The organism is Croceicoccus sp. BE223, from assembly GCF_031457155.1.
GTDB lineage: Bacteria > Pseudomonadota > Alphaproteobacteria > Sphingomonadales > Sphingomonadaceae > Croceicoccus.
The window spans coordinates 607,230-774,620 of sequence record NZ_JAVDWB010000001.1 but is presented as its reverse complement, the minus strand read 5'-3'; the positions used below and the strand labels follow the sequence as shown (position 1 = coordinate 774,620).

183 protein-coding genes (1 of these 183 cut by a window edge) are annotated in these 167,391 nt (G+C 66.6%); 77 read left to right on the top strand and 106 right to left on the bottom strand.

What is annotated here, in order from left to right:
* From J2X37_RS03990 to J2X37_RS03980, 3 genes are all read right to left on the bottom strand, one after another.
* Nucleotides 1-1,991 (bottom strand): hypothetical protein (locus J2X37_RS03990; RefSeq protein WP_310018003.1); only part of this gene is annotated, 1,991 nt, incomplete at its 3' end.
* A 417-nt stretch (nt 1,992-2,408) separates the two neighbouring features.
* Entirely contained in the window at nt 2,409-3,257 is an 849-nt protein-coding gene (locus tag J2X37_RS03985; protein ID WP_310018000.1) for a helix-turn-helix transcriptional regulator, read from the bottom strand.
* A 73-nt stretch (nt 3,258-3,330) separates the two neighbouring features.
* On the bottom strand, nt 3,331-4,455 hold the full coding sequence (locus tag J2X37_RS03980; protein WP_310017999.1) for an NADP-dependent oxidoreductase: 1,125 nt from the start codon (nt 4,453-4,455) through the stop codon (nt 3,331-3,333).
* Nucleotides 4,456-4,844: 389 nt separating this feature from the next.
* Here J2X37_RS03980 and J2X37_RS03975 point away from each other — a divergent pair, with 389 nt between their 5' ends.
* The 5 genes from J2X37_RS03975 to J2X37_RS03955 all read left to right on the top strand — a co-directional run bounded on the left by J2X37_RS03975 (nt 4,845) and on the right by J2X37_RS03955 (nt 9,531).
* Nucleotides 4,845-6,080, top strand: a complete 1,236-nt coding sequence (locus J2X37_RS03975; RefSeq protein ID WP_310017996.1) for an aromatic ring-hydroxylating dioxygenase subunit alpha — start codon at nt 4,845-4,847, stop codon at nt 6,078-6,080.
* A gap of 11 nt (nt 6,081-6,091) precedes the next feature.
* Nucleotides 6,092-6,649, top strand: coding sequence for a VOC family protein (locus tag J2X37_RS03970; protein WP_310017994.1), 558 nt, complete (start codon nt 6,092-6,094; stop codon nt 6,647-6,649).
* A gap of 97 nt (nt 6,650-6,746) precedes the next feature.
* Complete coding sequence (locus tag J2X37_RS03965; protein ID WP_310017992.1) at nt 6,747-7,796, top strand: type III polyketide synthase; 1,050 nt, start codon at nt 6,747-6,749, stop codon at nt 7,794-7,796.
* Nucleotides 7,793-8,482, top strand: a complete 690-nt coding sequence (locus tag J2X37_RS03960; protein WP_310017991.1) for a methyltransferase domain-containing protein — start codon at nt 7,793-7,795, stop codon at nt 8,480-8,482. The genes J2X37_RS03965 and J2X37_RS03960 overlap by 4 nt, the downstream gene beginning before the upstream one ends.
* The gene (locus J2X37_RS03955; RefSeq protein WP_310017989.1) at nt 8,461-9,531 is read left to right on the top strand and encodes an FAD-dependent monooxygenase; all 1,071 of its coding nucleotides are present in this window, start codon (nt 8,461-8,463) and stop codon (nt 9,529-9,531) included. Before J2X37_RS03960 ends, J2X37_RS03955 begins: the two co-directional genes overlap by 22 nt.
* Here J2X37_RS03955 and trxC read toward each other — a convergent pair.
* Nucleotides 9,528-9,971 (bottom strand): thioredoxin TrxC, encoded by a 444-nt coding sequence (trxC, locus tag J2X37_RS03950; RefSeq protein ID WP_310017987.1) that lies wholly within the window; start codon nt 9,969-9,971, stop codon nt 9,528-9,530. The two genes, J2X37_RS03955 and trxC, sit on opposite strands and share 4 nt — an antisense overlap.
* A 185-nt stretch (nt 9,972-10,156) precedes the next feature.
* On the opposite strand from trxC, the gene J2X37_RS03945 reads away from it, so the two are divergent.
* Nucleotides 10,157-11,809: an FAD-binding protein gene (locus J2X37_RS03945; RefSeq protein WP_310017985.1), complete on the top strand. Its 1,653-nt coding sequence runs from the start codon at nt 10,157-10,159 to the stop codon at nt 11,807-11,809.
* A gap of 56 nt (nt 11,810-11,865) precedes the next feature.
* On the opposite strand, the gene J2X37_RS03940 is transcribed toward J2X37_RS03945, so the two are convergent.
* From J2X37_RS03940 to J2X37_RS03875, 14 genes are all read right to left on the bottom strand, one after another.
* Nucleotides 11,866-13,524 carry a PQQ-dependent sugar dehydrogenase gene (locus tag J2X37_RS03940; RefSeq protein WP_310017983.1) on the bottom strand — a complete coding sequence of 553 codons (1,659 nt, stop codon included), beginning with the start codon at nt 13,522-13,524 and terminating at the stop codon, nt 11,866-11,868.
* A 317-nt stretch (nt 13,525-13,841) separates the two neighbouring features.
* Nucleotides 13,842-16,241: a TonB-dependent receptor gene (locus J2X37_RS03935; RefSeq protein WP_310017981.1), complete on the bottom strand. Its 2,400-nt coding sequence runs from the start codon at nt 16,239-16,241 to the stop codon at nt 13,842-13,844.
* A gap of 138 nt (nt 16,242-16,379) precedes the next feature.
* The gene (locus J2X37_RS03930; RefSeq protein WP_310017979.1) at nt 16,380-17,963 is read right to left on the bottom strand and encodes a sulfotransferase; all 1,584 of its coding nucleotides are present in this window, start codon (nt 17,961-17,963) and stop codon (nt 16,380-16,382) included.
* Nucleotides 17,964-18,027: 64 nt separating this feature from the next.
* Entirely contained in the window at nt 18,028-19,032 is a 1,005-nt protein-coding gene (locus J2X37_RS03925; protein ID WP_310017977.1) for an NmrA family NAD(P)-binding protein, read from the bottom strand.
* The gene (gene aroQ, locus J2X37_RS03920; RefSeq protein ID WP_310017974.1) at nt 18,992-19,432 is read right to left on the bottom strand and encodes a type II 3-dehydroquinate dehydratase; all 441 of its coding nucleotides are present in this window, start codon (nt 19,430-19,432) and stop codon (nt 18,992-18,994) included. Before aroQ ends, J2X37_RS03925 begins: the two co-directional genes overlap by 41 nt.
* A 90-nt stretch (nt 19,433-19,522) precedes the next feature.
* Nucleotides 19,523-20,581, bottom strand: coding sequence for a PrsW family glutamic-type intramembrane protease (locus J2X37_RS03915; RefSeq protein ID WP_310017971.1), 1,059 nt, complete (start codon nt 20,579-20,581; stop codon nt 19,523-19,525).
* 10 nt (nt 20,582-20,591) lie between these two features.
* A complete protein-coding gene (locus J2X37_RS03910; protein WP_310017968.1) occupies nt 20,592-23,690 on the bottom strand; it encodes a hypothetical protein in 3,099 nt (1,032 codons plus the stop codon).
* An 18-nt stretch (nt 23,691-23,708) separates the two neighbouring features.
* Nucleotides 23,709-24,935: a hypothetical protein gene (locus J2X37_RS03905; protein ID WP_310017966.1), complete on the bottom strand. Its 1,227-nt coding sequence runs from the start codon at nt 24,933-24,935 to the stop codon at nt 23,709-23,711.
* 236 nt (nt 24,936-25,171) lie between these two features.
* Nucleotides 25,172-28,381, bottom strand: a complete 3,210-nt coding sequence (locus J2X37_RS03900; RefSeq protein ID WP_310017964.1) for an autotransporter outer membrane beta-barrel domain-containing protein — start codon at nt 28,379-28,381, stop codon at nt 25,172-25,174.
* A gap of 70 nt (nt 28,382-28,451) precedes the next feature.
* The gene (locus J2X37_RS03895; protein ID WP_310017961.1) at nt 28,452-30,839 is read right to left on the bottom strand and encodes a TonB-dependent receptor domain-containing protein; all 2,388 of its coding nucleotides are present in this window, start codon (nt 30,837-30,839) and stop codon (nt 28,452-28,454) included.
* Entirely contained in the window at nt 30,839-31,777 is a 939-nt protein-coding gene (locus J2X37_RS03890) for a FecR domain-containing protein (RefSeq protein WP_310017958.1), read from the bottom strand. Before J2X37_RS03890 ends, J2X37_RS03895 begins: the two co-directional genes overlap by 1 nt.
* Nucleotides 31,778-31,830: 53 nt before the next feature.
* Nucleotides 31,831-32,385: an RNA polymerase sigma factor gene (locus J2X37_RS03885; RefSeq protein ID WP_310017956.1), complete on the bottom strand. Its 555-nt coding sequence runs from the start codon at nt 32,383-32,385 to the stop codon at nt 31,831-31,833.
* Nucleotides 32,386-32,478: 93 nt separating this feature from the next.
* Nucleotides 32,479-33,762 carry a DUF4010 domain-containing protein gene (locus J2X37_RS03880; protein WP_310017953.1) on the bottom strand — a complete coding sequence of 428 codons (1,284 nt, stop codon included), beginning with the start codon at nt 33,760-33,762 and terminating at the stop codon, nt 32,479-32,481.
* 152 nt (nt 33,763-33,914) lie between these two features.
* Nucleotides 33,915-34,637 carry a cupin domain-containing protein gene (locus J2X37_RS03875; protein ID WP_310017951.1) on the bottom strand — a complete coding sequence of 241 codons (723 nt, stop codon included), beginning with the start codon at nt 34,635-34,637 and terminating at the stop codon, nt 33,915-33,917.
* A gap of 325 nt (nt 34,638-34,962) precedes the next feature.
* On the opposite strand from J2X37_RS03875, the gene J2X37_RS03870 reads away from it, so the two are divergent.
* From J2X37_RS03870 to J2X37_RS03855, 4 genes are all read left to right on the top strand, one after another.
* The gene (locus J2X37_RS03870) at nt 34,963-35,715 is read left to right on the top strand and encodes a DUF4198 domain-containing protein (RefSeq protein ID WP_310017948.1); all 753 of its coding nucleotides are present in this window, start codon (nt 34,963-34,965) and stop codon (nt 35,713-35,715) included.
* A gap of 68 nt (nt 35,716-35,783) precedes the next feature.
* On the top strand, nt 35,784-36,170 hold the full coding sequence (locus J2X37_RS03865; RefSeq protein ID WP_310017946.1) for a hypothetical protein: 387 nt from the start codon (nt 35,784-35,786) through the stop codon (nt 36,168-36,170).
* A gap of 24 nt (nt 36,171-36,194) precedes the next feature.
* Nucleotides 36,195-36,935 carry a HupE/UreJ family protein gene (locus tag J2X37_RS03860; RefSeq protein ID WP_310017944.1) on the top strand — a complete coding sequence of 247 codons (741 nt, stop codon included), beginning with the start codon at nt 36,195-36,197 and terminating at the stop codon, nt 36,933-36,935.
* Between the two features lies 1 nt (nt 36,936).
* Nucleotides 36,937-37,539 carry a hypothetical protein gene (locus tag J2X37_RS03855; protein ID WP_310017942.1) on the top strand — a complete coding sequence of 201 codons (603 nt, stop codon included), beginning with the start codon at nt 36,937-36,939 and terminating at the stop codon, nt 37,537-37,539.
* 29 nt (nt 37,540-37,568) lie between these two features.
* On the opposite strand, the gene J2X37_RS03850 is transcribed toward J2X37_RS03855, so the two are convergent.
* Together J2X37_RS03850 and J2X37_RS03845 are read right to left on the bottom strand one after the other, a co-directional pair.
* The gene (locus tag J2X37_RS03850; RefSeq protein WP_310017940.1) at nt 37,569-38,558 is read right to left on the bottom strand and encodes a threonine/serine dehydratase; all 990 of its coding nucleotides are present in this window, start codon (nt 38,556-38,558) and stop codon (nt 37,569-37,571) included.
* Nucleotides 38,558-39,736: a M20 aminoacylase family protein gene (locus J2X37_RS03845; protein WP_310017937.1), complete on the bottom strand. Its 1,179-nt coding sequence runs from the start codon at nt 39,734-39,736 to the stop codon at nt 38,558-38,560. The genes J2X37_RS03850 and J2X37_RS03845 overlap by 1 nt, the downstream gene beginning before the upstream one ends.
* Nucleotides 39,737-40,076: 340 nt before the next feature.
* Here J2X37_RS03845 and J2X37_RS03840 point away from each other — a divergent pair, with 340 nt between their 5' ends.
* Nucleotides 40,077-40,745, top strand: a complete 669-nt coding sequence (locus J2X37_RS03840) for a haloacid dehalogenase type II (protein ID WP_310017935.1) — start codon at nt 40,077-40,079, stop codon at nt 40,743-40,745.
* Between the two features lie 144 nt (nt 40,746-40,889).
* Here J2X37_RS03840 and J2X37_RS03835 read toward each other — a convergent pair whose 3' ends face one another.
* From J2X37_RS03835 to J2X37_RS03820, 4 genes are all read right to left on the bottom strand, one after another.
* Nucleotides 40,890-42,209 (bottom strand): FAD-binding oxidoreductase, encoded by a 1,320-nt coding sequence (locus J2X37_RS03835; protein ID WP_310017933.1) that lies wholly within the window; start codon nt 42,207-42,209, stop codon nt 40,890-40,892.
* Nucleotides 42,210-42,335: 126 nt separating this feature from the next.
* Nucleotides 42,336-43,802, bottom strand: a complete 1,467-nt coding sequence (locus J2X37_RS03830; protein WP_310017931.1) for an aldehyde dehydrogenase family protein — start codon at nt 43,800-43,802, stop codon at nt 42,336-42,338.
* Nucleotides 43,803-43,822: 20 nt separating this feature from the next.
* Complete coding sequence (locus J2X37_RS03825) at nt 43,823-44,218, bottom strand: RidA family protein (protein WP_310017930.1); 396 nt, start codon at nt 44,216-44,218, stop codon at nt 43,823-43,825.
* 2 nt (nt 44,219-44,220) lie between these two features.
* The gene (locus tag J2X37_RS03820; RefSeq protein WP_310017928.1) at nt 44,221-45,396 is read right to left on the bottom strand and encodes a DSD1 family PLP-dependent enzyme; all 1,176 of its coding nucleotides are present in this window, start codon (nt 45,394-45,396) and stop codon (nt 44,221-44,223) included.
* A 545-nt stretch (nt 45,397-45,941) separates the two neighbouring features.
* On the opposite strand from J2X37_RS03820, the gene J2X37_RS03815 reads away from it, so the two are divergent.
* The 8 genes from J2X37_RS03815 to J2X37_RS03780 all read left to right on the top strand — a co-directional run bounded on the left by J2X37_RS03815 (nt 45,942) and on the right by J2X37_RS03780 (nt 55,732).
* Nucleotides 45,942-48,071 (top strand): TonB-dependent receptor, encoded by a 2,130-nt coding sequence (locus J2X37_RS03815; protein ID WP_310017926.1) that lies wholly within the window; start codon nt 45,942-45,944, stop codon nt 48,069-48,071.
* Between the two features lie 82 nt (nt 48,072-48,153).
* On the top strand, nt 48,154-49,182 hold the full coding sequence (locus tag J2X37_RS03810) for a PepSY-associated TM helix domain-containing protein (RefSeq protein WP_310017922.1): 1,029 nt from the start codon (nt 48,154-48,156) through the stop codon (nt 49,180-49,182).
* Nucleotides 49,179-50,114: a glyoxylate/hydroxypyruvate reductase A gene (locus tag J2X37_RS03805; protein ID WP_310017920.1), complete on the top strand. Its 936-nt coding sequence runs from the start codon at nt 49,179-49,181 to the stop codon at nt 50,112-50,114. The genes J2X37_RS03810 and J2X37_RS03805 overlap by 4 nt, the downstream gene beginning before the upstream one ends.
* A gap of 146 nt (nt 50,115-50,260) precedes the next feature.
* Nucleotides 50,261-51,115: a GNAT family N-acetyltransferase gene (locus J2X37_RS03800; protein ID WP_310017917.1), complete on the top strand. Its 855-nt coding sequence runs from the start codon at nt 50,261-50,263 to the stop codon at nt 51,113-51,115.
* 11 nt (nt 51,116-51,126) lie between these two features.
* Nucleotides 51,127-52,590: an NAD-dependent succinate-semialdehyde dehydrogenase gene (locus J2X37_RS03795; protein ID WP_310017915.1), complete on the top strand. Its 1,464-nt coding sequence runs from the start codon at nt 51,127-51,129 to the stop codon at nt 52,588-52,590.
* 29 nt (nt 52,591-52,619) lie between these two features.
* The gene (locus J2X37_RS03790) at nt 52,620-53,693 is read left to right on the top strand and encodes a tartrate dehydrogenase (RefSeq protein WP_310017913.1); all 1,074 of its coding nucleotides are present in this window, start codon (nt 52,620-52,622) and stop codon (nt 53,691-53,693) included.
* A 130-nt stretch (nt 53,694-53,823) separates the two neighbouring features.
* Nucleotides 53,824-55,233 carry an aminotransferase class III-fold pyridoxal phosphate-dependent enzyme gene (locus J2X37_RS03785; protein ID WP_310017911.1) on the top strand — a complete coding sequence of 470 codons (1,410 nt, stop codon included), beginning with the start codon at nt 53,824-53,826 and terminating at the stop codon, nt 55,231-55,233.
* 10 nt (nt 55,234-55,243) lie between these two features.
* A complete protein-coding gene (locus tag J2X37_RS03780) occupies nt 55,244-55,732 on the top strand; it encodes an Lrp/AsnC family transcriptional regulator (protein WP_310017909.1) in 489 nt (162 codons plus the stop codon).
* Between the two features lie 36 nt (nt 55,733-55,768).
* Here the strand turns inward: J2X37_RS03780 and J2X37_RS03775 are convergent, their stop codons facing one another.
* The 6 genes from J2X37_RS03775 to J2X37_RS03750 all read right to left on the bottom strand — a co-directional run bounded on the left by J2X37_RS03775 (nt 55,769) and on the right by J2X37_RS03750 (nt 60,732).
* Nucleotides 55,769-56,491 carry a copper resistance protein B gene (locus tag J2X37_RS03775; RefSeq protein WP_310017907.1) on the bottom strand — a complete coding sequence of 241 codons (723 nt, stop codon included), beginning with the start codon at nt 56,489-56,491 and terminating at the stop codon, nt 55,769-55,771.
* Nucleotides 56,492-56,559: 68 nt separating this feature from the next.
* A complete protein-coding gene (locus J2X37_RS03770; RefSeq protein ID WP_310017906.1) occupies nt 56,560-57,648 on the bottom strand; it encodes a copper resistance protein B in 1,089 nt (362 codons plus the stop codon).
* Nucleotides 57,648-59,402 (bottom strand): copper resistance system multicopper oxidase, encoded by a 1,755-nt coding sequence (locus J2X37_RS03765; protein ID WP_310017904.1) that lies wholly within the window; start codon nt 59,400-59,402, stop codon nt 57,648-57,650. The genes J2X37_RS03770 and J2X37_RS03765 overlap by 1 nt, the downstream gene beginning before the upstream one ends.
* Nucleotides 59,403-59,448: 46 nt before the next feature.
* A complete protein-coding gene (locus J2X37_RS03760; RefSeq protein WP_404979592.1) occupies nt 59,449-60,018 on the bottom strand; it encodes an RNA polymerase sigma factor in 570 nt (189 codons plus the stop codon).
* A 13-nt stretch (nt 60,019-60,031) separates the two neighbouring features.
* Nucleotides 60,032-60,475 (bottom strand): periplasmic heavy metal sensor, encoded by a 444-nt coding sequence (locus J2X37_RS03755; protein ID WP_310017900.1) that lies wholly within the window; start codon nt 60,473-60,475, stop codon nt 60,032-60,034.
* Complete coding sequence (locus J2X37_RS03750; protein WP_310017898.1) at nt 60,475-60,732, bottom strand: hypothetical protein; 258 nt, start codon at nt 60,730-60,732, stop codon at nt 60,475-60,477. Before J2X37_RS03750 ends, J2X37_RS03755 begins: the two co-directional genes overlap by 1 nt.
* 202 nt (nt 60,733-60,934) lie before the next feature.
* Between J2X37_RS03750 and copC the strand changes: the two genes are divergently transcribed.
* Both copC and J2X37_RS03740 read left to right on the top strand, forming a co-directional pair.
* Nucleotides 60,935-61,309: a copper homeostasis periplasmic binding protein CopC gene (gene copC / locus J2X37_RS03745; RefSeq protein WP_310017896.1), complete on the top strand. Its 375-nt coding sequence runs from the start codon at nt 60,935-60,937 to the stop codon at nt 61,307-61,309.
* A gap of 36 nt (nt 61,310-61,345) precedes the next feature.
* Nucleotides 61,346-62,203, top strand: a complete 858-nt coding sequence (locus tag J2X37_RS03740; RefSeq protein ID WP_310017893.1) for a CopD family protein — start codon at nt 61,346-61,348, stop codon at nt 62,201-62,203.
* Between the two features lie 23 nt (nt 62,204-62,226).
* Here the strand turns inward: J2X37_RS03740 and J2X37_RS03735 are convergent, their stop codons facing one another.
* Together J2X37_RS03735 and J2X37_RS03730 are read right to left on the bottom strand one after the other, a co-directional pair.
* Nucleotides 62,227-62,754 carry a VOC family protein gene (locus J2X37_RS03735; protein ID WP_310017889.1) on the bottom strand — a complete coding sequence of 176 codons (528 nt, stop codon included), beginning with the start codon at nt 62,752-62,754 and terminating at the stop codon, nt 62,227-62,229.
* Between the two features lie 109 nt (nt 62,755-62,863).
* A complete protein-coding gene (locus tag J2X37_RS03730; RefSeq protein ID WP_310017886.1) occupies nt 62,864-63,322 on the bottom strand; it encodes a nuclear transport factor 2 family protein in 459 nt (152 codons plus the stop codon).
* Between the two features lie 219 nt (nt 63,323-63,541).
* Between J2X37_RS03730 and J2X37_RS03725 the strand changes: the two genes are divergently transcribed.
* The gene (locus J2X37_RS03725; RefSeq protein WP_310017883.1) at nt 63,542-64,777 is read left to right on the top strand and encodes a cytochrome P450; all 1,236 of its coding nucleotides are present in this window, start codon (nt 63,542-63,544) and stop codon (nt 64,775-64,777) included.
* Nucleotides 64,778-64,829: 52 nt separating this feature from the next.
* Here J2X37_RS03725 and J2X37_RS03720 read toward each other — a convergent pair whose 3' ends face one another.
* The gene (locus tag J2X37_RS03720) at nt 64,830-66,701 is read right to left on the bottom strand and encodes an ABC-F family ATP-binding cassette domain-containing protein (RefSeq protein ID WP_310017880.1); all 1,872 of its coding nucleotides are present in this window, start codon (nt 66,699-66,701) and stop codon (nt 64,830-64,832) included.
* A gap of 134 nt (nt 66,702-66,835) precedes the next feature.
* On the opposite strand from J2X37_RS03720, the gene bchI reads away from it, so the two are divergent.
* From bchI to J2X37_RS03700, 4 genes are read left to right on the top strand one after another with little or no spacing between them, the layout of a single operon-like run.
* Nucleotides 66,836-67,837 carry a magnesium chelatase ATPase subunit I gene (gene bchI / locus J2X37_RS03715; RefSeq protein ID WP_310017878.1) on the top strand — a complete coding sequence of 334 codons (1,002 nt, stop codon included), beginning with the start codon at nt 66,836-66,838 and terminating at the stop codon, nt 67,835-67,837.
* Nucleotides 67,834-69,528 (top strand): magnesium chelatase subunit D, encoded by a 1,695-nt coding sequence (locus J2X37_RS03710; RefSeq protein WP_310017875.1) that lies wholly within the window; start codon nt 67,834-67,836, stop codon nt 69,526-69,528. Before bchI ends, J2X37_RS03710 begins: the two co-directional genes overlap by 4 nt.
* On the top strand, nt 69,525-70,421 hold the full coding sequence (gene bchO / locus J2X37_RS03705) for an alpha/beta fold hydrolase BchO (RefSeq protein ID WP_310017872.1): 897 nt from the start codon (nt 69,525-69,527) through the stop codon (nt 70,419-70,421). The genes J2X37_RS03710 and bchO overlap by 4 nt, the downstream gene beginning before the upstream one ends.
* Nucleotides 70,421-70,597 (top strand): hypothetical protein, encoded by a 177-nt coding sequence (locus J2X37_RS03700; RefSeq protein ID WP_310017870.1) that lies wholly within the window; start codon nt 70,421-70,423, stop codon nt 70,595-70,597. The genes bchO and J2X37_RS03700 overlap by 1 nt, the downstream gene beginning before the upstream one ends.
* On the opposite strand, the gene J2X37_RS03695 is transcribed toward J2X37_RS03700, so the two are convergent.
* Nucleotides 70,547-71,263 carry a hydroxyneurosporene dehydrogenase gene (locus J2X37_RS03695; protein ID WP_310017868.1) on the bottom strand — a complete coding sequence of 239 codons (717 nt, stop codon included), beginning with the start codon at nt 71,261-71,263 and terminating at the stop codon, nt 70,547-70,549. The two genes, J2X37_RS03700 and J2X37_RS03695, sit on opposite strands and share 51 nt — an antisense overlap.
* Nucleotides 71,264-71,382: 119 nt before the next feature.
* Nucleotides 71,383-72,939 (bottom strand): 1-hydroxycarotenoid 3,4-desaturase CrtD, encoded by a 1,557-nt coding sequence (gene crtD, locus J2X37_RS03690; RefSeq protein ID WP_310017866.1) that lies wholly within the window; start codon nt 72,937-72,939, stop codon nt 71,383-71,385.
* Between the two features lie 83 nt (nt 72,940-73,022).
* Between crtD and J2X37_RS03685 the strand changes: the two genes are divergently transcribed.
* The 10 genes from J2X37_RS03685 to pufC all read left to right on the top strand — a co-directional run bounded on the left by J2X37_RS03685 (nt 73,023) and on the right by pufC (nt 82,679).
* The gene (locus J2X37_RS03685; protein WP_310017864.1) at nt 73,023-74,123 is read left to right on the top strand and encodes a methyltransferase; all 1,101 of its coding nucleotides are present in this window, start codon (nt 73,023-73,025) and stop codon (nt 74,121-74,123) included.
* A 118-nt stretch (nt 74,124-74,241) separates the two neighbouring features.
* Complete coding sequence (bchC, locus tag J2X37_RS03680) at nt 74,242-75,177, top strand: chlorophyll synthesis pathway protein BchC (protein WP_310017862.1); 936 nt, start codon at nt 74,242-74,244, stop codon at nt 75,175-75,177.
* Entirely contained in the window at nt 75,174-76,160 is a 987-nt protein-coding gene (locus J2X37_RS03675) for a chlorophyllide a reductase iron protein subunit X (protein ID WP_310017860.1), read from the top strand. The genes bchC and J2X37_RS03675 overlap by 4 nt, the downstream gene beginning before the upstream one ends.
* A 3-nt stretch (nt 76,161-76,163) precedes the next feature.
* On the top strand, nt 76,164-77,696 hold the full coding sequence (gene bchY, locus J2X37_RS03670) for a chlorophyllide a reductase subunit Y (RefSeq protein WP_310017857.1): 1,533 nt from the start codon (nt 76,164-76,166) through the stop codon (nt 77,694-77,696).
* On the top strand, nt 77,693-79,147 hold the full coding sequence (gene bchZ, locus J2X37_RS03665) for a chlorophyllide a reductase subunit Z (protein WP_310017855.1): 1,455 nt from the start codon (nt 77,693-77,695) through the stop codon (nt 79,145-79,147). Before bchY ends, bchZ begins: the two co-directional genes overlap by 4 nt.
* Nucleotides 79,148-79,271: 124 nt before the next feature.
* Entirely contained in the window at nt 79,272-79,427 is a 156-nt protein-coding gene (gene pufB / locus J2X37_RS03660) for a light-harvesting antenna LH1, beta subunit (protein WP_310017853.1), read from the top strand.
* Between the two features lie 68 nt (nt 79,428-79,495).
* A complete protein-coding gene (gene pufA / locus J2X37_RS03655) occupies nt 79,496-79,681 on the top strand; it encodes a light-harvesting antenna LH1, alpha subunit (protein WP_310017849.1) in 186 nt (61 codons plus the stop codon).
* A gap of 103 nt (nt 79,682-79,784) precedes the next feature.
* Nucleotides 79,785-80,609: a photosynthetic reaction center subunit L gene (pufL, locus tag J2X37_RS03650; RefSeq protein WP_310017848.1), complete on the top strand. Its 825-nt coding sequence runs from the start codon at nt 79,785-79,787 to the stop codon at nt 80,607-80,609.
* 13 nt (nt 80,610-80,622) lie between these two features.
* Nucleotides 80,623-81,597: a photosynthetic reaction center subunit M gene (pufM, locus tag J2X37_RS03645; protein ID WP_310017846.1), complete on the top strand. Its 975-nt coding sequence runs from the start codon at nt 80,623-80,625 to the stop codon at nt 81,595-81,597.
* Nucleotides 81,594-82,679, top strand: a complete 1,086-nt coding sequence (gene pufC / locus J2X37_RS03640; RefSeq protein WP_310017844.1) for a photosynthetic reaction center cytochrome PufC — start codon at nt 81,594-81,596, stop codon at nt 82,677-82,679. The genes pufM and pufC overlap by 4 nt, the downstream gene beginning before the upstream one ends.
* Before the next feature lie 7 nt (nt 82,680-82,686).
* Here the strand turns inward: pufC and J2X37_RS03635 are convergent, their stop codons facing one another.
* From J2X37_RS03635 to J2X37_RS03605, 7 genes are read right to left on the bottom strand one after another with little or no spacing between them, the layout of a single operon-like run.
* Nucleotides 82,687-82,965 (bottom strand): hypothetical protein, encoded by a 279-nt coding sequence (locus J2X37_RS03635; RefSeq protein ID WP_310017842.1) that lies wholly within the window; start codon nt 82,963-82,965, stop codon nt 82,687-82,689.
* Nucleotides 82,966-82,975: 10 nt separating this feature from the next.
* Entirely contained in the window at nt 82,976-83,458 is a 483-nt protein-coding gene (locus tag J2X37_RS03630; RefSeq protein ID WP_310017841.1) for a TspO/MBR family protein, read from the bottom strand.
* Nucleotides 83,455-84,651, bottom strand: a complete 1,197-nt coding sequence (locus J2X37_RS03625) for a geranylgeranyl diphosphate reductase (protein ID WP_310017839.1) — start codon at nt 84,649-84,651, stop codon at nt 83,455-83,457. The genes J2X37_RS03630 and J2X37_RS03625 overlap by 4 nt, the downstream gene beginning before the upstream one ends.
* Nucleotides 84,648-85,964 (bottom strand): BCD family MFS transporter, encoded by a 1,317-nt coding sequence (locus J2X37_RS03620; protein WP_310017837.1) that lies wholly within the window; start codon nt 85,962-85,964, stop codon nt 84,648-84,650. Before J2X37_RS03620 ends, J2X37_RS03625 begins: the two co-directional genes overlap by 4 nt.
* Nucleotides 85,961-86,866: a chlorophyll synthase ChlG gene (gene chlG / locus J2X37_RS03615; RefSeq protein ID WP_310017835.1), complete on the bottom strand. Its 906-nt coding sequence runs from the start codon at nt 86,864-86,866 to the stop codon at nt 85,961-85,963. The genes J2X37_RS03620 and chlG overlap by 4 nt, the downstream gene beginning before the upstream one ends.
* 59 nt (nt 86,867-86,925) lie before the next feature.
* On the bottom strand, nt 86,926-88,347 hold the full coding sequence (ppsR, locus tag J2X37_RS03610) for a transcriptional regulator PpsR (RefSeq protein WP_310017834.1): 1,422 nt from the start codon (nt 88,345-88,347) through the stop codon (nt 86,926-86,928).
* 15 nt (nt 88,348-88,362) lie between these two features.
* Nucleotides 88,363-89,277, bottom strand: a complete 915-nt coding sequence (locus J2X37_RS03605; RefSeq protein ID WP_310017832.1) for a cobalamin B12-binding domain-containing protein — start codon at nt 89,275-89,277, stop codon at nt 88,363-88,365.
* A gap of 152 nt (nt 89,278-89,429) precedes the next feature.
* Here J2X37_RS03605 and bchF point away from each other — a divergent pair, with 152 nt between their 5' ends.
* Genes bchF through hemA form a run of 14 tightly spaced genes read left to right on the top strand, consistent with a single transcriptional unit; the run spans nt 89,430 to nt 104,687 of the window.
* Nucleotides 89,430-90,008, top strand: a complete 579-nt coding sequence (bchF, locus tag J2X37_RS03600; RefSeq protein ID WP_310017830.1) for a 2-vinyl bacteriochlorophyllide hydratase — start codon at nt 89,430-89,432, stop codon at nt 90,006-90,008.
* A complete protein-coding gene (locus J2X37_RS03595; protein WP_310017828.1) occupies nt 90,005-91,285 on the top strand; it encodes a ferredoxin:protochlorophyllide reductase (ATP-dependent) subunit N in 1,281 nt (426 codons plus the stop codon). Before bchF ends, J2X37_RS03595 begins: the two co-directional genes overlap by 4 nt.
* A gap of 3 nt (nt 91,286-91,288) precedes the next feature.
* Nucleotides 91,289-92,818, top strand: a complete 1,530-nt coding sequence (gene bchB / locus J2X37_RS03590) for a ferredoxin:protochlorophyllide reductase (ATP-dependent) subunit B (protein WP_310017825.1) — start codon at nt 91,289-91,291, stop codon at nt 92,816-92,818.
* A complete protein-coding gene (bchH, locus tag J2X37_RS03585) occupies nt 92,808-96,347 on the top strand; it encodes a magnesium chelatase subunit H (protein ID WP_310017823.1) in 3,540 nt (1,179 codons plus the stop codon). The genes bchB and bchH overlap by 11 nt, the downstream gene beginning before the upstream one ends.
* A 10-nt stretch (nt 96,348-96,357) precedes the next feature.
* Nucleotides 96,358-97,254 carry a ferredoxin:protochlorophyllide reductase (ATP-dependent) iron-sulfur ATP-binding protein gene (gene bchL, locus J2X37_RS03580; RefSeq protein WP_310017820.1) on the top strand — a complete coding sequence of 299 codons (897 nt, stop codon included), beginning with the start codon at nt 96,358-96,360 and terminating at the stop codon, nt 97,252-97,254.
* Nucleotides 97,254-97,955, top strand: a complete 702-nt coding sequence (gene bchM, locus J2X37_RS03575; protein ID WP_310017818.1) for a magnesium protoporphyrin IX methyltransferase — start codon at nt 97,254-97,256, stop codon at nt 97,953-97,955. Before bchL ends, bchM begins: the two co-directional genes overlap by 1 nt.
* On the top strand, nt 97,955-99,397 hold the full coding sequence (locus J2X37_RS03570) for a BCD family MFS transporter (RefSeq protein WP_310017815.1): 1,443 nt from the start codon (nt 97,955-97,957) through the stop codon (nt 99,395-99,397). Before bchM ends, J2X37_RS03570 begins: the two co-directional genes overlap by 1 nt.
* A gap of 22 nt (nt 99,398-99,419) precedes the next feature.
* The gene (puhA, locus tag J2X37_RS03565) at nt 99,420-100,181 is read left to right on the top strand and encodes a photosynthetic reaction center subunit H (RefSeq protein WP_310017813.1); all 762 of its coding nucleotides are present in this window, start codon (nt 99,420-99,422) and stop codon (nt 100,179-100,181) included.
* Nucleotides 100,172-100,801 (top strand): photosynthetic complex putative assembly protein PuhB, encoded by a 630-nt coding sequence (gene puhB, locus J2X37_RS03560; RefSeq protein WP_310017810.1) that lies wholly within the window; start codon nt 100,172-100,174, stop codon nt 100,799-100,801. Before puhA ends, puhB begins: the two co-directional genes overlap by 10 nt.
* Complete coding sequence (puhC, locus tag J2X37_RS03555; protein WP_310017808.1) at nt 100,798-101,283, top strand: photosynthetic complex assembly protein PuhC; 486 nt, start codon at nt 100,798-100,800, stop codon at nt 101,281-101,283. The genes puhB and puhC overlap by 4 nt, the downstream gene beginning before the upstream one ends.
* Nucleotides 101,280-101,567: a hypothetical protein gene (locus J2X37_RS03550; protein ID WP_310017806.1), complete on the top strand. Its 288-nt coding sequence runs from the start codon at nt 101,280-101,282 to the stop codon at nt 101,565-101,567. The genes puhC and J2X37_RS03550 overlap by 4 nt, the downstream gene beginning before the upstream one ends.
* Nucleotides 101,564-102,652, top strand: a complete 1,089-nt coding sequence (gene acsF, locus J2X37_RS03545; RefSeq protein ID WP_310017804.1) for a magnesium-protoporphyrin IX monomethyl ester (oxidative) cyclase — start codon at nt 101,564-101,566, stop codon at nt 102,650-102,652. Before J2X37_RS03550 ends, acsF begins: the two co-directional genes overlap by 4 nt.
* Nucleotides 102,646-103,434: a putative photosynthetic complex assembly protein PuhE gene (gene puhE, locus J2X37_RS03540; RefSeq protein ID WP_310017801.1), complete on the top strand. Its 789-nt coding sequence runs from the start codon at nt 102,646-102,648 to the stop codon at nt 103,432-103,434. Before acsF ends, puhE begins: the two co-directional genes overlap by 7 nt.
* Before the next feature lie 32 nt (nt 103,435-103,466).
* Nucleotides 103,467-104,687 carry a 5-aminolevulinate synthase gene (gene hemA, locus J2X37_RS03535; RefSeq protein ID WP_310017799.1) on the top strand — a complete coding sequence of 407 codons (1,221 nt, stop codon included), beginning with the start codon at nt 103,467-103,469 and terminating at the stop codon, nt 104,685-104,687.
* A 73-nt stretch (nt 104,688-104,760) separates the two neighbouring features.
* Here hemA and J2X37_RS03530 read toward each other — a convergent pair whose 3' ends face one another.
* The 3 genes from J2X37_RS03530 to J2X37_RS03520 form a co-directional block, all read right to left on the bottom strand.
* On the bottom strand, nt 104,761-105,267 hold the full coding sequence (locus J2X37_RS03530) for a cytochrome c family protein (RefSeq protein WP_310017797.1): 507 nt from the start codon (nt 105,265-105,267) through the stop codon (nt 104,761-104,763).
* A 202-nt stretch (nt 105,268-105,469) separates the two neighbouring features.
* On the bottom strand, nt 105,470-106,441 hold the full coding sequence (locus J2X37_RS03525; RefSeq protein ID WP_310017795.1) for an acyl-CoA dehydrogenase family protein: 972 nt from the start codon (nt 106,439-106,441) through the stop codon (nt 105,470-105,472).
* Entirely contained in the window at nt 106,438-107,589 is a 1,152-nt protein-coding gene (locus J2X37_RS03520) for an acyl-CoA dehydrogenase family protein (protein WP_310017792.1), read from the bottom strand. The genes J2X37_RS03525 and J2X37_RS03520 overlap by 4 nt, the downstream gene beginning before the upstream one ends.
* A 279-nt stretch (nt 107,590-107,868) precedes the next feature.
* On the opposite strand from J2X37_RS03520, the gene J2X37_RS03515 reads away from it, so the two are divergent.
* The 3 genes from J2X37_RS03515 to J2X37_RS03505 are packed head-to-tail and all read left to right on the top strand — an operon-like array spanning nt 107,869 to nt 110,041.
* Nucleotides 107,869-108,312, top strand: a complete 444-nt coding sequence (locus J2X37_RS03515; RefSeq protein ID WP_310017790.1) for a DUF983 domain-containing protein — start codon at nt 107,869-107,871, stop codon at nt 108,310-108,312.
* Nucleotides 108,305-108,625: a hypothetical protein gene (locus tag J2X37_RS03510; RefSeq protein WP_310017788.1), complete on the top strand. Its 321-nt coding sequence runs from the start codon at nt 108,305-108,307 to the stop codon at nt 108,623-108,625. The genes J2X37_RS03515 and J2X37_RS03510 overlap by 8 nt, the downstream gene beginning before the upstream one ends.
* A 33-nt stretch (nt 108,626-108,658) precedes the next feature.
* The gene (locus J2X37_RS03505) at nt 108,659-110,041 is read left to right on the top strand and encodes a PLP-dependent aminotransferase family protein (RefSeq protein ID WP_310017786.1); all 1,383 of its coding nucleotides are present in this window, start codon (nt 108,659-108,661) and stop codon (nt 110,039-110,041) included.
* 151 nt (nt 110,042-110,192) lie between these two features.
* On the opposite strand, the gene J2X37_RS03500 is transcribed toward J2X37_RS03505, so the two are convergent.
* Complete coding sequence (locus tag J2X37_RS03500) at nt 110,193-110,900, bottom strand: META domain-containing protein (RefSeq protein ID WP_310017784.1); 708 nt, start codon at nt 110,898-110,900, stop codon at nt 110,193-110,195.
* Between the two features lie 688 nt (nt 110,901-111,588).
* The gene (locus tag J2X37_RS03495; protein ID WP_310017782.1) at nt 111,589-111,819 is read right to left on the bottom strand and encodes a hypothetical protein; all 231 of its coding nucleotides are present in this window, start codon (nt 111,817-111,819) and stop codon (nt 111,589-111,591) included.
* A 302-nt stretch (nt 111,820-112,121) separates the two neighbouring features.
* Here J2X37_RS03495 and J2X37_RS03490 point away from each other — a divergent pair, with 302 nt between their 5' ends.
* Nucleotides 112,122-112,949: a KilA-N domain-containing protein gene (locus tag J2X37_RS03490; protein ID WP_310017781.1), complete on the top strand. Its 828-nt coding sequence runs from the start codon at nt 112,122-112,124 to the stop codon at nt 112,947-112,949.
* Nucleotides 112,950-113,092: 143 nt separating this feature from the next.
* Here the strand turns inward: J2X37_RS03490 and J2X37_RS03485 are convergent, their stop codons facing one another.
* The 4 genes from J2X37_RS03485 to J2X37_RS03470 form a co-directional block, all read right to left on the bottom strand.
* On the bottom strand, nt 113,093-113,362 hold the full coding sequence (locus tag J2X37_RS03485; protein WP_310017779.1) for a hypothetical protein: 270 nt from the start codon (nt 113,360-113,362) through the stop codon (nt 113,093-113,095).
* Complete coding sequence (locus J2X37_RS03480; RefSeq protein ID WP_310017777.1) at nt 113,359-113,721, bottom strand: hypothetical protein; 363 nt, start codon at nt 113,719-113,721, stop codon at nt 113,359-113,361. Before J2X37_RS03480 ends, J2X37_RS03485 begins: the two co-directional genes overlap by 4 nt.
* 127 nt (nt 113,722-113,848) lie before the next feature.
* Nucleotides 113,849-114,595, bottom strand: a complete 747-nt coding sequence (locus J2X37_RS03475) for a Rha family transcriptional regulator (RefSeq protein ID WP_310017776.1) — start codon at nt 114,593-114,595, stop codon at nt 113,849-113,851.
* Nucleotides 114,592-114,792, bottom strand: a complete 201-nt coding sequence (locus J2X37_RS03470) for a hypothetical protein (RefSeq protein WP_310017774.1) — start codon at nt 114,790-114,792, stop codon at nt 114,592-114,594. Before J2X37_RS03470 ends, J2X37_RS03475 begins: the two co-directional genes overlap by 4 nt.
* Nucleotides 114,793-114,993: 201 nt before the next feature.
* Between J2X37_RS03470 and J2X37_RS03465 the strand changes: the two genes are divergently transcribed.
* A complete protein-coding gene (locus J2X37_RS03465; RefSeq protein WP_310017772.1) occupies nt 114,994-115,113 on the top strand; it encodes a ribbon-helix-helix protein, CopG family in 120 nt (39 codons plus the stop codon).
* Between the two features lie 10 nt (nt 115,114-115,123).
* Here the strand turns inward: J2X37_RS03465 and J2X37_RS03460 are convergent, their stop codons facing one another.
* Genes J2X37_RS03460 through J2X37_RS03445 form a run of 4 tightly spaced genes read right to left on the bottom strand, consistent with a single transcriptional unit; the run spans nt 115,124 to nt 116,548 of the window.
* Complete coding sequence (locus tag J2X37_RS03460) at nt 115,124-115,384, bottom strand: hypothetical protein (RefSeq protein WP_310017770.1); 261 nt, start codon at nt 115,382-115,384, stop codon at nt 115,124-115,126.
* A complete protein-coding gene (locus J2X37_RS03455) occupies nt 115,381-116,043 on the bottom strand; it encodes an N-acetylmuramidase domain-containing protein (protein WP_310017768.1) in 663 nt (220 codons plus the stop codon). The genes J2X37_RS03460 and J2X37_RS03455 overlap by 4 nt, the downstream gene beginning before the upstream one ends.
* On the bottom strand, nt 116,040-116,405 hold the full coding sequence (locus J2X37_RS03450; protein WP_310017766.1) for a hypothetical protein: 366 nt from the start codon (nt 116,403-116,405) through the stop codon (nt 116,040-116,042). The genes J2X37_RS03455 and J2X37_RS03450 overlap by 4 nt, the downstream gene beginning before the upstream one ends.
* On the bottom strand, nt 116,402-116,548 hold the full coding sequence (locus J2X37_RS03445; protein WP_310017764.1) for a hypothetical protein: 147 nt from the start codon (nt 116,546-116,548) through the stop codon (nt 116,402-116,404). The genes J2X37_RS03450 and J2X37_RS03445 overlap by 4 nt, the downstream gene beginning before the upstream one ends.
* 95 nt (nt 116,549-116,643) lie before the next feature.
* On the opposite strand from J2X37_RS03445, the gene J2X37_RS03440 reads away from it, so the two are divergent.
* Nucleotides 116,644-117,642 (top strand): acyltransferase, encoded by a 999-nt coding sequence (locus tag J2X37_RS03440; RefSeq protein ID WP_310017761.1) that lies wholly within the window; start codon nt 116,644-116,646, stop codon nt 117,640-117,642.
* Here the strand turns inward: J2X37_RS03440 and J2X37_RS03435 are convergent.
* The 41 genes from J2X37_RS03435 to J2X37_RS03235 form a co-directional block, all read right to left on the bottom strand.
* Nucleotides 117,586-118,113: a hypothetical protein gene (locus tag J2X37_RS03435; protein WP_310017759.1), complete on the bottom strand. Its 528-nt coding sequence runs from the start codon at nt 118,111-118,113 to the stop codon at nt 117,586-117,588. The genes J2X37_RS03440 and J2X37_RS03435 overlap by 57 nt on opposite strands.
* 9 nt (nt 118,114-118,122) lie before the next feature.
* Nucleotides 118,123-119,289, bottom strand: coding sequence for an alkaline phosphatase D family protein (locus J2X37_RS03430; RefSeq protein ID WP_310017758.1), 1,167 nt, complete (start codon nt 119,287-119,289; stop codon nt 118,123-118,125).
* Nucleotides 119,286-119,906, bottom strand: coding sequence for a hypothetical protein (locus J2X37_RS03425; protein WP_310017756.1), 621 nt, complete (start codon nt 119,904-119,906; stop codon nt 119,286-119,288). Before J2X37_RS03425 ends, J2X37_RS03430 begins: the two co-directional genes overlap by 4 nt.
* Nucleotides 119,903-120,403, bottom strand: a complete 501-nt coding sequence (locus tag J2X37_RS03420) for a hypothetical protein (protein ID WP_310017752.1) — start codon at nt 120,401-120,403, stop codon at nt 119,903-119,905. Before J2X37_RS03420 ends, J2X37_RS03425 begins: the two co-directional genes overlap by 4 nt.
* Complete coding sequence (locus J2X37_RS03415) at nt 120,403-120,549, bottom strand: hypothetical protein (protein WP_310017750.1); 147 nt, start codon at nt 120,547-120,549, stop codon at nt 120,403-120,405. Before J2X37_RS03415 ends, J2X37_RS03420 begins: the two co-directional genes overlap by 1 nt.
* Complete coding sequence (locus J2X37_RS03410) at nt 120,546-121,445, bottom strand: hypothetical protein (protein ID WP_310017748.1); 900 nt, start codon at nt 121,443-121,445, stop codon at nt 120,546-120,548. Before J2X37_RS03410 ends, J2X37_RS03415 begins: the two co-directional genes overlap by 4 nt.
* Nucleotides 121,445-122,392, bottom strand: coding sequence for a hypothetical protein (locus J2X37_RS03405; protein ID WP_310017746.1), 948 nt, complete (start codon nt 122,390-122,392; stop codon nt 121,445-121,447). Before J2X37_RS03405 ends, J2X37_RS03410 begins: the two co-directional genes overlap by 1 nt.
* Nucleotides 122,392-123,288, bottom strand: a complete 897-nt coding sequence (locus tag J2X37_RS03400; RefSeq protein ID WP_310017743.1) for a hypothetical protein — start codon at nt 123,286-123,288, stop codon at nt 122,392-122,394. The genes J2X37_RS03405 and J2X37_RS03400 overlap by 1 nt, the downstream gene beginning before the upstream one ends.
* On the bottom strand, nt 123,285-127,223 hold the full coding sequence (locus tag J2X37_RS03395) for a hypothetical protein (RefSeq protein ID WP_310017741.1): 3,939 nt from the start codon (nt 127,221-127,223) through the stop codon (nt 123,285-123,287). The genes J2X37_RS03400 and J2X37_RS03395 overlap by 4 nt, the downstream gene beginning before the upstream one ends.
* Before the next feature lie 20 nt (nt 127,224-127,243).
* Nucleotides 127,244-127,492: a hypothetical protein gene (locus tag J2X37_RS03390; protein WP_310017739.1), complete on the bottom strand. Its 249-nt coding sequence runs from the start codon at nt 127,490-127,492 to the stop codon at nt 127,244-127,246.
* Between the two features lie 125 nt (nt 127,493-127,617).
* Complete coding sequence (locus J2X37_RS03385; RefSeq protein ID WP_310017737.1) at nt 127,618-128,040, bottom strand: hypothetical protein; 423 nt, start codon at nt 128,038-128,040, stop codon at nt 127,618-127,620.
* Between the two features lie 103 nt (nt 128,041-128,143).
* A complete protein-coding gene (locus J2X37_RS03380) occupies nt 128,144-128,593 on the bottom strand; it encodes a hypothetical protein (RefSeq protein ID WP_310017735.1) in 450 nt (149 codons plus the stop codon).
* A gap of 65 nt (nt 128,594-128,658) precedes the next feature.
* Nucleotides 128,659-128,823, bottom strand: a complete 165-nt coding sequence (locus tag J2X37_RS03375) for a hypothetical protein (RefSeq protein WP_310017732.1) — start codon at nt 128,821-128,823, stop codon at nt 128,659-128,661.
* Between the two features lie 17 nt (nt 128,824-128,840).
* Entirely contained in the window at nt 128,841-129,242 is a 402-nt protein-coding gene (locus J2X37_RS03370; protein WP_310017728.1) for a hypothetical protein, read from the bottom strand.
* A complete protein-coding gene (locus tag J2X37_RS03365) occupies nt 129,239-129,769 on the bottom strand; it encodes an HK97 gp10 family phage protein (RefSeq protein ID WP_310017725.1) in 531 nt (176 codons plus the stop codon). Before J2X37_RS03365 ends, J2X37_RS03370 begins: the two co-directional genes overlap by 4 nt.
* On the bottom strand, nt 129,769-130,149 hold the full coding sequence (locus J2X37_RS03360) for a head-tail adaptor protein (RefSeq protein ID WP_310017722.1): 381 nt from the start codon (nt 130,147-130,149) through the stop codon (nt 129,769-129,771). Before J2X37_RS03360 ends, J2X37_RS03365 begins: the two co-directional genes overlap by 1 nt.
* A complete protein-coding gene (locus J2X37_RS03355) occupies nt 130,146-130,730 on the bottom strand; it encodes a hypothetical protein (protein WP_310017720.1) in 585 nt (194 codons plus the stop codon). Before J2X37_RS03355 ends, J2X37_RS03360 begins: the two co-directional genes overlap by 4 nt.
* A gap of 24 nt (nt 130,731-130,754) precedes the next feature.
* A complete protein-coding gene (locus tag J2X37_RS03350) occupies nt 130,755-131,048 on the bottom strand; it encodes a hypothetical protein (protein WP_310017718.1) in 294 nt (97 codons plus the stop codon).
* A gap of 103 nt (nt 131,049-131,151) precedes the next feature.
* Complete coding sequence (locus J2X37_RS03345; RefSeq protein WP_310017716.1) at nt 131,152-132,420, bottom strand: phage major capsid protein; 1,269 nt, start codon at nt 132,418-132,420, stop codon at nt 131,152-131,154.
* 17 nt (nt 132,421-132,437) lie between these two features.
* Nucleotides 132,438-133,322: a head maturation protease, ClpP-related gene (locus J2X37_RS03340; protein WP_310017715.1), complete on the bottom strand. Its 885-nt coding sequence runs from the start codon at nt 133,320-133,322 to the stop codon at nt 132,438-132,440.
* Entirely contained in the window at nt 133,315-134,598 is a 1,284-nt protein-coding gene (locus J2X37_RS03335) for a phage portal protein (protein WP_310017713.1), read from the bottom strand. Before J2X37_RS03335 ends, J2X37_RS03340 begins: the two co-directional genes overlap by 8 nt.
* Complete coding sequence (locus tag J2X37_RS03330) at nt 134,598-136,331, bottom strand: terminase TerL endonuclease subunit (RefSeq protein WP_310017710.1); 1,734 nt, start codon at nt 136,329-136,331, stop codon at nt 134,598-134,600. The genes J2X37_RS03335 and J2X37_RS03330 overlap by 1 nt, the downstream gene beginning before the upstream one ends.
* A 7-nt stretch (nt 136,332-136,338) precedes the next feature.
* Entirely contained in the window at nt 136,339-136,821 is a 483-nt protein-coding gene (locus tag J2X37_RS03325; protein WP_310017709.1) for a hypothetical protein, read from the bottom strand.
* A gap of 42 nt (nt 136,822-136,863) precedes the next feature.
* Nucleotides 136,864-137,220, bottom strand: a complete 357-nt coding sequence (locus tag J2X37_RS03320) for an HNH endonuclease signature motif containing protein (RefSeq protein ID WP_310017707.1) — start codon at nt 137,218-137,220, stop codon at nt 136,864-136,866.
* A 253-nt stretch (nt 137,221-137,473) separates the two neighbouring features.
* Nucleotides 137,474-137,962 (bottom strand): hypothetical protein, encoded by a 489-nt coding sequence (locus J2X37_RS03315; RefSeq protein ID WP_310017705.1) that lies wholly within the window; start codon nt 137,960-137,962, stop codon nt 137,474-137,476.
* A gap of 340 nt (nt 137,963-138,302) precedes the next feature.
* Nucleotides 138,303-139,901: a phage/plasmid primase, P4 family gene (locus J2X37_RS03310; protein ID WP_310017703.1), complete on the bottom strand. Its 1,599-nt coding sequence runs from the start codon at nt 139,899-139,901 to the stop codon at nt 138,303-138,305.
* A 12-nt stretch (nt 139,902-139,913) separates the two neighbouring features.
* The gene (locus J2X37_RS03305) at nt 139,914-140,624 is read right to left on the bottom strand and encodes a DUF2312 domain-containing protein (protein ID WP_310017701.1); all 711 of its coding nucleotides are present in this window, start codon (nt 140,622-140,624) and stop codon (nt 139,914-139,916) included.
* Nucleotides 140,625-140,802: 178 nt separating this feature from the next.
* Complete coding sequence (locus J2X37_RS03300) at nt 140,803-141,291, bottom strand: DUF1643 domain-containing protein (protein ID WP_310017699.1); 489 nt, start codon at nt 141,289-141,291, stop codon at nt 140,803-140,805.
* On the bottom strand, nt 141,288-141,533 hold the full coding sequence (locus J2X37_RS03295) for a hypothetical protein (protein ID WP_310017695.1): 246 nt from the start codon (nt 141,531-141,533) through the stop codon (nt 141,288-141,290). The genes J2X37_RS03300 and J2X37_RS03295 overlap by 4 nt, the downstream gene beginning before the upstream one ends.
* Nucleotides 141,533-142,732 carry a CHC2 zinc finger domain-containing protein gene (locus J2X37_RS03290; RefSeq protein WP_310017693.1) on the bottom strand — a complete coding sequence of 400 codons (1,200 nt, stop codon included), beginning with the start codon at nt 142,730-142,732 and terminating at the stop codon, nt 141,533-141,535. The genes J2X37_RS03295 and J2X37_RS03290 overlap by 1 nt, the downstream gene beginning before the upstream one ends.
* A complete protein-coding gene (locus J2X37_RS03285; RefSeq protein WP_310017691.1) occupies nt 142,729-142,914 on the bottom strand; it encodes a hypothetical protein in 186 nt (61 codons plus the stop codon). The genes J2X37_RS03290 and J2X37_RS03285 overlap by 4 nt, the downstream gene beginning before the upstream one ends.
* Complete coding sequence (locus J2X37_RS03280; protein ID WP_310017689.1) at nt 142,911-143,303, bottom strand: hypothetical protein; 393 nt, start codon at nt 143,301-143,303, stop codon at nt 142,911-142,913. Before J2X37_RS03280 ends, J2X37_RS03285 begins: the two co-directional genes overlap by 4 nt.
* Nucleotides 143,304-143,325: 22 nt before the next feature.
* Nucleotides 143,326-144,069 carry a GP88 family protein gene (locus J2X37_RS03275; protein WP_310017687.1) on the bottom strand — a complete coding sequence of 248 codons (744 nt, stop codon included), beginning with the start codon at nt 144,067-144,069 and terminating at the stop codon, nt 143,326-143,328.
* Nucleotides 144,066-144,917 carry a DUF6551 family protein gene (locus J2X37_RS03270; RefSeq protein ID WP_310017685.1) on the bottom strand — a complete coding sequence of 284 codons (852 nt, stop codon included), beginning with the start codon at nt 144,915-144,917 and terminating at the stop codon, nt 144,066-144,068. Before J2X37_RS03270 ends, J2X37_RS03275 begins: the two co-directional genes overlap by 4 nt.
* Entirely contained in the window at nt 144,917-145,159 is a 243-nt protein-coding gene (locus J2X37_RS03265; protein ID WP_310017683.1) for a hypothetical protein, read from the bottom strand. Before J2X37_RS03265 ends, J2X37_RS03270 begins: the two co-directional genes overlap by 1 nt.
* 12 nt (nt 145,160-145,171) lie before the next feature.
* Nucleotides 145,172-146,269, bottom strand: a complete 1,098-nt coding sequence (gene dnaN, locus J2X37_RS03260; RefSeq protein WP_310017682.1) for a DNA polymerase III subunit beta — start codon at nt 146,267-146,269, stop codon at nt 145,172-145,174.
* Nucleotides 146,266-146,520, bottom strand: a complete 255-nt coding sequence (locus tag J2X37_RS03255) for a hypothetical protein (RefSeq protein ID WP_310017681.1) — start codon at nt 146,518-146,520, stop codon at nt 146,266-146,268. The genes dnaN and J2X37_RS03255 overlap by 4 nt, the downstream gene beginning before the upstream one ends.
* Nucleotides 146,513-147,106 carry a hypothetical protein gene (locus J2X37_RS03250; protein ID WP_310017679.1) on the bottom strand — a complete coding sequence of 198 codons (594 nt, stop codon included), beginning with the start codon at nt 147,104-147,106 and terminating at the stop codon, nt 146,513-146,515. The genes J2X37_RS03255 and J2X37_RS03250 overlap by 8 nt, the downstream gene beginning before the upstream one ends.
* A gap of 1 nt (nt 147,107) precedes the next feature.
* Complete coding sequence (locus J2X37_RS03245; protein WP_310017676.1) at nt 147,108-147,569, bottom strand: hypothetical protein; 462 nt, start codon at nt 147,567-147,569, stop codon at nt 147,108-147,110.
* Nucleotides 147,566-147,727, bottom strand: coding sequence for a hypothetical protein (locus J2X37_RS03240; RefSeq protein ID WP_310017674.1), 162 nt, complete (start codon nt 147,725-147,727; stop codon nt 147,566-147,568). Before J2X37_RS03240 ends, J2X37_RS03245 begins: the two co-directional genes overlap by 4 nt.
* Nucleotides 147,724-147,927: a helix-turn-helix domain-containing protein gene (locus J2X37_RS03235; RefSeq protein ID WP_310017672.1), complete on the bottom strand. Its 204-nt coding sequence runs from the start codon at nt 147,925-147,927 to the stop codon at nt 147,724-147,726. Before J2X37_RS03235 ends, J2X37_RS03240 begins: the two co-directional genes overlap by 4 nt.
* 97 nt (nt 147,928-148,024) lie before the next feature.
* Here J2X37_RS03235 and J2X37_RS03230 point away from each other — a divergent pair, with 97 nt between their 5' ends.
* From J2X37_RS03230 to J2X37_RS03175, 12 genes are all read left to right on the top strand, one after another.
* Nucleotides 148,025-148,681: a S24 family peptidase gene (locus tag J2X37_RS03230; RefSeq protein ID WP_310017669.1), complete on the top strand. Its 657-nt coding sequence runs from the start codon at nt 148,025-148,027 to the stop codon at nt 148,679-148,681.
* Nucleotides 148,660-148,992, top strand: coding sequence for a hypothetical protein (locus J2X37_RS03225; protein ID WP_310017667.1), 333 nt, complete (start codon nt 148,660-148,662; stop codon nt 148,990-148,992). The genes J2X37_RS03230 and J2X37_RS03225 overlap by 22 nt, the downstream gene beginning before the upstream one ends.
* A complete protein-coding gene (locus tag J2X37_RS03220) occupies nt 148,985-149,284 on the top strand; it encodes a hypothetical protein (protein WP_310017659.1) in 300 nt (99 codons plus the stop codon). The genes J2X37_RS03225 and J2X37_RS03220 overlap by 8 nt, the downstream gene beginning before the upstream one ends.
* A gap of 80 nt (nt 149,285-149,364) precedes the next feature.
* A complete protein-coding gene (locus J2X37_RS03215) occupies nt 149,365-149,664 on the top strand; it encodes an HIRAN domain-containing protein (RefSeq protein ID WP_310017657.1) in 300 nt (99 codons plus the stop codon).
* Nucleotides 149,665-149,752: 88 nt separating this feature from the next.
* Nucleotides 149,753-149,992 (top strand): hypothetical protein, encoded by a 240-nt coding sequence (locus tag J2X37_RS03210; RefSeq protein WP_310017654.1) that lies wholly within the window; start codon nt 149,753-149,755, stop codon nt 149,990-149,992.
* Nucleotides 149,993-150,082: 90 nt separating this feature from the next.
* Complete coding sequence (locus J2X37_RS03205) at nt 150,083-150,304, top strand: hypothetical protein (protein WP_310017652.1); 222 nt, start codon at nt 150,083-150,085, stop codon at nt 150,302-150,304.
* Nucleotides 150,301-150,495: a hypothetical protein gene (locus tag J2X37_RS03200; protein ID WP_310017650.1), complete on the top strand. Its 195-nt coding sequence runs from the start codon at nt 150,301-150,303 to the stop codon at nt 150,493-150,495. The genes J2X37_RS03205 and J2X37_RS03200 overlap by 4 nt, the downstream gene beginning before the upstream one ends.
* On the top strand, nt 150,495-150,710 hold the full coding sequence (locus J2X37_RS03195) for a hypothetical protein (protein WP_310017648.1): 216 nt from the start codon (nt 150,495-150,497) through the stop codon (nt 150,708-150,710). The genes J2X37_RS03200 and J2X37_RS03195 overlap by 1 nt, the downstream gene beginning before the upstream one ends.
* 235 nt (nt 150,711-150,945) lie before the next feature.
* On the top strand, nt 150,946-151,398 hold the full coding sequence (locus J2X37_RS03190) for a hypothetical protein (RefSeq protein ID WP_310017645.1): 453 nt from the start codon (nt 150,946-150,948) through the stop codon (nt 151,396-151,398).
* A 100-nt stretch (nt 151,399-151,498) separates the two neighbouring features.
* On the top strand, nt 151,499-153,139 hold the full coding sequence (locus J2X37_RS03185) for a DNA cytosine methyltransferase (RefSeq protein WP_310018067.1): 1,641 nt from the start codon (nt 151,499-151,501) through the stop codon (nt 153,137-153,139).
* Nucleotides 153,136-153,309: a hypothetical protein gene (locus J2X37_RS03180; RefSeq protein ID WP_310017642.1), complete on the top strand. Its 174-nt coding sequence runs from the start codon at nt 153,136-153,138 to the stop codon at nt 153,307-153,309. The genes J2X37_RS03185 and J2X37_RS03180 overlap by 4 nt, the downstream gene beginning before the upstream one ends.
* Nucleotides 153,260-154,885, top strand: coding sequence for a recombinase family protein (locus J2X37_RS03175; RefSeq protein ID WP_310017639.1), 1,626 nt, complete (start codon nt 153,260-153,262; stop codon nt 154,883-154,885). Before J2X37_RS03180 ends, J2X37_RS03175 begins: the two co-directional genes overlap by 50 nt.
* A gap of 1,054 nt (nt 154,886-155,939) precedes the next feature.
* On the opposite strand, the gene J2X37_RS03170 is transcribed toward J2X37_RS03175, so the two are convergent.
* Both J2X37_RS03170 and J2X37_RS03165 read right to left on the bottom strand, forming a co-directional pair.
* Entirely contained in the window at nt 155,940-156,998 is a 1,059-nt protein-coding gene (locus J2X37_RS03170; protein ID WP_310017636.1) for a phage portal protein, read from the bottom strand.
* Nucleotides 156,999-158,783, bottom strand: a complete 1,785-nt coding sequence (locus J2X37_RS03165) for a terminase large subunit domain-containing protein (protein ID WP_310018064.1) — start codon at nt 158,781-158,783, stop codon at nt 156,999-157,001.
* A gap of 283 nt (nt 158,784-159,066) precedes the next feature.
* Between J2X37_RS03165 and J2X37_RS03160 the strand changes: the two genes are divergently transcribed.
* From J2X37_RS03160 to J2X37_RS03120, 9 genes are all read left to right on the top strand, one after another.
* Nucleotides 159,067-159,966, top strand: a complete 900-nt coding sequence (locus J2X37_RS03160; protein ID WP_310017633.1) for a GPO family capsid scaffolding protein — start codon at nt 159,067-159,069, stop codon at nt 159,964-159,966.
* 51 nt (nt 159,967-160,017) lie between these two features.
* Nucleotides 160,018-161,121, top strand: coding sequence for a phage major capsid protein, P2 family (locus tag J2X37_RS03155; RefSeq protein ID WP_310017630.1), 1,104 nt, complete (start codon nt 160,018-160,020; stop codon nt 161,119-161,121).
* Between the two features lie 114 nt (nt 161,122-161,235).
* Nucleotides 161,236-161,973 (top strand): phage terminase small subunit, encoded by a 738-nt coding sequence (gpM, locus tag J2X37_RS03150; protein ID WP_310017627.1) that lies wholly within the window; start codon nt 161,236-161,238, stop codon nt 161,971-161,973.
* 97 nt (nt 161,974-162,070) lie between these two features.
* Nucleotides 162,071-162,529: a head completion/stabilization protein gene (locus J2X37_RS03145; protein WP_310017623.1), complete on the top strand. Its 459-nt coding sequence runs from the start codon at nt 162,071-162,073 to the stop codon at nt 162,527-162,529.
* Nucleotides 162,529-162,741, top strand: coding sequence for a tail protein X (locus J2X37_RS03140; protein WP_310017619.1), 213 nt, complete (start codon nt 162,529-162,531; stop codon nt 162,739-162,741). The genes J2X37_RS03145 and J2X37_RS03140 overlap by 1 nt, the downstream gene beginning before the upstream one ends.
* 5 nt (nt 162,742-162,746) lie before the next feature.
* Nucleotides 162,747-163,127: a hypothetical protein gene (locus tag J2X37_RS03135; RefSeq protein ID WP_310017616.1), complete on the top strand. Its 381-nt coding sequence runs from the start codon at nt 162,747-162,749 to the stop codon at nt 163,125-163,127.
* 10 nt (nt 163,128-163,137) lie between these two features.
* A complete protein-coding gene (locus J2X37_RS03130) occupies nt 163,138-163,395 on the top strand; it encodes a hypothetical protein (protein ID WP_310017613.1) in 258 nt (85 codons plus the stop codon).
* Nucleotides 163,395-163,874, top strand: coding sequence for a phage tail protein (locus J2X37_RS03125; protein WP_310017610.1), 480 nt, complete (start codon nt 163,395-163,397; stop codon nt 163,872-163,874). Before J2X37_RS03130 ends, J2X37_RS03125 begins: the two co-directional genes overlap by 1 nt.
* Entirely contained in the window at nt 163,871-164,332 is a 462-nt protein-coding gene (locus tag J2X37_RS03120; RefSeq protein ID WP_310017607.1) for a phage virion morphogenesis protein, read from the top strand. Before J2X37_RS03125 ends, J2X37_RS03120 begins: the two co-directional genes overlap by 4 nt.
* Here J2X37_RS03120 and J2X37_RS03115 read toward each other — a convergent pair.
* The 8 genes from J2X37_RS03115 to J2X37_RS03080 all read right to left on the bottom strand — a co-directional run.
* Complete coding sequence (locus J2X37_RS03115; protein WP_310017603.1) at nt 164,310-164,567, bottom strand: hypothetical protein; 258 nt, start codon at nt 164,565-164,567, stop codon at nt 164,310-164,312. The two genes, J2X37_RS03120 and J2X37_RS03115, sit on opposite strands and share 23 nt — an antisense overlap.
* Complete coding sequence (locus tag J2X37_RS03110; RefSeq protein WP_310017600.1) at nt 164,564-164,746, bottom strand: hypothetical protein; 183 nt, start codon at nt 164,744-164,746, stop codon at nt 164,564-164,566. The genes J2X37_RS03115 and J2X37_RS03110 overlap by 4 nt, the downstream gene beginning before the upstream one ends.
* 28 nt (nt 164,747-164,774) lie before the next feature.
* Nucleotides 164,775-165,170 carry a hypothetical protein gene (locus J2X37_RS03105; protein WP_310017597.1) on the bottom strand — a complete coding sequence of 132 codons (396 nt, stop codon included), beginning with the start codon at nt 165,168-165,170 and terminating at the stop codon, nt 164,775-164,777.
* The gene (locus J2X37_RS03100; protein ID WP_310017593.1) at nt 165,167-165,748 is read right to left on the bottom strand and encodes a glycoside hydrolase family protein; all 582 of its coding nucleotides are present in this window, start codon (nt 165,746-165,748) and stop codon (nt 165,167-165,169) included. Before J2X37_RS03100 ends, J2X37_RS03105 begins: the two co-directional genes overlap by 4 nt.
* Nucleotides 165,745-166,035 carry a hypothetical protein gene (locus tag J2X37_RS03095; protein WP_310017591.1) on the bottom strand — a complete coding sequence of 97 codons (291 nt, stop codon included), beginning with the start codon at nt 166,033-166,035 and terminating at the stop codon, nt 165,745-165,747. Before J2X37_RS03095 ends, J2X37_RS03100 begins: the two co-directional genes overlap by 4 nt.
* A gap of 85 nt (nt 166,036-166,120) precedes the next feature.
* Nucleotides 166,121-166,315 (bottom strand): hypothetical protein, encoded by a 195-nt coding sequence (locus J2X37_RS03090; protein ID WP_310017589.1) that lies wholly within the window; start codon nt 166,313-166,315, stop codon nt 166,121-166,123.
* Nucleotides 166,312-167,268, bottom strand: coding sequence for a hypothetical protein (locus J2X37_RS03085; RefSeq protein ID WP_310017587.1), 957 nt, complete (start codon nt 167,266-167,268; stop codon nt 166,312-166,314). The genes J2X37_RS03090 and J2X37_RS03085 overlap by 4 nt, the downstream gene beginning before the upstream one ends.
* 14 nt (nt 167,269-167,282) lie before the next feature.
* Nucleotides 167,283-167,391, bottom strand: the end of a protein-coding gene (locus J2X37_RS03080) for a hypothetical protein (RefSeq protein ID WP_310017584.1). It continues 464 nt past the right edge of the window; 109 of the gene's 573 nt are visible here — the last part of the coding sequence; its start codon lies off the right edge, out of view; its stop codon occupies nt 167,283-167,285.

The window sequence follows — 167,391 nt, the reverse complement described above, 5'->3', positions numbered from 1 at the left end:
CCGGCATCGGTCACGACGATGCCGTAGGCCGACGATTCACCCATGTCGGTCGTGGCCGAAACCTCGATCGAGCCGGTGTTGGTCAGCGTGACGTCAGCCACCGCCGCATTGATCGCGATGCCGGTCGCCGTCGCGCTGTTGTCCGCAGTGTACCCGATGGTGGTTGCGGTCGTGCCCGTGCCGGTGATGACCGGAGTCAGGTCGCCGCCCATCGCCGTCGCCGCAACCGTCAGCGAACCGTCGTTGACGATCTCGCCCGACAGCACGCCGGCGGTCTGGAAGCCTTCGACCGTGGCGCCGGAGCCGGCGTAGAGGTCCATGCCCAGCGCATAGGCGCTGCCGTTGCCGTCGGCGTCGGCCGTGACGGTGAAGTCACCCGTGTTCGACACGTCGAATACGCCGCCGCCGGTCGCGTCGAGCTCGTAGCCATAGGCATAAGCGTTTGCGTAGCCCGGCATCGTGACGGTTTCGGTGTTGGTCACCGTTTCCGCCGTCGTGCCCGAGCCCTGGACCGAGGTCGAGGTGACCGTAGTCAGGTAGCTCGCCACTGCCGATGCGCTGACGGCGAAGTTGCCGTCATTGGCGAAAGTGTACGAAGGCTCGCCACCGTTGGCTTCCTGGTAGACACCTTCGGCGTTCGCGTAGGCACCGACTTCGCTGCCGCCGAACAGGCCCGAGGCCGTTGCCGAAGCGTCAACAGTGAAGTCGCCGCCGTTGTAGAACGAGACGCTGGCAGCGCCTTCGCCCGACGAGGCATACTGCTCAACGCCCATCACGCCAGCATTGGCGTAGGCATAAGTGCCTTCCGCCATCGCGTCGGCAGCAAACGCCATCGTGCCGCTGTTCGAAAGCGAAACGGATGCCGACGAGCCCGACGCGCCCTGCTCGACACCGTTCACATAAGCGTAGCCCTGAGCATAAGTGTCAGCCAGAGCCGACGCGCTCGCGGACAGGTCGACCGAGCCGTTGTTGACCAGCGAAACCGCCGCAAGATCGCCCTCGGCATACTGCGCGATGCCAGCGCCACCTTCGCTGCCGATCGCGGCGTTGGCATAAGCCGAACCCGCATCGCCATCCTCGTTCGTGGCCGTCGCCATCGCGCTCGAGGCGACCGAAACGGCGCCGTCATTGGTCATCGTGACCGACGCGTCGCCATCTTCGCTGCCGGCCGACTGGAGAACACCGAAATAGGTGTAATCGTAAGCATATGCGGTGCCGGAAGTCGCCGTCGCCGTCGCCATGCCGTCGATCGAAATGGTACCGTCTTCACCATTGGCGATGTCCGCCACGGCGTCGCCGCTCAGCGCATCGACAACGTCCGTAGACGCCGAGGCGGTCTGCAAGACACCAAAGGTCTTCGAAGACGTAGCCGACCCGGTGGAACCGGCCGCCGAGGCCGACGAACTGACAGCGATGTCGCCGTCGTTGTTCATCGAAGCGCTAGCAGCACCGTCAGCCGAAACCTGCTGGATTACGCCGTAAGTGATACCAGCCGAGCCGTTCGCTGCTTCGCCAACAGTGCCGACAGCGTCGATATCGGCAGTGACCGCCATCGAGCCCGAGTTGTCGATCGCCAGCGTCGCGTCGCCGCTGGCGTCGCCGAACTGGCCGAAGCCGACCAGGATACCCGCGCTGTTCGCGCCCGGCGCGTCGGCCGTTGCGATCGCATAGACTTCGTAGTCGCCCTCGTTGACGAGGCTCAGATCGAGATCACCAGCGGTTGCGGTGCCCGACTGTTCGACCCAGCCGGTCGGCTGGCTGATCACCTGGGCACTGGCGTTGCCGCCGTCGGTGTCCTCAACGCCCGACGAACCCGAATCCAGAATGGTTTCCGTCTCGTCGTCGAGGTCGGTCAGAACCAGGGTCTGCTCGATTGTTGTATCGGTGCCGTTGATACCGGCGGTCGGACCAGCAACGACCTGGGCCAGGCCAGGTGCCGCGATACCGATGGCGAGAGTCGATGCACCAAGCACCAACATGCGCTTATTCATTGCCATTTGTTCCCCCAAATTGGCGAAGGTTTCAGATTTATGACCGGAAGTGAGCCCGCCGGGTCGGGCAAGTCAAGAAGTGCGTTTTGTGATTTCCACCCTCACGGGAGGGTGCAGATAGGAAGCTCCCTGTAACGGAACCGTTAAGTTCGAGGCTACGCAACACCGGACCGGCGGAATGGTTCCCGCCGATCGGGCCGCGTCGCTGCGGTCGCACATGACCTTGTGCGACAAGAAGGTTGATAGAAAGTGTTTTTTTCGGGCCTTCCACAGTCGTAAGCAGCTGCAGCAAACGATTGAAGTGCCCCCAAACCCACGTTTTTCGCATTTTGCGCCGTGTCGGCGTGTCTGTCGCCGACGCATGCCGCAGGACGACGCGATGCCGAAAGTTCCCGAGGTGATGCGCGTGCGCAACAGTCACTGTGGCAGCGTCACGTAACCAAGCTGCGCGGCGCGGAACAGGGTCTGGCAACGGTTGACCGCGCCCAGCTTGATCGAGGCGTTCTGGATGTGGAAGCGGACCGTCGCGCGCGACCGGCCAATGATCATCCCGATCTCGAGGTCGGTCTTGCCCAGCGCGGCCCAGCGCATGCACTCGACCTCGTATTGGGAAAGCGCGTCCGGCCGGACCTTACGGCGCGTCCCCATCGTGCGGGCATAAGTGCTGATGAACAGCCGCGCGTGGATGGCGATCATGTCGGCATGGGCGGCAAAGGCGGCGGACAGGTCGGTCCAGCCCTGGTCCTCGGGGAACAGGCACAGCATGCCGATCTGGCCGAACGGCATGTGGACCGGCACCGCGATGGCCGAAGTCGTCGTCGCCCGCTCGACGAAATCGGCCAGGTCGATCTCGTCCAGGTAGGGGTTGGCGACATGGGTGTGAAAGCCCTCGGCATTGCACCAGAACGGCTGGCTTTCGAACCGCGCGGCCATCGCGATCGGCGAGTTGAGCGCGATCCGCTGCCTGCGGAACCAGGCGTCGGGCCGGTCCTCCCAGCCGAAGATCTCGGTCGCGAGCAGCCGCCCGTCGGCATCGACCGGCGTGTTCTTGTCGGTCAGATCGTGGCTGCAGGCGATGCGAAGGCCCCAGCCCGAGACGAGATCGCGCAGCGCGATCGCGGCGCCGCGCACGTCCTCGGGCCGGGTGATGCGCACCGCGTCGAGCCCGTCCATGGCGAGCGGCGGGGTCTTGCGCCTTGCGCGGAAATCCCCGGCGACCAGATTCGTGTCGGCCCTCGCGGTGGCGAGCTTGCCCATCGATATCATGCTGCACCTCGCCTTGCAGGGCCGGCGTTTGCTGTTTTGATACAGGCCATTTTCGCTATCCTCTCCATACCGGTCAGGCGATGTGGACCAGCTTGCGGCCCCTCACTCCGCCGCTGAACCCCGCGAGCGCCGCGTCGGGCACCGCTTCGAACCCTTTCTCGACATCCAGCCACTCGCGGATGAGGCCCTCGCGAAGGAAGTGAGCAAGCCGCTGGCGGGCCTCGTCCCACAGGGCGACTTCGTCGAAGTAGAAGAAGCCCCGCATGGTCAGCGATCGCATCGCCATGTGGATGTGGTTGTAGATCGGTTCGGGCTGCGCGCCGTAATGCGCGGTGCCGCCGCAGATGAGCACTTGCCCGTAGTGGCGCATGTTGAGGAGCGCGGCATCGAGCAGCTTGCCGCCGACATTGTCGAAGAAGACGTCGACCTCGTCGGGACACGCTGCGGCGATCTGCCCGGCCAGGTCATCCGCCTTGTAGTCCACAACCGCGGCAAAACCGTTGGCCAGCACGGCCGCGCACTTTTCTGCCCCGCCGGCGATGCCGACCGCCCTTGCTTCGAACAACGGCGCAAGCTGGCCGGCAAGCGAGCCTATCGCTCCGCTCGCGCCCGAAATCAGCACCGTGTCGCCGGGACGCACCTTCAGGAAATGGGCAAGGCCCAGCCAGGCGCAGATTCCGCTCATGCCCAGGGCCACCAGCCCGCTCGAGGTCGCTATCCCGTCGGGAATGATTTGAAGCGGCACGCCGAGATGGTCGGTGCCGCTCGACAGCGAATAGTCGGCCCAGTCGAGAAAGCCGGTGACTCTCGTCCCCTCGGGCCAGTCGGGATTGCGGCTTTGCACGATGGTGCCGGCGATGCCGCCGCGCATCGGCGCGCCGGGCGGCAGCGGATCGAACTTGCCCGGCATGCCGCGAACCCATGCATGGTTCATCGCGTCGGGCGAAAAGTATTCTGCCCGGATCAGCACCTCGCCCGGTGCAGGCTCCGGCACGCGCCCCTCACCCCGCTCGAAATGGCCGCGCACGAGCGCCATGCCGCCACCGATGTCGTCGTTCGGGCGCCCGACCCGCCAGATGCGATTGATGCCCGTGGCTTGCGAACCATCATACATAGCGGAGACGATCTTGCTCGCGCTCCGCCCGTCTGCCGGGCCGCCAGGCGGCACGACCTCACTGTTGGGCAGGGTGTCCTTCATCGCTCTCCTCTCGCCCGCGATTGCAGCGCTCCGCCCGGTCGAGGCCCGAGGCCTCGCTGGCGGATGCGCGAAGTGTGTGCCCGCACTCGCCACCTTGTTGCGACGGCTGTTTGCGGCACTCGCCTTAAAACGGATACTACGCATTATCACGGTCGGGGAAAGGACTTTCGCGTGAAACCGTCCGTCGCCGCCAACGGCCGGTCGAACAAAAGCCCTTCGCGCCGCGCGACAATGGCTGACGCTCTAGCCATTTGGCCAGTGGCAGCAGTCTGCCGTATGGCGTTTCGTCATCCGTGGCGCGCCCTGCCCGACAAGACGGTTCGAAACCGCCACCAAACGGAACGCGCCGCGGGCCTTGTCCACCCGTCCGACCGGAGAGGAGCGCCAGGATGCCGGAAAACGTCTACGACGAAGTCGAAAAGGTCATCGCGTTCGAAGCGGCGCGACAGGAACCGCGCCCCGATTTTCCGCCGCTGCCGGAGATACCCGGCGGGCGATACACCAGTCCCGAATTCTTTGCGCTGGAGCATGACCGGGTGCTCGCTAAAAGCTGGGTCTGCGCCGGGCGGGACGAAGATCTGCGCAAGGTCGGCGACTATCGCCTGTGGGACAAGCTGGGCGTGCCGCTGCTGCTGGTGCGGGGACAGGACGACAGGATCCGCGCCTTCTACAACACCTGCCGCCACCGCGGCGCGCCGGTCGTGCGCCAGGACGCGGGCAACACGCGGCTGCTGCGCTGCCAGTACCATTCCTGGTCCTACGGCCTCGACGGCACGCTGAAGGGCGTGCCGGACGAGCGCGACTTTCCTTGTCTCGACAAGTCGTCCCGCGGTCTCATCGAGGCGGCCTGCGACGTCTGGGGCGGGTGGGTCTTCGTGAATCTCGACAAGGACGCGCAGCCGCTCCTCGACTATCTCGGCCCGCTGGTGGCCGAACTCGACTGTGTCGGCATGGCCGGGCTGCGCACCGTCCACGTGCAGGAGTACCAGGTCGCCTGCAACTGGAAGGTGGCGATGGACGGCTTCCTCGAAGTCTATCACATCAACACCATTCACCCGACCAACGCTGGCATCATGCTCGACCACAAGGCCGCCGCGATGGGTCTGTTCGAACATGGCCATTCGCGCATGGCGACGCGCAAGCGGATGAACCAGGGGCTCAATTTCGTCGAGTTCGAGGGCGCGCCCGACATCCCGACGATGCCGGACTTCTATCGCCTCAACAACGTCGCCTACATGGCCTTTCCGAACCTGATCACCCCGGTGGAGCCGACGGGCTTTCCGGTGCTGCTCTTCTGGCCCGACGGCGTCGGCAAGTGCACGATGCAGGCGATCTACGTCGCGCCGGATTGGGGGAACGGGCCGCTGCCCGAATTCTGGAACACCTTTCTGCCGATCTTCGATCAGGTGCTGGAAGAAGACATGATGAACATGGCGCCGATCCAGCGCAGCCTCGAATCCGGCGGCTTCACCGGGATGATGATCAACTACCAGGAACGTCGCATCTACTGGTTCCACGAGGAGGTGGACCGCCTGATCGGTGCCGCAGACATCCCCGACGGTCTCGCAGTGCCACAACTGCTCTCCCGCTTCGTCGAGGATCGCTACGACCAGGCCGCAGAATGAACAGCAGACCGATGCGCCGCGAGCTCTTCCAACAGGCCTATTTCGTCCGTTCGATCGACGAAGCCGCGCGGAACTGGGCCGATGCCTTCGGCGCGGGTCCGTTCTGCATGGTGCGGCACCACGACTGCGAGGAGTTCACCTACCGCGGCCAGGCGGTGGAGGCGGACGTGTCCTATGCCTTCGGCTATCTCGGCAACCAGATGATCCAGTTCATCGAACAGCACGACGACACGCCCTCCATCTACATGGACATGTTCGAACAGGGCGAGGAGGGATTCCACCACGTCGCCTATCTCGTGTCGGACTTCGCCGCGGAACGCCAGTGGTGGCTCGACCGGGGCTACGAGCTGGCGACCGAGCTCTACGCCGACGAGGTCAACGCCGCCTATTTCGACACTCGCTCGCTCAACGGCGTCTTCACCGAGATCCACGGCGACCCGCCCCACATCATGGGCCTGTTCGCGCACTGGAAGCGCCTGCACGATGCGCGCACCGACGCGACGCCCCCCACTTACGAGATCGAGGACCTGCACTTCTACCAGCGCGCACCGCTGATCCCGAAGGGTTGACCCTGCCCGACGCAGGCTCCTGCCGCGCGCCGAATTGCAACAAGTCGTTTGTAGGACTGGGTAAAACCGACCATACCGCTGGCGGTAAAGGAGTCGGATGACCCAGCCCCACATCAATGCGATCGCGACCGCCGTACCCCGTCACGAGGCGCACGCCGTTTTCCGCGAATGGGCCGAAGCCCGCATCGCCGATCCTCGCCAGCGCAAGCTTTTCGGGCGCATGGCCGACCGTTCGGGCATCGCCCATCGCTGGACCGTGCTGGCCCCGCCCGCGGACGGTTCGCAGACCGGGTTCAACGGTTTCTACGGACGCGGCATGCCGCCGACTTCGGCGCGAATGGATATCTATGCGCGGGAAGCGCCCGATCTGGTGATGCAGGCCGCCGCCGGTCTCGAGCGGCTGGACGAGGTGACCCATCTCGTCCTGGCCAGCTGCACCGGTTTCATCGCGCCAGGCATCGACCAGATCGTCGCCCGCCGGCTCGGTCTTTCGCCTTCGGTCGAGCGCACGCTGGTGGGCTTCATGGGCTGCTACGCCGCGGTCGCCGCGCTGCGCACCGCGCGGCACATCGTCCGTTCCGAACCGGCGGCGCGCGTGCTGGTCGTCACGGTGGAGCTTTGCACCCTGCACCTCCAGGCCGACGAGGAGGTCGACGAAATCCTCACCATGCTGCTGTTCGGCGACGGCGCGGCGGCGGCCATCGTGTCGGCCGAGCCGGTCGGCATCGCGCTCGGCACGCCCTTTTCGGCGACACTGCCCGACAGCGCGGCGCTGATCGGCTGGACCATCGGCGACACCGGCTTCGACATGACCCTGTCGGGCGCGGTTCCGGCCCACATCCGCGAGGCGATCGCCAGCGGCGTCATGCAGCGCGCTTTCGGCGAGCCTGACCGGATCGACGGCTGGGCGGTCCATGCCGGCGGGCGCACCGTCCTCGACGCGGTGGAGCAAGGCTTCGACCTTGCGCCCGACGCCCTCGCTGAAAGCCGCGCGGTGCTGCACGATTTCGGCAACATGAGCTCGGCCACGCTGATGTTCGTGCTGGCTCGCGTGCTGGCGGATCGCCGTCGCGTCGCAAACGGCGTGGCGCTTGCCTTCGGCCCCGGCCTCGCGATCGAGGGCTTTGCTTACCGAACGGCCCGATGACCCTCGCGCAGCGCAGCCTTGCCGAGGAGCAGATGGACGATCCCGCGCTGCCCGAAGAGCAGTATGCCGCGCTGCTGAACGACCTCGCCCGCGTCAACACGCTGACGATGGCGGCGCGGCCCACGCTCGCGTTCCTGGCGCGCATCGCCAGGCCGGGCGCGCGGCTGAAGGTGCTCGACGTCGGCTTCGGACAGGGCGACATGCTGCGCCGCGTGGCGCGCTGGGCGGCAAAGGGCGGGGTGGAGGTCGAGCTTGTCGGCATCGACCTCAACCCCCGATCTGCCCCCGTGGCGCGCGCCGCGACCCCGCCGGACATGCCCATCGCCTACCGCACCGGCGATTATGCCGAGCTTGCCGGGCAAGGCTGGGACGCGGTGATGTCCAGCCTCGTCGCGCATCACATGACCGATCGGCAGCTCGTCGCCTTCCTCCGCTTCATGGAGGCGGAGGCGCGCCTCGGCTGGCTGGTGAACGACCTGCACCGCCATGCCCTGCCCTATCATGGCTACCCGCTGCTGGCCCGCGCGATGGGCTGGCACCGCATCGTGCGCGAGGATGGCCGCCTGTCCATCGCCCGAGCCTATCGCCCCGCCGAATGGCCGCCGATCCTTTCCCGCGCCAGGATCGCCGGGGCCGAGGTGGCGCGGCATTTCCCGTTTCGCCTGTGCGTGACGCGCGTCCGCTGATCGTCGGCGCCGGGCCTGCGGGCTGCGCCGCTGCCATCACGCTGGCGGAGGCGGGCGCGCGGCCCCTGGTGCTAGAGCGGGAGAGGACCGCCGCCGATCCGCTTTGCGGCGGTTTTCTCAGCTGGACCGCCCTCCCCCGCCTCGCGCGGCTGGGCGTCGATGTCGCGGCGCTGGGGGCGCGGCCCGTCACTGCGCTGGCGCTCTATGCCGGATCAGCCCGCGCCGCGTCGCCGCTTCCCGCACCCGCCGCATCGCTGTCGCGCGGCGCGCTCGACACCGCGCTCCAGGCCCGTGCCGAGGCCTGCGGTGCGGAGATCCGGAAAGGCGTCCACGTCCGGGGCACAGACGGCGTTGCGCAGCAGGCGGAAGCGCACGGCGCAGGTCCGGTCATCCTCGCCACCGGCAAGCACGAGATGCGCGGCTTCCCCAGACAGCCGCGCGAGGGCGACCCGGTGCTGGGCCTGCGCTGGCGGCTGACCCTGACCCCCGCGATGCAGGAGGTGTTGTCGGGGCTGATCGAATTGCACTGCTTTGCGGGCGGCTATGCCGGCCTGACGCTGCAGGAGGATGGACGCGCCAACCTGTGCCTCGCCATGCGCGGCAGCCGGTTCGACGCCTGCGGCAAGCGCCCCGAAGCCGTCCTCCGCGCGCTCCACGGCGAATGCCCGGTGCTAGCCGAACGGCTCGACGCGGCCATCTGCGTCGAGGACGCGGCAGCCGTCGCCAACGTCCCGTACGGCTGGCGGGCGGAACGCGCGCTGGGGGTGTTTCGCGTCGGCGACCAGGCCGGGTGCATCGCCTCGCTGTCGGGCGAAGGGATTTCGCTCGCGCTCGGCACCGGCATCGCCGCGGGCGAAGCGGTCTTGCGCGGCGAAGGACCCGATGCGTTCCGCAGCGGCATGGCGGCGCGGCTGGCCACGCCCATCACCGCGGCGCAAGGCGTCAAGCGCATCGCCGAAAGCCCCGTCGCCTCGCGCATGGCGACCGCCGTCGCAGGCGCGGTCCCGGCGCTGTCGCGCGCCGCGGCGCAGGCCCTGCGTCTGCGCTAGCGACCGGCGGCCTGCCGCGCCCAGTTGAAGATCGCGCCGGCCGGCATCGCGCCCGCTTGTCGCGCGATCTCGCGGCCCTTGCGGAACAGGATCATCGTCGGGATCGAGCGGATCGCGTAGCGCGCGGCAATCGCCTGCTCGGCCTCGGTATCGAGCTTGCCGAGCCGGATCGCCGGTTCGAGCTGCGCCGCGGCGGCTTCGAACGCCGGGGCCATCTGGCGGCACGGGCCGCACCAGCTCGCCCAGAAATCGACCAGCAGCGGAATGTCGCCTCGCGCCGCATGGGCATCGAAATTCGCCGCGGTGAGCACCAGTGGGTGCCCGGTGAACAGCGGCTTGCCGCACTTGCCGCACTTGCCCTCGGTCGCGGGCCTGCTGGCGGGCAGGCGGTTGGCGGTGTTGCAGGCCGGGCAGATCGCGATTTCGGCTTGGTCGGTCATGGCGCAGGTTCCGTGCTTGTGTCGGGACCGAGATAGTGAGGCGTCCCTTCCGCTTCCAGCAGTTCGCAAGGACGATGATCCGGCTGTCACAAACCGCAGGTATCCGCGCGTTTCTCGCGCTTGCTAAGGCAGCCAACGAAACGCCGCCCCAACGCGGAGACGCGGCGACGGACGGGAGAGCAACGATGACGGAAGACCTTGTTTGGCACCGCGAAGCCGATGTCGTGGTGCTCGGTTCCGGCGGCGCGGCGATGACCGCGGCGATTGCCGCACACGACTTCGGCGCGAAGGATGTTGTCATCCTGGAAAAGACCGGCATGGTCGGCGGCACGACGGCGATGTCGGGCGGGATGCTCTGGGTGCCCAACAACCCGCACCAGCTCGCCGCCGGGATCGAGGACGACGACGAGGACATCGTCGCCTATCTCGACGCCCTGTCGCCCGGCGCGCTCGACCCCGACGTGTTGATGGCCTTCATGGAAGGCGGGCCGGAAATGCTCGGCTACCTGGCCGAAAAGACGCCGGTGAAGCTCCACGTCTTCAACGACTTTCCCGATTACCAGCCCTACCTTCCCGGCGCGAAGCCGCAGGGCGGGCGGTCGCTCGACAATGCGGCCTTTTCGTTCGCGCGGCTGGGTAAATGGTCGCAGCGGGTCAATCCCAGCAAGATGGCCTACCCGCTGCGCGGCAGCCTGATGGAGGCGGTGACCGGCGCGCTCGACGAAACGACGCTGGCCGAGCGCGAGGCCGGCGACTACCGCGGGCTGGGCCAGGCGCTGGCCGGTTCGCTGTTCCTCGCCGTGATCGAGCGCGACATCCCGGTCGAGTTCGAGAAGCGCGCCCGCCACCTGGTCAAGGACAATGGCCGCATCATCGGCGTCGTTGCCGACGATGCCGACGGCAACGATTATCGCGTGCGCGCCCGGCGCGGCGTGGTGATCGCGACCGGCGGGTTCGAATGGAACGAGAAGCTGGTCAAGACCTTCCTGCGCGGCCCGCTGACCGGCCCGGTCAGCGTGCCCGAAAACGAAGGCGACGGATTGCTGATGGCGATCGAGGCGGGTGCGCAGCTCGGCAACATGCAGCACGCCTACTGGATGCAGAGCGTGCTGGAGATGAAGCCGCAGCACCGCAATGCCAAGCCCAACTACCTGCTCGGCTCGGACGAGCGCGCCAGGCCCGGCGCGATCCTGGTGAACCGGACCGGCAAGCGTTTCGTCAACGAGGCGGCCAATTACAACGCGCTGGGCAAGGCGCTGCATGCCTTCGACGGGGGCAGACACGAATATGCCAACCTGCCCTATTGGCTGATCATCGACGATCGTTATCGCAACAAGTACCACACCTTCAACACGCCGGCGGGTGGCCCCGTGCCGTCCTTCATGATGCAGGCCGACACGCTGGAGGAACTGGCGAAGATGGCCGGCATCGACCCGGCGGGGCTGTTGGCCGAAGTGGCGCATTTCAACGCGATGGTGCGGGCCGGGCACGACGACGACTTCTGCCGAGGCGACAACAGCTACGACAATTTCTACATGTGGGGCGACATGGACTACGAGCCGCCCTACCGCACTCTCGGCGTCATCGACCAGGCGCCGTTCTACGCGGTGAAGATGGAAGCGGGCGCGCTCGGCACCGCGGGCGGCCCGCGCACCAATGCCGAAGCACAGGTTCTCGACTGGAATGACGAGCCGATCCCCGGCCTCTATGCCGCCGGAAATGCGATGGCGGCGGTGCTGGGCGAAGGCTACGGCGGCGCGGGCGGCACATTGGGGCCCGGGCTGACGTTCGGCTACCTCGCCGGCAAGCACCTCGGCACGCACATCCCGAACCGCTGAGACCGGCAGGTCGCTGCCTCGCCGTCCGGTTCGCTTGCCGGACGGCGGGCGCCGCGTCAGTCCTTGACCACCTGCCGGGTGTGCGGGTCGATCTTGGCGTCGCCCTGGCTCAGCGAGCGGAGGTAGGCGTCGAGCTGCAGCACCGTCTCGAAGTCGTTGATCGGCGGCACCGCCATCTTCGTGCCGGGATAATACGACATCGGGTTCGCGATGAAGGCCTGCAGGCTGAAGTCGTCCCAGATCACCTGCGTCTTCGGATTGCTCATCGCCGTCGAGTAGTTGTAGCCGGGCAGCGTGCCTGACTTGCGATAATAGACCGTGTTGAGGTCGGGTCCGATTTCGCCGCTGGTGAACGTGCCCGCGCTGTGACAGGCGGCGCAGTTTTCGCCGAACAGCTTCTTGGCGCGCACCTCGTCGTACTTGAAGTTGTTCATCACTTGCGAGAACTTCTCCTGATAGACGCCGCGATTGGCGAAATCGCCGAACATGCCGACATCGGTCGGCGCCGCGCTCGGCTTGGCGACCTTCGCCTTTTCGGACGCGGCCGGGGCGCCGGGGCGAAGCCGCAGCACGCGACCGCTCGAACTGTCGGTCAGCGCGTAGATGTAGCCGTCCGGCCCCTGCCCGACGGTGCGGATGCGCTCGTTCATGTCGGCCATGATCGCCTCTTCGAGCACGACCTTGCCGTCCTTGACCCGGATGCGGCGGATGAGGTGGCCCATCAGTTCGCCGGTGAACAGGTCGCCCTTCCATGCCGGGAAACGGTCTCCGGTATACTGGATCAGGCCCGACGGCGCGCGCGATGGCGACCAGTTGATGACCGGATCGACGAAATCGCCGCCGTCCTGCTGCTCGCTCATCGCCCGGCCCGAATAATCGAAGCCCCAGGTCGACAGCGGCCAGCCGTAGTTGCCGCCCGCCTTCATCAGGTTCAGTTCGTCGCCGCCCTTGGGCCCGATGTCGATCGCCCAGATCTCGCCGTCCGTCGTCCGCGCGATGCCGGCCGGATTGCGGAAGCCCATTGCCCAGATCTCGGGCAGCGCGCCCTCCACCTTGGCCATCGGTCCGCCCGCCACAGCGCTGCCGTCGCGGTTCAGGTGGATGATCTTGCCCGACTGGTTGTCGAGCCGCTGAACCATGCCGCGACTGCCCTGTCCGCCCGATCCCATGCCGACCAGCATCGTCCTGTCGGGCAGGAACAGGATGCGCATGATGTTGGGGCCGCCAGCAGGCGCGGGCACCGCGGTGGTGAAGATCACCTTCTGGTCGCTCAGCGCGCCGTTGGCGAGCCTGGCCTTCATGATGTGGCCGACGCGCGCGTTGTCGTCGCCGGTCATGTAGGTCAGGTAGATCGTGGAATTGCTGGCGAAGTCGGGATCGACCTCCACGTCCAGCAATCCGTCGAACATGCTGGTCGACAGCACTTCGGGCGTGCCCTTGATCGCATCGGGCAGAAGCTTGCCGTCCCGGATGACGCGCAGGCGGCCGGGCCGTTCGGTCACCAGCATGTCGCCGTTGGGCAGCCAGGTCATTTCCCAGGGTCGGTCGAGATTGGCGGCGACCTCCTCGACCCAGTAAGCCGTTTCCGCGGCCGGCGCGGCCACCTGCGCGACACCCCTGGAGGCGGTGACCAGCCCGCCCACGCCCATCGCCGCGGTGGCCCCCGCGAGGGCCAGCGTGAGAATCCTGACGCGCGAAATCCTGCCTTTTGTCATCCCGTCATCCCGTCTTTTCTGCGTGGTCCCGGCGAACGTTACTCACCCCATGCTTTACGCGGGATGATCGGCGGAAAAGGTCGGCATTCGGGCCGACCCCGCATCCCCCGTCGCTCGACAAGTGAGCCACGCTTCGGCCTGATGGCGGCCGCTGCCCGTTTGTCTGCGCGGCACTCTAGCGCAATGACGGCGGGGCCAAACTAGCAGAAAAAAGGGCTGAATCTCCAACAGGTGCCGCATGACCGCCGGTGCGGCCGGTGCGGCAAGGCCGAATGCCGACCGGCACGCGTCGGTCGCGCGCCGGTCGGCGTGGGACGTCAGTCGAAGCGGGTGCCGACCTTCACGCCGAACATGCGCGGGCGGATCGGGTAGTAGCGGGCGAAATCGCCGCAGATCGACGGCACGCAGACGGTGTTGATCGACAGGATGCCGCGCTTGTCGAAGGCGTTCTGGACAAAGGCCTCCCACATCCAGCGGCCCATGTCCGCGCCCAGCGAGAAGTCGAAGGTGGTGAAGCCCTTGGTCGAACCGAGCAGCCCCGCCTCGAAATCGGTGAGGTACGACCGCGTGCCCGACTGGTGGTTGACCGTCCCCTGCACGAAGGCCAGCGCCTCTCCGATATCGAAGCCCTGCCGTGCGGTCAGGTTGGCCTTGAATTTCGGCTGGATCGGCAGACGCGTTCCCGCAGGCGCGGCGACCACGTCGGGCGAGGTGCAGGCCGGGTTGCCGCTGGCGTCGATCGGGCAGAAATCGGTGGTCAGTTGCGCATCGGTGTAGGTCGCCGCGCCCGAAAGGTTGAACTGCTCGACCCGAAGGTTGAAGTCCGCCTCCACGCCCTTGATCCGCGCGTTGCCGGCGTTGTAGGTGCTGATGACGCCCAGCGAACCGGCCGAACTGAGGCCGTACTGAAGATCCTTCCACTTCTCGTAATAGCCGGTGACGTTGAGCGTCAGCCTGCGGTCGAGCCACATCGTCTTCACGCCGACCTCGTAGTTGTCGAGCGTGTCGGCCATGTAGGGATTGACCCCGATTCGCCGGTTGATGCCGCCGGGCCGGAAGCCGGTCGAATAGGTGGCGTAGATCATCGCATCGGGATCGATCTTGTAGGTCAGGTTGAGCTTGTGAGTCTCGCCATCTTCCTTGACCGTCTTGTCGAACAGGTCGCAGGGCAGGTCCGGATCGCTCGACGGCGGGCAGAGATCGGTGTTGGCGACCGTGCCCGCGGTGCCGGAAAAGCCGCTCAGCGAATTCTTCGTGCGGAAATAGCGGATGCCGCCGTTGATGCTGAGCGCCGGCGTGATGTCGAACGTCAGGTCGAGGAAGGCCGCTTTGTCCCGGTCGACGCGAAAGACGCGGGTGCAGAAGATGTCGTCGCCGCAACCCGGCACCGCGTAGCCGTAGGGCGATGCGGCAAGGCCGGGGATGATGTAGTCGGCATTGATCCGGTCGGTCTGGCGCGCGACGAACACGCCGGCGATCAGTTGCCAGCGATTGCCCGACGGCGAGGACAGGCGCAGTTCATGGGTCTGCTTGGTGTACTTGTCGAAGCCGCGATAGGTTTGCGTCGGGTCGATGTTCTCGTCGTTGGCGTCGAGGAAGCTGACATAGGACGGATAGGCCGCGTCGTAGGCGACGGTGTAGGCCGAATAGTCCTGCACCACGTCGGTCTCGCGCTCGAAATAGCCGCCCGCGTACGTCACGTCCCAGTCGCTGATCTTGCCGCGCACGGTCAGCATCGCCTGGTACCATTCGTCGCTGCCGTAATCGGGCGTGTAGTCCTGCAATTCCAGATCGCCGACGGTGGGGTCGAACAGGAACGTGCCGTTAGACTTCTGCTTCTGGTAGATGACCGCCGGCAGGACCGTCCAGTTCTCGTCCAGATCGATGCCCAGTGCGGCACGCCCGCCCCAGGTCTCGACGTCGTTGAAATTCTTCTCGACATAGGCCGCGTTGTCGACCGTCAGGGGGACGAGGTCGCCGTTGACGTCGAAGACCTGGTAGGTCCGCGACCCGGCGACATTGCTGATGTATCCGCCCACCCGTTCGTAGAAGGCCGAGGTGCGCAGCGCCACGGTTTCGGACAGCGGCAGGTTGACGAAGCCTTCCAGCGAGCCGCCGGTCGAATTCCGGCCCTTGCCGAAACTGGTGAGCGAGGCATCGACACCGCCCTCGACCCGGTCGGTCGTGGGCTTGTTGGTGATGAGACGCAGCGTGCCCGACAGCGAACTGGCGCCATAGAGCGTGCCTTGCGGGCCCGACAGCGCCTCGACACGTTCCATGTCGTAGATGTGCAGGTCGGGCGCGCCGCCGATGGTGGTCAGCGGCACTTCATCGACGTAGATCGCGCTGCTGGGTTGCGGGCCGGAATGGCTGCCGTTGGCGTTCGCGCCGCTGGACACGCCGCGGAAGTAGATCTGCGATTGGCCCGGGCCGAACGACTGGAAGCTGACGCTGGGCAGCATCTTGGCATAGTCGTCGAAGCTGGCGACCTGGTGCTGTTCCAGCTTGGCCCCGTTAAAGGCCTGGATGCTGATCGGCACGTCCTGCAGGCTTTCCGCCCGCTTCTGCGCGGTGACGATGATGACGTTGGAATCGGCGGCCTCATCCGACGACGGAGCCGACATCGTCGGGTCGTCCTGCGCCATGGCCGGGAAAGCGATGAATGCCGTGGATGCGAAAAGCGCCGCTGCCGCCTTGCGCGTAGGATTGTGCCGCATTGAACCCCTCATATCGCTGCACTGCAAGATGAACGAGGTTCCCGCCAAACGCCCGCGCCCGTCAAGCGCGCCGCAAACTTGTCCCGACGCTTGCCATCGGCCTAGTGACATTAATATCACCAGGCATCTCGAACGAGGTCAGCCGCGCCATTCGGTGAGCGCCGGGCCCAGCGCCTCGACCAGCGGGCCGAGGTGCGCCTCGAAGGGTTTCCACGCGCTTGTTCCGTCACGGTAAATCGGTTGGCGGACCTGTTCGGAGCTGGCCGTGCGGACAGCGCGCTCGGTTTCGTGGAAGGACAGGCACGCCGGTTCGAACGGCAGGCCGCAGAAATCGAGCAGGCGGCGCACCTCGCCCTCGGTATCCTCGACCATGTCCTCGTAGATGATGCGGTGGACGCGCCCGGGCTGCACCGCGTCGATATGCGCCATCAGCCGGACGTAGTCGCGATAATACCCGCCCATGTCGTCCAGCGCATAGCTGAACCCCTGTCCCCGCGCAAAATGCTGCTTGAAGTTGGAAAAGCAGCAGCCGAGCGGATGACGGCGCGCGTTGATGATCTTCGCTCCGGGCAGCGCCAGAAGGATCAGCGGCACATGCGCCCAGTTGTTGGGCAGCTTGTCGATGAAGAAAGGGCGCGGCGTACGGCGATGGACGCGGGTGCGCGAGAGGTAGCCCTCGCCAAGCGCGCGGAAGGCACCGGCGTCCATCGTCGCCAGCGCGCCGGGATAGGGGCCGAGGTCCTTGGCGAGCATCGGAATGTCGTGCAGCTCGCTCGTCCCCTCTACCGCGCAGTGGCTGGACAGGATCTGCTCGATCAGGGTCGAACCGGCGCGCGGCATGCCCACCACGAAGATCGGGTCGGGCGCCGGATAGCCCTGCCCCTTTCTTTGGGCGAAGAATTCCGGTGTCGCCAGCGCGATCGAGCGATCGACGAAGGCGCGGGTCTCGCCGGCGCTGTAGGGCAGGCTTTCGCGGCGCAGCGCGTTTCCGGCGGAATAATGGGCAAAGGCGGCGTCGGCCTCGCCGCGATCCTCGCGCGCCTTGCCCAGCGCGAAATCGAAGTGGAAGCGGTCTTCGGCGGAAATGTCGTCGCGCGCAAGCTGCGCTTCCATCGCCGCGAGATCGGCCTCCTCGAACCGGAAGGTCTTGAGATTGGCAAGGCTCCACCACGCTTCGCCCAGCGCGGGTCTGCGCCCGATCGCCTGGCGATAGGCCGCAATGGCGTCCTCGACCCGGCCGATGGTCTTGAGCAGGTGGCCGTAGCTCATCCACACCTTGGGCTGGTCTGGCCGTTCGGCCAGAACCCTGCGATAGATCTCCAGGGCCTCGTCGTAGTCGCCCACCCGGCCCAGCGCGGCGGCGCGCAAGTTGGAATAGCCGAGGTCGTCGGGATCCTCGAGCGAGACGCGGTTCAGTTCCTCGATCGCGTCGGCCGGGCGGTTGGTGCGATAGAGCACGAGCGCGAGGTTGGAGCGCGCGGCGGTAAAGTCGGGCGCGATGTCCAGCGCGCGGCGCAGCAGCGTTTCGGCATCGCGATAACGCCCGATGCGGCCCGCCAGTTCGGCCAGCATCCGGATGGCGAGCGGGTCGAAGGGATCGTCCTTCAGATGCTGGCGCAGCAGAGGCTCGGCACGGGGCAGATCGTTGCGGTTGAGCGCGCTGGCCGCCGCGAGCAGGCGCGGATGGTAGTGGCCGGGCAGTGCGGGACGCGGGGAAGCCATGGCCCTGTTCCTAGCGCCCCGCCCCGCCCCGGCACAATCGCGGCATCGGCCCGGTCCCCCGCCTTCAGCCGCGGATGGGTGACGGCAGCCGCTGCGCGCGGGCCCACTCGGCGATCGGCGTGAGCGTGACGGGCAGTTCCTGCAGCACCCCGCTCATGTCGACCTTGAAGGGTTGCTCCGGCGAAAAGTTGTACCATTCGTAGATGCGCTTCAGTTCGCCCATCATCCGCTCGGCGTCGAGCGTCGACTTGCCCTCGAACACCGCCCCCATGTTGCCGACGAAGGTGTCGATGCTCTGGTTCTCGACCGCGAGGTCCGCGTCCCAGGCCTGCGACAGGATCGCCGCCAGCTGCTCCAACCGGACCGTCTCCGCGCCGCCGACGGCGAAGTGCCGGCCCGACAGGTCCGGTCGCTTCGCGGCCGCGATCATCAACTGCGCAAGATCGGCGTGGCAGATCCAGCTGACCTCCAGTTCGGCCCGGTGCGGATAGGCGAGGACGCCACGCTCGGCGATGCTCGGCCATGCCCAGCCCTTGAGCAGGTTGTCGAGAAAAACGACCGGTTCGAGGCTGATCGCCGGGACTTCGCCCGAAAACAGGATCGAGCGCATGTCGTGCCGCGCGTCCTGCGCCGCGAAACCGCGCTTGTCGTCGGGCACCGGCAGGCTGGTGTTGAAGACGATCACGCCGACACCGGCCTTCGCGGCGGCATCGGCGATGGTGCGCGTGGCCGCGATCAGCGGTTCGGCCGCCTGGAACGAGGTGGACGGGAGATTGAGGAACACCACGTCCGCCCCGCCCAGCGCGGCCCTGATCGCCGCCTCGCTCGCCGCCTCGTCGGAAAGGTCGACGCCCACCGCCTCGACCGCCATGCCGTCGACCGGGGCCGCATCGCCGCCGCGGCTTATTGCGACCGGGTGATGGCCGGCACGGACCAGCGCCTCGACCTGTGCGCGGCCCTGGTCGCCGGTCGCGCCGAAAACGACGATGCGTTGGGTCAGGGCCAGTCCTCCCGGAAAATCGCGGCGATCAGCCCAGCAGATGCGCCGCCTGGCGCAGCGCCAGCGCATAGCCGTTCACCCCGCAGCCGACGATCACCGCGTCGGCGCGGCCCGACACGTAGCTGTGATGGCGGAAGGCCTCGCGCTTGTGGACGTTCGAGATATGCACCTCGATCACCGGGCCCTCGTAGGCCATCAGCGCGTCGAGAAGGGCGACCGAGGTGTGGGTCAGCGCCGCCGGGTTGATGACGATGGCGGCCGCGCCGTGGCGGGCGGCGTGGATCCAGTCGATCAGCTGGTGCTCGGCATTGGACTGGCGAAATTCGATCTCGTGGCCCAGCCCGTCTGCGGTCGTACGGCAAAGCTCCTCCACGTCGGCCAGCGTCGCATGGCCGTAGACCTCGGGCTCGCGCTGGCCCAGCAGGTTGAGGTTGGGTCCGTTGAGGACGAGGATCGGCTGGTTCGGCATCGGTCGGCACACTCCCGTTCGGAAGCCGGGATGTTCGGTTCGGCGGGGGTTGTCAACGGCCGAGGCGGCAGCGGGAAGGCAGCCGCGGAGCTAGTGCCGTTTCAGCTGCTCGCGAAGTTCGGCGATGTCCCACAGGTCGTTGCGGCTGAACGGCAGCAGGCGCTTCACTGCGCGCAGGGTCGGCGGGGCGAAGTCGCGCTCCATCGCGTGGAGCCGCTCGAACCGCGCCCGGTCCAGCTCGGCCTGCGGGTCGAGCCGCTGGCCGTTGGCCCGCTCCACCATCCGGCTTTCCGCGCTGAGCACCAGTTCGCCCAGCAGCCGCCAGTATTCGAGCACTTGCGAGCCGAGGCCCGGCAGGTCGGACCGCTCGGCCACGTAGACGCGAAGCTGGCGGCCGCATTCGGTGTCCGGCCACTCGCCCGCCTCCAGCGCCGGCTGGTCGGCGGCGTGTTCCTGGCGCTCGACATCGAGAAAATGCGAGGCCTCCTTCGCGCCGTAGCGGAACAGCGCGATGACCGCGATCGGCACGACGACCATGGTGGCGGCCATGGCGACCAGCGGCTTTTCCGGAAACTGGTTGAACGCGACATGCAGCGCCACGGCGCAGAGGTAGCCGGGCAGGAAGGCGGTGGGGTGGAATTTCCAGTCCCCGGCATGAACCAGCAGGCTGCGTTCGTTGAACTGGTGCGACAGCGCGGCCATGATCGCCGCGGTGCCGCTGTGCATCACCGCCGTCCCCGCGCCGCGCACCAGCCACACGCCGGGGCTGATCCCGGCATCCTGCGCGAGGTAGATCGCGTTCTCGACGATGGCGAACCCCGCCCCGATCGCAAGGCCGCAGAGCGCCGCATCGATCTTGTAGCCGATGCGGTTCATCACGAAGAGCCAGACGATGGGCGCGCCCTTCAGCGCCTCTTCGATCCACGGCGCGATGAAGCGCGAATAGCCCGACCGGCCCAGCGGCAGCGCGTCGAGCGCCTGGCCGCTGACCGGGTAGGCCAGCGCCGCCGCGATCCCGCCCAGCACGAGCAGCAGCACGATCGTCGACTTGCCGAGCAAGTGGAGCACGTCGAGCCACAGGAACGCGCCCAGCAGCAGCAGCACCGGGGTCAGGGCCAGGACGACGTTGAGCGCGACGAGGGAATCCATCAGCCGACCATCACAGGATTTTCAGCGACATCAACCACTCCGTCTTGCGAAACCCCCCGTTCTCGAAACCGCGCGCCGCGCCGAGCGACAAGGTCATCGGCAGTCGCAGCGCGACGGTCAGGTTGAGATCGACCTGTCCCCCGAGGGTATAGAATGTGCGGTTCGTGCCGTCGGCCTGCCGCGTCGCGAGCGCGCCGGCAAAGACCGCGGGCCGCGCGGAACTGAGGTAGAGGCTGGTCGTGCCCAGCTCGGCAAAGCGGACCGGCGGCAGGTTCCATTCCCCGATCGCCTTGGCGAACCGGCGGGCGTCGATCTCGTCGATCTCGTAGCCGGGAAAGGATTCGAGCTCGCGGTAACGCTTCACGTCCCGGTCATCGACATAGTTGTTGCGGAACGATCCGAAATAGAAGCGGCCCAGCGGATCGCGCGCCGGCCCGCCCACCGCTCCGGCATGGGTGTAGAGCCAGAGCGAGGAATTGCGCAGCGGCAGCGGGCGGCCGAAGGCAAGGCCGGTGTGGATGCGCGGGAACACCTCGTCATTGCCGTAGTCGGCGCCTGCGAACAGCTCGGCGCCGACGCCCTTCTCGTGATCGAGCGAGCCCAGCGACTTCGTCTCGTTGACGTAGCGCGCCCCGGCCTGGCTGGAGAGCAGGTTCTTCGGCCCCGATACGTTCTGCGCATTGGGCAGCGTTTCCAGCCCGACGAAGCCGGCGACCTCGGCGAACAGGTCGAGGGTGCGCGGCGGGTCGTAGACCTGGCTTTTGCGCCACCCGACGGTCAGCGCATCGCCCTTGCGACTCCGTTCCACCGGGCCGAACAGGTCGTAGAACGAGGCGAGGTTGTGCCAGTAGTGCACCCGCCAGTTCAGCGACCGGTACTCGATGCTGGCGTGGATCCGCTCGCTGTCGCGGATGTCGCCGAACGGGCTGACCGCGAGTTCGAGGTTCCACTGCTGGAATTGCAGCGGGTCTTCGTAGGTCTGGCGCCAGCCGAAGGCGGGATCGCCCTTGTAGCCGGTGACAAAAGGAAAGCGCGCCGCCAGCTTGCGCTCGTCGGCGGGGCGGTATTTCGCCCGCTCGGTCACGGCGGCGTCGAGGTCGACCCGCGCGGGCGAACCGGCGGCATAGCCCTTCAGCTCCGGCCAGCGGCGGATGACTTCCGTGCCGAGGAAGGCGACGGTGCCGAGATCGTCGACGTCCGCCGGTGTGACGATCGCCGGGGTAAACCCCTCGCCCGCGAAATCGAAGACGATCATCGATCCGTCCGCCATCGGCAGCGGGCGGAAAAACCCAGTGGAGGCGTTGGTTACGGCCGCGACCTTGCCGCCATCGAGATCGTAGCGGAACACGTTCGACACGCCGGTGTAGTAGGCCGTGCCGAAGAGCGATCGCCCGTCCGGCGAAAACACGAAGCTTTCCGGTATCGCCGGGGCCAGCCGGAACTCGGCCACGGTTTGCGGCGCCTCTCCACCCAAGAGCTGTTCCGTCCGCCAGACCCGCACCGACTGTTCGCCGTTCGACAGACCCATCGACGCCGCGATCAGCGTGCCGTCGGACGAGATGTCGAGATCGGCGGGAACCTCGTTGTAGTCGAAGGTGTGGACCTGGTTGAAACCTTCGTAGGGTGGCGGGATGCGGACGAGCGTCGACAGACCGTTCTGATGACGCAGGCCCCAGAGCGACTTGTCGGCCGCGTTGAAGGCCAGGTCCCCGATCCGCGCATCGGTCAGCAGCCTGCGCCGCCGTCCGCTGTCGACATCGATGACGACGAGGTCGCGGTAGGCGTAGTTGTCCTCGGTATAGAATGCGGTGCGCGACGCCGGGTCGAACGCCATCGAGGTGACGCTGTAGAGCATCGATCCCTTGATGTCGGCGAGCTTTTCGGTCCGCCCGGTCTCGATCGACAGCCGCCCGACATAGGGCAGCACGCCCGGATAGCGGAACGCGCCGATCAGGCTGTTCGTGCGCTCATCGTAAAAGACGCGCGATACCGAACCCAGGCCGCGTTCGGTGATGTGGCGCACCGGCGTGAACGGATACTGCGCGAGAGTGGCGAGGTTCCTTGCCTGGAATTTCCGCTCCCACCCGATCCACTCGTCCCAAGCGCGGTCCAGCCTCATGCCGAAGACACGCCTGAACTGCGCGGCGTAGAAGCCCGCGCTGTCCTCGTCGCGCCGCAGCCATTGCAGCACCTTGTCCGGGCCGTGCGTCAGGGCGAGCCAGCTGAAGAAGCGGGTGCCGTAGAGGTAGTCGTTGACCCCGACCTGGAAGTCGCTGGCGATCCCCTTCGATTCGAGGGCCAGCGGCGAGAAGATCCTCGCCCCGTCGCGCACCTTGGCCCGCCAGACCATCTCGTCGTAGGCACCCTGCCCCCGGCCCAGTCCGCCTGCCATCCACGTCTCGAGGAACACGGCGCTGCCCTCGAGGAACCAGCGCGGGCTGTTGACGCGCGGCGTGACGAGAAAATTGTACAGGATCGTCTCGGGATGCTCCTCCACCGGCATCGGCTTGCCCGCGAAGAACCGGCGCCAGCGTGCGTCACGCGAATTCCACACGTCCATCGTCGCCACGTGGGTCAGCTCGTGATTGCTGAGCGTGTAGAACCGCTCGCCCGGACTGAACGTCTCGTAGCTGATGCCCAGCGGCGCGACATCGAGCAGCACGGCGTTGTTGGGCGAGGCGCGTGCCGCCGCATTGCCGTAATCCGAGAAATCCTTGAGCAGCACCGTCGTCGGGTCCCACGGCTGCCAGTCGAACAGGTGCTTGTGATAGTCGAGCGCATTGGCAACGGCCCGGCCGACATAGGGCGTCAGGTAGGTCTGCGCCGGATCGAAATAGAGCAATGCGAAGTCGCCGGTGCGAAGCAGCGACAGGTCGATCAGCGGCAGGTTGTTGGCGGTTTCGGGCGGGTCGCCCTCCGCGACGGGTGGCGGCGGCTCCGGCGCGGGATCGACGAGGATAGGCTCGGCGGCAGCAGGCTCCACCGTCATGGGCGGGGCGGACGGGGGAACGTCCAGGACCTGCGCCATGGCTGCGCTGCTGCCGCCGGCCCAGAAAAGCGCGGTGGCGAGAGACAGGATCCGTCCGGCGGACGCTCGACCCGAATCCATTACCCCCCGTCGTCCGGCTTACTGTTGTCGCGCCACGGCGTTGGCGAAGGCCTGCGTCCTGACCGCGGAAGCGAAGTTCGCGTTCGACATCAGGGATGCGAAGGCTTGCGTCCTGGCCAGCTGCGAGATCGCCTCCGCGTTGCGGGCGAAGGCGAGCATCGCCTGCGGCTGGCTGGCGAGCTGGTTGAAGGCCTGCGGATTGGCCGCCATCAGCGTCGTCACCTGCGCATCGACCAGCCGCGCCTGCGCGCTGGCGGCGGCGGATGCGTTGAGCCGCGCGTGGAACGCGGCGGCGGAGCGGGCCATGCTGGCCAGCGCCTCGGCATCGGTGGCGGCGACGCGGAAGGCACCGGCATTGCGGGCCATCGTCGCCATCGCCTCGGCCCCCATCGCCATCTTCATCGCCTCCGCATCGCGGGCAAGCGCAGTAAAGGCGGCCCTGTGCGTGGCCATGCCGTCGAAGGCAGCCGCCCCGGCGGTGACCTGCTTCATCGCGGCGGTATCGGCGGCCAGCGCCTTGAACGCCGCTTCGGCCCCCTTCATCTGCGGCATGCTGGCGGCGGTGGCGGCAGACCGGAAGGCGGCCGGATCGCGCGCGAACTTGCCGAACGCGGCCGGATCGCGGGCCATCGTCAGCAACGCTTCGGGATAGCGGGAGATCGCGGCGTAGAACGCGGCATGCTTCGCCATCTCGGCAAAGGCCTGCGGCTGCGCGGCAAGGCGCGTGAACGCCTCCGCCCCGCCGACCATCGCGGCAAAGGCTTCCGGGTTCTTCGCAACGGCCGTGTTCAGCCGCGCCTCGCTCGCCAATGCCTCGGCCCGGCGCAGGTTGTCCCGGAACACGGCCGCGTCCTTGAGCACCGCGGCAAATTCCGCCGGGTGAGCGGCCATCATCGCCATCGCCTGCCGGTTCTGCGCCAACGCGGCAAAGCCCGGATCGCGCGCCAGTTGGCGGAAGGCGGGATTGGCGACCATCACCTCGAACGCGTCGGTCTGCATCAGCTGCGCCACCGACTGGTCGCCCAGCGTCACGTCGGCGCTGCCCACCTGGGCTTCGACGTGGCGTTCGGCGGGTGCGATGGTGCCTGCGGCAGAGCCGGTCATCGGCATCGGTCGCAGGGCGACGAAGGCAGCGGCGGCGGCAATGACCGCGACGCCCGCGATGATCGCCGCCTTGCGCGACGAAATCGACGATGCGACGGTCTGGCTATCGAATTGGGACGGGTCTGATTCAAGCGAGGCCATACGTCTTCCCCCTGACGCGACGGCGGGAATGTCTGCCTTAATTAATCTCTTGTCAATAATTCGCCCGGGCACATTCCGCTGTCCCTGCCCCGTTGCCCGCCAAGGGCCCGGCCGACTGCAAGCCTGCCAAAAAAAACGGCACGCCGACGACGGGATGTCGGCGTGCCGCAGTGGGCCGGTTGGCGCCCCGCCCTCATCGGGGACTGATCAAGGCAGGAACGCGCCGGCCCGCTTCGTCACCATTCGAAGCGCACGGAACCACGCAGGCTGGTGACGACATCGTCGAAGCGCTTTTCGGCGGAGATTTCGCCGCCGAAGGTCAGTCCGCCCGGCCCGCCCATCATTCGCAGGCGCCCGAACCAGCCGTGGTCGGCATCCTCGCCCGTCAGGGTGAAGTCGTCGCCGTTCTCGAACCGCGCGGTGGTTTCGCCCAGTTCGCCGCCGAGTATCTCGCGCCAGCCGCCCTCGGTCTCGATCCGGAACCAGCCGCCGTCGCGTCGGCTGCGGCCCATCAGGTCCATGCCGAGCACCATCGAACCGTTGATGCCGAACTGGTCGCTGGTGCGCGAATCGACGCTGAGGTCGAGCGCCTTGCCGCCGCCGGCCTCGGTGTAGCCGTCCTCCTTCAGGCGGATGTAATCGACTGTGACCTGCGGGCGGAAGAAGAACACCTTCGATCCGCCCTCCGCCGAGGCGCCCGCCGCAAAGCTGACGTAACGGCCGTCCCAGTCGCCGGCGACGGTGCGGCTGATCGCCGTGCCGTTCGACGTGCCGGTGAAGGTGCGCTTGCTTTCGATGTTCGACATGCCGAACGACCCGCGCGCAAAGCCCATGACCGGCCCCCACTTGCCGCGAAGGTGCGCGGCGACTTCCCACGACTTGCTTTCCACGTCGCTGATCACGTCGTTGGTGTGCTGGTTGTAGAGATTGGCGATGGTGACGCCGACATGGCCGAGCTTGCCCACCGCGAACTCGCCGCCGAACGAGAAGGCATGGCCCTGCAGGTCGTATGCGGCATTGTCGCCGATTTCCTTGTCGCCGTCCCACGTCGAGAGGTTCATCGTCGCGGTGAAGTTGCCGGTGCGCGCGATCGGGGTCAGCGGGTCCTGCATCTGGCGGATCAGGATGCGTTCGCCCTGGCTGATGCCTTCGAACACGCCGCCGGCATGGTCGGGCAGCATGCTGGCGAAGGTCTGGCGGAACAGGTCGCCGTCGGCGATCGACAGGAACGCCCCGGCGATCGCCGCATCGTTGCCCAGCGCGTCGATCACCGCGTCGTAGGCGGTGACGCCCGAACCGTTGAGGCCGAGCTGCGCCGCGGTGCGCCGGGTCACGTCGACGACGATGGTGTTGGTCGCCGCCGTCTCGTCGATCTCCGCCTTGAACAGGTAGGGGACCAGCGCGTCGTCTGCGTCCAGCTTGTCGAGCCCGGTGATCGACCCGGCGGTGAGCACGGTGTAGCTGCCCTCGACCCCGGTCACGCCCGAAAGCCTGAGCACCAGCTTGGATCCTTCGACGAAGCTGGCGTTGCCGCCCACCGTCAGCGCCGTGCCCGCGCCCGCCGTCTTGCTGAGCGTGGCGACCAGCTTGCCGGTCGCGCCCAGCGACAGCGAGCCGATCGTCGCCGGCCCGGCGATGTCGAGCGTGCCGCCGGCCACCGAAACCGCAAGGTTGCCCGCATTGGCCAGCCCGCCCCGGAACACGCTCGTGCCCGCCAGCGAGAGGGTGCCGATCGTGCCCGCGAAGTCGGCAAGGCCGGTGTAAGTGGAGCTTCCGGCCAGGCTCATGGTCGAGGTGCCGGTGCCGAAGGTGACCTTGCCGGTCTGCGCCGCATCGCCGCTCAATTGCAGGGTGCTGCTGCCCGCGCCGAAGTTGACGTCGCCCTTCAGCGTGCCGTCGGCGAGGTCGAGCAGGTCGTCGCCACTGCCAAAGCGGACGTCGCCGTTGATCGCGGGGGCCGCGACGCCGGATGCGACCGCGGTCTGGCGCACGGTGGTGGCCGCCGTGCCCGCCGACAGGTCGATCGCGACATTGCGACCGCTGCCCGCGGTCGCGCCGCTGGCGGTGATCTCGCCCGCGTTCTGCACCAGCGTCACGGTGCCGCTCAGGTCGCGGATGGCGACGGCGGTGCCGTTGGCGCCGGTCGTCGTCGCCTTGATCGTGCCGCTGTTCTGGATCGAGGGCAGGCTGGCGCCAGCATCGACCTGCACCGCGACGGCGCGGGTGTCGACCGCGTTGGAGCCGCTGGCGCTGATCGTGCCCGAATTGCGCAGCGTCGGCGTCGAGGCCCCCGCACCCAGCCGGATCGCGGTGGCGTCGGAACCGACCGAAAAGGCCGCGACCGTACCGGAAACGCCGATGCCGTTGGCGATGGTGACGCCGAAGCCCTGCCCGCCGACGACCACCGCGTTGCCGTCGATCCCGGCATAGACGCCGCGGCCTTCGACCACCCCTTCGATCTGCAGGCCGAACTGGCTGGCCGTTCCCGCCACCGGGCCGATGGCGATGTCGCGGGTCGACGATCCGATGGAAAGGCCCGCCGCCTCGCCATAGGAGACTACCTTGGCCGAACCTTCCTTCGCATCCTCGATGCCGTCGGCGTCCTCGTCGTTGTTGGTCGAACTGGTGTCCTTGGGCGGAACGGCGAGCACGATGCCGCCCGCGACGTTGCCCTCGATGGTGATCGCCGGGCCGCCCTGCAGCAGGTCGTCGGCGTCCAGCTTCGTCGTGCTGGAAGGCGCGGTCGTGCTGCGATAGCCGGTGGCGCTCACCGCGCCCTGGATCACCATTGCGCCGCTGACGTCGCCGCCGAACCGCGCACCGATTGCGCCCGCGCCCTTGGCCTCGACCGTGCCCGCCAGCCGGACCTTGCCGTCGATCGCCTGCGCATCGATGCCGACCGAGTTGTCGCCGATGACCGTGGTCTTGCCGTCATGGACGAAATCGCCGGTCAACGTTCCGCCGAGCGAGATACCCGCCGAATTGTTGCCTTCGACGGTGATCGTGCCGCTGTTGACGATCTTGCCGACATGCGCGCCGAGCGTGCGGATGCCGAAGCGGTTGCTGCCCAGCGCGAACGGCCCGTCGAGGTCGCCGTCGTTGTCGTCGTCCTTGGCGGTATAGGCCTCGTCCACGGTGATCGTGCCGGTGTTGACGATATCGCCGGTGGTCCCGGCTTCCGCCGCGATGCCGGTGGCGGCGGCGCTGCCGGTGATGGTGATCGCGCCCGCGTTCGCCACCTTGTGGTTGCTGTCCATCGTCACCGCGGTGCCCGACGTCAGCACAACCGATCCGGCCGAGGTGATGTTGATCGCGTCCGGCGTGCCGTTCTTGATCGTCGAGGTGCGCAGCGGCACCTCCTTCTTGGTGGTCACGTCCTCGGCATGGGCCGAAGTGGCGCCGATGGCGAGAGCGGCCATGGCGGTGGAGCAAAGCAGGTAACGCACGAAATCCCGTCCTTCCCAGATCGTTTCGATCGGTCAGACGGAGCGGACGGCGGCCAGCCTTGAAAAAAGTTCAGAAGCGCCGGTCGAGGCCGATGCGGATGGTGCGGGGGCGCAGTGGTGTCACCTGGTCGCGGCTCTCGCTGAACGGGGTGCCGAGCGAGAACCGGTTACCGCGAACGTCGGCAATGTTGTCGACCGTGAGGCTGAGGCCCATCGCATCGCTGCCGAGGCGCACTTCGATGCCGGTGTCGAGATAGTCGCCCTGCCGGTTGCCCAGTTCCGGCCCGATACCGAGCCGAGAAGGCCCGATATAGCCGAGCCAGGCATCGGCGTTGAGGCGCATGGCAGATCCCACGTCACCCGCATAGGACAGGGCAACGCGGCCCGCGAATTCGGCGATGTTGGGCACCTGCCGGGTGCGGGCGCGCAGGGCCATGACCGGCTCGTCGATCTTGCTGCGGTTCCACGTCGCCCCAGCCTCCAGCCGCAAGCCCTCGGCCAGGCGCGCGCTGCCCGAAAGGCTGGCCGACCAGATGCGCCCGTCGCCGATGTTGGCGGTGCTGGGCAGGCCGCTGCCGTCGATGAAATCGGCCTGGATGTTGCGCCAGTCGGTGTGGGAGAGCGAGACCGCCAGATGCAGCGGATCGCTCGCCGCCGAACCGTGCCGCGCGCCGATCTCGTAAGTCGCGGTGCGGTCGGAACGGAAGCGGCGGACGAATTCGCTTTCGATGGCGAGGCCGCCGGGCCGGAAGCCTTCCTGGTAGCGGACGTAGAGCACGGTCCGGTCCGACAGTTCGCTGTGCAGCGCCACCGAAGGCAGCACGTCGATGGCCGTGCGATGCTCGGTGACGTCGGAGCGGGCGGCGGCAATGTCCATCGCCACGTCCTCGCCCCCGCCGCCGAGCCGCGCCCAGGTCAGCCGCCCGCCCGCCGTCGCGACCACGCCGGGCAGGATGCGTAGGCTGGCTTCGCCGTAGAGCGTCGCCTCGTCCACGGTGTTGGTGACGCCGGGGCTCGGCCCGCCCATCGCGGCCAGCGCGTTGTCGCCGGCGATGTCGGCCTTGTCCGATGCCACGAAGCGGCGGCGCAGTTCCGCCTCGCTGCGCGTCAGGCTCGCGCCGACCAGCCAGCCGAAGCCGTCGGTTTCGGGCACCCAGGCGCGGGTTTCGTTGGCGATCATCCGCGAGCGGCTGGATTGCACGAAGAGCCGCTCCGGATCGTAGTCCATCGCCGCGTCGTAGCGTTCCTCCAGGTCCTGCCAGACGATACCGGTCGTGCTGCGCAGCCGCACCGCGCCGATCCTGCCGGTGACGACCAGTGCCGCCAATGCATAGTCGATGTCCGCGCCCTCGGTCATCGGCGCGGTGCTGGTCAGCGGCGGGTCGCCGCGGTCGGCGTATTGCGCGTCGCGCGCGTCGATCGACTGGCCGAGACCGGTCACTTCGACCGACCAGTCGCCCGAGATATCCGCCCGCGCGGCCAGCCTGCCGCCCAGGATGCGGGTGAGGTTGACGTCGTCACGGTTCAGCCGGGGCTTGTCGATGTAGCCGCCCTGCACGGCCGCGTCGAACGTGCCGCGGATGGCAATGGCATCGCCTGCCGGCAGGTTGACCGTGACGCTGGCATCGCCGCTGGGCGAGCCGTGGCTGGTCAGCGCGCCGCCGATCTGCCCCGCGACCGTCGCGTCCGACAGGCTGGGCCGGTTGGGCACGAGCCTGATGATCCCGCCCAGCGCGCCCGCGCCGTAGAGCGTGCCCTGCGGCCCTTCCAGCACTTCCACCCGCTCCATGTCGGACAGGCGCAAGTCGGGGTCGGGCGTGTTGTAGGACAGGCGCAGATCGCCGAAATACTGGCCGACGGTGGCCTGGGTCGGGCCGGTGAAGCTCGAATCCGCGATGCCGCGAATGAACAGCTTGTTGCGCCCGCTGCCCAGATAGGTCGACGACACGGTGGCAAGGCGACGGGTGATCTCCTCGGTCCCGCCGGCACCGCCGATGGCCAGCGCTTCGCCGTCGAGCACCGAGACTTGCGCCGGGATCTGGTCGAGCCGCAAGTCGCGCTTGGTCGCCTGCACCACGATCGGCGCGCCGGACGGCACTTCGACCGGGGCAGCGGATCGCGGCCCCGCCGTTTCGCGCCGGACCGCGGGCCGGGCGACCGGCGCGGGCGCCGCCACGATCCGCCAGGCATTGGCGCCGGTGGCGACGGCCTTTCCGCCCAGCGCGCGGGCCAGTCTTCGCACCGCGCCCGCCGCATCCATGCGGCCCCTGATGGCGGGGACCGACCGGCGCGCCAGCACCGGATCGGCAATGACGATGCTGCTGCCCGTCTGCCGCGCCAGGGCAATGGCGACCGATCCCGCGGTGCCGGCACCGGTCACGACGGCACGCTCGCTCGCCGCTGCGGGCGCGGCGAGAGCCAGCGTGGTCGCCGTCAGCAGGATCGCGAGCGGACGCATCAGGGCGTGCCGAGCATCCAGACTTCGCCCTTGCGGGTGATCGCGACACCGAGCATCGGGCCGAGCGAGGCCGGGTCCTTGCGCACCGGATCGACGAGGATCGAGCCCGAGACCGGTTGCGCCGCACTCTTCCCGGCGACTGCGAAGGCGATGCCGGTAGCGCGGGTCAGATCGCGCGCCACGGCGGACAGGGGCTGGCCTTCGAAGGTCAGTCGCCCTTCACGCCATTCGCCGACTTGCGCGCCCGCTATCGGCGACAATTGCAACCCGGAGGCTGTCCTCGCCAGTTGCTGCCCGGCCGCGACATGCACGTTCGCCCCGTCGGGATTGAACTGCACCGCACCTTCCAACACCGCGACGCTGAAGGCCGCATCGTCGTAGCGCACTTCGAACACCGTCCCGACATCGATCAGCGTGTCGGCACCGACGGTGACGCGGAACGGATCGCTCTCGTCGTGGCGCACCGTGAACAGGGCGCGCCCCGCCTCCAGGTTGGCGTAGCGCGGATCGCGGCGATCGAATTCGATGCGCGATCCGCCGGCGACCGCGACCTGCGTACCGCTGCCGAGATCGACGGTGCGCATAACGCCGGGCGCGGTCTCGACGGTGTAGAAATCGGGCGCATTGACCCGCCACAGGCCCAGTCCGACGACAAGGATCAGCGCCATCGCGACGAGACCGCCCAGCCAGTGGCGCTGCGGCGCGGGAGCGACGGCAATGGGTGCATCGTCGTTCGCCGGCGTCGCGCCTCGGACAACCTCCGCCGCATCGCCGATGGCCGCCATGACCGTGTCGTAGGCCTGGGCATGGCGCGGATCCCGCTCCAGCCAGGCGGTGAACGCCTCCCAGTCGGCGAAGGCCGCATCGCCGGTTCGCACCGCCCAGTCCAGCGCCTCCTTGCGGATCGCGGCCTCCTGCCCGGAATCGTCAATCGCCATCGCGCACTCCTTCCGGATGGGAGACGGAGTCGATGCCGGCCGGCCTTGGCGCATCAGGTCGCATCGCGGCGCTCCTTCCATTCGAGCAGCGCGCGATAGGCGCTGCGCAAGTCGCTTTCGACGGTGCTGAGGCTGACCCCCAGTTCGTCGGCGACCTGCTTCTGCGCCGCGCCGTCGATCCGGTGGCGGCGAAAGGCGGTGGCCGCGCGCGGGCCGAGCCGGTCGATCACCGCGAGGACTGAGGCCACCTCCTGCGCGTCGGCGATGCCCGCTTCGGGCGACGGTTCGTGATCGCGGCGCGTCTCGCTCCACTGCGCATCGCGCCGCGCCGCCTGCATGGCGGAGCGGTGGCGGTCGATCATCGCCATGTTCGCAACCGAATAGAGGTAGGAGAGCGGCGAGGCGACCGGGCCGGTCTGCGCGCGGGTGATCCGCAGCCAGATTTCGTGGAGCAGGTCTTCTGCCGCATCGCCGGCCCCGCGCGCGCGCAAGAAGCGGAGCAGGACATCGCGGTTGTCGAGATACGTCGCCGCGAGCCCCGAAGGAGCTTCAGCCGATTCCGACCCTGTCGAACCCCGTCCCGTCACGGCCAGAACAATCCCTGCCATCCGATGCCGCCCATACTGCGTCCGGCGGCGGTTACAACCGATCCTGACACAACCGGTGCAATTTTCCGACAAACGACAGTCGGCCCGCCAGGATCAGCCGAACAGGACCACCATCTCCCACCCGATCAAGAGCAGCATGACGATGGTGCTGGACAGGAGGGCAAGGGTTGCGGCGCGAGCGGCCTGCCAGCCGGCGGTGGTGACGACGATGCCGGTCTTGAACGCCATGTTGACCGCGACCGTCCCGGCCAGCGCCAGCGCCGCGATGGGCGCGCCGACCGCGCCGGGCGGCAGTGCGGAGAACGCGACAATGGCGGCATCGACATCGAAGCTGCCGGCGATGAACAGCGACAATCCGCCGCCCGCCTCGCCGTATTCCGCCTCTGCCCAGGCGACGAGCAGCGAGGCGGCGGCAACCGCGGCGAGAAAGATCAGCGCGGGCAGGAACTCGAACGGCTTGCGGGCGAGCTGGCCCGCCGCGCCCCTCCCTTCCTCCTCGTGCCGCCAGGTCACCGCGACGGCAGCAAAGGCGACCAGCGCCGCCGGGCCAATCAGGCGGACCAGCGGCCAGGTGACGACCGGCGCGATCACCACGGTCAACAGGATGACGCGCACATACATCACCGCGCTGGCCAGCGCGATGCCGGTGGCAAAGGGGCCGCTTTCCTCCGCCTTCAGGCGCGTGGCGAGCGCCGCGGTCACCGCCGTGGAGGAATAGGCCCCGCCGATCAGCGCGGTCGCGATTGTCCCGCGCTTTTCGCCGACCACGCGATTGGCGACATAGCCGGCGATGGAAAACCCGGTGATGAGCACGACGACGAGCCACAACCGGAACGGGTTCCACGCATCATAAGGGCCGTACTGCGCATCGGGCAGGAAGGGCAGCACCGCGAGCGACAGCACGGCGAAGCGGGCGATCGCCTGCACTTCGTCGCCGCTGAGCGCCCTGACCAGTCCGTGAAGCTGCCGCCGCAACGCCAGCACGAAAGTAGTCAGCGCCGCACCGGCGACCGCGATGGCCATGTGCCCCGCCCCGGCCATCAGGCCCAGTGCCAGCGTGACGAGCGCGACGACCATCGTCGTCGCGTCGCGGCTGCCTGTCCGGCCGGCATCCTTGAGGAACATCGCGACGAGAACGACGACCAGCCCGGTCAGCGGCACTGCCGCCACGACCGGAGAGATCGCCTGCGCAACGAGCGAGACGAGCGCGCCCATCGTGCCAATGAGGGTAAAGGTGCGAATGCCCGCAACCCGCATGCCGCGCACCTGGTCGCGCTGGTTCCAGCCGCGTTCAATCCCGATCAACAGGCCCGCCACCAACCCTGCCAGCAGGGGCAGCGTCAGTTCGAGGTCGAATGGCATGCTCTGGCTGGACACGTCCGGGTTCCCATGCCCGCCCGGTCACGGCCATCGAGGCGTGGAGGGTGCCGGCGGCGATCCCTTGCGCGATAGGCGCAATCGCCTCCCGAGGCCAGCATGGCCCCGGACTTGTCCCGACCGAACCGGCGCTTTTTCACGCCGTGAAGCGATCAGGCGGGAGTTCGCCAGGTAGCGTAGATCTTCGCGACATCAGTGCGGCTGTCCCACGTCGCATCGGCGCCGCGTTCGAGCAGGACCGTATCGCCGGCCGCATAGCTGCGCGAAGTTCCTTCGCCGTCGACGAAGGTCACACTGCCTGCCAGCAGGTGCATCAGTTCGGTGTGGTGGCAATGGATCGCGATGCGCTGGTACGGCGTCGAATCCCAGATGCCGCATTTCAGCGCCGTGTCGGCGGACACGAACATGTTGTTGGCCCGGCACTGCGGCACGTCGCTCAGCAGCACTTCGGCGGCCGGCGGGTTCGAAGGCGCAAGCGGCGCGTCGTTGTCGATTGCGATGATGCCGGGCTTCGCGGACGTCTCGTTGGGATAGCGCAGGAAGACGGCGAGCGTCTTCTCGTCGGCGGACCAGGCGAAATCGGTGCCGCGGCCGATACCCGCCGCCTGCCCCGCGTCGAGTTCGAACGAGGTGTCGCCGTCGCGCAAGGTGAGCGTGCCATCCAGCACCAACACCAGCACGTCGCCCCGCGTCTCGCCGGCCTCGCCCTCACCCTCGGCAAAGGTGACGGTGCCGACCTCGCAAGGCCCGGCGCTGACGTCCAGGGCCAGCGAGTCGGCGCCGAAAGGGTCGGAGGCAGCCATCGCGGCACCGCGATTCGCCCTGGCAAAGGCGCCGACGTCAAAGGCGGTCAGGCATCGGGTCTCGGTGGTCATCGTTCGGGCTCCTGGAAACGGCATGGAATGCACACCTTCTACGCGGGCTCGCGCGGGCGATCTTGCCGATAGTGCCGTGGCCGGGAAGCACGCTGTGCCGAAATCGAGCCTTTCGGCAGGACCGGAACGCCTTCGGCACGGCGCGGCACCGGCGGTACGCACCTCATGCGGCGACTGGCCAACGAAGGGTGCCCGACGACCTCAATCTTCCGCATATCCCCACTGCGGAACGGCTTTCATGCGGCGAGAGATGGATTTTCGGCAATATTGTCTGTCAGGACCGGTCACAGTCGAAGCCTGTCCAGCCAACTCCCGGAGCGATGTCATGAAACGCAAGACCAAGACCCTTTCCTCGGCCCTTTGCGGCCTTGCCGCCTTCGCCGCGTTCGCCGGCAGCATCCCCGCGCAGGCGCACGGCATCTGGTTCGCCCAGCGCGCCAAGCAGATGGCCCTGATTTACGGTGTCGGCTCCGACGATCTCGATGCGGTTTCGCGGCTGGACAAGATAACGTCCATCACGGGCTACGATGCCGACGGTCAGCCCGTTCCCACCCGCTTCCGCACCGCCGGCGCGATCCCCGTCGTCGACAGCGACGAGCCGTTGGCCGTCATCGCCGCAGCGATGGACTACGGCATGTGGACCAAGGACAAGACCGGCAAGTGGCACAACAAGGGCAAAGACGAAGTGCCCGGCGAGATCGAGCTGTCCGAACACAACTTCAAATATGCGGTGCACATGAACGCGCTCGACGCGAAGGTGCCGGTCATTCCGGGCCACGCCCTGCAAATTGTTCCGATGGGCCCGGTCCCGGAAGCGATGGGCGCGCCGTTGATGGTGAAGGCGCTTTACAAGGGTCAGCCCGTCGCGGGCGCACAGATCCTCACCGAATACGTGACCGACCCTGACCAGGTTCCCGCCGTGACCGGCGCTGACGGCACGACCACCATCCGCATCCGCAACCAGGGTCACAACGTCGTTGTCGGCATCCTGATCACCGCCAGCGACGCTCCGACGAAGTATGACCGGATGGAGGAGCGCGCGACGCTCTCCTTCGTACTGCCGAAGCTTCCGGAATAATAAGGCACGCCAAGGGATGATGCGCCATTGCGCGTATCATCCCCGTCAGGTCGCAAAAGGAACATGACATGAAGAACAGCATTCTCGCCTCTCTCCTCGCCGCCGGTCTTGTCATCGGCGCCGCTTCCCCTGCGCTGGCCCACGGCAGCATGAAGCCATCGCACGGCGGCGTCGTGCAGATGTCGGGCGAGATCATGGCCGAGCTGGTCCGCACCCCCAAGGGCGTCGACATCTACCTGACCGAGGAAGACGAGCCGATCGCCGCATCGGGCTTCGATGCCAAGCTGATCGTCACCCCGGCCGCCGGCGCGAAGACGACGACCGCGCTGAAGCCCGTGTCGGGCAACAAGCTCACCGCCGCCGGGCTGAAGCTGGGCGCAGGGTCGAAGGCCGTCGTCTCGCTGGTCAGCAAGAAGGACGCGTCGAAGACCTTCCTCACCTTCGCGCTGAAGTAAGCGGCGCGGAAACGGAGGGGACCGATGGCCGTATCTGACAGTTCCACCTTGCCGGGCCGCGCCTCGCGCGCGGCCCGGTCTTTCGGAGCCTTCGCGGCCATCGTGGCCTGCTTCGCCGCTGCCGGCATCGCCCGGGCGCATGGCGTCGCCGAAAGCGACCAGGCCTTCATCGAAGGCGCCACCGGCATCAACATCGCGCCATACATGTACCTGGGCGCCAAGCACATGGTGACCGGCTACGACCACCTGCTGTTCCTGGCAGGCGTCGTGTTCTTCCTCTACCGGATGAAGGACGTCGGCATCTACGTCACGCTGTTCGCCATCGGTCACAGCACGACACTGCTCGTCGGCACGATTTTCAACATTCACGCCAATCCCTACATCGTCGATGCCATCATCGGGCTTTCGGTGGCCTACAAGGCGTTCGACAACCTCGACGGGTTCACGACGGTGTTCGGCAAACGGCCAGATCCCAAGGCGGCGGTGCTGGTCTTCGGCCTGTTCCACGGTTTCGGTCTTGCGACCAAGCTGCAGGACCTGACCCTGTCGCAGGACGGCCTGGTCCCCAACCTCCTCGCCTTCAACGTCGGGGTCGAGCTGGGGCAATTCCTGGCGCTCGCCGTCATCCTCATCGCGATGAACCTGTGGCGCTTTTCGCCCAGCTTCCAGCGCAGCGCCATTCTCGCCAATGCGGCGCTGATGTGCGCCGGCTTCGTCCTCGTCGGCTACCAGCTGACCGGCTATTTCACCACTCAAGGGGTCTGACATGAACACCTCGACCGGTTCCAACGTCCCGCCCACCGCCCACGCCTCGCCAAAGGCACTGGCCAAGGCTTCGCTCGGCGCGCTTGCCGTAGCGGGCGCGGTGGTCGTCCTGTTCGTGCTTCCAGCCGAAGCGGGGATCGACCCGACCGGCGCAGGCAGCGCGCTCGGCATCGCCGGCATGGGTGCCGGTGAAGCCGAAGCGGCCGAAACGCCGGCGGATGCCGCGCCTGTCGCCGCGGTCGCCAACGCCCCGACCCGCGAATCGATCGAATCCAGGACTCCTTGGCGGACGGACGAGCAGGTCATCGAACTCGAGCCCCATAGCGGCATCGAGGTGAAAGCGCACATGCTGAAGGGCGACGGCTATACCTTCGAGTGGCAGGCAACCGGTCCGGTCAAGGTGGACATGCACGGCGAACCGCCGAACGCCGCCGAGGACGAGTTCACCAGCTACTGGATCGAGAAGGAGGCGACCTCGCAGAAGGGCACCTTCGTCGCCCCGATCGAGGGCAGCCACGGCTGGTACTGGCGCAACAAGGGCGACACGCCGGTGACGGTCACGCTCAAGGTATCGGGTTTCTACAAGGACCTCTATCGGCCCTGACCTCTGTACGAACTTGCGGTCGCTGCCGGTCAGCGCGCCGCGATGGCCTCGGCAAAGAGCGCGGCATCGACGTTCGCGCCCGACACCACGACGACCGTCGCACCGTGGACCGCAGGCGCCTTGCCGGCCAGCAGCGCAGCTAGCGCCACGGCGCCGCCGGGTTCGACGACCAGCTTCATCACCTCGAAGGCGTAGCGCATCGCGAAACGCACCTCGTCGTCGCTGACGACAAGGCCGCCAGCCAGCAGCGCGCGGTTGATCGGAAAGGTCAGTTCCCCCGGCATCGGAGTCAGGAGCGCGTCACAGATCGAAACGGCACCCGCCTCCACCCCCTCGCGCCGACCGGATGCGAGCGAACGCGCGGTATCGTCGAAACCGGCAGGTTCCACCGAGCGGATCGCGACATCGGGCTGCACGTCGCGAATCGCGGTGGCGATCCCGGCGACCAGCCCGCCGCCCCCGCAGCATACCAGCACCTGCCCGATGGTGGCCCCGGCGTCCGTCGCCTGCGCCATGATCTCGAGCCCGCAAGTGCCCTGACCGGCGATGATGTGGGGATCGTCGAACGAGGGGACGAGGACCGCGCCGCGCTCGTGCGCCAGCTGGACCGCGATTTCCTCGCGCGACTGGGTGGCGCGATCGTAAGTCACCACTTCGGCACCCAGCGCGCGGGTGTTGGCCAGCTTCATCGCGGGCGCATCGGCTGGCATGACGATGGTCGCCGGGATGCCCAGCATCCGCGCCGCCGCCGCCACGCCCTGCGCATGGTTGCCCGAAGACCAGGCGACGACGCCCTTGCCGCGATCCGCCTCGGCAATGCGGGCCAGCCGGTTGTAGGCACCGCGAAACTTGAACGAGCCGCCGATCTGCGCGCCTTCGAACTTCACCAGCACCCGGCCGCCGACCCCCTCGTTCAGGAAGCGGTATTCGAGCAGAGGCGTGCGCACCGCGACACCTGCGATCGTGCGCGCCGCGCTGCGCACGTCGGCGGCGCTGATCGCGAATTGGCGCGGCGACATCAGGCCTGGGGCGCCAGCTGCTGGCTGACGAGATTGGCGAACCAGGCGATGCCGATGCCGGTCACCGCGTCGTTGAAGTCGTAGTGCGGGTTGTGCAGCGCGGGCGAACCGTCGCCCGTCCCTTGCCCCAGCCAGCAATAGGCGCCCGGCCGAGCCTCCAGCATGAAGGAGAAATCCTCCGACGTGAACGCCGCCTCGGGCGCCATCGATGCCTCCACCCCCGGAATCGCGGCGGCGGCGGCCAGCGCCCTTTCGGCGCAGGCGGCATCGTTGACGGTAGCGGGATAATAGCGGTCGTAGACGAGATCGGCGGTGACGCCATGCCCCTTGGCCACGCCCGCCGCCATGTCGCGCACGCAGGCCTCGATCCGGTCGCGCACCGACGGCGACAGGCTGCGGACGGTGCCCATGATCTCCACTTCGGCCGGAATCACGTTGTGCGCGCGGCCCGCGTGGAACTGGGTGACCGACAGCACCGCCGATTCGAAGGCGGAGATGCGCCGCGCGACGACGGTGTTGAGTTGCATGACCAGATCCGCACCGGCAAGGATGGCATCGGGCGTCTGGTGCGGCAGGGCGGCGTGTCCGCCCTTTCCGCGCAAGGTGATCTCGAACCGGTCGGCGGCGGCCATGATAGGGCCGGGGCGGGTCTGGAACCGCCCGACCGGCAGATCCGGCCAGTTGTGGACGGCATAGACCGCGTCGCAGGGGAAGCGTTCGAACAGGCCGTCCTCGATCATCCGCCTCGCTCCGGCCAGCCCTTCCTCGGCAGGCTGGAAGATGAAGTGGACGGTGCCGTCGAAATCGACGCTGGCGGCGATGTGCCGCGCCGCGCCCAGCAGCATCGCGGTATGCCCGTCGTGCCCGCAGCCGTGGAACTTGCCCGGATGCACGCTGCGGTAGGCCAGGTTCGTCTCCTCATCGAACCCCAGCGCATCCATGTCGGCGCGCAGCCCGATCGAACGTGCCGAACGGCCCCGCGTCAGCGTGCCGACCACTCCGGTCGTGCCGACCCCCTCGATCACCGTGAGGCCCAGATCGCGCAGCGTCGCCGCGACGATGCCGGCGGTGCGATGTTCCTCGTAGGCGAGCTCGGGGTGGGCGTGGATGTCGCGGCGGATCGCGGTCATGTCGGCCACGATGTGCGCGATCTCCTGCGGGTCGGTCAGTTTCAGCATCGTCGTCTCTTTCGCTTGCGATCCGTTCGGCCCGGTCTAGGGCAAGACCGCTCGTCGGGGTGGCCGAGGCATCCTTTACACGCGGCAGCTTGCACCGGGCATAACGCGAATCCGGCACAAACTGCCAGATCGGCAATCGACATGCCCTATGCCTTTTGCCCGCTCCGTCGCCGAAGCGACTGGCCGGGCAGCCGCGGTCCATCCTGCGGCCTCACGGCAGAATATTTTGACGATGGCGCGATTTCGGCGGGAAGGCGACTTGTCGGGTCAAGGACCGGTGGCATTGTCCGTCCGGCCGGGGGCAATATCGCCAGACTGACATACCAGAAGGATCGGTACGATGGCCCTGCGCCCGAAATACATTACGTTCGACTGCTACGGAACGCTGATCTACTTCGAGATGGGCCCCGCGGCCCGGCGAATCTATGCCGATCGCATCGCCGACCCGGCCCTGATGGACGAGTTCGTCGAGGTCTTTTCCGGCGCCCGGCTCGACGGCGTGCTGGGCCCGTGGCGCCCGTACAAGGAAGTCGTCGAAGGCGCGCTTCGCCGCACCTGCAAGCGGCTGGGCATCGAATATCGCGACAGCGATACCGATGAGGTCTATGCCGACATCCCCAACTGGGGTCCGCATCCCGACGTGGTCGAACCGCTCAAGCGGGTTGCCGCCGAATATCCGCTGGTCATCCTGTCGAACTCGATGATCGACCTGATCCCGCACAGCGTAAAAGCGCTGCAGGCACCGTTCCACGCGGTCTACACGGCAGAGGAAGCACAGGCCTACAAGCCCCGGATGCAGGCCTTCGACTTCATGTTCGACAGCCTGAACTGCAATCCGGAAGACGTGCTGCACGTCTCCTCCAGCTTCCGCTACGACCTGATGACCGCCTACGACATGGGCATCAAGGACAAGGCCTTCGTGAACCGCGGGCACGAGCCGCTCAACAGCTATTACGAAGTCAACGAGATTCCCAGCATCGCCGGCCTGCCCGGTCTCGTGGGTCTCTGATCCCTCCTGGCCGGTCCGCATTGCCGGACCGGCCCGAAAGGCTCCCTGCTCCCGGCTCCCTCTTCAGGCCGGGACGCAAAAGGCCGGACCAGCCACGTGGCGGGTCCGGCCTTTTCTCGTTTTGCCGGAAGCGCGATCAGCGCGTCAGAGCCTGCCCACCTCGATCGAGGAGCCATCGCTGAACCGGCTCAACCGGAAAGGCGCGGCATCGACGCTGGTGTCCGCACCGGTCGCGAGTTGCGCGGCCAGCATCGCCAGGCCGGGGCCGAGGCCGAAGCCGTGCCCCGATGCGCCCGCGGCGACGACCAGCCCCGGCAGGTGATCGACCGTCGAGATCACCGGCACCGCATCGGGCGTCGAATCGACATAGGCGCCCCAGGCGTGGTCGACCTCGAACGGGATGTCGGGCCAGGTCTCGCGAACGTTGGCCAGCAGTTCCGCGAGGAGACGCGCGCGCGGTGTGGGATCGAGAACCCGGTTGTTCTCGAAGATCGTGTTGTCATTGCCGAACGTGCCATCGAATCCGTCGGGCCCTTCGAAGAACGACTTGCCGATGCCGACCTGCACCGATTTCAGCCGCTGGATGAATTGCGGCATGAACTCGCGGACGAAGCGGATGCCCTTGGGCGTCAGTTCCAGCGTCGCCCTGCCGCTGATCGCCAGCGTGTAACTGCCGTCGAGGCGGCGGGTCATCGCGAAGTCGGAGCAGTAGAGCACTTCGCCGAGGTTCGCCATCGGCTTGGTCCGCACCGCGCTCTGGTGCACGCTCGCCTGCGGGAAGCGGACGCCGTGCGGGCGCACGAAGCGCGAGGCCCAGGCCCCGCCGGCACAGATCACGGCGCTCGTGCGGATCAGGCCCTTCTCGGTCTCCACCCCGACGACCCGGCCACCCTGGATGTCGAGCGAGCGGGCCGCGCACTCCTGGTGGATCGTCGCGCCGAACTTGCGCGCACCCTCGGCGATGGTCGGCGCGCCGATGGCCGGCTCGCCCTTGCCGTCGGCGCGCGAATGAAGCCCGCCTACCCACTTGTGCCGCTGTTCGGGAATGAACTGCGCGGCCTGCTGCCCCGTCAGCATCACGGTGTCGACGCCGAATTCCTCGGCCACCGGGCGCCAGGACGCCCATTCGGCCAGCGTCGCCTCGTCATGCGTGGCGTAGACGAGGCCGGTGCGGCGGAAACCGACGTCCTCACCGATCTCTCCGGCAAAGGAATCCCACATGTTCATCGCGAGGATGGCCAGCGGCATCTCGCGCCGGTCGCGGTTCTGCTGGCGGCACCAGCCCCAGTTGCGGCTCGATTGTTCGCAGCCAACGTAGCCCTTTTCCAGCAGCGCCACCGAATGCCCCTGCTTCGCCAGGACATAGGCCGCACAAGACCCGATGATGCCGCCGCCCACGACCACGACGTCGACGGCTTCGGGCAGGGTTTCGTCGCTGGCGATGCGCTTGATGGCAGGGTTCATGTCGAGAGAGCCTCACGTGAGCGAATGGCGGAGGCAAAGAACGGCCCCCGCCTCTGGTTACATCGGGTCTGCGGAATATTACGCCGTATCCGCCGCGCGGCGCGGCACAAGGCCGCAAGCCGCGGGTCAGAGCGCGGGATTGCCGTAGCCGACGATGGCCTTGACCTCCAGATACTCCTCCAGCCCCTCGACCCCGTATTCGCGCCCGTTGCCCGACAGCTTGTAGCCGCCGAACGGCGCCTGCGGATCCCAGGCCGGATAATTGAGGTGAACCTGGCCACTGCGGATACGGGCGGCGACGGCGCGAACCTGTTCCAGATCCCGCCCCTGGACATGCGCGCCGAGGCCGTATTCGGTGTCGTTGGCGATCGCCACCGCCTCTTCCACCGTGTCGTACGGGATCAGGCACAGGACCGGCCCGAAGATCTCTTCGCGCGCGATAGCCATGCCGGTGGTCACTTCAGAAAAGACCGTCGGCCTCGCGAAGAAGCCGCGCTCCAGCCCGTCGGGCCGTCCGCTGCCGCCACAGACCAGCCTGGCGCCTTCGGCAAGGCCCTTTTCGATCATCACCTGCACGCGACCGTACTGGGCGCGATTGGCAACGGGGCCGTGCGTGGTCGCCTCGTCCAGCGGATCGCCGACCTGCATCTCGGCCACGGTGCGGGCCGCAAGCTTCTCGACTTCGGCCAACCGGTCGCGCGGCACGATCATCCGCGTCGGCGCGCTGCACGACTGGCCGACATTGCGGAAACAGGCGGCCACGCCGGGCGGAATGGCGGTGGCAAGGTCGGCATCGGGGAGCACGATGTTCGGCGACTTGCCGCCAAGCTCCGTCGTCACCCGCTTCACCGTCTCGGCCGCCGCGTGGGAGACGAGGATGCCGGCGCGGGTCGAACCGGTGATCGACACCATGTCGACTTCCGGGTGCCGCGACAGGGCATCGCCGACGTCGGCGCCGCTGCCGATGACGAGGTTGAACACGCCCGCGGGTACGCCGGCCGCCTCCAGCACTTCGGCGAAGAGCACGGCGTTGAGCGGGGAAAGCTCGCTCGGCTTCAGCACCACGGTGCATCCGGCGGCCAGCGCCGGGGCGACCTTGGCGGTGATCTGGTAAAGCGGCCAGTTCCACGGCGTGATCAGCGAGCAGACGCCGATGGGTTCGCGCACGATCGCGGTGGTGCCGCGCATTCGCAGAAAGTCGAAAGAGCGCGCGTTCTCGGCGGCAACGCGGATATGTTCCGCGGCAAAGGGCACTTGCGCGGCGCGGGCGGATGCGATGGACGCGCCCATCTCGGCACTGATGACTTGCGCGAATTCCTCCGCCCGTTCGAGCACCAACGCCCGCACCCTGTCGAGAATGTCGGCACGGGCCGCGACCGGGGTGGTCGACCAGGCCTCGAACGCGGCGCGGGCGGCCATGATCGCCGCATGGGCATCGTCGGCGTTGCCCAGCGCCACGCGGGCGATGGGCGCTTCGGTCGCGGGGTTGATGACCTCGACCGAATCGCGCCCGGCAGGCGCGCGCCATTCGCCGGCGATGAACATGCGGTCGAGATTTCCGCGCTCGATCAGCGCACGCATGGGATCGGTCATGGCAAGCGTATCTCCCGGCATCAGTCCGCGTCCCGGCAGGCGGCAATCGCCTCGATCTCGACGAGGTATCCGTAGTGGAGCTCCGGCACGGGCACGACCGCGCGCGCGGGTCGGGCATCGCCCATGACATCGGCGTAGATCGCATTGAACGGCGGCCAGTTCTCGACCCCGACGAGGTAGACGGTCACCTTGACCAGGTCGTCGGCGGTGCATCCCCCCGCGCCGAGAACGCGCAGCACGTTGTCGAGCGCGGCGCGGACCTGCACCTCGAACGGCTGGTCGTGGGTGTGGCTGCCGTCGGCACGCGCGCCGAGCTGGCCGGAAACATAGAGCAGGCCGCCGTGGCGCATCCCGGCGCTGTAATGGCCGGCCGGCGGCACGCTGTCGGGAACGACGATCGGTTCTGGCTTTGCCATCGTCACCACCCCCGCATCCGCGGCCACACCGCGACGACTTCGTCACCGCCCGCGACCACGTTGTAGGCCTCGTGCTGCGCGCCGGTGGCGCAGGCATGGTTGGGCAGGATCCGCACCCGCGTCCCGACCGGGAGGTCGGGCCGGTTCGCCGTGCTGCCCTTGCGCAGGGCGAGGATGCCGTGCTCCTGATTCGCCTGGTCGACGATCAGGTCTTCGAACGGCACGCCGTCGATGTCGCAGACGAGGCCGTAGCCCTGATCCACCGGCTGGCTGGCGGTGCCGCGATCGCGCGACATCGCCATCCACCCTGCGTCGACGAGAATCCAGCCCTTGTCTGGCTTGTGCCCGATGACGGTCGACAGCACACTGACCGCGATGTCGTCGGTGGTGCAGACGCCCACCCCGTGCATGACGAGGTCGAAGAACATGTAGACCCCTGCCCGGACCTCGGTCACGCCGGTCAGGTCGCGGGCGAAATGCGATGTGGGGGTGGAGCCGACCGAGACCATCGGACAGGCAAACCCCGCCGCCCGCAGCGTCTCGGCAGCCTGGACGACGGCGAGGCGCTCGTTCTCCGCCGCATCGGCCAGCGCTTCGGGATCGCGCAGGTCATAGGATGCGCCGGCATGGGTCAGGACACCGGCCAGGGTCAGCCCCGCGTCCTCGATGGCGCGGGCGAGCGGCACGAGGCCCGGGTGATCGGGTTCCAACCCGCCGCGATGACCGTCGCAATCGATCTCGATCAGGACCGAGGGCGCAGCCCCGCCCTTGCGCGCCGCCTCGCCCAGCGCGGCGGCCTGTTCCGGGGTGTCGAGCACGACCTTGAGATCGACACCGGCAAGGCACAGCGCCACCGCGCGCGGCGCCTTCGTCGGATCGAGGCCGACCGCATAGGTAATGTCGGTATAGCCGCCTTCGCGGGCGAAGTATTCGGCTTCGGCCAGCGTGGAGACAGTGATCGGGCCCGGTCCGTCGGGATGGATTCGCCGAGCCGCATCGACCGACTTTGCCGTCTTGAGGTGCGGCCGCAGCGTCACACCGAACCGCTCCATTCGCTGGGCCAGCCGGGCGAGGTTGCGATCCATCCTGTCGCGATCGAGCACAAGCGCCGGAGTCGGCAGGTCGGCCAGCGTTCGACCCGACGCCGTCACGGCGGTTTCATCCATCAGTTCGAGCATTCTTGATTCCCGTCATCGACCGCAACGAACGGCCTCGTCAAAGATATAGGGCTCCACAGCAAAGGCGCATGCCGGACTCTGCCGCTCAAAAGAACAAAATGCCGATTTCGCAAGCCTGCACGCGCAAACCCTTCGCATGATCGGTTCGGTCCGGAACTCGGTCGCGCCCGATTTCACCGGTGGAGGACCAGGCCATCGCCCTTGCCGGGCGCGGATTCGCGTGGTTAGCGGCGCTTTCGTTCCATCACACGGCTCGCGAGTCCGGGCAAGGAACGGAGCATGTCGCCATGACGCATCTTATGCCGCGTTCTGGCAAAAGGGCAGGAGGGCAGGCAACAGCAGAAACCACTCGGACAGTCTTCGATTCGTCATTTTTAGCTGCCGCGCGACCTTCTTTCGAAGATTTATACCCGGACGGCGGCGTAGGCTCGAAGACCTAGAAAGAGAGGCCGCAACGCGGTGGACAAGGGATGCGAGGGGCATCCTGAGCCGCAGGTGGCCCGACGAAGCAGGACATCGTTTCATTCTCTTTGAGGGATCAGAACATGACGACTTGGAAGTCCGCTATCATCGCAGCGCTGGTTACGGGAACCGCCAGCACCGCATTTCCCATGGCCGCACAGGCCCAGGACGCACCGGAAGCCGACACGTCGGGCGACATCGTCGTCACCGGCCTTCGCCAGCAGTACCGGGGCGACGTTCCGCTGGAGGAAATCCCGCAGACGGTCCAGACGCTGGACGGCGAAGTCCTCAACGAACTCAACATCACCGGGCTTGCCGAAAGTCTCGATCTGGCCAGCGGCATCTCGCGCCAGAACAACTTCGGCGGCCTGTGGGATTCCTTCGCGATCCGCGGTTTTGCGGGTGACGAAAACTTCCCCTCGGGCTTCCTCGTCAACGGCTTCAACGGCGGCCGTGGCTACGGCGGTCCGCGCGATGCCTCCAACATCGAGCGGATCGAGGTCCTCAAGGGCCCGAACGGCTCGGTCTTCGGTCGCGGCGAACCGGGCGGCACGGTGAACATCATCACCAAGAAGGCGCAGATCACCGAAAACTTCGGCAGCGTCTCGGCCTCGATCGGCAGCTTCGACACCTATCGGGGCGAAGCCGATCTCAATCTGGTCGTCAGCGACACGCTGGCCATCCGCATCAACGGCGCGGCACAGGATGCCGGCTCGTTCCGCGACACCGTCGATTCGAACAAGATCGTCGCTTCGCCCTCGATCCTGTTTTCGCCCTCGAGCACGACCAAGATCAGCTATGAGATGGAATACGCCGACATCAATGTACCGTTCGAACGCGGCGTGGTCGCGGTTGACGGCGTGCTAGGCCTGATCCCCCGTTCGCGCTTCCTGGATGAACCGGGCAACGGCGCAACCGAAGTCGGCGTGCTGGGCCACCAGTTGCAGTTCCAGCAGCAGCTTTCCCGCGAATGGTTTCTGCTGATCGGCGCTGGCTATCGCGACACCAGTTTCACTGGCTACTCCAGCGACCCCGAATTGGCCGCCAGCCGCCAAACGCTGGACGACACTGGCAACATCCTTTCCCGCCGTCGTACGTTCCGTGATTATGACGCGAAGAACATGACGATCCGCGGCGAAATCTCGGGCAAGTTCTACACCGGTTCGCTGACGCACCACGTCCTGGTCGGCGCGGATTGGGACAAGTTCGAACTTGACCTCTTCCAGTTGCGCTCCCGTCCTCCGGTCTATGTTCCGGGAAGCCCGATTACGAGCGCCTACAACGCGATCGACATCTTCAATCCGGTGTATGGTCAGCTGCCAGTGCCTACCGCAGTGATTCAGGACGTCGATCAGACCCAAAAGGCGTATGGCGTCTATTTTCAGGATCAGATCGACCTTTCAGAACGCTTCAAGGTCCGCCTTGGCGGCCGTTACGACCACTTCGAATTGTCGGGACAGGGCGGCTACACCAAGGAACGCTTCAGCCCGACGGCAGGGGCTCTTTATGAACTGACCGACACGCTTGGCATTTATGCGGCCTACGGCGAAGGATTCCGGCCCAATAGCGGGGTCGATCCTGACGGTGATGCACACCCCCCCGAAACGAGCCGTTCCTACGAAGTGGGTCTGCGCTTCACGTCTCTCGATGATGCAATCAATGCGACGGTCGCTGTCTACGAAATGAAGAAGTCGAACATCCTGACGGCCGATCCGTTAGGCAGTGGGCTGTCTGTCGCGGCAGGGGCTGCAAAAAGCCGCGGTGTCGAAGCGGATATCACCGCCAATCTGCCATCCGACATCATGATCATCGCCAACTACGCTTACACCGATGCGAAGTGGACTTCCGCCGGTGCCGACAAGGACTTTGGTCTGACGATCGAAGTGGGCGATCCGCTGATCAACATTCCCAAGCACCAGGCCAACCTGCTCGTCACCAAGAGCTTCGAGGCCGGCATGCTTGGCAAGGCCACGATCGGCGGCGGCGTCAACTACGTCAGCAAGCGCCTGGGCGAAACGGGGGTCGATTTCTACCTCCCCGACTACACCCTGGTGCGGGCGCTGGCCGCGCTGGAACCGACCGACAACTTGCGCCTGAGCGTCAATGTCACCAACCTCTTCAATGAGGAGTGGTATGCCGCCTCGTACCATCGCTGGTGGGTTACGCCGGGAACTCCGCGCACGATCACCGGCAAGGTCGAACTCTCTTTCTGAGACGTTTGTTACCTAAGGCTGCCCGGCCGGCATCGGTGCCGACCGGGCAGCCTGACCCGTTCCGGGCCAGGGGTGCGTCTGCATGAAGCCGCGAATTGTTCTCTCGCTGCACCGCTGGATCGCTCTGGTCGTCGCGCCCTTGCTGGCGATGCAGGCGGTGACGGGCGGCGTCCTTCTCTTCCGCGAGGACATGGCGGAAATGGGCACCGCCCTTCCCCATGCCGCCGATGAGCGTGTCGCGCCCATATCGCTCATCGCCGATCGCGCCCGCGTCGCCTTTCCCGAAGACCGGCTCGCTCGCCTCTTCCTGCCCCGCGATGCCCGTCATCCCGTCTTCGCGCAGTTCGAAACCGCCGATGGAAGCGTCCGTCATGCGCAGATCGACCCGGTCACCGCGCAAATCCTGACGGCTGGGTCGATCTGGCGCTATCCGCTCGAGGCGGCGCTGCAGCTGCATTTCCGGCTGGCCGCGGGCAACACCGGCCTCGTCGTCGTCAGCCTCTACGGGCTTGCCCTTGCCGTCATCAGCCTGACCGGGTTGTGGCATTTCTGGCCCGGCACACGGCGACTGGTTCAGGCTTTGAAGATCCCCGCGCGCACGCCGGAGCGGCTGCGGCTGCGGATGTGGCACCGGTCCGCCGGCGCCGTCCTCTCGCTCGCCCTGTTGGTAACCGCGGTGACCGGGGTGATGACCGCGTGGCCCAGCCTGTCCTTCGCCGCGCCGACACCCGCGCCGCCGCCCTTAGCCTGGGACGCGCAAGCGACCGACGCCGCCTTAGACCGTGCACGCAGCGCCTTTCCCGGCGCGCCGGCGCGCGACGTGCGCTTCCTTCCGGACGGTTCGCTCTCGATCAATTTCCGGGCACCGCGCGCCAACGCGATCGCGGTCGATACCGTCGCGATCTCGACTCGCGATCCCGCCGCCATGACCGCGACCGCGTGGGAGGACAACGGTGCGCTCTGGGCGCTGTCGCTGCCCATTCATGCCGGTGCCGTCGCGGGCCTGATCGGCCGCCTTCTGATGCTCGCCGCCGCCGGCGGGCTGCTCTTCCTCTGCATCAGCGGACCGCTCGCCTGGTGGCGGGCCCGCAGAAAGGCTTCTCGCAAATGACCGCTCCCGTCATCCTCCACACCGGCGATCCCGAACGCGGCACGATGTGGCAGGCCGTCTTCGCGCAAGGGATGCCCGAGGCCGATTTTCGCTGCTGGCCCGATCTCGGCGATCCGTCCGAGATCCGCCACCTCGTCGCCTGGACGCTCGATCCGGAACTGATCGCAAGGCTTCCCAACCTGGAGGTCGTCTTCAGCATCGGCGCGGGCGTGGACCAGCTCGACCTTTCGCTGCTGCCGCCGCAGGTGCGGGTGGTGCGGATGATCGAGACCGGCATCACCAACACCATGGCCGAATTCGTCGCCACGGCGGCGCTGATGCTGCACCGCGACATGCCCGCCTACATGGCCCAGCAGCGCGACGGCAACTGGCAGGCGCACGACGTGCTGCTCTGCTCCGAACGCACCGTCGGGGTCATGGGCCTCGGCGAACTGGGCCGCGCATCGATCGCTCGTCTCGCCCCGCTGGGCTTCGACGTGCTGGGCTGGAGCCGGAGCGAGACCCAGGTTGCCGGCGCGACCTGTTATGCCGGGGCGGACGGATTGGAGACGTTCCTGAGCCGGACCGACATCCTCGTCTGCCTCCTGCCGCTCACGGATGCGACGCGCGGAATCCTGTGCCGGGATCTCTTCGCCCGCCTGCCGCGCGGCGCCTCGCTCATCAACGTCGCGCGCGGCGGCCACCTGGTGCAGGACGATCTGATACTCGCGCTCGACGATGGGCAGCTTCGCTACGCCCTGCTCGATGTCGCCAGCCCCGAGCCGCTACCGGCGGGGCACCCGTTCTACAGCCACCCTGCGATCGTGCTCACCCCGCACGTCGCCGGGGTCACGCGCCGCGAGACTGCCGTTCATTCCCTCCTCGCCAACGTGCGCCGGGTACTGGCCGGGGAAGCACCCGACGGCGAAATCGATCGCGGCAGGGGCTACTGATCGCGAAATTCCTATCCGCAGAACGGAACAATGTTCTGCAACGATGGCTTAACCGGCAACTCATGCCATGGGGCGGAGCTTAAATCTTCAAGCCCAAGGTTCGTGCCGCAGCCATCCGGGCGGAGAGAATGCAAGGAGTCGCAGACTTGGCCACGCTGATGGATAGCCCGATCGTGCTGCGCGACATGAAGCTGGCCGATCTCGAAACCGCGATCGAATTGTCGCAGGAAATGTCGTGGCCGCACCGGCGGGAGGACTGGCAGTTTCTCTACGGGCTTGGCGAAGGCATCGTCGCAACGATCGACGACCGCATCATCGGCTCGATCATGGCCTGGCGCTTCGGTTCCGACTACGCCCGCCTCGGCATGCTGATCGTGGCCAACCGGGCGCGCGGCCATGGCACCGCCCGGATGCTGATGGAAGCCGCTCTCGATCGGCTCGAAGGGCGCAGCGTGATGCTGAGCGCGACGCAGGACGGCATGCCGCTGCTCTCCTCGCTCGGCTTCGTCCCCTGCGGCATGGTCCACCAGCACCAGGGCGCGGCGCCGACGATGCCGCTCGCCGAATTGCGGGCAGGCGAACGCGTCCGCCCGCTGGGCCAGACCGATCTCGAACTTCCCGGCCTCTACAGCCTTGCCAGCGGGATGGACCGTTCCGTCCTGTTCGAGGCGCTGGCTTGCGACGCCAGCACCATCGTCCTGTCACGCGATCACGAGCCTGCCGGCTTCGCCATGTTGCGGCGCTTCGGTCGCGGCGGCCTGATCGGCCCGATCGTCGCGCCCGATCTCGATGGCGCGAAAGTGCTGGCCACCCACTGGCTGGGCGCGCGCGCCGGCCGGTTCTGCCGCATGGACGTGGTCGAAGGGCTCGGCATGTCGCGCTGGCTCGAAGACATGGGCCTGCCCAAGGTCAACACGGTCACCACCATGGTGCGCGGGACCGCGCCGGCGGTGCTCGAAGGTCCCAGAGTGTTCGGCCTCGCCACGCAGGCGCTCGGCTGATGGAGATGACGATGACACGCCCGCTTGAACTTGCCGACCCCACCCTGCTGCACCAGGCCGCCCTGATCGACGGCGAATGGCTGAAGCCGGGCAACGACGCGATTGCCGTCACCGACCCGGCGACCGGCGAGACGCTGGGGCACGTGCCCGCGTGCGGCAAGGCCGAGACCGAAGCCGCGATCGCTTCGGCCAAGGCCGCGTGGCCCGCATGGCGGGCAATGACCGCGGGCGAGCGCTGCGCGCTGGTCGAACGCTGGCATGCGCTGGTGATGGACAATCTCGACGATCTCGCCCGGATCATGACCGCCGAGCAGGGCAAGCCGCTGGCCGAGGCGATGGGCGAGATGCGCTACGCCGCCAGCTTCATCAAGTGGTTCGCAGAGGAAGGCCGCCGCGTCGGCGGCAAGAACGTCGCCTCTCCCGAGCGCGACCGCCGCATCATCGTGATGGTCGAGCCGGTCGGCATTTCCGCCGCGATCACCCCGTGGAACTTCCCAGCCGCGATGATCACCCGCAAGTGCGCCCCGGCGCTGGCCGCGGGATGCCCGGTGATCGTCAAGCCTTCCGAACTGACCCCGTTCAGCGCCCTGGCGCTGGGCGAACTGGCCCTGCGCGCCGGTATCCCGGCGGGCGTGTTCCATATCCTGACCGGCCTGCCGAACGACATCGGCGCGGCGATCACCGCCAGCCCCGACGTGCGCAAGCTGTCCTTCACCGGGTCGACCCGCGTCGGCGCGCTGCTGATGCGGCAGAGCGCGGACACGATCAAGCGGCTGAGCCTGGAACTGGGCGGCAACGCGCCGCTGATCGTCTTCGACGACGCCGACATTCCCACCGCGGTCAAGGCGGCGATGGCCAGCAAGTTCCGCAACGCCGGCCAGACCTGCGTCTGCGCCAACCGCATCCTCGTCCAGTCGGGCATCCATGACGCCTTCGTCGAGGCGCTGGGCGCCGAAGTCGGCAAGCTGCATGCCGCGCCGGGCATGGAGAGCGGATCGACCATCGGCCCGCTGATCAATGCTGCCGCGGTCGACAAGGTCTCCGCCCACATCGCCGACGCGCTGGACAATGGCGGCCGGATCGTGGCCAGCGGCAGCGGCCGCGACGACGGGCCCTTCGTGCGCCCGGTGCTGATCACCGGTGCCACGCCCGACATGAAGCTGGCGAGCGAGGAGACCTTCGGCCCGCTCGCCCCCGTCTTCCGCTTCGGCAGCGAGGACGAGGGCATCGAACTCGCCAACGACACGCCCTACGGCCTCGCCAGCTACTTCTACACCCAGGATGTCGCCCGCGCCTTCCGCGTGGCCGAACGGCTCGAGGCCGGGATGGTCGCGCTCAACACCGGCTCGATCGCCATGGAGATGGCGCCGTTCGGCGGCGTCAAGCAGTCCGGCCTCGGCCGCGAGGGCGGCATCTGGGGGATCGAGGAATATCTCGAGACCAAGGCCTTCCACATCGGCGCGCTGGGCTTCTGACGCCCGCGCCGCATTCATCGGACCCGATCATGCCCAAAGACAGCAGCTACTCGATCGCCGTCATCGCCGGTGACGGCATCGGCAAGGAAGTCATGCCCGAAGGCGTCCGCGCGCTGGAGGCGGCGTCGAGCCGCTTCGGCTTCGACCTAGACCTGCAGTGGCACGATTTCTCGAGCTGCGACTACTACGCAAAGCACGGCCAGATGATGCCCGACGACTGGAAGGCGCAGATCGGCGACGTCGACGCGATCTTCTTCGGGGCGGTCGGATGGCCCGATACGGTGCCCGACCACATTTCCCTCTGGCAGTCGATCCTGCAATTCCGCCGCGAATACGATCAGTACGTCAACCTGCGGCCCGTTCGGCTGATGCCGGGCGTCCCCTGCCCGCTTGCCGGTCGCGAACCGGGCGACATCGATTTCTGGGTGGTGCGAGAGAATACCGAGGGCGAATACAGCTCGGTCGGCGGCCGCATGTTCCCAGGCACCGAACGCGAGATCGTGATCCAGGAAACGGTAATGACCCGTCACGGCGTCGACCGCGTGCTGCGTTTCGCCTTCGACCTGGCGCAAAAGCGTGATCGTCGCCACGTCACCAGCGCGACCAAGTCCAACGGCATCGCCATCACCATGCCGTTCTGGGACGAGCGGGTCGAGGCGATGAGCGGGCAGTACCCCGACGTCACGCACGACAAGTACCACATCGACATCCTGACCGCGCAGTTCGTGATGAACCCCGACCGGTTCGACGTAGTCGTCGCCTCCAACCTGTTCGGCGACATCCTGTCGGATCTCGGCCCCGCCTGCACCGGCACCATCGGCGTCGCGCCTTCGGCCAACATCAACCCCGACGGCACGGCGCCCTCGCTGTTCGAACCGGTCCACGGTTCGGCCCCCGACATCGCGGGCAAGGGCATCGCCAATCCCGTGGGCCAGATCTGGTCGGCATCGATGATGCTGGATCATCTGGGCGAAAGCGAAGCCGCCGCCGCGATCATGACCTCTATCGAGGACGTGCTCAAAAGCACGACAGGCCGCACCCGCGACCTGAAGGGCGAGGCCGACACGGCGACTTGCGGCAAGGCGATCGCCGCAGGCATCTGATCCCCCGTTTGACTGGGTTCTCCGGGCGCGGCATTATATGCCGTTGGCCGCGTAACGCCTGCCGCCCGGTCAACCGGCATGGCGGCATCTTCGGTGCAATTGCCCGCGATGCGCTGCCTAGGATCGGATCATGGAAAACGCTTCGCAGACTGTCTCCGCACCGATCGCCAACCGCTCGCTCGTCGATATCGATCGCGATCACCTGATCCACCCCGTCACGCCGTTTCGCGGCCACGAACAACAGGGCGTCCGCGTCCTCGCCACGGGCGACGGCATGTGGCTGACCGACGCGGCCGGCAACCGGGTCATCGACGCCTTCGCCGGCCTGTGGTGCGTCAACGCCGGTTACGGGCAGGACAGCATCGTCGAGGCGGCGACCCGCCAGATGCGCGAACTGCCCTATGCCACTGGCTACTTCTCGTTCGGGGCCGAAGCGCCGATCCGGCTGGCCGGAAAGCTCGCCGAACTGGCGCCTGCCGGGCTGGACCACGTCTATTTCACGCTCGGCGGCTCGGACGCGGTGGACAGCGCGATCCGCTACATCACGCATTACTACAACGCCATCGGCAAGCCGGCGAAGAAGCAGTTCATCGCGCTCGAATGGGGCTATCACGGCTCCAGCTCGACCGGCGCGGGGATGACCGCGCTGCCGATCTTCCACCGCGGCTTCGACCTGCCGCGTCCCTGGCAGCACCATATCGCCTCGCCCTATCCCTATCGCCATCCCGAAGGCCACGACGACGCGGCGGTGATCGCCTCGACGATCAAGGCGCTGGAAGACAAGGTCGCCGAACTGGGCGCCGACAACGTCGCCGCCTTCTTCTGCGAACCGATCCAGGGTTCGGGCGGCGTCATCGTTCCGCCGGTCGGCTGGTTGAAGGCGATCCGCGAAGCGTGCACCCGGCTCGGCATCCTGATGCTGGTGGACGAGGTCATCACCGGTTTCGGCCGCACCGGCCCGATGTTCGCCTGCGATGCAGAAGGCGTGTCGCCTGATTTCATGACCCTGGCGAAGGGGCTGACCAGCGGTTACGTGCCGATGGGCGCGATGCTCATGGCCGATCACGTCTACCAGGCCATTGCCGACAGCACCGCGCCGAACGTCCCGGTCGGGCATGGCTTCACCTATTCGGGCCACCCGGTCAGCGCCGCCGCCGGGCTTGAGGCGATCCGTCTCTACGAAGACGGGCTGCTGGCGAACGGCGTCGAGACCGGCAAGGTCTTTGCCCGGCATCTCGAGCGGATCAAGGATCACCCGCTGGTCGGCGATACGCGCGGCCGTGGCATGCTCGGCGCGATCGAGTTGGTGTCCGACAAGGCCGCGAAGACCGCCTTTGCCCCTTCGCTCGAAGTGGGCGCGAACCTGTCGCGGATAACCTGGGACAACGGCGTCGTGGTGCGCTGCTTCCCGCAAGGGGTGATCGGCTTCGCCCCGGCGCTGTGCTGTTCGGCACAGGAGATGGACCAGATCTTCGAGCGCATCGAGCGCTCGCTCGACCAGTTGCTCGAAATGCCCGACATCCGTCGGGCCATGAGCTGAGGAGACCGCGATGGCGTTCGGACCCAAACTCGACCGGATCGATCTCAAGATCCTGGCCAAGCTCCAGGAATCGGGACGCATCACCAACGTCGAACTGTCCGACGCGGTCGGCCTGTCGCCCAGCCCCTGCCTGACCCGGGTCAAGCGGCTGGAAAAGGCGGGCTACATCACCGGGTACGGCGCGCTGGTCGATCTCAACAAGCTCGGCGAGTTCCTCACCATCTTCACCGAAGTCACGCTGAGCGAACACCGCCGCGGCGACTTCAGCCGGTTCGAGAGCCGGATCATCAAGCTGGACGAGATCGTCGAATGCCACCTCGTCTCAGGCGGTTACGACTACCTGCTGAAATTCGTCGCCCGAGGCGTCGCGCATTACCAGTCGATCATCGAGAACATGCTAGAGAGCGACTACGGCATCGAGAAATACTTCAGCTACGTCGTGATCAAGAGCCCGTTCATCAAGCATCACTTCCCGATCCAGAACCTGTTCGGGGAATAAGGCGAGCGGGCGCCTGACGCGCAGCCTGAAACGTCCTTAGAACGACATCCCGGCACCGACCAGCGCGCGGGTCGCCCTGGTCCGGTCACCCGCAGCCCGCGCGATGTCACGGGTATCGCCCAGCAGCCGTTCGTGAACGGCCCCGACATAGACGTCGAACACCGGGCCGATCGCCTGCCGCAGCCGCACAGCAAACGACAGGTCGCTGAGGCCGCTGCCGGTATCCTCCTGCGCAATGGCCTGCGCCGACCAGCCGATGCCGGCGCGCGGTTCCAGCGTCAGCGAAGGGCCGAGCGGCAGACCCGCGACCAGCTCCCCGCTGCCGGTGACGTCGCCCCGTTCGGACACGAACAGGTAGTGCTCCGCCTCGAGGATCGAACCCAGCGCCTGTTCGATGCCGAAGCTCGCGTAAGTCAGGTCGCCGCCGGGTCGGAAATCGTGACGGACGCCGGCCAGCAGGGTGGTGCCGTCCGCCGGCGCAAAGGCGAGCAGCGCCTGGCTCTCGACTTCCTCGACGTCGAGGCGGGCGGTCTCGTTGCCGCCTTCGGCCTTGAGCACCAGGGCAAGGCTGTCGCCGCCCACGGTCAGGCTCGAATCGAAGATGAAGGGGTCATCACCCTGCCCCGCTTGCAACTCGAACAGCTCGACCTCGAAATCGACGGACTGGGCGTGGGCGGTGGTGGCCGAGAGCGAAAGGGCGGCGATGGCCGCAAGCGATGCGTTCTTCATGCGCTCAAGCTGGCACAGGCCGACAGCCATGTAATTTGTATATTGGGTCGGCAACGCCAAGAACATGCCGCCGAGCCGATGCCCGGCGGCATGTTCGATCAGAACCAGAAACGCAACCCCGCCAGGAACATGACGCGCGACGGGTCTTCCCCCTCCTCACGCGCGAAATCGGCGCTGTCGCCGACCTTGCGTTCCCAGGCGACACCGACATAGGGCGCGAAATTGCGCTGGATCTCGTAACGCAGGCGGCCGGACAGCTCCACCGTATCGAGCCCGCTGCCGATGCCGAGTTCGGGCACGTCCTGCAAAGCGAAGTCGAGCTCGACCTCCGGCTCGAACACCAGCCGCTGGGTCAGCCGCATGTCGTGCGCCGCCGTGCCGCGCAAGTGCACGTCGCCCTTGTCCGAAACGAAGGCCTGCGCCTCCACCTCGATCCAGTAGGGGGCGAGGCCCTGGATGCCGACAAGCGCGTAAGTCCGTTTGGGGTCGGGCCGGAAATCGTGCCGGGCACCAAGCTGCAGGTTGAACCACGGATTGATCGCGTGACGCCAATAGCCGGCAAGTTCGATCGTCTCCGGGCTTTCGCCGAAGCGGCCCTCGCCCGACCAGGCGACGACAGCACGGTCGATGTCGCCGCCGTACCAGCCCTCGCCCTCGAACATGTAACCGTCGCCGCCCTTGCCTGCGCGGTATTCGAGCGCGTCCATGCCGATGACCAGACCTCTGAACGCCATCTCGCGGAGCAGCTCGTCGCGCGAATTGGCCATGACCTCCGCGCCGAAGACGGCATCGGCGGCATGGTCGGTCGGCACCGGCGGCGGCGGCGCGTTGCCGGGCTGGTCGGGCACGGCTGGCCCGGAGGCGCCATGCACGGAGTGATCCATGCCCGAATGGTCCATGCCCGAATGATCCATGCCGTCCATCGCCGGGTCCGCGGGATCGCTCATATCCATGGAGGAGTGATCCATCGTGGAATGGTCCATCGTCGAATGGTCCATCGTCGAATGGTCCATGGTGGAATGGTCCATCGTCGAGTGGTCCATGCCCTCATGGCCAGTCGCATCCGGGGCCGGATCGGGCTGACCGGCCTCTTCGGTCGGGGCAGCTTCGCCGTGCGAATGGTCCTGCGCCATGGCCGGCGCGGCGAAGGCGACGGTCGCGGCGGCGGCGAGAAGCAGTGCGCGCATCAGCCTTCTCCCCCCTCGTCGCGAACGGTGACGACACGCATCATTCCCGAATGCATGTGCAAAAGCATGTGGCAGTGGAACGCCCAGTCGCCCACCGCGTCGGCGGTCAGGTCGAACGAGGCCTTGCCGCCCGGCAGGACATTGACGGTGTGCTTGCGCACCCGGTCGCCCGGCTCGCCGCTGACCAGTTCGAAGAAGTGTCCGTGAAGGTGGATCGGGTGCGGCATCATCGTGTCGTTGATCAGGTTCACGCGCACCCGCTCGTTCAGGCGGAAAGGTATCGGCGGCGGCCCGTTGCTGAAATCCTCGCCGTCGAAAGACCACATGTAGCGTTCCATGTTGGCGGTGAGATGGATGTCGAGCTCGCGGCTGGGCACGCGGTTATCCGGGTTCGGTTCGGCCGATCGCAGGTCGGCATAAGTCAGCACGCGATGGTCGACGTTTTCCAGCCCGGTGGGCCGGTCGGCCAGCCGGTCGGCGGGCATGGGGGAAAGCGATGCGACTCCCGGCCCCATCTCGACGCCCGGCGCAACAGAAGGATCGCGCATCGACATCGAGGAATGGTCCATCGTGCCACTGGTCGGATCGCTCAGGTCGAGGCTGTCGCCCATGTCCATCGACGACATGTCCATGCCCATGTCGCGCATGTTCAAGAGCGGTCGCTCGCGCAGCGCCGGGATCGGCGCGACGAGGCCCATGCGCGTCGCCAGCGTGGCGCGCGCCTGCCCGCTGCGGTCGATCGCCTCCGCGATCACCCCATAGGCCGGCTCGGCGCCCGGCGTGACGATCACGTCGTAGGTTTCGGCGATGCCGATCTGGAACTCGTCGGTCTCCACCGGCTTCACCGCCAGCCCGTCGGCGGCCACGACCGTCATCGGCAGGCCGGGGATGCGGAAATTGAAATTGGTCATCGAAGACGCGTTGATGACGCGCAGCCGCACCCGTTCGCCCGGATTGAACAGGCCGGTCCAGTTCTCGCGGCTGCTGTGTCCGTTGATGACGAAGGAATAGGTCGCGCCGGTCACGTCCGATATGTCGGTCGGGTCCATCCGCATCTTCGCCCATTCGAGCCGCTCGTTCAGCGGCTGGCCCTCGCCCGCCAGGAGCCCGGCGATGGTCTGTCGCTGCTGGTTGTAGAAGCCGCCCATCTGCTTCAGCTTGCGGAGCTGTTCGTGGGGGTGGACCGTGCTGAAATCCGACAGGACCAACACGTGATCGCGGTCGTGACTGGTATCGCCGCCCGCCGGGTCGATCACGATCGGCCCGTAGTGGCCCATCGCCTCCTGCATGCCGGAATGGCTGTGATACCAGTAGGTGCCCGACTGGATCAGCGGGAATTCGTAAACGAACGTCTGTCCCGGATCGATGCCCGGAAAGCTGACCCCCGGCACCCCGTCCATGTCGAACGGGACGAGCAGGCCGTGCCAGTGAATCGAGGTCGGCTCCTTCAACCGATTGGTGACCGAAAGCCGGACCCTGTCGCCTTCGCGCATCCGGATCAGCGGGGCCGGGATCGTGCCGTTGATCATGATCGCGTGGCCCGAACGGCCATCGACCGCGAAGTGGCCCTCGCCCACGGTCAGGGCGATGTCGGTGCCGGTCAGCACGCCGGGCACGGGGTTCCCGGCAGGGGTCATGCCATGCGTGCCGCTGCGGGCCCAAGCGGGGAAGAAGGCGGAGGAACCGAGCGCGGCGGCCAGCGCGCCGGACCCGGCGATGAAACGGCGGCGGTCGACAGGGGAATTGTGGGTCATGCCCCCCTATACGCCGGCCCGGCGACAATCCCTCGCACGCGAGGCGCTATTCGGGCGAATTTTCCGCCAACAGCTCGGAAAGCTTCTGCCGGGCGCGATAGATGCGGGTTTCGACCGCCTTGCGGCTGATGCCGAGAACCTCTCCCGCCTCGACCTGGTCCAGCCCGTCCAGCGTGCAGAGCACCAGAGGTTCGCGCAAGGTGGCGGGCAATTGCGCCAGCGCGGACCGGATGCGCGCGACCTGCTGCGCCGAACCGAGCGCCGCTTCGGGATCGGGCGCCGCGTCGCGGACATCCAGCGCATCGTCGAGCGGCATGGCGAATGCGAAGAAGCGCCGCACCGCGCGGCGGCGCCCCCAGTCGCGGCACTTGTTGACCGCGATGGCGAGAAGCCAGGTCCGAAACGGGCGCGCCGGATCGTAGCGGCGCAGCGCGGCAAAGGCCGACACGAAGCATTCCTGCGTGATGTCGAGCGCCTCGCCATCGTCGCCAACCTGTCCGCGCGCAAAGCGGAACACGGCCGTGCGGTGCTGGTCCATCAGCCAGGTAAAGCCTGCCTGCCGCCCGCCCAGCGCGGCGGAAACGGCGCTTCGATCGTCGCCGATGTCGGGTGGCACGGCCACGGGCCGATTAGTCTTTCGCGGTCGGCAGCAAAGCCTCTGCGACGGCCTTGTCGAATATCTCGGCCTGGTCGGGCCGCAGCACCGCGCGCATCGCGAAGACGTGGCTCAGCGTCGCCTTCTGCAACTCGCCCATCGCCATGTGCGACCGGTCGACCGCTCGGTCGACGGCGGGTCCGTACTGGTGTTCCTTGGCCACCGCTTCGGCAAGGTCGCGGTTGGCCAGCTCCAGCTCGCCCTCCAGCGCCTTGCGCTTCTGCGCGAAGCTTGCCTCCAGCGCGTCGATCCGCTTTTCCTGCGCAGGGTCGAGGTCAAGCTCCTCGTGCATGATCGCGTGCAGCCTGCCGCCGTCGGCCTGCGGTTGCAGCGGCAGTTCGCGGGCCAGCCACATCGCGCCGAGCGCCGCGACGACGGCGATCACCGCGACGACGAGGTAGCGCGCGGCGTTGCGCATCAGCCGTTCAGCAGCTGCGACGGCGCGGCGACGGGCATGGCCAGCAGCGGCTCTGCCGACGCGGGCGAGCCGCCGTCGATGCCGAGCGCAAGGCCGACGGAACCGGCGATGCAGGCCGCGAGCAACATGCCGCGCCGTGCGAAATCGCGTTCCTGCCGTGCGCCCAGCCCGTCCATCACCGCCGCGTCGATGGCGGCGAGACCGGCGGGCGCGCGTTCGTCGCGCAAGGCGCCGAGGAGATGGTCGATGTCGTTCATGGTCGTGCCTCTGGCGTGGTTGCCCTTCCTATACGCGATATGCACGCAAATCCCTCATCCTGCGCGTCATTCGCGGCAGGATCGGCGTTTCGATGCATTTTTTCGGCGAGGGATTGCGCTGCGACCCGCGTATGATCATCGAAGCCCCTTGCGGAACAGGCCCGCTTCGCCCCGGCCCCGCCCAGTGATCGAGGAATCTGCCATGAAGAAGTTTCTTGCCCCGCTTGCCGCCCTTGCCGTCGTGCTTTCGCCGGCCGTCGCCATGGCGCACCCCAAGCTGGTGTCCGCGACCCCCGCGGCCAAGGCGACCGTCGCCAAGCCGACCACGCTGACGCTCACCTTTTCCGAAGATCTCGTCGCGCCGCTGTCGGGCATCGAACTGACGATGACCGGAATGCCCGGCATGGCCAACCACAAGCCGATGCCGGTCAAGGGCTTCGCCACCAAGGTCGTCGGCAAGACGATGACCATTTCCCTGCCTCGCGCGCTGCCCGCGGGCACCTACGACCTGAAGTGGCACGCCGTCGCCGGCGACCAGCACCGCATCCAGGGCGGCTATTCGTTCTCGGTCAAGTAAGCGAGCCGCCAAGGTAAAGCGGCGGCTGGCCCCGGCATGATCGATCCGGTCCTGATCCTGGCGCGTTTTGCGCTCTACGGTCTGGCTCTCGGGCTTGCCGGGGTGCCGCTCTACCTCTGGCTGACGGGCGCTGGCCTGCCCAGCCGGCATTTCCGCCCCGCCTATATCGTCGGCGCCTTGCTGGCCATCGTGGCCAGCCTCCTCGCTGCGGCGACCGCCGTGACCGCGATGGCCGCCATGCCGCTCGGCTCGCTCGACATGGCGACGTTCACGGCCGTTGCCGATGCGACGCCGGTCGGCACCGTTCTCGACATACGGCTGGTCGCCTATGCGCTGCTTATCGTCGGTGCGCTGGTCTTTCCACGAACCTGGGTCCTGGCCGCCATCGCCGTCGTGGCCCTGGGAACCCACGCGCTGACCGGCCATGCCGGCGCTGGCGAGGGGATGGCCGGCCATGTTCAGCGCGCGCTCGACGTCACGCACCTGATCGGCGCCGCGCTGTGGTTCGGCGCGCTGCTCGCCTTCCTCGGCGGCATCGTCGGCAAGGGGCCGCCCGCGCCGCTTGTCGAGCGCCTGGAAGGCTTCGCCCGCATCGGCACCGCGGTGGTCGCTGTGCTGGCGGTAACAGGAGCGATCAACGGCTGGCTCATCGTGCGCGGCGGCTTCGCGCTCGACAGCGACTGGTCGTTCCTGCTGCTGGCCAAGCTCGGCCTGTTCGGCGTGATGCTCGCCTGCGCAGGACTGAACCGCTGGAAGCTGACCCCCGCATTTTCTGCCGGGATGCCGGGCGCGCGGGGCCGCCTGCTCGCCTCGCTCACCGTCGAGACGCTGTGCGCCGTCGGCATCTTCGCCGTGGTCGCCTGGCTCGGCATGGCCGATCCCACGGGGATGTAGTTCCCCGCCCCTCTGCCGTGATGTCAGCCAGAGGGAAACGGGCGCAAGGGCTCGGTCCCGTCCCAGCCTCTCGCCGCCTCGCGCACCAACCCGAAGATACCCATCACATCCTCGCCCTTCTCGATCAGTTCGAGGATCAGGCCGAAATCGTCGCGCGCATCGACGTAGGAAAACGGCGTGCCCATCGCCGAGCGTGCCGTCGCCAGTTCGGTCGGGTTGCCCAGCCGCTCCGTCGCCGCGGCGACGTCATCGACCAGCACGCCGTAATGATGCAACGCCGCTCCTCCGGTCATCGCGTGGGCGTAGACCGACGGGATGTTGCTGTGCGGGCGGATGAACTCGATCTGCGTTGCCCCGAGCTGCCCCACGGCGAGGTCCAGCAATAGGTCCTGCGGCTCCCCCCGCCAGGTCCATTCCGGAAACGCGATCCCCGGCATCAGGAAGAACGGCCCCGCGCCCCAGCGCTTGGCCCAGAGCGAGACGGCGGCCTCGATGTCGTCTGTGACATAGCAGATCTGGTCGATCCCACCGACGATGCCGCGTTGGGTCATGGCTCATCCTCCTTCCTGTCGGTGCAAGGCTCGGTCGGCCCTGCGCGCTTCCGGTTTCGTCATGCAACCTTGGCCGCGCGCGATCGTTGCGACGGCATCACGATGAAGATCAGTAATCCATTCGTGCAGAGCCCGGTTCGCGCGGACGGGCCAGCGGATTGCCGAACAGCGCGCGCTCGGCCAGCGCGGTGTCGAAAAAGGCGTGCATCTCGATCAGCTTGCCATCCTGGAAGCGGAATATCTCGCAATAGGTCTGGTAATAGAGATCGCCCGTCCTGGTCGGGCCGCCGCCTTCCATGATCGCCACCACGCGCTCGTCGTCGGCGCACATGATCTTCCACCGCTGCGCGAAGCGGATCTCCTCTGGCACCATCGCGCCATGAACCTGCTCCGCGATCAGCTTGTCGGTCACCGCCGCCTTGCCGACAAGCCGGCCCGATGCGGGCGTCGTGCCTGCCATGTGGATGACGATGTCGTCGTGGTACATGTCCTCCACCGCTTCCCACTCGCCGTCGCGCATCAGCGTGAAATAGCGATCGAGAAGCTCGATGTTTTCCTGTCGGCTCAAGCGGATATCCTCTCGTCAAAAGCAATCGCCGCAAACGGCATCGCGTCCGTTCGGGCCCGTTCCCGGCCACGATCGACACAATCCGCCGTTCGGCAGGAAAAGCACAGCCCGCCAAATGCCTAGTTTGCAACGGTGGAGAGAGGCCGTCTGATGCAAAGGCGCGGGGTCTTCCTCAGTGCGACAAAGCCGAATGGCCACGCCATCCCTGGAGAGGACGCGATGACCGAGATACCGAGCCTGATGGATCCGGCCGTCCAGGCCTGTCCCTACGCCCTTTATGATCGCCTTCGCGCCGCCGCGCCGATCTGGCGCATGCCGGACACCGGATTCTACCTCGTCACCAGCTTCGCGCTGTGCGAAGAAGTCATGCGCCAGCCCGATCTCTTCGCGAGCGGGGTCAGCCCCCAGGCGTTGAGCCCCGGCGGCATCAGCGACGAGGTCGTGCGGATCTACAGCGAGGAAGGCTGGTTTCCTAGGCAGTCCTGCTCGACATCGGACCCGCCCCGCCACATCTGGGTTCGTGCCCTGCTCAGCCGGCTTTTCACCGCGTCGCGCGTTCGCGAAATGACGCCCTCGATGCGCCAGACCGCGCACGATCTGATCGACAGCTTCGTCCCGGCCGCCCGCTGCGAATTCGTCGGCGCTTTCGCCCACCCTCTGCCGATGATCGTCATCGCCCGGCAGATCGGCGTGCCCGCCACCATGATCGAAACCTTCAAGGCCTGGTCCGACGCGATCGTCGAGCCTTTCAGCATGATGATCAGTCCCGAGCGCGAGATCGAGTGCGCACGGCTCGTCGTCGAGATGCAGCGCTTCTTCGCCGAACGTATCGAGGACCGCCGCCACGAACCGCGCGACGACCTTCTCTCGGTCATCGCCAACGCGCGCGATGAAGACGGCGCTTTGCTGCCGATGGACGAGGTGCTGACCATCGTCACCGTCGACCTCCTGGCTTCCGGAAACGAGACCACGACCGCCGCGATCGCGTCCGGCATGCGTCTGCTGATCGAAAACCCCGGGATCGAGGCGCGTCTGCGCGGCGGTCCCGATGCGGTCGCGACCTTTGCCGAGGAAGTCCTGCGCCTCGAATCCCCGGCGCAAGGCATGTTTCGCGAGGTAAAGGCGGACACCGTGCTGGGCGGCGTCGACTTGCGGGCGGGCGATCTGCTCAGCCTGCGCTTCGGCGCCGCCAATCGCGACGAAACCGCCTTCGAGGAGGCAAGCCGGATCGATCTCGACCGACGGTCTCCGGGCCGCCATCTGGCTTTCGGGATCGGCCGCCACCATTGCATCGGTGCGCCGCTCGCACGCCAGGAACTGATCGTCAGTTTCGAGGTGCTGCTGGACCGCCTGCGCGATTTCCGGTTGCAGGACCCGGACTTCAGACCAGCCTATACGCCAAGCTTCTTCGGTCGGAACATCGAGGCGTTGCCCGTGGCCTTCACCCCCGCCTGAACCCTCGGTTCAAGACGGCGACCGTTCCCGATTGCCGACCGTTGGCGCGCCGTCAGACGGCGCCCAGCGCCTCCAGCTGCTCGCCAAGCGCAAGCCATTGCGCCTCGGCTTCGGCCAATTCGTCGCTCGCCTTGGCGCGGCGCGTCAGCAGGTCGCCCATGGCGAGACCCGCGAGGCCCTTGCTGGCGCTGGCCGGCTCGAACATCGCCTGGTCGATCTCGCCGATGCTGGCTTCCAGCTTCGCCATCGCCTTTTCCGCCGAAGCGAGTTCCGATTTCAGGAACCGGGCCTTCGCGCGCGACCTGGCGCTGTCGCCCGGCGACGCTTTGGCCGAAGCCGCCTTCGCGTCCTTCTTCGGCTGGTTTCTGCCGAGCACGAAGTCGATGTAGTCGTCCATGCTGCCGGCGTATTCGCGCGCCGTGCCGCCATCGACCAGCACTAGCCGGTCCGCAGTCAGTTCGACCATGTGACGGTCGTGGCTGATCAGGATCACCGCGCCGGAATAGTCATTCAGCGCCTGCACCAGCGCCTCGCGCGCGTCGACGTCGAGGTGGTTGGTCGGCTCGTCGAGGATCAGGAGGTGCGGCGCATCGCGGGTGATCAGCGCCAGCGCGAGGCGAGCGCGTTCGCCGCCCGACAGCTTCTCCACCTTCGTCGTCGCCCGTGGCCCCGAAAAGCCGAAGCGGCCAAGCTGCGCGCGCACCGCGGCGGGGGTCTTGCCCTCCATCTCGCGGGTCATCAGTTCGAGCGGCGTCGCATCGCTCGACAATTCCTCGACCTGGTACTGGGTGAAGTAACCCACCTTCAGCCGGCCGGGCGCGGCGATCCCGCCCTCCACCGGCTTCAGCTGCGCCGCCAGAAGCCGGGCCAGTGTCGTCTTGCCATTGCCGTTGCGGCCCAGCAGCGCGATGCGGTCGTCCGCATCGATGCGCAGGTCGAGCCGCCGCAGGATCGGCGGCGCCTCGCCATAGGCGACGGCGGCCCCGTCGAGCGAGATCATCGGCGAGCGCAGTTCGTCGGGCGAGGGAAACTCGAAGCTGAGCGAGGGATCCTCGATCATCGCGACGACCGGCTGCATCTTGGCCAGCATCTTGGCGCGGGCCTGCGCCTGCTTGGCGGTCGAGGCGCGGGCGCTGTTGCGCGCGACGTAATCCTGCAGGCGGGCGCGTTGCGCGTCCTGCGCCGCCTTGGCCGATGCCAGCTGCGCCGCCCGTTCGGCGCGCTGCTTTTCGAACGCGTCGTAGCCGCCGGCATAGAGCGTCAGCTTGCCGCCCTGGAGGTGCAGGATGTGATCGACCACGTTGTTGAGCAGGTCGCGCTCGTGACTGATGACCAGCAGCGTTGCCGGATAGGATCGCAGGAAATTTTCAAGCCACAAGGTCGCCTCGAGATCGAGGTGGTTCGACGGTTCGTCGAGCAGCAGCACGTCGGGTTCGGAAAACAGCAGCGCGCCCAGCGCCACGCGCATCTTCCAGCCACCCGAAAAGCTGCTCAGCGGCCGCCTCTGCATCTCGTCGTCGAAGCCGAGGCCATTGAGGATCTTCGCCGCGCGCGCCGGAGCGCTGTAGGCGTCGATTGCCAGCAGGCGTTCGTGCACCTCGCCCAGCCGGTCGACATCGGTACAGGTCTCCGCCTCGACGAGAAGGCGGGCTCGCTCGACATCGGCGGCGAGCACCGCCTCTTTCGGGGTGATCGCACCGTCGGGCGCTTCCTGCGCGATGTAGCCGACGCGGGCGCGCTGCGGCTTGCCGATCTGCCCGTCGTCGGGATCGATCTCGCCCATCACCGTCTTCATCAGCGTGGACTTGCCCGCCCCGTTGCGACCGATCAGCCCGACCCGCGCACCTTGCGGGATCGTCGCGCTCGCACGCTCCAGAATGGGCCGGCCACCCAGCCGGACGGTAATGTTGTCGATCGTCAGCATCGGCGCCCCATAGCAGCACTGCTGCCGCGGCCCAATGGGGCTTGTCGATGCGCGAAAAATCCTGTCGAGGGTCACCCCAAGGGATCAACAATCAACTTGTCGTGACGGTCTTAAACGTCCAGAAAGAGTGACAGATGGCTCTCTTCCCCTTCTCGGCGATCGTCGCGCAAGACGAGATGAAGCTGGCGCTGCTGATCGCCGCGATAGAGCCGGCGATCGGCGGGGTGATGGTCTTCGGCGATCGCGGGACGGGCAAGTCCACTGCCGCGCGGGCGCTGGCCGCGCTGTTGCCGCCGATCGCGGTGGCCGAAGGCTGCCGTTACCAATGCCGGCCGGAAGAAGCGGGCACCTGCCCCGATCCGTGCCATTCCTCGCGCAAGCGGCAGGTCGCGGTGCCGTTCGTCGACCTGCCGCTCGGCGCGACCGAGGACCGGGTGCTCGGCTCGCTCGATCTCGAGCGCGCGCTCCGATCGGGCGAAAAGGCCTTCGAACCCGGCCTTCTTGCCAAGGCGCATCGCGGCTTTCTCTACATCGACGAGATCAACCTTCTCGAAGACCACCTCGTCGACCTGCTGCTCGACGTTGCCGCGACGGGCGAGAACACGGTGGAGCGCGAGGGGTTGTCGATCCGGCATCGCGCCCGCTTCGTCCTCATCGGCAGCGGCAATCCGGAAGAGGGCGAGCTGCGCCCGCAACTGCTCGACCGGTTCGGCCTATCGGTCGAAGTCAGAACCCCCGACGACATCGGCCAGCGGGTGGAAATCATGCGGCGCTGCGCCGCGCGCGATGCCGATGCGGAGGCTTTCGCGCAAGCGTGGCAGGACGAGGACGAAGCGATCCTGCGCAAGATCGCGCGGGGGCAGAAGCGGCTGGCCGGCCTCAGCGTGCCCGATGCGGTGATGACCGACATCGCCGCCCTGTGCCGCGCGGTCGGCGCCGACGGGTTGCGGGGCGAATTGACGGTGATGCGGGCGGCGCGGGCGCTGGCGGCGCTGAAGGGCGCACGCTCGGTCAAGCGCGAGCACGTGATCGAAGTCGCGCCCATGGCGCTGCGCCACCGGCTTCGCCGCGATGTGCTGGACGAGACCGGCTCGACGGTTCGCATCCGGCGCTCCATCGACGAGCTGTTCGGTTGATCCCGCCGGACGACGGGACCAGACGCTTCGCCGACGCCGCCCTGGCGCTCGACCTCCTCGCCATCGCGCCCCGCCAACTCGGCGGAATAGGCCTGCGCGGCGCGGGGCCGGCGCGCGATGCGCTGGTCGATCATCTGCGCGACGCGGGTGCGCTGCGCCGCCTGCCCGCCCACGTCGACGACGAACGGCTGCTCGGCGGGATCGATATCCCCTCCAGCCTATCGGCAGGCCGCACGGTGCGCCAGGCCGGCCTTCTCGACGAAGTGCGCGGCGGCACGCTGCTGGTGCCGATGGCCGAACGGCTTGCGCCGGCCATCGCGGGTCGGCTGGCACAGGCGATCGACACGGGGGCCGATTTTGCCATCGTCCTGCTCGACGATGGCGCGACGGCGGAGGAAGGCCCCCCGCCTGCCCTCGCCGAAAGAGTGGCGTTCCTGTGCGATCTGGCGGGCGCGCCGGTCGGCCCGGTCGGTTCCGCCCCTGCCCGCACGGCTTTCGACAAGGTCGAGGCCGGTGACGGCGGGGCCTTGTCGACGCTGGCCGCGACGGCATTGACGCTCGGCATCGATTCCGTGCGGGCTCTCCTCTTCGCGCTCGCCTGTGCGCGGGCGCATGCGGCGCGGCAAGGGCGAGCCACGCTGTCCGAAGAGGATCTGCAGGCAGCGGCCCGCCTGGTGCTGGCCCCCCGCGCGACGCGGCTGCCCGCATCGGATGACGCCGAACCGCAGGAGCGGGACCAGAACCGCGACGATGCATCCGCCCGCGACGATCCCGGCGATACCGACGCACAGGGCGACGACAGACCGCCCGACGACCGCGTGCTCGAAGCCGCGCTCGCAGCGATCCCGCCGGACCTGCTTGCGCGTCTCGCCGAAGGTGCCGGTCGCCGCAACGCGCGCGGCAGCGGCGGCGGGCGGAAGGCAAAGTCCGCCCTGCGCGGCAAGCCGCTGGGGGCGAGGCCCGGCCTTCCCCGCGGGGGCGCGCGGCTCGCCCTGATCGATACGCTGCGTGCCGCCGTGCCATGGCAGCCGCTGCGCCTGCGGGAAGTGCCGGAACTCGATGCCCGCCGCCTCCTCATCCGCAAGTCCGATTTGCGCATCCGTCGTTTCGAGGACCGGGCGAGCGCGGTGACCGTCTTTTGCGTCGACGCGTCCGGCTCGGCTGCGATGGCGCGGCTTGCGGAGGCGAAGGGCGCGGTCGAGCTGATGCTCGCGCAGGCCTATGTCACGCGCAGCGAGGTCGCGCTCATCGCCTTTCGCGGCCGCGATGCCGAATTGCTGCTGCCGCCCACGCGCTCGCTCACCCGCGCGCGGCGTGCACTAGCCGAGATGCCCGGCGGCGGCGGCACCCCGCTCGCCACGGGCCTTTCCGCGGGCCGGCGGTTGGCCGAAGGCATCGCAGCGCGCGGTTCGACGCCGTTTCTCGTCTTCCTCACCGACGGCAGCGCCAACATCGCCGCCGACGGCAGCCCCGGTCGGGCCCGTGCGCGGACCGATGCGGAGGCGGCCGCCCGGTCGATCGCCGCGGCCCGCCTCGCCGCGCTGGTCATCGACATCGCGCCCCGCCCTCGTACCGAAGCGGAGGCGGTCGCCCGGCTCATGGCCGCGCGCTACCTGCCGCTGCCGATGGCCGATGCCGCCACGCTGCGCCGCGCCGTCGACGCGGCGAGGCCATCACTACAACCGGCATGAGCGTACTTGCCTGGGAGCGCGAAGGCCGGGACTGGCCGCACCGCGACGCCAGCCGCTTCGTCGATGCCGCGGGCCTGCGCTGGCAAGTGCAGGTGATGGGCGAAGGCCCGGTCCTGCTCCTGCTCCACGGAACCGGCGCATCGACGCACAGTTGGCGCGACATGATGACGCCGCTGTCTCGTCATTTCACCGTCGTCGCGCCCGATCTGCCGGGCCACGCCTTCACCCGCGGGCGGATCGCCGGCGGGCCGACCCTGCCGCGGATCGCCGATGCCCTGCGCGACCTGCTCGGCAAACTTGGGGCAAATCCCGCAATGATCGCGGGCCATTCCGCAGGGGCCGCGATCGCGCTCGAACTGGCTGCCGAAAGCACAGTGCCGGTCGCCGGGTTCGGCGTCGCGCTGATGCCCTTCACCGGGGCGGGGGCGCAGCTCTTCCCGGCCATGGCAAAGCTGCTCTTCGTCAATCCCTTCGTCCCCTCGATCTTCGCCCACCTTGCCCGCAAAACCGGCGAGATCGAGCGCTTCGTCGGGCGCGCCACCAACTCGCGGATCGATTCCCGGGGCCTGGGTTGCTATGCCACCCTCATCGGCAACAGCGAACATTGCGCCGGGGCGCTGGCGATGATGGCCAACTGGGATCTCCACGCGCTGAGGGGCCGGTTGCCGACGATGCGCTCACCGGTGCTGCTGGCGCACGGAACGCGCGACAACGCCGTGCCGATCTCCTCGGCGCAGGAGGCCTGCGCGCTGCTCCCCGATTGCGATCTGGTCAGGCTCGACGGTCTCGGCCATCTTGCTCACGAAGAACGTCCGCAACGGGCGGTGGACCTGATCCTGCGGCATGCCGGCGCGCAGGGGATCGTGCCCGCCGAACGGATGGAGGATGACTGATGGGCGAGCACTTCGGCTGGATCGAGATCGTCTTTACCGCCGTCATCGCCCTCGGCTTCGGCTTCTACCAGCTATGGTCGGTCAACCGCGAGATCGCCCGCGACCGCGAGGCCCGCAAGAAAGCCTCAGACGACGCGGGGCATGCGGTAGGGGAGCATGAACTGGACGATCGGTGAGGAGAACCGGTCGAGGTCGAGGCTTTCCTGCACAGCCACGACCTCTTCGCCGAACAGCCGCGAATGGAGGCGGGAACGGGCGTAGAACGGCGCGTCCTCCCATGTCCGGATGACTCCGGCATGGCCATGATCGGCGCGGGTCTTGCGCTCCATCTGCCAGATCGTGTCGGGCAGCGGCGCCACCATCGGCAGAGTCTCAAGCCGGGGCGTGCCGTCGGCATCGAAGCGCAGCGCGCTGGCAAAGCCGGTGCCGTCCCTGCGGATACCTTCATAGCAGACCGCCGCGCCCCTGAGGGTATGCGCGCGCGACCAGTGCCAGACGCGGAAGCCCTCCTCCAGCGACTCGCTGCCGAAGTTGGAATCGAGATAGCCGTTCCCGCTCCAGCGCAGGCCCGGCCGGTGCATGTCGACCTCGACCCGGGCGCGCGGCGCGATGCAGTGCCAGCGGTGGCGATTGTCGGGGTCGAGCGCGAAGGCGGTCTCGTTGACGGCTTCGGGGATCACCCGCACCCGTCCGCAGACGCGCCGCTGCCACGGAATGCCGAGCCGCTTGTCGCGCTCCTCGATCAGGATTTCGAGCGCGTCGCCGTTCCAGTGCACCGAACTCGGCCCGATCTGCAGGTCGTCCGGCTCCTGCACCACCGACCGCCGGCCCCGCTCGGTCATGCACCAGCGGGCGCGCGGACCATAGAGCGCGACGTTGAGCGCGGAATGATCGACCGGTTCGAGCCGGCCGCTGCTGCGGTAATAGGGGGAAAAGACGCTGCCCAGAAAGGCGATGATGGTCAGCCCGTGCCGTCCGTCATCGCTGATCGCATCGACATACCACCAGGCGTAGCCACCGGGTGGAACCGCCGCGTCGAAGCGAGGTCGCGCGCCACCAGCGTCGCGGCCAGCCGCCCGGACAAGGCCGCCATCGGCACCCCCGCTCCCGGGTGGGTGCTTCCACCCGCGCAATAGAGCCCAGGGATCCGCGTCCGCGTGCCCTGCCGGAGGAAGGATGCCGCCCAGCCGTGCGAGGCCCGTCCATAGATCGCTCCGCCGGTCGAGGGCGAAAGGTCCTCGAACTCGTTCGGCGTCAGCAGCGAATGCGGCAGAGGATCCTGCAGTTCCAGCCCGCAGCGCGCCAGGCTGCGCCTCATGGCGGTGGTGCATCGCGTTCTCTCCTCGAGTGAATAGTGGTGGGCATCGCCATTGGCCGGGGCGTTGACGATGACCTGCAGGCGCTCGCCATCCGCAACGTTCGCGCCCGGTGCATCGCGGTCCTGCGCGCAGACGTAGACGCTGGGATCGAGCGGCGGGCGACCGGCGGCGATGTCGGCGAATTCGCGCGGATAATCGCCGGAAAAGAAGACGTTGTGACGGGAAAGCGGAAAGCCCGAGGTCTTCGCATGCGCCAGCCAGACGAGCGCCGATAACGAACGGCTCCTGGCCCTCATGCCCGGAACGGCGGCCGCCGCCGCTTCGCTCAGCCGGCCTGAGGCGAGCGTCGCCGGATCGGCGTTGACGATGACCGCGTCGGCGGCGATCCGCTCGCCTCCATCGAGGATCACGCCGCGCGCCCGGCCTCTTTCGATTTCGACCTGCGCTGCCGCGCGGCCCAGGCGGAACCGTGCCCCGTTCTCTTCGGCGACACGACGCAGCGCTTCGGCCAGCGAAGCCATCCCGCCGTCGATCAGCCATACCCCCGTCGCCTCGACATGGGCGATCAGCATGAGCGTGGCGGGCGTGGCGAAAGGCGACGAGCCGCAATAGGTCGAATAACGGGCGAAGAGCTGGCGCAGGCGCGGGTCGGCAAAATGCTCGCCCAGCACCTTCCACAGGCTCTCGTAAGGCCGGATCGCCTTCAGGTCGCCGATCCGCCACAGGCCGATGCGCCACATCAACGGCAGGGGCCAGCCGACCTTGCCCGCCCGCAACATGCTGTTTTCAAGGATCGCATGGATGCGCGCCGCCTCCTTGCGAAAGGCGCGATAGCCGCGTGCGGCATCGGCGCCCGCGAAATCGCCGATCGCCGCTTCGCTGTGCAGCGGGTCGGCGTGGAGGTCGAGCCGCTCTCCCTCTCCCCACGCATGGCGGGCGATGACCGACGCCTGTCTGACCGAAACGCAATCGTCCAGCCGCCGCCCGGCACAGGCGAAGAGGTCGTCGAAGACATCCCGCATGGTAAAGACGGTCGGCCCCGCATCGATGGCGCGGCCCTCGACCGGAAGCTGCCGCGCCTTGCCACCGACGTGGGACAGCTTGTCGACGACCGTGACGTCGTGGCCGCTCGAGGCGAGCCGGACGGCGCTGGCCAGCCCGCCCATCCCTGCCCCGACGATGACGACACGGCCATTCACCTGACATCCCCTTTCCCGCGAATGCATTTGACCTTTACATATCAGATGTCCAATCATTTGGACATATGCAAGGGGATCGATCTTTGGATGCAGCGCCGCCGACCCTGCGGATCAGGCGATGGTGGATCTCGCTCCGCAACCGGATCATTGCGAGTCCGCGCTTTCAGTCGCACGCGGCGCGCAATCCCCTGCTTCGACCCGTCGCGCGCCAGCGTTCGGCGCGACTTTTCGATCTGGTCGCCGGGTTCGTCTATACCCAGACGCTGCGCGCCGTGGTGGAGGCGGGCGTGCTCGATCTGCTACGTGACGGACCGCGCAGCACAGGCGAGATCGCGAAATCTTGCGCGCTCGATCGCCAGCCGATGGTGCGGCTGTTGCGTGCGGCAGAGGCGTTGCAGCTGGTCGAGGATGTCGGCGCCGATGGCTGGATGCTCGGGGAGCAGGGGGCCGCGTTGCTCTTCAATGCGGGCGCACAGGCGATGATCCGGCATCACCGCCTGCTCTACGACGACCTGTCGGACCCGCTCGCGATCCTGCGCGCCGATCGCGGTCAGCCGACGCGACTGTCGCATTTCTGGGCCTATGGCGCGCAATCGGTCGACGCTGCGGAATACAGCCAGTTGATGGCGCAGTCGCAGGAAATGGTCGCCGATCAGGTACTTGCAACCGGCATTCTGAAGCAGGTCGGGTCGCTGCTCGATGTCGGCGGCGGTTTCGGGGTGTTCGCGGGAAAAGTCCTGGCCAGGTATCCCGACCAGCGTGTCGGCGTACTCGATCTCCCCGAAGTGGTCGCGAGCGCGCAGTCGCGAGTCGGGGCGGAAAGGATCGAATGGCATCCCGGAAGCTTCTTTGCCGAAGACCTGCCGCGCGGTTACGACGCCATCTCGCTTGTCCGCATTCTCCACGATCACGACGATGACAGGGCGCTTTCCATCCTCCGCGCCGCGAGAGCCGCGCTGGGCAAGGGCGGCCGGTTGATCATCGCCGAACCCATGGCCGGCGTGCGAGGCGCCGAGCGGATGGGGGATGCCTATTTCGGCTTTTATCTCTGGGCGATGGGCAGCGGACGACCGCGGCGAGTGGGCGAAGTCCACGCCATGCTGCGAGAAGCCGGCTTTTCCATGTTGCGCAATATCCGGACCGACTTGCCCGTGCTCACATCGCTTATAGTCGCGCATGCCTGACAGTATTCTGTGTAATGCTGGATTGACACTTTGACCGATAGGTCTAAGCTGACAGTGTGCCAAATCACCTTTGATATTGGTGCCGGGTCGACCAGACAGAAGGGGATGGGCCTGCGAGATGGATGCACTTGCCGTCATTGTCGAGGCTCCCCGCCGCCTGGCGTTCCGCACGCTCGACGTCATGGCGCCAGGCCCGTCCGACCTCGTCGTCGAGGCGCACTGGAGCGGTATCAGCAGCGGCACCGAAAAGCTGCTCTGGACCGGCGAGATGCCGCCATTTCCCGGCATGGGCTACCCCCTCGTTCCCGGTTACGAAACCGTCGGCCGCGTCATTGACGCCGGGGCCGACGCGAAAGGCAGGATCGGCGACTGGGTCTTCGTTCCGGGCGCCAACTGCTATGTCGAAGCCCACGGGCTTTTCGGCGGCACCGCGCAGCGGCTCGTGGTGCCGTCCGCGCGCGCCTTCCCCGTTGCCGAGTCGCTGGGTCCCGACGGCATCCTTTTTGCCCTGGCCGCGACGGCGCATCACGCGCTCGCCGGCGGAGATCCACCCGAACTGATCATCGGCCACGGCGTGCTGGGCCGGTTACTCGCCCGACTGACGATTGCGGCGGGCGCGCCGCCGCCGGTGGTCTGGGACAACAAGGAATGCCGCCGCTCCGGCGCGCGCGGCTACGAGGTGATCGCGCCGAAGGACGACGATCGCCGCGATTACCGGAAGATCTGCGACGTCAGCGGCTCTGCCGACGTGCTCGACACCCTGATCGGCAAGCTGGCCAAGGGCGGCGAGATCGTGCTGGCGGGCTTTTACGCCCACCGCATCAACTTCGCCTTCGCGCCGGCCTTCCGGGCCGAGGCGCGGCTGCGCGTGGCGGCGGAATGGGGACCGGACGACCTTTCCTCCGCCCGCGCCATGATCGAATCGGGCGACCTCGCGCTCGACGGACTGGTGTCCGACATCCGGCCCGCGACGGAAGCCGAGACGGCCTATCCCGCGGCCCTTCTCGACCCGAACTGCCTCAAGATGGTTCTCGACTGGAGCGAATGCGCATGACGATGCTCGATACCGACATGGCCCTGCGCGCGGAGGCGGCGATCGAGCCGGATCCGGTGCACACCGGAGAGGTCCGCAAGGAAACCCAGATCATCGCGATCTACGGCAAGGGCGGCTCGGGAAAGAGCTTCGCGCTGTCCAACCTCAGCTACATGATGGCGCAGCAGGGCAAGCGCGTCCTGCTGATCGGCTGCGATCCCAAGAGCGACACCACCAGTCTCCTGTTTGGCGGCAAGAGCTGCCCGACGATCATCGAGACCAGCGCGAGGAAGAAGCTGGCGGGAGAGGAAGTCGCGATCGAGGATGTCTGCTTCCAGCGCGACGGCGTCTTCGCGATGGAACTGGGCGGTCCCGAAGTGGGCCGCGGCTGCGGCGGGCGCGGGATCATCCACGGCTTCGAACTGATGGAAAAGCTCGGCTTTCACGACTGGGGCTTCGATTACGTCCTGCTCGATTTCCTCGGCGATGTGGTCTGCGGCGGCTTCGGCCTGCCGATCGCGCGCGACATGTGCCAGAAGGTCATCGTCGTCGGCAGCAACGACCTGCAATCGCTCTACGTCGCCAACAACGTCTGCAAGGCGGTCGAATACTTCCGCAAGATGGGCGGCAACGTCGGCGTCGCGGGCATGATCATCAACAAGGACGACGGCACCGGCGAAGCGCAGGCCTTTGCCAGCGCGGTCGGCATCCCGGTGCTGACCGCGATCCCCGCCAACGAGGATATCCGGCGCAAGTCCGCGAATTACCAGATCATCGGCATGCCCGGCGGCGAATGGGGCAGCCTGTTCGAAGAGCTGGCCGCCAACGTCGCCGGCGCCCCGCCGCAACAGCCGCGCCCGCTGGATCAGGATGGCTTGCTCGGCCTGTTCTCGCCGGAAGAGACCGGCGGCAACGTCCAGCTTATCCCCGCCACCCAAGCGGACATGCGCGGCGGCAGTTTCGAGCCGAAGCCCAGCCTCGAGGTCATCTATGACGAGGTCTGAGGCATGACCGATCTCGCCACCGATTTCGCGCGCGAGCCCGACCGGATCGACATCGAGCCGGCGGCCGAAGGCGGTGGCTGCCATGGCGGTGCCGATACGATGCGCGAGGCGGCGCGCAACGCTGGCAAGAGCGAAGTGCTCGACCGCTACGCCGCCGACTATCCCGTCGGCCCGCACGACCAGCCGCAAAGCATGTGCCCGGCCTTCGGCTCCCTGCGCGTCGGCCTGCGCATGCGGCGCACCGCCACGGTCCTGTCCGGCTCGGCCTGCTGCGTCTACGGCCTGACTTTCACCTCGCACTTCTACGGGGCACGGCGGACGGTGGGCTACGTGCCGTTCAATTCCGAAACGCTGGTGACCGGCAAGCTGTTCGAAGACATCAAGGAAGCTGTCGAAGACCTGGCCGATCCGGAACAGTACGACGCCATCGTCGTCACCAATCTCTGCGTGCCGACCGCGAGCGGCGTTCCGCTGCGCCTGCTGAAGAAGCAGATCAACGGGGTGCGGATCATCGGGATCGACGTGCCGGGCTTCGGCATACCGACCCATGCCGAGGCGAAGGACGTGCTCGCGGGCGCGATGCTGGCCTACGCCCGCGAAGAGGCCGAGCTTGGCCCGGTGGCAAGGCCGCACCAGCGGCCCGACCGCCCCACGGTGTCGCTGCTGGGTGAGATGTTCCCGGCGGATCCGGTCGGCATCGGGCACCTGCTGGCGCCGCTCGGGCTGGCGGCAGGTCCGGTCGTGCCGACCCGCGAATGGCGCGAGCTCTATTCGGCGCTCGATTGCGCGGCGGCGGCCGCGATCCACCCGTTCTATACCGCCAGCGTCCGCGAGTTCGAGGCCGCCGGTCGTCCGATCGTCGGTTCGGCCCCCGTCGGCGCGGAGGGAACCGCCGCCTGGCTCGACGCCATCGGCGCGGCCTGCGGCGTGGCGCAGGCGACCATCGATGCCGCGAAGGACAAGTTCGTCGCCGCGATTCGCGGGGCGCTTGCTGCCATGCCGGTGAAGGGGCGGATCACCGTGTCGGGTTACGAGGGGTCGGAACTGCTGGTCGCACGGCTGCTGATCGAAAGCGGCGCCGACGTGCCCTATGTCGGCACCGCCTGCCCCCGGACGCGCTGGTCCGACCCCGATCGCGAATGGCTCGAAGCGCGCGGCACCCGCGTCAACTATCGCGCGAGCCTGGAACAGGACATCGCCGCGGTCGAGGAATTCGGCCCCGATCTCGCCATCGGCACGACCCCGGTGGTGCAGCACGCCAAGCAGAAGGCGATCCCGGCGCTCTACTTCACCAATCTCATTTCCGCCCGCCCCCTGATGGGACCGGCCGGCGCGGGAAGCCTGGCGCAAGTGGTCAACGCCGCGCTGGCCAACAAGGATCGCATGTCGCGGATGAGCGAGTTCTTCGACGGCGTCGGCACCGGCCATGCCAGCGGCGTCTGGGAAGACACGCCGCAGGACCGGCCGCAGTTCAAGAAGAAGTACGCTGCGCTCAACGAAGCGGCCCGCAAGGCGGCGGAGGCGGTGGGAACTTGACGCTCGTCCTCGATCACGATCGGGCCGGGGGCTACTGGGGCGCGGTCTACGTCTTCACCGCGGTCAAGGGCCTGCAGGTGGTCATCGACGGCCCCGTCGGGTGCGAGAACCTGCCGGTCACCAGCGTCCTCCACTACACCGACGGACTGCCGCCGCACGAACTGCCCATCGTCGTCACCGGCCTTGGCGAGGAAGAGCTGGGCAAGACCGGCACAGAGGGTGCGATGAAGCGGGCCTGGCAGACGCTCGACCCCGATTTGCCCGCGGTCGTCGTCACCGGATCCATCGCCGAGATGATCGGCGGCGGCGTGACGCCCGAAGGCACCAACATCAAGCGTTTCCTGCCGCGCACCATCGACGAGGACCAGTGGCAGACCGCGGACCGCGCGCTGAGCTGGCTGTGGACCGAATTCGGCCCGAAAGCGGTGCCCGAGCGCAAGCCGGTGAAGGACGGCGAGAAGCCCAGGGTCAACATCATAGGCCCTGCCTACGGCATGTTCAACATGCCCAGCGACCTGGCCGAGATCCGCCGCCTGATCGAGGGGATCGGCGCCGAAGTGGGCATGGTCTTCCCCCTCGGCAGCCACCTCGCCGACGTGCGCCGGCTGGCCGATGCCCAGGCCAACGTGTGCCTTTACCGCGAATATGGCCGCCACTTGTGCGAACTGATGGAGCGGCCCTATTTCCAGGCCCCGGTCGGGCTGGACAGCACGACCAGGTTCCTGCGCGCGCTGGGCGCCGAACTTGGGCTGGACCCCGAACCGTTCATCACCCGCGAAAAACACACCACGATCAAGCCCTTGTGGGACTTGTGGCGATCGGTCACGCAGGATTTCTTCGGCACCGCCAGCTTCGGCATCGTCGCCAACGAGACGTATGCCCGCGGCATCCGCAAGTTCCTCGAAGAGGACATGGGCCTGCCCTGCAACTTCGCCTTCAGCCGATCGGCAGGGGTAAAGCCCGACAATGCCGCGGTGCGCGCCGCAATTCACGCGAACCCGCCGCTGGTGCTGTTCGGCAGCTACAACGAGCGGATGTACATGGCCGAATGCGCCGGGAGCGGCTTCGGTCCGCGCGGGGTCTACATTCCGGCCAGTTTCCCGGGCGCGGCGATCCGCCGCCACACCGGCACGCCGTTCATGGGTTATGCCGGGGCGACGTACCTCATCCAGGAAGTGTGTAACGCGCTGTTCGACGCGCTCTTCCACATCCTGCCGCTGGGAACGCAGCTCGACACCGTCGATCCGACGCCCGCGCGGCAGGACATGGACTGGGACGAGGATGCCAAGCTCAAGCTCGACCAGCTGGTCGAGGCGCAGCCGGTGCTGGTTCGCATATCCGCCGCCAAGCGCCTGCGCGACGCGGCCGAACGCGCCGCCCGCCGGGCCGGCGAAGACCGGGTCACGGCCGAACGGCTGGCCGACGCCCTGCTCGAGGGAGCCGGCGCATGACCCGCCCCTACCCCATCGCCCGATCGCCGGGCCAACCCATCCCCGCAGGCAGCGATGCCCTGCGCGGATACCGAAGGAGGCTTCGTTCGCCTCTCGCACACCAAGCAGAACTGGAGACCGGATTATGAATGATCCCGACGACCGTCTCGGCCTGAGGACATACCTCACGCCCGAGGAAGCGAAGGAATTCCACAAACTGTTCATGGGCAGCTTCATCGGTTTCACCGCGGTGGCCGTGGTCGCACACTTCCTCGTGTGGATGTGGAAGCCCTGGCTCTGAGCCGATAATTCCGTGCCGGGGCATCACGCGCCGCGGACACGGTCAACCTTGTAAAGGGAAACACGACCATGTGGAGAATGTGGCTAATTTTCGATCCGCGCAGGGCCCTCGTCGCCCTGTTCATCTTCCTCTTCGTCCTGGCGCTGGTGATCCACTTCATCTTGCTCAGCACGGACACCTTCAACTGGCTCGACGGCCCGAACTCGGCGCAGGGTCGCGCCGCGGCGGCCGCGGCGGCGCCGGCAGCGACCTGACGGCAGATCGTGCGAGAGGCGGCGGCCTCTGAACGTCGCCGCCTCCCGAGGTTCGAGTTGACCAACATCAGCCCGTCGCGCGTCGACGGGGGAGGATAGAGCTATGGCGCTCTTGAGTTTCGAGCGAAAGTATCGCGTGCGCGGCGGCACCCTGTTGGGGGGCGACCTCTTCGACTTCTGGGTGGGGCCGTTCTACGTCGGCTTCTTCGGCGTCGTCACGGCCATCTTCGCCTCGCTGGGAACCGCGCTCATCTTCTACGCCGCCTCGCAGGGGCCGACGTGGAATCCATGGCTCATATCCATCGCACCGCCAGACCTCAGTTACGGCCTCGGCCTCGCCCCGCTGAAAGAAGGCGGGTTCTGGCAGGTCATTACCGTCTGCGCGCTCGTATCCTTCTCGTCGTGGGCGCTGCGCGAGGTGGAGATCTGCCGCAAGCTGGGCATGGGATACCACGTCCCCGTCGCCTTCGGCTTCGCGATCTTCGCCTACTTCACGCTCGTCGTGATCCGGCCGGTTCTGCTCGGCGGATGGCACTTCGGCTTTCCCTACGGCATCTTCAGCCACTTGGACTGGGTGTCCAACACCGGCTACCAGTACCTCCACTTCCACTACAACCCGGCGCACATGCTGGCGGTGTCGTTCTTCTTCACCACGACGCTGGCGCTGGCCCTCCACGGGGCGCTGGTGCTTTCGGCCGTGAACCCGCCCAAGGGGCAGGACGTGAAGAGCCCGGAATACGAGGACACCTTCTTCCGCGACCTGATCGGCTATTCGATCGGCACGCTGGGCATTCACCGGCTCGGCCTGCTGCTCGCGCTCAACGCCGGGTTCTGGAGCGCGGTCTGCATCGTCATCAGCGGCCCGCTGTGGACCAAGGGCTGGCCCGAATGGTGGACCTGGTGGCTCAATCTTCCGATCTGGTCCTGAGGGGGAAACGACGATGGCTCGCTATCAGAACATCTTCACCCAGGTGCAACTGCGCACCGCCCCCGAAATGGGCGTGCCGCTACCCGTCGGCGACGATCCGCGGATTCGCGACACCACCTTCGTCCACCTGCTGGGCCGGATTGGCCAGGCGCAGATCGGCCCCGTCTACCTCGGCTGGACCGGCATCGCGTCGCTGATCTTCGGCTTCATCTGGTTCGAGATCGTCGGGCTCAACATGCTCGCCTCGGTCGGGTGGGACCCGATCCAGTTCGTCCGCCAGCTTCCCTGGCTCGCGCTCGAACCGCCGGGGCCGAAATACGGCTTCACGCCGTTCGTGCCGCTGGCCGACGGCGGCTGGTGGATCATCGCCGGCTTCTGCCTGACCACCTCGGTCCTGCTGTGGTGGGTCCGAACCTATCGCCGGGCCCGCGCGCTAGGCATGGGCACGCACGTCGCCTGGGCCTTCCTGTCGGCGATATGGCTGTTCCTCGTGCTCGGCTTCATCCGCCCCTTCTTCATGGGCAGCTGGGCGGAAAGCGTGCCCTTCGGCATCTTCCCGCACCTCGACTGGACCGCAGCTTTTTCGATCCGCTACGGCAACCTGTTCTACAACCCGTTCCACTGCCTCTCGATCGCGTTCCTCTACGGTTCGACCCTGCTCTTCGCGATGCACGGGGCGACGATCCTGGCGGTTGGCCGCTATGGCGGCGAGCGCGAGATCGAGCAGATCACCGATCGCGGCACCGCGTCGGAGCGTGCAGCACTGTTCTGGCGCTGGACCATGGGCTTCAACGCGACGATGGAATCGATCCACCGCTGGGCCTGGTGGTTCGCGGTTTTGACCACGCTGACCGGCGGCATCGGCATTTTGCTGACCGGCACGGTGGTCGACAACTGGTACCTGTGGGCGCAGCAGCACTACTATGCGCCTGCCTATCCTGACAGCGGGGTCGTCGATCCCGCAGGCCTTGGGAGTGTCGGACAATGAGGCGCCTGATCATTCTTGCAAGCGTTGCCGCCCTGCCCTTCACCCTGGCGGCCTGCGAACTCTCGCCCAAGGAAAGCTACCAGAACGGCTATCGCGGGACCGGGATGAACACGGTCATGGTCAAGGCGTCGGCCATCAAGGACGACGTGCCCGCCCCGCCCTACGATCCGCCCGGCACCGACGGCCCGCGCGCCGGCAGCATCTACCAGAACCTGAAGGTGCTGGGCGACGTGTCAGACGAGCAGTTCAACTACACGATGGCGGCGATCACCGCCTGGGTCGCACCCGCCGAAGGCTGCAACTACTGCCACAACCCGGCGAACATGGCGTCCGACGAGCTTTACACGAAGGTCGTCGCGCGCCGGATGATCCAGATGACGCGCGAACTCAACAGCGGCTGGACCGATCACGTCGGGCAAACGGGCGTCACCTGCTGGACCTGTCACCGCGGCCAGGCGGTTCCGACCGAGCACTGGACCCTGCCCGACGATCCCGCGCACAAGGGGATCGTGCGCAACAAGAACGGTCAGAACGATCCGGTCTCGAACTCGGCCTACTCTTCACTGCCGAACGCGGCCGTTGCGCAATACCTGCTCGGCGGAACCACGGCCAAGGCGGCGCGGGTGGTATCGAAGGATCGCTTCCCCAGCCCCGCCAACAAGACATCGACCATGGAGACCGAAAACACCTACGCGATGATGATGCACATCTCGCAGTCGCTGGGGGTCAACTGTACCTATTGCCACAACGCGCAGTCCTTCCAGAGCTGGGCGACGAGCAACCCGCCCCGCCAGACGGCGTGGTACGGCCTCGACATGGTTCGGGCGATCAACTTCGACTACATCTCTCCGCTCGCCAGCGTCTTCCCGGCGCATCGCAAGGGCGAGATGGGCGATCCGTTCAAGGCCAACTGCGCCACCTGCCACCGCGGCCAGAACAAGCCGCTGGGAGGGTACCAGATGGCCAAGGACTATCCGGCCCTGCTGCGCCCTGCGGCGGGCCCCGCGCCTGTCGGCATGACGCCCGACCCCAAGGCGGAGCAGAAGGCCGAGGCGGCCGCCAAGGCGGCTCTCGCGCAATAGCGCGCGGCTAGCGTGGACCGGTGGGGGACCGGTCCCGCTTTGCCTTGCCGCGCCGGGCAAGGTCGGCAAGATGCGCCGGAAACGATGCCGCCAGCGGCAGCGCCACCATCGTCCAGTGTGCGCCGACCAGAGCCGCGCGCGTTCCCAGGAGGATGAGCGCCGCCGGCAAGAGCGTGGTCACGACATCGGGCGCCTTCCAGCCGGCGCGAAGCAGAAGCAGCGCCTCGATCGCCAGCACCGCGAAGACGATGTCGACGGCATGGCCGCTGGCGAAAAGCTCGGCCATCATGAGGCGGTCAGCCGAAGGGCGGGTTGAGCTGGACGACCTGCCAGTTGAGCGCGCCCGCAACCGTCACCCAGGCGAGGTAGGGCACCAGCAGCAGGCCCGACAGCCTCGACAGGCGCCAGCAATAGACGATCAGCACCGCGATCGAGAGCCAGAGCACGATGAGCTCGTAAAACGCCCAGTCCGGTCGCTGCATGCGAAAGAACAGCAGGCTCCACAGGATGTTGAGGAACCCGTTCGCCGCAAACAGCCCGATGACCGTGTCCGACACCTGCACGTTCGGTGCCTTGCGCCAGGCGGTGACGCCGGCCATGGCGGCCAGCGCAAAGATGAGCGTCCACGCGATCGGGAATACCGGACGCGGCGGGGTCCAGTCCGGTTTCGCGAGATTTTCGTACCAGGGGCCGAGATCGGTGATCGAACCTCCGATGAACGCCACGCCCAGCGCCGCCAGCAGCGCGACGGCGATCGGCATGATCCAGCTCGATCTCATCGGGCGATGGGCCTCAGGTTCAGGAGGTGGGCCGTGTCCTTCAGGAAGATCCGCAGGTGCGCCATCGGCTTCGCCCGCACCAGCCGCTTGTTCATGTAGGCCTGCCACGTCAGTTGCTGCACATCGCGGTCGGCGCACATGTCGACGAACCGTTCGCGGCGCTTGTCGCTGGAATACCAGAAATACTGCATCATCCCCAGAACCCAGAAGACTCGCCCGTGTTCGCGCATGAACTGCTTGCGCGCAGAGCGAAGCGCGCTTGGGTCGGCGGTTGCGAGGAAACCGGCAGCGGCGCGGGCCGTGATCCGCCCGGCCGTCATGGCGTAATAAATGCCCTCCCCCGAAGCGGGGGCAACCACGCCCGCGGCATCGCCGGCGACGATCACGTCGCGCCCGTTATCCCATCGCTTCAGCGGCTTGAGCGGGATCGGCGCGCCTTCGCGGCGGACCGTCTCGCACTGGTTCAGCCCGAGATCACCGCGCATCGTCGCAACCGCGCCGCGCAGCGAAAATCCCTTGTTCGCGCTGCCGACGCCGACGCTGGCGGTTTCGCCGTGGGGAAAGACCCAGGCATAGAAATCGGGCGAGAGCTTGCCCTGGTAGAAGACGTCGCAGCGTTCGGCGTCGAAGGCCTCGGTGCTGCTTTCCGGCGATCGGATCACCTCGTGATAGGCAAAGACGCAAGGGTTGCGCCCGGCACCCGGGATTTCTGCGCGGGCGACCGCGGAACGCGCGCCGTCGGCCCCGATCACCAGCCGGGCGCGCACCTTGCGCACCTCGCCCCCGCGTTCGCCGCGATAAAGGACCAGCGCGCCTTCGCCGCCATCGCGCTCGATGCTCTCGAACGTCCCCTTGCGCCGCTCCGCACCCGACCGCGCCGCGCGATCGCGCAGCCATTCGTCGAATTCGTCACGGTCGACCATGCCGACAAAGCCGATCTCGCCGACCGGCATGTCGACCCGGCGATCGGACGGCGCGATCATCCGGGCCGCCTTGGCCCGCGCGACCAGCAAGTGGTCGGGGATCCCGAATTCCTCGAGCAGGCGCGGCGGCACCGCCCCGCCGCAGGGCTTGATCCGGCCGGCCCGGTCGAGCAGCAGCACCTTGTGCCCCGCCGCGGCCAGATCGTTGGCGGCTGTCGCGCCAGAGGGGCCGCCGCCGACAACGACGGCATCGTAGACCGCTTCGTTCATGATTCCATGATCCTCATCCGGGTCGGGTTCCGACCTGCCATCCTCAGCGACAGCCATGCCGCGGCAACAAAAAGCCCACCTTCCAGCGAGAAGATCAGTTCGAAGGCGGCGGCATCCTGGCCCAGCGCGCGACGGGACAGATCGACACCCAGCGCCCCGGCCAAGCCCCCAAGGCCGAAGGCGATCGCCTGCGCCGCGCCCCATACGCCCATGCGCACGCCCTCGCGGCTGCGCTCGCCCTGTCCGGCAAGCCCCATCATCGCGCCGATCGCGGCAACCGCGAACATTCCGTTGAAGAAGCCGAGGACGAAGACATTGGGGACCAGCGGCCAGCCGATGCCAGCCCGCGCCGCCAGCGCCAGCCCCACCAGCGCGAGCGCGGAACCGAGGCATCCGATCGCGGTCCAGCCGCGCAGGTCCACCGGCAGTCGCCCCGCAAAGGCGCTGCCGCCGATGCCCGAAACGATCATGCCGACCAGCACGCCGCCATGCTGGATCCCCGAAAGATGGGTCGACTGCCCCGGCGTCATCGCAAAGACCAGCCCGGCGAAAGGTTCGAGGATCAGGTCCTGCATCGAATAGGCGAGCATCGACACGAAGATGAAGATCGTGAAGCGCCGGGCCTGCGGTTCGGCCAGCATCTCGGACAGCGCGGCGCGCATGTCGGGAGCCTCGCCCCGCGCATGATCCGTCGCAGCGAACGCCCGCCGTTCGATCCGGAACAGGGCGAGCGCGGTGACGACAAGGGCGATGGCGACCAGCCCGGTGGCAACCAGGGCCAGCCGCCGCGGCGAAAACGGATCAAGCAAGGCTCCGGCGGTCCCGGCCGCCGCGACGATGCCGGCAACCATCATGATCCACGTGATCGCGGCGGCGGCAGCCCGGCGCGGCGGCGCGACCCCGGTGGCGAGAAGCGCGAGCAGCGACGTGCCCGCCGCGCCCACGCCGGCACCGATCATCGTGAAGCCGAGGATGGCGATGAGGATCGCGAACGGGCGGTCGCTGGCCGTCATGATCGTGACGTTCACCGCTATCAGCGCGCCGAGACCGAGGAGCGCCATTCCGAACAGGATCCACGGGCTGCGCTGCCGACCGCGGTCCGACCCCTGGCCCCATACGGGCCGCGACAGTTGCACCGCGTAATGCCACGCGACCAGCCCCGCCGGGATCGCCGCGGCAAGGCCGTATTCGACGACCATCAGGCGATTGAGCAGCGAGGTGCCGATCATGACGATCGCCCCGATCGACGCCTGCACCGACCCCAGCCGAATGATGTCGATCCAGCCGAAGCCGCCGCGCGCGCCGGCATTCATGCGAAATAGCCCCCGAGGCCGAATGCGGCGCACAACATGCCCAGCACGTAAAGCGTCACCCCGCGCGCGGCGTACCACGGCGCCTCTCGCGCAGGATTGGCGAGGAGTCGCGGCATCAGCGCAACCTGCGCCGCGACCAGACCGGTGACGATGATGGCCGCCAGCGCCATGCCCCAAGCCGCGAGGAGAAGGACGACGAAAGCCTGGCTGACCACCATCACCGCGCAGGCCAGACGCGCAGCCGCGCCGGTGCCGAGCACGACGGGCAGCGAACGCACCCCGCTGACGCTGTCGCCCGCCACCGCCTTGAAATCGTTGAGTGTCATGATCCCGTGCGCGCCGATGCTGTAAAGCACGAGCACCGCGAGAATGCGCCTGTCGGGAAGGCCGCCGGCCATGACCGCCGCGCCGGTGAACCAGGTCAGCCCCTCGTAAGTCAGCCCGACCACCGCCGGGCCGACCCAGCCGCTGGTCTTCAACCGCCATGGCGGCGCGCTGTAGGCCCAGGCGCAGATCAGCGCGAGCACGGTCGCCGCGAAAACCCATGTCCCCACCAGCCACGCAACCAGCAGGGAGATCAGCGTGCCGGCTATCGCGATGCGCAGGCCCCAGTTGCCCGCGATACGGCCCGAGGGAATGGGCCGTTCGGGCTGGTTGATGGCGTCGACATGGCGATCGTACCAGTCGTTCACCGCCTGGCTGGTACCGCAGACAAGCGGGCCGGTCAGGGCAATACCGGCGACGATGAACGGCCACCGTCCGCCCGCGGGCATGCCCGACGACACGACGCCGCACATGAAAGCCCACATCGGCGGGAACCAGGTGATCGGCTTCAGCAACTCCACCACATCGCGTAGCGAAGGGCGCTTCGTAAACGCGGCGGAAGCGGCGGAATTGGCCATCGTGCGAGGCTATGCCTGACACCTCTGGCCGTCAAATTGTTTTGACAGTGTCAGCGCGCCTAATCGTCCTCGCCTTGCAGATTGCCAAGGCTGTAGCGGTGAAGCTTGGAATAGAGGCTCTGCCGGCTGAGGCCGAGGATCTCGGCGGCGGAGGCGCGATTGTCTGAAGTGTAGGACAGCGCGGCCTCGATGCAGAGCCGTTCGATCAGGTCGGTACTTTCGCGCACGATGTCCTTCAGTGACATGCGTCCGACCAGTTCGGTCAGCTGCTCGACCGAGCGCGGCTTCTCCTGCACGATCGGCTGCAGGTCACGCAAGCGGCGGCCGATCTGGCGAATCACGAAACCGGTGTGCGGGCTGGGATCGCTCGTCCTCACCGCCGAAAGCTCGACCGGCTCGCCCGGCAGCATGTCGCCGGCCGCGATCACGGTGGCGACGTTGCGGGCCGATCCGTATTTCGCGAGCTGACCGTCGACGAGGTCGAGGTCGATGCCTGGGCGCCCGACGAATTCGTCGAGCGGGCGACCACGGATCTGCTCGACGCTGGCCGCACCGACGAGTTCCATGAAGGCGATGTTGGCAAGGACGATCGAGCGCGCCTCGTCGACGAGCACGAAGGCGTCGGGCATCGTCTCGATGATCTCGAGCGCGACCGCGTTCTCCGGCTTGTCGGGCAGCATGTCGGCGTCGAAGCGCAGCATCAGGAACTGCTCGCCCTGCTGCCGGAAGCCGGCCGCCTGGATCGAGACGTCGCCCAGCCCGTCGCGCAGATGGGTCTGCAGCGGCGCCACCGATCCTGCCGAAAGCGCGGACCCGAGATAGGCGATCAGCCCCTCACGGACTCCGCGATCGAACTGCGCGAGCAGCTTTGCGTTCTCGAGGCTTCCCGGCTGCGCGCCGAGCAATCGGTAGGCGGCGGAATTGGCCTCCTTGATGCGAAAACCGTCGGCGGCGGCGATGATCACCGGTTCGGACGACAGTTCGAAGAGCATGCGATAGCGCGCCTCGATCCGGCGCATCCGCATGTAGTCGCGTTCCAGCGATTGCTGCGCCTGCAGCAACCGCTGCTGGACCACCGCGGTATCGCGAAGATCGCGCCCGAAGGCGAAGTTGCGGCCTTCGCTGCCGCCGGGGACGACGACGTACTTGACCGGCACGTCGCCGCTTTCGAACGCATGGTTCACCTGCCGCCAGTGCTGCGTCTGGCGCTTGCGCGCACCGGCCAGCATCTCCATGACCTTGGGCCGGCTCTCGATCGTGACGGTGTCGACCCAGTCACGCCCGATCCAGTCGGCAAAGCCGGGAAAATCGTCGTCGTTGGCAGACGCGTCGAGGATCCGGCCGGTATCGCTCAGCACCAGCGTGATGTCGCCGGCGACCATCGCAATGCGGGTCATCGCCTCCAGATCGAGAGAGCCAAGCATTCCCGCAGCGTCGCCGAAGGATGCCTTGCCCTCGATGCTGTGCTTGCGAATGAGCAATTGCTCCTCCGGCGATCAGACTTGCCCAAGTGCCAGTCGGTTTTCCACCATCATCTGCTCGGCAAGAACGAGTGCCGAGTCCGCGTCGCGCGCAGTACCATCCGCACCGACAGCAGCTGCCAAAGCCCTGTCGCCGTTGATTGCCCTGCCCCCGACGATGATCCGGATCGCGGGATTGCGCGACACCGAACGGATGGCCGACACGAGGTCAGCGAGCACGCCGCTAGGGCAATCGTTGGTAACCGTCAATCCTACGAGATCGAAGGCGCGCCGCGCCACGATCGCGAGCAGATCCTTGGTCGTTGGTTCGAACGCGACTTCGCTTTCCCAGCCGGAGCGCGAGAAGATCTCGCCGATCATCAGTGCACCAAAGCTGTGCTGATCGCCGGGCATGGACGCGAAGAGAACCGTCGGCGGCGCTTCTACCGTTTGCAGGAAATTGGTCGAGCGCATGGCCAGGCTGCGCATCACTTCCTGCAGCCGCCACAAACCCATCGTCACCTCGACGAAATCGCAGCGGTCTTCTTCCCAGAGCTCGCCAAGCCGCCGCGCCGACTGTCCCAGCAGTTCGACGAAGATCCGCTCGACGCTGACGCCGCGCGCCAGGAAGTTCTCGATCTCGTCGAGGAGTTCGCCCGCATCGCGCTCGAGCGGCAGTATCGCGAAGCGTTCGATCTCGTCGGCGCGCAGATCGCCTGCGGGCACGTCGGGCTCCCTAAGCCGATAACCCGGCCAGGGATCGTGGCGATGGGCCATCAACAGCCGGGGGATGATATCGCCCTCGACCACTTTCGAAAGGCTTGCGCCCGAAAACGAGGAAAAGGGTCGCACCCTGCCCGAGGGAACGCTGCGGACCTTCAGCCCGGCGGCATTGAAAAGTGCCTTAGCCATCCAGCTCTCCCGATCTGGAAACGGCGCGGATCGCGTCAACCCCGTCAGCCCCCCCTTCGAGTCGTGACCGCCGGATTCGAGCAGGCTAGGCCCAACCTGACACTTTAGCAAATGCTACCGTGTCATATTTTCTTGTCGTCAAGCTGGATTGACACTTGTGATTGCGCAGGCGTAGTCTTTCCTTCTGTGGAGTGGAGGCGACGCTGGCAATGGGAACGGATGGGCATCATCCACCGGCCGGAAGACAAGCGACCGATTATCGATCGGGCGGCAATTTCGAGACCGCATTCGGGAACGGCAGCCAGGCGCTCTACACGGTGGAAGAGCGGCAGCGCCGCGACCGGTCGCCCTGGACCCTCGTGCAGGGGATCCTCGCTCCGCTTCAGTTTCTCGTCTTCCTCGTCAGCCTCGCCCTGGTGCTGCGCTGCCTCGCGACCGGCGAGGGCGCGATGGCGGCGGAGGTATCGATCGTCGTCAAGACGCTGGTCCTCTACACCATCATGATCACCGGCTCGATCTGGGAGAAGGACGTCTTCGGCCAATGGCTCTTTGCCCGGCCCTTCTTCTGGGAAGACGTCTTCTCGATGCTCGTCCTCGCCCTTCACAGCGCCTACCTCGTCATGCTGCTCGGCGGCTTCGGCTCGGTCGAACAGCGCATGGTCCTCGCCCTGGCGGCCTATGCCAGTTACGTCGTCAACGCCGGCCAGTTCCTCCTGAAGCTTCGCGCCGCGCGGCTCCAGGCAGCGGCGCAACCGGCGCTCAGGGCGTGAGCGGGGCGGCGATCATCCCGGCGGGCGGCGCTGATTGCGCGCCGATCCTGCGCGAACGCGGCCAGCGCGAAGTGTTCTGCGGGCTGACCGGCATCGTCTGGCTGCACCGCAAGATGCAGGATGCCTTCTTCCTCGTCGTCGGTTCGCGCACTTGCGCCCACCTTCTGCAGAGCGCGGCCGGCGTGATGATCTTTGCCGAACCCCGCTTTGCCACCGCCATCATCGAGGAACGCGATCTGGCCGGCATGGCCGATTGCCAGGAAGAGCTCGACCGGGTCGTCACCCGCCTGCTCGCCCGCCGGCCCGAGATTCGCACGCTGTTCCTCGTCGGCTCGTGCCCGTCCGAAGTCATCAAGCTCGACCTGGCCAAGGCCGCCCAGCGGCTGGGCCAGCGCTACACCCCGCAAGTCCGCATCCTCAACTATTCGGGCAGCGGCATCGAGACGACCTTCACCGAGGGCGAGGACGCCTGCCTTGCCGCGCTGGTGCCCGAAATGCCCGGCCTGCCCGCAGGCTCGGCGCCCGAACTTCTGATCGTCGGCACCCTTCCCGACATTGTCGAGGACCAGTTCCTGCGCCTCTTCGCCGAACTCGGCATCGGGCGCGTCGGCGTGCTTCCGGCGCGCAACGCCCGCGATCTGCCCGCTGTCGGCCCGGACACGCGCGTCCTGCTGGCCCAGCCGTTCCTCACCGAAACCTGCCGCGCGCTCGAAGATCGCGGTGCGCGCAGGCTCGACGCGCTGTTCCCGTTCGGCGCGGAGGGAACGACCGACTGGCTCCACGCCGCGGCCCAAGTCTTCGGGATCGACCCAATGCACTTCAACCGGGTCATCGCCCCGGGGCGGGAGCGGGCCAAGCGCGCCATCGAGCACAGCCGCGAGCGGCTCGCCGGGAAGCGCGTCACCTTCCTTCCCGATTCGCAGCTCGAAGTGCCGCTGGCCCGCTTTCTCAGCAACGAGCTGGGGATGGAGCCGGTCGAGGTCGGCACCCCCTACCTCAACCGCCGCATCAATGCGCGCGAACTTGCCCTGCTGCCCGCCGCCACGCGGCTGAGCGAGGGCCAGCACGTCGACCGCCAACTCGACCGCGTCCGCGCCGACCGGCCCGATCTCACCGTATGCGGGCTCGGCCTCGCCAATCCGCTGGAGGCCGAGGGGCTCGCCACCAAGTGGGCGATCGAACTCGTCTTCTCTCCCATCCACGGCTTCGAGCAGGCGGGCGACCTGGCCGAGCTGTTCGCCCGCCCGCTGCGGCGGCGCGACGTGCTGAGGGTATAGGCGATGCAACTGGCCGTCTGGACCTACGAAGGACCGCCCCACGTGGGCGCCATGCGGGTCGCGACGGCGATGGAGGGGATGCACTACGTCCTCCACGCACCGCAGGGCGACACGTATGCCGACCTGCTGTTCACGATGATCGAACGGCGCGGCAAGCGGCCGCCGGTCACCTACACCACGTTCCAGGCGCGCGACCTGGGCAAGGATACCGCACAGCTGTTCCAGGACGCCGCGCGCGACGCCGTCGCCCGCTTCGCGCCGCAGGCGCTGATGGTCGGGGCAAGCTGCACCGCCGAACTGATCCAGGACGATCCGGCCGGCCTTTCCGAAGCCATGGACCTGCCCTGCCCGGTCATCGCGCTGGAGCTGCCGAGCTACCAGCGCAAGGAGAACTGGGGCGCGGCGGAAAGCTTCTACCAGATCGTGCGCAAGCTGGCCGACCCGTCGGTCCGCCCGCGCGGTGCGGCACGCAGGCTGGCCAACATCCTCGGCCCGACCGCGCTCGGCTTTCGCCACCGCGACGATCTGGTCGAAGTGCGCAGGATCCTCGATGCCTTGGGCGTGGAGGTAAACGTCGTCGCCCCGCTCGGCGCGACGCCGGCGGACATCGCCCGCATCGGCGCCGCCGATTTCAACGTCGTGCTCTATCCCGAAACCGGGGCGGAAGCGGCCCGCTGGCTCGAACGCACCTTCGGCCAGAAGACGGTCCGCACCGTCCCGATCGGGGTCGGCGCCACGCGCGATTTCATCCGCGAGATCGCGGGAATCGCCGACGTCGACCCCGCCCGTGCGCTCGGCGACGAAACATCGCGGATGCCGTGGTGGAGCCGCTCGGTCGATTCGACCTACCTCACCGGCAAGCGGGTCTTCATCTTCGGCGACGCCACCCACGCCATCGCCGCGGCGCGCATCGCGGCAGAGGAACTGGGTTTCGAGGTCTGCGGCCTTGGCTGCTACAACCGCGAATTCGCACGCGAACTGCGCGAGGCGGCAAGGCGTCACGGCGTCGAGCCGCTGATCACCGACGATCACCTGGAGGTCGAGGAGGCGATCGCCGCCGCTTCGCCCGAACTGGTGCTCGGCACGCAGATGGAACGGCACATCGCCAAGCGTCTGGGCCTGCCCTGCGCAGTGATATCCTCGCCGGTCCACGTTCAGGATTTTCCCGCCCGCCATTCGCCCCAGATGGGTTTCGAGGGCGCCAACGTGATCTTCGACAGCTGGGTCCAACCGCTGGTCATGGGGCTGGAAGAACACCTCCTCACCATGTTCCGCGAGGATTTCGAGTTTTCGGACGCGGCGGGCGCATCGCATCTCCACGTGCAGCCCGCCCGTCCGGAGCCATCACGGGCCGATCCCGTAGACGCTGCGGGCACCGCATGGACCGACGAGGCGGAGCGCGAACTGAAGAAAATCCCCTTCTTCGTGCGCGGCAAGGCGCGTCGCAACACCGAACTCTTCGCCGCCGAACGCGGGCTCGCCCCGATCGATCTCGCCACGCTCTACGATGCGAAGGCGCACTATGCCCGGTAGCTTCACCCCGCCGGTGCGCGTCGTCATCGTGACGCTCGATCACCACCTAAAGGGCGCGGTCGAACGCGCCGACGCCGAACTGTCGCGCGAAAACATCCACCTCACCCTCCACGCCGCCGCCGACTGGGACCGCCATCCCGCAACGCTGGAGCAGGCGAAGGACGCGGTCGCGAAGGCGGACATCGTCATCGCCTCGATGCTTTTCCTCGACGATCACGTCCGGGCGATCATGCCCGCGCTGATGGCGCGGCGCGAGGACTGCGACGCGATGCTGGGCCTGATGTCGGCGGGAGAGATCGTCAAGCTCACCCGGTTGGGCAGCTACCGCATGGACGCGCCCGCGCGCGGGCCGCTGGCGCTGCTGAAGCGGCTGCGCGGCTCGAAGACGCAGGGCGCGAGTTCCGGCGCGGGCCAGATGAAGATGCTGCGCCGCCTGCCCAAGATCCTGCGCTTCGTGCCCGGCACCGCGCAGGACGTGCGCGCCTATTTCCTCACCCTGCAATACTGGCTCGCGGGGTCGGAGGCGAACGTCATCGCCATGACCCGCGGGCTGGTCGACCGCTATGCCGCGGGCGAACGGCTGACCCGCCGCGGGATCACCCCGGCCCATCCGCCGATCGAATATCCCGACGTCGGCGTCTATCATCCGCGCTCGGACCAGAAGATCTCCGAGAGCCTGCGCCTCCTGCAGCGCAAGCCCGGCCCCGACGGCACCGTCGGCCTGCTGCTGCTGCGCTCCTATCTCCTCGGCAACGATACCGGCCACTACGACGGGGTCATCGCGGCGATGGAGGCGGCGGGGCTCAAGGTCGTGCCCGCCTTCGCCTGCGGGCTCGATACGCGTCCCGCGATCGCGAAGTTCTTCACCCACAACGGCAAGCCGACGGTCGACGCGGTGGTCAACTGCACCGGCTTCTCGCTCGTCGGCGGACCGGCCTATTCGGATACCGAGGCCGCGGTCGAGACGCTTTGCGGGCTGGATGTGCCCTACATCGCCGCCCACGCGCTGGAGTTCCAGACGCTGGAGGACTGGCGCGAACGGCGGCAGGGGCTGCTGCCGCTCGAAACCACGATGATGGTCGCCCTGCCCGAACTCGACGGCGCGATCTGTCCGTCGGTCTTCGGCGGGCGCAGCGACAGCGGCGGGGGCCGCGTTCGCGCCATGACGTGCGATACCGAACGCTCTGCGGCGCTGGCGGCCAAGGTCGTCGGCCTGATCAGGATGCGCCGGACACCGCGAGCCGATCGCCGGATTGCCGTCACCCTGTTCAACTTTCCGCCCAATTCGGGCGCGACGGGCACCGCCGCACACCTCGCGGTGTGGGAATCGCTGCACGCCACGCTGAACCGGCTTTGCGCCGAGGGCTATGACGTCACCGTCCCCGCCACGGTCGACGACCTGCGCGATGCGGTGCTGGCGGGCAATGCCGAACGCTTCGGCGCCGATGCCAATGTCGCCGCCCGCATCCCGGCCGACGACCATGTCCTGCGCGAACCGCACCTCGCCCGGATCGAGGCGCAGTGGGGCCCCGCGCCCGGCCGGATCCAGAGCGATGGCGCGACGATCCACGTCTACGGCGCGCACTTCGGCAACGTCTTCGTCGGCGTGCAACCGGCCTTCGGCTACGAAGGCGACCCGATGCGGCTGCTGTTCGAAGGCGATTTCGCCCCGACCCATGCCTTTGCCGCCTACTATCGCTGGATCCGCGAGGATTTCGGCGCCCACGCGGTGCTGCACTTCGGCACGCACGGCGCGCTCGAATTCATGCCCGGCAAGCAGACCGGGCTGTCGGGCGACTGCTGGCCCGAACGCCTGCTCGGCGCCTTGCCCAATTTCTACCTCTACGCCTCCAACAATCCGTCGGAGGGCCTTCTTGCCAAGCGCCGCTCCGGCGCGACGCTGGTCAGCTACCTCACCCCGCCGCTTGCCCAGGCCGGGCTCTACAAGGGCTTCGTCGACCTCAAGGCCAATGTCGAGCGCTGGCGCATGGCGACGGGCGCGGAGGAGCGCGAGATCCTGGCCTCGATCATCGCCGAGGAATGCGAGCTTCTCGACATCGAGCAGGGCGACATCGGCGATCTTTCCGCGCGGCTCTACGAGCTTGAGCGCACGCTGATCCCGCACGGCCTGCACGTCCTGGGCAGTCCGCCGCAGGGCGACGCGCGCGCCGAGCTTCTCGATGCGATGGTGGCCGCCGATGCCGATGCCGATCGCGGCGAGCTGTCCGCGGCGCTGGACGCCTGCGATGAAATCGGGGCCGTGCTCCATGCCCTCGACGGCGGGTACGTGCGGCCTGCACCGGGCGGCGACATCCTCGCCAATCCGGCGGTGCTGCCGACCGGGCGCAACATCCACGGCTTCGACCCGTTCCGCATGCCGGCGCGCTTCGCCTGCGAACAGGGGCGGTTGCAGGCCGAAGGCCTGATCGCCCGCCACGTTGCCGGGGGCGGCGCGTTTCCCGAAAGCCTCGCCATGGTGCTGTGGGGCACCGACAACATGAAGAGCGAAGGCGTGCAGATCGCGCAGGCGATGACCCTGATCGGCGCCCGCCCGCGCATCGACGGCTATGGCCGTCTTGCCGGGGCGGAACTGATCCCGCTCGACGAACTGGGCCGTCCGCGCATCGACGTGGTTATGACGCTGTCCGGCATCTTCCGCGATCTCCTGCCACTGCAGAGCCGGATGCTGGCCGAAGCCGCGCTGCTGGCGGCGCAGGCGGACGAACCGCTCGCGATGAACTTCGTGCGCAAGCACAGCCTCGCGCATCAGCTGACCCACGGCTGCGATCTCGAGACGGCGGCGCTGCGCGTGTTTTCCAATGCCGAGGGTGCCTATGGCGCCAACGTCAACCTGCTGATCGAGGGCGGCGTCTGGGCCGATCCGGACGAGCTGGCCAATGCCTTCGAAACGCACAAGGGCTTCGCCTATGGCGTCAGGGGAGAGCCGGTACAGCAACGCGACCTGCTGCGCAGCGCGCTGGCGGATGTCGAATTCACCTACCAGAACCTCGAAAGCGTCGAGGTCGGCATCACCGATCTCGACCAGTACGTCGATGGCCTCGGCGGGGTCAGCCGCTCGGTCGCAAGGGCGCGGGGCAAGGAGACGCCGGTCTATATCCTCGACGCGACGCAAGGGGCCGCCAAGGTTCGCACCCTGGCGGAACAGATCGACCTCGAATCGCGCACCCGCACGCTCAATCCCAAGTGGTTCGAGGGCATGCTGAAGCACGGCTACGAAGGCGTGCGCCACATCGAGGGTCACGTCACCAACACCGTCGGCTGGTCGGCCACCACCGGGCAAGTCGCGCCGTGGGTCTACCAGAAGATCAGCGAGACCTTCGTGCTCGACCAGGCGATGCGGGCACGGCTCGCCGACCTCAATCCGAAAAGCTCTGCCCGCGTCGCCAACCGGCTGCTCGAGGCCTGCGAGCGGCGGCTGTGGGAGCCCGACGACGAAACGCTCGAAGCGCTGCGAATGGCCAGCGACGAACTGGAAGACCGCCTCGAGGGCGTGTTCCCGGCGGAATGAAGGACAAGCGATGAACCTGATCGAATCCAGAGTGAAGTTCCTGCCCCCCGACGGCGAGGGTTCGGTGCAGGTCAGGCTCGACCCACAGGACGCGATCAAGGGCGCCAAGGTCTTCGCCGTCTATGGCAAGGGCGGGATCGGCAAGTCGACGACTTCGTCCAACCTTTCCGCCGCCTTCTCCAAGCTGGGCCACCGGGTGCTGCAGATCGGCTGCGACCCCAAGCACGATTCGACCTTCACGCTCACCAAGAAGCTGATGCCGACCGTGATCGACGTGCTCGAGACGGTCGAGTTCCATGCCGAGGAACTGCGGCCCGAGGACTACATGTTCGAAGGCTACAACGGGGTCATGTGCGTCGAGGCGGGCGGCCCACCGGCGGGCACCGGCTGCGGCGGATATGTCGTGGGCCAGACGGTCAAGCTCCTGAAGCAGCACCACTTGCTGGAGGATACCGACGTCGTCATCTTCGACGTGCTCGGCGATGTCGTGTGCGGCGGGTTCGCGGCGCCGTTGCAGCATGCCGAACGCGCGCTGGTCGTCGCCGCCAACGACTTCGACAGCATCTTCGCCATGAACCGCATTGTCGCCGCGATCGGGGCAAAGGCGAAGAACTACGACGTGCGCCTTGCCGGCGTCATCGCCAACCGCTCCGCCGCGACCGACGAGATCGACCGTTTTTCCGACGCGATCGGCATGAAGCGGCTGGCGCATTTCAGGGATCTCGACGCGATCCGTCGCAGCCGGCTCAAGAAGTGCACGCTGTTCGAGATGGACGATACGCCCGAGGTCCTCGCCGCGCAGGAGGAATACCTGCGCCTTGCCCGCATGCTCTGGGCCGGGGTCGACCCGGTCGAGGCCAGGCCGATGAAGGACCGCGACATTTTCGATTTCCTGGGGTTCGAATGATGGCAACGCAGGCACCCACCCGATACGATCTCCAGCGCGAGAAGCTGGCAGACTATTTCGACGGCACCGCGCGCAAGGCGTGGATCGACCTGACCTCCGACGTGAAGGTCAGCGGCATCCGCGCCACCGTCCGAGCTGGGCGCGAACGGATGCGGGCGCAGCTGCTCGGCTGGCTCCCCGCGGACCTGCGCCGCCGGCGCGTGCTCGATGCGGGGTGCGGCACCGGCGCGCTCAGCATCGATGCCGCCTGCCTCGGCGCCGAAGTCGTCGCGGTCGACATTGCCGGCGGGCTCGTCGACATCGCCCGCAACCGTGCGCCGCGCTTTCTCGGCCATGGCCGGATCGACTGGCACGTGGGCGACATGCTCGATCCCGATCTGGGCACGTTCGATCACGTCGTCGCGATGGACTCGCTGATCCACTATCGGCCCGACGATCTCGTCGCCACGCTGGCGGCATTGACCGGCCGGGCGCGCGAAACGGTGATCTTCACCTTCGCCCCGCACACGCCGCTGCTCGGCGCCATGCACAGCGCGGGCAAGCTGTTTCCGCGCGGCAACCGTTCCCCCGCCATCGTCCCGGTGAACGAGGACCGCCTGCGCCGTCGCCTCGCCGATCTCGACGGATGGAAGGTCGCGAGAACCGGCCGGATCGCCAGCGGGTTCTACACCTCCCAGGCCATGGAACTGGTACGCGCCTGATGCGCCCCGCCGCCCGCCTTGCGCCGAACTGGAGCCGGGTCGCCACGACCTGGCTGCCGTTCGCCGACGCGGCGAGCGACGGGCTGCCGCTGGCAAGGCTGCTGCGGCTGGCGCTGTTCCAGGTAAGCGTCGGGATGACGATGGTGCTGCTTAACGGCACGCTCAACCGGGTGATGATCGTCGAACTCGGCACACCGGCCTGGCTGGTCGCATCGCTGATCGCCCTGCCCCTGCTGTTCGCCCCGTTCCGCGCGCTGATCGGCCATCGTTCCGACACCCACCGTTCGGTGCTGGGCTGGCGGCGGGTGCCCTACATCTGGTTCGGCACGCTGATGCAGTTCGGCGGGCTGGCGATCATGCCCTTCGCGCTGCTGCTGCTGGGCCGCGAGGAGGATTTCGCGATCGGGCTGGGGGCGAGCGCGCTGGCCTTCATCCTGGCAGGCGCCGGGATGCACACCACGCAGACGGCGGGCCTCGCGCTCGCCACCGATCTCGCGCCGGAGGACAAGCGGCCGCGCGCGGTCGCCCTGCTCTACGTCATGCTGCTGGCCGGGATGATGCTGTCGGCGCTGCTGATCAGTTCGCTGCTGATCGATTTCACGCCGACGCGGCTGGTGCAGGTGATCCAGGGGGCGGCGGTGCTGACCGTGGTGCTCAACATCATCGCCCTGTGGAAGCAGGAGGCGCGCAACGCTGCGGTCGCCGCGCACGACACGCCGCGCCCACCGTTCGCGCAAGTCTGGCAGCAATTCACGGCAGAGCCGGAAACGCGCCGCCTGCTGACCGCCATCGGCCTCGGCGCTGCCGCGTTTGCCATGCAGGACGCGCTGCTCGAACCCTATGGCGGCGAAGTGCTCGGCCTTTCGGTCGGCGCAACGACCGGGCTGACCGGTGCCTGGGCTTTCGGCACCCTGCTCGGCTTTGCGATGACGGCGAAGCGGCTGGAGCAGGGAACGGAGCCGCTGCGGCTGGCGGGTTTCGGCGTCGCCATCGGCGTCGCGGCCTTCATGCTGGTGATCTTCGCCGCGCCGCTTGCGCTGCCGGCGCTGCTGCTGTGCGGAGCCATCGCGATCGGCTTCGGCGGCGGGCTGTTTTCGGTCGGCACGCTGGTCGCGGCCATGCGGCTCGCCCGCGATGGCACGAGCGGCATCGCGCTGGGCGCATGGGGCGCAGTGCAGGCGAGCGCGGCCGGGCTTGCCATCGCGACCGGCGGCATCCTGCGCGACATCATCTCGCGCTACGCCGTCGCCGACGGACTGGGCGCGACCGTCGCGGTTCGCGCCACCGGTTACACCAGCGTCTATCTCCTCGAGATCGTCCTCCTGCTGGCCACACTGGTCGTGGTTGGTCCCCTCGTCGGTCGCAAGCTGCACACACTGCCAAGAAACGAACTGCCAAGTCCAGGCCAGGCCCGCTTCGGGCTGACCGAATTTCCAACCTGACCCTGCGGGAAAGGAAAGTGCCATGAGCGGAAATATCGTGGGATTCATCGATGTCGCGGAGCTTGCGCTCTACGCCTTTACCCTGTTTTTCTTCGCACTCGTCTTCTGGCTGCGACGCGAGGACCGGCGCGAAGGCTATCCGCTCGAGGACGAACTGACCGGCGCCATCGAGAGCGCCGGCGGACCGCTGCACACCGCCGCGACCAAGTCGTTCCGGCTGCCCTTCGGCAAGGGCACCGTTACGGCCCCGACACAGGGCCGCGAGCCGGTGAACATCGCCGCGCGCCGGACCGAGAACTTCGGCGGGGCGCCCTACAGCCCGACCGGGAATCCGCTGGCCGATGGCATTGGCCCTGCCGCCTTTGCCGACCGCGCCAAGTGGCCCGACATCGACGCCCACGGCAAGCCGCGCATCGTGCCGATCTCGACCGATGCCGCGATCACGGTCGCGCCTGCCAGCATCGATCCGCGCGGGCTCAAGGTGATCGGCGCCGACGGCAAGGTGGCCGGCACGGTCAGCGACCTATGGGTCGACCGGGCGGAACACATGATCCGCTACCTCGCCATCGAAACGGGCAGCGGCGCAGTGCTGGCGCCGATGGCGATGGCGCTGGTGCGCCGCGACCATGTCTCGATCGACGCGATCAACGCCGCCGACTTTGCCGGGGCACCGCGCCCGGCCGCCGCCGCCGAAATCACCCGGTACGAGGAAGAGCGCGTCGTCGCCTATTACGGCGGAGGCTACCTCTACGCCAATGCCGACAGGCAGGAGCCGTGGCTGTGATACCCACCGAATACGAGCATGAGCCGATCCGCGGCCTGCCCGGCGATCTGCCACCGGGGGAAAGCATCCTGTGGCAGGGCTCGCCCGACCGGCGCGTCTTTGCCCGCAGCGCGCTCCACGCCCGCTGGATCGGTGTCTATTTTGCCCTGATCGCCGCCATGGCGCTGATCGGGGGCAGCCTCGGCGGAATGCTCGCCGCGATCGCCTCCGCCGCGGCGGTCATCGGGCTCCTCGTGCTGTTCGCGGCGATGGTGGCGCGCACCACCGTCTACACGATCACCAACCGCCGCGTGGTCCTGCGGATCGGGGTGGCGCTGAACAAGTGCGTCAATCTTCCCCTCGCCACGATCGGCTCGGCCCAGTTGCGCGACCAGGGCGGCGGTTTTGGCGACATCGTTCTGGTGCCCTGCGTCGCACACGGCCTCGGCTATGCCATGCTTTGGCCCCATGCCCGCCCGCTGCGCCTGTCGCGGCCGCAGCCGATGCTGCGGGCGATTCCCCAAGCGGAGCGGGTGGCGGATCTCCTGGCGCAGGCATGCGCCGCGGTCACGCCCGTGATGCGGAGCGATGTGCCCGTCATGGAGCCGCTGACAGTTCCGGTGCGGGAGATCGCCGCATGAGCCACGCGCACGACCATGCCAACACCGTCCCCGGCGCGGCCCTGGTGGCCGCCGCCGCGCTGGTCGGGTTCGCGCTCGCCATGACGGCGACGGTCAAGCTGGGCTGGCTCGATCGCGAGGCCGTTCCCGCCGTGGCGCGCGCGCAGGCCGATGTCGCGCCGGTCGCGACCCGCACCCTCCGCTTTTCGGACCGCGCCGACGGGTCGGTGCTGATCACCGATGCCGCAACCGGCGCCGTCGTTTCCACCGTTCCTCCCGGCGGCGAGCAGGGCGGTTTCATCCGCGGCGTGCTGCGCGGCCTCGCGCGGGAGCGCCACATGAACGGGGTCGGCCAAGTGCCGCCGTTCCGCCTGACCATGTGGCAGGACGGATCGCTGACACTGATCGACGAAGGCACCGGCCGCTCGGTCGAGCTAGGCGGCTTCGGATCCGACAACCGCGCCGCCTTTGCCGCGCTCCTGCCGGGGCGAAGCGGGTCATGACCGTGCGCCGCTTCGACATTCCCTGCCGCGTCTGCATCGAACAGAGCGAGGCGCATTTCCACGCCCATGTCGAGCTGGACGGCAACCTAGCGATCCATCCGGGCGACAGCGTGCGCGTTCATGGCGCGCCGATGCACGTCGCCTTCGGCCAGAGCGTCGTTTTCGAACGGATCGCCACGGTGACCCGCGCTGGCCCCCTGCTCCGCGCCTGGACCAAGATAGCCGCCTATCTCGACCTGTCCGAACTCTATGAAGTCAGCTTCAGCTCCGGGAGCCTGAAATGAACGCGCACACCCCGATCCCCGCCCATGCCGACGGCGGCGTCGCCCCCCGGCCCGACACGATGGCGATGGCCACGCACGAAACGGTCCTGAGCCCGCGCTTCTACACCACAGACTTCAAGGCGCTGGACAAGATCGACGTCTCGCTAGTGCGCGGCGAATGGGACGCGCTGATCGACGAGATGATCGAGGACCGCAACAAGCGCCACTTCCGCCGCGACGGCAGCTTCGACGGAGTGATCGAGAGCCTGGATCCGGAACTGCGCGCCGAGTTCATCGACTTCCTCGTCAGCTCGCTCACCGCCGAGTTCTCCGGCTGCATCCTTTATGCAGAGATTGCCAAGCGCACCAGCAACCCCGACGTGAAGCAATTGTTCAAGCTGCTCGCCCGCGACGAAAGCCGCCATGCCGGTTTCATCAACGAAACGCTGAAGGATGCCGGGATCGGCATCGACCTGGGCTTCCTGACGCGGACGAAGAAGTACACCTATTTCAAGCCGAAGTTCATCTGGTACGCGGTCTACCTGTCCGAAAAGATCGGATATGCCCGCTACATCTCGATCTTCCGGCATCTCGCCCGTCATCCCGACCAGCGCTTCCACCCGATCTTCCAGTGGTTCGAGGAATGGTGCAACGACGAGTTCCGCCACGGCGAGGCCTTCGCCCTGTTGATGCGCGCCGATCCCAAGCTGCTGAAGGGGCACAACAAGCTCTGGATCCGCTTCTTCCTGCTTTCGGTCTATGCGACGATGTACGTGCGCGACCATGGCCGGCTGGTCTTCCACAAGGCCTTGGGCGTCGATCCCACCGAATATGACTATCAGGTCTTCTCGATCTGCAACCAGATCAGCCGGCAGATCTTCCCGGTCGAGCTGGATATCGACGATCCCTTTTTCCGCAAGGGGATGGACCGCCTGCTGGCCGCGACCCGGCGGATCGACGAAGGCCGGGCGCGTGGCGGCATCGCCGGTGCGCTGATGCGCGTGGCCGGCATGGCAGGCGCGGGCGTCAGCTTCGCGCGGCTCTACCTGCACCGCACCCGTCGCAACGAGCTGCCCGAAACGATTAGGCTCCAGCCCGCATGGTAAGCTGGTCGGGCCATGTCCTGCCGGTGGTCGCGACCATCGCGATGTGGTTCCTGGCCACGGGCCTCATCGCGTGGCTCGACCATTGCGAGCGTGCGACCTTCCCGCGCAGCCTCGTGCTGGCGGGAGCGGGCGGAGTGGCGGGACTGGTCATCGTCGCCTGGTCGATGCAGTCGGCGACGATCGGCGGGGTCTACTGGGCCTTTGCGGGCGCGATCCTGATCTGGGCCTGGCACGAAATCGGTTTCCTGACCGGTGCGATAACCGGGCCCCGGCGCGAAGCGTGCCCCGAGGGCGCGGGCGGGTGGGAGCGTTTCTCACACGCCAGCGCGGCGATGGCCTGGCACGAGATCGCCCTGGCGCTGACCGCGCTCCTGCTGCTGTCGCTGACATGGAACGCGCCCAATCAAGTGGCCGCGATGGTCTTTCTGCTGCTTACCGTCCTGCGCCTCAGCACCAAGCTGGCGATCTTTGCCGGTGTGCCGAACATGAGCACCGACATGCTGCCGCCGCACCTCGGTTACCTGAAGTCCTATTTCGGCCCGCCGCGCTTCACCGCCATGTTGGCGGGCGGCATCGCCTTCAGCATCGCGCTGGCGGCGTGGATCGGCATCACCGCGATGGGCGCGCCTGCGGGCAGCGCCGATGCGGCGGGCGCCAGCCTGCTGTTCGCGCTCGCCGCGCTGGGCGCGCTCGAGCATATTTTTCTGGCCCTGCCGCTGCGCGACGGGGCACTCTGGGGATGGGCCTTGCCGGACCGTCGCCGCAACCTGCCGGAATCGTGAAGGGCCGGGATCACAAGGGAAGGAAACCGAGGATGGACTTCGAAGCCTATTTCAGGGGCGAGCTGGAAGCGGTCCGCAACGAGGGTCGCTACCGCGTCTTCACCGAGATCGAACGCCATCGCGGCCGGTTTCCGCAGGCGACCCGCTATGTCGGGGGGGAGACGACCGACGTCACCGTCTGGTGCTCCAACGACTATCTCGGCATGGGCCAGCACCCGGTGGTCATCGATGCGATGCACCGCGTGCTCGACGAATGCGGCGCGGGCGCGGGCGGAACGCGCAATATCTCGGGCACGAACCATCACCACGTTCTGCTGGAACGCGAATTGGCCGATCTTCACGGCAAGGACGCCGCGCTGCTCTTCACCAGCGGCTACGTCTCCAACTGGGCGGGCCTTGGCACGCTGTGCGCGCGCATCCCGGGCTGCGTCGTCTTCTCCGACGCGCTCAACCACGCCTCGATGATCGAAGGCATCCGCTACAGCCGCGCACCCTACAAGATCTGGTCGCACAACGATGTCGAGGATCTCGACCGCAAGCTGGGCGACTTCGGCCCCGACGTGCCCAAGCTGGTCGCTTTCGAGAGCGTCTATTCGATGGACGGCGACATCGCGCCCATCGCCGAGATCCTCGACGTCTGCGAAAAGCACGGGGCGATGAGCTATATCGACGAAGTGCACGCCGTCGGCCTCTATGGCCCGCGCGGCGGGGGCGTGGCCGAACGCGAAGGGCTGATGGATCGAATCACCGTGATCGAAGGAACGCTGGGCAAGGCCTTCGGCGTGATGGGCGGCTATATCGCGGCGTCGGCCGACCTGGTCGATTTCGTTCGCACTTTCGCCAGCGGATTCATCTTTTCCACCGCCCTGCCGCCGGCCGTGGCCGCAGGCGCCTGCGCCAGCATCAGGCACCTGAAGACCAGCGAGCGCGAACGCGAACTGCAACGCGACCGGGTGGCCACCGTTCGCCGCAGGTTGGACGGGCTGGGCATTCCGCATTTGCCCAATCCCAGTCACATCATCCCGGTGATGGTTGGCGATGCCAAGAAGTGCAAGATGATCAGCGACTGGCTGATGGACAACCACGGCATCTACGTCCAGCCGATCAACTACCCCACCGTTCCGCGCGGCACGGAACGGCTGCGGATCACGCCGTCGCCGGTGCACACCGACGGCGATATCGACCGGCTGATCGAGGCGCTGAGCGACATCTGGTCGCAGTGCGAATTGGCGAGAGGGGCCATCGCCGCCTGAAAAGCTTTGCTTACGAAAAAGGGGCGCGGATCAATCGGTCCGCGCCCCTTTTCCTATGTCGTGCTGGGATGACCTAGCTGCCGCCGGTTTCCAAGTAGGCAATCACGTCGGCACGGTCCTGACCCTTCGACAGGCCGGCGAAGGACATCTTCGTTCCCGGGATCACCCGCTGCGGCTTTTCCAGGTACTGATACAGCTTTTCCTTGGTCCAAGTGATGCCGCTGTTCTTGTTCGCCTCGCTGTAGCTGTAGCCTTCGACGGTGCCGGCCGCGCGTCCGACAACGCCGGCCAGAGAGGGCCCGACGCGGTTCACGCCGGGCTCAAGCACGTGGCAGGTCTTGCACTGGAGGAAAACCTGCTCGCCATGCGCGGCGTCGGGCGTCATGGAGGCCAGCGTGGTGCCGTCCAGCGTTTCGGTGTTATCTGCAGCGACCGCAGCCGCGCTCGTTTCGGCCGCGGGTGCGGCGGCGGGTTCCGCAGCCGCAGTCTCGGTCTCGGCTGTCGGTTCGCCGCCTCCACCGCAAGCGGCCAGTAATGCAAATGACGCAACCAATCCTGCCTTAGCCACTGTGCTCGTCATAGATCATCCTTTCCCTCGACCCACCGGACAGGCCCGTTTCGCAGCCGAACAGACCCATTTCCGTGGCATCAACACCCGAACGGCCGAAAGGTTCATACGGGCCGACAGGCTCACGCATTTTAACGCCGATTCGAGCGTATGCACAATTCGTAACGCACCTGTCCCTTGAACATATCCTCCGTATTCGCTGCGGCCTTCGGCGTCAGTCCGTTCGCGCGGTGAGGTCGGGCCAGAAGACGTCGGCGCCTGCGGCCAGGACCTTGCCTCCGATAGCCCCGGCCCAGAAGGAGTCGCCGCCGAATTCGCTGCGCCACGACCAAAGCCGACGGGTCAGCGGGTGGAGCGGATATTCCTCGGTGAAGCCGATCGCGCCGTGCGCCTGGTGAGCGATGGCGGTGCCGGTGCCGACCGCCTGGTTTGCGCGAAGCTTGGCCACGGCGATCTCGAATCTGCCGTCTCCCCGGTCCAGCGCCTGCGCCGCGCCGATCGCCGCGCAATTGGCCGCCGCCGCCTCGCACGCGAAGGTCGCGAGGTTCTGCTGCATGGCCTGGAACTTGGCCAAGGGACGTCCGAACTGCTTGCGATCGTTCGCATAGGCCACGGCCTGGGCCAGCGCGGCATCGAGCGCGCCGGCGATCTGCGCGGTGCGGGCGAATGCGCCCAGGGCGAAGACATCGGTCGCGGCCCTTTCGGCCCGACCGCCGGTGAGCATCCAGATGCCGCGGCCCTCGCCGCTCACGGTCTTGCGGGCGCTATGCTCGGCCCCGTCGCCTGCGACGACGATCGCGCCGCCCTCGAACGGAGCGACGACGTAGTCCGCGCCATCACCGGCGCAGACGCCCGTGATCGTGCCGGTGAAGCCGTCACTGTCCAGCGTGCCATCGGCGGACGCGGCCATGGTGCCGCGTCCCTCGAAGCCGAGCGGCGAAGCGATGTGGGCCGCGACGATCGCCTCCACCACCGGCAGGCCGAGCGCGTGGTAGCCCGCCAGCCGGAAAACGATGCGGGCATCGTCCCAGGTACCGCCGAAGCCGCCCGCATCCTCGTCGATGAGCAGCGAGGAGAGCGCCATCTCTTCGATCTGCGGCCAGCATTCGGCCAGCGAGGCGCCGGCGCCCAGTTCGGCGAAAAGACCGTCGGCCATTTCGCTCAGCATGGTCTGTTGTTCGTTCACCTGAGCCCGAGCCCCCGTGCGATGATGCCCTTGAGGATTTCGCGCGTGCCGCCGCGCAGAGAGAAGCTGGGCGACACCTGCAACAGGTAACCCAGCACGCGGGCGAGCGGATCGCCGCCGGCAAGGTCGAGTTCGACCGCCGCCTGCACGAGACCGGGCATCGCCTGTTCGTAGGTGTTGCCGAGGTCCTTGACCATCGTCGCCTCCAGCGCGGGATCGTCACCCTCGGCCAGTCTCGCCGCGACCGATGCGCTCATCTGGCGAAGCGTCCACATCTCGGCGGTCAGCCTGCCGACCAGCGCCTTGACCTCGTCGCTCGCGTCCGGCCCCACGGCGCGGATCAGTTCGATCAGCAGCGCCGTGCTCGACAGGTATCGTTCCGGCCCGGACCGTTCGAGCGACAGTTCCGCCGTCGCCTGTGCCCAGCCCTGCCCCTCGGTTCCGGCCAGCGCGGTTTCGGGCAGTTCGACGTTGTCGAACCAGACCTCGTTGAAATCGTGTCCGCCGGTCAGGTCGATGATCGGCTTCACCGTGACGCCCGGCGCGTCCATCGAGATGACGAATTGCGACAGGCCGGCGTTGCGTTCGGATCCCTCTTCCGACCGCACCAGCGCGATCATCAGGTGGGCGAAATGGGCGTTGGTGGTCCACACCTTCTGCCCGTCGATGACCCAGCGGTCACCCTTCCTGCGGGCGGTGGTGCGCACGGAGGCAAGGTCGGAGCCCGCCCCCGGCTCGGACAACCCGATACAGGCGAAAAGCTCGCCGCGGGCCATGCCGGGCACCCACTGCCGCTTCGCCTCCTCGCTGCCATAGCGCAGGATCATGCCGCCCGTCTGCCGATCCGCGATCCAGTGCGCACCGACCGGCGCGCCGAGCGCGAGCAGCTCTTCGAGCACGACATAGCGTTCGAGGCTGGACCGTTCGTGGCCGCCGTATTCCTTCGGCCAGACCATGCCGATGAGCCCCGCCTCGCCCAGTTTGCGGCTGAACGCGGGGTCGGGATGGGCCCAGGAATTGGCGCGCTTTGCGGGATCGGCGGCATCGCCCTGCTGCGCGAAATGTTCGGAAACCAGCGCGCGCACCCTCGCACGCAGCTCACCGGCCGTATCCGGCCAGGGAACGGGTTTGGCATGGAACGTCTGCAAGGTCGCGCACTCTCCGATTTTGCCGGGCCGGGTTAGCCCCGGACCCCAGCGGCATGATCAGGCCGACGCGGCGCGCGCCGGCTCTCCCCGCTGGCGATAGTGGCGCGGCGACCCGGAAATTACAAGCAGACATGATTGTTTTTCAGAGCTGCGCAGCAGAGGCTGCGCCGCGGCAGGAATATACGGGAGCATCCGATCCGTTTGCAGGTCGTTTTGTATTGACATTGTATGCATACAAAACTACCTGCCCCTCATCGTCTGACCGAGTGAGATTCCAGGATGACCCCCTACGATCCGAGCTCCGAAGCCAAGTTCGCCCGGATCCTGAAAAGCGGGTGGAAAGGGCTCTGTCCCCTTTGTGGCCGGGGGAAGATGTTCCGCAAATGGTTGAAGCTCAACGATCGATGCCCCAGCTGCGGGCTCGACTACAGCTTCGCCGCGCCGGACGATGGCCCCGCCTTCTTCTCGCTCTGCATCGTCGCCTTCCCCCTCACCTTTATCGCGGTCTGGATCCAGGCCGCGTTCGAACCGCCGTTCTGGGTGCATCTAGTCAGTTCCCTGCCGCTCCTCGTTCTGGGTTGCATATTCCCGCTGCAACCGATCAAGGGGTGGCTCGTCGCCTCGCAATACGTGAACGACGCGCAGGAGGCGGGCACCGGAAAGCTGTGGGCGCAGCTCAACGCCAGGGCCAGGCGGTCCGAAGTGGAAGCAAGCGATGAGTAGCCTTGCCACCTCGCCCGCCCTCACCGCCGCGCGAGAATTGGTCGCACAGATGTTCAACTCGCTGCGCCGGACCGACCTGGGTGCGCTCGTGGCCGCAGGCGAGGGGGACGATTTTCCCGAAGTCGTGATCGCGACGGCGCTCATGCAGGACCAGGCGGATCGCATGGCCCGTCAGGTCGATGCGCTTCGTCAATATGCCGATCCGGCCTTTTGGGACGACGACACACCCGGCGGCCCCCTTGCCGCGCACGACAGGGGCGAAATGGCACGCAACGTCCTGCTTGGCCGGCCCGCCTTCTTCCATCGCGACTAGCCGGCGAAAAGCGTTCTGAGGTAGGAGGCTGGCATGAAAGACTGGCTACCCGATCTGACGACCGCCAGCGGCCCCAAGTTCCTCGCCATCGCTGATGCGCTGGAGCGGGACATCGCGGCCGGGCGTCTGCCGGCGGGAACGAGGCTGCCTCCGCAGCGGGCCCTGGCCGAAGGGCTCGGGGTCGATCTCACCACCGTCACCCGCGGCTACGGAGAGGCGCAGCGACGCGGCATTCTCGGCAGCGAGGGGCGGCGCGGCAGCTTCGTCCTGTCGCCGCCCGCGAGCACCAGCGTCGATCTCGATGGGCCGGTCGAAACCGGCATGAATGCCCCTCCCGTGCCGGCGGGTAACGCACTGGCCGAAGCGTGGCGTTCGGCCACCGACATCCTGATGAGCCAGGGCCACATCCCCCCGCCGTTCCATTATCAGCCGAGCGGCGGAATGGCCTCTGTGCGCGCCGCCGGCGCCAGCCTGCTGCATGCCCGTGGGATGCCATGCGCGCCCGAAACCGTGGTCGTGACGGCGGGCGGTCAGAACGGCTTGCACGCCATCGTCAGCACGGCCTTTCGCCCCGGCGACACGATCGCGGTCGCGCCGTTCACCTACCCCGGATTCCTGTCGCTGGCGCGTCGGTACGGCCTCCGGCTCGTTGCCGTTCCCGCCGACGAAAACGGGATCCTGCCCGATGGCCTGGCGCAGATGTGCCGGTCCGAGAACATCGCCGGGCTCTACGTCATTCCGACCAACGACAACCCGACCACCGCAACGATGGACCTGCCAAGGCGCGCGGCGATCGCCGAGGTGGCCGCATCGCAAAACCTGCTGGTGATCGAAGACGATGCCTACGGGCTTCTCCCCGAAGTCGCGACGCCCTCCCTGGCATCGTTGGTGCCGGAACGCACCTTTCACATCTGCAGCGTGTCGAAGGTCATCTCGCCGGGCCTGCGCGTCGCCTGGGTTCGCACGCCGGACATCGGATCCGCGTGGCGCCTTTGCGCAGACCTGCACGAAACGGCGATCATGGCGCCGCCCTTCAACGCCGCGGTCGTGTCTGTCTGGCTCGAGACCGGCGACTTCTGGCGCCTGGCCGACGCGGTCCGCTGCGAAGTCCTTGCCCGCAACGACATCGTGGCCGAAACGTTGGAAGGGGGGAGCTACCGCGCGCGGCCCTGCGGCTACCACCTCTGGCTGCCTCTCCCGTCGGGGCGGGATCCTTCGACCATCATCGACGTGCTGCGACCCTATGGCCTCTCGCTAAGCGCCTCCGACGCGTTCGCGGTCGCGGGAACGGGCGCCCCTCCTGCCATGCGCGTCTCGACCGGCGGGTTGATTACTCGGCAGGGGCTCCGGTCGGCCCTGACCCTGCTGCGCGAGATGACCGGCGATTCCCCCGTGCAGAAGGTATCGCTGGTCTAGAATCGCGCAAAATGGTCACCTATTGAATGAAGATCGTGCCCTTCATGCCGAAGGCCTTGTGCATGAAGGGGGTGCAGGTCACCCTTTAGGAACCAGCCGAAGGGACCAAGCGGATGGGAGGACTGCTGTCAGACCCACTGCATGGCCAATGCTAGTTTGCCGGCAAAGGCTTCCAGGCATAGATGCCGCCATCTGCTTGAAGCGCGAGATAGAGCATTCCTCCGCGCAGGGTGTAGGAACGAATACGCGAGAGGTCAGCCGCGATCCGGGCATCCATGGCGCCTGGTCCGCACATGGCACGCGTCATAGCGCCAGGCGAAAAGGTGAGACCGCCGCCGCTGGCAGAGGTGGGTTCCGCCGTCCATTGCGCACGAGCGCGATTACAGTCGAGTTGCAAATCTGCCGACCCGTCGGAGCCGAAGGTCAAGGTATACAACTCAAGCCGCGGCGGGACTATCCGGCCGACGGCATCGTCAGACGATTCAAAATATTCGAGCGTCCAGCTGCTACCGCCAAGGGAAGCGATTGGCGGTTGGATTTGCGGCTGTTTCATCGCCCAATCCTGATCCCTGCACTGCTGCACTTCGCCCGATGGGAGGGTCCAGCGAAGTTCATGCTCTTTACCGCGCAAGTCGTGCCCGCCGCCCGAATACTGGAAGCCCGACGCCACAGGCCGAGCCGTCAGATCAATCTCCCCATCAGGGCTTCGCAGTCGTGCAAGATCGGTTGTGAAATCAACCTCCATCACTGTTCCGCGCTCACAAAGATAAGTGACTGTCCTGACTGACTCTTCCGGCTCAATTGCGCACCCGCTCAAGACCATAGGAATGAGGACCAGAAGCTTCGTGTGATAGGTCATCAAAATCCCCCTAGGCTGAATGAACCGACCTCGAACAGGCTCACTATTTGCGAGATTTTCGGGCACCCCCCCCGAAAATATCTCGGGCATTTGACAAAGTCACTTTTCAAATCAAGTGAAACCTAAAGACGCCCTTATGGGCTCTTAACTCACTTATCATCGCCAGAAGAGCAACGGGGCCGCCAGAGCAACGGTGGAGAAGCAACGGCGGGGCAGCGGTGGAAACGCGCTGCCACGCGGCGCGAATCCTTGAGGCGACCGAACAAGAAATCTATGCGGTCGCGCCATTTGTATCGGCGCTTATCGTACTGGATTGGAAGAGAACGGGATGTCCGGACCGGAACATAGGGGGTGATACCTTTCTGCTCCCGTGCATCCTTGACCAGGCGGCGTTATGGCTCCGATCGACGAGCAAGTTGACGCCCAGAGCTTCGCGTCGAACGAAGCTCGGCACCCTGCATAAAACAGCTAAGTCATTGGAAAAATGGTAGCGGAGGAGCGCTCTGGCCTTGACCGTACCTTGCGCAGGATCAGGGTCTGAACACGAAAAGCGGCGGTACCAAAAACCCATATCGCGCCTTGATTTACCGAGAGATAATCGCGGAACGCGGTCTTTTCGGCGCACGACAAATCAAAGACTTGCAGCCGTTTTGCGGAATGGATTGAGGCGAGTTTTCCGCCGCCTCGATCACCACTCCGCCGCAGCCGGCGAGATCGTCGCGCCGCGGTGACCGCAGCCGGAACAGCGCATCCGACCGCCCACCTTGTCAACCTGCATCGAGGCGCGCAGCCGGTGCAGTTCGCGCATCAGCGAGACCGCGTTCCAGTCAACGGCATGCCCGCACGACTGGCACGTCACGCGGACGGCATATCCGCGCCGGGCGTACTCGTTGATCGATTCGAGGCTGTACCGGGCCATCCGGGCTGGATGGAACATTTGTGGAACGAGGGTCAAGGTGACGCATTTGGCCGAGAACAGATCGCTGAAACAAGTTGAGGGAAAGCAGCGCGTTACGCACGGATCCGGGGATAAACCCGCGAACTACATCCGATATAAAGAATGAGATGGTAAACGAAAAAGTCCCACCAAGCTTTGGGGGCTGGCGGGACTTTCGTTGACTAAGGGCTGGAGGGCCCTTCGCCGTGCTTTCATCGCTCGTATGTTGTAGCGAGCACAAGCGGTCAAGAGCCTTCCCCAGCCTGTGCATAAGGCTGTAGAATATGACGACCGAGAACCAATTAGCACTCGTACCGCACACCCATCAGGGCTCGCTGATCCATCAGCGATCGCAAGATGGGTTCATCAATGGCACCGCAATGTGCAAGGCGGTGGGGAAGCTCTACAATGACTACTCCCGGCTCAAGAACACCGGCGAGTTCTTTGCGGCGCTTTCCGGGTCTACGGGAATTCCCGTAGACCGATTGACGCTTACGATCGCGAGCGGCCCCAACGAGGCGCGGGGCACCTGGGTTCATCCGCAAGTTGCTATCAACCTTGCCCAATGGGCTTCGCCGGAATTTGCCGTCAAGGTGACCGAGTGGGTCTATGACTGGATGCTCGGTCGCGATCCGACCGATCGGATCTGGGCGCAATTCGAAGATCGCGTATCTCTCGTCTACGACAATGTGCCGGCAGGGTATTGGTGCGTATTCCGCGAGATCGCCGATCTTTTCGCGGCTCTCATTTCTCGCGGGATTGATCCCGGCACGCGGATGATCCTCGACATCAGCGTTGGTTTGCATTGGTCTAAATACTGGAAGGAGCAAGATCTTGAGGCCAGCTTCGGTGAGAGACAGTATTTCGACCACTATTATCCAGAGATGTTCAGCCAGGCGTTTTCAAACCCCCAAGTCGCATCGTGCTATCCGGATGAAGCCCTCGCGGTATTTCGCAGGTGGGTGCGTGAGGTCTACGTTCCGCAGAAGATGCCCGCATATCTAAAATCGCAGGTCAGCAAGAGGAAGATCCCGGCGCAGCTGGCAAATAATGCGATCGCAGCACTTGAGCAGCGGGCAGCCAATCGAGCTCTCCCGCGAAAGTCCGCCTAAAGGACGAGGCGGGGCTTCGGCCCCGCCGCTACCTAACCCCGCACACCGCCGCGATCACCGCGTTGTTCGCGATCACCTGCCGCTTCGTTTCGTCGGTATCGAAGCGCGACAGTTCCACGATGCGCAGGTGATCGCACATCGGGTCAGTCCCGGTAGTGTCCGTCTTCGTTCCGGTTGATGGCTGCGTCTGGATCGCTGGTGACGACGGCGCCGGTCCCGCCTTCCCCGCGCACGCTGCGCTCAGCAGCAGCGCGAGCGGCGCCAGACTTGTTCTCAATGTCATTGGCGGCCCTTTCCGATTCGAGTTGTTCCTCGGCCCTGCCGGCCCGTTCCTCGGCCGTCGCCGGCTGCTGCCCCGGCATGAACCGGCGCAGCAGCCAACCGAACAGCGCGCTGAGAAGGGCGCGGATCATGCCGGCAGGAACGCCGCCTTGAAGTCGTCGACCAGCGACTCGATCAGCTGCCGCAGCACGCTGAGGCCGGTGGCGATCAGGCCGGACAGCCCACCGTTGTCGGCAAAGGCGCGATAGGCGGCGATCGCCTTGTCGAAGACCAGGGCGAACTTCTCCGAACCCGACAGGCCGGTGTGCGACGCGGCCGAGATCAGGTTCATGATCGCGGTGCCCAGCGAGGTTTCCTTGATCAGCGCCACGGCCTTCTGCCCGGCGGTGATCGGCACGTCCTTCAGGAAGTCGAGCGCCTTTTCGCCCCACTCCTTGGCTTCCTCGATGATCGGCTCGATCGCGATCTCGATGTCGTCGATGATGCTCACTTCTCGTCTCCTTGCTCCACCGGCACGGGATGCGCCGGGTTGTTGGTCGGTCTGCTGATGTCCAACGCCATTGGGGCCGGGCAGCCATGCCGCCCGGCCTGATGAAAACCCGAAACTCGGTCGTTACTTATGCGGCGATCGCCACCCCGGTGCGCCAGTGCCCATTGCTGTGCACGGTCCGCACCCCTGCCCGCGTCAGGATCCTGCCAAAGCCGAAGACCGACACCGGATCGTGCCCGTTTGCCTCGCACCATCGCAGGTAGTGGCGGTGCAGATCCTGCGTCTTGATCCGCGGGGCGTTGCCGTCCATCGCCAGGCACTCGCTCATCCATGCCAGGATGCCGACATCGCCCACTTGCGACAGGTCGACCCGGCTGTTCTCGTGGCGCAGTTCTACCGGCATGTCAGGCGTCGGCAGCCCCAGCTGCATCCATATGCGCCGAGCCCCGTTCTTGCCGAACACGTGCCGCGCCTCGCGAATGACCGACAGCGCCAGCTGCATCTCCTCCGGCGCGCCGACGGGGACCAGGGGCGCCTTGGTCGGTTCCGGATCGGTCAGTTCCGCTTCCATCGCATTGAACGCGTCAAGGAAGTGGACCTTCCACTCCAGCGCCTTCACGCCGGTGAAGCCCATGGCCAGCAGGCAGAACCCGTCGCGGGTCATTTCGTAGGACCGGACTTCGCGTTCCGCTCCCTTGCCGACTTCGACCGTTTCCATCATCGGCCGAAAATTCGGCCGATGATCCTCCGGCAACGCCTCGATCAACCTGTCGATCGAGGCCAGAACATGTTTGTGCTGCTTCTCGAAAATCTCTGCCACGGTGCGGCTGCTGGCCAGCGCATGCTCGCCAACGATACGGACCAACGCGTTCATGCCACCTCTCCCATCGGACGAAGCTCGGCAACCGCGATGCAGTCCCGCAAGACCTGCTCGATGGCCGAAAGCGCGCACTTTTCGTAATCGTGCATCTCTTCCGACGTCCGCACGAAATAGATCAGGCGGGACAGGTCTTCCAGTCGGCCGACAACGTTGGCAAGGCGATCGCGCGCATCACCGGAAAATTCGCGCAAGAATCCCGTTGTGCTGGCATCCACCGGAAAGCTAATGACTTTGGCAGCCTCTGGCATGGGTCACTCCATGTGATTGGTTAGGGCGGCTTGAGAGGTAGTAACTCTCTTGCCGCCCGTATTTTATGGGCCTATAAAAAGAACGTGTCAATAATTAACGGACCCAAGAAAGCGCGCGGGCGCCCCAAGGTTGATAGCGAAGCTGTGAAAGTTCGTATCGAACGCGATCTCCTCGCCGCCCTCGACGCGTGGATCGAAGCGCAGGACGACCACCCTTCGCGCCCCGAGGCGATCCGCCGCATCCTTCGCGACACGCTCCGCTAAGAGACCGCATTCATTCTCCTTGCTCCACCGGCACAGGATGCGCCGGGGTGTTGGTCACTTCGACTTGTTGGAGGTCGCCATCAGTGCGGCCGAAGTAATAGCCGATCACCATACCGGCGAGCGTGTTGATCCCCCCGACCAGCTGCACCACGACCTCGCGGTTCTGCTCCGGCACGACGAAGAAGCTCATCACGATCACCGCACCAGCGAACATCGCCAGCACGACGAGCGCGAGCAGGAAGCGCACGAACGGGCGCGTGACCCAGCTCACGCCCCCCGCTCCATCGCGGCGGCCAGCTTCGTATGATAGCCGTGCCGGGCATAGGCGGGGCCGTTGAACCCCTGCGCAAAGGCGCGGCAGTCGTCGGGATCACGCGACAGGGCGCGCAGCTCGTCCTTCATCCCGTGCTTTTCGATGTAGAGCGACAGCAGCTCGTAATGCGCCTTCTCCGATCGCACCGTCGACCGGGCGAGCGCGAAGGACGATGCGAGGCCAAAGGTCGACCAGTGCAGCCCGAGCACCTGGAACTTGCCCCAGCTGCACGCGCCGAATGCCGCGCCGGGATCGACCGAACAGGCCGCGGCCAGCTTCGCCCAGCTGCTCACGTCGTACCCGCCCCATTGCGGACTGGAGAAGGTCGCGGGCGAATGCTCCCCGTTGGTCAGGCGGTGGAACAGGTGCCGCTCGAACAGCATCTTGGGCCGCCCCTGCGCGTCGAAGGCCGACCCGCCGCTTTCCACTTTGGCCACCGCGCGCAACTGGCGCAGCGAGCAGCCCAGTCTGGCAGCGAATGCCGCCATGTCGGCGTCAGTTACGGCCGGCGCGTTCCGGTTCACGAACGAAGCCAGCAACGCCCCGCTCGACACCGGCCCGAAGATGCCGTCGACCTTCACGCCCAGCGCGCCTTGCAGTTCCCTCACCGTCGTCATTCTTGCCCCCCGCGATATTTCTCGGCGGCGATGATCCGCGCCGCTTGTTCGCGCACTTCGCCGCTGCCCTGGATGATGGCCTTCAGCCGCATCGTCTCGGCCTCGGCCTCGGCGTGCTTGTGCTTGCACTCGACCAGCTCGCGCTCGACCGTTTCGACCCGGGTGGTCAGCGAGCAGACCCGCTTTTCCAGACCCTCGATCAGCCGCTGCGTGCTGGCGTCCAGCGCATCGGCCCGCCGATCCATCCGGCCGCCGACGTATTCGACCAGCCACTTGGCGAAGAAGAACCCCGCCCCGCTCGATGCGCCGACGGCGCTCCATGCAGCGACGCCCTGCAACCACGCGTCGACGCCACCCGTCACACCCGCACCCCGTCCCGGATCTCCGCCATCTTGCGCAGCATCAGTGCCCGCGCCTCGCGCCAGAGCAGCCAGCGCCGCAGGCACAGCACCGCAACCCCCGCCAGCGCCACCGCGCCGACGAGGGCGACCGAATCGTCGCTCATCGTGAATTCCTTTGTGCTGCAAACCGGTACTGACCCGGTGATAGTAACAGTGACTTTTACTTGATCTTCAGAGCTACCCGGCAGACCGTGGGTCGATGGGGAAACGTCTTTACGGTCTCGACGCGCTTCGAGGCCTCGCTGCACTGGCGGTGTTCATTTTTCATCTCGACGCTTGGTTCGGGACGATACCGGGCAACTGGACCCGCGGTGGCATGGCGGTAGACCTGTTCTTCGCAATCTCCGGTTTTGTCATGGCAAGAACGTTCGAGCCGCGACTGGCCTCTGGCGATCTATCGCCCGTGCGATTCATGGTTTTGCGCTACCGTCGGCTCTGGCCCGTTTTCGCCATCGGCTGCGCGATCGGCGCGGCGAATATGTTGGCAGGCGGATTTGATCCGGCTCTCGTCATTATCGCCTTCGCCTTGGCCATGGCGTTCTTGCCAGCACCACTCTTTGACGAACGGCCGTTCCCCATCAATGGCCCAGGCTGGTCGCTGTTCTATGAGCTCGCCGCCAACATTCTTCACGCTGTCGCGCTCGCCCGGATTGGCAATCGCGCGCTCCTGTGCCTTACGATTATCGCTGCTTTTTCCTACCTGGCCGCCACCGCCGTGATCGGTCATGAGACCGGCGGCACTGACGTCGCCTACTTCCTGCCGATGGCTGTCCGCGCCCTGTCCGGGTATCTTATCGGCATGGCCATATTCCGTTTTGGCTGGCAGGAATTCCAGGTCACCCCCTGGGTAGCGCTGACGACATTCGTGCTGGCGATGATCGTTGGCCCGATGCTGCCGATTTGGTTTTTCAACCCGGCGTTCTGCTTTATCCTAACGCCCGTGATGATCATTGGCGCTGCCCGGATGGACAGCAAACACGCCTCGCTTTGCGCGGCCCTCGGTCTCTTGTCCTATCCGCTTTATGCAACCCATCGGCCAGTCATCGACTTCGCGCGATCAATCGGCCTCGAAATGCCGGGGGCGGCAACCTTGTCGCTGACCGTGTCGGCACTCCTAGTCATCTTGATCGAGCAACGTAGATCAGGCGGTATTAAGACCGTAAAGAGTCGCCTTGCCGGCCGTCAGGGTGCCAGTTGACGGATAGACCCGCAGCCCATTCATCGAGCCAGTATTGTCGAGCGAACCTCCACCGATGGCCCGCACGATGCTGCCCGTCTTAGCATTGACCACACTGTCAACGGTCATCGTCTTGTAGAGTGCGGCAGTAGGGTTGCTGATCTGCACCATTGCGCTGCCGCTTTTCCCCGCCGCATTCCCGATGCCCCAATCTGATGCACTCCCGTAGATCAGCGGAACGAAGGTGCCGGTCTGCGTATTGGTTGATTCAATCGTACTCGACGAGGAATGCACCCGATGGTGCCAGCGGTAGCTGGTCGAGATCTCCGAACCGGCGATTTTGAGGCGCAATTGGATAAACGCCCCGTCAGTCCCGACGACAAGCCCGTCCAGCATCAGAACAAGGCGCTGGTATCCGCTGAGAGTGAGGCTGCTAAAGTCAAACTGGTTCGAAGCCGGGGCCGATTGATGCGAAATGATAGACCAAGCCATGTCAGGGCCTCACAGATTGAATACGGGGGAATAGGTGACGAGCGTTGACCCGGCAGCGTTCTTGCCGACCGCCGCTACCGTGATCTGGGACGCGCCCGTCTTGGCGAAGGTCAGGACCGCAAACTGGCCGTTGTTGGTGTATTGGCCCTGCGAATAGGTCGCTCCGCCATAGGTTGTGTCGCCGGTCCTATCGAGCGGCGAGCATTGCAGGGTGACGAATGGTTCGCTGCCGAACGTGTGGTTTGTGCCGTTATCAAAGGCGAGCGAGTGCATGTCGGCGGAAAGCACAAGGCACCGGCCAGGTGCTTCGGCATGGATATGCGCGCCAAGTTCGGTGCGTTCGGTCGTGAAGCCGCCCCAATGATCGGCACCGGCAGTCGCCACACCACCCCAGGCCCGCGAGCAAAGCCACACGAACAGTTTTCCATCGTTGGCCGGGTTCGAAAACAGACCCTTGAACCATGTCTTCTGCGTGGTGCCGAGCATGGTCTTGCTGGAATTGTCGGTTGCGGTCTTGTCCGAGGCTGCCGCACGCTGGTCGGTCACGATGAACACGACCCCGATGCCGTCAACATTGATCTCGAACGAGTGATAAACCGGGTCAGTCGAAGTGGACGATTGCAGCGGATAGGAGGGAGCCCGCTTGCGATACATCGAAGACGAAGCCGTCATCCCCGAACCAGCGTGGCTGTCGTTCGGCCCAAAATCGTGGTCGTCGTAAATCCACAAGGAGGGAATATCGCGAAACAGTTGGGCAGGCTTGGCTTGGGCAAACACCCGATCCAGCGAGCCGTTGACGACCGCTTCCGAATTCAGGAAATTGTCGTCGTAGTGAATATCCCCCAAGTGCAGGAACAGGTCGGGCGCTTCGGTTCGGATCGTATCATAGACCGCAGCGTTGCTTCCGCTGCTCGCATCACCCGAAACGCAGACCTTGAGGGTGGTCGCGCCCAGCGTCTTGAACGTCCCGATTGTCGCTTGCAGAATACCGTCAATTTCAGCGCCGTAGTAATAGCGGGTGTTGGGGTCGAGACCCGTCAAGATGAACTTGGCTGTCCGATCAATCGTAACTTGCGATGCAGAATACGACGGCGACGCGAGTCCGCTATCGGTCGAATAGGCAAGCCGCACATTGGTATTGCGGGTAGTGCGGATGGAAATGGTTGCCCCGCTCATGACAAAGCCCCCACCCACATCGACGCCAGCGCAACAGCACCTGCCGTCCGAGCGGACTTTTTGACGCCGTAAACGGCAAGGCTTCCCTCGGTGATCACCCCGGTGCTGTCAGGAATAAGATGGAACCCGTCGATGGTTCCAGCCACTTCGAGCGTAGCGCATCCAATACCCCTATATGTGGCAGTGCCCGGTGCGTTGGAAATCATACGGGCTTCTTCAAAGATCATGTTCTTGAACAAAGATGGATCGTTGTCGGAAATGAGCACGCCCCAACTCGCGGAATGACTGCCCGCGTTTGTCACGTTGGTCGAAAGAAGGGCGCGGTCGCCGCCTTGGCTATAATAACTACCAACCGTAGTTGAGCTACTATCAACGGCGTTTTTCAGGTAACGGTAGCCGCTCGCCCGCAGCGCGCCGTCGACCGACACCCGAAGCCCGATCTGAGTGTTTACAACGCTGACCCTCACCCCGTCGATAGCCACGAAGATCGATTGGTAATCGGTTAGGTCGAGACCCAAGAGGGGGATGGTCCCACCTTCAATCGTCGTCGCGCGGGCGACCAAAGGGAACTCGCTCAGGTCGCCCCCGGAAGGAAAAGGGCACGATTGGACGATCATGCGGTCCTCTTGAGCGCGACGGCGAACAGTGTGGCGACGGCCGAGGCGGTCACCTTCAGCCATGCGCCAGCTTCCAGAGTCGCAGGGCTGGACGTACCGGAAAACGTAGCGGGCGCGGCGGCCGTGCTTTTCTCATAGGCGACTGAGCCTGTCCCGCTGGTCCCCTGTTGTGTAATCGTCATGGCTTCGCTTGCGTAAATCCGCACTTCGCCATCGGCGGTAAAATTGGGCACCCATTCCAGCGACCCGCCGCCGCCAGTGGCCGAAATGGTGATCGTATCACCGCCGTCATTGACGGTGATCTCGATACCCGAGCCCTCAATCAGTGCAGTGCCGATGACATCGCGCACCTGTTCGTCGGTGTAGGCATCAGGGATCGTCGCGACTTCAGCATACAATTCAGTGAAGTTGTCGTTGATCTTGTCGCCACCCGTGCGCAGATCGTCCCCAGTGTTGTCGTTCGGGCCCGCGCCCAGATTGATTGTCTGCTGCGCCATCAGGTCATATCCCACTTCCAAAGGGTGCTATCGAATTTGACGGCCGTGCTGTCGAAAGTCGGCGTGGACTCCACCAGCAGAGGGCGCCGGATGCCGTCGACGCGGCGGTAGATGATCCGCCCGCCCTGGTGCAGCACCCTCATCATGATTTGGTCACCGTGATCGTCCACGTGCCCAGCACGGTGGTGTTGTCGGAGCTCCGCGCGGTGACAGTGAATGTCGCCGTTCCGGGCGTATTTTGTGCGAAGGTGATCGACGTGCCCTGAAAGCCGGAGGTGAGGCTCGCCGACGCGCCCGAACTGCCCGACTTGGTATAAACCCACCGGACCAGGTTGCTGGCGCTCAGCGTGACGCTCTGCCCGCTGACCGATCCCGGCACGGGGCTGAACGTCGTCGCCGTGTCACGGGACAGCGCAATGTCCGCCTCGTCGCTGCCGATCGTGCCGACGGAATCGGTGACCGTCAGTTCATACCTGGCTTCGCGGCTTTCGCCGTAGGCCAGGCCGGTCGCGGAAAAGGTCGGCGTGGTCGTCGTCTCGTCCGTGATGGTGATCGCATCGCCCGACACCTTTACCCATGCGTAGGAATAGGGCGGCACACCGCCGGAAACGTCAACGCTGCTGGCCGGATAAGTGGTGCTGAGCGTCCCCGCCGTGCCGCTTCGTGACCTGTTGGCGACCGAAACCGAGAGCGCCGCGGCGCGCAGGAAGGTCACTGTTACGGTGACCGTCGTCACCGTGTCCGTCGCCGCATCGGTCACCGTGCACAGGAAATAGGCCGTGCGGCTCTCTCCGATGCCCATGCTCGCCGCCGTGAAGGTGGTCGTCGCCGCAGCCGGGCTGTTGATCGTGATCGCCCCGCCCGACAACTTCGTCCAGGCGTAGCTATAGGGGCCCGTGCCGCCGACCGCCACGGCGGTCACCGCCTCGCTGGTCAAGGTGGCGGTCGACCCCACGGTCGATCGGGATGCGGGCGAAACCGAGACGGCCAGGTCGATCGCGACCTCCGCGTCCGGATCGCCGAAGAAGGGCGGCGCGAACATCAGGCTGCGAAGCCCTTGCGCACGGTGCCGTAGAAAAGGCCGTTGCGCACGCGATAGCTGATGATGTCCTCGGCATTGGGGGCGGTCGAAAGCACCCCGCCCACCGCCTTGCCGCTAGGAAAGCGCCAGTTCGTATCGTAATCGATCGTGCGCCCGCCGGTGCCGTCCTGCGGCACGGCGATATCGCCCCACATCCCGTCGATCGCGTTGACCGGGTTCTCCAGGAACACGTTGCCGGTCAGGGGCCCGATCGCAAAGTTGCGCCCCGCGGCGAAGTCCAGCTCGATCGAGGCCGCATAGGCCACCGCCACCTCGTCGCCGGCGGCGTAGAGGTTGGCCGGGGTCAGGCCGACATCGGTGGCGATACCCGCCCGCACCTGCGCCGCCGTCGCCGCGCCCAGCGCCGCAAGGTTGGTTCGAGCTGTCGCCGCATCACTCGCCCCCGTGCCGCCGTTGGCAACGGAAAGATCGGTGCCCGACCAGTCAGCGCCGTTGATGGTGTCGCGCATCGCCAGCGCGCCTGCCTCGATGCCGCCCGCCGTGATGTCTTCGGCCGACACGTTCAGGCCGATGGCCCAGTCCGCGAAAGTGCCCGCGCCCGTCACCGACAGCACGTCGACCGTCAGATCCGGGTGGGTATAATCGGTGACCGTCCCCAGCATGTAATTGTCGGCATCGGCCGAGATGATGACCGACTGCCCGGCGACGAACGAAGCCTCGGTGTCGAGCTCGAACACCAGCGTGCCCGTCCCGATCGCCACCGACGTGGAGCTGGTGGACGAAAGCGCCCCGGCCATCAGCTGCGCGATGTAGAGGATCGCCGCGCGCAGCTGCGTCACGAAGAGCACCAGCCAGGCGACAAAGGCGTCCGCCTTCGACGCGAAATCGACAGCAGCTTCGCCCCGCACCGGCGCATCGGGCGGGGTGGTAATTTCCGGTGCGGCCATCAGGTCAGCCCTTCAATCTCGATGTTGCAGAGGGAGTAAGTCGGGTATTCGATCGCGATCTTGAACTCGCGGAAAAAGCCGACGACGATCGAACTGGTGTAGGCGTCGGCCGGGATCCACACGACGGGCGTGGCGCGAATGCCGGCCAGCGTCCTGTAGACCGGATCGACGCGTCTCTTTTCCACCAGCGCGCGGGCGACGACCGTGCCGGAATAGGGACGCTCCGACACGAACAGGTTTCCGAAATCGTCGGCTTCCTTGAGGCTGTAGTCGGTGATCCCGATGCCCATGCCCTTCTCGGTCACGCCGAAATCCACAAGGCGCCCGATCGCGAACCAGCCCACGCCGGCCGTGGCATCGGCATAGTTCACGGTGATCCGGACGGTCGTGTTGTAGTTGTTCGGCAGATCCGTCAGGATCAGCTTGTCGGTGGTCTCGATCTCCGCGAAGAAATAATCGTACCAGTTGTCGATGCCGTCGACCGAAACGAGCGGATAGTTCTCGTCGTAGATCGTGTTCCCGTCTGCATCCGCGACGACGACGTCGACATCCGTCCCCGTCAGGTTCAGCAGCGCCAGGCTGTCCGCCCGGCCGGTCACGTCGATGCTAACGTCGACCGACCCTTCCAGCACAGTCCGCGTGCCGACCTTCTTGTCGAACATCGCCCACAGGTTCGTCGGGCCAAGATCGAGCCATTCGGCAGGATTTTCGGCGGGATCCTTGCCGGTGTTGCCCGCCAGCGCCTCGTAGGCGATGCCGGTGCCGTCCGCCTGGATCACGCGCACCTGGTCGGCGGTGACATAGGCCGTGGCTTCATCCCACACCGGCAGCGTCTCGGTGACGTTGGTGTCGATCAGGTTCGCACCGGTGATCTCCAGCGGCAGGATGATCTTCATGACGCAGTCGTCGCCAGCGCAACGCCGTTACGGCTGACCCGGCGGATGAGCGTCGCGGTGTCGATGCTGGCCAGCGCACCCGCCTCGATCGCGGTGTGCAGACGCTCGAGCAGCTCGTTGTTACGATCGAGGCGCGGCGCCAGGTCGGCGTTCGTCTGCGCCGGCGAGGTCTGCGAGATGACCATCCGCTCCAGCGCATCCTCGATCGACAGCGCCGTGTCGTTCAACTGGATGAACTGGCTGACCTGCTCTTCCAGCACGTCCAGCTGCGCCTGCGCCTCGCTGACCATGCCGTCCGCCGCGCCGATCGCGCTGTCGGCGTAGCGAGCCACGCGGGCGACGTCGCGCTGGTAATCCTGCAGCGAACTGGCCTGCCGCTTGGCGACTTCCAGGAAGTCCTGCCCGACACCGGGGAGGAGGCCCATGGCATCCCTGTCGCCCAGCGAGGCGAGCCCGCCGACCCGCTGCAATTCGGCGAGGCGGCGAGTGTAGGAGCTGGTCGCGTCGTCGGTCTGGTAAAGCCCGTCGCGGAACTCGCGCAGGGTGTCGCCCAGATCGCCAAATGTCTTGATCGTCGCATTGAGCTCGGCGCTTTCGCGCTCCCACGCATCGGCCAGGTCCTGATGCGCCCAGACCTGCTGCTGCAGCGGACGCAGCGAGGCGTCCATCGCCGCCAGCTCGGCCTCGCGCTGTTTCGCGGTGGCTTCCAGCGCCCGGCCCTGCGCATTGAGCAGGTCGACCTGCAGCTGCGTGCGCTGCGCCTTGATCGCCTCGGCCAGCGCCTTCAGCGCCTCCTTGTTGGCCGCGGCGGCATCGGCGGCGTCCTTGATCACGCCGAACTCGTCGGCCAGCTCCATCAGCGCGCCGTAAAGCTCTGGATTTGCGAGCGCGTCGGTGGCTTCGACCAGTTTCTTGTATTCGGCGACGGTATCGACCGAGCCCTTGCCGAGCGGGGTCAGCGTGTCCTTGATCGTCTGCTTGGCGAACTTCAGGTTTTCCGCGTCGGTGTAGAACGTGGAACGATAGTTCGCGCTGATCTGGTCGATGAGCGCCTGCTGCTGGCGGGTCATCAGCTCCTGCAGCTGCCCGAACTCTTCGGCGCTCGCCCCGGCCTCGGTGAAGATCTCCTTCAGCTGGGCGAAGCGGTCGGCAATGTCCTCCAGGCCGACGACCAGCGGGCTGGTCATCGCCTTCAGCTCGCGGAACACACCCTCGAACGCGAGCGCCTTCTGCAGCTGGGCCTCGAACTCGCCCTCCTTCTGCAAAAGCGCCTGCGTCCCCGCGCGGAGGCCCATCAGGGCCCCGTCCTTGATCGCATCCTCTATCGCGAAGGCAATCGCAGCCTGCGCATCGTCGCCGAAGTCGATCGCGCCCTTGCTGGTCTTCAGCGACGTGCCGCTGCCGTTGACGCGGTAGTCCTTGCCGCGAATGCCGATGGTTGTGTTGAAGCCGCCCAGCGTGCCGCCCAGCGCCTTGGCGATGCTATCCAGGCCGGAGAGGACCGAACCCGCCAGATCGCCCGCGGCATCCATGCGAGAGCTGCTGTTGCCGAACACGCTGAACTGGTCGACACCGGTGATCGTCGCCCCGCCGGACTTCGTCTTCTTGAACAGCCCGCCGACGAAGCCGCCCGCGATACCACCCAAGACGCTGCCGATCGCCCCGCCCAGCGGCCCGCCGATCGCCGTGCCCAGTGCCTTGCCCGCCGCACCGCCCAGAGCCGCGCCGATCTTCTCCGTCGTCGAATTCTTGCCCAGCACCAGCTCGCTGGCCATCATGCCGGCGCCAGCGCCCTGCAGAAGGCTGGACATGGTTTTCGCGAACGGCCCGCCAGCGCCGAAAACGTCGGACAATTCGTCGCCGATCGTCCGGGCGATGACCTTGCCGGTCTTCTCGTCCTGGCGCGTGCCGATCGTCGCGTTGAGGATATCGCCGAGCGGCCCGCCGACCGCCGACGTGTTGCCGGAGAATACGCCGAGCAGTCCGCCGATGGCGTTCCCGACGCCGCCGAGGTTGCCGAGCAGGCCGATCATGTCGCGCAGCTCATCGTTAAGCAGCTTGGCCTTTTCGGCCTCCGCTTCCATCGCGCTCTTTTCGTTGATGATCTTCGTCCGCAGGCGCAAGTATTCCTCCCACGCTTTGTTCACGTCGCTGATACCGTCCTTGGCCCACTGCGCCTTCAAGGCCTGCTCTTCGAAGGCGAGCGCCGCGAGTTCGCGTTCCGGACCGACCTTGCCCAGCAGGGCCAGCTCCTGTTCCAGCGGCACGATGACGTTCTGGCGCCAGTCAGCCTCCGCCTGCGCGCGGGTCAGTCTCTCCCACTCGGTGACGTTCGTCCGGATCGCGGCGGCCTCTTTCTGAAGCGCCTCGGCCTGTTCCTTGGACAACCCGGCGACGATCGCCTTTTCCGCGGCGAGCGCCGCAGTTTCGGCCTCCATGCGCTTGATCTCGATCGCGGTCTTGCCGAACTGCGCGATTTCCTTCTCGAGCGAGGCGTTGAAGCCCTGTGCCGCCTTCAGGGCGCGGTCATAGGCCCTGGCGAGTTCGTCGACTTCCCGGGACTTGCGTCCAGCGCTACCCGGCGAATCCGGGCGCTCCCCGATGAGTTCGCCCGCTTGTGCGCGGATTCGGTCCTGAAACCGCTTTTCCGCGGCATTGCCGACCGCACTGGTGAACGCGCCCCAATAGTTCTTCTGCGCTGCGTCGAACGCGGTCGTGAAGGCGTCCGCAGCGCCCTTTCCCGCCCCGGCATACGTGTTTTCGATCATCCCGATCTGCGGAGCGGTCAACGTCGCGATGTCGACGCCGGGCAGCCTGTTCGCCGCATTGATCAGCGCGTTGATGCCGTTCACCGCCATCTGCACCATCTTGTTGATGGCCGCGATGGTCGCGTTCGCCGCATTCGTCGCGATGTCGCCGATCGCGCCGGGCAGGCGCGACCAGGTCGCACCGATCGCGTTGAACCCGCCGACGAAGAAACCGACGACATTGTTGATCAGCTTCGCGCCCTCGGCGTTCATGTGGGTGAACCACTCGTCGAACCAGCCACGCGCGGCTGTGACAGCCGGGCCGATCACGTCCCAGATGCCTCCGGAAACGACATCCCACGTGCCCAGGGCGACGTCGCCAAAGGTGACCGTGGTATTCTCCAGCTCCTTGATCTCGTCCGCCGTCAGGCCAAGTGAGCGGATGAAAGCATCGGTGCCAGCGCTCTCGTTGAGCGAGTCCGTGAACTGCTTCATCTGGTATGCGCCGGCGGCAGCGCCGACCGCAAACACACCAAAGCGCGCAGCACCCGCGCCAAGGCGCTGGACCAGTCCGCCGACACTGAGCTCGGCCTGCTCCATGGCGTCCTTGATCTGCGGCCCCTGCTGGACAAGCGCCATCATCACGCCGCGAAGCGGATCGCCCGACTGCGCCGCCATGGCGAACTGGACTCCAAGGTCCTGCACCTGGAAGCCCAGATTGCGCATCCCGAAGGCCGTCTTGCCCGATGTCGTGTTGATGGTGTTGGTCGTGCCTTCAAGCCGCTGGATCTCGGCATTGGCCGCGCGCAACCGGTTCGCGACATCCGTCAGGCCGCGCGATTCCGCCGCCAGCGCCCGCTGCTCGACCCGCATTTCGCGGATCTCCTGAGTGGTCTTGCCGAATGTCATGGCCTGCCAGTCGAGCTGCTTGATCATGCGCTCGGCCGCGCTCTCTGCGATGCGGTTGCTGCGCGACAGGCTTTCCATCTCGCGCGTGTAGGCGTTGCCGAACGCCTTCACCTCGGCCGTGCTGCCGGAAAGATTGACCATGCCGGACGTGGCTTTTTCGATTTTCGCCGCTTCCGCCACCACCTTGGCTTCGGTGGTGTCCATCACCGCCTGCAGCTGCTGCAGGGATTCGAACGAACCTCCGGTGTCGATCGCGAAGCCGACCTCAAGTGAAGGCATACCTTCCACGTGCGTGTCCTTTATCGGTCGATCTTCTCAGCCCACGGTGGCGGGCTGTTTTCGCTGTCGGATTTTCGCTTCTGCGAGAGATACGCGACGGAAAGTTCGCGGATCAGCGTGGCTTCGAACGCCGACAGCGACACACCGGTCGCTGCCTGCCATTCGTTGATTTCACGCCAGCTCAGGGGGCTTTCGCCCATCCCGTTCTCTTCGGTCAGGCCGATCTCGACCAGCCATTTGATGACGTGCGGCGCCGGGTTGGGCGGCATCGCCGCGACAATCCCGTCGTCCCTGAACCGCTCTATTCTGCGCCGCCCGTCGTGTTCGGACCGCTTGCTCCCCTCGCGCGGCTTTGGGACGGCGTTGAGCCATCCCAGATGCCGCGCGTAAAGCGTCAGTCCTTTGCGGAGGCGGCCTTGAAGTTTCCCTCGGTCTTCACCGCCTTGGTGACCTGGTCACGGAAGTGCACCGATTTCGGGTGTGCGTAGAACGCCTCGAACTTCTCGAGATCCGGCTTGCCCTTCGCGGGCGGGAAATCGAAATTCTCGAACGCGACGGTGATGGCGGCGAGGTCCTCGGCATCTTCCTTGGCGCGCTGCTCGGGCGGTACTTGTGGGAGCTTCCCGTCGTTATCCTGCATGCGCTTCACGGCGCGACTGGTCTGCCGCGCCTGGATCACCGAAAACTGTTTCGAACCCGGCCCGTAGACGACGATGCGAACGGGGTTGCCCTTGTCGTCGTAAAGGTATTCGCCGTCCAGTCCCTTGAGATGGATCGCGGCGGTGTCCGCAGGAAACTGCGTCGTGATGTCGAACATGGATTTGCCTTTCGCGGTAAGGTGCACTGACCCATCCCCGCCAACCGCGATGGTCGGAGAGGGTCAGTGCATAGGGTCCGGCGCGCGGCCGCCGGGAAAAGTGTCAGGGGGCGTTGACGCGGATGACTTCGGTACACGCCTCGATCGTCGGCGACGCGGTGATGACATCGCTGGCCGAGCCGATGCTTTCCGGCATCCCGAAGACAGGGCCCTGGAAATAGCGGACTGCGCCATCGGGGCGGGTGATCTTGAACGAATAGAAGGCATTCGTGCCGTCTTCCGACGCAGTGCGCAGCAGCGCCTGGCCGGCATCGTCATCGTCCAGCGCGATCGACGGATTGAGCGAGCCCTCATCCCGCGGACCCTTCAGCTTGAGCTTCGGACCGTCGAGAGGCTGGAACTCGACCATCTCGTAGGACGAGCCGAGATCGCCGAGATTGCTGACATAAGCGACCTCGGTATAGGTCAGCGCGGCATAACCGGCCGCGTCTTCGGTGGCCGGGTTGGCGGCCGAAATGGCGAGTTTCGAGCCCGCCGCAGTATTAACGCCCATTGGTTTTCTCCTTGGTGGCGAGCCGGATCACCCGGCATTTACACCCGCGCGGTCGGGCAATTCGGTCAGGCGGGCTTCTTGTCCGCCTCGGGCTTCTTCAGGAGGCCGGCCGCCATGAAATTGGCGTGCTCGCCTTCGGTGAAGTCGGCCTCGACTCCGGCCTTGAAGCTCTTCTTCGTTCCGGCATCCTTGAAATCCTTGACCGGAACTGCCTTGATCGTCTTTGCCATCGTCATTCTCCTCGCACTCAGACCGGCTCGTTGAAGCCGACCTTGAAATCCTGTGATTGTTCGAATGTATTGCCGGGACCGATCAGGTCGGGGCCCGTCCCGGCATTTTCGACGTAGACGCCGTCGAACCCTGACTTCGTGCCGGTCACCCCGGCGCAGGCATTGCGCACCAGCTTGATGATCACTTCCTGCTCGCGGTAGCTTCCCGCGCGGACGGTGACCTCGACGCGCTCCGTCATCCGGACCGACCCGACCCGCTGCAGATGCACCCTCTCGACGCCGCTGATCTTCCGGACCAGCAGAGCGGGCAACGCGATCGCGTCGGGCAGCTGCCCGGCCTTGATCCGCGCCGCCGGCACCTCGGCCAAAACCGCGGCATCCGCGATCAGCAGGTCCCCGATGATCTTCGTGCCGCTCATTCGTCGCCCTCCGACACTTCGGCCCCGCCGAGGCCTTCGCGCGCCAGTCGGGCGTTGATGTACTCCTGCGCCGCAGCGATCGCCTCGCCGGCTTTCAGATCGAGCGAGACGCGCATGAATGGATGCGGCCGGGCGCCCGGATGCAGCACCGTCTTGCCGACCGGCGTGCCATTAATGACCAGCACGCCTTCCTTCGCCTTCCGGTTAATGCTGCCGACGCTCAATCCATTGCGTTGGCTGTCGTCGACCGTAATGAAGTGCTGCGACGTGCCGTACTCCAGCCACGGCGCGATATAGGCCCCCGGTCCTTTCGTCTGGATCCGGGCGATAACCTGACCCGCAACCTCCTGCTTGGTCGAAACCTTGATCGCACCGCGAACTTCCGACGAAACGACACGGTCCTTGGCCTCGTCAGCGACAACCTGGGCAGCTGCTCGAGCAGCCCCGCGAAGGATCTTCGTCTCCAGCGCCTCGGGTATCGCGGCCATGAAAGCGCGCACCTCCGCCCGCCCCTTGACCGTCGGCATCAGCCGTTCCCCGCCGTGCTGTAATCCTCGATCATGAACTCCAGCCCCTTGCGGAAGCCGAGCTCGGCCGGCGGCGTCACGATCTGCGCGGTCCGGTACGTCTGCCATTCGCCGTCGACGGTTTCCCCGATCAGCACCCGCATGTTCGCGGCGACATCAGTCCGCCACCGGATCCGGACCCGCGCCGGCCGGGTCGCGATGTTCAGCCCGTCCGCCAGCTTCTCGCCCCGGCTCGGCAGCGAATCTTGCACGCTCGCGAACAGCGGCGCCTCGTTTTCGGTCAGATCCTCCCAATTCGACGAACCAGCGCCGTCAAAGGAGTCGTCGGCGACAGGACGCTGGATCCTGATCTTCCGGTTGAGCTCGCCCGCCCGGATCATATCCGCACCCGCCGGTACGGCGCGCACAGCGCCGTCACGCCCAAAGGCGCTTCGCTCGCAACCGCGCCCACGATCACCGCCTCACGGTGCATGTAGAGATACGCCATAAACCGCTTGGCCGCCGTCAGCAGCGACTTCGGCGCTTCACCGTCCGGATAGCCTGCAGTGAACGTGATGCTCACCCCGCCGCCCACATCCGAGGGCCAGCTACCCCCGATCGCCGCAACGACCTCGCCGCCCGGCAGCAGACGGAAATCGCCGATCGTGCCGGTCACCTCCGCGCCGCTGCCATCCAGCCAGGTCACGTCCTCGATCGACACGACCGGCCGCAGCCCTAGCGAAAGCCGAGCCCCAGCGCAGGGAAACGCTTCCCCGGTCCAGACCTGCCCCGCCGTCTCGAGCAGCTTCACCTCGCAGTACCGCTCGACGAACTCGATCGCCGCATCGCGCAACACCGCGATCAGGTCGTCGAACTCGGTCTCACCCTCGCCGATCGACAACCAGGCCTTGCACTCCGCCAGCGGCAGCAACGCTTCCCCATAGCCGTCCGCCATCGGGACGTGCTGAAGTTCGAAGATCATCGCTGCTACCGCTGGTTGGTCGTGTCAGGCGTTCTGTGCGGCCAGGTTGTCCGCGACCGCTTCGGCCTCGGACTTGGTGGGATCGTTGAAATCGATCCGGTTGGCCACGGCGGGCTGCCGGGCGCGCGGCGCATTGTCCACCGCCGGATGGCTGGTCTCGATGCGCTCGACGATTTCGGGTTCGATCATCGCGCCCGACGCCGCAACATCGGTCGCGGGGGTCAGGTTGTCGGCCTTCAGGCCTGCGGTATCCGCCACGCCCGGCACGTCGCTCAGCTTCACGTCGCTGGTGTCGACGCTCTTCTTCTTGGCAACCATGGTCTTTCCTTTCGATGTCCCCGTCCTTCGAAGAGAGGCGCGCACGCCGCTCATCGAAAGACGGGCCGGGGTCTGACCCCGGCCCGCTTCCTCGTCGCTGAGATCAGGCGGCGACCTTCAGCGCCTTCATCGCGTCGGGGTTCTTGACCCCGCCACCGACCCGCTTGGTCGTGTAGAAGTGCACGAACGGCTTGTTCGTGTACGGATCGCGAAGCACGCGGATGCCGATGCGATCGACGACCTGGTAGGTCTCCGCCATGTCACCGTAGAGAGCGGCGATCGCGTTGGCGGCAACGGTCGGCATGGCCGGCAGGTGAACGATCGGGACCCCGGCGATCGTCGCCGGCTGACCGGCTTCGAACGACGGCTGCCAGAGATAGTTGTCCTGACCATCCTTCAGCTTGCGCGCAGCGCCCGCCGTGGTGCGGTTCATGAACAGCTTGGCATTGGCCTCGTATTCCTCGGGCAGACCGTAGATCAGCGAGAGGATGCCGTCGCCGGTGAGCAGCGCGGCATCGCCCGAGTTGATCGTCTCGATCGCGCCCCAGGGATGGCGAGCGGCATTGGCCGCGCCCGTGACATAGGTCAGCAGGCCATGCGGCTTGTTGGTGCCGTCGCCCGACAGGAACGCGATGCCTTCCTGCTTGGCGAATTCGGTCTCGACCTCGTCGGCCAGCCACTGTTCGACGTTGAATTCGGCATCGTCGATCAGGCCCTGCGAAGCGGCGGGGTTGGCGTAGATCTCGCCGACCGCCCACGACAGCGAGGCAAGCGCCGGGGTGGTGGTCGCCGGACGAGCAGCGGTTTCGCCGACCCAGCCCGAACCGATATTGCGGTCCGAGAAGACCTTGCTGAAACCCGCGCCGCTGATCGAAACGACCGAGGCGTGCTGACGGATGACCGAGACCTGCTTGAGCCGGCCGGTGACCGTGCGGTCCCACTCGATCGGCGCCAGGTAACCGCCCTCGCCGTCGGTCTTGGTCGCGGCAGCTTTGATCGTCTCGAGACGATCGGTCGCCTGGCCGCGGCGGAAGTACGCGTTGAACTCGGCGGTGTACTCCGGATCCTTCGGCGCGTCCTTGCCACCGAGGCGATCGGCAGCCTGCTTGGCCATGACCTCCTCGATCGCAGTTTCGAGCGTGGTGATCGTGGCGTTGATCCGATCAACGTGCTCGTTCAGGACGGTGTCGTCGACCTTGGAGGCGAGAGCCTGGTCGTTCTTCTCGCGCATCGCCGTGACGGCCTGCTGGAGCTGTTCGAACAACGCCTTCGGGTCGTTGGGTTCGGCGCGCGGGGCGGCAAAAACGCTGCGCGGAGCGACAGCGAGCGAAGCGGACGCCAGCAGCCCGCTGGCAAGAAACATCTTGGTCATGTCGATTTTCCTCGGTTTCAGCGCGCGTTGAGCGTCGCCAGGAAGTCCATGGCCCCGTTCATCCAAGCGGAGCCGTCGCTTGCGCCAGCGCCAGGCGTGGCGGGGTGGGCAGCGCCTGGCGTGCCCTTCAGGTCTTTGATGCGGGCGCGCGCTTCGCTGCGCGTCATGCCCGCCGAAACGAGTGTCAGTTCGAGCGCGCGGGTTGCATTGAGCTCGCGATCGGCTTCCCGCGCCGCCGGCTCTTCCGTCATCTGGTCGGCGGACAGAAGGGCGTCGGCAAAGCCGCGCTCGATCGCGACACTTCCGCTCATGTAGGTTTCGGCGTCCATCCAGGCCGCACACTCTTCGACGGTCCGCCCGCTACGCGCCGCATAAACTTCGGCCATGGCAGCATCGAACGGCGCAAGCCATTCCGACACCTGCGCCATGTCGTGCCGGTTGCCGATCGACAGCACCCAGCAGTTATGGATCATCAGAAAGGAGGCAGCGCCGATCTCGACGCGGTCGCCTGCCATCGCGATGATCGAGGCGGCACTCGCTGCCATCCCCATGATCTTGACCGTCACGTCCTGCGAATGTTCGCGCAGCACGTTGTAGATCGCGATACCCTCGAACATGTCGCCACCCGGCGAATTGATCTGCACCTCGACCGGCCGGTCGCCGATCGCGCGCAGCTGCCGAGCCACGGACTTGGCCGTAATGCCTTCCGACCAAAAGTCTTCGCCGATTGCGTCGAACATCGTGATCACGTTGTCGCCCGCCGCCAGAGCGCGCACTCCGGCCGCCTCGGCGTTCCAGCGCTCCATGACCTGCCCGTTCGACAGGGCGGACACCTTGCGATCCGCGGGGACGGGCAGAGCCGAAGGGCGAGCCATCGCCATGATGCCAAATCGTTCAAGCATTGTCGGTCACCTCGTTGCTCCAGGCCGGCCGCTGGCCGACCCCGCCCTCCATCGGGTTCATGTCCATCAGCTCGCGCGCCTCGTCGGCCAACATCCAACCACCCTGACCCGGGCCGCCGATGGCCTTGGACAGGAATTCCGCCTGGTCCTTCAGCGATCCGCGCAGCAGCGCCCCCTCGTTGAATTTGACGTAGAGGGTCTCGCGTTCGCTCTCCTTTAGGAGCGATCGCGCGACGACCTCCTCCCACGCGACGAACCACGGCATGAGGCAGTAGGTGATCAGCGACAGACCCAACTGCTCGATGCCGGTGCCCCAGCTCGTCTCGTCGAACATCAGCAGGGGCCGCGGAACGCCGGTAAACCGCGACACCTCCTCGGCTTGGTGCTTGCGCTGCGCCAGGCCTTCGGCATCCCTCCCGCTCGCCCCCAGAGGCTTCGCGGTCAGACCTTCTTCCGCGACGATCCAGCGGCCGGTATTCTCGACGCCCGCATAGCCATCCTGAAACTGATGCTTCAGCCGCTCGATCGCGGCCTCCGACAGCTGCTTAGGATGCTCCAGGACGCCGCCGACATAGGCGCCGTTCCGCAACAGCCGGGCGGCGGCCTCATCGGTGATTTCGGCCAGGCCAAGGGCTTCGGCGGCCATCCGCAAGAGACCGTGCCCGCGCAACCCGTCTTCCGACCACGGGCCCCGCAGGTCGAATATCTCCGACGGCTTGTAGATCCGCTCGCCCCCGGTCTTCGGGCGATACCGATACTGCAGGCTGAAATCGTCGGCCTGCTCGATCGTCACCCGCAGCGGATCGAGAGGCCACAGCGCCTGCGGCCCGCGGATGCCCGGCACCTTAAAGGCGAAGGCGTTGCCGTACAGAAGGGCCCGCCCCTGCATGAACGACTTGAACTGGTACGGTGTCTGCGCCGGATTCGGCTGAACCCGCAGAAGACGATGGACCGGGTGGTCGGTTGCCTTCTCCCGCGAATTGTCCGCGCCCCGGCGAAACAGGTTGAGCGGCAGCATGCCGATCGTGCCGACGATGACGTTGACCGCCCGGTTGAACGTCGCGTTCCGCATCGCGGAATACTCGCTAACCGTCCGCCCGGCCTTGCTGGTCATGCCGCCTCGGAGAAAGTCAGGCAGGTGTTCGTCGCGCAGGTTGATGGTCGAGTAGGCCTGTACCGCCCCGCCACCCTGCGCCAGACGCGCGATACCCGCCCCCTCGGCCGGCACCGGCGCATCGGGCGCTGGCGCGCCGAAAAGCCTGTCGAGCCAGCCCATCAGATCACGATCATCCCGCGCGTCTCATAAATCGACGGCACGTTGTCGTTGGCCGCGACGGGCCCGGCCTCCAGCATCTGCACGGCATTGAGCATGGCGATCAACGGGTCGATTTTCCCCGCGCCGGCCAGTTGCTTGCTGATGTACAAGTTGCTGCCTCTCAACTCGGCCCGCGCGTTCGATACGCACCAGGCCATCAGGGCCGACCCGTCATGCAGCAGCATGCCGTCGCCCAGCTTGAACTCGACTGTCTTGATCGTGCCGGTCAGGCCCACGCCCTGCCGCACCGGGGTGATCGAACCGCCCCGCTTGGTAACCTCGTCGTATGTCTCGAACCCCGATGCGACGAGCGCATCGACCAGTGCGCCCATGCCCCAGCTATCGACACCCACCGCGCCGACCTCGGGCATCAGCCCCGCGTCGAAGATCCGCTTCATCAGCCGGGCGACCTGGTCGACGATCTCCTGTCCGGTCGTGACGATCGTCAGATCGCCATCGGCCGCAAAGCCGCGGAGCGCCGGGGCGATATCCTTGCGCCGCTCCAGCGCGATTTCCAGCGCCCAGGCATGCGCCCAGGTCAGCCACCGGCCGGTGTCCTTCTCGCGCCCAGCGACCGCCGCGCCGAACAGGTCGTCGCGCCCGCCGCCGTCGATACCGGCCACCACCACCTCGCAGCGATCGAGCAGCGATTCCAGCGTCAGGTCCGGATCGGCGGCTTCAAGCCAGAAGTCCGCCGCGGCCCACCGATCCCGGCGGAGCCGCAGCCCGATCTCGACATTCAGGTGCTTGGCGAGGAAGACCTGCAGGCTCTCGCCTTCGCCGGTCTGCGCCATCGCCAGCTGCCGCTCCAGCCAGTCCTGCGTCACCGACCGCCCGATCGACGGGTTGGTGACGTAGAACATCGCCGGGTCGAGGTACGCCTCGGCCTCCAGCAACGCCTCGGGCCATTCGTAGAGCACGCCCATGCTGGCCGGATCCTCGATCACCCCGTCCCGCACGTCGCGGAAATAAGCGAGCTTGGCCTTGAACACCCCGGCCGGCGGCTCGTCGGAATGCGTCGTGATGTAGATCACGAAGCCCTCTTGCCGCGTGGCGAGGCCGCCCGTCGCTTCGCGCAGCATCGCCTCGGCCTTCGGGTTCTTGCCGAACAGCCACAATTCCTCGACCAGGACGAAGCCGGCCTTCTTGCCGCCGACGACGCCGCTGTCGGCCGCGACGATCTTCAGCTCCGCCTTCGTCACCCGGTGCCGGATCGTGCGCTGGTGCTCGATCACGTGCAGCAGATCCGACAATTCCGGATCCGCGCGCACCATGCCGGATGCGGGGCCGAAACTGTTGCCCGCGATCTCTATCGTCGGCGCCAAGATCAGCAGCTCCTGGTGGTGCCGCCAGTTCACGATCAGCGCGGTAAGCATGATGCCCGCCGCGATCATCGACTTGCCGTTCTTCTTGCTGATCAACAGCATGAACTCGTTGATCAGCCGCGCGCCGCTCAGCGGGTCCTCCGCCCCGAAGATCGCGGCGACGAAGTCGAACACGAACTCGTCGCAGATCTCGCCCAGCGTCGGGTAGGTTCCGTCTTTCTTTTGCGGCAGGTCGGTGACCTGCAACGACTTGAACACGCCCAGCGCGTCCGCCGCCTTGTCCGGGAACAGCGGCGCCACCGGCACCAAGCTGTCGCCCGCTACGATACGCTCCGCCCAGTCCGGGCAGGAGGTCGTCCACTTCGGCATCGGCGTCCTACTGGATCATCGCCGGCGGCGGTTGCCGCGTGCCGAAGCGCCCGGCCACACCGGCCGCCGCCTCCTTCTGCTGTTCCTTTTTGCCGAGCCGCGGGGCCGGGGCCGCGACCTTGCCGCGCTCCTGGACCTTTTCGCTGAGCGCCCGCTGCTGCTCGGCGTGCACCATCGCGGCTAGCGCCTTCTCGGCGGCAACGTTGCCCTCCTCGGCGGCCTTGTTCAGGCGGGCGAGCTGGCGACCTTTGAGCATCAGCGGCGCGTGGCCCGCGTTCGCGATCTCGTTAAAATAATGCTTGTAGAACGTCGGCTTGCTGACCTTCAGGACTCGCGCGATCTCGATCGGCTTGCGCCCGCACGCGAACAGCAGGTTCACAACGTCGGAATTCTCCCGGGTCCAGACATGCGCCGGCCGCCCCCGCCCCTTCTCCGGCAACACTGGCAGGCCGAACAGGTCAACCTGCCCGTCCGAAATTCCATCGCCCAAGAAAAAAATCCCCAGATGAGACGGGATGCGGTCTAGGTGCCGTCAACCCCCTGAACTTTCGACCACCCCCCGTCCTGCCTCGCCTCGCACCCGCCGCGCCTTGGCCTCGGCCGTCTTGCGGTTGTGGCAGGGCGTGCAGAGCCAGTCCGCCTCCTCGAAGGGAGGGAAGTCCGCCCCGCCGTCCGACCGCTCGACCCGGTGGTCGAGGATCAGCCGCTGCGTCGCCCCGCACACCTTGCACCACACGCCGCCGTGCTGAGCCCGCGTCCAGTCCCGATGCCGCCGCCGATAGTCGAGCCACTCGGCCGACTGGTAGAACCCCTCGGCGACCTTCGGCCTTGCCCGCACCCGCGACGCTGGCCGCCCGAGCCGCGACGGCATGGCCTTGAGCCGACCCACGTGCGCGCTCCTGACGAAAGGGAGGCGACTGCGGCCAGCCACCACAATGGGGGGAAACTGGCCGGGCGCAGTCGCCAAGTCTGGGAGAGGATACCCCGAGGCCGACACAGGCCCGCCTCAGCGTATCTCCTGATACCCCCGAAAAGGTGGGTAAACGAACACCCAATATTTCACTGGGTAAATGGAAACGGCTTGACAGCTTACCCGCAGGACTTCTGCGGGTTACAGAGCCGCAACTGGGTAAATGGCCCCGTCACGCCGCCGCCCCGGCACGATCACGACCTCGCTCCATGGCCACAGCCACCTTCCCGATCGCCCGCTCGTACCGCATCCGCAAGGCATCGCTGGTCACCACGCACCGCTTGCCGCCCTCGGCCACCCAGATCCGCTCCCAGCGGAACACGTCGCCGCGCGGGTCGAGCTTGGCGATCAGCACCCGGCCGACAAGCCGCCGGTGCTCCTCCGGCACGGCCAAGCAGGCGGCCTGCGGGCCCAGCATCATCCGGTCCAGCACCGCCATCTCCTTGCGCCCCAACTGCCGCCGCGGCTCGGCATCGCCGCCATGGCCCTGCCCATCGCCATAGTCGCCCGCCCGCACGTCGCGCACGATATCCGGCCACCCCTGCCCACCGCGCAGCCAACCCCGCTCCTTGTCGGGCATCGCGCCCAGGTACTCCACCGCCGCCAGCATCGCATCCTCCGCGTCCTGCCAGGTCACCACCTGCGAAAGCTCAACCCCCATATCTTGATCCTTTTCTACAGACAGACAGACAGATAGTCGGAAACCCTACGCACATGCGCGCCCGCGCCCGCACGGACCAAACCCCGCAGAAACTGTCTGTCTTTCTGTCAACTGTCTGTAACCCGCAGCCAGCGTGGCTTTGCGAGGACGGACAGTCACAGACAGACAGATGGTTTCCCCTCGCCGCAATCCCGGTGGCCAGCCCCGACGCCGCCCCATCATCCCGCCACCGCCGCCGAAACCGTCGCCCGCCGCCCGAAAAGACAGACAGTTGCCGAAACTGTCTGTAACTGTCTGTCCCACATCTTGTGGTGCAGAGGCACAGGCAGGCCCGCGCCGATCAGTCATCGAACCCGTCCCAGTCGCCGTCGGCCTGGTCGTCGTGGCCGCTGGCGCCCCAGTTGCCGGGCGTCCGGTCGGGCGCGCCGCCCGCCACGTCACCGCCGCCCTGCACACCCGCAGGCGGCAGCGACAGCTCGTCCGCCGTGCGCAGCCGGCACCCCTTGCGGATCACCTTGCCTTGCGCGTTCTTGGCCTTGGCGAGCTGCTTGTCGCCCAGCGCGCGGCCAAAGGCCGTGCTGGTCATGATCTCGCGATCGCCGACGGCGTTGTCCTCGCAGAACTGCTTGTAATCGGCGTAGAGATCGGCCGAGAGCGCGCGGGCTTCCGGGTCGTCCGTGGCGACCCTTTCCCCGAACCATTCACCAAAAGGGTTGCTGGATCTCCGGTAATCCTCGATCGCCGCGCGCACCGTCTCGGGCGGGATCAGGCCGTGGCTCAGCCACATCAGCGTGCCCTGCACCAGCCACCCCAGCACCCCCTCGGCCTCGGCCAGCAGCCTGCGGCCCACGGTCTTGTCGGCCGCACCCTTGAACTGGTGCGGAAACTCGATGACGACGATGCGCCGCCAGATGCCGTCGTCGTCGCCGGAAATGCGCGGTTTGCGGTTGCACTCGAACACGATGGCAAAGCGCGGCCGATACTCGAACACCGCGCCATGCAGTTCGCGCGCGCTGATCGGCTGACCGCCGGTCACCTGCTTGACCCGGCCTTCATCGATCATCGCCCCGATGCGCGGCTCGCTGGTGCAGACAAGCCGCACGTCGCCGGCAAGCCGAGCCATGTCGGGCGAGGCTTCCGCCCCGCTGCGCGCCGCCCCGTGCAGGAACGATTCGACCGCCGCCGTCGCGCCATAACCGCCCAACACCTCGCGCAGCACGTCCATCGTCGTCGACTTGCCGTCGCCGCCCTTGCCCTGCAGCAGGAAGATGCACTGCTCGCTGATCTCGCCGGTCAGGGCATAGCCCATGCACGACTGGAAATAGCTGCGCACATCGGGCGCGGGTAGCACCGTCTCCATGTGCCGGGTGAACTCCGGGCATTGCGCCCGCGGTTCCCACGCCACCTCGCTCATGCGGCTGATCCGGTCTTCGGGATCGTGCGCGTCGAGCCTTACCGCCCACCCGTCGGGCCCTTCGAAGAACCGCAAGGTGCCGTTGGCGACATTGAGCGCCATCGTCTCGGAATCGAAATCGTCGCGCGTCGCGGCCAGTTTCGACTTCGCCTGCGCCAGCGCGGCCGTCGTCTTGTTCGCGTTGCCGGACTGGACGGCGTGCTTGTACAGGGCAGAGGCGCGCTCTTGCAGCATCGTCTTCTTGCCCTGGTCGGTTTCGGTCTCCGCCGCTTCGTCCAGCGCCGCCGCCTCGATCGGGATGTGCCGCGCCATGTCGTGCGCCAGCTGCTGCGACAGCCGGGCACCGTCCTCGGCAGACCAACGCCGCCCGTCATAGGCGCGCCAGTGATCCTCCACCCACAGCAGCTTGCCGCCGGCCAGATCGATCAGCCGATCCGCATTGCCAAGGTCGTTGAGCTCGTACCAGGCCATCTTTTCCGGCTCGGCCACCGGCACGGGGATCGATCCCCCTTTTCGCTGCGTCATCGGGTCCCCTGCCTATCCCTTGTCTTCCAGCGCCCGGCGCGTCTGCATCGCGGCAAACCGCGCGGCATCGAGCGCGCGGCCCTTGGCGTTCGTTTTCTTCGTGGGCGGCGTGAACACCGCCGCCAGCTTCGGATCCTCGGTCGGCGACCGCTGCGCCCCGTCGTGCGCATCGAACGTCGCGCGATAGAGGTCGAAGGTCGCCTCACCCGCCCGCATCGCGTCCTCGCCGTGCTTGGCGCACTTCTCGAACCAGCGGACGGCGACAGCGATCTGCTTGGCCTCGAACCCTTCGGCCCCAGCCATCTTCTTGCGATCCGATTCCTGCGCCCGCAGCGCCGCGATCTCGGCCCGCAGGTCGAGGAGGAAGGCGATGTGCTCCACCAGCGCCTCGGCCGTCGCGGGATCGTCGATCCCCGCGATCTGCTCGGCCAGCATCGACGCGGCCAGCGCCGCCGCATCGGGCCGCAGCTTCGTCATGGCCTCGCTGACGTCGGCACCGTCGAGCGCCGCTTCGTAGATCGCCAGCTCGGCATCGGCCAGCTCCCGGTCCGCCGGTGCCAGCGCCCGCCGCGCGATCACCTTGCGGATGATGGCCGGCGAAAAGCCGCAGGCCTTGGCCTCGGCATAGATGTCGCGGCGATCCTCCTGCAGTCCGGCGATTTCCTCGCTGACCCGCTCGATCCGCTCAACGAACAGGCGCAGGGCGTCGGCTGTGTCGTTCATGGCTGGGCCTCTGTCATTTTGCTCCAATAGTCCCCGTCACCCTCCGCGAAGTGGAGGGCGCGGACCATATCCGGGGTCAATGCGCATCCAGTCCCACGCTTCATCGCGCAAATGACGCGATTCACGGCGGCTTCGTAATGTCCTTCATGATCCCAAGATTGGCGTTTGGGCCTGCCGGTCATGGCTGGGTCCATTCGATGATCGGGCTTTCATAGGGCAGCATAAGCGGGTGCTTCGGGTGCCCGCACTTGGCGGCCGGGCCGATGCAATACGGGTCCAGTCCCGCGCCAGAGATCATGGTCAGCACGTTGAGGAAGCGATTGCGGACGCGGAGCGGCTGCTTCGACAGCGGCCCCCAAGCGATGATCGCCTGATCGGCTTCCGCGAGCATTTGGATCAGGTGGTTGTCGTTCTCCGGCCCGACCGGATCGGCCACCTTGCCGAGTTCGCGCACGTCGGTCGCGCGGTAGGCGAAAAGGTTGCCGACGATCAGCTTACCCCACCTGTTGCGCCGGCCGAAGCCGATCAGCTTGCGAATGGTCGCGTCATTCTCGGTGGCGTCAGCGGTGGAGGGGTTGACCATGATAACGGCGGTCGCGCCACCCCCGACAGTGTTGCGTTCGAGCCGGTAGCGGTAGCGTCCGCAGTCGGAGATGATCGCGGTCATGGATACCCCCAACTTTCGGAGATGCGGCGCCACTCGACATTGCCACCACTCCGCCCGCTCAATTGGCTCAACGGCGTCCCGATCGGTTGGGGATGCGGGTTGCAACCGGGGCAGTCCGCGTCAGCGTCCGCTATGATTCCGGGATAAAGCCACTTGTCGCCGTCGGGCAGGTCAGGCCCGATTCCGCAGGCAAAGCGGCGGTGGCTGTTCAGCGAACTGTCGTCGACACGAATGTGGATCATCAAACCCCCTCCCTCGCCAGATCCCCGAAATCCGCGCCCATCGGCGGACGCTTGACGCTCACCCGCGCCCCGGTCGCGCGCCAGGCCGCACTGGCGAGCCGACCGCACAGCTCGGTCCGCTCGGCCCCGCTGAGGTCGCGCTTCACCGGCACCGCGCGCGGATGCTCGCGCACCGTGCGGTCCTTCAGCCCCTTCATGTCGGCATCAACGCCCACCAGCACGCGGGACTCGCCCGGCCAGCACAGCATAGCGCGGCCCGGATCTGGGCGCGGATCGTAAAGCGGCACCGCGCCCGCCCGGTCCTCCAGCGGATAGCCCTGCAGATTGTTGAGGCTGAGCGCCGCCACCCCCCGCGTCACGCCTTCCCGCGCCAGGAAGGCCAGCGTCGTCTCGATCCCCTCGGCCACGGCCAGCGTATCGGCACCGACGTGCCCGGCATCCGCCGACCAGTCGCCCAGCAGCACCCCGCCGCCCGCCGTTCCGCCGAACATCTTGCGCCCGGCTTTGGTCCGGCCCTCGTCGGCCAGATACGTCACGTGCAGCCCGATCGGCGCGAAGCCGATGACGCACGCGCCCTCCAGGATGGGCGCCTCGATCGCCGCGATCATCGCCGGGCCGAACCGCCTCGGCTCTTGCCCCACCGGCCACGCTCCGGTCGGCACCCGCGGATGAAACCGCAGCTGCTCCAGCACCGGACTGTCGGGCCCCGGATGCACACCGCGCGTCCGCAGCCAGGTCTCGACCGGCGTCCGCCACCCGGCCACCGGACGCAAACGCCAGATGAACCGCGCCACTTCGATCGACGGCACGAACTCCGGTCCGTCACGTTCACCCCGCCGCCCCTCGCGCCGCTCCGGCGCAGACCGGGGCACTTGGCCCGATGGCAGATCGCCCAGACCCGCCTCGCCGATCAGCACCCGCGCCGCGTCCAGGAACGCCATGCCGTCGTGCCGCATCAGCCAGGCCAGCTGGTCGCCATGCGCCCCGCAGCCGAAGCAGTGATAGAACCCCTTGTCGTCGTTGACCGTAAAGCTGGCCGTCGACTCGTCGTGGAACGGGCATAGGCCCTTGAACTCGCGCCCCGCCCGCGACAGCCGCACCGACCGCTTGACCAGATCCGACACCTCCACCCGCGCCTTCGCCTCGGCGAGCACACCGGGATCGATCGCCGGGGATGAACCGGATGCGCCGCCACTCATTTCGGCACACCCAGCTTCGCGCGCAGCTCGGCCACCTTGGCCCGCGCGCGCGGCAGGTCCATCCCCTCGCCCGCGACGGTCAGCTCCATGCCGATCTGCCCGATGACCGCGGCCTCGCGGAACAGCGCATACAACTCGGCGCGGCCCATCATGGTCGGCCCGATGTCCTCGTAGGCGCTCACGCCGCCATCTCCCCGCGCGCCGCCTTGCCGTCGCGGCAAGAGCACACGTCGACCCGGCACCCGCACCAGGAACACCCGGTGTGATAGTGCAGCACCGCCAAAGGCCTTTTCGGCGACGAATCGTGCAGCGCATCGTGCAGCCGGAGCCGCTTGGCCGTCAGAGCCGTCCGCCGCCCCGTCGCCACGATTTCGATGACCCGGCGATTGGCATGCCGATGGATGCGGATCACGCCGCTCGTGTCGAGCGCGGCGACAACACCCGCCGCCTTCGCATGCGAACACCGCAGCCAGTCCGCCACGTCGTCATTCGTCGGACACGGCCGCTCCGCCAGCGCCGCCCGCTCCAGCAGGGTGAGCGCCTTGCGCTCCCATGGCGTCAGATCCGTCATGCCGCTTCTCCACTCCGGCCCATCAGTGCGCCCTGAACGCGATGCTGCGTTCCGAATGCCAGCACAGCGCGCACGTCGCGCAACAGTCGGTCGCCCCGGTTTGCGCCGGGCACAGGATGGCATCGGTGATGGCGGCCTCTGCGGCGATGACCCGCGAGGCCCGGTTCTCATGCGGCTGCCCGGAAAAGCGGATCGCCGCCCGCTGCCACCCGAAATCCGCCGCCAGCATCGCCACGGCCCGGCCGATCGGTTCGCGCGGATCGCGCGCGGTAAACCCGAACACGTGCAGCGCAGGGAAGCGCCGCAACGCCTCCGACCAGGTCGCCACGTACTCGGGCGAATAGAAATCCCCCAGCACGTGCAACCGCACCATGAACCCGGCCGGGTGCCGCTCCTGCAACTCCGACATTTCGATCAACAGCCGCGCCTCCAGATCGGGCCCATGCTCGATCCGCTCCGCCGCCTGCATGTTGTTGCCATAGCAGCGCAGCCATTCGCGGCACTCGCGCGGGCAGCTCGCCCGCTCTTCAAGCGTCAGGGTATAGATCGGCCATCCCCGGCGCGGCCCCTTGGCCACCGTCTTGCCGATCTTCCGGCTGTTGTGCCCGCTCTTGAGCAGCCGGTTCAGTTCATCGGGCGCAAAGACGCGACTGGGAAAGATCGACCGACCGCCCCGGGCAGACGGATGATAGGCGGGCAGCACGATGCCGTGCCCCCTCGGCGCGACGGAGCCGAAGCGCCGCATGCTCGAAGCCGCGCGCGTCACGCCGCTTCATCCATGAATTCGGCGAGCAGCTCGGCCCAAGCCTCGCGCAAGACAACCTCGCTCGCAGCCGCAAAGCGCAGGTTCGGATCGTCGGCGCGCTTGCGCATGATCTCGCCGCGCCAATCCTCTTGCGTGACCGCGCCGATCATCTCGACCAGCATCACGCGGAACTCATCATCGACGACGAACCGCCCATATTCATCCGCGACAACGGCCGCGATGCCGGGAAACAACGATCCGGCATAGCGCAGCACGCTGCCGCGCCACGCATCCGCCAACACCCTCAGCGCCAGCCTGGTCACATCCTCGCTGTGGCGGCGCCAGCTCGCTTCGATACCGCCGATGTTGGAAACCATGCCGGGCTTCCACGACACGTAGTTCTGATGCGGCGCGACCGACAGACCCGCCGCCTCGATCGCCGAAACGATGCCCGTCGCTTCCTGATCGCCCGCCGCAACGGCTGCCTTGAACAGGTCGATTTTCGACAGCGCGCGGCGCTGCACGTTCATCGCCACGAACGAAGCGGCTTCGTCGGCGCGGCTGTCGTAGGACGACACCACGCAGGGCAGGTCGTACAGGTCCCGCCGAGCCCGAGCGGCCTCAAGCCGGTGCTGGCCGTCCACCACCCACAGTGACCCGTCGGCCCGCCGCGCTACCGCCAGCGGATGAAACAGCGCCCAGTCCCAGTGCATGGCGATCTTGCGGATCAGCGCCTTGCTGGAAGCGTTGTCGATCGACCGCTGGTAGGCGGCATCGACCTTCAGGTCGCCCAGGCGGCAATTCTCCAGACTGGGCCGAAGCCCGAGCGGAGGATTGACCTTCAACCGGGATGTTGCCGCCCGCGCCATCACGCCGCCTCAGGAGCCAGCCTGGGCCAGCCCAAGGTCGAGCCAGGAAGATGCCCCGGCTTGGGAAACTCCTCGGTCGGCGCATGCAGTTCGACACGGGGACGGGTCTGGTTGCGCAAAGCCAAAAGCCGCCCGTCCGGCTCGATCGCGACCAGCAGGTCGAGCGCTTCCCGCGCCTTTTCCAGATCGCCCGCAAAGACCGCTGCGAAGACTTCGTCGGTCATTTCCCTGTTGCGGTACATCGCCTCTCTCCTTCAGCGCATCGGGCCGACGATGGCGAGCGCCCCGTCGTCCACCGTGCGGCGGACAAGGGCGAACGACGTCGCATCGGCATGGTGAATGGTGACGCTGTCGCCACCGATCGCGGTAAGCACTTGGTCGAGATACTGGCTGTTGAAGCCGACCTCGAAACTGGCGCGCACGTCGGCCGGCACCTCCTCGGTCCCGCTGCCGACCTCGGCGTTCTGCGTCGAAACCACGATGATCCCGTCGCTCCGACCGATTCTGACGGTCCGGGTCTTGCCTTCGCCGACAAGGTCGATGCGCCGCACCGCTTGGCGCAGCATCTCCGGATCGACGACGATGGGATCGTCCACTTCGCACGGTATGACGCGGCGATAGTCCGGAAACGTCCCGTCGATCGCCTTGCCCAGCAGCGAGCATTCGCCCGCCGTCATGCGGATCTTCGAAGCGCTCCATTCCAGGTCGACGGAACCGGAGAAGTCGGCAGCGATCGACTGCGCCGCCATGCAGAACTTCGGACCCAGTATCAGGTCCGCCCCTTCTGCCGGAAAACGGGCATCGACCCGCGTGCTGGCGAGCGTATGTCCGTTGGTCGCGACAAGCCGCAGCATCCCGTCCGATCCTGCATGCCAGAGCGGCCCGTTCAGATAGTAGCGCGTCGGTTCAGTCGATCGTGACCACAGCACCCGAGCGAGCGCCGATGCGAGCTGCTGTCCCGGCATGGTCAGGCGATGGACCAGGTCTAGCGCAGGTATCTTGGGGAAGTCGGTGACCGGCAATGCGTTCAGCTTCCACCGGCTCCGGCCGGCTTTGACGGCCAGCTGCCGGTCTTCCATCGCCAGACTGATTTGCGCACCCTTGGCAGCGGCACCGGCCAACGCGGCAAGCCGCTTGGCCTCGACCGTTGTCGCCAGCTCGCCATCGGCTGACACAAGCGGCACGGTCTCGCAGTATTCGACATCAAGATCGGTGGTCAGCACCTGCAAGCCCGCTGACGTCGTCTCGATCCGCACGTTGGCGAGAATCGGAATGGTGTTGCTCGCAGCGACAATGGCCGCCGCCTTCTTGAGCGCCTTGGCCAGCGCACCGGCCTCCAGAACGACGCTCATGCTGCCTGCTCCGCGGCATTGGCTGCATCCCAGACCGCCCCCGCATCCAGCGCCGCCAGAGCGCAGGTCAGGGCCATGCGCAGTTCCTCGGCCTCGCCGCGAGTCAGCACCTTCACCGACACGACCTGCCCATCCTGCCGCTCTATCAACTCGACAACCGGACCAGGCAGTGGACACTCGGGGCGCGGCGTGGGGCAGGCCAGCGCCACATAGCTGCGCGCAAAACCGTATTTGATCCTCACCTCACCCATGTTCAATCTCCCCGGATATGTCCGCACTCGACTGCCCCGTCGCGACGATCGTCACGATGCGCGTCCGCGTGCGCCCGGCCTGTTCGAACCGGATCAGCCCCATGGTTTTCAGCCGGGTCAGCGCGTTCTTGGCAGCGTACCGGTCATCGAGATCGAGCCGCTCGGCGATTTCGCCGTTGCTGGGGCAGCACCGCCCGGCGGCGACGTCGCGGAACAGCAGGGCATAGACCCGCCCGTCCCGGCTCTCGCGCCAGACATCGTCGCGCGGCGGACTGCCCGCGACCTGCCGCCCACCGGCAGGCCGACCGCCATCGTTCGCACCCTCGCCCGGCGAAGGCGCCCGCGCCCGCGCGCAATATTCGAAGCAATGCGCCCGCTCGGCGCGCCGCTGAAACAGGTGCACCCGGCCCTCGCCATGCCAGCGCAGCGCAAGCCGCTTGGCCGCGTGATCGCCCAGCATCGGCCCGGTGGCATAGACCAGCACCTCGCCCGGCCGCGCCGTCGCGATCCATCGCGCCATGTCGCCCGCCTCGGCATATTGCGTCAGCGCCGGGATGACGAACTGAGCGGCTCCCCCCTCCCACATGTCAGTCTCCCGCGATCGAATCGGAGGGAACAAGCCGACGCAGCTGCGCATCGATCGCATCGCGCACGTCTTCCAGCTGCCGGCGATTGTTGCGCACGTCGCCTAGGTCGAAGCTGCCATCCTCCAGCGCACGGCTGATCCGCACACCCAGGTCGAGCACCGCCGTGAGCGTCGAATGGTCGCAGGCACCGCCGGGGCGGCTCGCTTCGCAAAGCCGGTCGAACGGTCCCGTGAACCGCCCGTTCCACTCCCGCTTGCCCCGGCCAAAGGTCACCGCATTCATGGTCGCGGTGCCCTCGGCGTACTTCGCCGCCTGGTCGTCGCTGACGCCCAGCACCGCGCCGACATCGGCCCAGGTCAGCCCGTCCTCCACCTTGATCTGGTGCAGCGCCGACCCGATGGCATCCAGCGCGCCGGAAGCGGAAAACGCCGGCCGTTTCCCGACGATCACCCGCCCGCTCATGCGCTATGTCCTTTGGCATGAACTGCGACCGACAATCCCCTGCGCGACGCGATGGGTGCCCCGCCGCTGACCGACTTGATCTGCGCTGGGTCCAGCACCTCGCCTTCAAGGGGCGCGCGGACTCCGACGATCTTTGCCTTGTCAATGCTGAGGATCATGCTGCGTCCTCGAGATCGACCCACGATTGCATCGGGATTTCTCCATTCGTGTGGCGTTCGATTTGGGCTGCCACCTCGAGCGTCGGGCGAAGCTTGCCCTGTCGAATCCGGTTCACGATCGACCGGTCCTTGCCGATCAGCGCGGCAAGATCAGCGTCGCTGATCTTGTTTCGCTCCATGTAAGTTGCGAGAGGTGTCATGATGGGCGGACGATGTGCATCTATTGCACAAAGGTCAAGCCCTATATGTGCAAAATATGCTCAAGACTTTCGTGTGCGCCGCTTGCACAACGGCAGCGTGGACACCCGCTGGATAAAAGATCGCAAGAAAGCGCGCGGCATAACTGATGCCGCCTTGGCTGATGCGCTGGGCGTCGAGCGCTCGGTCGCCAACAAGATCGTCAACGGCAAGGTTGAGATAAATGCTCGCCGCGTAGAAGCTCTGGCCGAGCTTTTGGACGTGTCGCGTGACGAGATGCTTTTCCGCGCGGGGATTACTAGCACCAGGATGGAACCGGAGATTGTCTCTCAGGTCCCCTCATCCGAGCTTGTTCAAATTCAGAAGCTGGACCTCTCCCTCTCAATGGGACCGGGCACGTTGATTGACGGTTACGTCGAGGCGGAGCCCGTCACCTTCGACCTGGCCTTTATCCGCGCCATCACCCGCTCGCCGTCGGACAAGCTGCGTCTCGTCACCGGCATCGGCGACAGCATGTACCCCACCCTGAACTGGGGCGATGCGATCATGATTGATACCGCCGATCGCCAGCTCGCTCGGCAGGACGGGATATATTGGATCGATCTGTACGGCGCCGCCGGCATCAAGCGGCTGCGCACCATCGGCCGCGATCGGGTGCTCGTCATATCCGACAACCCCGCTATGGCCGATCAGGAAGTCGACACCGCCGACCTGCGCATCGAAGGCCGCGCGATATGGGTGGCTCGGGGGCTCTGATCGTGACCACTCCTGCTGATGACCAGACCACGCTCACCGATGTCGAAATGGATGACATCCGCGCCAGGATAGTCGCCAAGATCAGGGGCGGCGGTCGCTGCGAAATGTGCGGCTCGACCAAATGGGGCGCTGGCCGCTACCTCACCGCGCCGACGATCTACGATGCGCGCGGCGAAGTCGCGAAAGCAGATCCGGGCAAGGTCGCGGCGCTGTTCGCATCCCTCACATGCCGGAACTGCGGCAACACCAAGTTCTTCGACATCCGACTTCTCGATTTTGATGTGGCGAAAGGTGCGGATCACGATGGCTGAACCGACGATAGTGGATATCGGCACGCGAACCGCCTATATTCCCACGGCAACCCCCGAACGGGGCGGGGGAACGGAGCCGCCTGATATGGAATCGCGCGTAAATCGACTTGAGGACCGTTTGGACAAGCTGATTGACCGGGTCGGGTCGGTCGAAGTCAGTGTGGCGACTTTGTCTGAGCGCGTGTCGCATCTTCCCAGCAAGACTTATATCGACACACGTCTCGCCGGTATGTTGGCAGTGATCGCCGCGCTGATCGCCTTCGGAGACAAGATTCAAGCTTTCGTCAACTGAGCCTTCCACCCCTCTCCCTTGCAGTCGTCGGGATTGATTTTCCCAACAAGCGCGGCCCGTCGCGGCGCTTCGAACTGGCCATGTGCGCACCGGGCGAACCGGTCGAGCTGCGTCCCGAGCCGAACAACCCCGCCGACCCCCGCGCCGTCGCCGTCTTCAGCGCCCGCGGCATCCAGCTGGGCTATCTCACCGCAGAACGCTGCAGGCGCATCGGCTCACTGATTCGCGCCGGCACCCCAATTCACGCCATCTATCAAGGGGCAGGACCATCGTGCGCGTGGATCCGCGCCAGCTTCGACGGCACGATTCCGGAAATTCCCCGGCAACCGTCGGAAGCCCCAACCACCCCGGATTTTTGGCCCGACGAGGAGTATGATTAAAGGCATAGTGCATATCTTGCACTTTTAGCTTGCACATTATGTGCACTTGGTGCACTTCTCCGCTTGCCAAAGCTTGCTGGAGAACACCATGCTCGAATCCAAGTCCGAATTCCCGTTCGCGGGCTCGACCGCCTTCCTGAAGCCGGAGGGCCGCGAGCTGCGCGTGATCCAGCACCAGTGCGACGGCCGCCTCTTGGTCCAGCGCGTCGGCCCCGAATGGGACCGCTCGCAGCGCGCCACCGGCACGATGACGGTCGAGCGCACCGACGTCACCGCCACCCGCGACGAAGCCATCATCGTCACGAAGCGCGGTCGGAAAGCTGCCTGAGATGGGCTTCCTCGAAACCTACTGGCGCGAACTCACCGCCACCGCCTTCGGCATCGCCTGCATGGCGCTCGTCATGAAGGCGGCCGCGCTGTGAACCCCCGCGCTCAAGTAGCCGCAGGCGGTAGCGCAGAAGGAAGCCCCCGCCTTCATTGCGCCGACGCGCATGCCACCCCGCCCGCCGACCTGGGCGAGCTGGTCCGCACCTTCACCCCGCAGGACTGGCGCACGTGCCTGATCGGCGCGCCGCTGCTCGTCGCCGTCTTCGGCTGCCTGCCGTTCCTGTTCCTTGTGATCGAGGAGATCGCCCGATGATCCGACCCGAACGGCTCCACACCGACCCGAACGGCCACCCCTGGCCGGAATACATCCAGCACGAGATTGAGGCGAACCGCTACGACCGCCCCCTCGGCGCAGACCGCATCCGCTGGGGCTGGTGGCTCGTCGCCGCCCTGCTCAGCGCCACCATGTGGGGCGGCATCGCCCACCTGCTGGGGCGGCTGTGATGGGCGTCGATTGGCACAACAAGATTGCACCGGATGTGGTGAACCGGCTGATCCGCGAGGGCCAGAGTGAGAGTGACACGATGGTCGCGCTCGAAAGCATCGTGCTCGGCGTCATGGCTTTTTATCGCCCGGCACCCCGGCACGCGGGCGAGTTTCTAGATACGATGACCGCGCGCGTGATCGACCGCCTCGGCGAAATGGATATCGGCCGATGATCCCCAAGCGCCACCCCAAAACTACGAGATATCTTGGCGCACCAAAGGGGTGGAATGCCGAGACAGATGGCCCCTGCGGCCACCTCTCCATTTGCGACGATCGCGGAATGATGCTCTCCCGGTGGGAGCCGACGCCAGACGAGCTCGCCGTCCTGAACGCCGGAGGCGCAGTAGAATTGGCCGTGGTCGGCCATGCGCACCCGCCGGTCTCGCTGATCGTCGTGAGGTGTGATCAATGACAGACCTCCCCCGCTTCGCCACCGAAGAATTCACACGCCGCCGCACCAACGCGCGCCGCGCCGTCGAACGCTGCCGGATGACCCTCAGCCAAGCGGAGCAAAAGATGCTGTTCTGGGCGGTCATCACCGTCCGCGCCGGCGGCGATCTGCCCGAGGACATCCGCAATCAGCTCCACCGCGCTAAAGTAGCCGGAGGCGATAGCGCACAACCCACATGGTGGGAACTCACCCCGCAAGGCACCGATCCGGCGCTGTTCCTGACGCACGCGCTCCGCGAACTCCAGCGCGCGGCCACCGCCGCCCTGATCAAGCACACGGCGACCACAGAGGACACGGACCGCACCCGCGGCATCCTCGCCCTCTATAACCAGGTCGCCGCCCCCGTCCTCGGCCCGCTCCCCCTGCAAAAGCGGGCCGAGGACACCCCGGCCATGAAGGAAGCCGCCTGATGCGCGACTGGCTCCGCCGCGAGGCACCCGCAATGAAGCAAGGCGCCCTCTGCGCCACCATTGCCCTCGCGACGATGGTCGTCTGTGTCTGGGGATGGTGATGGACTGGCTCATCGTCGACAACTTCGCCGGTGGCGGTGGCGCTTCCACCGGGATCGAGGCGGCGCTGGGCCGCAGCGTCGACGTGGCGATCAACCACGATGCCGAGGCGGTCGCCATGCACCGCGCCAATCATTCCGGCACGCGCCACCATTGCCAGTCGATCATGGCGATCGACCCGCAAGAGGCCTGCACCGTCGATGGCCGCGTCCGGCCCGTGCTACTCGCGTGGTTCAGTCCCGACTGCAAGCATTTCAGCAAGGCCAAGGGCGGCAAGCCGGTCGAGAAGCGGATCCGCGATCTCGCATGGATCGTCGTCCACTGGGCCAAGCGCCTGGGTGAAAATCGGCCGCAGGTCATCATGCTGGAGAATGTCGAGGAATTCCGCACATGGGGTCCGCTCGGCGACGACAACCGCCCCTGCCCCGATCGCAAGGGGCAGACGTTCGAGGAGTGGGTGCGCCAGCTGCGCCGTCTCGGCTACAAGGTGGAATGGCGCGAACTGCGCGCCTGTGACTACGGCGCGCCGACGAGCCGCAAGCGCCTGTTCCTGATCGCCCGCCGCGATGGGAAGTCGATCGTCTGGCCCGAACCGACGCACGGCCCCGGTCGCCCTCGCCCGTGGCGAACTGCGGCAGAGATCATAGACTGGTCGCAGCCCTGCCCCTCGATCTTCGAACGCGCGCGACCACTGAAGGCAAACACCTGCCGCCGCATCGCCGCTGGCATCGTTCGCTACGTCCTCGATGCGGCCGACCCGTTCATCGTTCCGCTGACCCATCATGGCGCGGCCGATCGCAGCTATCCTGTCGGCGAACCGATCCCGACCATCACCGCCGCCCACCGCGGCGAGATGGCGGTCGTCGCGCCGACGTTGATCCAGACCGGCTATGGCGAACGCGACGGGCAGGCCCCGCGCGTTCCCGGTCTCGACAAGCCGCTCGGCACGATCGTCGCAGGCGGCGGCAAGCACGCGCTCGTCGCCGCGCACGTCATGACGATGCGCAACAGCGGCAAGCCCCACACGGCGATTGACGAGCCGACCCATACGATCACCGCCGGTGGCGCGCACCAGTACCTCGTCGCGGCCTTCATGGCCCAGCACAACGGCGGCAACGGGGCCGCGCCCCGGTCGATGGCGGATCCCGTCTCGACCCTGACGGCCCGATGCACCCAACAGCAGCTCGTCACCTCGAACCTGATCAAGCTGCGCGGCACCAGCACCGCGCAGGCCAGCGACGAACCGCTCCATACGATCAGCGCCGGCGGCACCCACTTCGCGGAGGTTCGCGCCTTCCTGATCAAGTACTACGGCAACGAGGTCGACGGCCACGGCCTCGACAGGCCGCTCGGCACGGTCACTACCCGAGACCGCTACGGTCTCGTAACGGTCTCGATCGACGGCGAGGAGTACGCGCTGGCCGATATCGGCATGCGGATGCTCACCGCGCGCGAACTCTTCAATGCGCAGGGTTTCCCGCCCGACTATCGGATCGACTGCCCCGGCCCGAACGGCAAACCGCTGACGAAGACCGCGCAGGTCCGGATGTGCGGCAACAGCGTCTCGCCAGTCATCCCCGAAGCGCTGGTCCGCGCCAACCTGCCGGAACATTGCGCTGCGATAGAAAGCGCCGCGGCATGAACGCCCCCGCGCGCATTCCGCTGGCCGACGATCCGCTCGACGTGATCGCGCTGGCCATTGCGCGCACCCTCGCGCGGCAGCATCATGCCGATTCGCTCGCCGCCACTCCGGAAACCCGCCATGCGCACCGCGATCTACGCCCGCTTCAGCAGCCAGCTGCAGAAAGATAGCTCGATCGAGGATCAGGTGCGCGTCTGCACCGCCCGCGCCGAACGCGAAGGGTGGCAGGTCACGCAGGTCTTTTCCGATTACGCCATCAGCGGCGCGGTGCGCGACCGGCCCGGCCTCAACGCCCTGATCGAACACGTCTCCGCCGGCCACGCCGACCAGGTGCTGGCCGAAGCGATCGACCGCCTGTCGCGCGATCAGGAAGACCTCGCCAACATCCACAAGCGCATCGCCTTTGCCGGCGCGCGCATCGTCACCCTGTCCGAAGGCGCGGTCGACGAACTGCAGATCGGCTTCAAGGGCACGATGGCCAGCCTGTTCCGCAAGGATCTGGCCGACAAGATCAGGCGCGGCCAATCGGGCCGGGTGGCGAACGGCCGCGTGCCGGGAAATGTCGTCTACGGCTACCGCAAGGTGCACCGGCTCGACGCAAAGGGAGAGCCCGAACGCGGCCTGCGCGAGATCGACGAGGATCAGGCCGCCATCATCCGCCGGATCTACCGCGAATATCTCGACGGCGAATCGCCCCTCGCCATAGCCCGCCGACTGAATGCCGAGGGCATTCCCGGCCCGACCGGCGGCAGCTGGAACGTCAGCACGATCAACGGCGACACCGTCCGCGGCAACGGCATACTCTGCAACGCGATCTACGTGGGCGAGCTCGTCTACAACCGCACCCGCATGGTCCGCGACCCGCAAACCCGCCGCCGCGTCCCCCGCGTCAACCCGCGCGAGGAGTGGCAGGTCACGCCGGTTCCCGATCTCGCCATCATCACTCAGGCAGAGTGGGACGCCGTGCGCGAGCGCCGCGCCGAAACGAAGGACTGGGACTTCAAGCGCCTGGTCCGTCCGAAGAAGCTGCTCTCGGGCCTCGTCACCTGTGGCAGCTGCGGCGGCAACATGACGATCATCGCCGACGGCAAATGGGGCTGCAGCAACGCGCGGAAGACCGGCACCTGCGACAACCGGCGGACGATGGACAACACCGCGATCGAACGCCGTGTGCTTGCGGGAATGGAGCGCGAGCTGCTCTCGCCCGATCGCGTCGCCGCCGCCGTGCGGGCCTACCACGCCGAACGCACGCGCCTGCAGCAGGAAGACCGCATCGTCGCGGCGCGCCAGCAAAAGAAGGCGGCCGACCTCGATCGGCAGATTGACCGATGGATGACCGCGATCGAGGCCGGCGCCGGCGACATCCAGGACGTTGTCCAGCGCCTGCGCGACCTCCGCGCCGAACGCGACGCGATCGCCGAAACCGTGGCCGACGCCGACGTGGCGCGAGTCGTCACTCTCCACCCCGCAGCGGCAGAGGCCTATCGCAAGGCGGTCGAAGACCTCACCGCCACGCTGACCGACGACACGCCGGACACGATGCGCCAGGCCCGAAACGCCCTCCGCGCCCTGATCGACCGCGTAACCCTCACCCCCAAGGAGGAGGGCCGCGGCATGCACATCGATATCGACGGAAGACTGGCCATCCTCACCGCCCTCGGCCAAGGCCTGAAGCCCCAAATCCGAAAAGGTACGGTGCCGGTGGTAGCGGAGGAGGGACTTGAACCCCCGACACGCGGATTATGATTTCCAGTGTCCAACTGAAATCATATGATTTTTTCGTAAACTATTCCCCGCACTCGCCCAGACATATCAATAACTTACCTATGATTTGTAAACCTCACCTGGCCGCATATTGACCGCGCCGGCCCGTCCTCTCGCGCGCTGGTCGGCCTGTCCCAGTCGGGCGGTTCCGCGCGCACAAGTCAGCACAGAAGCGCAAAAGAAATCTCGCAACGCGGCGCGCCGTGCCTCTCAAATGTTCGGGGGGGATCGGGAAAACCCTGACATTCCTGACATTGGCAGTTTTCTGCGGGTTTGCGCCATTACATTTGCCCTTACATCGCCATTACCTAATCAGGGTCAGCAACCCTTATATTGTGATCTTATAATATCGTTATAAATCAACGATATAATGGAGAGGCTGGGGAAATGTCAGGGTCGTGTCAGGGCCAAGCTATTACATTTTTATTCAGCAAATTCAGACCGTTGAATTCCAATTTCGTCGAATGTCATAAATGTAAGGGTTCCCCCGACCCCTGCCTGGCCCGAAGATCGTCACGATCGCGCCAAGTCTGGGCTGCAATGGCTGAATTCCGCCGTTTTCCCCGTTTCGCCGGCGGTCCCTACCCTGGCCGCCTCAAGTCCCGCACGGCCGCCGCCTCATCTGCAAAAAATCCATTGCCTGAAAGGTCGGGCGGGGCGTGGGGGAAAGCGCGGCGCGCGGGGCGTGGATGACGTCGGCCGGCCTGGCGTGCGCGGCGACCGCCCAGGGCGCGCGCTGGCGTCGCTGGCCCTGCCCTGCCCGCCGATCGACCGCTGTCGTTTGTTGGATACGCGCCCCGCGCGCGCAGCTATGCCCAGGCCGACGCAATCATCGCCTGGGAATCGAACCCATGTTCTATCTTGTCAGGAAAGGCCGCCCGGTCATGAACGCCGACGGGTCGGTCAGGATCTTTCGGAACGCGGCCGCGATGGGCCGCTTGCAGCGCGGCGATCAGCCGCTGATCTGGCGCGGTGCCGATCGCCTGGTCGACCAGGGCGCCGGATCCAGCGACGCACCTGGCCGATCGGCCGGACCTTAGTCGGCCGGCGCCTGGCTGGTCAGCATCGCCAGCCCTTCCCGCGGCGTAAAGGCGATCGCTTCAAAGCCCAGGAATTCGTTCAACTCGCAAAGCCGCTGCTGGATCGGCTCGATTTCCAGTTCGTAGAACGTCCTGGCCGCGTCGACGACATTCCCGAACCCGCCAGCGTTCTTCGGCACGATGCCCAGCAGCTGCGGCGGCACCCGATGCGCGGCCAGAACGTCGTCGCGCGTCGTGTCCTTGATATTCAGGAAATCATCTTTCGCGGCGACCTCGCTGATCGGCAGGATTTGCACACCGTCTTTCTTGCCCTTCGGGATATGCAGATACAGGTTCCGGAAATTCCCCGGCCCCTTCGCGTCCTTCATCGCCTTGCGGATCGCGTCGCTGTCGACGGTCCCTAGGCCTTCCTCGCTGATGTAGAGGATGAACCCGGCATGCGATCCGTTGCGATAATACCGGCGCCGGAACAGCGTCGCGGCCTCGTTCAACAGGCCCGACTGCATCGCCGAAAGATATTCCGGCATCCCGTAGATTTCCTGCATCGGATCGGGCTCGATCAGGTGATGCACCGCCCCGCGCGCGAATTCGTGGGCCTTGTTCTGCAGGAACTGCGACCGGACGAAAAAGAACTGGCCCGCCTCGACCCCGCGCCGGGTATAGACCGCCGGCGCCGGGATCAGCCGCACGACGTCACCGGCCAGGTTCCGCTGCGCTTCCATGTAGGCGTTGCCCATCAACAGCCAGTCCAGAACCCAGCGCGAAAAGGCCGTCGTCGACAGCAGATCCGAAGGCTTGAACGCGCGAACCAGCAGGTTTCGTTTCAGCACGATCGCCGACTGATGGTGGCTGGTCATGCGATAGGCCCGCGCCAGGCCCGCCTGGCTGATCGGCGGTTCATACCAGCGGCCGTTCTGCACCGTTTCGAACAGGTCGAAGATCTCGCCGCGATCCAGCACGGATTCGGGATCGCCGAACGTGAAGACTTCGGCGATCGGATCCGGGTTCGCCAGGGCGCCGTCGGCCGGCGCGGCCAGCTGCAGATGTTCGGTCATTTAGCAGATCTCCACGGTCGACCCGCCACCGGCGGGTTCGGAAATGTCCAGGGGTTCGAATTGCAGGGCATGCATGATCGCCCAGGCAAGATCGGCATGGCCGGCCCCGCCGGCGCGGCTCGCGACATAGGTGACGCGCGACCCGCCTTTCGTGATTTCCGGGCGGATCGCCATGAACGCCGTGGCGACGTCCAGCCACCCGGCGTCGAACTTCAACCGGCCGCTGGTGATCACGTTTTTCGCTTTCAGAACCAGCGCGGTTTTCGTGTCGATCGAATAGTTGATCGCTTCGGCGGTCGGGAAGAATTTCGAAACCAGCTGATGCACGGCCTTGCCCGCGCCGGTCGTGTCTATCCCGATTTTCGTCACGCGATAGCGGCTGCAGAATTCCTTGATCGCGTCGGCCTGGCCGGCGAAATCCAGCCCTTTCAGGCGGCGTTTCTCCAGGATCCGGAACGTCCCGCCGATCTTCGACGGCGGCGCCACCGCAACCAGGGCGGCGTCGTCGCCGGTCCCGTTCTCGCTCGCGTTCGGGTCATAGCCCAGCCACACTTCGCCGTCGCCGAAGGGCCGCAGCGAATAAGGCTGCAGATCCTGCCATTCATCCCAGCTGTCGACCATGCACCGGCGCATGGCGGCCAGCGGGAACATCGATTGGCTGTCGTCCAGGAACACGCAACCGAACAGGTTTTCATATTCGTCGACCGCATATTGCAGCTGCAGCTGGGCCGGATCGACCAGGTCGAACCCGCCGGCGATCGCGTCGTCGATCGTCACGATCTGGCGCCAGATCCCGTCGGCGCCGGCCGCGCCCGCTTTCAGGGCGTCGTGCGAAATGTCCAGGCGGATCCGGTCGGCCTTGGCGCGGCGTTTGTTGAACCTGTCCCCGCACCACATGGGATAGGCCTCATGGGCCAGGGTCGACGGCGTCGAAAACAGCGTGATCGCATATTGCCGCTGGGTCGCCATCGCCGACGCGACCTTGAACAGTTCTTCGAACCCGTAGATCCAGAAACATTCGTCGATGATGACGTCGCCGTGATAGCCCTGCGCCGTCCGGTAATTCGTGCCCAGGAAATGCAGTTCGACCGGATCCAGCGCCGCGCCGTCCTCATCCTCTCCCCGTTGAATGACGATCGGGTCGCCTTTCAGCGTGATTCCACAAACCGCCTGCACCCATTGCACGATGTAGTTTCGGAAAATGTTCGCCTGGGCGCGGCTCGCCGAAATGAAGATCTGGTTTTTCCCGCTTTCCAGCGCGACCAACAGTCGTTCGCGCGCGAAATACCAGGTCGCGCCGATCTGCCGCGATTTCAGGATCATGCGGGTCCGCAGCGCGGTCGTCGACAGCCAGTCGGTTTGATGCCCGAACAGTTCGCCCGCCATGTCGTCGCGCAGCTGGGCGACCATGTCCGGCGTGATCAGGTTTTTCGCCTTGGTCTTTTTCTCGCGCACTTCGGCGGTATTGCGGTTCGCGACATTGGGGTTCAGGTCGGCCTCATTCCCGCCGCCCAGGTATTTCTCGATCCGCGCCTGGCGTTCCATCTGCCGGCCCAGCAGGTCGATTTCCTTGAAATCGGTCCCGGTTTTCTTCTCTTTCGCGATCAGCTGGACATAGCGGGCGACGGTCGCGTCCTGCGCCTGTTCCAGCGGCGCGGCCGCGTCCCAGTCGTCGCGCCGTTTCCAGGCCGCGATCGTGTTGATCGAAAGGCCCAATTCCTCGCCGATCTGGGTTTGCGTCCAGCCTTGCCAGTATAGCGATCGCGCGCGGCGCCGCGCCGGCATGGCGAACGCCGACGACACAACGCCGATCGCGCCACCGCCCTCGCCGGTCGCCGGGATCCCGGTCGACGCTGGTTCGTTCAGTTCAGGATCGTCGATCGCCAGGCTTGCCATGCCGGCGACGCTATGCCCGCGCGGTCCCCTTCCCGAACCGCCCCCCGTTGTGACGCCGCGCGCCACAACGCGCCCGCGTTGCGAATAGGCCTGCGAACCGGCCCTTTGTCGTCAACTCACCGGCCGCCGTCCCGCCTGGCGCGCCACACAACGCAGGACGGAGCAAGTTCAAATGGCGAAATCGCGTTTTTTCCGGGTCGCAGTCGAAGGCGCGACGACCGACGGCCGCACGATCGACCGCAAGTGGATCGAAGACATGGCGGCGACCTACAAGCCCGCCACTTATGCGGCGCGCGTCAACATGGAACACATTCGCGGCGCCACCGCGACCGGCCCGTTTTCCTCGCTGGGCGACGTCGTCGCGCTGAAAACCGAAACGATCGACCTCGACGTCGGCGGCAAGACCGAAAAGCGCCTGGCCCTGTTCGCCCAGATCGACGCGCTCGACAGCCTGGTCGAAATCAACCGCGCGAAACAAAAGCTTTATTCGTCGATCGAAGTGAACCCGAACTTCGCCGGCACCGGCAAGGCCTATCTGGTCGGCCTCGCCGTGACCGACAGCCCCGCGTCGCTCGGCACCGAAATGCTACAGTTCTGCGCGACCCAGGGCGACAAGTCGCCGCTGGCCGGCCGCAAGCTGGACGCGGCCAACCTGTTCAGCGCGGCGATCGAAGCCGAAATCGAAATGGAAGGCGAAACGGTCGATCCGACCGCGTCGGCCGACCCGACCGGGATTTTCGCCAAGATCGGCGCCCTGGTCGAAAAGCTGACCGCCGGCCCGGCCGCGCCTGCGATCGTCGAACAGCCGGCGCAACCGGCCGCCGATCCGGCCGCGCCGGCGGCAGCGCCCGAAATCGCCGAACTGACCGCCCAGGTCGCCGCGCTCGGCACGGCCATGCTGACCGCCTTCGCGGATCTGCGCACGGCCGGCGAAGCGCGCCAGGCCGAAGTGACCGCGCTGACCGCCCAGGTCGCGACGCTGTCGGAAACGATCGGCAAGATCCCCGCCCCTGGCTTCACGAACCGCCCGCCCGCCACCGGCGGCAACGGCACCGCGAAAACCAACTGCTGACCCCGAACCGCCACACGAACCCCGCGCCCCTTCGCTAGAGGAACACGACCCATGCACACCGCCACCCGCGCCCTGTTCGGCGCCTACGTCAGCCAGATCGCGCTGCTGAACAGCGTCGACAGCGCGACCGTCAAGTTCACCGTCGATCCGGCCGTCGCCCAGACCGTCGAAGAAACGATGCAGGAATCGGTCGAATTCCTGCAGCTGATCAATGTCGTTCCGGTGATCGAACAGTCGGGTGAAGCCGTCGGCGTCGCCACGACCAAGACGACCGCCGGTCGCACCAACACCGCCGCCGGAAATCGCCGCAACCCGGCCGACCCGACCGATACCAGCGACAATCCGTATTTCTGCACGAAGACGGATTACGACTGGTCGCTGCGCTATTCGAAGCTGGACGCCTGGCGCCACAAGGAGAATTTCGAACTGGTCGTCCGCAACGCGATCCTAAAACAGCAGGCCCGCGACCGGATCATGATCGGTTGGAACGGCACGTCGATCGCCGCGGCGACCGATCGCGTCGCGAACCCGCTCCTGCAGGACGTTAACGAAGGCTGGCTGCACAAAATCCGCACCCGCGCGGCCGGCCAGGTTTTCGACGACGGGAACCTGACTGTCGAAACCGACGGCACGAACAACGCGGCCCTGAAAGCGATCTATGTCGGCGCCGGCGACCTGTTTGACGGCACGAACGCGGTCGACGCCGATGTCGATTATGCCTCGCTCGACGCGCTCGTCCTGGATGCCAAGCGCCTCATTCCCGAATGGCGCCGCAGCGACACCGAACTGGTCGTCATCGTCGGTCATGACCTGGTCGACGACAAGTATTTCCAGATCGCGCAGGGCGCCGGCACGACCGCGACCGAAGTCGAAGCGGCCGACCGGATCATCCGTTCGACGAAGCAGCTGGGCGGCCTGCCGGCGGTTCGCGTCCCGTTCTTCCCGGCCGACGCGCTGCTGATCACCCGCCTCGATAACCTGTCGATCTATTGGCAGGAAGGCACCCGCCGCCGCCGCCTCGCCGACGAACCCGAATTCGATCGCGTGGCGAACTACGAATCGGTGAACGAAGATTTCGTCGTCGAAGATCTGCGCGAAGTCGCGCTGGTCGAAAACATCGTCGTCGGCAAGGCACCCGCCCGCCCCGCTCCCTGACCCTGACAACTGGCCCTAGCGGCCAGTCCGACCCCGCCTGGCGCCCGTTCCCCTTTAACGGCGCCAGGCGGGAACCCGGCCCCTAAGCCACCGGCCCGACAGGAACCCGCGCCCATGTTCAGCCCCGCCCTTCGCAATCGCCAGCGGATCCTGGCCCAGCAGCCCGTCGGCCGCACCGGCACCGCGCGGCCCATGCCGACGACCGGCCCGGTCGCCAGCGAATATCAGCTGTTGCTGGCCGCGCTGGGCCTCGATCTGAACCGCCTTCGCCAGATCGAATCGATCGAACGCAAGGTCGAAGCCAAGCGCGACATGATCGGCCGCTATCTGCCCTGGGTCGACGGCGCCCTGGATGGCGACACCGGCGCCCAGGATGAAATCGTCGTCACCATGCTGATCTGGCTGATCGACCTCGCCTGCTGGCCGACGGCGCTCGACGTCGCCCGCTATGTCCTGAAACACGATCTGCGCCTGCCCGAACGCTACGCGCGCCGCCCCGCGACGCTGATCGCCGAAGAATTCGCCGAAGCCGGCCTGCGCCCCGGCGCGATCGACCTCGAATATCTGCAGGCGGTCCAGGATCTGACCGCCGGCGAAGACATGCACGATCAGGTTCGCGCCAAGCTGCACAAGGCGATCGGCCTTGCCCTGGCGGCCAAGGCCGACGCCTTCGAACCCGACGCCGAAAGCGGCGTCGCCGGCGGCAAGGTCGCCCTGATCGACGCGGCCCTGTCCGCCCTTTCCCGCGCGCTCTCGCTGAACCGGAACGCGGGCGTGAAGAAATTGACCGAACGCCTGGAACGCGACCGCAAGGCACTGACTGCCACCGGCGCGGCGCCGGCGTCCGACTGACCAGCTGCGCCACCCGCGCCGGGGGCGGGACGGAATAGGGCAAGGCCTTCGCCCGAATTCCCGACCTCACCCCCGTTAGAAAAGGAACCGTTCGAACATGTCCCTGATCGCGAATCCCCCGGCCCCGGCGTCGCCCGCGGATTCGACGGTCCCGGCCGATGGCTGGTTCCCCGCGATCAGCTGCAACGACATGCGCGACAAGATCCGCGTTGGCAAAGTCGTCACGCACGGCCGTCTGACTTTCGCGATCGAAGGCGCGCTGGTCACGGTCATGAACGAACTGGCCGCCTGGCAGGCCGCCCATGTCGCGGCCGGCGCCGGCGATCTGGCAGCGATCGGCGCCCAGGCCGGCAAGATGGAAGTTCTGTTCCGCCGCGCCGTCTATTGCACCGCCGCGGCCGAACTGGCCGAAACCTATCGCGACATTTCGGCGACCGACGACGGCGACGCGCGCGCCGACGAATTCGTCCCCGTCGCGGCCGATTATCGCCGCATGGCGACCCACGCGATCCGCGACATGATCGGCACGACCCGAACCGCCGTGGAACTGATCTGATGCCGACGGTTCAGGCAAGGCAAGGCGACACGCTCGACCTGATCTGCTGGCGCGAACTCGGCACGACCGCCGGGATCACCGAAGCGACCTTCGAACTGAACCGCGGCCTGGCCGATGCCGGCCCGGTCCTGCCCGAAGGCGCAATCGTCACGCTGCCCGAACCGGCCGCCTCGCCGATCGCCGCGCGCGAAACCTTGAAACTGTGGGAATGACTGGCATGGGCGCAGAAGCAAAATTGGCCCTCGCGATTGCGATGGGCTCGCTGGGCATCGCGGCCCCGGTCGATCAGTTCCTGGGCGGCCTGTTCCTGGCGATCGCCGCCGCCTTCCTGGTCATGTATTTCACCGAACCCGGCGAACGCAAAACCTACGCGCTGACCCTGCTGTCGGCCGTGACTTGCGCGCTGATCGCCGCGATCGCCCATGCCACCCTGGCGCCGACCTGGTCGCTGCACCTGGTCATGGCCGGCGCTGGCGGCCTGTCGACCTATATCGTCGAATCCGCCCGCGGGTTCGGCGGTTCGATGAAAGAGCAAGTCGCCGGCCTGCCCAAAGCCTTGCTCGATAAGATCCTGGGCAGGGGGAAAACCGATGCCTGACCTGTTCGACATGGTGATCGGCCTGGCCTATCTCGCGATCGCGTTCGTGATCTTCGACCGCGTCCTGGCATCGCTGCGCGCCGACCTGTTCGTTCGCTATCTTAAATTCTGGTGCCTCGCCGTCGCGGCCGGCCTGTTCGGCCTGGGCCGACTGACCGGGACAGAACTGTTTTACGACCTCGCGCACCCCTGCCTGATCGCTTACGCGGCCTTGCGGATCCATGCGGTCGCCGCCGGCAACCCGTCGCGCTGGTGGCGGATCGACTGATGGAAAAGCCCGCGTCCCTGCGCGCCGCGATCACCGCTGTCCTGCCCGATCTGGGCCGCGATTCCGATCGCCTGAAAATCTGGCTGGACGAAGGCCGGATCCGCTCGCCTATGACCGCGTCGCGCGCGTTCAGCTGGGAATACAAGCTGCACCTGGTCGTGACCGACTACACCGATCACCCATCGATCATCTTCCTCGCCGTGAACGACTGGCTGCGCACGAACCAGCCCGACGTCCTGGCCGCCGGCGCCGGCCGTGGCTATTCGTTCAACGCCGACATTCTCGACGACACGACGATCGACCTGGTCGTCGAACTGGATCTGACCGAACAGGTCGTCCTGGTCCCGCGCGAAGGCGGCGGGTTCGACCTGCAGCACCTGTCCGAACCCGATCCGCTGTTCGCCGACGATATGCCGATCGGCGAAACGCTTGCCCCGCTCGCGCAGATCTACATGGGCGGCGAACAGGTCGTGCCATGACGACGACCAGCGGCGACGGCCTCGAAGCGATCGAACCCTGGCTGGCCGGCGTCATGGAACGCCTGAAACCCGGCCAGCGGATCCGCCTCGCGCGCAAGATCGGTCAGCAGCTGCGCCGCAACAACGCCGAACGGATCGCCCGCAACGTCCAGCCCGACGGGTCGGCAATGGAACCGCGAAAGCCCCGCGATAAAGCGTCGGCACGGCGCGGGAAAATGTTCAGGAAAATCGGCCTAGCCCGCAACATGCGGATCATGGCAAAGCCCGACAGCGTCGAACTCCGGTTCAGCCCGCTGGTCGCCGGCGCCGCTGCGGTTCATCACTTCGGCCTGGTCGACAAGGTCGAACACGCCGCCGGGTCGCCCAAATATCGCTACCCCGCGCGCCGCCTGCTGGGCCTGCCCAAAGGCGACCGCGACATGATCATGGAAACGGTCATGGAAGCCCTGGACGACTGACCAGAACCGCGTCACGCACGGCCAGGCCGCGTTCATTAAGGCGCGCGACGATCCCCCAAGTCCCGCCACCGTCGGCAGGCGGTTCGCGAAATAGACCGATACTGTCCAGTTCGCCCATGATCAGCACGCCACAATTGCCGACATAGGTTCCGGCGAACTCGCAAGGCATGGCATGGCGCAGCGCGGCGGCCTGGGCATCGGTCAAACCCGCCGCGATCGTCACCGGATCGATCATTTCCCCGCCTTCGCTTTCGCGAATTCGTCGAACCAATCGCCCAGGCGCTGCAGCTTCCCGTTCGCCGCGTCCAGGGCGTCGGCCAGTTCCGCCAGCAGATCGGCGGTTTCCCGATCCGACAGGCACGGCGCCGGGGCGCCGGTTTCCTCGTCTGGGCATTGCGCTTCGCCCGCTGGCACGACCGGCCAGGCGACCGGCGCGGTCCATTCAGCGGGCGGCGTCCCGACTTGCGGCCGCGCGTCTCCGCAGGCTGTCAGCAGCGGCACGGACAGCAGGGCCAGCAGGCCGGCGCACTTCGACAGGGTGAATGTCTTCGGCATGGTCGATCGCCTCTCTCGTTTCGGCACTGGCGGCCTGTCTCTGGATTTCGCGCTGGGCGTCGGCGGCGATCGCGGCGCGATCGGCGCGCGTCACCGCCTGCGAAGTCGCGGCGGCCGCCTTGGCATCGTGCGCCTGGATAGTTCGCGCGTCGTGGCGCGCCAGCCAGGCGACCGCTGCGATCACGCCGACCAGCACGATCAGCGCGACATGCACCGCGCGCGGCAATTCGACAAAGGCCGACCAGGCGGCGCGGATCCCCGCCAGAATGCCGACCCCGATCATGCCGCCCGCGTCCCATCGTCGATCGCCCGCGTGATGGCCAGGCGAAGGTCAGTCGGTTTCGGCCGGATCGGCCGATAGCCCGGCTTTTGCACCTGGAACACGCCGACGATCCCGTCGCTGGACCAGCGCCCGTCGAAGAACAGGTCGCGTTCGCACTTGCGCCGGCCGATCAGTTCGCGCGGCTGCGACCAGTTCATGATCGCGACGCGCGCTTGGTCGACCTTGCCGGCCTTCCACAACCGGACCCATTCGGCCGAACCGATCGCGCCCGTGTTGTAATGGAACGACAGCGCCGCCGCCGTCTGCGCTTCGGTCAGGTCATGGCCCGCAAAGGCGGTCAGCACGGCCGGCAGGTAACGGGTCCGCAGCAACCATTCGAACACGCGCAGAACGTGTTCCAGCGTCGCAGGTTGGTCGACATAGCGGCCGACCTTGTGCCCGCTCGCGTCGGTCACGCCGACCCCCCATGTCCACACGCCTACGCTGTCCAGATAGGCTTCCAGGACGACGCCTTCATGATCGGCGATTTCCAGCACCGTTCGCGCGGTCAGCTGCGCGGGTTCGGCCGGCGCGCTCATGCCGCGGCCCTGAACATCGCCGCACCTAATCCGATCAGCGCGCCGCCGGCGGCATAGCCGCCCAGGTCGCGCCAGGATCCGACCGCCCGCTTCACCGCCGGCCAGGTCACGGTCGACCCGCGTTCCTTCACTTCGGCCAGCATCCCGACCGACAGGCCCGCCCAGATCCCCGCAATCGTGATCGCTAGGAACCCGGCGCCCAAGCCGACGCAGACGACCAGCGGGATCACCGTCAACAGGGAAACGGCCGCATGGGCCGCCTGGTCGCGCAACTCTTTCCGATCCATCGGACAAGCTCCAACATGAAATGTTGGCGCGATCGTGCCCAGCTGGCCGGCCTGGCGATATGGCGCGGCGTTGTCGCTCGACGCGTTAGAACGTGCTGATCATCGGCTGTCGCCGCGGCGTGTCGGTCATTTCTATTTCACCGACGACCAGGCTCGACTTGAACATCATCAAGCTTTGATCGGCCTTTTCACCGACGACCAGGCTCGATTTGAAAATCAGCAGGCCTTCATCGGCTTTTTCGCCGACGACCAGGCTCGACTTGTTGATCTGGACGGTCATGCGGCCACCGCTTCCCACCCCCATTGCAGCGTCGCCGCGTTGATTTCGGCATTCGTCCAGGCCAATCCTGTTGCCGGGTTAATCAGCCACGTTTCGCGCAAATGGGTATTGATCACGTCGACCGCCTGGGCCGCGCCATAATAATAGACCCCGCCGATTTTCAGATAGGCGCGGACCCCGGTCGGCCCGGTTTCGCTTGTCCTCAAAAAGTTTCCGACGACGGTCAGGCCGGTCGGCCGCAGCGTCGTCGCGCGCGCGGCCGATGTATAACATTGTTTCTGGCCGACAGCGTCAAACTGCACAAAATCGGCAACGCTGACCGCGGTTTCGTCGATCGCCGTGTAATTGCCAGTTCCGCCGGCGTCGTCACCCTGGGCAGTCGGCGGGAAGTGATACACGCGCGAATTCAGGCAATTTTGCGTGTCGACGATCAATTCGCTGATCGTTAGGCGCTCCTGGCTGGGCGTGTAACTTTGGACCCGCGCAATAGGAGACAAAGCGGAAGTGTCGGCGGCCGTAATGCCTCGCACAAAGCTGCCATTGACAAACAGCGTGATATAGCCGGCCGCCGCGTCGATCTTCCAGTTTATGTTGACGGCGACGTCATCCGACCAGGCGCCATAGAACGCCCCGCCGATCGTCACCCATGCTGTCCCGTTATACCATTGGAAGTTCAAATTATTGGAACCGGCCGTCTGCAACCGAATCCGCGCGACGTTGTCTGCACTTTTCAATTCGAAAATGGTCGAACCGGAGTAGTAGCCCAGGGAATAGGTTTGCCCGTCGTTACCGGCCATGAAACGACAGCTGCCGATTGGCGTGTCGGCGAAAAAAGGCGTCGTGACGCCGGCGGATCCCGCTCGGTTGGGCGCGACATAGGCGCCAGCGTCGGTCGTGCCGGCGGGCGTCGCCAGAAAAGCGTCGTTTTCGCCGCCTTGGAACCTAAGAACCATTCTCGAAAACTCCTTTAAGCTGCAGCCGTGCCGCCGATGACGTCCCAGGCGTTGGCGCCGACTTTTTTGATCTGCACTGTCGCGCCTTCTTCGGCGAAATTCAGCGACCCGCCGGATCCGCCT

Coding starts and splice junctions, on each gene's coding strand:
- acsF (WP_310017804.1), top strand. CDS start 101,564: ATGAACGCGCACACCCCGATCCCCGCCCATGCCGACGGCGGCGTCGCC.
- J2X37_RS03570 (WP_310017815.1), top strand. CDS start 97,955: ATGCGCCCCGCCGCCCGCCTTGCGCCGAACTGGAGCCGGGTCGCCACG.
- J2X37_RS03350 (WP_310017718.1), bottom strand. CDS start 131,048: ATGGTTGCCAAGAAGAAGAGCGTCGACACCAGCGACGTGAAGCTGAGC.
- J2X37_RS03845 (WP_310017937.1), bottom strand. CDS start 39,736: ATGCTGAAACTGACCGACCCGCAGGAGATCGCGCACATCGTGGCCGAC.
- hemA (WP_310017799.1), top strand. CDS start 103,467: ATGGACTTCGAAGCCTATTTCAGGGGCGAGCTGGAAGCGGTCCGCAAC.
- J2X37_RS03430 (WP_310017758.1), bottom strand. CDS start 119,289: ATGAGCGGGGCAACCATTTCCATCCGCACTACCCGCAATACCAATGTG.
- J2X37_RS03435 (WP_310017759.1), bottom strand. CDS start 118,113: ATGGCTTGGTCTATCATTTCGCATCAATCGGCCCCGGCTTCGAACCAG.
- J2X37_RS03220 (WP_310017659.1), top strand. CDS start 148,985: ATGGCTGAACCGACGATAGTGGATATCGGCACGCGAACCGCCTATATT.
- J2X37_RS03630 (WP_310017841.1), bottom strand. CDS start 83,458: ATGAGATCGAGCTGGATCATGCCGATCGCCGTCGCGCTGCTGGCGGCG.
- J2X37_RS03310 (WP_310017703.1), bottom strand. CDS start 139,901: ATGACGCAGCGAAAAGGGGGATCGATCCCCGTGCCGGTGGCCGAGCCG.
- J2X37_RS03720 (WP_310017880.1), bottom strand. CDS start 66,701: ATGCTGACGATCGACAACATTACCGTCCGGCTGGGTGGCCGGCCCATT.
- J2X37_RS03755 (WP_310017900.1), bottom strand. CDS start 60,475: ATGCGCAACGCCGCGCGCTACCTCGTCGTCGCGGTGATCGCCGTCGTC.
- puhE (WP_310017801.1), top strand. CDS start 102,646: ATGGTAAGCTGGTCGGGCCATGTCCTGCCGGTGGTCGCGACCATCGCG.
- J2X37_RS03485 (WP_310017779.1), bottom strand. CDS start 113,362: ATGATCCGCGCCCTTCTCAGCGCGCTGTTCGGTTGGCTGCTGCGCCGG.
- J2X37_RS03095 (WP_310017591.1), bottom strand. CDS start 166,035: ATGGATCGGAAAGAGTTGCGCGACCAGGCGGCCCATGCGGCCGTTTCC.
- J2X37_RS03280 (WP_310017689.1), bottom strand. CDS start 143,303: ATGACGGATCTGACGCCATGGGAGCGCAAGGCGCTCACCCTGCTGGAG.
- J2X37_RS03490 (WP_310017781.1), top strand. CDS start 112,122: ATGACGACCGAGAACCAATTAGCACTCGTACCGCACACCCATCAGGGC.
- J2X37_RS03935 (WP_310017981.1), bottom strand. CDS start 16,241: ATGCGGCACAATCCTACGCGCAAGGCGGCAGCGGCGCTTTTCGCATCC.
- J2X37_RS03165 (WP_310018064.1), bottom strand. CDS start 158,783: ATGCCGGCGCGGCGCCGCGCGCGATCGCTATACTGGCAAGGCTGGACG.
- puhA (WP_310017813.1), top strand. CDS start 99,420: ATGAGCGGAAATATCGTGGGATTCATCGATGTCGCGGAGCTTGCGCTC.
- J2X37_RS03930 (WP_310017979.1), bottom strand. CDS start 17,963: ATGGCTTCCCCGCGTCCCGCACTGCCCGGCCACTACCATCCGCGCCTG.
- copC (WP_310017896.1), top strand. CDS start 60,935: ATGAAGAAGTTTCTTGCCCCGCTTGCCGCCCTTGCCGTCGTGCTTTCG.
- J2X37_RS03120 (WP_310017607.1), top strand. CDS start 163,871: ATGACGACGACCAGCGGCGACGGCCTCGAAGCGATCGAACCCTGGCTG.
- J2X37_RS03980 (WP_310017999.1), bottom strand. CDS start 4,455: ATGAAGGACACCCTGCCCAACAGTGAGGTCGTGCCGCCTGGCGGCCCG.
- pufL (WP_310017848.1), top strand. CDS start 79,785: ATGGCGCTCTTGAGTTTCGAGCGAAAGTATCGCGTGCGCGGCGGCACC.
- J2X37_RS03255 (WP_310017681.1), bottom strand. CDS start 146,520: ATGGGTGAGGTGAGGATCAAATACGGTTTTGCGCGCAGCTATGTGGCG.
- J2X37_RS03700 (WP_310017870.1), top strand. CDS start 70,421: ATGGGCGAGCACTTCGGCTGGATCGAGATCGTCTTTACCGCCGTCATC.
- J2X37_RS03635 (WP_310017842.1), bottom strand. CDS start 82,965: ATGGCCGAGCTTTTCGCCAGCGGCCATGCCGTCGACATCGTCTTCGCG.
- J2X37_RS03270 (WP_310017685.1), bottom strand. CDS start 144,917: ATGGCGCGGGCGGCAACATCCCGGTTGAAGGTCAATCCTCCGCTCGGG.
- J2X37_RS03105 (WP_310017597.1), bottom strand. CDS start 165,170: ATGATCGGGGTCGGCATTCTGGCGGGGATCCGCGCCGCCTGGTCGGCC.
- chlG (WP_310017835.1), bottom strand. CDS start 86,866: ATGGCCAATTCCGCCGCTTCCGCCGCGTTTACGAAGCGCCCTTCGCTA.
- J2X37_RS03090 (WP_310017589.1), bottom strand. CDS start 166,315: ATGACCGTCCAGATCAACAAGTCGAGCCTGGTCGTCGGCGAAAAAGCC.
- J2X37_RS03910 (WP_310017968.1), bottom strand. CDS start 23,690: ATGGATTCGGGTCGAGCGTCCGCCGGACGGATCCTGTCTCTCGCCACC.
- J2X37_RS03160 (WP_310017633.1), top strand. CDS start 159,067: ATGGCGAAATCGCGTTTTTTCCGGGTCGCAGTCGAAGGCGCGACGACC.
- J2X37_RS03395 (WP_310017741.1), bottom strand. CDS start 127,223: ATGCCTTCACTTGAGGTCGGCTTCGCGATCGACACCGGAGGTTCGTTC.
- J2X37_RS03200 (WP_310017650.1), top strand. CDS start 150,301: ATGATCCGACCCGAACGGCTCCACACCGACCCGAACGGCCACCCCTGG.
- pufA (WP_310017849.1), top strand. CDS start 79,496: ATGTGGAGAATGTGGCTAATTTTCGATCCGCGCAGGGCCCTCGTCGCC.
- J2X37_RS03940 (WP_310017983.1), bottom strand. CDS start 13,524: ATGACAAAAGGCAGGATTTCGCGCGTCAGGATTCTCACGCTGGCCCTC.
- J2X37_RS03145 (WP_310017623.1), top strand. CDS start 162,071: ATGTCCCTGATCGCGAATCCCCCGGCCCCGGCGTCGCCCGCGGATTCG.
- J2X37_RS03725 (WP_310017883.1), top strand. CDS start 63,542: ATGACCGAGATACCGAGCCTGATGGATCCGGCCGTCCAGGCCTGTCCC.
- aroQ (WP_310017974.1), bottom strand. CDS start 19,432: ATGCCGAACCAGCCGATCCTCGTCCTCAACGGACCCAACCTCAACCTG.
- J2X37_RS03675 (WP_310017860.1), top strand. CDS start 75,174: ATGACGATGCTCGATACCGACATGGCCCTGCGCGCGGAGGCGGCGATC.
- bchO (WP_310017872.1), top strand. CDS start 69,525: ATGAGCGTACTTGCCTGGGAGCGCGAAGGCCGGGACTGGCCGCACCGC.
- J2X37_RS03380 (WP_310017735.1), bottom strand. CDS start 128,593: ATGGGCGTTAATACTGCGGCGGGCTCGAAACTCGCCATTTCGGCCGCC.
- J2X37_RS03225 (WP_310017667.1), top strand. CDS start 148,660: ATGGGTGGCTCGGGGGCTCTGATCGTGACCACTCCTGCTGATGACCAG.
- J2X37_RS03375 (WP_310017732.1), bottom strand. CDS start 128,823: ATGGCAAAGACGATCAAGGCAGTTCCGGTCAAGGATTTCAAGGATGCC.
- J2X37_RS03970 (WP_310017994.1), top strand. CDS start 6,092: ATGCGCCGCGAGCTCTTCCAACAGGCCTATTTCGTCCGTTCGATCGAC.
- J2X37_RS03850 (WP_310017940.1), bottom strand. CDS start 38,558: ATGTCGCCGCGCCAATTCGCGATCAGCGCCGCCGACGTGCGCAGCGCG.
- J2X37_RS03835 (WP_310017933.1), bottom strand. CDS start 42,209: ATGAACCCTGCCATCAAGCGCATCGCCAGCGACGAAACCCTGCCCGAA.
- bchL (WP_310017820.1), top strand. CDS start 96,358: ATGAACCTGATCGAATCCAGAGTGAAGTTCCTGCCCCCCGACGGCGAG.
- J2X37_RS03515 (WP_310017790.1), top strand. CDS start 107,869: ATGACCCCCTACGATCCGAGCTCCGAAGCCAAGTTCGCCCGGATCCTG.
- J2X37_RS03365 (WP_310017725.1), bottom strand. CDS start 129,769: ATGCCGACGGTCAAGGGGCGGGCGGAGGTGCGCGCTTTCATGGCCGCG.
- pufB (WP_310017853.1), top strand. CDS start 79,272: ATGAATGATCCCGACGACCGTCTCGGCCTGAGGACATACCTCACGCCC.
- J2X37_RS03875 (WP_310017951.1), bottom strand. CDS start 34,637: ATGACCACCGAGACCCGATGCCTGACCGCCTTTGACGTCGGCGCCTTT.
- J2X37_RS03770 (WP_310017906.1), bottom strand. CDS start 57,648: ATGCGCGCACTGCTTCTCGCCGCCGCCGCGACCGTCGCCTTCGCCGCG.
- gpM (WP_310017627.1), top strand. CDS start 161,236: ATGTTCAGCCCCGCCCTTCGCAATCGCCAGCGGATCCTGGCCCAGCAG.
- J2X37_RS03550 (WP_310017806.1), top strand. CDS start 101,280: ATGACCGTGCGCCGCTTCGACATTCCCTGCCGCGTCTGCATCGAACAG.
- J2X37_RS03985 (WP_310018000.1), bottom strand. CDS start 3,257: ATGATATCGATGGGCAAGCTCGCCACCGCGAGGGCCGACACGAATCTG.
- J2X37_RS03175 (WP_310017639.1), top strand. CDS start 153,260: ATGCGCACCGCGATCTACGCCCGCTTCAGCAGCCAGCTGCAGAAAGAT.
- J2X37_RS03185 (WP_310018067.1), top strand. CDS start 151,499: ATGGACTGGCTCATCGTCGACAACTTCGCCGGTGGCGGTGGCGCTTCC.
- J2X37_RS03890 (WP_310017958.1), bottom strand. CDS start 31,777: ATGGCGATTGACGATTCCGGGCAGGAGGCCGCGATCCGCAAGGAGGCG.
- J2X37_RS03250 (WP_310017679.1), bottom strand. CDS start 147,106: ATGTGGGAGGGGGGAGCCGCTCAGTTCGTCATCCCGGCGCTGACGCAA.
- J2X37_RS03195 (WP_310017648.1), top strand. CDS start 150,495: ATGGGCGTCGATTGGCACAACAAGATTGCACCGGATGTGGTGAACCGG.
- J2X37_RS03085 (WP_310017587.1), bottom strand. CDS start 167,268: ATGGTTCTTAGGTTCCAAGGCGGCGAAAACGACGCTTTTCTGGCGACG.
- J2X37_RS03510 (WP_310017788.1), top strand. CDS start 108,305: ATGAGTAGCCTTGCCACCTCGCCCGCCCTCACCGCCGCGCGAGAATTG.
- J2X37_RS03795 (WP_310017915.1), top strand. CDS start 51,127: ATGACACGCCCGCTTGAACTTGCCGACCCCACCCTGCTGCACCAGGCC.
- J2X37_RS03870 (WP_310017948.1), top strand. CDS start 34,963: ATGAAACGCAAGACCAAGACCCTTTCCTCGGCCCTTTGCGGCCTTGCC.
- J2X37_RS03500 (WP_310017784.1), bottom strand. CDS start 110,900: ATGACCTATCACACGAAGCTTCTGGTCCTCATTCCTATGGTCTTGAGC.
- bchY (WP_310017857.1), top strand. CDS start 76,164: ATGACCGATCTCGCCACCGATTTCGCGCGCGAGCCCGACCGGATCGAC.
- J2X37_RS03340 (WP_310017715.1), bottom strand. CDS start 133,322: ATGCTTGAACGATTTGGCATCATGGCGATGGCTCGCCCTTCGGCTCTG.
- J2X37_RS03740 (WP_310017893.1), top strand. CDS start 61,346: ATGATCGATCCGGTCCTGATCCTGGCGCGTTTTGCGCTCTACGGTCTG.
- J2X37_RS03125 (WP_310017610.1), top strand. CDS start 163,395: ATGGAAAAGCCCGCGTCCCTGCGCGCCGCGATCACCGCTGTCCTGCCC.
- J2X37_RS03405 (WP_310017746.1), bottom strand. CDS start 122,392: ATGGCCGCACCGGAAATTACCACCCCGCCCGATGCGCCGGTGCGGGGC.
- J2X37_RS03295 (WP_310017695.1), bottom strand. CDS start 141,533: ATGATCCACATTCGTGTCGACGACAGTTCGCTGAACAGCCACCGCCGC.
- J2X37_RS03505 (WP_310017786.1), top strand. CDS start 108,659: ATGAAAGACTGGCTACCCGATCTGACGACCGCCAGCGGCCCCAAGTTC.
- trxC (WP_310017987.1), bottom strand. CDS start 9,971: ATGACCGACCAAGCCGAAATCGCGATCTGCCCGGCCTGCAACACCGCC.
- puhC (WP_310017808.1), top strand. CDS start 100,798: ATGAGCCACGCGCACGACCATGCCAACACCGTCCCCGGCGCGGCCCTG.
- J2X37_RS03830 (WP_310017931.1), bottom strand. CDS start 43,802: ATGACCGATCCCATGCGTGCGCTGATCGAGCGCGGAAATCTCGACCGC.
- J2X37_RS03865 (WP_310017946.1), top strand. CDS start 35,784: ATGAAGAACAGCATTCTCGCCTCTCTCCTCGCCGCCGGTCTTGTCATC.
- J2X37_RS03115 (WP_310017603.1), bottom strand. CDS start 164,567: ATGATCGATCCGGTGACGATCGCGGCGGGTTTGACCGATGCCCAGGCC.
- J2X37_RS03315 (WP_310017705.1), bottom strand. CDS start 137,962: ATGGGGGTTGAGCTTTCGCAGGTGGTGACCTGGCAGGACGCGGAGGAT.
- J2X37_RS03495 (WP_310017782.1), bottom strand. CDS start 111,819: ATGGCCCGGTACAGCCTCGAATCGATCAACGAGTACGCCCGGCGCGGA.
- J2X37_RS03385 (WP_310017737.1), bottom strand. CDS start 128,040: ATGTTCGACATCACGACGCAGTTTCCTGCGGACACCGCCGCGATCCAT.
- J2X37_RS03855 (WP_310017942.1), top strand. CDS start 36,937: ATGAACACCTCGACCGGTTCCAACGTCCCGCCCACCGCCCACGCCTCG.
- J2X37_RS03305 (WP_310017701.1), bottom strand. CDS start 140,624: ATGAACGACACAGCCGACGCCCTGCGCCTGTTCGTTGAGCGGATCGAG.
- J2X37_RS03415 (WP_310017750.1), bottom strand. CDS start 120,549: ATGATGAGGGTGCTGCACCAGGGCGGGCGGATCATCTACCGCCGCGTC.
- J2X37_RS03530 (WP_310017797.1), bottom strand. CDS start 105,267: ATGACGAGCACAGTGGCTAAGGCAGGATTGGTTGCGTCATTTGCATTA.
- J2X37_RS03750 (WP_310017898.1), bottom strand. CDS start 60,732: ATGAACGACATCGACCATCTCCTCGGCGCCTTGCGCGACGAACGCGCG.
- J2X37_RS03895 (WP_310017961.1), bottom strand. CDS start 30,839: ATGCGTCCGCTCGCGATCCTGCTGACGGCGACCACGCTGGCTCTCGCC.
- J2X37_RS03135 (WP_310017616.1), top strand. CDS start 162,747: ATGGGCGCAGAAGCAAAATTGGCCCTCGCGATTGCGATGGGCTCGCTG.
- J2X37_RS03300 (WP_310017699.1), bottom strand. CDS start 141,291: ATGACCGCGATCATCTCCGACTGCGGACGCTACCGCTACCGGCTCGAA.
- J2X37_RS03820 (WP_310017928.1), bottom strand. CDS start 45,396: ATGCTCGAACTGATGGATGAAACCGCCGTGACGGCGTCGGGTCGAACG.
- J2X37_RS03455 (WP_310017768.1), bottom strand. CDS start 116,043: ATGACGACGGTGAGGGAACTGCAAGGCGCGCTGGGCGTGAAGGTCGAC.
- J2X37_RS03330 (WP_310017710.1), bottom strand. CDS start 136,331: ATGCCGAAGTGGACGACCTCCTGCCCGGACTGGGCGGAGCGTATCGTA.
- J2X37_RS03210 (WP_310017654.1), top strand. CDS start 149,753: ATGCTCGAATCCAAGTCCGAATTCCCGTTCGCGGGCTCGACCGCCTTC.
- J2X37_RS03860 (WP_310017944.1), top strand. CDS start 36,195: ATGGCCGTATCTGACAGTTCCACCTTGCCGGGCCGCGCCTCGCGCGCG.
- J2X37_RS03810 (WP_310017922.1), top strand. CDS start 48,154: ATGAAGCCGCGAATTGTTCTCTCGCTGCACCGCTGGATCGCTCTGGTC.
- J2X37_RS03355 (WP_310017720.1), bottom strand. CDS start 130,730: ATGATCTTCGAACTTCAGCACGTCCCGATGGCGGACGGCTATGGGGAA.
- J2X37_RS03390 (WP_310017739.1), bottom strand. CDS start 127,492: ATGCCGCCCAACCCGGCGCCGCACGTCATCAAATGGCTGGTCGAGATC.
- J2X37_RS03345 (WP_310017716.1), bottom strand. CDS start 132,420: ATGACCAAGATGTTTCTTGCCAGCGGGCTGCTGGCGTCCGCTTCGCTC.
- J2X37_RS03265 (WP_310017683.1), bottom strand. CDS start 145,159: ATGTACCGCAACAGGGAAATGACCGACGAAGTCTTCGCAGCGGTCTTT.
- J2X37_RS03370 (WP_310017728.1), bottom strand. CDS start 129,242: ATGAGCGGCACGAAGATCATCGGGGACCTGCTGATCGCGGATGCCGCG.
- pufC (WP_310017844.1), top strand. CDS start 81,594: ATGAGGCGCCTGATCATTCTTGCAAGCGTTGCCGCCCTGCCCTTCACC.
- J2X37_RS03905 (WP_310017966.1), bottom strand. CDS start 24,935: ATGGCCTCGCTTGAATCAGACCCGTCCCAATTCGATAGCCAGACCGTC.
- bchH (WP_310017823.1), top strand. CDS start 92,808: ATGCCCGGTAGCTTCACCCCGCCGGTGCGCGTCGTCATCGTGACGCTC.
- J2X37_RS03400 (WP_310017743.1), bottom strand. CDS start 123,288: ATGAAGATCATCCTGCCGCTGGAGATCACCGGTGCGAACCTGATCGAC.
- J2X37_RS03475 (WP_310017776.1), bottom strand. CDS start 114,595: ATGAACGCGTTGGTCCGTATCGTTGGCGAGCATGCGCTGGCCAGCAGC.
- J2X37_RS03240 (WP_310017674.1), bottom strand. CDS start 147,727: ATGATCCTCAGCATTGACAAGGCAAAGATCGTCGGAGTCCGCGCGCCC.
- J2X37_RS03945 (WP_310017985.1), top strand. CDS start 10,157: ATGACGGAAGACCTTGTTTGGCACCGCGAAGCCGATGTCGTGGTGCTC.
- bchC (WP_310017862.1), top strand. CDS start 74,242: ATGGATGCACTTGCCGTCATTGTCGAGGCTCCCCGCCGCCTGGCGTTC.
- J2X37_RS03425 (WP_310017756.1), bottom strand. CDS start 119,906: ATGATCGTCCAATCGTGCCCTTTTCCTTCCGGGGGCGACCTGAGCGAG.
- J2X37_RS03190 (WP_310017645.1), top strand. CDS start 150,946: ATGACAGACCTCCCCCGCTTCGCCACCGAAGAATTCACACGCCGCCGC.
- J2X37_RS03925 (WP_310017977.1), bottom strand. CDS start 19,032: ATGCGCTGGCGCTGCGCCAGGCGGCGCATCTGCTGGGCTGATCGCCGC.
- J2X37_RS03170 (WP_310017636.1), bottom strand. CDS start 156,998: ATGACCGAACATCTGCAGCTGGCCGCGCCGGCCGACGGCGCCCTGGCG.
- J2X37_RS03235 (WP_310017672.1), bottom strand. CDS start 147,927: ATGACACCTCTCGCAACTTACATGGAGCGAAACAAGATCAGCGACGCT.
- J2X37_RS03180 (WP_310017642.1), top strand. CDS start 153,136: ATGAACGCCCCCGCGCGCATTCCGCTGGCCGACGATCCGCTCGACGTG.
- J2X37_RS03245 (WP_310017676.1), bottom strand. CDS start 147,569: ATGAGCGGGCGGGTGATCGTCGGGAAACGGCCGGCGTTTTCCGCTTCC.
- J2X37_RS03840 (WP_310017935.1), top strand. CDS start 40,077: ATGGCCCTGCGCCCGAAATACATTACGTTCGACTGCTACGGAACGCTG.
- J2X37_RS03155 (WP_310017630.1), top strand. CDS start 160,018: ATGCACACCGCCACCCGCGCCCTGTTCGGCGCCTACGTCAGCCAGATC.
- J2X37_RS03215 (WP_310017657.1), top strand. CDS start 149,365: ATGTGCGCACCGGGCGAACCGGTCGAGCTGCGTCCCGAGCCGAACAAC.
- J2X37_RS03140 (WP_310017619.1), top strand. CDS start 162,529: ATGCCGACGGTTCAGGCAAGGCAAGGCGACACGCTCGACCTGATCTGC.
- J2X37_RS03785 (WP_310017911.1), top strand. CDS start 53,824: ATGGAAAACGCTTCGCAGACTGTCTCCGCACCGATCGCCAACCGCTCG.
- J2X37_RS03335 (WP_310017713.1), bottom strand. CDS start 134,598: ATGGGCTGGCTCGACAGGCTTTTCGGCGCGCCAGCGCCCGATGCGCCG.
- J2X37_RS03960 (WP_310017991.1), top strand. CDS start 7,793: ATGACCCTCGCGCAGCGCAGCCTTGCCGAGGAGCAGATGGACGATCCC.
- J2X37_RS03100 (WP_310017593.1), bottom strand. CDS start 165,748: ATGAGCGCGCCGGCCGAACCCGCGCAGCTGACCGCGCGAACGGTGCTG.
- J2X37_RS03440 (WP_310017761.1), top strand. CDS start 116,644: ATGGGGAAACGTCTTTACGGTCTCGACGCGCTTCGAGGCCTCGCTGCA.
- J2X37_RS03825 (WP_310017930.1), bottom strand. CDS start 44,218: ATGGCAAAGCCAGAACCGATCGTCGTTCCCGACAGCGTGCCGCCGGCC.
- J2X37_RS03775 (WP_310017907.1), bottom strand. CDS start 56,491: ATGGCTGTCGGCCTGTGCCAGCTTGAGCGCATGAAGAACGCATCGCTT.
- J2X37_RS03735 (WP_310017889.1), bottom strand. CDS start 62,754: ATGACCCAACGCGGCATCGTCGGTGGGATCGACCAGATCTGCTATGTC.
- J2X37_RS03695 (WP_310017868.1), bottom strand. CDS start 71,263: ATGACCGAGCGGGGCCGGCGGTCGGTGGTGCAGGAGCCGGACGACCTG.
- J2X37_RS03915 (WP_310017971.1), bottom strand. CDS start 20,581: ATGGATTCCCTCGTCGCGCTCAACGTCGTCCTGGCCCTGACCCCGGTG.
- J2X37_RS03445 (WP_310017764.1), bottom strand. CDS start 116,548: ATGAGCGACGATTCGGTCGCCCTCGTCGGCGCGGTGGCGCTGGCGGGG.
- J2X37_RS03420 (WP_310017752.1), bottom strand. CDS start 120,403: ATGGCGCAGCAGACAATCAATCTGGGCGCGGGCCCGAACGACAACACT.
- J2X37_RS03885 (WP_310017956.1), bottom strand. CDS start 32,385: ATGGCAGGGATTGTTCTGGCCGTGACGGGACGGGGTTCGACAGGGTCG.
- J2X37_RS03805 (WP_310017920.1), top strand. CDS start 49,179: ATGACCGCTCCCGTCATCCTCCACACCGGCGATCCCGAACGCGGCACG.
- J2X37_RS03815 (WP_310017926.1), top strand. CDS start 45,942: ATGACGACTTGGAAGTCCGCTATCATCGCAGCGCTGGTTACGGGAACC.
- J2X37_RS03780 (WP_310017909.1), top strand. CDS start 55,244: ATGGCGTTCGGACCCAAACTCGACCGGATCGATCTCAAGATCCTGGCC.
- J2X37_RS03410 (WP_310017748.1), bottom strand. CDS start 121,445: ATGTTCGCGCCGCCCTTCTTCGGCGATCCGGACGCGGAGGTCGCGATC.
- J2X37_RS03360 (WP_310017722.1), bottom strand. CDS start 130,149: ATGATCCGGGCGGGCGAGCTCAACCGGAAGATCAGGATCCAGCGTCCT.
- bchM (WP_310017818.1), top strand. CDS start 97,254: ATGGCAACGCAGGCACCCACCCGATACGATCTCCAGCGCGAGAAGCTG.
- J2X37_RS03765 (WP_310017904.1), bottom strand. CDS start 59,402: ATGACCCACAATTCCCCTGTCGACCGCCGCCGTTTCATCGCCGGGTCC.
- bchB (WP_310017825.1), top strand. CDS start 91,289: ATGCAACTGGCCGTCTGGACCTACGAAGGACCGCCCCACGTGGGCGCC.
- J2X37_RS03625 (WP_310017839.1), bottom strand. CDS start 84,651: ATGAACGAAGCGGTCTACGATGCCGTCGTTGTCGGCGGCGGCCCCTCT.
- J2X37_RS03975 (WP_310017996.1), top strand. CDS start 4,845: ATGCCGGAAAACGTCTACGACGAAGTCGAAAAGGTCATCGCGTTCGAA.
- J2X37_RS03290 (WP_310017693.1), bottom strand. CDS start 142,732: ATGAGTGGCGGCGCATCCGGTTCATCCCCGGCGATCGATCCCGGTGTG.
- J2X37_RS03790 (WP_310017913.1), top strand. CDS start 52,620: ATGCCCAAAGACAGCAGCTACTCGATCGCCGTCATCGCCGGTGACGGC.
- bchI (WP_310017878.1), top strand. CDS start 66,836: ATGGCTCTCTTCCCCTTCTCGGCGATCGTCGCGCAAGACGAGATGAAG.
- J2X37_RS03620 (WP_310017837.1), bottom strand. CDS start 85,964: ATGAATGCCGGCGCGCGCGGCGGCTTCGGCTGGATCGACATCATTCGG.
- pufM (WP_310017846.1), top strand. CDS start 80,623: ATGGCTCGCTATCAGAACATCTTCACCCAGGTGCAACTGCGCACCGCC.
- J2X37_RS03130 (WP_310017613.1), top strand. CDS start 163,138: ATGGTGATCGGCCTGGCCTATCTCGCGATCGCGTTCGTGATCTTCGAC.
- dnaN (WP_310017682.1), bottom strand. CDS start 146,269: ATGAGCGTCGTTCTGGAGGCCGGTGCGCTGGCCAAGGCGCTCAAGAAG.
- J2X37_RS03965 (WP_310017992.1), top strand. CDS start 6,747: ATGACCCAGCCCCACATCAATGCGATCGCGACCGCCGTACCCCGTCAC.